This window comes from Kitasatospora sp. NPDC053057 (genome assembly GCF_044546945.1).
In the GTDB taxonomy this organism is placed as follows: domain Bacteria; phylum Actinomycetota; class Actinomycetes; order Streptomycetales; family Streptomycetaceae; genus Kitasatospora.
Genome location: NZ_JBITZP010000008.1, coordinates 1 through 227930 on the forward strand (window position 1 = coordinate 1; position 227930 = coordinate 227930).

Sequence of the window (227930 nt, forward strand, 5' to 3'; positions counted from 1 at the left end):
GGACGCTTCCTTCGGACCGCCTTCCAGCGGGCCCTCCGGGCGCTTCGTTCTTTCGTGTTTCCAGCTTATCAGATGTTTTCCGCTCCGTTTTCCGGGGCTTCGTCATCCAACTCGCTACTGTCTTCTGCGGCTTGACGCCCCGTCCGACGTTTCAAACTCTAGCCGATCCCCGCTCCGAAAAGCGAATCCAGCCGAATCCGACTGCAATCCGATAAAACGAGCACGCCGAATAAGCACCGAGCCGCGACGCGAAAAGCGAAACGACCGGCACGAACCGGAAGTGGTGTTTCAGAGGATTGGCCGCCCCGGGACCGTCCGCGCTGATGCGTGTCCGGTGCTCCCTGCCGAGCGACTAGGGAACACTACCCCTCTGCGGGGTCTGAGGCAAACCGGTTCCGGGGACGGTCCGGGTGCAGAGCGCACGGCCCTGCTTCACGTACTCGCCGTTGGGGTGGTCGTTGGCAGTGACCCAGTGCAGCGCGCTGGCTTCGTCGCGGCCGCCGTCGCGGTGACGGCGGAGCAGGCGTTCCTGGCGGACGGCGTCCTCGGTGTCGACGTACCAGAGTTCGCGCAGCAGTCTGCGGGCGTCCGGCCAGGGAGTCCCGGCGGAGGCGAGGTAGTTGCCCTCGGTGATGGCCAGCCGGGTGTGCGGGCGGACGACGTGGCGGGCGGCGACCGGTTCGTCCAGGGTGCGGTCGAAGTCCGGGACGTAGATGTCCTGGAAGCGGTCGGCGGCGACCCTACGCAGCAGGGCGACGTAGCCGTGGGCGTCGAAGGTGGCCGGGGCGCCCTTGCGGTGGGTCAGCCCGAGGCGGTCGAGCTGGGCGGCCGAGAGGTGGAAGCCGTCGAGCGGGAGGTAGGCGGCCGTGCCGGGGCCTTCGACGCGTTCGACCTCGGCGACGAGGTGGCGGGCCAGGGTGGACTTGCCGGCTCCAGGTGGGCCGGCAAGTCCGAGGATCGTACGGGCGTTGCTGCCCGGGCCGCGGAGCAGTCCGAGGGCAAGGGCGGTGAGGCGGTCCTCGTTCATGGCCGCACCCTACTCACTCGCCCCGGCCCGACGGCCGGCTCAGACGACCGCCGGCTCAGACGGCGGTAGGGGCAGAGGCAGAAGAAGGAGCAGGGGCGAGGCCGGGCAGGTCCAGGGTGAGGGTGCCGGCGTCCGCGTCGAGCAGTGCGGGGACGCCGAGCGGGACGGTGAGGGTGGACGGGCAGTGGCCGAAACCCAGCTCCCAGATCACGGGCACGCCGAGCCCGCCGAGCCGGTCGAGCATCACCTCCCGGACCCGTTCGGGCCGTCCGCAGCCCGCCCAGGAGCCGAGGGCTATGCCGGCCACGCCGTCGAGGGCACCGGAGCGCAGGAACTGGGTGAGCAGGCGGTCGAGCTGGTACGGGTGCTCGTTCACGTCTTCGAGGATCAGGATGCTGCCCGCGAAGGAGGGGCGGGCGGCGGGCGTGCCGCGCTCGGCGGCGAGGACGTGGACGCAGCCGCCGGCGGTGACACCGTGGGCGCGGCCGGGGACGAGCGCGGTGGCGGTGGGCGAGGTGAGGACGGTGGTGGCGGCGGGGTCGAAGAGGGTCCGGCGCAGGTGTTCGGCGGTGGGGCCGTCGTCCACGAAGGAGGAGCCGGAGGCCAGCGGCCCGTACAGGGTGGCGAGGCCGAGGCGCTGGGCGAAGGCCTCGTGCAGGGAGCTGACGTCGCTGAAGCCGATGAAGGGCTTGGGGCGGGCGGCGCGCATCGCGGTCCAGTCGAGCAGGTCGACGATGCGGTGGACGCCGTAGCCGCCGCGGGCGCAGATGACGGCGTCGACGGTGGGGTCGAGCCAGGCGCCCTGGAGGTCGGCGGCGCGGTCGGCGTCGGTGCCGGCCAGGTAGCCGAGGACGGGGTGGGTGTCGAGGACGTGCGGGGCGACGGTCACGCGCAGTCCCCAGGAGCGGAGGATCGCGCAGCCGGCGGTGAGTCGCTCGGGGTCGATCGGGCCGCTGGGGGCGACGACGGCGATGTGGTCGCCGGGGCGCAGGTGCGGCGGGCGGGTCAGTCCCTGGCCGGGCGTGGCGGGTTGCTGGTCCATGGACCGGGCCTTTCGGGGAAGGGGCGGGCAGCGGGCGGCCTCGGGGTGTGGTCGAGGCCGCCCGGTGACGATATGCCCGCGGGCCGACCGGCCGATGTCCCGGGGTGCGCGGCCCCCAGGAGGGCCGGGCGGGTTGATGGCTCTTCAGATCGCGCCCATCACCTCCCGCACCTCGGCGAGGGTGGCGTCGGCGATCGCGTTGGCCCGCTCCGCACCGGCGCGCAGCACCTGCCGCAGGTGGCCGCGGTCGGCGGCGAGTTCGGCGCGGCGGGTGCGCAGTGGGCGGAAGTACTCGTTGACGGACTCGATGACGGTGCGCTTGAGGGCGGCCGCACCGCCGTAGCCGATCTCCTCGGCGATCGCCTCCGGGGCGCGGTCCTGGCAGAGCGCGGCGAGCAGGACGAGGCCGGAGACCCCGGGGCGGCCGGTCGGGTCGTAGGTGATGCGGCGGTCGGCGTCGGTCTTGGCGCCGCGGATGATCCGGGCGGTCTCGTCCTCGTCGGCGCCGAGGGCGACGGCGTTGCCGCGGCTCTTGCTCATCTTGCCGCCGTCGGTGCCGAGCAGCATCGGGGCGTCGGAGAGCAGTGCCCGGGGGCGGGGGAAGACGGCGCTGCCGTCGGCGTGCGGGTAGCGCTCGTTGAAGCGGCGGGCGACGGTACGGGCGACCTCCAGGTGGGGCAGCTGGTCCTGGCCGACCGGGACGAGGTCGGCCTTGCAGAACAGGATGTCGGCGGCCTGGTGGACGGGGTAGGTGAACATCAGTCCGTTGACGGCGACCTGGCTGGAGTGGGCGATCTCGTCCTTGACGGTGGGGTTGCGGCTCAGTTCGGCGACGCTCACCAGGCTGAGGAAGGGCAGCAGCAGCTGGTTGAGCGCGGGGACGGCGCTGTGCGCGAAGATCGTGGCCCGCTCGGGGTCGAGGCCGGCCGCGAGGTAGTCGAGGACGAGGTTCTCGGTGTGCTCGGCGAGCCGGTCGGCGAGGTCGCGGTCGGTGATGACCTGGTAGTCGGCGACCAGGACGAACATCTCGACGCCCTGGTCCTGGAGCCGGACCCGGTTCTGCAGGGTGCCGAAGTAGTGGCCGAGGTGGAGCGGGCCGGTGGGGCGGTCCCCGGTGAGGACGCGGTGGGCGCCCGGGTCGTCGATCAGGTCGGCGGCCGTCAGGACGGGGGTGGCGGCCGGTCCGGCGGTGTCGTGCTCGGCGGCGGTGCGGGCGGTGGCGGTCATCGGGTTTCTCCCTCGGTACGGCGGTGGTGGCGGCCGTCCGGGGCGCAGGGCCCGTCCCGTGGGGAAACGCGACAGGGCCGTCCATCCCGGACGGCCCTGGTCAGGCAGGTGTGGTGGCCGTCCTAGGACGGCCACCAGCACAGGCCCACGAAGCGCTTCATGGCTCCAACGATAGCGTCAGTCCTCCGCGACCAGGGCGGGGGTGTCCCTGCGCAGCGTCTCGCCGCGGAAGAACTGCGGCCGGACCTGCCCGCCTACCTCAAGGACAAGGCAGGCAACCCGGCCGCCGTCGGCTCAAGGAGCTCGCAGTGGAGGTCAGCCCGGAGCAGATCGACAAGGCGGACGCCGACTGGATCTTCTACGGCGTGTACGGCAGTCCCGGTTCGACCAACCAGGACGCGGTGCTCGGCGGCGCGCTCTGGAAGACGCTCGGCGCGGTCAAGTCCGGTCAGGCCCGGCCGGTTTCGGACGAGACCTGGTTCCTGGGGCTCGGCGTCACGGCCGCCAACTCGGTGCTCGCCGACCTCAAGGGCTTCGTGACGCCCGGCAGTTGAGCCGACCCGCCTGGTACGGGTGCCGTCGATCTCCCGCCGCTCGCCCGGTGAACCCACCGTGCTCGCGGGCACACGCCCGGGAATGACGCTTGGAGCTGGTCGCGCGGTGCGGGAGGATCATCGGGACCGTCCCCCGAAGGGCCCGCCGATGACCTCGCTCCACCCCAACTCCACCGACCCCGCCCTGCCCGGCCCGCCCGCGGACGGCGCCGACTCCTCGCCCCCGGCCGGCCTGGCCGGCTCGGCTGGCCTGGCCGCCTCGGGGGCGCCGATCTGCTTGATCGCGACGGCGGCCGAAGGCTGCTCGACCGGCCCGGTCAGTGCCCCCGCCCGCCATGACACGGTGCCACAGCCGCGCACGCCGGAGGACGTCGAGGCGCAGCTACGCCGCGGTTCGGCGGACGGCGATGCCACCGCGGACCGGCTCCGGGCGGCGTTCGCCGACCGGCTGCGGGCCGCGCGCGCCGAAGGGCGCTCGCTCAACGAGCTGGCGGCGGCGTGCCGCCGGTCGGTGGAGGAGGTGCGGGCGCTGCTCGGCGAGGCCGAGGAGGAGGACGGGGACGACGCCGCCGGTGCCCCCTTCGGCGAGGCCGGACCGGTGTTCGTCCGGCCCCAGCAGACGGCGGCGCCGTCCGAGGGCAACCGGCCCGCGCCGGTGCCGCGTTCGGTGCGCGAGTCCTATCGCGACTCCTATCGCGAGCCGTCGCGCGAATCGACGCGTGAGCCGATGCGTGAATCGACGCGTGAGCCGATGCGTGAATCGACGCGTGAGGAGGTGCGGAACCTCGGCTGGCGGCGGCCGTCCCCCTCCCGCCGACTGCGCCGGATGCACCCCCAGGCCGACCGGACCGGGCAGGGGGCGACCGCACGGGAGACGGCCGCCGCCGACCCGACCTGGGCGGAGCCGCGCGGTGCGGGACGGCCGGGTGAACTGATCGGTGCAACGAGGGTGGTGGCCGACCAGGCGCCCCCGGCAGCCGGTGCGGACGCCTGGACCGTGGTGGGGGGCGGGGCCGAGGAGTCCCGGGCCGTCCCGCCGCTCGGCATCCTGATCGGCGGCAGCCCGGTCCAGCCGGAGGCCGTCGGCCGCCCGGAGGAACGGACGCCGGTCCGGGTGGCGGCGGAGCCGATCCGGGTCGGGCGCGGGACCAGCCTGGTGGTGCTGCCGTCCTGGCGTCCCGCCATCGCCGTCTCGGTGTCGACCGAGCAGCTGGTCGTCGAGACCGGTCTCACGGTCGAGCAACTGACCGGCGCCCGGCTGACGGTGCTGATGAACCCTTGGGCCCTGCACGACCGGGAGCTGGACCTGCACGGCTGGGAGCCCGGCCCACCCGGCCCGCACGGGCGGGCGCGGCGCGGCGGGCGCGGCTAGGGTCCGAGGACGGACCCGTCAGCGGGCGTTCGGGATGTAGCCGAGGTCGACGGGCACCGGAGGGCGCCCGTCGACCGCCCAGCCCGCGCGGACCGCTTCCAGCAACTCCGGGAGCCGGGGCGGCCAGAGCGCGTCGGCGTTCTCGTCGGCGAGGTCGGCCGGGGTCCACCAGCGCCAGTCGAGGATCCGGTCCTCGGCGTGCACCGCGCTGACGTCGCCGACCGGGCCGCGGTGCGGTCCGTTGGTCAGGTAGATGTGCTCGTGCTGGCGGACCGGGGTGCCGTGCCAGGTGAAGTCGTGCTCCCAGGTGCAGAGCAGCGGGCCGGGTTCGAGGTCGGTCCAGCCGGTCTCCTCCCACAGCTCGCGCCGGGCTCCGACCCGAGGCGTCTCGCCCGTTTCCAGCCCGCCACCGGGCATGGTCCAGTGGACGCCGACCTCGTCGTTGTCCGAACGGAGCAGGAACACCGAGCCGTTCCGGTCCAGGACCACCGTGCGGGCGGCCTGGCGGGGAACGCGTTTGCGCGGTCGCAGCAGTCTTCGCATCGGGACACTCTGACAGCGCCCGACCGGGGCGTCGACCGGATTCCCCGCCCCGGCCGCCGACTTGAGCTGCTTCCGGCCCCCCGGCCTGCGTCGATCCGGAGTCGCGGGCGCCCCGCCGGCCGTACCCTGACCGCCATGCCCGTACCCTCGATTCTCTTCCCCGCCGATCCGCTCAACCCACGCCGGCCCGATCCGCATTTCGCCTGGGAGGCCAGGCTGGTGCGGGAGTTGGGCGGCGAGCACCTCTTGGTCGACCACGACGCGCTGCTCGCCGGGCGCGCCGAGGAGGCGGTCCGGCGGGTGCCCCGGGGCAGCGGACCGCTCTGGTACCGGGGCTGGATGCTCCCCTCCGCCCGGTACGCCGAGTTCGCCGCCGCGCTCACCGCCCGCGACGGCAACCTGCTGACCAGCCCGCCCGGTTACGCGGCGGCGCACGAACTGCCCGGCTGGTACGGAGCGTTCGAGGGGGCGACCCCGCCCAGCGTCTGGATCCCGACATCCGGGGCCGTGCCGCCCACGCCGGAGGAACTGGCGGAGGCCGTGGCCCGGCTCGGCGGGAGCGGGGCGGCGATCGTCAAGGACTACGTGAAGTCGCGCAAGCACGAGTGGCACGAGGCCTGCTACGTACCGGAGTTGGCCGACCTGGCGGCCGTCGGCCGGGTGGTCGGGCGGTTCGTCGAGCTGCAGGGCGAGTTCCTGGCCGGCGGGGTGGTGCTTCGGCGGTACGAGGAGTTCGAGCGGGCAGATGGGCCGGACGGGCCGGACGAGGACGGCGGCGATGCTGCGGGTGCCGCGGGCGGCGAACGGCGGGCGGTGGAGGCCCGGGTGTGGTGGCTGGACGGCCGGCCGGTCCTGGTCGGGCCGCACCCGGACGCCCCGCACCTGCAGGTCGAGCCCGACCTCACCGAGGTCTCCGCGCTGGTGCGAAGACTCGGCTGCCGCTTCGTCACCACCGACCTCGCCAGCCGGGCCGACGGCTCCGGCTGGCGGGTGGTGGAGGTCGGGGACGGCCAGGTGAGCGACCTGCCGCGCGGCATCGATGCCTCGGGGCTGCTGGCTTCGCTGATCGCCGCCTGATTGACCGACCGGCGGGTCGGCGGGTGGTCCCACTTCCGATGGACCGTCCGCCGACCCCGCCGGGCAGCGGCCGAGCGGCTACCCGGCGGTGACCGTCTCGGCCGGTGCCGGGTGGCCGTCCGCGATGAACGCCTGCCAGAGCCGGGCGTACGTACCGCCCAGGGCGAGCAGTTCGGTGTGCGTGCCGTCCTCGACCACCCGGCCGTGGTCCAGCACGACCACCCGGTCGGCGCGTTCGGCGGTGGTCAGGCGGTGGGCGATGACCAGGGTGGTGCGGCCCCCGCTGAGCCGGTCCGCGGCCTGGTTGACCGCGGCCTCGGTGGCTAGGTCGAGCGCCGCGGTGGCCTCGTCCAGCAACAGGATGTCCGGGTCGACCAGTTCGGCCCGGGCCAGCGCGATCAACTGGCGCTGGCCCGCCGAAAGGTTCCGCCCACGGCCCGCGACCTCGTGGTCGTAGCCGCCCGACAGCCGGACGATCATGTCGTGGGCGCCGACCGCCCGGGCCGCCGCCTCCACCTCGGCCGCCGAGGCGCCCGGCCGGCCGTACGCGATCGCCTCGCGGACCGTGCCCGCGAACAGGTACGCCTCCTGGGGCACCACGCCCAGGCGGTGACGGTACTGGGCCAGGTCGTAGCGGGTGAGGTCCACGCCGTCCACCCGGACGGTGCCCTCGGTGGCGTCGTAGAACCGGGCGACCAGCTTGACCAGCGTCGACTTGCCCGCGCCGGTCTCGCCGACCAGCGCCACCGTCTGACCGGCGGGTATCTGCAGGTCGACGCCACTCAGCACCTCCGGGGCACCATCCGCGCCGCCGTTGTAGGCGAAGCCGACGCCCTCGAAGCTGATCTCGCCGCGCAGCGCCTTGGTCACCGGGACCGGGTCGGCCGCCTGCGCGGTGGTGGTCGGGGTGCGCAGCAGTTCGCGGATCCGGCCGAGGCCGACCGAGGCCTGCTGGTAGCCGTCGAACACCTGGGACAGCTGGTTGACCGGGGCGAAGAACAGGTCGATGTAGAGCAGGTACGCGACCAGCGCGCCGACCGTCAGCGTCCCCGCGTCCACCCGGGCGGCACCGACGATCAGCACCAGGGCGGCCGCCACGCTGGAGAGGAACTGGACGAACGGGAAGTACAGCGAGATGTAGAACTGGGCGCGGACCCGGGCCTCGCGGTAGGCGATCCCGCGTGCCACGAAGCGGTCGGTGTTGGTGTCCAGACGGCGGAAGGCCTGGACGATCCGCATGCCGGCCACGTTCTCCTGCAGGTCGGCGTTGACCGTGCTGATCAGGTCCCGGGAGCGCTCGTACTGGTCCTTGGACTTCTTCCGGAACACCAGGGTGGCGATCACCAGCAGCGGCAGCACGGCGAAGACCACCAGGGCCAGGCCGGCGTCGATGATCAGCAGGGCCACGAAGATCCCGGCGAAGGTCAGCAGGCTGACCACGGCGGTGACCATGCCGGTCTGGAGGAAGGAGGTCAGCGAGTCCAGGTCGGTGGTCATCCGGGTCATGATCCGGCCGGTCAGCTCGCGCTCGTAGTAGTCCAGGCCGAGCCGGTTGAGGTGGGCGAAGATCTTGAGCCGGAGGGTGTACAGCACCCGCTCACCGGTACGGCCGCTGACCCGGTTCTCCGCGCTCTGCACCAGCCAGTCCAGCAGGACGACGACCAGCGCGAGGGCCGAGGCCACCGCGACGCCGGACATCAGACCCTTGCGGACGCCCTCGTCGATGCCGTGCCGGATCAGCACCGGCAGCACCAGCCCGGCGGCCGCGTCGAGGGTGACCAGCAGGAGGGCGATGAGCAGCGGGGTGCGGAAGGGGCGCAGCAGGCGGCCGAGGCTGAAGTCGGGGTCACCGGCCTCGGCCTCGGCGCGGGGCACGGCGGGGACGTCGGAGGCCGGCGGGAGGTCGGCGACCTTGGCCAGCAGGTCGGGGTCGGCGGTGCGGGCCGCCTTGACGAGGGCGGGGGTGGGGAGCTCGGGGGTCTTCTGCGCGGGCTGTCCGTCCTGCGTGGGCTGTTCGCCTCTCGCGGGCCGTCCATCCTGCGCGGGCCGTTCGTCTTGCGCGGGCTGTTCCGCGGGCTGCGCGCTCTGCGGGCTCTGCGGCTCGGGGGACCGGCCGGCCTCGGGGTCGGTGATCAGGGCCCGGTACTGGGGACATCGGGCTTCGAGTTCCTCGTGCGTACCGAGGTCCAGCAGCCGGCCGCGGTCCAGGACGGCGATCCGGTCGGCGAGCTGGAGGGTCGAGCGGCGGTGGGCGATCAGCAGGGTGGTGCGGCCGGTCATCACGGAGCGCAGCGCGTCGTGGATCTCCGCTTCGACCTGCGGGTCGACGGCCGAGGTGGCGTCGTCCAGCAACAGGATCCGGGGGTCGGTGAGGATCGCCCGGGCCAGGGCGATGCGCTGGCGCTGGCCGCCGGAGAGGGTCAGGCCCTGCTCGCCGACCTTGGTCTCGTAACCGTCCGGAAGCGCGCGGACGAACTCGTCCGCCTGGGCGGCGCGCGCGGCGGCGACGATCTGCTCCTCGGTGGCGTCCGGGCGGCCGTAGGCGATGTTGGTGCGGACCGACTCGGAGAAGAGGAAGCTCTCCTCGGGGACGATGCCGACGGCCGCGCGGACCGAGTCCAGGGTGAGGTCGCGCAGGTCGTGGCCGTAGAGCCGGACGGTGCCGGCCGCCGGGTCGTAGAAGCGGGGCACCAGCTGGGCCACCGTCGACTTGCCGGAGCCGGACGCGCCGACCAGGGCGAGGGTCTCGCCAGGGGCCAGCTTCAGGCTGAGGCCGTGCAGGACCGGGGCGGGGTGCTCCGGGTCGTAGCGGAACTCGACCTGGTCGAACTCCAGGGCGATGTCGGAGGTGCGGGGACCGGCCGAGCCGCCGTTCGGGGCGTCGGCTGCGGCGCTGCCGTCCTGGGTGAGGTCCAGGCTGAGCGCGTCCGGACGCTCCTGGACCAGCGGACGCTCGTCGATCAGTTGCAGGACGCGCTCGACACCCGCCCGGGCCTGCTGGCCGACCGTGATCACCATGGTCAGCATCCGCACCGGGCCGGTCATCTGCGCGACGTAGGTGGAGAAGGCGACGAAGGTGCCGAGCGAGACCCTCCCGTCGACGGCCAGCCAACCGCCGAAGGCCAGCACCGCGACCTGGGCGAGGGCTGGGATCGCCTGCATCGCCGGGTTGTAGCGGGCGTTGAGGCGTATCGACCGGAGCCGGGCGGCGAACAGGTTGTGGGAGGCCTGCTCCAGCTTGTCCTGCTCCTGTGCCTCCTGGCCGAAGCCCTTGACCACCCGGACGCCGCCGATCGCACCGTCCACCACGCCCGCGACGGCGGCGGCCTCCTGCTGGGCGGCCCAGGTGGCCGGGAACAGGCGCTTGCGGCTGAGCACGCTGACCCACCACAGCGCGGGGGCCATGACCAGGGCGATCAGGGTCAGCGGCGCGGACAGCCAGACCATCACGCCGATCGACATCACGAACATCAGCAGGTAACCGGTCATCATCGGCAGCATCGAGAGCAGGCCGTTGATCAGCTGGAGGTCGGAGGTCGCGCGCCCCACCACCTGGCCGGTGTCCAGGCGGTCCTGGCGGTGACCGTCCAGTCGGCCGAGCGAGCGGAACAGGTCGCTACGCATGTCGTGCTGGACGTCGAGGGCAAGCCGGCCGCCGTAGTACCGACGGACCTGGGTGCAGCCGAAGACCACGACGGCGGCGAGCAGCAGCAGCACCGCCCACGGGGTCAGCGAGCGGGTGTGGGCGACGATGACGTCGTCGATGATCAGCTTGGTGACCAGCGGCACCAGCGCGGTGACGGCCATGCCGAGCAGCGAGGCACCGAAGGCGAGCAGCAGGCTGCGGCGGGACCGCCAGCTGTAGCCGATCAGGCGGCGCAGCCAGCCGTCGGCCTCGGCGGGCGTGGCCGCGCTCCGGCCGGCGTCCGCGGTCGGGCCAGCGTCCGCGGTCAGGCCAGCGTCCGCGGTCGGGCCGGCGTTCTCGCTCGGCTTCGCGTTCTCGCTCTGCATCGTGCTTTCGCTCGGCTCGGGGCGCGCATCAGCGGCCTGCGGGCTGTCGCCGGAGCCCTCCGGGTTGGGGCCGGGGGCCGGTGAGCCGCTCGGGGATTGCTCCACCATGGATCCGTGAGTCTCGGGCATATTTAGGGATGCTAACCATTTCGTCGGGTGGCCGCCATGGCTTTTCCGGCCGCACGAGGCGGTCGGGGCTGTTCCGGGGCGGCCCGGATCGTCCGGCCCGGCGGACTGGGCAACAGCCCGCCGTCTGCGGTGATTCCCAGTCGAACACAGCTGCGACTCGCCGGCCCGCCCTTGCCCCAAGGGTCGCCGACGGCCCGCCGTATGCCCAGCGGCCCGGGGGCGGGCGGGCGCCGTCCTTTGGACCTAGGGCCGACGGCGGGCCGGGCCGGTGTGCTCGGGGAGCTCGGGCAGCTCGCGGCGCTCGGGCAGCTCGCGGCGCTCGGGCAGCTCCCGGCGCCCGGGACTCCCGATGCCCGGCGCTTGGCCTCAGGCTGAATCGGAGACGGGATCGGCCGTCCCGGAACCGTCCACAGCGGCCGAGCCGGTGGCCGCGGAGTCGGCGGCGGCCGCGAAGGCGCCGTGGGCGAGGGTGTGCAGCAGCGCGGCCATGCCGTCGCGCTGCAGACCGGTGCGCTCGCCGTGGGCCGGGTTCGGGCCGAGGCTGTGCGGAGTCGAGTTGATCAGGCCGAAGACCGCGTGCACGGCGGCCCGCGCCGTCGGCTCGGCCTCGGGGGCGGCGAGCGACGGGTGGGCCTGCCGGACCACGTCCACCCACAGCTCGACGTAGCCGCGCTGGAGCCGGCGGACCGTGCGCCGGTCTTCCTCCTTGAGGTTCAGCAGCTCGCGGTCGTGCAGGGTGATCAGGTCGCGGTCGTTCAGGGCGAAGTCGACGTGGCCGCTGATCAGCGCGTCCAGCGCGGCAGCCGGGCCGTCGCCGCCGCCCGCCCGGCGGCGCCCCTCCTCCAGCAGGCGCTCGCTGATGCCGATCAGCAGGTCGGCCAGCATCGCGTCCTTGCCCGCGAAGTGGCGGTAGAGGCCGGGGCCACTGATGCCGACGGCCTTGCCGATCTCGTCCACGCCCACGCCGAGGAAGCCCCGGGCTGCGAACAGTCGCGCAGCCTCACGGCGGATCTGGTCGCGGCGTGGGAGCGCGGAGGCTGCGGGGACGTTCGGCATGCTGCCCATCGTAGACAGTCGGGTTATCGGCCGTTAACCTGGGCGCGTAAGTTAACGTTAATTAACGTGGGGATCACGGGCGAACCGCACTCGGCCCGCCCACCTGCTGCCGAGGGCAAGGGAGCTCTTGGGAATGGTCATCTCAACCACCGGCGCACCCTCCGGCGTCCGGCTCAGCGCAGTGACCGGCACGGCGACGGCACCGGGCGCCGTACCGCCGGGAGCCGCCGCTCCGGCGCCCCGACTCGGCACCTCCGCCGACCCGGGCTCCGCGGCCTACCGGGCCAACACCGAGGCGCACCAGGCGCTGGTCGCCGAACTGCGCGCCAAGCTCGACGCCGCCGCCCTCGGCGGGGGCGCCAAGGCCCGCGCCCGGCACACGTCGCGCGGCAAGCTCCTCCCCCGTGACCGGGTGGACACCCTGCTCGACCCGGCCTCGCCGTTCCTGGAGCTGGCCCCGCTGGCCGCCGACGGGATGTACGACGGGGCGGCGCCCGCGGCCGGGGTGATCGCCGGCATCGGCCGGGTCGCCGGACGCGAGGTGGTGGTGGTCGCCAACGACGCCACCGTCAAGGGCGGCACCTACTACCCGATGACGGTGAAGAAGCACCTGCGCGCCCAGGAGGTCGCGCTGGAGAACCGCCTCCCCTGCATCTACCTGGTGGACTCCGGCGGTGCCTTCCTCCCGATGCAGGACGAGGTCTTCCCGGACCGCGACCACTTCGGCCGGATCTTCTACAACCAGGCCCGGCTCTCGGCCGCGGGCATCCCGCAGATCGCCGCCGTGCTCGGCTCCTGCACGGCCGGCGGCGCGTACGTCCCGGCGATGAGCGACCAGGCCGTGATCGTCCGCAACCAGGGCACGATCTTCCTGGGGGGACCGCCGCTGGTGAAGGCCGCCACCGGCGAGGTGGTCACCGCCGAGGAGCTGGGCGGCGGCGAGTTGCACTCCCGCACCTCGGGCGTGACGGACCACCTGGCCGAGGACGACGCCCACGCCCTCTCCATCGTCCGCACCATCGTGTCCGGGCTCGGCCCGCGCGCGGCCAAGCCGTGGCCGCTCGCCCCGGTCGAGCCGCCGACCGTCGACCCGGCCGGCCTGTACGGCGCCGTCCCGGTCGACCCGCGCACGCCCTACGACGTGCGCGAGGTGATCGCCCGGCTGGTCGACGGCAGCCGCTTCGCCGAGTTCAAGGCCGAGTACGGCGCGACCCTGGTCACCGGCTTCGCCCGGATCCACGGCCACCCGGTCGGCATCGTCGCCAACAATGGCGTGCTGTTCTCCGAGTCGGCCGTCAAGGGCGCCCACTTCATCGAGTTGTGCGACCAGCGCGGCATCCCCCTCCTCTTCCTGCAGAACATCACCGGTTTCATGGTCGGCCGGCAGTACGAGGCGGGCGGCATCGCCAAGCACGGCGCCAAGATGGTCAACGCCGTCGCCTGCACCCGGGTCCCGAAGCTGACCGTGGTGATCGGCGGCTCGTACGGAGCCGGCAACTACTCGATGTGCGGCCGGGCCTACTCACCTCGCTTCCTGTGGATGTGGCCGGGCGCCAAGATCTCCGTGATGGGCGGCGAGCAGGCGGCCTCCGTGCTGGCCACCGTCCGCCGTGACCAGCTGGAGGCGCACGGCGAGGAGTGGCCGACCGAGGCGGAGGAGGAGTTCAAGCGCCCCGTCCGCGAGCAGTACGAGCGCCAGGGCAACGCCTACTACGCCACGGCCCGGCTCTGGGACGACGGTGTGATCGACCCGATGGACACCCGTACCGTCGTCGGCCTCGCCCTCACCGCCTGCGCCAACGCCCCGCTGGCACCGCCCGCTCCGTACGGCGTCTTCCGCATGTGACGCCGCACCCCGGTGACTTCGCCTGCCGGTGACGTCGCCCGTCAGTGACTTGGTCCGTCAGTGACGCCGCCTCGTGACCGCTTCGATGTGACCCCTCTCTTCCGGGTGTGACTCCCGGGGCGCCGGTCCGACGACCGGATCGGCGCCCCGACCGCCCACCGCCACCTCCTTCTTACGGCTCCCCTCGACCCGGAGGAACGCCTCCCATGTTCGACACAGTTCTGGTCGCCAACCGCGGCGAGATCGCGCTGCGGGTGATCCGCACCCTGCGGCGGCTCGGTGTCCGCTCGGTCGCCGTGTTCAGCGACGCGGACGCCGACGCACCGCACGTCCGCGAGGCCGACGTCGCGGTCCGCCTCGGCCCGGCCGACCGCAGCGACAGCTCGGCCGCCGAGACCTACCTGCGCACCGACCAGATCCTCGCGGCCGCCCGCCGCACCGGCGCCCAGGCCGTCCACCCCGGCTACGGCTTCCTCGCCGAGAACCCCGGCTTCGCCCGCGCCTGCGCCGACGCGGGCCTCGTCTTCATCGGACCACCTCCCGGTGCCGTCGAGCTGATGGGTGACAAGATCAACGCCAAGGAGGCCGTACGGGCAGCCGGCGTCCCGGTGGTCCCCGGCAGCCAGGCCACCGCGCCCACCGACGAGGAACTCGTCGCCGCCGCCGACGAGATCGGCTACCCCGTCCTGCTCAAGCCCTCCGCCGGTGGCGGCGGCAAGGGCATGCGCCTGGTGCGGGACCCCGCCGACCTGCCCACCGAGATCGGCGCCGCCCGCCGCGTCGCCCGGACCGCCTTCGGCGACGACACCCTGCTGCTGGAGCGCTGGGTCGACCGGCCGCGCCACATCGAGGTGCAGGTGCTCGCCGACGCCCACGGCACCACCGTCCACCTCGGTGAGCGCGAGTGCAGCCTCCAGCGCCGCCACCAGAAACTGATCGAAGAGGCTCCCTCCGTTCTCCTCAATGCCGAAACCCGCGCCGCGATGGGCGCCGCGGCCGTCCGCGCCGCGGAGTCCTGCGGCTACACCGGGGCCGGCACCGTGGAGTTCATCGTCCCCGGCATCGACCCGGACGCCCCCACCTCCGCCGCCGAGGGGGTCCGGGACTTCTTCTTCATGGAGATGAACACCCGCCTCCAGGTCGAACACCCCGTCACCGAACTCGCCGTCGCCGTCGGTCCGGACTCGGCCCGACTGGACCTGGTCGAGTGGCAGCTGCGCGTCGCCGCGGGCGAGCCGCTCTCCTTCACCCAGTCCGACATCTCCTTCCTGGGCCACGCCATCGAGGCCCGCATCTGTGCCGAGGACCCGGAACGGGACTTCCTGCCCACCGGCGGTCGAATCCTCACCCTGGACGAGCCCCGGGGCGAGGGCATCCGCGTCGACTCCGGGGTCGCCCCCGGAACCGTCGTCACCAGCGCCTACGACCCCATGCTCGCCAAGGTCATCGCGTACGGGCCCGACCGCCCGACCGCGCTGCGCCGGCTCCGCGCCGCGCTGGCCGACACCCGCATCCTGGGTGTCACCACCAACACCGGCTTCCTGCGCCGACTGCTCGCCCACCCCGACGTCGTCGCCGGCCGACTGGACACCGGCCTGGTGGAACAGACGGCCCAGCAGCAGCCGGCCCTGCTCGTCGCGCCCCACTCCCCGTCGAACGCGGCACCGTCGAACGCGGCACCGTCGACCGCGCCGGCGACGGCCGGTGCCACGGACTCCGCCGCACCCGCGGACCGGGCTGCGGACGGGAGCGACGCCCCGGCGACCGAATCCCCATCACCCGCCCACCTCCTCTACTACGCGGCCGCGCTGGCACGGCACCTGGAACTCACCCCGGCCGCCGACCCCGACGGCTGGACCGACCCGTTCTCCTTCCCCTCCGGCTGGCGCCTGGGCGGCACCCCCGCCTGGACCACCCACCGACTCCGTACCCCCGGCCAGGACCCGGTCTCGGTGCGCATCCGTTCGATCACTGCGGGCAACGTAACCGACCCCACTGACAATTCCCCCGGACCCACCCGCGAGGTGGAGCTCCGGCTCGACGCCGGACCCGTGCACCGGGCCCGCGCGACCCTGGCGGCGGACCGGCTGCACCTGACCGTCGACGGCCTGCAGACCGCCTTCGCGCTGGCCACCGACGCCACCCCCGGCCTCGCGGCCGGTCCGGTGACCTGGCTCGGCATCGAGGGCGACGCCTGGCCGATGCACGCCTACGACCCGGTGGTCGAGAGCGCCGCCGGCGCCGCGGCCCACCATGGCGCCCTGACCGCCCCGATGCCCGGCACCGTCACGGTCGTCAAGACCACGGCGGGCGAGACGGTCCGCAAGGGCCAGCCCCTGCTCGTGCTGGAGGCCATGAAGATGGAACACGTGATCGCCGCGCCGCACGACGGCGTGGTGGCCGAGTTGCGGGCCACCGCGGGCGCCACCGTCGCGATGGAGGACCTGCTGGTCGTGGTCAGCCCGGCCGAGGAGGCCGCGGAGCCCGCGGAGGTGCGGTCGTGACGTCCCAGGAGAGCAGCGCCCGGGCGACCACCGCCCAGGACGGCGCCACCCGCGAGCCCGACGCCCTCGACCTGGGGCTGCCCGACCCGGTCCGCGCCCCTGGCCTGCCCGAGGAGGTCCGGATCCACGAGGTCGGACCGCGCGACGGGCTGCAGAACGAGGGCTCCCTGGTGCCGGTCGAGGTCAAAGCCGAGTTCATCGGCCGACTCGCCGCCGTGGGCCTGCGAACCGTCGAGGCGACCAGCTTCGTTCACCCGAAATGGGTACCCCAGCTCGCCGACGCCGAGGAGCTGATGCCCCGGCTCGCCGACCTGCCGGAGCATCACCCCGGGCTGCGGCTGCCGGTGCTGGTGCCCAACGAGCGCGGCCTCGACCGCGCGCTCGCCCACCACGCCACCGACATCGCCGTGTTCGCCAGCGCCACCGAGACCTTCGCCCGGCGCAACCTCAACCGCTCGGCGGACGAGGCCATGGAGATGTTCCGCCCGGTCGTGACCCGGGCCGCCGAGGCCGGGGTCGCGGTCCGCGGCTACCTCTCGATGTGCTTCGGCGACCCCTGGGAGGGGCCCGTCCCGGTCGACCAGGTGGTCCGGTACGGCGTCCAGCTGCTGGAGATGGGCTGCGCCGAGCTGAGCCTCGGCGACACCATCGGCGTGGCCACCCCCGGCCAGGTCGGCGCCCTGCTGGCCGGCTTCGCCCGGGCCGGCGTGCCGGTCAGCAGGCTCGCCGTGCACTTCCACGACACCTACGGCCAGGCGCTCAGCAACACCCTGGCGGCGCTGCGCGAGGGCGTCACCACGGTGGACGCCTCGGCGGGCGGCCTGGGCGGCTGCCCGTACGCGAAGAGCGCCACCGGCAACCTGGCCACCGAGGACCTGGTGTGGATGCTGCACGGGCTCGGCATCCGGACCGGTGTCGACCTGCGCGCGCTGGTCGCGACCAGCGGCTGGATGGCCGAGCGCCTCGGCCGCCCGAGCCCCTCCCGCACCGTCCAGGCGCTGCTCGGCGTCACCCGGGGCTGATCCCGCTCCGCCCCGACCCACCGGCGCCGGCCGCCCGTTCGGTCCGGCCGGCGCCGCGCACCGCGTTCATCCGTCAACCACACCGTGCGACCGTCACTCCGTCAGACGGACGCCGGTCATCCCGTTCATGCCCGCGGCCACCCCGGCCGGGCACCAGGAGGATCAGATGCTCGACCACCGGCTCAGCAGCGAGTACGAGGAACTGCGGCGCACCGTCGCCGAGTTCGCCCAGGACGTGGTGGCGCCGAAGATCGGCGAGTTCTACGAGCGCGAGGAGTTCCCGTACGAGATCGTCCGCGAGATGGGGCGGATGGGCCTGTTCGGCCTGCCCTTCCCGGAGGAGTACGGCGGCATGGGCGGCGACTACTTCGCCCTTGGCCTCGCCCTGGAGGAACTCGCCCGCGTGGACTCCTCGGTGGCGATCACCCTGGAGGCCGCCGTCTCGCTCGGCGCGATGCCGATCTACCGGTTCGGCACGGAGGAGCAGAAGCGCGAGTGGCTGCCCCGGCTGACCTCCGGCGAACTCCTCGGCGCCTTCGGCCTCACCGAGCCGGAGGGTGGCTCCGACGCCGGCGCCACCCGCACCACCGCGCGCTACGACGAGACCACCGACGAGTGGGTGATCAACGGGACCAAGTGCTTCATCACCAACTCCGGTACCGACATCACCGGACTGGTCACCGTCACCGCGCTCACCGAACCGATCGCTCGTTCGAGTGAAGAGGGCGAATTCCGCTCGCCTGTGCGGGAGATCTCCTCCATCATCGTGCCCACCGGGACCCCGGGGTTCCAGGTCTCGAAGAAGTACTCGAAGGTCGGGTGGAACGCATCCGACACCCGCGAACTGTCCTTTACCGACTGCCGCGTTCCCGCGGCCAACCTGCTGGGCGAGCGTGGCCGAGGCTACGCCCAGTTCCTGCGGATCCTCGACGAGGGCCGCATCGCGATCGCGGCCCTGGCCACCGGCCTGGCCCAGGGCTGCGTCGACGAGTCCGTCAAGTACGCCGGCACCCGGCGGGCCTTCGGCCGCCCGATCGGTGCCAACCAGGCCATCCAGTTCAAGCTTGCCGACATGGAGCTGCGCGCCCACACCTCCCGCCTGGCCTGGCGGGACGCCGCCTCCCGGCTGCTGCACGGCGAACCGTTCAAGAAGGAGGCCGCGATCGCGAAGCTGTACTCGTCCGAGGCCGCCGTCGACAACGCCCGCGAGGCGACCCAGATCCACGGCGGGTACGGCTTCATGAACGAATTCCCGGTCGCCCGCTTCTGGCGCGACTGCAAGATTCTCGAGATCGGGGAGGGCACGTCTGAAGTCCAGCGCATGCTCATCGCCCGGGAGCTCGGCGTCACGTCGTGACGATCACTTCCTGATGGTCACCTCCTGAGCCGAGCCCGCCGGGCCAACTCACCACTCCGCAGCCGATGTTGCGGAGCGAAGACCCTCAGGGGATCACGATCACCGGGCGGTTGGCCCGCCGCGCCAGCCGCCCGGAGACCGAGCCGAAGATCTTGCCGAGCAGGCCGTGCGTCGTGCCGACGACGATCGCGTCGGCGGCGTACTCGCGGCCGACCTCCTCGATCTCGTGGCAGATGTCGCCGCCCCGCTCGATCAGGATCCACGGCACCCCCGCGAGGAAGTCCGCGCAGGCGAGTTCCAGTCCGAGGACCTCCGTGCGGTGGTCCGGGAGGTCGACGAAGACGGGAGGTTCACAGCCTGCCCAGACCGTGGCGGGCAGACGGTTGGCGACGTGCACGATCACCAGGCCGCACTGCGACCGGCGGGCCATGCCGACCGCGTAGGCGAGTGCGCGCTCGCTCGACAGCGAGCCGTCGAAGCCGACCACGACGCCGTGCTGGAACACCGGATCGAGGGAAGGCCCGGGCGCTTCGTCCGCCGACGACTCGGTGTACCCGCCGACCGGGCCGGACGTCGTGTCCGGACGCTCGGCACCGGGGCCGGGGCGGCCCGTCACCGGAGGCTCCGCGGGGCCTGCCTGGTGCCCGTCACGCCGCTGGCGGGGCCCTTGGCGACCGCGCCGGGAAAGGCTGCCGCGGCGGAGGCCCCGCAGAGCGCGCGCGAGGTCACCGGCTCTGGGGTTCGTGCGGGCGCCATCTCCCTGGGGCCCTGGGCCCGCGCTGCGGGGCGCATCCGGTTCGACCGGTCGGGAGGACTCAAAACCAGCCATGGCTCACGGCTCTTCGAGGGAGAGGGGCCGACAGGAGAGGACAACGCTGCCCGGGCAGCAGGCCCGCCCACGGGATGACGTCGGTCTGCGCCGCGCAGCACCGTATGTGACCTGTTCCTTTCAGAGTACGACGGGCGTGGGGCCCAGCCCAGCGGCGAAGCCCCGGAGCGACGTTGTTCCCGCGAACGAGGGATGCGCCCGCCGTGGCAGTGCGCCCTGTCCGCAGGCGATCGCGCCCCCTCCAGAACGGAGGTTCTAAGGAGCTTGACTGAGCGGGCCGGGCGGCGCAACAGGCCCGCGGGACACCGTGACCGGACTGTCATGGATTGGCGACGATCCGTTGCGGGACGTCGCGAACCGTCACGCCCCGCGAGCCCCGACCTGCCCTTCCGTCCCTCCCGCCCCACGCCGTCCATCGGACGTCCGGGCCCTTTCAGCCACTTCGCACGGCTTCGCGACGCGGTCTGGCATTTGCCAGGTGCATAGGCGCGGCCGCTGGCACCATGCTCGGCATGCCCCTGCTCCTGTTCGACCTCGACAACACGCTGCTCCCCCGGGACGCCGCCTTCCGGGCCTGGGCGCAGGACTTCCTGTCCGAACACCATCTACCGCCCGGCGACCTCGACTGGTTCGTCACCCTCGACGGTGGCGGCTACGTGCCGCGCAGCACCGTACTGTCCGCCGTCCGGCGCCGCTACGGTCTGGACGCCTCCGTCGACTTCCTGCTCGCGCACTTCCGACGCGGCATCAACTCGCACATCCACTGCCCGCCCCGCCACATCGAGGCGCTGCGGACGGCGCGGGCGGCCGGGTGGACCCTCGGGATCGTCTCCAACGGCGGCACCCGGCCCCAGTTGGAGAAGATCCGGCGGACCGGGCTGGGGCCACTGGTCGACGGCTGGGTGATCTCGGAGGAGGCCGACTGCGTCAAGCCGGATCCGCTGATCTTCGAGATCGCCGCCCGGCGGTGCGGCGTCCGACCGATCGGGGACTGGGCCGCGCACACCTGGATGGTCGGGGACCATGCGCCCGCCGACATCGCCGGTGCCGAACTGGCCGGGCTGCGCAGCATCTGGCTGCACCACGGCAGGCCGTGGGCGGAGAGCGGCTACCGGCCGACGCTGAAGGCGGCCGGTCTGCCGGAGGCGGTCGGCCTGGTGCTTGCCGCGCGCAACGCGCCCTCGGCCCGCCCCTCGGCCCGCCCCTCGGCCCGCCCCGACGCCCGGCCGGGGGTTCGCCCGGAAGCCCGCCTGGGGGTCCGGCCGGACGGGCCGGGTCGGCGGCAGGCGGACGGGGTGCCGGTGCGCGCGACGGCGCTGCTCGGCGCGCGGTCCGGCGTACGTCCGACGGCGGCCGCCCCGGAGGGCTCGAATGCGCCCGTTTCCGTGAACGCCGGGACGGCTGCCGCATCGGCGTCCGGAGCGGGGTTCGGTGTCCGAAACCGATCAGGCGAGTTTGCCGTGATCGTCGACGGCCTCCCGGACGCAGGAGCACCGAGGGAGCCGAGGACCGGGGCGGTCGCGCTGGTTCGGCCAACCGCCCTGCGGACGGCGGCCGGTGGGGCCGATGGCACGGGTGGTGCTGGTAGGGCCGACGGGGCCGGGCCTGCCAGGACCGCCTTCGCCGCGGCGCCGAGCGGCACGGCAAGCTCCGTGGCTGCTCCGACCGTTGCCGCGCCGGGTGCCGCAACACCGCTCGCCCCAACACCGCTCGCCCCAACACCGCTCGCCGCAGAGCCCGTGGCCGCAGCGGTCGCCCAGTAGCGCCGGGCCCGGGTCCAGTCGCAGCCCCGGGCACGACCCCGCTGGTCAGCCGCCCAGTGAGGTGCGGCTCCACCAGCAGGTGGGGGCCTGCCTGGTGAACCCGAGCTTGCGGTAGATCGGTTCGCCGGCGGAGGTGGCGACCAGGGTGGCCGGGCGGTCCGGGTGGGCGTGGGCCAGGGCGGTCCGCAGCACGGCGCGGGCCACCCCCCGGCCGCGCTGGTCGGGCAGGGTGGTGACCCAGTACACCCCGGTGGCGGCCCCGTCGTCGTAGGTGACGCAGGCACCCGCCGGTGCGCCGTCGACGCGGGCGGTCCAGGCCCGGCAGCCGGGTTGGCGCAGCAGCTCTTCGGGGAGCGCGCCGCCGCGGGTCCAGGGCTGTCGGGCGGGCAGCGGGAAACCGTCCACGATGGTCCGCTCGACCAGCGCGAAGGCGTCGCCGTCCAGCGCCTCATCGACCGTCAGGGTGCCGCCGCCGTGGGCCGGTGAGACGGCGGGCAGCCCGGCGGTCACGCCCTCGACCGGGCCGGGTTCCCGGGCCATCACCGGCATGATCGGCATCCGGACGGCGCCGAAGCGGGTCAGGTCGAGTCCGTCGTACGGGTCTTCGAGGGTGAAGCGGATGGTCTCCCACTCGCCCAGCAGGTCGGTCAACTGCTTTTCCACGTCGGCTGGTTCGGCGTAGGGGCGGGTGACCACGAAGCGCTGCGAATCGTCCGGGGTGCGGGCGCAGCGGACGGCGGTGAGGCCCGGCCGGACGTGGGACTGCCAGCCGTGCGCGCGGGCTTGGGCGAGCCAGAAGGCGGCGGCGTTGTCGTTGGCCTGTTCGAGCCGGCTGTTGGTGTTCACTGCAAGACCGTAGCCCGGCAGCGGGGATGCTGGTCCGGCCGCCCCGACACTGGCCGGATGAAGCCTGGGAGGCGCATGGTCGGCGCCCGTGCGCCCTCCTGTGCACCGCCGATTTTCGGTCAATTTCGTGCCACTCCCTCTCCCTTGGGCAAATCCGCAGCCCAGACCCGCCGGCCCGGCACCCGGAAGCCGGACGCCCCAGGAACCGTCCCGCGACAACCAGCCACCGTTGCACCGGCCCTCTTCCCAGAAGGGTCGACGGGTGCCACGCTTCGTGATCGAATGCATCACGCCAAATTGCCATGTCGACATAGCGTCGGATGGTGAACTTGTCACAACGGCAACGGTCCACCCGATAGATTTCGATCTTGGCCAGCAGTGCCGCACCACCCACACCACACCACCGAGGGGGCTTGAGCGCCTTGAGCAGGGTGAGCAGGAGCGACGCGGGTCCTGACAGCGGCCAGGCGCCGACCGGCACCGCGAGCCGGTCCGCGAGAAGCACCGGCACCTCCGCGATCGCCGCCACCACCCGCACCTCCGGCACCCCGAGCACCTCGGGCCCCGCCTCGCACACCCCCTATCCGGCCGTGCCGTCCGCCGCCACCGGCCACGCCCCTGGCGACCACGGCGGCCCGACCCACGGCGGCCCCACGCCGTACGGTGCGGTGCAGCCGGCCCAGGGCGGGCACCCGAACCACTCCGGACAGCCCGTCAGCCGAGGCCCAGTCAGCCCGGCCCAGGCCTATGGCGGCCCGGTCCAGCCCTACGGCGGCGACTACCCCGGACACGCGGGACACCCGGGCTACCCCGGCCACCCGGCCTACCCCGCCGGCGGCGCGGCCCCGGGGCTGAACGGCGCCGGCCCCGGCGCGCTCGGCGGCCTCGCCCTGGGCGCCGCCCCCGGCCACGGTCCGCTGGGCCACGGTGGCCCGGGCGGCAACGGCTCCCCGACCGCCCTGTCGGCGGCCGGTGCCCCGCGCAAGCTGTCCGGCCGGCGCCGCCGGGAGACGGTCGCGGTGCTGATCTTCGGCGGCGCGCCGATCTTCGAGAGCTCCATCCCGCTCTCCGTCTTCGGCGTGGACCGCCAGGACGCCGGGGTCCCCCGCTACCGGCTGCTGGTCTGCGCCGGCGAGGAGGGCCCGCTGGCCACCACCGGCGGTCTGACCCTCTCCGCGCCGTACGGCCTGGAGGCCCTCGCCCGGGCCGGCACGATCGTCGTACCGGCCTGGCGCTCGATCTCCCAGCCGCCGCCGGTCGAGGCGATCACCGCCCTGCGCAAGGCCCACCACGAGGGCGCGCGGATCATCGGACTGTGCACCGGCGCCTTCGTGCTCGCCGCGGCCGGTCTGCTGGACGGCCGTCCGGCGACCACCCACTGGATGTACGCGCCGACCCTGGCCAAGCGCTACCCGCGGGTGCACGTCGACCCGCGCGAACTCTTCGTGGACGACGGTGACGTGCTGACCTCGGCCGGTACCGCCGCCGGGATCGACCTGTGCCTGCACGTGGTGCGCAGCGACCACGGCGCCGAGGCCGCCAACGCGCTGGCCCGCCGCCTGGTGGTGCCCAGCCGCCGCAGCGGCGGCGGACAGGCCCAGTACATCGATCAGTCTTTACCGGAGGAGATTGGCAACGACCCGCTGGCCGAGGTGGTCACCTGGGCGCTGGAGAACCTCAACCAGCAGTTCGACGTCGAGGTGCTGGCGGCTCGTGCCTACATGAGCCGGCGCACCTTCGACCGCCGCTTCCGCACGCTCACCGGCAGTGCCCCGCTGCAGTGGCTGATCACCCAGCGGGTGCTCCAGGCGCAGCGGTTGCTGGAGACCTCGGAGCTGTCGGTGGACGACGTGGCGCGCCGGTGCGGGTTCCGTTCGCCGGTCGCGCTGCGCGGGCACTTCCGCCGCCAGCTCGGGGTCTCCCCGGCCGCGTACCGGACCAGCTACCGGGCACGCCGCCCGGGGCAGCAGTCGCCGACCCCGGCCGCAGCGCACGGCGGCGACTTCCGGCTGCCCGGCGCGCTGCCGCACGCGGCGGCCACCGCGGCCGCCTCGGCGGCGGGCGGCGGGCCGTTCGGCGGTGCGGGTCACGGCGGGCAGCAGGCACACCCGTTCCCGGCCGGTCCGGGGGCGCAGGTGCCGGTCGGCCAGCCGGGCCACGGGCAGCAGGTCGGGCACGGACAGGCCGGTCCGTACGGTCCGGGGCAGGCCGGGACGCCGGCCGCCCAGGGCTTCCACGCCCGCGCGGGTCAGCCGTACCCGCACCAGCAGGCCGCACAGCAGCCGCACCCCGGGCAGCAGGGTGCGGCGCGCGGTCCGGTGCGGTCGCCGCTGGTTCCGCCGCAGGCCGGTCCGGGTGCGGGGCGGCCGCCGCGCACCGCCGAGCACGCGGCGGCCGAGGACGGCCACTCCCAGCCGGGGGCGCGCGGTCAGGGCCAGGGGCACCGCAGCGCGGTCGAGCGCCCCGGCGACGAGCCGGGGGGCGCGGCCGGGCGTGGGCACGGTGCGCCGACCGGCCGGGTGCCGTCCGGCGCCGCCGGGCAGCCGGCGACCGGGGCGGGCGAGCTCCGGGGCCGGCAGGCGCGGGCGCCACAGGTCCGCGCCCCGGGCGCCCGGGCCACCGCGGCGGACGGCGGACGGACGGCGCGCGAGGCCCGTCCCGGGCGGGACGGCCACCCGGTCCGCACCGGCCGGGAGGGCGAGCACCCGGACGGCCACGGCACGCACGACGGGGCGGAGGAGCACCAGGCCGAGTCCTGCGCTCCGGCACCCCGCTCGGCTCCACCGGTCCCCGCGGCGCGTGATCGCGCCGTAGGGTGAGTTGCGTGAATGACCGTTTGGTATGGATCGACTGTGAAATGACCGGCCTCGACCTCGACCGGGACGCCCTGGTCGAGGTCGCGGTGCTGGTGACGGACTCCGAGCTGAACATCCTCGGCGAGGGCATGGACGTCATCATCCGCCCGCCCGCGGAGGCTCTGGCGAACATGCCGGAGGTGGTGCGCGCGATGCACACCTCCTCCGGCCTGCTGGAGGAGCTGGAGCAGGGCGTGACGCTGGCCGAGGCCGAGGAGCGGGTCCTCGCGTACGTGCGCGAGCACGTGCCGGAGGCCGGGAAGACGCCGCTGTGCGGCAACTCGGTGGCCACCGACCGCGGCTTCCTGGCCCGGGACATGCCGGCCCTGGAGAAGCACCTGCACTACCGGATCGTGGACGTCTCCTCGATCAAGGAGCTGGCCCGCCGCTGGTACCCGAAGGCGTACTACAACAGCCCGCCGAAGGGCGGGAACCACCGGGCGCTCGCGGACATCCGCGAGAGCATCGACGAACTGCGGTACTACCGCGAGGCGGTGTTCGTCCCGCAGCCCGGGCCGGACGCCGACACCGCGCGTGCCATCGCCGAGAAGTACCGGGCCGTGACCGACTGACCCGGGCGGTCGGGCCCTCGCGGGGTCGGAGGGGGTGCCTTCGTTCGCCGGAACGAAACCCTGGCGCGAGCACCCTCTCGGATCCTGTAGAGTTCTTCCTGTCGGAACGGGAACGCGAGAGCGGGAACGGACCGGACAGATGGTGGGTGTAGCTCAGTTGGTAGAGCACCTGGTTGTGGTCCAGGTGGCCGCGGGTTCGAGTCCCGTCACTCACCCCAGAGCCCGAGGGGCCGATCTCTTCAAGAGATCGGCCCCTCGGGCGTTTTCGCGTTGCCTCAGTTGTGCCCGGCGGCCCGGGTTTTCCGGCCGGCCCCTGCCGCGACAAGCTACCGGCTAGTAACATCGTCGCCATGACCACTCCTTCGATCGGCCAGATGCTCGACGCCACCGTGCCGATGGCGCACACCCTCAAGCTCGAGTACCTGGAGACCACCCCGGAGCGCGCCGTGCTCCGGCTGCCTGACCAGCCCGCGTACCACAACCACGTCGGCGGCCCGCACGCCGGCGCGATGTTCACCCTCGCCGAGTCCGCCAGCGGCTGCATCGTGCTCGCCGCCTTCGGGGACCAGCTGTCCCGGGCCGTGCCGCTCGCCGTGAACGCCGAGATCGCCTACAAGAAGCTGGCCATGGGCGAGGTCACCGCCACCGCCGTGCTCGGTCGCCCGGCCACCGAGGTCGTCGCCGAGCTGGACGCCGGCGGCCGCCCCGAGTTCCCGGTCACCGTCGAGATCACCCGCGCCGACGGCGCCGTCACCGGTGTGATGACGGTCACCTGGACCCTGCGTCCCAACTCCTGACCTCCGCGCGGTCGATGGCCCCGGGTGGCACCACCCCGGGGCCATCGGCGCGATGACTGTCCGTGACGGCGGGCGTGACCTCAACGCCCACCCGCTCGTTCTTGACTCACGTGCGAGCCAATCACGCGACCGAGCCCCAGGAACCCGCCCCCCGCGGCGTCGCCGGAGCGCGACGGGCGGTCGCCCGATGGCTGCCCCGCCCCCGCACCCTCGCCGCCGGCGGAGCCCTGCTCGCACAGCTCTGGGGCCTCGGCGCCCCCGGCGCGTACGCGGCCACCGCCGAACCGCCGTCCGGGCAGGCCGGACCCGCCGTCCGCCGGGCCCCGCACGGCGCACCCGCGCTCGACGGCCCGTCAGTGGCCCGCCCCGTCGGACCGTCGCGCCCGGGCGCGACGGGGACCGGTCGCCCCCCCGGACTCGCCGGGGAGCCGACCGGCGACGGACCGGCCGGCGGGGCCACCACCGCGGTCGGCGGCGTCCTCCAGGAGCGCATCCGGGCCGGCGGACTCCCCCTGCCCGGCCAGGGCGCGGCCGTCCCCGACGCCTTCGCGCTCGCCTCCGGCCTGCTCGGCGCCGTCCCCGCCCAGGGCCGCCCCACCGGGACCCGCACCTCCCGCGAGGGCGAACCCGCCACGCTGCCCGCCGTCCCCCGACCCCGCTCCGGCTCCACCGACCAGGCCCGACCGGCCCCGCCCGAGACGGCCGGGACTCCCCCGGTCCGGGAGGCCGCGGCCGACGAGGGGCCCGGCAGAGCGCAACCCGCCGGTACGGCCGGGGCCGCGGAGGGGGCCGCCGCCCCGGCCGTGCCGACGGGCGCGGGGACGCCCGAGGCGCTCGCCCTCGCCGACACCGCGACCGTGACGGCCGAGGAGGACAACGCGGCCACCGCGACCGCGGTGCTCGCTCCCATCGCCGCCGGGCTGCTGCTCACCGGCGCGGCGATGTGCAAGCACCGGGGGCTGCCGCGCGGGCACTGAGCGGCTCGGATGCGAGCGCGGGGGATCGTTGCCCCGCGGGCGGGAGTTCGAGGACGGGCCTCAGCCGCCGGGAACCAGTTCCAGTTCCAGCAGCGGGAGTTCACGCCCGGGTATGGAACCCGACGGGGTGCTGCCGATGCGGATGGCGCCCATCGCCAGGTAGAAGGGCTCGGCGTTCGGGTCGGAGTCGATGGTGAGGCGGCGCAGGCCGGCGGCCCGGGCCTGCTCCCGGACGTGCTCGAACAGCGCCCGGCCGATGCCGCGGCCGATCCGGTCGGGCTCGACGAAGAGCATGGCCAGTTCGCCGGACGGCGGGGCGCCGGTCAGCGCGGCGAAGCCCAGCACCCGGCCGCCGTCCTCGGCCACCACCGTCGACGCCCGTTCCACGGCGGCGGCGTCCAGGGTCAACTCCTCGCGGCAGGCCACTATGAAGACCTCGTCGTAGCCCCAGTACGCCTTGGCCCGCAGGGCGATGCCGGTGAGCAGTCCGGCCTCGTCCGGGTGGGCGGGTCGGATGTGCATGCGGTCCCCTCACGTCGACAGCCGGATGCCCGCGGCCATTGTGCGCCGCAACTCGGTCGTCTGCCAACGGTTTTACGGCGGGCGCGGGCGGGCTCCCCGTCGTCAGCGGAAGACGCCCGGCGGCGGCACCGGGGAGGGGGCCGCCGTGGCGTCGGTGGCCGGGGTGGCGCCGGCGGTGAAGTCGCCGAGGGCGCTGCCGTGTTCGACGCGGCCGTGGGAGGAGTCGGAGGCGACCCGGCGGGTGAGGTCGGCGATCGGGAGCGGGGTGTGGGCGGCGGCCAGGATGAGGTTGCCGAAGCGCTTGCCGCGCAGCACGGCGGGGTCGGCGGTCAGGCACAGTTCGGGGAAGACCGCGCCGAGGGTGGCGACCTGGGAGCGGGCGAAGGGCAGGGCGCCGCCGTCGGCGATGTTGGCCGTGTACCAGCCGCCGGGGGCGAGGGCGCGGGCCGCGAGGGTGGTGAACTCGACGGTGGTGCAGTGGGCCGGGGTGCGGGCGCCGGAGAAGACGTCGGTGATGACCAGGTCGACGCTGCCCTCGGGGGTGCGTTCCAGCACGCTGCGGGCGTCCGCGCCGCGCACCTTGATCTGCCAGCCGCGCTCCAACGGGAGTTCGGCGCGGACGAGTTCGGTGAGCGCGGTGTCGATCTCGGCGACCTGCTGGCGGGAGCGCGGCCGGGTGGCGGCCACGTAGCGGGCCAGGGTGAGGGCGCCGCCGCCCAGGTGCAGGACGGTCAGCGGGCGGCCGGGCGGGGCGGCCAGGTCGATCAGGTGGCCGAGCCGGCGCTGGTACTCGAAGCCCAGGTGGGTGGGGTCGGCGAGGTCGACCAGGGACTGCGGGGCGCCGTCGATCAGCAGCGTCCAGGCGTGCGGGCGGTCGCGGTCGGGGCGCAGTTCGGCCAGGCCGGAGCCGACCGGGCGGGTGAGCGGGCCCTGGGCGTGGCTGCGGCCGTCCGACCCGGTGGTGAGCGCCGGTTCAGGGCTGCGCGCGGCCCGGTTGCTTCGTCCCATGTCGGCCATTATCGCCGCCGTAGGGACGCACCCCCAGGTCAGGGGCGTGCTGCGGGGATCCGGCCGGAGGGCTGGGGCCCGGCCGGGTCCGCGCGGCACGCCCGCTAGAACGGGCCGAGGCCGCCCGCGGTGAGCGTGCAGGCGGCCTCGCAGAGAGCGGAGCGCAGCACCCAGGCGTCGGTGGGGCGGGCGGCGCGGCCGGCGCCGGACGGCGGGATCACCCAGCGCGGGTCGGTGGCGGCGGGCACCAGGGCGCCGGCCGTACAGGAGCTGCCGGGCAGGTGCCAGGTCTCCCAGGTGCCGGCCGGGACGAGGAACGCGACGGTGCTGCCGTTGCGGCTCTGCAGGACGGCCCCGCAGGCGCGGCGCAGCCGCAGGATGTCGACGGCCTCCAGGCCGTGCCGCAGGGCGACGGTCACGGTGTCGCGGTCGGTGACGAGGGCGTCCTCGGCCGGGACGGCGTACTCCCGGTGCAGACCGCCGCAGGAGCCGCGGCCGCCCTCGACCGGACCCCGGCCGGGGAACCGGTCGTCGGCCGGATCGGGCAGCAGGGCCGGGGAGGCGGCGGCGAGCACGCCCCCGGCGACGGGTCGGTGCGGCGGCAGTCCGGTGGCCATCATGGGCCCTCCTGTTACCTCGTCGGGTCGGAAGCACTGCCGCCGGGGGTGGGGGCCGCGGGGCGGGGGACGGGCCGGGGGACGGCCTGGGCTTCCACGTATCAGGACAACGCGGTGGGAACGCCGAAGGCCACGGGGCGCCTTACAGCAAGGCATGGCATTTCATGGCGGATATCCGGCAGCAACGCCCGTTTCGCCCAGGATTGCCGGGTAATGTCCCGCGAACCCAATGTGGCCGGTCGGTGACTCCGAGTACTCTCGGCGCCATGGCAGCCACCCCACCGGCCGAGCCGAACCGACCGTCCCCCAACACCGTGATGCGCACGCTGCGCGGCGACCGCTCACCCGGCGAGTTCGCCATGGCCGTCCGTCGGGCCGCCCGCGAGATCGGCGAGCACGTGTCCTGCGACGCCCGCTACGTCGGACGGGTCGAGTCCGGTGAGATCCGCTGCCCCAACTACGCCTACGAGCGGGTCTTCCGGCACATGTGGCCGGGCCGCACGCTCACCGACCTCGGCTTCGCCCCCCGCACCGCCGTCCGCCGCCGCTCGGCGGACGGCCCCGGGGCGGCCACCGCCGGGGTGGCCCCGCCCGCTCCCCCGTTCCACCCGCCGTTCCCGCCCCTGCCCGCCCCGCGCTCACCACTCTCCACCCAACTCCCGTACGCTGCCTCGCCGTACGCGGATCCAACCGCTCCGGATGGGCCCCCGTGGCCGATGGCCGGCGCGGTGCCCCGGGGGCCCGATGGATCGCCCTATCTCGACGAGGAGAACGACGACGTGCGTCGCCGTACGTTCCTGGCCAGCGGCTCGACCGCGCTGGCCACCGTGATCGGCATCGACCGGCCGGCCGCCGCCGGCCCGGTCGCCGGTGCCGGATTCGGACCGGCCGACGGCCGATCCGCCTTCCCCGGTGCGGAGTTCACCGCACCATCGCTGCTCGGCGCGGAGCCGGCGGTGCCCGGCCGGCCGGGGCCGGTGCCGCCGCCGCGCAAGGTCGGCGCCGCCGAGGTGCTAGGAGTCGAACAGGCCGTCCGGGACATCAGACTGGCCGACGACGCACACGGCGCGGACGCCCTGTACGAACTCGCCGGGCAGTCGCTGCGCACCGCCTACCTGCTGCTCAACGAGGGCGAGTACAGCGCCGAGACGGAGCGCCGGCTCCAGGCCGGGGCCGGTGAACTGGCCATCTCCGTAGGGTGGTTGGCACACGACTCGAACCGGCTCGGGGACGCCCGCTCGTTCTACGCGGAGGCGCTCGCCACCGCCCGGATGGCCGGGGACTCCGCGCTGGAGGCGCACGTCTTCTGCAACAGCGCCTTCCTGGCCCGGGACGCCGGGCGCCCGCGCGAGGCGCTGCGCGCCGCGCAGGCCGGGCAGTGCGCCGCCCGGGAGTTGGACTCCGCCCGGCTGCTCGCCCTGCTGGCCATGCGCGAGGCCGGAGCCTGGGCGGTGCTGCGGGACCGTTCCGCCTGCGAACGCGCGATCGGCCGGGCGTACTCGCTGTTCGACCGGGGGCCGTCCGAGACCGACCCGGAGTGGATGTCCTTCTTCGGCGAGGCGGAGATCGCCGGCCTGCAGTCGCAGTGCTGGTCCGCGCTGGAGGACTGGGACCGCGCCAGCGACCAGGCCGCGCTGGCCATAGCGCTGCAGGAGCCGCACTTCGTGCGCAACCGGGTGCTGTACACCGCCGAGCTGGCCCACGACCGGCTCGGCCGGGGGGACTTGGCGGGCGCGGCACACCACGCCTCGGCCGCCGTCGCGCTGTTCGACGAGGTCCGCTCGGCCCGGATCCGCAGCATGCTGGCGGACACCGCGGGGCGGTTGCGCCCGCACGCCGCGGTGCCCGAGGTCCGTCGGTTCCTGATCGGGTACGAGCGGGCCGCGGCCGCCTGAACGGCCGCCACGACCCCTGTCAGTGGCCGGACTTCAGCCCGTCCAGGTGGGACAGGTCGTTCCAGACCTCCACCGCCGGGGCGCCGTACTCCCAGGACAGCACGCACAGCGCCGCCGTACCGAGCTTGAACCGCTGGGCGAACTCGGGCGGCAGGCCCAGCCAGCGGGCGGCCAGGATGCGCAGCAGGTGGCCGTGCGCGAACAGGACGACGTCCCGGTCGGCGCAGTGCATGACGGTGGTGTCCGTCTGCGGGACACCGTGCTCCTCGTTGAGGTCGGCGAGGAGGCCGTCGACCCGGGCGGCCACGTCGGAGAGCTTCTCGCCGCCGGGCACACCGTCGCGCCAGATCAGCCAGCCGGGGTGGTCGGTGGCCCGGATGTCGGCGCCGGTACGGCCCTCGTACTGGCCGTAGTCCCACTCCATGAGCTCCGGGCGCTCGACGGCGCGGTCGCCGAAGCCGGCCAGTTCGCAGGTCTCCTTGGCGCGGCCGAGCGGGCTGGTGTAGACGAGCGCGTCCGGCAGTCCGTTCCACGGGGCCTCGGCGAGCCGGGCGCCGAGCGCCCGGGCCATCGCGCGGCCCTCCTCGGTCAGCGGGATGTCGGTGCGGCCGGTGTGTTGGCCGCTGGCGGACCACTCGGTCTCGCCGTGGCGGACCAGCACGATTCGGGCGGGCATGGAGAGCTCCTCGCAGCAGGGCGGTCAACGGTCGGTCTCACCCTTGAGCACCGGCCTTCCATGATCCCCCACCGGTGCGGTGGCCACGACGCGGGCCCGGGTACCGGACGGCACCGGGCGCCTCCGGCCGGTTTCGGCCGGTACCGCGGGCCGGTCCGCACCGCGTTGTCGGACCCGGATGCGACACTGGGCCGCACCATGAACGTCTCGACGAACGTCCCGCTCGGCGGGCCCGCTGAGCCGCTCGCCCAGCGGCTCGCCGAGCTGCGCGGACCGGCCCCGCAGCGCAGTCTGAACGCCCGCTCCCTCGCCGCGCTGGCCGCCAACCCGGGCTGCCACCGCCGCGCCGTGCTGGACGCGGCCGGGGTGGACAAGTCCGTGCTGGCCGCCCGGCTCGGCCGCCCCGCCCCCTTCGGGCAGTCCCCGTTCGCGATCGCCCGCGGCCTGGTCTTCGAGTCCCGGCTGAAGGCGGACGACCACGCCGCCCTGCTGGAGCCGCTCCGCGCCCACCTCGGCCTCCCCGCGGACGACCGCGCCCCGCTGCTGGTCCCCGACCTGCTGCACCGCTCCGGGCCGGCCGTCCGCGCCGACCGGACGGCCGAGGCGCTGGCCCGGGCCGCCGCCGACCCGGACGCCTGGACGCTGCTGGACCACCCGATGCTGCGGCTCGCCGTGGCCGGCAGCACCGCCTACCTGGAGCCGGACGCCCTGGTGGTGCACGGCGGGCGGTGCACGGTGGTCGAGATCAAGTCCTTCCCGGTGCTGGACGGCAGCGCGGACCCGGCCAAGGTCGGCGCCGCCGCCCGACAGGCCGCGGTGTACGTGCTGGCGCTCCAGCACGCCGCCGCGGCGGCTGCCGGACTGCCGCTCACCGACGACCCGTACACCGAGCAGCGACTGCCGGGCAGCCCCCGCACCAGCGTGCTGCTGGTCTGCCCGAAGGACTTCGGCAACCAGCCGACCGCCGTCACCGTGGACGTCCGCCGCGAGCTGGCCACCACCCGCCGCCAGCTGAGCCGGATGACCGGCATCGGCTGGCTGCTGGCGGCGCTGCCGCCCGGCACCGACTTCGACCTGGCCGCCGACGAGGACGGCGCCCCGGTCCGGAGCACCGAGCAGCTGACCGCCTCGGTCGAGGCGGTCCCCGCCGCCTACAGCCCGGACTGCCTATCCACCTGCGAACTCGGCTTCCACTGCCGTGCCCGGGCCCGCTGCGACGACCGGGTCGAGCAGCTCGGCCGGGGCGTGCGCGGCGAGCTGGGCAGCATCCGTACGGTCGCCGAGGCGCTGGCCGCCGCGTCCGGCGCGGGCTTCGAGGTCGCGGACGACGCCGACGGCGCCGACGGCGCACACGAGGCGGCCGAACGCCTGGCCTACGCGGCCGCCCTGCGAGCGGAAGCGCTGGGGACGGAAGCGCTGGGTCCGGAGCGGCTGGGTGTCAGCACATGAGTCTCCTCACCACCCTCGCCCGGCTGGAGGCCGTCCGCAGCGGGCGGGCCGAGCCGCTGGCCACCGTCCGGCACCGGCACCTCTCCGAGCGCCCGATGGTGCTCGTCCCGCTGACCGCCGCCGGTGAGTCCGGCGCGCCGCTGGCCGTCATGCTGGGCACCGACCGGGACGCGCCCCGGCTGCACCTCGTGCCGCAGCCGCTCAACCGCACCCTGCGGTTCGACTTCCTGGCCGCGCTGGCCGCCGACCTGCTGCCCTACCTGGAGTCCTTCGGCACGGACGTCGAGCAGCTCGAGGGCTCCGAGAAGGACCCGGAGACCGGCGAGAAGACCCAGGTGTTCCGCGAGCTGTGCGCCGACGCGCCGCAGCTGATCGTGCCCAACGGCGGGGGCGTGCACCACCTCGCCCTGATCGGCCGGTCGACCCGCTTCCGCCGCACCGCGGAGGACGCCGAGCCGGGCCCCTTTCCGGCGCCGCTGCGGGTGCCGCTGCTCGGCCGCTGGCTGACCCACCTCACCGACCGCGCCCAGGTGCCCGGCTCCAGCCTGCTGCTGCCGATGACCGGCCTGCTCGCCCGGCACTGGGCCACCGGCCAGAGCCACCTGGAGGACCAGCACCTGGCCGCCCGGCTGGCCTGGCACACCCCACCGCCGGGGCTGACCGGCGCGCAGGCCGCCGAGCTGGCCGAGACCGAGCGCGACGAGCACGGGCAGCTGGTGCACCCGCCGGCCGGTCCGGCCACCGACCCGGCCTTCGACGAGGCGGTGCTCGCCCCGGCGATCGCCCGCTACGACGCGGCCGTCAGCGCCCTGCGGCACAGCACCGAGCAGCGCGACGAGCCCGCCGCCGAGCGCGCCCGGGCCGCCGTCCACTCGGCCGTCGAACAGCTGGAGCGGGCGTTGTCCGCCGTCCTGCTGCCCACCTGGCGGGACGTCTGGCAGGGCCTGGACCTGCTGCGCACCCTGCCCCCGGCCGGGCACCTGGAGGAGCGCTGGACCGGCGACCGCTGGTCCTACACCGGCCACCGGGACCGCCTGGCGGCCGGCGAGCCGCCGCAGCCCCGGCAGGACGACGCCGTCACCGCGGCCCGCAAGCTCGCCCAGCGCGAACGCGAGCAGGCCCGGCTGGACGTCCAGGAGGCGCTGGACGACCCGCTGGCGATGGCCGAACACCGGCTGTCCGGCGAGGCGTTCAGCGGGGTGGTGACCGAGGTGGTGCTGGAGTACGACACCACCGGCCGCTCCCCCAAGCCCCGCCCGCTGGTCACCCTGCGCACCGCCGACCGCCCGCACGCCGACCTCGGCCGGGAGGCGCACCGGGTGCACGGCCCGTCCGCGCAGAAGGCGCGGATCGTGGCGGTCGAGCCGGCCGACGGCACCATCACGCTGCGAGTGCTGTCCGGCATGGGCCGAAAGAAGGAGCCCGAGCCGGGCAGTCTGCCCGAGCCCGGCGAGCCGGTCACCTTCACCCTGTTCGAGTTGACGGTCCGCCAGTCCGCCCCGCTGCCGGAGCCGGACGACACCCCGTGGACCCACGGCGGCCCGCCCGGCACCGGGCCCGTCGCCGGCCCGTCCGCCGTCGCCGCCGCCGCCGCCGAGGAGTGGGAGTGATGACCGGATCGATCAGCGAGCAGTCCCCGGGCGCGGCGGCCGACGCCGCGGTGGCCCGCATCCTGGCGGCCACCGTCCGCCCGTCGGCCGGTGCGCCGCGCGGCGTGGTGGTGGACTCCCCGCCCGGTGCCGGGAAGTCGACCCTGGTAGTACGGGCGGCCCGCGAGCTGGTGGCGGCCGGCGAGCGGCTGATGATCGTCGCCCAGACCAACGGCCAGGTGGACGACCTGGTCGGCCGGCTGGCCGAGAAGGCACCGGAGTTGACGATCGGCCGGCTGCACGCGGCGGACTCCCGGCCCGGGCCGGAGGTGCTCCGGCACGCAAACGTCACGCCCTCCGACAAGGTCGCCGACCTGGTCGAGCAGGACGTGGTGATCTCCACCTCCGCCAAGTGGCAGTGGGTGCGGACCGAGGCGCCGTGGCGGCACGCGATCGTCGACGAGGCGTACCAGATGCGCTCGGACGCCCTGCTCGCGGTGGCCCGGCTGTTCGAGCGGGCGCTGTTCGTCGGCGACCCGGGCCAGCTGGACCCGTTCACCGTGGTGGGCACCGAGCAGTGGGCGGGCCTGTCCTACGACCCGTCCAGCAGCGCCGTGGTCACCATGCTGGCGCACAACCCGCAGATCGAGCCGCACCGGCTGCCGGTCTCCTGGCGGCTGCCGGCCAGCGCGGCGCCGCTGATCTCGCGGGCGTTCTACCCGTACACCCCGTTCCGCTCCGGCACCGGCCCGGAGGACCGCCGGCTGACCGCGTCCGTCCGCCCGGACGGCTCGGCGCTGGACGCGGTGATCGACCGGGCGGCCGAGCACGGCTGGGCGCTGCTGGAGCTGCCCGCCCGGCACACCGTACGGACCGACCCGCAGGCGGTGGCGGCGGTCGCCGCCACCGTCCGGCGGCTGCTGGAGCGCGGGCTGACCGCCCGGTCCGAGCAGGGCGAGGCCCCGCTCACCGCGGACCGGATCGCCGTCGGCACGGCGCACCGGGACCAGGCGGCGGCCGTCCGGGCGGCCCTGCTCAAGGTGGGCGTTCCGGTGGACGGCACGGCCGGACCGGCCGTCACGGTGGACACCGCCAACCGGCTGCAGGGCCGGGAGTACGACGTCACCGTGGTGCTGCACCCGCTCTCCGGGCGCCCCGACGCGACCGCCTTCCACCTGGAAACCGGTCGGCTCTGCGTACTCGCCTCCCGGCACCGGCACGCCTGCATCGTGGTCGCCCGGGCCGGGATCGCCGAGCTGCTGGACGAACACCCCTCCACCGAGCCGGTGCAGTTGGGCGTCCCGGTGGCCTTCCCGGATGGCTGGGAGGCCAACCACCAGGTCCTCCAGTACCTGAGCGGCCACCGGGTCCGCCTGCGGTAGCGCCGGCCGGGTCCCGGGGCGGTCAGTCCTCGGTCTCGCACACCGCGAAGGCGACCACGGACCCGTGCTCGGCCTGGGCGCTCCAGCCGGTCGCGTCGGCGGTCGGCCCGGTGGCGCGCACCGGTCCGGCCGCGTCGGGCTGGAGCCGGTAGCCGCCACCGGTCAGGTGGGTGCCGGCCGGGCAGGTCGCGGTGGAGACGCCGCCCGGGCTGCTCGGCGGCCCGGTGACGACCTTGGCCGTCTCGGCGGCGAAGGCGGGTACGGCGGATGCGGCCGAGGTCAGGACGGCAACGGCCAGCAGGAGGCCGGTGGACAGTGCGCGCATGGGATGCTCCCGGTTGGGTGAGGGCTTTCGGTGGACGACTGCTGCACCGGGCACAACCGGTTCGCATGCGACCAGGTAGCGCGGCGCCCGGAGTACTCCCCGGGCGCACGCCGGGGAATAGCGCCCGCACGCGCACCGTTCCGCTACCGGCCGCCGCCGCGAGACAATGGACGACGGCCACAACCGGGCGGTGCGGCCCGGAGCAGCCCGCCCGCCTTCCCTCACCCGAGACCCCGGAGGTGTCCGTTCATGCCCGACTCCCCCGCCGAGACGCCCGAGCCCACCAGGCGCCAGCGCCCCGCGCAGCTCCTGTTCGAGCCGCAGGCCGCCGAACCGGAGCCGGAACGATTCTTCGACCTGGAGTCGATCGACGACCCCGCGGAGCTGCTGCGGCGCTCCACCGAACTGGCCCTGGCCTTCCGGGCCGCCGCCGAGCGGGCCACCGACTTCCAGGCCGTCGCCGCCGCCCAGCTCGCGGACCCGCGCCGGTTCGACGCGCTCTCGAACACCGAGATCGCCGAGCGGGCGGACTGGACCCCGGACTACGCCGCCAAGATGATCGAGTACGGCCGCGGTCTGCTCCAGCCGCGCCGACACGAGGACTGACCCCGCCGCGAAGACCGACCCCGCCGCGAGGACCGGTCCCAGCTCCCTGGCATATGCCAGGGGCGGAGGGTACGCGACCGCCCGCCGCCCTGTCCGGCGAACCGCGCTTTCCGCCCCGCCGAGCCCGCGCACGGCGCAGGCTGCTGGGCGTGGACATCTGGACGCACCAGTCGGTGGAATACGTCTCCGTGGCCGGGGAGGCCTGGCTCGCCTCCGCGAGCGAGTACCCACGCAGCATGCGCGCCCTCTGGGAGGCCCGCCCATGGGCGCCCTCGGTGCTGCCCTGCGGGCGGGCCTTCGACGTGATCAGCATGCCGTCGCTGTTCGGCCGCCGGGTGCTGGACGAACTGTGGGCCTCCGGCCCCGGCTGCGGCCCGGTCGCGGGCTACCGGGGACGCACCCTGCTGTTCGTCCGGCCCGGCGCGGCGCCCCGGCTGCGCCGGCTGCTGGCCTGGGAGGAGTGGGCCCGGGACGTGCCGCCGCTGCTGTGCCACGGCCGGGGCGACGCGGTGACGGTGCCGCCGGTGCAGCGGATGGTGCACGGCCCGGACTCCCCCGGCCGGGGCTCGGGCCGCTGGATCGTCGCCCCGGAGGACCGGGAGCCCTGGCTGCCCGGCGCCTCCGTGGTGCTCTGGGCCTGCGTCCGGGCGGCGCGCGAGCCCGGCGTGGGCGTCCCGGCCGAGCCGGTCGTCGTGACGGGAGGGTGAACGGGGGGCGACCGCTATTCGATTTTGGCTCGGACGCGGGCCGCTGCTAGAGTCTTCTCTGTCAGCAGGCGCCGCTAGCTCAGTTGGTTAGAGCAGCTGACTCTTAATCAGCGGGTCCGGGGTTCGAGTCCCTGGCGGCGCACAGACAGCCGGAAGGCCCTTCGCGAGAGCGAAGGGCCTTCCGGCGTTTTCCGCCCGTTCACGGAGCGGGCGAGCAACCGAGCGAACGGGCTAACGGGCAAGCCCGCGGATGGACGAGCCGGACCACCCGCCGGAGCGGACGGCCCGGCCGGGCCTCAGCGGCCGCGCAGCGAGCGGTAGCGGGCGACCAGCTCGGCGGTGGAGCTGTCCAGCTGCTCGCCGCCCTCGCCGGTGAGCAGCACCGGCTCGATCCGCTTGGCGAGCACCTTGCCCAGCTCGACGCCCCACTGGTCGAAGGAGTCGATGTTCCAGACCGCACCCTGGACGAACACCTTGTGCTCGTACAGCGCGACCAGCTGGCCCAGCACCGAGGGGGTCAGCTCGGCGGCCAGGATGGTGGTGGTCGGGTGGTTGCCCTTGAAGGTCTTGTGCGGGACGAGCTCGGCCGGCACGCCCTCGGCGGCGACCTCCTCCGGGGTCTTGCCGAAGGCCAGCGCCTGGGTCTGGGCGAAGAAGTTGGCCAGCAGCAGGTCGTGCTGGGCGACCAGCCCGGGGAGCAGGTCGGCGACCGGCTTGGCGAAGCCGATGAAGTCGGCCGGGATCACCTTGGTGCCCTGGTGCAGCAGCTGGTAGTAGGCGTGCTGGCCGTTGGTGCCGGGGGTGCCCCAGACCACCGGGCCGGTCTGCCAGCCGACCGGGGTGCCGTCGCGGGTCACCGACTTGCCGTTGGACTCCATGTCCAGCTGCTGCAGGTAGGCGGTGAACTTGGACAGGTAGTGCGAGTAGGGCAGCACCGCGTGCGCCTGGGCGTCGAAGAACGCGCCGTACCAGACGCCGAGCAGGCCGAGCAGCAGCGGGACGTTCCGCTCCGGCGGGGCGGTGCGGAAGTGCTCGTCGACCAGGTGGAAGCCGTCCAGCATCTCGCGGAAGGCGTCCGGGCCGATGGCGATCATCAGCGAGAGGCCGATCGCCGAGTCGTAGGAGTAGCGGCCGCCGACCCAGTCCCAGAACTCGAACATGTTGGCGGTGTCGATGCCGAAGTCCTGCACGCCCTGGGCGTTGGTGGACAGCGCGACGAAGTGCTTGGCCACCGCCTCGGTGCCGGCGCCCAGGCCGTCGAGCAGCCAGGACCGCGCGGAGATCGCGTTGGTGATGGTCTCGATGGTGGTGAAGGTCTTCGAGGCGACGATGAACAACGTCTCGGCCGGGTCGAGGTCGCGGACCGCCTCGTGCAGGTCGGCGCCGTCCACGTTGGACACGAAGCGGACGTCCAGGTCGCGCTTGCTGTACGGGCGGAGCACCTCGTAGGCCATCGCCGGGCCGAGGTCGGAGCCGCCGATGCCGATGTTGACCACGGTCCGGATCGGCTTGCCGGTGTGGCCCTTCCACTCGCCGCTGCGGACCCGGTCGGCGAAGGCGGCCATCTTGTCCAGGACGGCGTGCACGCCCGGGACGACGTTGACGCCGTCGACCTCGATCACGGCGTCGCGCGGGGCGCGCAGCGCGGTGTGCAGGACGGCACGCCGCTCGGTGATGTTGATCTTCTCGCCGCGGAACATGGCGTCCCGCAGCTCGGCGACGCCGGTGGCGGCGGCGAGCTCGCGCAGCAGCTCCAGCGTCTCGTCGGTGACCAGGTGCTTGGCGTAGTCCACGTGCAGGTCGCCGACCTGCAGGGTGTGGGTGCGGCCGCGCTCGGGGTCGGCGGCGAACAGCTCGCGCAGATGGGTCTCGCCCAGCTCGGACCGGTGCTTGGCCAGGGCGGCCCACTGCGGGGTGCGGTCGAGCGGGGTGCGGGCGTCGGCGCGGGTCTCCGACATCGGTGGGTCCTCGATTCATCTGGGTGCAGAAACCGGCAGGGCCAGGCGTGAGGGTGTGTTCGCGAGGTCGTGGCGGTACTGGTGGTGCGCCGACTCCGTTGACGGCCTGCCCGGGTTCAGCCTATGCAACCCCGGAGGGGGTCGCGCACATTCCGACCGGCGCGCGCGGACTGGCCGTCACTTCCGCCTGCCCGTCACTTCCGCTGCAGTCACTGCTTGCGCTCCGAGCGCAGGTCCAGCCCGCGCAGCACGTGGTCGACCAGTCCCGGGTCGGCGCCGAGCTCGCTGCGGGCGATGAGCATCTCGCGCCGGGAGGCGGCGATCATCTCCTGCTCGACCTCCGCGGCGGCCCGCCACTGGGAGAGGCGCAGCTTCGCCTCGGCGGCCTCCTCCTCGGCGTAGTTCTCGGGGCAGAGCCGGGCCAGCCGGTCGTGCTGACGGTCCCGCAGGCGGTCGGCGACCTCGGCGGGCAGCCGGTCCTGCTCCTCCAGTTCGCCGAGCCGCTTGAGCCCGGCCTTGGCGGCCCGCCACCAGAGTTCGCGCACGGCCTGCTCGTGCCGGTCATGGTCGATGTCCAGCTGGAGCCGCTTGGCCAGCCAGGGCAGGGTCAGGCCCTGGACCAGCAGGGTGAACAGCACCACGCTGAAGGCGATGAAGACCAGCCGGCCGCGCTCCGGGAAGTCCGCGCCCGAGTGCAGGGTGAGCGGGATGGCGAGGGCCAGGGCGACGGTGGCCACACCGCGCATGCCGGACCACCAGAGGACCATGCTCTCCTTCCAGCTGAACGGGGTGTCCTCCTCGTCGTCCTTGCGCAGCTTCTTCGACAGCCAGCCGGCCGGCAGCAGCCAGAGCAGCCGGACCAGCACCACGACCGCGATGACCACGGCGGCGTCGCCGAGGAAGCCGGTCCAGCCGCGGCCGGCCTCCTTGAGCACGGTGGCCAGCTCCAGGCCGATCAGGCCGAAGGCGACGCCGGTGATCAGGATCTCGACCACCTCCCAGAAGGCGTTGCCGACCAGCCGGTAGGAGACGGCGTCGGCGTCGGCGGCCCGCTCGGCGAGGTAGAGCGCGCAGATCACCACGGCGAGCACGCCGGAGCCGTGGATCTCCTCGGCGAGGGCGTAGGCGGCGAAGGGCACCAGCAGATTGAGCGCGACCTGCTGGGTCGGGTCGTCCAGGCGTTCGGCGAGCCTGGCGTTCGCCCAGCCGAGGGCGACGCCGACGACCACGGCGAGCACCGCGGACAGGATGAAGCGCAGCACCGCGTTGCCGACCGAGAAGTCGCCGCTGGCCATCGCCTCGATGGCCAGCGAGTAGATGACGATCGCGGTGACGTCGTTGAACAGGCCCTCGCTCTCCAGGATCGCCACCAGACGCCGGGGCAGCCCGATGCTGCCGGCCACCGCGACGGCGGCCACCGGGTCGGGCGGGGAGACCAGCGCGCCGACCGCGATCGCGGCGGCCAGCGGCAGCGCGGGCAGCAGCCAGTGCACGGTGCCGGCCACGGCGATCGTGGTGACCACCACCAGGGCGACGGCCAGCAGCAGGATCGAGCGGACGTTGGCCTTGAAGTAGCGGACCGAGGAGCGCCGGGCGACGGCGAAGATCAGCGGCGGCAGGACCAGCGGGAGGATCAGCTCCGGCTCGATCTTGACGTCCGGGATCTGCGGGACGAGCGCCATGACGATGCCGAGCAGGGTCATCAGGACCGGTTGCGGCACGCCCGTCTTGCGGGCGAGCGGCATGGTCACCACGGAGGCGAGCAGCACCAGGAAGAACAGGGGCAGCTGGCCCACGGGGAGGTTCCTCTCGACGGCGGATCGGCGGCGGACGGCTGAGCGCCGCCCAGGATAAATCTGACAATGCGCCCATCGGTGAAGACGCGCCGAACGGACGCTTGACCTCAAGCGCACTTCAGGTCCGAGGATCGGGAGCGTTCGAGCGTTCGAGCGTTCGGGCGTTCGAGCGGCGAAAACGGCGAACCGGCGAAGCGGCGAGAGGAGCACCCCATGAAGGCGGTCACCGTACCGAGGCCCGGCGGTCCGGAGGTCCTGCGGGTCACCGAGGTGCCCGACCCCGAGCCCGGCGCGGGCGAGGTCCGGGTGCGGGTGTACGCCGCCGGGGTGCAGCCGGTGGACCTCGCGATCCGGGAGGGCTTCCGCCCGCCGGGGATGGCGGCCGAGCCGCCGTTCGTCCTCGGCAACGAGTTCGCCGGGGTGGTGGACCGGCTCGGGCCGGGCGTCGACGACTGGCGGGTCGGCGACGAGGTGCTGGGCTTCCGGGTGCTGGGCTGCCAGGCCGAGCTGGTCACGGTGGACGCCGCCCAGCTGGTGGCCAAGCCCGCCGGGATGCCCTGGGAGCAGGCCGGCGCGCTCTCCGCCTCCGGCCAGACCGCCCACGTGGCGCTCACCCTGCTCGGGGTCGGCCCCGGCGACACCGTGCTGGTGCACGGCGCCGCCGGCGGGGTCGGCACCGTCGCCGTCCAGCTCGCCCGGGCCTGGGGCGCCACCGTGATCGGCACCGCGAGCGAGCGCAACCACGACTACCTGCGCGAGCTGGGCGCCGTCCCTGTCACGTACGGCGAGGGGCTGGTCGGGCGGGTCCGGGCGGTCGCGCCGCAGAGGGTGGACGCGGCCTTCGACGCGGCCGGGCGGGGCGCCCTGGCGGCCTCCGTCGAACTGGTCGCCGACCGGGACCGGATCGGCACCGTGGTCGACTACCCGGAGGCCGAGCGGCTGGGCGTCCGGGGGCTGCGGGCCCCGCGCACGGCCGAGCGGCTGGCCGAGCTGGTGCGGTTGTGGGAGGCGGGCGGGCTGCGGCTGGAGATCGCCGAGTCGCTGCCGCTGGAGAGGGCCGAGGAGGCGCACCGGCTGGTCGGGACCGGCCACGTCCGGGGCAAGGTGGTGCTCACCGTCTGAGCGGGCGGGCCGTCCGGGCCGATTGTGTGTTTCGGCCGCTGACCAGGTAATGTTCTCCACGTCAGCAGGCGCCGCTAGCTCAGTTGGTTAGAGCAGCTGACTCTTAATCAGCGGGTCCGGGGTTCGAGTCCCTGGCGGCGCACAGACAGCCGAGAGGCCCTTCGCGAGAGCGAAGGGCCTCTCGGCGTTTCGGCAGCTACTCGCCCGCCCGCCTCCGGGGCGCTCGGGCCCCGGCGCCGGTGGTGGCAGGAAAGGTGGGAAACAGGTCATTGCTGCCACTCCGGCCCGCTGACAGGCTGGCCGCATGAGAGCGCGCAGCGTGGTCGTCGTCCTCTACGACGGCGTGCAGAGCCTGGACGTCACCGGCCCGGTGGAGGTGTTCGCGGGGGCGGGCCCGGCCGCCCGGCAGCTGGGCGCCGCCGGGCTGCTCAAGGGCCGCCGGGCCACCAGCCACTGGGGCGTGCTGGACCAGCTGCCCCGGTTCGGTGCGGAGCCGACCGGCACCGAGCGGATCGTGGTCGACGGCAAGTACGCCACCGCGGCCGGGGTCTCGGCCGGGATCGACCTCGCGCTGACGCTGACCGGCCTGATCGCCGGCGACGAGACCGCCCAGGCGATCCAGCTGCTCATCGAGTACGACCCCCAGCCGCCGTACGCCGCCGGTTCGCTGGCGAAGGCGTCCCCCGAGGTGGTCGCGGGGGCGCACCGGCTGCTTCAGGGCTGACGCCGGCTCGCCGGGAAGCCGTGGCGGCGGGCGGCGAGGGCCAGCGCGAGGACGGGCAGCAGCAGGGCGAGCACCGTCCAGGGCAGGGCGCCGGTGCCGAGACGGCCGAGCACCAGGCCGCCGACCAGCCCGCCGCCCGCCATCGCGGCGTTCCACAGGGTGACCAGCATCGCCTGGGCGGCGTCCGCCCGCTCGCCGCCCGCGTCGCCGACGGCGGTCTGCAGCAGGGTCGGCGTGCCGCCCCAGCCCAGGCCCCAGAGCAGGGCGGCGAGGTACACCAGCGGCGTGCTGTGCGCCCCGAGGCCGAGCAAGGCGGCGGTCACCGCGACCAGCAGTGCGCCGCCGATCGTCAACTGCCGCAGCCGGCGGTGGATGTGGGAGCCGACGAACCAGATGCCCGCCAGCGAGGCCAGTCCGAAGACCAGCAGCACGGAGTCGGCGGAGCCGCCGAGGCCGGCCCGGTCGAGGAAGGGCGCGACGTAGGTGAACAGGATGGTGTGGGCGAGCACGAAGAGCACCGTCACGGCGAGCACCGGCACCACCCCGGGCGCGGTGAGCGCGCTGCGCACCGGGGCGCGCCCACCCTCCGGCCGGCCGGGCTGCTCGGGAAGCAGCGCCGCGATCCAGCCGACCACGCCGAGCGCCAGTGCCGTCATGGCCAGGAAGGGCACCCACCAGGCGAGCACCTGGCCGAGGAAGGTGCCGATCGGCACTCCCACGGACAGTGCCACCGGCACCCCCGCCATCGCCACCGCCATGGCCCGGCCCTGCTGGTCGACCGGCACCAGCCGCCGCGCGTACCCGGCCAGCAGTGCCCAGGCCAGGCCGGCCGCGACGCCCGCGAGGAAGCGGGCGGCCAGGGTGAGCGGGTAGCTGGTGGAGGCCGCGGTGACGGTGTTGGCCACCGCGAAGCCGGCCATCGCGGTGAGTAGCAACCGCTTGCGGCCCCAGCCGGCGGTGGCGGCGGTCAGCGGGATCGCGGTGGCGGCGGTGCCGATCGCGTAGACGGTGACGGTCTGCCCGGTGGCGGATTCGCCGACGCCGAGGGCGTCGCTCATCCAGGGCAGGACGCCGGCCGGCAGGGTCTCGGTCAGCGCCGTGACGAAGACGGCGGTGGCCAGGGCGAGCAGGGCCGGGAGCGGAAAGGGCTTGTGGGGTACCGGGGTCGTGAGCTGTGTGGTCGCCATGGGGAGCATGCTTGGGCCTCACACCGGTGTCAGGTTCAACCCAGACCCGTCGGGGCATCCCGGCGCCCGCCCCGGGTTGCCGGGGGTGACACCCCGTCGAAGGATGGAGGGGTGACCCCGCCCGGCTACCTCCGCCACCCCCACCTGCACGACGGCCTGCTCACCTTCACCGCCGAGGACGACGTCTGGCTCGCCCCGCTGGACCCCGACGGCACCGCCACCGGCCGGGCCTGGCGGGTCGGCTGCGACCGCACCCGGGTCAGCAACCCCCGGTTCTCCCCCGACGGCACCACCCTCGCCTGGACCAGCTGGCTCGGCCTGACCCCCGAGGTGTGGACCGCCCCGGTCGAGGGCGGCGAGGCCCGCCGGCTCAGCTACTGGGGCAGCCAGGACACCCGGGTGCGCGGCTGGCTGCCGGACGGCGAGGTGCTGGCCGTCACCTCCTTCCACGAGCCCTTCGGCCACTACACCTGGGCACACGCCCTGCCCCCGGACGGCTCCCCGGGCCGCCGGATGCCCTGGGGCCCGGTCGGCGACGCCCAGATGAGCCGGGAGCGGACCGTCCTGCTCACCGGCTCCGCCCCGCACGAGCCCGCCGCCTGGAAGCGCTACCGCGGCGGTGCGATCGGCCGGCTCTGGGTGGACGGCGAACTGATCCTGCCCGAGCACACCGGCCACCTCGCCTCCCCCATGCCGGTCGGCGACCGGGTCGCCTTCCTCTCGGACCACGAGGGCATCGGCAACCTCTACTCCTGCCGCCCCGACGGCACCGACCTGCGCCGGCACACCGACCACGCCTCCTACTACGCCCGCGAGGCCGCCACCGACGGCACCCGGATCGTCTACCAGCACGCCGGCGACCTCTGGCTGCTCGACGGCCTGGACGCCCCCGCCCCGCACCGGCTGCACGTCCCGCTCGGCGGCGCCCGGGCCGGCCGCCGCCCGTACCAGGTCGGCGCCGCCTCCCAGGTCAAGGACCTCGCCTGCGACCAGACCGGCCGGGCCGGGGTGATCACCGTGCGCGGCAGCCAGTACTGGCTCACCCACAAGGACGGCCCGGCCCGCGTGCTCGTCGACACCCCCGGGGTCCGGACCCGGCTGCCGGTGGTGCTCGGGCACACCGGCGAGGCGGCCTGGATCACCGACGCCCGGGGCGCCGACGCGATCGAGGTGATGCCGCTGCCGGGGCACGACGCCCCCTCCGAACTCGCCGGCCGGGCCCGGCACCACCACCGGGTGCTCGCCGCCGGGAAGATCGGCCGGGTCCTGGAGCTCACCGCCTCCCCCGACGGCGCCCGGCTCGCCGCCGCCACCTCGGACGGACGGCTGCTGCTGGTCTCCGCCGCCGACGGCGAGGTCCGCGAGCTCGCCGCCTCCGGCTACGGGCCCGTCGCCAGCGCCCGGTTCTCCCCCGACTCGCACTGGATCGCCTGGTCCCAGCCCGCCGCCGGGCGCTCGCTGCGCCGCATCCGGCTCACCCGCACCGACGCCTCCGCACCGATCACCGACGTCACCGACGGCCGCTTCGAGGACGAGCAGCCGGTGTTCACCCGGGACGGCCGCTACCTGGCCTTCCTGTCCTGGCGCGGCTTCGACCCCGTCCACGACGTGCACACCGGCGACCTCTCCTTCCCGCTCGGCTGCCGCCCCTACCTCGTCCCGCTCGCCGCCGACACGCCCTCCCCGTTCGCCGCTCCCGCCGAGGACGGCGCCCCGCGCGGGGACGGCGGCGGCGACGGCACCGTCCGGGTCGACCCCCAGGGGATCGGCGACCGGCTGCTGCAGTTCCCGGTGATCGCCTCCAAGTACTCGGCCACCGACGCGGTGCGCGGCGGCCTGGTCTGGCTGCGCTGGCCGATCTCCGGCACGCTCGGGCAGACCTTCGCCAGCCCCGACGACACCTCCGGCCGGCCCTCGCTGGAGCACTTCGACCTGGCCCGGGGCAGCCGCACCACGCTGGTGGACAAGCTGGACGGCTACGCGGTCTCCGGGGACGGCGGCTCGATCGCGGTCTACTCGGCCGGGACGCTGCGGGTGATCCCGGTCGGCATGCCCTCCGCCGGGACCAGCGTCGACCTGCGCCGGATCACCCACACCGTGCACCCGGCCGCCGAGTGGCGCCAGGCGTACCACGAGGCGGCCCGGATCGTCCGGGACCAGTTCTGGGACGAGCGGATGTCCGGCCTGGACTGGCCCGCGCTGGTCGCCCAGTACGAGCCGCTGCTGGAACGGGTCTGCTCACCCGACGACTTCGCCGACCTGCTGCGCGAACTCCTCGGCGAACTCGGCACCTCGCACGCCTACGTCACCCCCTCCCGGCGCGCCGAGGGCCCCAGCCTCGCCCAGCAGCCGCTCGGTCTGCTCGCCGCCAACGCCCACCGCGCCCCCGACGGCCGCTGGCTGGTCGACCGGATCCTGCCCGGCGAGTCCTCCGACCCGCGCGCCCGCGCCCCGCTCGCCGCCCAGGGCGTCCGGGACGGCGACGAACTGCTGGAGATCGGCGGCCGCCCGGTCGACCCGGTGCGCGGACCGCTGCCGCTGCTGGCCGGCACCGGCGGCACCACCGTCGAACTGGCCCTGCGCAGCGACCCGGACGGCCCGGTGCGGCGGATCACCGTCACCCCACTGACCGACGAACGGGCCGTCCGCTACCAGGACTGGGTCGCCAAACGCCGTTCCCTGGTACGGGAGTTTAGCGACGGCCGGTGCGGCTACCTGCACATCCCGGACCTCGGCGGCTCCGGCTGGGCGCAGTTCAACCGGGACCTGCGACGCGAACTGGACAAGCCCGCACTGGTACTGGACGTACGCGGCAACGCCGGCGGCAACGTCTCCGAACTGGTCCTGGAGAAGCTCACCCGGCACGTCCTCGCCTGGGACTTCAGCCGCGACCGCCAGCCCGTCCGCTGGCCCCGGCACGCGGTGCGCGGCCCGCTGGTGGCGCTCGCCGACGAGGCCACCAGCTCGGACGGGGACGTGATCATCGCGGCGATCAAACTGCTCGGCCTCGGCCCGGTGATCGGCAACCGCACCTGGGGCGGGGTGGTCGGGATGACCGGGCGGCACACCCTGGGCGACGGCACCCAGATCTCGGTGCCGAAGAACGCCTCCTGGTTCAGCGGCGGGCTCGGCTGGTCGGTGGAGAACCGGGGCGTCGAGCCGGACGTGCACGTGCTGCGCGCCCCGCAGGACTGGGCCCGGGGGCGCCACCCGGAGCTGGTCACCGCCGTCCAGCTGGCCCTCGAGCTGCTGGAGGACGCGCCCGCGGCGGCGCCCCCGCCGGAGTCCACGCCCCGGCCGGACCTGCGGCGCCCGCCGCTGCCGCCGCGGGCGGGGTGACGCACGGGGGAGGTCAGTCCCAGGGGTCGCCCTCGGCGGTCATGTTCTCGGCGGCGCGCCGGTCGGCCTCCTCCTGGGCGCGCTTCTCCTGCGTCTCCCGGGAGCGCTCGACGTCGTCACCGAACGCGTCGGCCGCCTCGTCGTGGGCGAGGGCGGCGCGCTGGGCGGCGTCCTCCCCCGTGCTCTCGTGCTGTGGCGGGCGGTGGAACAACCTGTCCAAGATGCCCATGACTCCTCCTCCTGCGAACGGAACGGTGCTGCGGACGGAACGACGGAATTCCGGGCTGCCCCCACTCTCACACCGGGCGCGCACGGATGCACCTTGAGCCTTTGGTCCCGGTGGAAGGCGTCGAAGGGCCGTAGTCGGGGGCGCGCGGCGGGCGGAAGGTGGCGGTTGTGAGGAACTCGACCGAGGAACTGCACGACGGGCCGCGCCGGCGGGTCGGCCCGCTGCGGCTGGTGCCGCGCGCCCCGCACCCGATCAGCCGGCGCGACGCGCTGCAGCTGCGGCGGGCGCTGAGCAAGCTGCCGGTGCCGGTGCGGGCCGAGCTGGAGACCCGCTACGGCGCGGTCCAGCTGGCCGAGTACGCGGCGGGCGTCCGCACCTTCACCCTGCTGACGCCGTACGGGCCCCGCGAGGTCCACGATCCGTGGTTCCCGCGGGGCCCGTACGGGTGAGCGCTGAGCGGGGTCAGCCGCTGATGCTGGGCGCGCCCGTCTCCAGGTGACCGGTGAAGCGCTGGGTCCAGCTGCTGTCGACGTCCACCGTGACGGTGAAGTCGTACCAGCCGTTGTTGTAGGCGACCGCGTTGAAGAAGTCGCTGGTGCTGCCGCCGGCCGGCACCTGGTAGGTCCAGGGGCCGTCCGTCCGGTAGTTGTTGGAGGTGATGGTGAAGGTGATCGGGGTGCTGCCGGAGTTGGCCATCTTGAAGTAGACCGCCGGCTTGCCGCTGCCCGGCTCGACCGCGTAGGAGGCGGTGACGGCGGCGTTCTTGCCCGGCTGGGTGAGGTCGCCGGTGAAGCGGCGCAGGAACCGGTTCGGGCCGACCACGGTCAGGTCGTACTTGCCGTTGCCGAAGCCGTTGGTGCCGCAGTTGAAGAAGTCGGTGGCCGGGCTGCCGGAGGCGACGGTGTACTGCCAGGGGCCGCCGCTGCGGTAGGCGTTGGCGTAGGCGGCGAAGTGCGCGGACCGGGCGGCGCCGTCGTTGGACATCTTCAGCCAGACGTGCATGACGCCGCCGGCGGCCGTGTCCCAGTGGTCCAGGTTGGCGTTGGGCTGGTACGGCAGGGCGCGGGCCGGCCGGGTGCCGGGCTCCTGCGCGGGCAGCGCGTTGTTGCTCGGCGAGGGGTTGGCCAGCGGGCCGCAGGTGGACAGGCCGATGGTCTGGGAGGTGTCGGGCAGCGCGGGCATGCCGTACACCGGGTTGGCGAAGTCGAACACCGAGGTGAGGTCGCCGCAGACCTGGCGGCGCCAGGCGCTGATGTTGGGGCTGGTGGCCGGCTTGCCGATGGCGGCGGTCCACACCTCCAGGAAGCGCAGCACCGAGGTGTGGTCGAAGGTCTCGGAGTTGACCCAGCCGCCGCGGCTCCACGGGGAGACGGCGATCAGCGGGACGCGGAAGCCGAGGCCGATGTTGGTGGAGTTGTAGAACTCGTCCGCGGTGCCGGAGGGCGCGGCCGGCGGCGGGACGTGGTCGAAGAAGCCGTCGTTCTCGTCGTAGTTGATCAGCAGGACGGTGGAGTTGAACACGTTGGGGTCCGCGTTCAGGGCGTCCATCACCAGGTGGACGAAGTGCGCGCCGTCCTCGGGGGTGGCGTAGGGGTGCTCGGAGGACTGCTGGTCCGCGACGATCCAGGAGACCTGCGGCAGGGTGCCGTTCAGCACATCGGCCCTGATCGCGGCGGCGATGTCGTCCGGGGTCCGGCCGGTGACGGCGGGGACGGAGCCCATGCCCTTGACCGCGAGCGGGCTGCCGGCCGCGGCGCCGGTGAACTGGCTGAAGTAGGCGAGGGCGTTGTCGCCGAAGTTGTCGTTGGCGTTCTGGTAGACCTTCCAGCTGACGCCGGCGTTCTCCAGCGCCTCGGCGTAGGTCTGCCAGCGCAGGTTGGACTCGGATCCGCCGTCGTAGGCGGGGCCGCCGGCGGTGCCGCTGGGGTCGATCCAACCCGACCAGTGGTAGGTGCGGTTGGGGCCGGTCGCGCTCAGCACCGAGCAGTGGTAGGCGTCGCAGATGGTCCAGTTGTCGGCCAGCGCGTAGTGGAACGGGATGTCGCCGCGCTGCAGGTAGCCGAGGGTGCGGACGGTGCCCTTGGCGGACACCCAGGAGTCCATCTTGCCGCCGTTCCAGGCCTTGTGCTGGTCGGACCACGCGTGCGAGAGGTCGCCGTTGCACTGCGCCTGGGTCTCCGGGGAGCCGCCGGCGCCCGTGGGGTTGAAGGCCCACGGGTACTGCCGGGCGAACAGGCCGTTCGGCTGGTTGAAGACGCTGTGGCCGCCGGAGATCTGGATGGTGGCCTTGTCCGCGAAGCCGCGCACGCCCTTGAGGGTGCCGAAGTAGTGGTCGAAGCTGCGGTTCTCCTGCATCAGGATCACCACGTGCTGCACGTCGGTGATGGTGCCGGTGGTGCTGAGCGCGGTGGTGGAGGCGGTCGCGGCGGCGGCCCCCGCGGCGCCGGTGCCGGCCACCGTGAGACCGGCCGCGGCGGCGCCGGACAGCGTGACGAACTTCCTACGACTCAACTCGGCCATCAGCCCGGTCCGTCCCTTCGCTGGCGATGTTGTGTACACAAGTCGGGGCTCATCGATCGCGGAGCAGTCTCCACCGCGGCCGGAGCGGGCCACCAGATGTGTGCAGCAGGGTTGTCGGACTGTTCGGCCGGGTGTCACCGGGCGACGCACGGCTGAACGCCCGACGGATCCGCCGGGGAGGGACGGTGCAGGCTCAGCGGTCCTTGACCTCGATACCCAGTGCATGGGCGAACTGCGGTGCCAGCTCCAGCAGTTGGGTCGAGCTGATGACGGCTCCGCGCAGGCCCTGGTGGCCGTCCGCGAGGCCGAGCCGGACGGCTCCGCGCAGGTCGGTCTTGCTCAGCACGGCCCCGCGCAGCCGGACCTCCTCCAGCGTCGAGCCGGGGAAGGACACCCCGGTCAGCTTCGCCTCGCCGAAGTCCACGTCGCGCAGCAGGCAGTCCTCGAACACGACGTCCCGCAGCACGGCCGCCCGCAGGTTGACGGCCTCCAGCTTGCAGCCGCGGAACACCACCCGGCGCAGCGCGGCGCCGTACCCGGCGACCCCGGCCAGCACGCCGCCGACGAAGGCGCTGTCCTGCCACTCGGTGTCGCTCAGGTCGCAGGCCACCCAGCGGCCGGCCCGCACCCAGACCTCGTTGAACCGGGCCTGGCGCAGCTTGACCCCGCTGAGCGCGACCCCGGTGAAGGCGCACTCCAGGAAGACGGCGCCGGCGCCCGACTCATCGGTGTGCCCGCCGCCGTCGAAGTGCGTGGTGTCGTACCGCGCGTCGCTGCGCAGCGGGCCGGTGTGGGGGCGCAGCAGTTCGGCGTACGGGAGGTCGGCGAGCTGCTCGGGGGCGGGACGGGGCATGGCGACGGCACCTCACGGGTCGGGGCGAACGGGTCGGGGGCGAACGGGTCTCGCCCGCATGCTCGCACGCGCCACCGACAGGGCCCCACCCGGCGATAGCCCGGTGCAATGCCCCGGGACCCTCCGGATTTGAGCCGTCTTTTACTCGTCTTGACTCAGCCATGCCCCTGGCATTCCGTTCCGGGGGCGACTAGGCTCCCGGTCGGGGAAGTACCCATGCGGCGACCCGCCCGTTTCCGGCCGGGCGGGTCGCCGCACCCGATTCGCCCTACGGGCAGGTCAGTTGGCCGCCGTCACGCCGTTCGCCCAGAGCGCGTCGACCTGTGCGCTCTCGTTGGCGTCGGGGTGCGCGTTGGTGCAGGACGGGCCGGGGCCGTGGCCCGACATCAGTTCGCTGCACGGGCCGGAGTAGTCGTCGGGCAGGCCGAGCACGTGCCCGGTCTCGTGGGCGACGATCCGGAGCGAGTAGTACTCCTGGGCCTGCTGGTGGTCGATGAAGATGTAGCCGTGTCCGTGCCCGTCGGTGCTGGCGTACGAACCGCTGCCGTCGCCCTCGGTGTACGAGAAGTCGCCGGTGCCGCTGGCCTCCTGGAGCTGGACGTTGTGCACCGAGCTGTTCCAGATCTGCGCGGCGTTGGCGATGTCGCCGGCGAAGGAGGGCGCGTTGGTGGTGTCGTAGGTGACGGTGACGGTCTGCAGCCACGGGTCGGCGGCCCGCCTGGCCTTGGCCGAGGCCATCACGGCCTGGAAGAAGGCCTGGTTGTTCGCGGCCTCCTCGGCCGAACCGGCGTACGCCGCGCCGGCGTTGGTCCGGACGGTGTGGGTCTGCGCCGCCGGGGCGGCGGGTGCGGCGACGGCGGTGGCGGGCAGGGTCACGAGGGTGGCGGCGAGGCCGAGGCCCAGGGTCGCGGACAGCACGGATCGCTTCATGTGGGGGCTCCGAAGTCGCGGTGCGCCGGCCGGCCGGGGCCGGTGGGGGCCGGACCCGGCGGCAGTGGCGCGCGGTGGGGGGCCGTCCCGGCTGGACCGGGGCGGTGTGGTGCCCCTGAGCTTCGACCCGCCCGGGCCCGTCGCGGATGATGTCAACCGGCGATAGCCCAGCCGCATATCGGCGGCGATCCGTCGGCCGCGGGTCCACCCGGACGCCCGCGCGGACGCCCGGGCCTCCGTCGGCGTGCCCGTGATCTCCTGTCATGTCCTTGGCGAGGTGGTGCGGTGACGACTATGATCCCGTCGTGGAGCTCGACGTGAGACACCTCCGGGTGCTGTGCGCGATCGCCGACACCGGCAGCCTCCGCAAGGCCGCGCTCCAACTCGGCATGACCCAGCCCTCCCTCACCACCCAGCTGCACCGCATCGAACGGACCATCGGCGGAACCCTGTTCACCCGCGAGCAGACCGGCAGCCGGCCCACCGCGCTCGGCCACTCCGTGCTGTCCCGGGCCCGGCCGGTGATCAGCGAGATGGCCGCCCTGGTCGCCGCCGCCCGCCAGGAGGCCCTCGACACCACCGGGCCCGGCCGCCAGCGGCGGCTGCGGATCGGCAGCGTCGGCAGCCGGGCGGTCGCCGCCTGGCTGCGCCGGGTGCACGAGCGGCTGCCGGACACCGACACCACCATCCACGTCGACATCTCCGCCAGCGCACTGCTGCGGATGATCGCCGCCGACCAGCTGGACGTGGCCTTCGTGTACGAGAGCGAGGGCTTCCCACTGCGGGTGCCGCCGGACGCCGAGCACCGGGTGCTGATGGCCCGCGAGCCGCAGTTCGTCGCGCTCGCCGCCGGGCACCCGGCCGCCGCCCGGCCGGTCGTCCACCTGGCCGACCTCGCCGAGGACACCTGGATGGTCGACCCGACCGCCGACCACGAGTACGCCGCAATGCGCCGGGTGTTCAGCGAGGCCGGGCTCAACCCCCGGGTGGTGCAGGTGCGGGACAACGCCACCGCCGCCGAGCTGGTCGCCTCCGGCGAGGCCGTCCGCCCCTGCCAGCCGACCTCGCTGCCCGGGCCCGGCACGGTGGTCCGCCCGGTGCACGGGGACCCGCTGGCCGTCCGGCTGCTGTTCACCTGGCGCCCCCGGGTGCTCAGCCAGCCCGCCCTGGACGCGCTGTACGGCGAACTGCGCGCCGCCTACCTGGATCTGGCCAAGGTCAACCCGGCCTACCTGGCCTGGTTGGCGCGGCACGAACCCGTGCTGCTGGAGCGGGTTCAGGCCTTCTGAGCCCCGCCGCCGCGGCTCTCCCGGTCCGCCCGGTCCGCCCGACCCTCCCGGCTCGCCCGGCTCGCCCGGCCGTGGATCAGCACCCCCACCGCGACCATCAGCGCGCAGACCAGGCCCGCCGCCAGCACCCCGGAGCCGCCCAGCGCGGTGCAGGCCAGCACCAGCACCGCCCCGGTCGGCGCCACGGACTGGGCGACCAGGCCGCGCTTGGTGTGCCGGGAGTGCAGGTACCAGACGGTGACCAGGTAGACCGCGGTCGGCACGGTGACCGTCGCGGTGGCGGCCGCCTCGGAGATCTCCGCCTTGTGCGCGGCCGACTCCACCGCCACCTCCAGCCCGGTGCCGATCGCCGCCGCCGAGCCGAACACCAGGTAGTGCCCGTAGCCCCAGGCGAAGGCCTGCCGGTTGGAGCGCAGGTGCTCATGGACGGGCCGGGCGAAGTAGATCCACCAGGCCGCGAAGCAGATCAGCAGCCCGCCGACCGCCACCGGCACCAGCCGGCCCAGCCCCTCGTGCTCGTCCACCGCCGACTGCACCGCCACCGTCGCGGCGGCCACCGTCTCGCCGAGCACGATCAGGGTGAACAGCCCGTACCGCTCGGCGATGTGGTGCGGGTGCCAGGCGGTCTGCATCCGCAGTTCGGCGACCACCGGTACGGCCAGCTCGCACAGCACGCCGATCGGGATGACCACCGGCCGGGCGGCGTCCGGCAGCAGCAGCACCACCGCCCAGCCGACCTGGCAGATCGTGATCCCCACCGCGTAGCGCAGCGCTACCCGGCGCGCCTGGCCCTGCTCGACGGCCGCCGCGCGCAGCCACTGGGTGACCATCGCCAGGCGCATCACCACGTACCCGGTGATCGCCAGCGCCAGGTCCTGGGTGGCGAACAGCCGCGGCACCCCGGCGGCGAGGATCAGCACGCCGGCGATCTGCACCAGCGTGGTGATCCGGTACGGCACGTCGTCGCAGTCGTACGCGGAGGCGAACCAGGTGAAGTTCATCCAGGCCCACCAGATGGCGAAGAAGGCGAGCGCGTAGCCGCGCAGGCCCTCGCCGTAGTGCCCGGCCGCGAGGGAGTGGGCGAGTTCGCGGCCGGCCTGGCCGACCGCGACCACGAAGCAGAGGTCGAAGAAGAGTTCCAGCGGGGTGGCGACCCGGTGCGGCTCGTCGCGGTCGCGGGGGACCATCCGGCGCACCGGGGGCGGGTCGACGTGCTGCGCTCGGGATGCCGCCGCGGCGGCGGGATCGCTGGTCATCGGTGCTGCTCCGGGGGGTCGGGGACGGCCGGCAGGAGAGGACTGGGCCGGTGAGGGGCTCGCCGTCCCGCATCCTGGCAGCGGTCCGGTCCCGGCGCACGCACCGGCGCGACGCGTACGCCGCTGCGCCCACCGGTGCGCGCACCAGTGCGACAACTCCGTTCGAACCCGGGCGCGATGCCCCCGTATACCCCTTTTCTCCTTACCGTCAGCGAGAGTTGACGCCCCGGTGCGCGAAGTGGGTGACAGCGCGGCGGGTTTCCGGGCGCGCCCCGCGCGCTGCACCGCGACCGGCCGCGACGCCCCGCTAGATTCTTCCCCGGTTGGAAGCGAGCGCGGGCCCCTGCGGGGCCCCACGACACGGGCGGCCTGCGGGCAACGCGGAAGGTCAAGGCCGGTGGCAGGACAGCGGGGGCGGCGTAGTCGGCCCACCCGTGTCCGCACCACCGGCCTCGTGATCACCGCGCTGCTCGCCAGCGCCTGCCGTGCGGTCGCCCTCGCCGCCTCGGCGGCCCGGGCTACTTCTCCCAGCCGATCTTGCTGTAGTCCTCGCTGCCCAGGCCGAAGGCTCCGTAGTTGGCGAGCCCCTTGCGGACCGCCGCCACGACCGGCCGCTGGTAGAGCTCGACGGTGTGGCCGAGCTCCCAGATCTTCGCGTCCGCCTGGTTGTAGAGCTTCGCGGCCTCCACCGGGTCGACCGTTCCGGCCGCCTTCTTCAGCAGGTCGTCGATCTCCTGGCTGCCCAGGCGGGACGGGTTCTGGAAGGAGTTGTCGCCCACCGGCAGGCGGAAGTTGGCGAGGCTCTTGGAACTCGGGAACGAGTCGGTGTTGCGCCAGCTCGCCAGGTCGAACTTGCCGGGGGTGACGTACTTGGCGAAGAAGTCGTTGGCGGCCACCTTGTCCAGGTCGACCTTGACCCCGACCGCCTGCCACATCGCCGCCGCGGCGGTGGCGAGGTCGAGCTGGGCCTGCGTGGTGCCGTCGTTGAGCACCCAGTGCAGCTCCAGCGACTGCCCGTCCCTGGTCCGCGGCTGACCGCTGCCGGACTCCTTCCAGCCGGCGTCGTCCAGCAGCTTCTTGGCGGCAGCGGGGTCGTACTTGGCCCAGTCACCGGAGTTGTCCTGGTAGCCGGCCTGGTTGGGCATGATGATGTGGTTGCCGAGCGGCTTGAACTCCACCGGCACCCCGTTGTTGGCGATCTTGATCAGCGCCGAGCGGTCGAGCGCCCTGCCGAGCGCCTGGCGGACCTTCTGGTCCGCCAGCGCGCCGTTCCCGCCGAACGAGATGTGCACCTCGTCCCACGGGCTGGCGGCCCGGATCACGGTGTCCTTGGCGTTCTTGAGCTGGCCGTACGCGGCGGCGGTGCCCGCCGAGGCGAGGTCGATCTCGTTGTTGAGGTACGCCTGGACACTCGCCGACTTGTCCATCACCCGGAAGGTGATCTTGTCCAGCTTGGCCCTGGTCCCCCACCAGGCCGGGTCCGGGACCAGGCTCAGGGTCTGCGCGGTCTTGTCCGCCGTCCCGATCCTGAACGGGCCCGCGGTGATCGGGATCTTCTCCACCCAGCCCTTGTTGAAGTCGTCCGGGGTGGCGATGCCCGCCGCCGGGATCAGCGGCCGGAACAGGTTCTGCCAGTCCGCGTACGGCTGGGCGAAGGTGACCTTCACCTCGCTCGGGTCGGCGCCCTGCTCGACCCCGGAGATCAGCTCGTAGCCGGACGGGTCGTTGATGTTGTACGCCGGGTCCTTGCCGTTGCTGGTCTGCCAGTCTGCCTTGAAGTCCAGGTAGCTGAGCGGCTTGCCGTCCGACCACTTGGCCTTGGGGTTCAGCTTGTACGTGACCACCTGCGGCGAGGTCGAGGTGACCTTGGCGTCCACCAGGTAGTCCGGGTTCGGCTGGAAGGTGCCGGAGGCGTCGGTGCCGAACAGCGTCGGCTCCAGGGCACGGATGATGTCCACCGTGTCGGTGTAGGTCCCGCCGTCCACCTGGAGCGGGTTCCACTGGGTGATCCACTGGTCCAGCTGGAAGCGCACCTCGCCGCCGTCCTTGATCTGGTCCAGCGGCTTGGCGTTGATGTCCTGGGAGTCCTGTCTCGGCGGCTCGCTCTTGGCCACGTCTCCGCCCGAGCCGCCCCCGCCGGAGGTGCACGCGGTGACCGCCAGCGCGACGGCGACGGCGAGCGCGGCCGCCCGGCCGAGGCGGCGGGCCGTGGTGGAAGCGTCCATGAAGGTCCCCCTGGTGAGGTCTGCGAAGCGGGAGTTGGGGCGCAGCAGGCATGACTTGGCTTGAGCGTGGGCACTCAATCCGGCACCGAGCCAGAGGAACGTAACAGCGGATCAGATCCGCCACCAGGGGGAGGAGCGCACACCTGATCCAAAAGTCACGCGCGGCAATCCCGCCGCAACACCACGGTGCTTCACTCTGACCTGCGCATTCCCAACCGCCCTGCGCTCCCTGCCACCTGATGCCCGGACCGGGCCCGACCGAAGGCCACCAGCCGATGCCCACCAGACGCGTCGACCCCGCCCCGAACCCGGGCGGACGCTGATGCTCCGCTATCTCGCGAAGCGCCTGAGCTACTACGCGGCACTGCTGATCGCCGCCGTGTTCCTGGCGTACGCGATCTCCGCGAGCGCGCTGCAGCCGCGCACCTACTTCGATGCCAAGGCCCCCCGACCGTCCGCCGAATCGGTCGAGCGCCAGCTCACCGCGCTCAACCTGAACGACCACACCCCGGTCGTCGAGCGCTTCGGCCACTGGGCCGGCGGACTGCTCCACGGCGACCTCGGCCGGACCATCCACGACACCCCGGTCAGCGACGACTTCGGCCGCCGGGTCTGGGTCTCGCTGCGGCTGCTGCTGATCGGCAGCCTGCTCGGCACGGTCCTCGGCGTCGCCGCCGGGGCGTGGAGCGCCGTGCGCCAGTACCGGATCTCCGACCGGGTGCTCACCGTGGTGTCCTTCGTGCTGCTCTCCACCCCGGTCTTCCTGGTCGCGCTGTTCCTCAAGAACGGTGCCATCGCCGCCAAGGACGCGGCCGGCCACGAGGTCGTCCCGTTCACCGGCTACGAGACCCCCGGGCTGACCGGCGGCCTCGGCACCCACCTCTCCGACTGGGCGCTGCACCTGCTGCTGCCCACCGTCTCGCTCGCCCTCGGCGGCCTCGCCACCTACAGCCGCTACCAGCGCGGCACCATGCTCGACGTGCTCGGCTCCGACTACCTGCGCACCGCCGAGGCCAAGGGCCTCACCCGCCGCCGGGCCCTGCTCAAGCACGGGCTGCGCACCGCCGTGATCCCGATGTCGACCATGTTCGCGTACAGCTTCCTGGCCATCTTCACCGGCGCGATCTTCACCGAGACGATCTTCGGCTGGCACGGCATGGGCGAGTGGCTGATCCAGTCGATCAACGAACAGGACGTCAACTCGGTGGTGGCGATCAACCTGTTCACCGCCGTCGTCGTGCTCGCCTCCGGCTTCCTGGCCGACACCCTGCACGCCGCCCTCGACCCGCGCGTGCGGTCCTGACCGGAGTGAGCTGAGATGACCACCGTCGCCGCCGAGCCCGGCTCCCCCGCCGGCTCCTCCCCCTCCGGCTCCGCCGGCGCCGCCGGACGGCCGCGGGCCACCGGGCGGGGCCGGCTCGTCCTGGCCCGGCTGCTCGCCGCCCGCGGCGCCGTCGCCGGAGCCGTCCTGATCCTGCTGCTGTTCGTGCTCGCCTTCGGCGGCCCGTACCTGACGCCCTGGGACTACGCCACCCCCGACTTCACCGCGCTGCACCAACCCCCCTCCGCCGAGCACTGGTTCGGCACCAACGGGGTCGGCCAGGACGTATTCGCCCAGACCGTCCGCGGGCTGCAGAAGTCGCTGATCATCGGCCTGCTGGTGGCCCTGTTCTCCACCGTGCTGGCCTCCCTAGTCGGCGCCTGCGCCGGCTACTTCGGGGGCTGGACCGACCGGGCGCTGATGTTCCTGGTCGACCTGATGCTGGTCTTCCCCAGCTTCCTGATCGTCACCGTGCTCTCGCCCCGGCTGCGCGGCAGCGGCTGGATCGCCTTCGTGCTGCTGCTCGCCCTGTTCAACTGGATGATCACCGCCCGGGTGGTCCGCTCGATGACCGTCTCCCTGCGCGAGCGCGAATTCGTCCGCGCCGCACGGTTCATGGGCGTCCGGCCGCTGCGGATCATCAGCCGGCACATCCTGCCGAACGTCGCCTCCTTCCTCATCGTCGACGCCACCATCGCGGTCGGCGGCGCGGTGATGAGCGAGACCGCGCTCTCCTACTTCGGCTTCGGCGTCCGGCCGCCGGACGTCTCGCTCGGCACCCTGCTCGCCGCCGGGACCACCGAAGCCCCGGTGTTCCCCTGGATGTTCTACTTCGCGGCCGGGCTGCTGGTGCTGTTCGTGCTCGCCGTCAACCTGGTCGGGGACGGGCTGCGCGACGCCCTCGACCCCACCGCCGGGGGCGCTTCCCGCCGTTCCCGCCGGTCCCCCCGTTCATGGAGGAAGCAGAAGTGACCACCGCCGTCGAGACCCCGCTGCTCTCCGTCCGGGACCTGCGGGTGGACTTCGCCGGCCCGCACGGCCCGGTGCCCGCCGTCCGCGGGGTGGACCTCACCCTGCGGCGTGGCGAGACCCTCGGCATCGTCGGCGAGTCCGGCTCCGGGAAGTCCGTCACCGCGCTGTCCGTGCTCGGGCTGCTGCCGGGCACCGCCCGGATCGGCGGCTCGGTGCGGCTCGACGGCCGGGAACTGGTCGGCCTGCCCGGAAAGGAGCTCGCCGCGATCCGCGGCCGCCGGGTCGCCATGGTCTTCCAGGACCCGCTGTCCGCCTTCACCCCGGTCTACCGGATCGGCGACCAGATCGCCGAGGCCGTCCGGGTCCACCAGCCGGTCGACAAGGCCACCGCCCGCCGACGGGCCGCCGAACTGCTCGACCTGGTCGGCATTCCGGCCCCCGACCGGGCCCTGGACAGCTTCCCGCACGAGTTCTCCGGCGGCATGCGCCAGCGCGCGATGATCGCCATGGCCATCGCCAACGAGCCCGACATCCTGCTCGCCGACGAGCCCACCACCGCCCTGGACGTCACCATCCAGGCCCAGGTGCTCGACGTGCTGCGCACCGCCCGGGAGGAGACCGGCGCGGCACTCGTCCTGGTCAGCCACGACCTCGGGGTGATCGCCGGGGCGGCCGACCGGGTCGCCGTGATGTACGCGGGCCGGGTGGTCGAGACCACCGGGGTGGACGAGCTGTTCGCGGCCCCGCGCCACCCGTACACGCTCGGCCTGATCGGCGCGCTGCCCCGGCTGGACGGGCGGGGCGGCCCGCTCGTACCGATCCCCGGCACCCCGGCGCCGATGGCCGAACTGCCGCCCGGCTGCCCGTTCGCCGCACGCTGCCCGCTGGCGGAGGAGCGCTGCTCGGCGGCGGAGCCCCCGTTGAGCGGGGAGGACGGGCATCAGGCCGCGTGCGTGCGGTCGGCGGAGCTGGCCGAACGGCGGCCCGCGCCGAGCGAGGTGTACCCCGTGCCGGAGCTGCCCGCCGGGCCCTCCGCCGGGGACCGCGCCGGGCGGGCGCCGGTGCTGTCGGTGAGCGGGCTCGGAAAAACGTTTCCGCTGCTCAAGGGCACGGTGTTCAAGCGCAAGGTCGGCGAGGTCTACGCGGTGGACGGCGTCGACCTGGACCTGCGGGAGGGCGAGACCCTCGGCCTGGTCGGGGAGTCCGGCTCGGGCAAGTCCACCACGCTGTTCGAACTGCTGAAGCTGGGCGCCCCCGAGACCGGCCGGATCGAACTGCTCGGCCACGACACCGCCAGGCTCACCCGGGCCGAGGCCCAGCGGCTCCGGGCCGAGCTGCAGATCGTGTTCCAGGACCCGATGGCCAGCCTCGACCCCCGGATGCCGGTCGGCGACATCGTCGCCGAGCCGCTCCGCGCCCAGCGCACCCCGCGCGAGGAGATCGCCCGCCGGGTGCCCGAACTGCTGCGCCAGGTCGGCCTCGACCCGGAGCACGCCGCCCGCTACCCCCACCAGTTCTCCGGCGGGCAGCGCCAGCGCGTCTCCATCGCCCGGGCGCTCGCCGTCCGGCCGAAACTGCTGGTCCTGGACGAGCCGGTCTCCGCCCTGGACGTCTCGATCCAGGCCGGCGTGCTCAACCTGCTGCAACAGCTCAAGGCCGAACTCGGGCTGTCCTACCTGTTCGTGTCCCACGACCTCTCGGTGATCCGGCACCTCGCCGACCGGGTCAGCGTGATGTACCTCGGACGGACGGTCGAGCAGGGCGAGGTCTCCGCCGTCTTCGACCGCCCCCGCCACCCCTACACCCGGGCCCTGCTGTCCGCCGTCCCGCTGCCCGACCCGGCCGCCGAGCGGGCCCGCGACCGCATCCTGCTGGCCGGGGACCCTCCCTCCCCCACCGAGCGCCGCACCGGCTGCCCCTTCCGCACCCGCTGCCCGCTCTACGCCGGGCTCCGGGACGCGACGGCCCGGGAGCGGTGCGAGCGGGAGCGGCCGACGCTCGACGGCGACCGCTCGGGGGTGTCCGCCGGGTCGGAGGCGGACCACGGGGCGGCCTGCCACCACCCGCAGTGACCACGGTGGGTGTTCGACCGAATACGATTCGGCGGATCGGGCCGGTGGCGTGTACTGTCTTCCACGTCAGCAAGCGCCGCTAGCTCAGTTGGTTAGAGCAGCTGACTCTTAATCAGCGGGTCCGGGGTTCGAGTCCCTGGCGGCGCACATGGCAAGGTCTCAGGCCGTCCACTCCGGTGGGCGGCCTGAGGCGTTTCCGGGGCGGGTACGTCTCAGGCCGCGACTCCGAACGAGAGCCCCTCGCGGTGCGACGACTCAGCCCGTGTCGAGGACGGCGGAGGCCACCGCGTCGGGGCGGTCGAACATCACCAGGTGCCCGGCCGGGGCCGTGGTCCGGTAGTCGGCCCCGAGCAGCATCGCGAGCTCCCGCTGCCGGGCCAGCCAGGACTCGGTGCGGCCGGTCCGGCAGCCGTCGTCGGCGGCCAGCACGGTGACCGGCAGGTCCTCGGGCAGCGGCCGGGTGCGCCGCAGGACCTCCAGCTCGGCGGCCATGTCCAGGTAGCGCCAGTTCTCCCGGAGCATCGCGCGCAGGGCCCGGCCGGTGCGGTAACAGTGCCGGACCAGCGGCGCCGGGGCGAGGTCCTCGCGGCGGACGGTGGACAGCCGGGCGGTCACCCGGCGGGCGGTCGGGCCGAGCAGGTACGGCACGGCGAGCGCGGTCGCGGCGCCCGCCAGGGCCCGGGCCGCCAGGTCCCGTGCGGCGGGTGCCGGGTACGGGCGGGGCTCCGGTTCGACGCTGCCGTCCACCAGGACCAGCCCGGCGGCCCGCTCGGGGTGCAGCCGGGCGAAGGCCTCCACGTGGAAGCCCGCGAGCGAGTGGCCGACCAGGGTGCAGGGCCCGCCCAGCCCCAGGCCGTCCAGCACCGCGCGGATCCGCTCGGCCTCCCCGGCCGCCGTCGGGGCGGGACGCCCGGTGGCGGGCTCGGCGGCGCTCAGCCCGTAACCGGGCCGGTCGAAGCGGACGACGGTGCGGAAGGGGGTGAGGAAGGGGACGACGAGGTCCCAGTCGAACCAGCTGCTGCCGAGACCGCCGGTGAGCAGGCAGACCGGGCCGCTGCCCTCGGTGCGGACGTGCAGCGGGACGCCGTCGATGCGCAGGAAGCACGCTCGGATTGCGGGGCCGGCGGGGCCGGTCGGTCCGGCCTGCCCGGCGGTGACTGCGGCAGCGAGCACGCAGAGCCCGGCGACCGTCGTCCGCGCGCGGTGGTGCCGGGGGTGGGGGCGTCGGGATCGAGGGTGTCCGGGCTGGGGACTGGGCACATTTCCAGCCTAACCGGCGGCCAAATCCCTCCCCAACCGGGAGGAAACGGGCGCCCGGAGCCCGGGTGGAGCGGGCGCGGTTCGAGGCACTCTCCCGAACCGTGTATTGTTTTCCAGGTCAGCAAGCGCCGCTAGCTCAGTTGGTTAGAGCAGCTGACTCTTAATCAGCGGGTCCGGGGTTCGAGTCCCTGGCGGCGCACAGACAGTTGGGGAGTCTCTCGCAGCAGCGAGGGGCTCCCCGATTTTTTGGCCCTCGATGTCCGTTTTATGTGTGATGTCGGTCTCGATTGCCGTTCCGGTGGAGCCATTGGGCCCGCCCGGCTCGTCCAGGGCAGTAAACCGGAATCGGGACAAAGATCCCTAACCGCCGTTGTCCCCGTCTGTGCAGGCTGGCCCGGTCCGCCCGCAGGAAAGGCCGCGCCTTGTTCCGAAACGCCCAGAGCGGCCGGCCGCCGATCGACCTCCGGCCGGTCAAGCGGCTCAAGCGCTCCACCACCACGGTGCCCGGTGGCAAGAAGCCGCGCCGCCCCAAGCGCACCGGCTGGCGCCGGCTGATACCCACCTGGCGGATGACCCTGCTGGGCTTCGCCGCGGCCCTGCTGCTCGGCGTCGGCCTGTTCGCGCTGGGGGTCGCGCTGGTGAAGGTCCCCGACGCGCACGCCGCCGCGACGGCCCAGAGCAACACCTGGCTCTACGCCGACAGCTCGGTGATCACCCGCACCGGCCAGACCAACCGGCAGAACGTCGGCCTGGACAAGGTCTCCCCCGCCGCCCAGCACGCCGCGCTGGCCGCCGAGGACCGCAACTTCTACAACGAGGGCGCCGTCAACGTGCAGGGCCTGGTCCGGGCCGCCCTCAACACCGCCAAGGGCGAGGGCACCCAGGGCGGCTCCACCATCACCCAGCAGTACGTGAAGAACACGTATCTGGACCAGAAGCAGTCGATCACCCGCAAGGTGAAGGAACTCTTCATCTCGATCAAGGTGGACGCCACCGAGAGCAAGGACGACGTCCTCTCCGGCTACCTCAACACCTCCTACTACGGTCGCGGCGCGTACGGCATCCAGGCCGCCGCCCAGGCGTACTTCGGCATCGACGCCTCCGCGCTCAGTCCGGCCCAGGGCGCCTACCTGGCCACCCTGCTGAACGCCCCGAGCGCCTACGACGTGGCCACCGCGACCCCGGCGGGCAAGCAGAACGCCGTCAACCGCTGGAACTACGTCATGGACGGCATGGTCAAGGAGGGCTGGCTCTCCGCCGACGAGCGGGCCAAGACCACCTTCCCGGACGTCAAGGACCCGCAGCCCAACCCGGGCCTGTCCGGCCAGTCCGGCTACCTGGTGGACGCGGCCACCCAGTACCTCACCTCGAACAACGTCATCAGCGAGACCGAGCTGGCCAAGGGCGGCTACACGATCAAGCTGAGCATCGACCCGAACCGCCAGCAGGCCCTGCAGGACTCCGTCCAGGCGCAGCTGCACGACACCCTGAACCCGGACAAGCGGAAGAAGGACGCGGCCGCCCAGGCCGGCGCCGTCTCGGTGGACCCGAAGACCGGCGCGGTCGTCGCCCTGTACGGCGGCGTCGACTACGTGAAGCACTACGTCGACAACGCCACCCGGCGCGACTACCAGGCCGGTTCGACCTTCAAGGCGATCGCGCTGGCCGCCGCCTTCGAGAACAACGCCAAGACCCAGGACGGCCGGACCGTCACCCCGCGCACGGTCTACGACGGCACCAGCGGCCGCAAGGTCCGCGGCGGCAAGGGCACCCCGTACGCGCCGCCGAACGAGGGCGACAAGAGCTACGGCCAGATCAGCCTCCAGCAGGCCACCGACTGGTCGGTCAACTCGGCCTTCGCCCAGCTCGCCCAGGACACCGGGCTGCAGAAGGTCAAGGACACCGGCATCGCGCTGGGCCTGCCCGGCAACACCCCGGGCCTGGACCCGGTGCCGTCCATTCCGCTGGGCGCGGCCACCCCGAGCGTGCTCGACATGGCCGGGGTGTACTCCACGCTGGACAACGGCGGCAAGCAGATCACCCCGTGGCTGGTGCAGTCGGTGGACCGCGGCGGCGAGTCCATGGCGCTGCCCGCGCACAAGACCACTCAGGCGATCAGCGCGGACACCGCCAACCAGGTCACCTCGATGCTCCAGGGCGTGGTGAGCGACCCGGGCGGCACCGGCTGGCGGGCGAAGGCGCTGGGCCGCCCGGTGGCGGGCAAGACCGGTACCACCGACGACCAGAAGTCCGTCTGGTTCGTCGGCTACACCCCCGAGCTGGTCACCTCGGTCGCGCTGTTCGGCCAGGACCCGGGCAGCGGCGCCCAGGTCAGTCTGAACGGCGTCGGCGGGATCGACGGCGCGGCGGGCGGCCAGTACCCGGCGCAGATCTGGACCGGCTACATGAAGGCCGCGCTCAAGGGCCAGCCGGTGAGCGACTTCCCGACCCCGGCGGGCGGCGACGACTCCTCGGGCGCCACCGACCTGCCGACCGTCCCGAGCACGCCGAGCAGCACCCCGTCGACCGGCAGCGCCACGCCGAGCACCGGCGCCGGCAACCAGCAGGGCGACAACTCCGGCGCGAACTCCTCGGGCGGCTCGGGCTCGGGCTCCGGTTCCGGCTCCGGTTCCGATTCCGGTTCCGGCGGGAACGGCACCGGGCCGACCACGGGCCCGACCGGTCAGCCGACCACCCAGCCCACCTCGCGGCCCACCGGCCGGCCGACCTCCCGGCCGACGCCGACCACCCAGCCGACCACCGGCCCGACCGGTCAGCCGACCACCCAGCCCACCGGCGGGACGGACGCGCTCACGGGGGCCGGGGCGGGGGCCGGGGGCTGATCGTCCCTCCGGACGAAGTCGCCGACGCGGGCCGGATCACCGACATGGGTCGGTGGTCCGGCCCGCGCGGGTTACCGCGCCATTGCGGACAGTTGAGACCAGGACCAAATGACGAAATGGCGCCTTACCGAAGCGTCGGTACGACTGTCACAATGCGCCAGTGCACAGATCAACGGCCTCGCCCACCCTCCCTTCGGGCAGAACCCTCGGCCTCGGCCTCGCGCTGGTCTCCGCCTTCGCGTTCGGCGGCTCCGGCACCGCGGCCAAGCCGCTGATCGAGGCCGGACTCTCCCCCCTGCACGTGGTCTGGCTCCGGGTCACCGGGGCGGCCGTGGCCCTGCTGCCGATCGCCTACCGGCACCGGGACGCCGTCCTGCGCCGCCCCGGCCTGCTGCTCGGCTTCGGCCTGCTCGCCGTGGCCGGCGTCCAGGCCTGCTACTTCGCCGCGATCTCCCGCATCCCGGTCGGCGTCGCCCTGCTCATCGAGTACCTCGGGCCGCCGCTGCTGATCGGCTACGTCAGGTTCGTGCAGCGCAAGCCGATCACCCGGGGCGCGGCCATCGGCGCCGGCGTCGCGGTGGCCGGACTGGCCAGCGTGGTGGAGGTCTGGAACGGCCTCGGCTTCGACGCGGTGGGCGTGCTGTTCGCCCTCGGCGCGGCCTGCTGCCAGGTCGGTTACTTCCTGCTCGCCGACGCCGGCCGCCGGGGTGACCGCCCGGTCGACCCGCTGGCCGTCAGCGCGTTCGGGCTGCTGATCGGCGCCGTCCTGCTCACCGTCCTCACCCGGCCCTGGCAGGCCGACTGGAGCCTGCTCGGCGGGTCGGTGGTGATGAACGGGCACAGCCTGCCCGCCCTGATCCCGGCCGCCTGGATGGTGCTGATCGCGACCGTGCTCGCCTACCTGACCGGCGTGGTCTCCGTCGGCTACCTCTCGCCGCCGGTCGCCGGGGTGGTCGCCAACCTGGAGGCCGTGGTCGCCACCGTGCTGGCCTGGGTCCTGCTCGGCGAGCACCTGGGGCTGCCGCAGGTCGCGGGCGGCCTGCTGGTGCTGGCGGGCGCGTTCGCGGCGCAGACGAGCAAGCCGTCGACGGTGGAGGCGGGGGCCGGGACGGCCGCGGGTGCCGCTGGTGGCTCCGCGTCCGCTCCTTCCGGGGCCACCGCTTCGAACGCCGTCGCCTCTGGTGCCGTCGCCTCGGGTGCCGCTGCTTCCGGTGCCACTGCTTCCGGTGCCACCGTGGCGGCCCGGGAGCGGGTCGCCGCCGTCGACCGCGGGGTCAGCGGCCGGTCCAGCCGAACCAGTCGAGGTGACTGACCGGCCACACCACGGCCGACACCGGGCCGACCACATTGCCCACCGGCACGGCGCCACCACCCGGGCCCTGCCGGTGCCAGCGGGAGTCCGCCGAGTCGCTGCGGTGGTCGCCCTCGACCCAGATGTAGCCCGAGGGCACGTTCACCGGGCCGAAGTCCATGCCCGCGCAGGAGTCGTCGCCGGGGTGCAGGTACGGCTCGTCGACCTTCCTGCCGTCGACGGTCAGCGTGGTGCCCGCGCACTGGACGGTCTGGCCGCCGGTCGCGATGACCCGCTTGACCAGGTAGTTGTCGTCCTTCGGCGGCACCAGCCCGACGAAGCTCAGCACCGAGCTCACGGCATTGGTGAGCGGGTTCGAGTCGACCGGCTGCGGCGGCAGCCAGTTCCCCGGGTCCTTGAACACCACCGGCTGCCCCTGCTCGGGCGTCCAGCCGGTCAGCGGCGCGAGCTTGTTCACGCCGACCCGGTCGCCGACCCGCAGGGTGTTCTCCATCGACCCGGACGGGATGGTGAAGACCTGGAACAGGCAGGTCTTGATCAGCAGCGCGACCACCAGCCCGACCGCCGCCATCGCCGGCAGTTCGATCCACCACGGCCGGGGACGGCGCCCCGCCCGGCGGGCCTTGCGGCCGCGCGATCCGCCGGCCCGACCGCGGGCCTCGGCCCGGCCCGCGGGTGCGTCCCCCTGGGCGTGCCGGTCGTACGGGCCCTGCGCGTCGTACGGGCCCTGCTGGTCGTACTGGCCGTACCGGGCGTCCCGGGCGGTCGGTACGCCGGGTTCGGCGGGTTCGCTGGGAGCTCCGCCGGGCGTTCCGGGCAGGTTCACCGCCATCGTCGCTGCTCCACCTCTCCGGCTGGGGAAAGTTGCACGCTACGCCAACCGGGGAGCCTCACGAAATCCGGCATTTAGCCGCGCCCGACATCGCCGCCTGCGGGTTCCGACGCCGGGCGCCGCGCTCACCGCCTTCAGGCGCGGGCGATGGCCTCGTGGTGGCGGATCACCTCGGCGATGATGAAGTTCAGGAACTTCTCCGCGAAGACCGGGTCGAGCTTGGCCCCGGCGGCCAGCTCCCGCAGCCGCTTGATCTGGTCCCGCTCCCGCGCCGGGTCCGCCGGCGGCAGCTTGTGCTCGGCCTTGAGCCGCCCGACCCGCTGGGTCGCCTTGAAGCGCTCGGCCAGCATGTGGACCACCGCGGCATCGATGTTGTCGATGCTCTCGCGCAGGCTGGTCAGCTCCGCCCGTACCGCGTCGTCGGTCCCCTCGGTCACGCCGGCGTCGGGGGTCGTGGGCTGGTCCGTCATCGGGTCGGCTCCCGGTGTCTGGGGTGGGCGCCCGGCCGTACGGCGGCCGGGCTCGGGCCCGGGCAAATCTAACAGGGCCCCCGGTCCGGACCGGCACCGTTTGGAGGAACCGTCCACCATCCGGACAGCCCACCAGACCGTCCGGCACCCGGCTCCGCGACAGGGCTGCCCGTAGGCTGGTGCGTGTATGACCGGAAGTGACGACTCAGCAGTCCCTCAGCACTGGAGGAACCGATCGTGGCAACCACCCGCACCGCCCGCACCGCCTGGGAGGGCGACCTCCTCCACGGCAAGGGGCAGGTGACCTTCGCCTCCTCCGGGATCGGCGAGTACCCCGTCTCCTGGGCGGCCCGCGCCGAGGAGCCCAACGGCAAGACCAGCCCCGAGGAACTCATCGCGGCCGCCCACTCGGCCTGTTTCTCGATGGCCCTCAGCAATGGCCTGACCAAGGCCGGCAACCCGCCCACCAAGCTGGACACCCGGGCCGACGTCACCTTCCAGCCCGGCACCGGCATCACCGGCATCCACCTGACCGTCACCGGTGAGGTCCCCGGGCTTGACGAGGCCGGCTTCGTGAAGGCCGCCGAGGACGCCAAGGCCAACTGCCCGGTCAGCCAGGCCCTGACCGGCACCACCATCACCCTCACGGCCGAACTCGCCTGACCGCCTCCCCCGGCCCGTCCGGGGCGCACCCGACCCCGCCCCCGGCGCACGACCAGCGCCCGGGGGCGCGGCTTCGGCGCACGCGCCCGTGGCGCACCTCATGTGATGTGCACCGAAGGCGTCTGAACGTTCCGCCATGCATGGTCCCAAACGGGGCGAATCACCCTGGCGGCGGTCACCGCGCGTTGTCGTCGCGGCCTATGATCGGCCGAAGCGCCCTGTCCTTCACCCGGGTCCCCGCGCGACAGCGCCCCACGGCGGACGCCCCGCAGCGGACCGACTCCGAGGACCCCGACAGAGTGCGGAGCCGGCCGCCGGAATCCCGACCGGCCAGGCAGACCATCGTCAAGCGTCAGCAGCGGACGGGAGCATGCCGTGCCGGGCCAGAACGAGGGGGCCGACGCACACCACCCGGGCGTGCGGCACAAGGAATCGTCACACCACCGCCACCTCGCCGCGCCGGTCTTCGATCCGGCGGGCCCGATCGCATCGGCTGCTCCTTCGGCCTCACCGTCGACCTCCCCGGCCGCGGCCTACTGCACCCTGGAGGACCCGGGGGTACTGCTCTGCCCCACCTGCTCGGCCCCGTTGACCAACGGCGCGCACCCGGGCGCCGGCGAGGCCCCCGGCCGGGACGGCAGCGGCAATGACCGACTGCTGGCGGCGCTCCGGGCCAGCGAGTCCCGGTTCCGGGCCGCCTTCTGCGACGCCGTCATCGGCATGGCCCTGATCGACCCCGAGGACCGGATCATCGAGGTCAACCCCGCCTTCGCCGCCCTGATCGGCCGCGGCGTCGGCGAACTGGTCCGCACCCACCTGCACGAGATCATCGACCCGGAGGGCATGCCGCCCCGGCTGTTCACCGAGCTCCTCCACGGCAAGCGGGAACGGTTCCGCGTGGAGAAACAGCTCAAGCACCGCGAGGGCCACACGGTCTGGAGCAAGGTGACCGTCTCGCTCATCCGGGACCCCGCCGGGCAGCCGCTCTACACCCTCGCACTGGTCGAGGACATCACCGAGCAGCGTCGACTCGGCGACCGCCTGGAGTACCAGGCCCTGCACGATCCACTGACCCGGCTGCCCAACCGGACCTTCTTCTTCGAACGGCTCGACGCCGCCTGCCTCCCGGGCATCGACGAGCGCGGGAACCGCGGGGGCGCCGGCCGGCCGGTGGCGGTCGCGGAGGGGCGGCGGGTGGGTGTCTGCTACCTCGACCTCGACGGCTTCGCGGCGATCAACGAGACCCTCGGCCACCACATCGGCGACCAGCTGCTGATCGCCGTCGCCGCCCGGCTGCAGCGCGGGCTCGCCGAACGGGACGCCCACCTGGTCGCCCGGATGGGCGGCGACGAGTTCGCCGTCCTGGTCACCGACAGCGTCGGCAGCGAGCAGCTGACCGCGCTGGCCGGGCGGATCCTGGAGGTGCTGGAGCATCCCTTCGACGTCGCCGGGCACCGGCTGGTGGTCACCGCCAGCGTCGGCGTCGTCGAGCGGTCGGTGCACGAGACCACCCCGACCGACCTGGTCAAGGACGCCGACGCGACGCTCTACTGGTCCAAGGCCGACGGCCGCGCCCGCTGGACTCTCTACGACCCGGACCGGGGTGCTCACCAGCTCACCCGTCAGCTGCTCGCCACCGCGCTGCGGCCGGCGCTGGAGCGCGGCGAGTTCACCATCGAGTACCAGCCGCTGGTCGGCCTGGCCGACGGCGCGGTGCACGGCGCCGAGGCCCTGGTCCGCTGGCGCCACCCCCGCTACGGGACGCTCTCCCCCGACCGCTTCATCCCGCTCGCCGAGGAGTCCGGCGCCATCGTTCCGCTCGGCAAGTGGGTGCTGGAGGAGTCCTGCCGCCAGGCCCGGCAGTGGCTCACCGAGTTCCCGGACACCGAGACCTTCGTGAGCGTCAACCTGGCGGCCCGCCAGATCTGGGACTCCGACGTGGTGGCCGACGTCGCCCGGGCCCTCGAACGCACCGGCCTGCCCGCCCGGCTGCTGCAGCTGGAGATCACCGAGAGCGCCCTGCTCGGCCCCGGCGGTCGCCCGCTGCAGGCCCTGCAGGCGCTCGCCGACATGGGCGTGCGGATCGCGATCGACGACTTCGGCACCGGCTATTCCAACCTGGCCTACCTCTCCCGGCTGCCGGTGCACGTGCTGAAGCTCGACGGGACGTTCATCGAGGGCTTCCGCGACCCGGCGCCGGCACCGGCACCGGCCGGGCACTCCGCCGCGGCTGCGGCTGCGTCTTCGGCACCGGCGGAGCGCCCGGCCCTGCCGGAGCTCTGCGCCCGCCGCCGCGACGCGGACGAGCAGATCGTCGGCGCGATGGTCCAGCTGGCCCACACCCTCGGCCTGACCGTCACCGCCGAGGGCATCGAGAGCGCCGCCCAGGCCGAGCGGCTCCGGCTGACCGGCTGCGACACCGCCCAGGGCTGGTACTTCGCCCGACCCGGCGAGGCCGAGCTGGTCGCGGCGATACTCCGGGAGGGCCGCCCCGCCCCGACCGGCCGCTAGGCCGACGGGGCGGGGCCCGTCACCGGAGTGACGCTCAGGCGGTCGCCGTCAGGCCGTACGCCTCGGCGATCATTCCGTAGGAGCGGAACCGGGCCTCGTGACCGTGGATGTGCGAGGTGACCATCAGCTCGTCCACGCCGGTCCGCTTGCGCAGGGCCTCCAGGCCGTCCGCGACCTGGCCCGGGGCGCCCAGCACCACGTTGTCGAGCCAGCTGTCGATGAAGTCCGCCTCGGCCGGGCTGTACGGGTACTCCTCGGCCTCCTCCGGGGTGGGGATCGGGCCGGGGCTGCCGCGCCGGAGCCGGAGCATGCCGAGGGCCGCGGAGCGGGCGAGGCGGCGGGCGGCGGTCTCGTCGTCGGCGGCGACGGCGCTCACGCCGATCAGCGAGTAGGGCTCGCTGAGCACGGCGGAGGGGCGGAACGACGTCCGGTACAGGTCCAGCGCCGGGAGGGTGTTGGCGCTGCTGAAGTGGTGGGCGAAGGCGAACGGGAGGCCGAGGCGGCCGGCCAGCTGGGCACTGAAGCCGGAGGACCCGAGCAGCCAGACCGGCGGACGGCCCTCGCCCTTGGGGACGGCGGTCAGCCGCTCGTACGGGTGCCCGGAGGGGAAGTCACCGTCCAGGAAGTGGGTCAGCTCGGAGAGCTGCAGCGGGAAGTCGTCCGCGCCCTCGGCGAGCCCGCGGCGCAGCGCGCGGGCGGTGGCCGGGTCGGTGCCGGGGGCGCGGCCGAGCCCGAGGTCGATCCGGCCGGGGTGCAGGGCCTCCAGCAGGCCGAACTGCTCGGCGATGGCCAGCGGGGCGTGGTTGGGGAGCATGACGCCGCCCGAGCCGAGCCGCAGCGTGGTGGTGTTGGCCCCGAGGTGGGCGAGCAGGACGGCCGGGGTCGAGCTGGCCACTCCGGGCATGCCGTGGTGCTCGGCCACCCAGAAGCGGTGGTAGCCCCACTGCTCGGCCTGGCGGGCCAGCTCGGTGGTGGCGGCCAGGGCCTGGCTGGGCGTGTAGCCGACGCCGACGGTGGCCAGGTCGAGGATCGAGAGCGGAGCAGGTGCGGTGCCGCGGGCAACGCCCCGGATCGCCTCACCGGTCCCCGGTCCGGTTCGGTGCTCCTGCTGGTCCTCGGTGGTCATGCCGTCCGCCCTCCTGGCTGTCCTTGGTCCGGCTCTCCTCCGAGCCAGCCGTCATGGGCGGCCGCGCGGGTCTCGGACGGCCCGGCGGTCGCTGCTGCCGACGGGGGTCAACCACGGTCGCGGGCTCGCTGTTCCCGGGTCGGCCGCTCGATCCAGGGGTGGCCGGGCGTGGCTGGGGGTGCCGCCGGGTGTGCCGCGCGGGGTGCGGCCGGGCGTGCGGCCCGCGGTGTGGCCCGCGGTGTGGCCCGAGCCGGTTCGTGCGAGCGGGCCGACCGGCCGTTCGGATGACGGAGAGCCAGCGAGCCGACACGGATGGCGACTTCATGCCAGGGTCGGGAAGTCGCCAGCCGGAGCGCTCGCGACCGGCGGCAGGCTTCGGGCAGGGTGGTGATCAGGAACGGGTCACCGAGCGGTCCGCGTTCCGTCGGCAAGATCGTCGGGGCTGGACCAGCCCCGAACGATCCCTACGAGCCCTCGGCGCGGCACCCCGCCCCGGGGGCTCGTTCCATTTCCGGCGGCCTTCGCCGCGCACTCCACAGGGACACCTCACCGGGGCACTCCACCGCGGCCGTGAGCTGCGGTCGGCTGCCGTGATCCCCGCCATACCGGGGTGCTTCATGGCATGAAAAGTCGGGGCGCTAGCGTTGACCCCAGCAGCCACCTGCTCCCCCAGGGCGGCGTGGAGGGAGTAAGGCCTTGAATTTCGTGGCGGCGATCGGATCCTCGTGGATCTGCGCCCTTGCGCTCTTCGCCGTACTCGGCGACGCCCTCCTCCCCTTCATCCCGAGCGGGACGCTGGTCATCCTGGCCGTACTCAAGACGGCGCAGATCAACGGCGCCCCGGTACTGCTCGGCCTGGGCGTAGCGGTGGCCTCCTTCTTGGGTGACCTCCTCCTGCTCCACCTCGCCCGGCGCGGTGCCCCGCTGCTGCAGCGCCGGCTCGCGCGGCGCCCGAAGCTGGCGGCCAGCGTGGCCCGGGTCCAGCAGTCGCTGGTCGAGCGCCCGCGCGGCGGGGCGGCCGCGATGGTGGTGGTCGCGCGGTTCGTACCGGCCGGGCGGACCGTCCTGGACCTGGCCATCGGCCACTCCCCCGCCCATCCGCACCGCTTCCTGCACTGGTCGGCGCTGGCGGCGCTGGTCTGGGCCGCCTACATCGTGACGCTGGGTTGGCTGAACAGCCACTGGTTCAACACCGCCTGGCTGAGTCTGGCGGTCTCCTGCGCGGCGGCCACCGCCGTCAGCACCGCGATCGCCCGAATAGTGCGCCGCAACCGGCGGCTGGCTGCGCTCTGACCTGCCCCGGACCGGCCGACGCCTTCCGGCCGCGGGACGCTGTCAGGAGCACAATTTTCCCTTACGGGCGACGACCCGTACCGAGCGCTGACGAACTCCGACCGGGCCGGACAGGGCGGCGGTACCGTACTCCCCTGACGTCGCGCAGTGCGAAGCGTCACAGGACCGCAACAGACGACGAATCCCTGCAGCCCGGCCGGGCGCCCCGGACGTGTTGACTGTCGTCGGAGCCCGGCGACCTTGGTAGCCGCCGCGGCAACATGACATGCTAACGGCGGATTATTCATCAATTGCCCGATTTGACCGGCGCGGCCCGGGGCCGCCCCCACCACCGGCGATCGGCACCCAGGGGAGACCATGACCAGCATCTCGCGCAGGACGGTGCTCAGTGCAACCGCCGCGACCGCCGCCCTCGGCGCGGTCGCTGCCTGTTCCAGCAGCGGATCCGGTTCGGGGCAGGACTCCACTTCACATTCCTCCGGCGGCAGTGCGAAGCCCGACCAGAGCGGCACCGCCGACCCGACCCAGGCCGTGGTGCCCAAGGGCACCCCGATCGGCGACGGATCCAACGCGGACACCGGTCCGCAGCCGAACCAGCCCAAGCCCGAGAAGCTCAAGCCGGGTGAGCGGCCGCCGCAGTTCGTGGTGTTCTCCTGGGACGGCGCGGGCGGCACCGACGACGGCCAGTTCCCCCGCTTCCTCAAGCTGGCGGAGCAGTACAAGGCCACGATGACCTTCTTCCTCTCCGGCATCTACGCCCTGCCCAAGGGCAAGTCCCAGATGTACCACCCGCCGAAGCACTCGGTCGGCGCCTCCGACATCCCGTACCTCTCTGACGGCGCGGTCAAGAGCACCCTCAAGCTCGTCAGCCAGGCCTGGCTCGCCGGGCACGAGATCGGCACCCACTTCAACGGGCACTTCTGCTCCAGCCGTCCGGACAAGAACGGGGTCAACATGTGGACCCCGGACGACTGGCAGAGCGAGATCGACCAGGCGATAGCCTTCGTCACCCAGTGGCGGACCAACACCGGGTTCACCGATGTCGACCCGCTCCCCTTCGACTACAAGAAGGAGCTCATCGGCGGCCGCACCCCGTGCCTGGAGGGCCAGAAGGCGCTGCTGCCGACGATCGCCAAGCTGGGCTGGAAGTACGACGCCAGCTCCGCGGGCGGCCTCCAGATATGGCCGCAGAAGGTGCAGGACGGCAAGATCTGGGACTTCCCGCTGCAGTCCATCCCGTTCCCCGGGCACACCTTCCAGGTCCTGTCGATGGATTACAACATCCTGGCCAACCAGTCCAACGGCAGCACCAAGGGCGACCCGTCCAAGTACAGCGACTGGCGCACCCAGGCCACCAACTCCTACCTGGCCGGCTTCGACCGCGCCTACAACAGCAACCGGGCGCCGTTCTTCATCGGCAACCACTTCGAGCAGTGGAACGGCGGCATCTACATGGACGCCGTCGAGGAGACCCTCAAGGCCATCGCGGGCAAGCCCGAGGTCCGGCTGGTCTCCTTCCGGCAGCTGGTCGAGTGGCTGGAGGTGCAGGACCAGTCGACCCTGCGCAAGCTGCGCACGCTCAACGTCGGCCAGGCGCCGGCCGGCGGCTGGGAGGGCTTCCTCGGCGCGGCGGGCTGACCCGACCAGTACGGCCGGCTGGGTGTTCGCATCCCGCCGGCCGTTGCCGTTCCACGGCTCCGGCGTCCCGTCGTGCCGTTGTCCCGCTGCTCCCGGCCGGGTCCGCCACCCACCCTGATCCCGTATTCGAATTTCCGCTGCATTAGCACCATCACGAGCCAGAGTGGCCAGGAACCGTGGCTTCTTCACGCTTGAGCGGTGATCGTTGCGCGGAGCGGTTGCCATCAGCGTTACGCTCCGGGAGAGTTGAGCAAGCCATGGATCCCACCGCACCCGGAGGGGAAGCTGGATAGTGCACCGGGATCCCGCATTCGATGCCGCCGCGCAGGTCCACAACTGAACCGGTCGCATACACTCCAGGTGCCGGGCTCCGCTCATCGGATTCCCGGCAGCGGAGCGCGTGTTGGACAGCCCGGAAACTGTGGGACGGACCGCAGTTCACCGGGCCGCGTTCTATCCGGGCGGCTCCGGGGCAAAGGGGGCAACGCCGAGCACAGCACGTCGCAACACTCCGGGGGGAGTACGCCATGACCACGCCGTCCTCGCGACGAAGGGGCGCCGGACCGGCCGGCCAGAGCCAGAGCCAGGGCCAGAACCACCACGACCGCCACCGCCGAGGCGCCGTTCAGCTCGACGCCGCCGGGCAGCGCGACGAGGCCGTGCTGCGCGAGGTGCCGGCCCCCGAAGCCCCGTACGACTACGGCCACTTCAGCCGCCTGGCCGGCCCGGCGGTCGATCCGGACGAGGACCGGGAGCTCGGCGGCGGTGTCTACCGGCCGGAGCCGGGCGCCGTCCGGGAGTCCACGGGTGCGGAGTCGGCCACGCCGTACCGCGTCCAGTACCGCGGCCTGCTACGCCACGAGCCGCACCGGATCCGGGCCGCCCTGCTGCTGCTGGCGGCCCCCTTGGTGGAGGCGATCCTGCTGGTCTGGCTGCTGTTGCCGGAGCACTGGCCGGAGCGTCCCGACGAGACCAACGTCCTGGTGCTGCTCGGCGACAAGGTGATGATCGGGATCATCGCGGTGGTCGAGGTGTTCCGGCTGGTCAACGTGGTCTCCAACACCCACGCCACCCTGGTGGCCCGCGATCCGATACCGGTGACGCCGGAGCCCGGCACCCGGGTCGCGTTCCTCACCACCTGTGTGCCGGGCAAGGAGCCGCCGGAGATGGTCCGGGCCACGCTGGTGGCGGCCCGCGCCGTCCGGCACGAAGGTCCGTACGACGTCTGGCTGTTGGATGAGGGAAACGATCCTGCAATGCAGGCCCTGTGCACCGAGCTGGGAGTCCGCCACTTCAGCCGGTCCGGCCGGCCGCACTGGAGCCAGCCGAAGGGGCGGTTTCGCGCCGGGACCAAGCACGGCAACTACAACGCCTGGCTCCAGGCCCACGGCGACGACTACGACTTCTGGGTGTCCGTCGACACCGACCACGCCCCGCTGCCCGACTTCTGCGAGCGCATGCTCGGCTACTTCCGCGATCCGGACGTGGCATTCGTGGTCGGCCCCCAGGTGTACGGGAACTACCGCAGCTCGGGCTCGGCCGTCACCAAATTCTCCGAGAGCCAGCAGTACCTCTTCCACGCCCTCATCCAACGCGCCGGAAACCGTTACGGCGCACCGATGTTCGTCGGGACCAACAACGCCGTCAGAATCCGCGCGCTCCAGTCGATCGGCGGGTTGTACGACTCCATCACCGAGGACATGGCGACCGGTCTGGAGTTCCACCGGAGCCGGAACCCGGAGACCGGCGAACGCTGGAAGTCCGTGTACACCCCGGACGTGCTCGCGGTGGGCGAAGGCCCGTCCTCCTGGACCGACTTCTTCTCCCAGCAACTGCGTTGGAGCCGCGGCACCTACGAGACCCTGCTCACCCAGTACTGGCGGGTGCTCTGGCAGCTGTCGCCCGGCCGGCTGCTCAACTACTCGCTGATGGTGGGCTTCTATCCGATGGCGGCGCTCACCTGGCTGCTCGGCGGCGTGTCCAGCGTGCTCTACCTGGGCTTCGGGGCCTCCGGCGTCCACGTCTCCTCGGAGATCTGGATGATGCTCTACAGCGACGCCGCCGCGCTCCAACTCCTGCTCTACACCTGGAACCGCAAGCACAACGTGAGCCCGCACGAGCCGGCCGGATCCTCCGGGGTCGCGGGCATGGTGATGTCGGCGGTCTGCGGCCCGGTCTACGCGGCCTCGCTGCTCCAGGCGCTGATCCGCCGCCGCAGCCGCTTCGTGGTGACGCCCAAGGGCCGTTCGGCCAGCGCCGACCGGCTCCACACCTTCCGCTACCACCTGTTCTGGACGCTGGTGTTCGGCGGCGCCGTCGCCGCTTCCTTCCACACCGGCTACGACCACGTCGCGATGCGCACCTGGGCCTGCATCGCCCTGGCCCTGACCGTGCTGCCGCTGCTGATCTCGGCCGGCGACGCCGTCCGCCGCCGTCGTACCCGGCCCACCGCCACCCTCACCGTGACCGGCGGCCCGTCGGCCACCCCGACGGTCGTCCTGGAGAAGCGCCGCCCACGCCACGCCCGCCCCGCGACCACCACGGACAGCGACACCCCCGCGCTCGAAACCTCCGCGCTCGACAGCCCCACGCTCCAGCTCCGCCTGACGGCCGCCCCGCCCGACCACGCCGGGAGCGGCACGCCCACCCACTGAGCCAGTCCCGCCCGCCTCCCGAGGGGAGCACCACCGTGAAGATCCACAAAGCCGGCCGCACCAAGCGCCTCGCCCTCGGCAGCACCGTCGCGCTGACCGTCGCCGGGATGAACGCCCCGGCCGTGCTCGGCTTCGCCGGCGCCCAGTACCACCACTACGTGATCAACCGCCCCGAGTACAAGGCGCGGTACGGCCACTGGCAGACCCTGACACTGCCCGCCGAGTTCCGGGTCAACGCCGTCCACGCCACCCTGCTGCGCACCGGCAAGGTGCTGATCGTGGCCGGTTCCGGCAACGACGAGAAGCAGTTCAACGCGGGCACCTTCAAGAGCCTGCTCTGGGACCCGGCGAAGAACACCTACAAGCTGATACCCACCCCCGCCGACATGTTCTGCGGCGGTCACACCTCCCTCCCGGACGGCCGGGTGCTGGTGGCCGGCGGCACCCAGCGGTACGAGAAGCTGGACGGCGCGGTGAAGAGGGCGGCCGGCGTGATGCGGGTGCGCAACGAGAGCCCGGAGCGCGACCGCACCTTCCCCAAGGGCACCGTCTTCGTCGCCCCCGACGGCCGCGAGTACGCCAGCACCGTCCAGGTGACCGTGCCCGCCGCGACCAAGACCGGGGCCGGGAAGCAGACCGTGGTCACCGCCGGCGAGCAGCACGTGTTCGTCGAGGCGGTCGGCGAGGGCCCGGACTACGTGACCGACTCCCCGACCCAGTACCGGATCAAGGGCCTGACCGGCGTCGACGCCCACAACCTGTACGGGCAGAGCGAGAAGCTGACCCTGGACAAGCAGGACTACCAGGGCATCCGCTCCGCCTACGAGTTCAACCCGGACACCGAGCTCTACGAGCAGGTCACCGACATGGCGCACGCCCGCTGGTACCCGACCCTGACCGGGCTGGGCGACGGCCGGGTGGTCACCGTCTCCGGGCTGGACGACACCGGGCAGATCCTCAACGGCAACGACAACGAGGTCTACGACCCGAAGTCCAAGACCTGGGCCAAGGCCCCCGACCGCTACTTCCCGACCTACCCGTCGATCTTCCTGACGGCCACCGGCAAACTCTTCTACTCCGGTTCCAACGCGGGCTACGGCCCCGCCGACAAGGGCCGCGAGCCCGGCGTCTGGGACCTGTCGAACAACGCCTTCCAGCCCGTCCCCGGCCTGCGCGACCCGGGCCTGACCGAGACCTCCTCCTCGGTGCTGCTGCCGCCCGCGCAGGCGCAGAAGGTCATGGTGCTCGGCGGCGGCGGGGTGGGCGAGTCCCCGCTGTCCACGGCCCGCACCGACATCGTCGACCTGTCCGCGCCCAAGCCCGCCTTCACCCCGGGGCCGGACCTGCCGGCCGGCGGCACCCGCTACCTCAACAGCGTGATCCTCCCGGACGACACCGTGTTCACCACCGGCGGCTCCAGCGGCTACCGCGGCCGGGGCGAGAGCGATCTGCTCAAGGCGCAGGTGTACCACCCGGATTCCAACACCTTCAGCACCGCCGCCGAGCCCACCGTCGGCCGTGACTACCACTCCGAGGCGCTGCTGCTGCCGGACGGCCGGGTCGCCGTGCTGGGCTCCAACCCGCTGTTCGCGGACAAGGCCGAGACCCAGCCGGGCGGCTTCGAGCAGCGCATCGAGATCTACACCCCGCCGTACCTGTACCACGGCGACCGCCCGGAGGTGACCGCCGCGCCGGAGTCGGCGAAGCTCGGCGGCACCCTGCGGGTCGGCACCGCCCGGCCGGACGCGGTGACCACCGCCAAGCTGATCCGGCCGAGTTCGGTGACCCACGTGACCGACGTCGAGCAGCGCTCGGTCGCCCTGGACATCACCGGGCGCACCGCCGACGGGGTCTCGCTCACTCTCCCGGGCAACCCGAACCTGCTGCCGCCCGGCTGGTACATGCTGTTCCTGACCGACGCCGCCGGCACCCCGTCGGTCGCCCGCTGGGTCCAGATCACCGGCTGAGCCCGCCGGCTCCCCGGGCCACCTGCTTCAGTGCGCCGCCTGCGCCAGTCCGAGCGCGTACGGCAGCCAGAACCGGCCCGCCGGGGGCTCGCCGCGGCCGCACTGGCCGTCCGACTCCCCCGGGTTCTTGATCCACAGGTAGGCGTCGACCCCGGGCCGCCCGGTCTCGGTGGTCGGCGCCTCGCCGAGCGCCCGGCCCGGCGGGTTGCACCAGGAGTCGGCGCCCGCCGAGCCGTTGCCGCTGCGGCTGGTGTCGATGACGAAGTGCTTCCCGTCCAGGGCGGCGGAGAGCCGGTTGCCGTACGCCACGTTGCGGTCGGTCGGGTAGAAGTTGGCGACGTTCACCGCGAAGCCGTCGGCCGCGGCGATGCCCGACTTGCGCAGCACGGTGGCCAGGTCGTCCGGGGCCTGGGCCCAGCCGGGGTTGCCCGCGTCCAGGTAGACCCGGACGTTCGGACGCTTCTTCAACTCCTGCACGGCGAAGGCCAGCAGGCCGTACCGCTCGGCGGCCAGGTCGCCCTTGACCCCGCAGTCGTCCAGGGTGTGGGCGACGGCGTCGGGCTCCAGCACCACCCAGGCCTTGCGGTCGCCGAGGGCCTGGGCGACGCCGGTGATCCAGGAGCGGTAGGAGGCGGCGTCGGGGGCGCCGCCGGCCGAGTACTGGCCGCAGTCCCGGTGCGGGATGTCGTACGCGACGAAGACGGCCGTCCGGCCCGCCTCGGTGGCCCGGCGGCTCACCTGGTCGGCGATGTCCCGGGCGCCCTGCTCGCCGAGCCACTGGGAGGACGGCTGGGCGGCGATCCGCAGCAGGGTGTCGGCCTCGGCCGACCGGCCCTGGCTGCGCAGGACGCCGACTTGCTGGGCGGCGCTGGTCTGGTCGGAGACGTAGAAGGCCTGCCCGGGAAGCTGGTTGAGGACCACCGGCCCGACCCCCGGGCTGCCCCCGGGGGTACCGGCGCTCATCCCGGTGCCGCTCGAACCGGTGCCGCTGGAACCGGTGCCACCCGCACCGTCCGAGCCACTGCAGCCGGACACCGCCAGCACCAGCCCCGCCCCGATCAGCGCGGCCCACCGGGAAGCCCTGGCGCTCCGAAGCGTTCCTGCCCGTCCCACCCCGCGCACGTACCGCCCCTCCGAAGTCCAAAGCCCGACCCCCGCCCCAGGACCGGTCCGGCGACCGGTCGGCACCAGCTAAGCACACCCGACCCCGGCCGACGGCAGCCATCGGTGAACGCCAAGTGGCCGTGGGCGAACGGAAATCCGACCCCGTCCACCCACGGCCACCCAAGGCCTCCCCGAACCGGCTCCCCCGCCGGACCGGCATCAGCTCGGCGTCAGTCCTGCTTCAGGTCCGGCACCCGCCAGTCGATCGGCTCGCCACCGAAGTCGTCCAGCGCCGTGTTGATCTGCGAGAACGGGCGGCTGCCGAAGAACAGCCTGGCGGACAGCGGCGACGGGTGCGCGCCCTGCACGACCACGTGCTTCTCGGTGTCGATCAGCGGCAGCTTCTTCTTGGCGTAGTTGCCCCACAGCACGAAGACCACCGGCTCCTCGCGCTCGCTCACCGCCTTGATCACCGCGTCGGTGAACTTCTCCCAGCCCTTCGCCTTGTGCGAGTTGGCCTCGTGCGCGCGGACCGTGAGCACCGCGTTGAGCAGCAGCACGCCCTGCTCGGCCCAGTGCATCAGGTAGCCGTTGTCAGGGGCGGGGACGCCCAGATCGGCGTCCAGCTCCTTGAAGATGTTGCGCAGCGAGGGCGGCGTCTTCGTCCCGGGCAGCACCGAGAAGCTCATGCCGTGGGCCTGGCCGTTGTCGTGGTACGGGTCCTGGCCGAGGACGAGCACCCGGACCTTCTCGTACGGGGTGGCCTCCAGCGCCGCGAACTCCTGGCCGCTCGGCGGGAACACCTCGTGCTCCGCGCGCTCAGCCGCCACGAAGGCCGCCAGCTCCGCGAAGTACGGCTTCTCCGTCTCGGCGCCCAGCACCTCGCGCCAGGACTCGGGCAGCTCCAGCCCGCCGCCCCCGCCGGCCTCGACCACGCCCGCCTCGACCGTGTCCGTCACGACATCTACCTCCCACACCGCGGCTGCTGCGCCGCCCGCCCTCTTACACCCCGAACGCTACACAGCCCCACCGACAACTCACTCCACAGGAGCCGACGCGGCGGCCTGCGCGGCAGGGGTGGAAGCACCCGCCGCCCGCACCACCCGCACGTACTCCACCCCGTTGAGCACCACCAGCAGCACGGCCAGCACCCCCAGCACCACCAGCGCCGGCAGCCGCACCATCGCGGGCAGCAACCCCAGTACCACCACCGCCGCGGCGATCCTGGTCGTCGACACCCGGCGGAACATCATCCAGCGGGTGTACCCGAAGGTCAGCAGGTACAGCCCGCACCCGCCGTACAGCAGCGCCACCGATCCGGCGCCGAGCGCCCGCCACGGGTCCGCGACCGTCTCCTCGAAGCCGACCGCCACCCCGATCACCCCGGCGGCCAGCGCCAGGTGCCCGTACTGGAAGATCCGCCGGACCACGTCCCGCCGAGAGTCGGCGACCTCCACGGCGTGCCGCATGGCGTCCGCGGCGAACACGAAGTACTGCCACCACAGCCCGGCCGAGATGGTGAACGCGGCCGCCACGGCGACCAGTTCGGGCACGTCCAGCCGGGCCGCGGCGGCCGAGCCGCCGATCCCGACGATCGACTCACCGATCGCCACCAGCAGGAACAGCGCGAACCGCTCGGGCATGTGCGACGGGTGGTAGGCCACGTTCGCGAGCCGCCGCCGGAACACCAGCGGCGCGGACAGGTCGCAGAGCGCGGCCGCCGCCCACAGCGCCAGCCGCGGCCCGTCCGGCAGCAGCCCGCCGACCAGCAGCAGCGGCCCGCTGACCAGCACGCCCGCCCCGTACGGGCCGCGCCAGACGCCCGGGACGCGCACCAGCAGGAGCAGCAGCACCACCCGGGCCAGCCAGTACGCGGCGCCGAGCAGCACGCCCCGGCGGCCGTACGCGCCGGGGATGGCGAGCGCCATGAACAGACCGGTCAGTCCGACCAGCAGGATGCCCAGGCGGTCGCGCAGATTGTCCACGTCCCGGATGTTGGCCTGCACGGTGGTGCCGACCCAGCACCAGTAGACCGGCACGAACACCACCAGTGCCCGGACCAGTCCGGTGAGGTCGTGCTGGTGGTGCAACAGCCCGGAGACCTGGGTGATCGCGAAGACGAAGACCAGGTCGAAGTAGAGCTCCGCCCAGGTGACCCGCTTCTCCCCGAGCCCCGACGCTTCCCCTTCCGCTTCCCCCGCCACGCTCATCCGCGCCCTGCCTCCCCGCCCTGCGGCACACCTGCGAAACGAGCCCCGCCCCGGCGCTCGGCCGGAACGGGGCTCGCGACTGCACCGCAGAGGCTAGACCAGCTCGACCAGGTCCGCGATCGACTTGACCACCCGGGTCGGCCGGTACGGGAAGCGCTCCACGTCGGAGGCGGAGGTCAGGCCGGTGAGCACCAGGATGGTCTCCATGCCGGCCTCCATGCCCGCGACGATGTCGGTGTCCATCCGGTCGCCGATCATCACGGCGGTCTCCGAGTGGGCGCCGGCGGTGTTCAGCGCCTCGCGCATCATCAGCGGGTTGGGCTTGCCGACGAAGTACGGCTCGACACCGGTGGCCTTGGTGATCAGGGCCGCGACCGAGCCGGTGGCCGGCAGCACGCCCTCGGGGGAGGGGCCGGTCTCGTCCGGGTTGGTGCAGATGAACCGGGCACCCTGGTTGATCAGGCGGATCGCCTTGGTGAGCGCCTCGAAGGAGTAGGTGCGGGTCTCGCCGAGGACGACGTAGTCGGGGTTGTTGTCGGTCAGGACGTACCCGGCCTGGTACAGCGCGGTGGTGAGGCCGGCCTCGCCGATCACGTACGCGGTGCCGTTCGGCCGCTGGCTCTTGAGGAACTTGGCGGTGGCCAGGGCGGAGGTCCAGATGCACTCCTCCGGCACCTCCAGGCCCATCCCGGCCAGTCGGGCGCTCAGGTCGCGCGGGGTGTAGATGGAGTTGTTGGTGAGGACCAGGAAGGGCTTGCCGGACTCCCGCAGCCTGCGCAGGAACTCCTCCGCGCCGGGGATCGGCGTGCCCTCGTGGATGAGGACACCGTCCATGTCGGTCAGCCAGGACTCGATGGGCTTGCGGTCTGCCACGTGCGTGTCTCCCGAAGTGTTGCGACGTCTTGCGTGGGGCCCTGACGCGGCACAGCCTAATCCGCGCAGGTGACCGGGGACAGGACGTCCCGTTGGGCGGGATGCGGCGGCCGTGCGGCACCCGCCCAACGCCCGTCCGACGCCCGTCCGGTGGAAATCGGGAGCAACCGGGCGCCTCGTGATTGAGTAGGCGGCATGAACCCGCAGACCCCCCGCGCCCCGCACGACCGCCCGCTGCGCGTCGGCCTGGTCGGCTACGGCCTGGCCGGCTCCGCCTTCCACGCCCCGCTCATCGCCACCACCCCCGGGCTGCGGCTGGACGCCGTCGTCACCGCCAACCCGGAGCGCCGCGAGCAGCTGCGGCAGGAACACCCCGACGCCCGCGCGGTCGACACCCCCGAGCAGTTGCTCGCCGACCCGGACGCGCTGGACCTGGTCGTCATCGCCTCGCCCAACCGCACCCACGCCCCGCTCGCCCGCGCCGCCCTGCAGGCGGGGCTGGCCACCGTGGTGGACAAGCCACTGGCCGGCACCGCCGCCGAGGCGCTGGAGCTGTGCCGGCTCGCCGAGGAGCGGGGCACCCTGCTCTCGGTGTTCCAGAACCGGCGCTGGGACGGCGACTTCCTGACCGCGAGCCGGCTGGTGCGCGGTGGGGCGCTCGGCCGGGTGCACCGCTTCGAGTCCCGCTTCGAGCGCTTCCGCCCCAAGCCCAAGCCGGGCTGGCGCGAGCTGGCCGACCCGGCCGAGGCCGGCGGCACCCTGTACGACCTGGGCAGCCACCTGGTCGACCAGGCACTCACCCTGTTCGGGCCGGTCGAGACGGTGTACGCGGAGATCGACGTGCGTCGCGACGGCGCGGTGGTGGACGACGACGCCTTCCTCGCACTGACTCACACGTCCGGCACCCGCTCACACCTGTGGACCAGCGCCATCACCCCGCTGATCGGCCCCCGGCTGCGGGTGCTCGGCGACACCGCCGGGTACGTCAAGCACGGCATGGACCCGCAGGAGGCGGAGCTGCGGTCGGGCCACCGCCCGGACGGCAGCCACCCGTGGGGCGCCGACCTGCCCGAGCACTACGGCACCCTGGGCACTGACGAGTCCGCGATCTCCCTGCCCACCGATCCGGGCGACTACCCTGCCTACTACGCCGGCATCGCCGCCGCCCTGGCCGCCCCCGGCACCCCGCCCCCGGTCGACCCGCGCGACGCGGTGGCCTCCCTCACCGTCCTGGAGGCGGCCCGCACCTCGGCGGCCACCGGGACGGCGGTCCGGCTGGGCTGACGGCCCGGCGGAGCCGCCCGCCGTCACAGCCCGATGATCTCCACCGCCGAGCCCAGGCCCCGGAAGTCCGCCACGTTGCGGGTGTACAGCGGCAGTCCGTGGGCGGAGGCGACGGCGGCGATCATCAGGTCGATCCGGCGGGGGCGCGGCTGGCGTCCGGCGGCGATCGTCAGGGTGACGAGGGTCCCGTAGCGGGCGGCGGCGGCCGCGTCGAAGGGCAGCGGGTCGAAGTCGGCCATCGCCGCGCCCAGCACCTCCAGCCGGGCCGCCCGGCTGATCGGGTCGCGGGCCATCGAGACGCCCTGCTGGAGTTCGGCGAAGGTGATCGCGGTCAGCTCCGGCACGGCCGGCAGGTCGGCGGGGTTCAGCAGTGCCAGGTCGATGTAGACGCAGGTGTCCAGCACCCCGGCGGGCCGCCGCCGGGGTGCTCTGCGGCGCTCAGCCACGCCGCCGCTCGAACGGGTCGTCGCCCTCGTCCCCCACCAGCTCCTCGGGGCCGAAGTACTCCTCGGCCTCCTTGCGCATCTCCTGGTAGTCCACCCGCGGCAGCTTCACGTGCCGCGCCACCAGTTCCTCCGCCGTGAGCCTCCGGCGCCCGGACACCGGCCGCAGCTCCGCGACCTCGACCCCGTTCCTGGTGATGTGGAAGGTCTCCCCGGCCTCCACCGCGTCCATCACCGCGGCGGAGTTGTTCCGGAACTCCCGCTGGGTAATCGTCTTCATGGATCCACGGTAGCCACGTGTAGCACCGGTGGCTACGCTTCGCGCGGCACCGCGGGAACTCGACGGGTCGTACGATCGTCCTGCTGAACGTCCGGAACCGGGAACACATCGAGAGGGGGGCACGCCGTGGGTGTCGTCGCGATGCTGCTGGGCCTGCTCCGGATGTTGACCGGACAGCTGGTGACCGACGGCGGCGCGCTCGCGTCCGTCGCCGCCGTGGCGGCCGTGGTCCTGGTGGCCGGTGCGGTCGCGGGGGCGTTGGCCGGGGCGCGGCCGTTGGGGGCACGAGCCCCGGCGGCGGTGCGCAGCGGGATGCTGCGGCGCCGGGCGTTCCGTACGGCGTTCCTTCCGCAGCGCGATCCGGACGCCCGGGGCAGGCGACGCCCCAGGGCGCCGGGAGCGGCCCCGGCGGCCGCGTAACCCCTCATCGCCTCATCGCCGTGGGTTCTTCGCGGCCGTCCTCCGCCGATCACTCATGTCCTGAGACCCCGGAGGGCTCGCTTCACCATGTCCGTTCTGTCAGTTCTCGACCCGGCCGTCACCGTCGCCCACGCCGTGGTCTCCACCATCGCCCACGTCCTGCCGACCGCGCTGGCGATCGTCCTGTTCGTCCTCGCCGTACGGCTCTGCCTGCACCCGCTGGCGCGGGCGGCGGCGCGCGGGGAGAAGGCCCGTTCGAAGCTCGCGCCGAAGGTCGCCGAGCTGAACAAGAAGCACAGGAACAACCCGGAGAAGGCGCGCGAGGCGCTCGCGGAGCTGTACCGGAAGGAGCAGGTCTCGCCGTTCGCGGGGTGTCTGCCGATGCTGATCCAGATCCCGTTCTTCTCGGTGATGTACCGGCTGTTCACCACCCCGAACGACCTGCTGGACCACACCCTGTTCGGAGTGCCGCTCGGCCTGCACGTCGGGAACGCGCACGGCGCCGGGCAGCTCGCGGTGTTCGGCCTGCTGTACGCCGGGCTGGCGGCGGTCGGGTACGTCAACTACCGCCGGGCTCGGCGTGCGGCGGCGGCGCAGACCACCCCGCAGCCGGGGGCGGCGCTGCTGCCGTACCTGTCCTTCGTCTCGGTGCTGTTCGCGATGCTGGTGCCGGTGGCCGCCGGGCTCTACCTGCTGACCACGAGCGTGTGGTCGGCCTCCGAGCGGGCCTGGCTGTACCGGGGTACGAACCAGGCCCCGGCGGCGGCGCTGGCGCTGTAGCTGTAGCTGTAGCAAGGCTGTGGCTGTAGCCGCGGACGGCCTCAGAAGTGGCGCAGCAGCTCCGGGAAGGCCGTGAGCTGCAGCGTCGCCTCGTCCGGGCCGAGGTCCGCGTGCTCCAGCACCCAGGTGTGCTGGTGCGGGATGAACACGGTGCGCAGGCCGGCCCGACGGGCGGGGGCGATGTCGGACTTGGGCGAGTTGCCGATCATCCAGGTCCGGTCCGGGTCGAGGCCGAGCTCGGCGGTGAGCTGCCGGTAGATGTCGACGGACTTCTCGGCCACGATGTGGATGCCGCGGAAGTGGTGGTCGATGGTGGAGGCCGTCACCTTGGCCTGCTGCTCCTCCTGGTCGCCCTTGGTGAGCAGCAGCAGGTGGTGGCGGCCGGCGAGGGCGGTGAGGGTGTCGGCGACGCCGGGGATCAGCTCGACCTCGCCGCGGCGGGTGAGCGGGGCGAGCAGTTCGTCGATCCGGGCCAGCTCGGCCGCGGTGGGGGTGCGGTCGTCGTTCAGCTGTCGCAGGCAGTCCGCGAGGCTCTGCCGGAAGACGGTGGCGCCGTAGCCGAGGCTGGCGGCGTTGGCGGCCTCGATCCGGTCGAGCAGGGTGCGGGTGGCGTCCCGCTCGACCGGGGAGGCGACCCAGTCCAGGAAGCCGTCGATGACCCGCTCGAAGAGGACGTTGTTCTCCCAGAGGGTGTCGTCGGCGTCGAAGATGAGGGTCTGGTCGGTGTGCATCGGGCTCCTTGGGTGGAGGGTGGTCAGCCGAGCAGGCGGGCGGCGCGGTCGAGGGTCTCGCGGAAGTTCTCCTCGGTGGTCCGCTGCCTGGCCTCCTCGACGGTTAGCCACTCCAGCGGGGAGGCGGGGTTCTCCGGCCGGGCGTCGTCCGGGGTGCCGGTGGCCAGCAGGAAGCGCAGGTCGGCGTGCTCGTGGGCGGGTTCGACGGGCGAGGCCGGAACGGGCACCACGGCGAGGTGGACGAGGGCGGCGTCGGGCCAGGGGGTGAGGTCGGTCAGGCCGGTCTCCTCCACGCCCTCGCGCAGGGCGATGTCCAGCGGCAGGGTCTCCCCCGGGTCGCCGTGGCCGCCGACCTGCAGCCAGGCCTGCTGGCGGACGTGCCAGCGCAGCAGCACCCGCCGGGTCGGCGGGTGGACGATCAGCGCGGAGGCGGTGAAGTGCAGCGGGGTGCCGCGGTCCCAGGCGTCGGGGGCGTCGACCAGGGCGCGGGCCCGGGCGTGGTCGGCGGTCTCGACCGGGCCCTGCGGCCGGTGGTCGGCCAGGAGCCGGGCCGGGTCGGGGCTCTGCGGTGCGGTGCCCGTGGTCGCCATGATGCTGTGCTCTCCTCGTTCCGCCCCGGGGCCGGGTCGCGCCGCCTCCGTCCGACCGCGTCACGTCGAAGAACGTCAACGGGCTTGCGGGAGCGGGCGATCGGGGCCGGGGGCTCCGGTTCCGGTGAACCCGGGAAGCCTAGCCCGGGGGCGGTCGGGCGGCCCACCGGTTTTCCCGGCCCCGGGGCCGTACCTGCCGGTCAGGGCCCCCGCCCGGAGGCCGTAGCCTGTGGTGATCGTTTCGGGACAGGTGGAGGGATGTCGTCATGGTGGCTGCTCCGGCGCTCGCCGAGCTGCGCGAGGTGTGCCAGCCGCAGGCCAAGCTGCAGAGCCGTAACGGTGAGCACTGGGCGGGTCGGATGTACATGCGGGCGATCTCGCTGCGCACCACCCGGCAGCTGGTGCGCACCTCGGTCTCGCCCAACACCCTGACCTGGGTGATGGTGGTGTGCGGGGTCGGCGGCGGCGCGGCCCTGCTGATCCCGGGCCTGACCGGCGCGGTGCTCGCGGCGGTGCTGTTCCAGCTGTTCCTGCTGTTCGACTGCGTGGACGGCGAAGTGGCGCGCTGGAAGCGCCAGTTCAGCATGGCCGGGGTGTACGTGGACCGGCTCGGCGCCTACCTTGCGGACGCCGCGCTGATGATCGGCGCGGGCGTACGGGCGGCGCGCGGCGGCTCGGAGCTGTGGGTGTCGGCGGGCCTGGCGGCGGCGCTGGGCGTGGTGCTGCTCAAGGCCTCGACGGACCTGGTGGACGTGGCCCGGGCGCGCAGCGGGCAGCCGCCGGCGAACGAGGAGTCGACCCAGCCGCGTTCCCAGGGCATCGCGACGGCCCGCCGCTTCGCCTCGATCTTCAAGATCCACCGGGTGACGAACGGCATCGAGGCCTCGCTGGTGCTGCTGGCGGCGGCCGCGGTGGACGCCGGGCTGCACAACCTGGACGCGACCCGGTGGACGCTCGCCGGGATCACGGTGATCACCTGGGGGATGGTGGTGGCGCACCTGGCGTCGATCCTGTCCTCCTCGCGGCTGCGGTGACGCCCGGCTGTCGCAAGCGGCCTGCGCGGGGCTGAGCCGCCCCTCCCCCGCCGGGGGGAGGGGTCCGGCACAAGCCCGTCGCCGGGTGGACGCCGCGGTGGTGGCCCGCACGGGAGGGTGAACGCATGACGACGCCCCAGCCCGCCACCGCCACCCGTACAGCACCGGCCGCACCCCCCGCCGTTCCCGCCCCGCCCCGCTGGGCGATCCGCGCCGCCCATGTCGCCGCGGTCACCGCGCTGCCGGCCGGACTGTGGCGGCTCGGGCTGGTCCTGGGCTGGCACGGCGGGTACACCGACGCGGGCTACCACGCGGTGGGCTTCACCGGCTGGGACGCCGTCTGGCCGCTCACCCTGAGCGTGCTCACCGAGGCGCTGGCCCTGCTCACCCTCGGCCTGGTCCGGCCGTGGGGCACGGTGCCGCCGCGCTGGATCCCGTTCCTCGGCGGGCGCCCGGGCAACCCGCGCCGCGTCGTCCTGGCGGCCTCGCTGGGCGCCGCCGGGCTGACGGTGCTCTGGACGCCGTTCCTCGCCTGGTGGGCGATGTCGCACCCGAACATGACCCCGGTCGGGCACCTGCTGGTCGGCTTCCTCTACCTGCCCGCGGTCGCCTGGGGCCCGCTGCTGGCGGCGGTCACCGTCTCGTACCACCGCCGGCACCGCGCGGTCGGCGCCTGACTCCGGCCGCTACCCGTGCCAGGCCACCTCGGCGTCGGGCTGGTCGTCGGGCTCGATGCCGGGCTCGATGCCGGGCTCGATGCGAGGCTCGATGCCGGGCTCGTTGCGGGCGAGCGCGGCGAGGACGGTGTCGAGCAGCCCGGGGAAGCGCTGTTCCAGGTCGGCCGTCCGCAGGGCGGAGAACCGCCGGTTGGCCTCCCCCCGCTGGCTGATCACGCCGGACTCGCGCAGCACCTTGAAGTGGTGGCTGAGGGTGGAGGGCGCGACGTCGACCGGGAACGTGCCGCAGGCCCGTTCGGACTCGGCGCGCAGAACGCGCACGATGGTCATCCGGGTGGGGTCGGAGAGCGCGTGCAGAACGTCGTACAGGTCGATCTCCTCGGTCGCCGGGTGGGCGGGCGCCGGTCGGCGGCGGGTGCTGCGGGGCACGCTCAGACCTCCTCTGATCTGCGATGTTCGACAAACGCCGAAACAAACTGGTACCACTGTGCCACGGCAATTTCGCCGTTCGTCGAACATCGTAGTCGAGGGGGCCCGACATGCGCGCACTGGTGATGACCGCACCCGGTGGAGCCGAGAACTCCGAGATCCGGGAGATCGGGGCGCCACACCCCGGCCCCGGCCAGGTGGCGATCGACGTCGCCTGGGCCGGACTGAACTTCGTGGACGTGATGGCCCGTCGGGGCGACGGCGGCTACACCTCCGAGTGGCCGTACCTGCCGGGCAAGGAGGTGGCCGGTACGGTCCGGGAGCTCGGCGAGGGCGTCACCGGGCTGGCCGTGGGCGACCGGGTGGTCGCCGCGCCGGTCGGCGGCGGACTGGCCGAGGTCGTGGTCGCCGAGGCCGTACTGACCCTCCCCGTCCCGGACGGGCTGGAGCTCAGCACGGCCGCGGCCGCACCGCTCGGCCTCGCCACCGCCGTCCTGCTGCTCACCGACGCGGGCCGGCTGACCGCCGGCGACAACGTCCTGGTCCACTCGGCCGGCGGCGGCATCGGCAGCTCGGTCGCCCAGCTCGTCCCGCTGCTCGGCGGCGGGGGCACGCTGATCGGCACGGTCGGCCGCCCGGAGAAGGCCGCGGCCGCCGTCGCCCTCGGCTACCACCACGCCTTCGCCCGCGACGAGAAGCTCGCCGACGCCGTCCGCACCGCCACCGACGGCCGGGGCGTCGACCTGGTGCTCGACCCGCTGGGCACCGCCGCGCTGGAGCTCGACCTGACGGTCGCCGCACCCGGCGCCCGGATCGTCCTGTTCGGCAACGCGGGCGGCGGCGAGGTCAACGACCTGCCCCCGCTCGCCCGCCTGATGGGCGGCAACCTCTCCGTCACCGGCTTCAGCCACCGCGCCTTCGCCGCCACCGCCCCCGAGCGCCTCGCCCGGGCCATCCGCACCACCCTCGACCTGCAGGCCAACAGCGGCCTCAGCATCCCGCTCACCGAACTGCCGGGCCTGGAGGCCGTACCGGCGGCGCACGACGCGATGCAGGATGGGCAGGCCACCGGCAAGTACGTGGTGCGCGTGGGCGGTTGAGCCGAAGGGGACGGGGCGGTCAGACCGTGAAGACCGCCCCGGGATCGGCGTGCTCGACCGGCCCGGCGAAGCGGGCATAGGCCGGGCCGGATCGGCGTTGGGCGCGGCATGACCAAGATTCTGGTGATCGGCGCAAACGGCAGTGTGGGCAGGCACGTTGTGGCCTCGCTGGTCGAAGGCGGGCACGAGGTGCGGGCGTTGGTGCGGGCCGCCGCCAAGGCCGCGCTGCCCGCGGGGGTGGAGGCCGTCCGGGGCGATCTGGCGGCGCCGGAGAGCCTGGCGGCCGCGCTGAGCGACGGGGTGGAGGCCGTCTACCTGATGTGGCCCGGGATCCCGGTGCAGCCGCGGGTGGTGGAGCTGATCGCCGAGCACGCCGAGCGGGTCGTCTACCTCTCGACGGACGTGCCGGACCTCGCCGACGGCGAGCCGCCCGTGATCTTCCACCAGGAGATCGAGCGGCTGATCCGCAAGTCCGGCCTGGGCTGGACGTTCGTCCGGGCGATCGACTTCGCGGGCAACATGCTCGGCTGGGCCGACCAGGTCCGCGCGGGCGTCGTCCGCTGGCCGTACGGGCAGGCCCGCCGCTCGCTGATCCACGAGCGGGACATCGCGGACGTCGCCGTGCGGGCGCTCACCGAGGACGGGCACGACGGCGCCAAGTACCTGGTCACCGGGCCCGAGTCGATCGCCCACGCCGACCTGGCGCGGATCATCGGCGAGGAGCTCGGCGCCGAGGTCCGCTGGGAGGAGCTGGCGCCGGAGAAGGCCCGCGAGCAACTGACGGCGGCCTGGGGCAACGCGGCGTTCGTGGATTCCCGGCTGCGCGCCTGGGAGTCGTTCAGCCGTGAGCCGGAGCGGGTGACGGACACCGTGGAGCAGGTGCTCGGCCGCCCGGCCCGCAGCTTCCGCTCGTGGGTGCGGGAGCACGCGGAGGACTTCCGGTAGTCCGCCACGCGGCTCGTCCGGTCGGGGCCCGTACGGCAGGACGGGCCCCGACCGGAGGCGGAGGTCGGGTCTCAGGCGCCGAAGGTCAGCACCGCCTTGCCATGGAGCCGCCCGGCGCGCAGGGCCTCGACGGCCTCCGCCGCGCCGTCCCAGCTGCCGCGCCAGGTGATGCCCGGGTCCAACTCCCCTGCGGCGACGCGGTGGGCGAGCCAGCCGAGGTCCCGGCCGAGGCCGGTGCAGCCGAGCAGGAAGAAGGTCACCAGGCTGCGGTCGTGCCGCTGCTGGTCACCGAACAGCGCGCCGAACGGGAAGTCCTCCCCCTTGCCCGCGATGTGTCCGGCGGCGACCAGGGTGCCGCCCTCGCCCAAGGTGCCGTAGGCCTCGACCAGTTGGGGCCCGCCGACCAGCTCGACCACGCCGTCGACCGGGCGCGAGGCCTGCCCCGGCGCGCCGACCACCTCGTGGGCGCCCAGCCGCTCCAGCAGGGCGCGGTTCTCCTCGGGTGCGCCGGTGGAGGCGATCACGTGCGCCCCTGCGGCGCGGGCGAGTTGGACGGCGTACCGGCCGACACCGCCGGTGGCCGCCGTCACCAGTACGGTGCGGCCGAGCAGCGGCCCGGTGCGGTGCAGGGCGCGCAGGGCGGTGGCACCGGCGACCGGGATGGTGGCCAGCGCGGCCGGGTCGGCCCCGGTGGGTGCGACGCCGATCGACTCGGTGTCGACGGCCCGCAGTTCGGCCCAGGCGCCGGCGGGCATCAGGGTGACCACCGGAGTCCCGACCGCCGGGCCGGAGCCGTCGGCGGCGGCCCGCTCCACGATGCCGGCGGCGTCCCAGCCGAGGACCGTTCCGTCCGGGGCCGAGTCGAGGCCGAAGGCGACCTCACCGTAGTTGAGCGAGGTCGCGGTGACCCGGACCAGCGCCTGGTGCGGCGCCGGTTCGGGGTCGGGAGCGGTGCCGAGGCGCAGACCGCCGGGGGCCGAGCGGTCGACCAGGAGTGCACGCATGGAGGATCCTCCCCAAGATTCTGCCACTGAGTGGCATAAGCCTACAGGTGGCAATTGCTGCCCGGATACACTGGCCCCGATGACTCCCGAGAACCCCGCACTCCCGCTGCGCGAGCGCAAGAAGCTGCGCACCCGCCAGGCGCTGATCGACACCGCGCTGGAGCTGTTCGGCGAGCGCGGCTTCGACCGGGTGACGCTGGACCAGCTGTGCGAGGCGGTCGAGGTCTCCAAGCGGACGTTCTTCCGCGCGTTCAGCAGCAAGGAGGACGTCGCGGCGGCGCCCACCCAGGACCTCTGGACGGCGTTCCTGGAGGTGCTGGAGAACCGCCCGCCGCAGGGCCGGCCGCTGGTCTCGCTGTACGAGGAGGTACTGGCCGAGGCGATCGACCGGATGCCGAGCGAGGGGTGGGCCGAACGCGCCCTGGCGAGCCGGAGGTTGGCCGCCCTGACGCCCTCGATGGACGCCCACGGGCTGGCCTTCTGCGAGCGCGTCAGCCGGGAGGCGGTGGCCGTCACGGAGCGGCGGTTCACCCTGGACGCCGCCGAGGAGGGCGTCGCCGCCCTGCGCGCCCGGCTCGCGCTGGACATGATGCTCTCCGCCTTCCACCAGGCCCTCGCCGCCTGGGTGGCCCAGCCCTCCGGGCACACCCGCGAGGACCTCACCCGACGCCTCCGAGCGGCCTGCGCCGAGCTGCCGGGCGCCCTCGCCGCGACGGCGGAACCGCGCGGCGAACAGGCCGCGGACTAGCAGGCCCGCATTGCGCACTCCACGGGCGTGCGGAGACGCTTCCTAGGCCAGGTGGCGGCGAAGAAGCGCCGAACGGTGTGGCGAACCGTGGGGACCGAGACGGCGGGCGGCGGTGTCGGCGCACACGGCGGCGCTGTGCGGCGCCGGGCTGATCGCCACATCCCGCGCCGGGAAGGCGGTGCTGCACCGGCGCACGGCGTTCGGCGGCCTGCTGCTGCGGAACACCTCATGACGCGGCAGCCGGCCGCCTCAGTCCCGCTCGACCGCGAGCTCGATCTCCCGGTGCGTCTCGTCGCCCGGCACCGGCACGGACACGCCGGAGTGCTTGAAGCCGGCCCGCAGGTACATCGCCTCGGCGCGGGCGTTGTTCTCGTGGACGTACAGCCGGACGCGCTGGAGCCGGGGTTCGGCGAGCGACCAGGCCCAGTCCTGGGCGGCCCGGATCAGCTCGTGCGCGAGGCCGGTGCCGCGTGCCTCGGGGCGGACGTAGACGCCGACCACATGGGCCTGCGGGACGGTGATGACGTCGCCGCCGAGGGCGCCGTTCCCGCCGGGCTGCTCGACCAGCACGGTCATGGTGCCGAGCCAGCGCCCGTCGGCGGCCTCGGCGACGGCCTGCCACACGGACTCGCCCTCGGCGGCGCCGGTGGTGCGGTCCTGCCAGAACTCGTCGGGCTTGGCGGAGGCGTTCTCGTACGTGTCCAGGAAGGCGAGGTTCGCGATCGGGTCCTGCAGCGCCGCGAGGCGGATCTCCTTGACCCGCTCCCATTCGTCGGTCCGTACCCGTCTGATGATGGTGCTCATCGCACGATCATCACGAGCGCCGGGCCACGCCGACAAGCCCCTTTTCCGGGCCGCTGAGCCGAGGTTCCCCGCAGGCCGCGCCCGCACCCCGGCCCGTCCACCCTTTCACCGACCTCAGGGGCGCTTGAAGGCATCCACCGCGTGCTCGGGGACCTCGATCACGATCGAGTGCATGCTGTCGATCCGGGAGACGATCGCCTCGCGCGGCCCCTGGCGCCAGATGTCGCTGCCGTAGAAGGCGTCCTCCTGCTCGCGGTGCTGCCCGACGGAGTCGAACGCGCGGATCAGGTAGGCCTCTTCGTGGCCGTCCTCGGCGACCAGGGAGGCACCGTGGTCGACGACGCGGATGCCGGCGGCTTCGAGGAGGGGCACGGACTCCTCGGCCATCACACGGACGAAGTCGGCGCCGGTGCCGGGCTTCAGGCGGTAGGTGCGGATCTCCAGAATCACGGTGGCTCCCCCGGGAGTTGGTGCGGCGCGGCCCGGGGGCGACTCCTCCGGACCAGGGGGTGAGCCTAGTGGTGGCGGCGCACGGGGAGTCGGCCAGGCCGACTTCCCGTGCACGGCCCCAGGTCAGGCGGTCTTGAGGGTGCCGCCGTCGATGACGTGGTCGGCGCCATGGATGTTGCCGGCACGGTCGGACAGCAGGAAGGCGACCAGGTCCGCCACCTCCGCGGGCTCGGTGAGGCGCCCCGAGGCGATGCCGAACTGGCCGGGCAGGCCCGCGAGCAGGTCGCCGTGGCCCACCCCGGACGCGGCGGCCACCTTGCCGCCGAAGCCGTCCGGGTCGGTCCACAGCGGACTGGCCACGACACCCGGGGAGACGGTGTTCACGCGGACGCCGTGGGGCGCCAGCTCCTCGCTGAGCCGCTTGCCGAACATGGTCAGCGCCGCCTTGGCCTCCCCGTAACCGACCGGCGAACCGGTGGGCATGTGGGCGTTGACCGAGGAGATGTTCACGATCGCGCCCCGGCGTTCCAGGATGCTCGGCAGCGCCGCCTTGGTGGTCCACACCGCGCTGAACAGGTTGAGGTCGAAGAGCCGCTGCCACTGCTCGTCGTCGGTGTCCAGGAACCCTCCGAGGGACAGGCCGTCCGGGTCGCCCGCGCCGACGTTGTTGACGAGGAAGTCGATCCCGCCGACCGCTGCCAGCGCCTGGTCGACGATCGACCGCGCCCCCTCGCGGGTGCTCAGGTCGACGGACACGGCCGCGGCCGCGACCTCCTTCAGCTCCGGCGTGACGGTCCGGGCCGCGCCCACCACCCGGACACCCTCGGCGGCCAGGGTCCTGGCGATGGCGAGGCCGATGCCGCGGCTCGCGCCGGTGACCAGCGCGGTCTTTCCGTTGATGCCGAGGTCCATGGGTTCCCCTAGGTCGAATTCTTGAACTACAGGTCTAAAACTGGGGCGCAAAGAGGCCACCGCGCGGGGCGGCGTGCTTCAGAGGCCCGCCAGGGCCGTGTCGATGATCCGGAGGAGGACCGGCCGCTCGTAGGTCTTGACCATGACCCGCAGGCCCGCGAGGACGGTCTGGAGGTACAGGGCCTGCTCCTTGGCGTCGACACTCCGGCCGACGTCGCCGTCCCTCCGGCCCTGCTCGATGCGCGCGGCGAACAACCCGACCATGCGCTCCTCCATGCGGTGCACCGCGCGGGTGGCCTCCTCGTCCCGCCCGCCGAGCTCGGTGACGGTGTTCTGCGCCAGGCACCCGCGCCGGACCGGTCCGTCCAGGTCCATGTCCACGAGCAGCACGAAGTACGCGCGGAGGCGGTCCTTGGCGGTGCCCGGCCGCGAGAGGAACTCCTCGGTGATCTCCGCACCCATGCGGCCGTAGAGGTCCAGCGCCCGGGCGAACAGCTGCCGTTTGGAACCGAAGGAGTGGTAGAGGCTGCCCTTGGCCACCCCGGTCGCCTCGGCGAGGTCGGCCGGGGAGGTGTCGGCGTAGCCCTTGGTCCAGAAGGTCTCCATCGCCTGTGCGACGACGACGTCCGGTTCGAAGCTCTTCGGTCTGCCCACATCGCCACCGTAGTGATTATTTGACTCCGAGGTCAACTACTCGGGGCGGATGACGCGGCGAGGCCCCGACCGGTTGCCGGTCGGGGCCTCGCCCAGCCAAGGAGCCTGGTGGCTCTAGAAGTTCGGCTTGAGGAAGCTGCCGTAGGTGTAGGAGCCCCCAGCAATCCAGCGCGATGCGTGCAGCGTCGCCGGAGCGGAGGAGCTGCCGTTGAGCTGGAGCGACGAGTCCAGGTAGTAGTAGTCCACGCTCTCCGTCAGGCAGTCGGTCCAGGTGTAGCTGCCCGCGGCGAGCTTGATCGTGCTGCTCACGTACGGGGTCGCGCTGTAGAAGCCCCAGCCGTAGGAACCGGCGGCCAGGTCGAGGGTGCGCGACGTGCACTTGTGCGACAGGCCGCCACCGACCATCGTCGCCGCCGTGTTGTAGAGGGTGGTGGCCGCGGACGCGGACGTGGCGGTGGCGAGCACGCCCGCGGCGGCCACGGCGACCGCTGCGGTGGCGATCTTCTTGGTGAGCACGAGAAACCTACCCCGTTTCGATGGAAATGCTTCGAACTCATGTGTGTAGAACTGGAGTTCGTGCAGTCCCCGACTCTTCCAAGCAAGGTGATCGAACGTCAAGTCCCTTGCGCTGCATGGGTTGCGTCGCGCCACTTTGGCCGCAGGAGCGTTTAGGGATCTTGTATTGGAGCGTGGTGGCGTACAGATGGGAATTGGGGGCGGCATCAGCGACGCGGGACGCGGATGTCCCTAGAGGGGGGGTCGAGGAGCATCTGGTTTCCGCCAAAGACGGGAGGACCGGATTTCGCAGAGCGCACCGAAGAGGGCGGCGAGGAGGTTGAGGGTCAGGAGTCCGAGCATCGGTGGCGACTGCCGTCGCGGTTGCGCTTGAACTCGCGGAGGAGTGCGAGGAGGTTGATCAGAGTGCTCGCCGGGATGTTGCCGAGGTTGACGAGCCGGCGGCCGTTGAGGCTGGTCTCGCCCGGGTGGGCGGAGGGCCAGAGGAGGCCGAACTCGCGGCCTTCGGTGCGGAGTTCGACGATCAGTTCGGTGAGCTGTGGGCCGGTGAGGTGGAGGAGGGCGGGGTCGGCGGGGTGGATGGGGTGGTGGGCGCTCACACGCCACCGTCCAGCTCGAACCAGACGATCTTGCCCAGCTTCTGCGGGCTGACGCCCCAGCGGTGGGTGAGGCCGGCGACGAGGTGGAGGCCCCGGCCGGACTCGGAGAGGGGGTCGAGCGAGCGGGGTTCGGGGAGGACGGAGGAGCGGTCGGAGACCCCGACACGGAGGGTGTTGTCGCGGAAGAGGATGACGACCCCCGGAGAGGGGGTGTCGCCGTGGCGCCAGGCGTTGACGATGAGCTCGACCAGGCAGAGCTGGGCGTCGGCGATGCGGGACGGGTGCCAGCTGACGAGGGTCAGGGCGTCGTGGAGGGTGTCCCGGGAGAGGGTGAGGGAGGGGGAGTTGAGGTTGCACACAGGGATCTCCCAGAGGGAAAAGGATGCTGACGATCCGTTCGGTGATCGGTGCATCACTGACTGTAGGGCATCGCTACTCACATGTGCCACCTGATTCGGAAACATGGTCCACCCGTAGTCGCTGGACTGTTGACGGATCGGCATAGATGCTTGGGCCATGCCACCACGGACCACCCCAACAGCCCGGCAGGAACGGTTGGGCATCGAGCTGCGGAAGATGCGAGACAGCGCCGGCCAGACGACCGCTCAAGCCGCCGCCCTCTTCGGCCTGGACCGCACGAAGATCACTCAGGTCGAGAAGGGGCACTACCCCATCACGGCCGAGCGAGTCCGGACGCTCGCTGAATCCTTCGGTGAGACCGATACCGCGTTCATCGAAGCCCTTGCAGCCATGGCCGAGGACCGACGCAAGGGCTGGTGGGACGAATACCGGGGCTTCGTACCGCAGGGCTTTCTCGACATCTGCGAGTTCGAGCACCATGCGAAGGGCATGTACTCCTACCAAATCTGCCATCCGCCCGGGCCGATGCAATCGGAGCGGTACAGCCGCGCGATCTTCCAGGACAATCAAGTCCAGCTGACTCCGCGCGTAGTGGAAACACGTGTCGAGCAACGAATGCGGCGCTCTGAGATGCTGATGGCGAAAGGCATCCATCCCTACACGGCGATCGTCCACGAGGCCGCTCTCCGCATGCAGTTCGGCGGCCGGGATGTGGCACGGGAACAGTTGGACTGGATGCTGGAGTTGTCTCAGCTGCCACACGTCACGCTTCGAGTGATCAGCTTTGCAGCGGGAGGATTCAAGGGTCCCGGCCAGGCCATCAACTACGCCCACGGGCCCGTACCACGACTCGACACCGTCAGTTACGACTCCATGGAGGGGCCGATCTTCCTCCACCTGGCTGAGCACCTGGAGGAGTACCGCTCGGTCATTGAACAGATGACTGAGCGGTCTCTCTCGGTCGAGGACTCCCGCGATCTGATCGCGAAGATCAAGAAGGAGATATAGCCGATGGAGAACCGCTCCTGGATTCGGCCCAGTGCATGCTCCAACGCAAGCAACTGCCCGGAGGTAGCCGTCACTTCCGATGCCGTCTATGTCCGCAGCAGCCTTCTGCCCGACGCCATCGCCCAACTCACCCCCACCGAATGGCGCGACCTCGTCTCCGCCATCCGCAACGGGGAGTTCGACGTCTAACCCCCGACCGCACCGGCCGGCTCCCCCGGCCGGTGCTTCAATACACCACCATGAGCACAGAGATCGCCGACTTCGCCACCAGGATCGGACGCGAGGTCCACTCCTACTCCCGCGCGGGCCTCATGACCGGCACCGAATGGACCGTCATCTCCCGCGCCTTCCTCGACCACCTCAACACACTCTCCACCTCCGCCCCGGGCCTCAACTCCCCCGAGGCCAAGGCCGTCCTCAAGGACGCCGCCGAATCCGCCATCGGTGCCGTCTCCTTCGCGGCCTACTACCCCCGCGAGCACTTCCAGGTCTTCCTCGACTACGTGGACTTCGGGATGGAGTACGACCCCGAGCCCGGAAGCAGCGCACCACCCATCAGGGCCTTCCGGTGGATCGACGCCTTCTGCCTCGCGATCCTCACCGACTCCGTTTCCCGGCACGGCGAGGCCTTCGTCTTCACCTGGCAGGCCCTGACCCCGCCCAACGACCTCGCCACCGGCCTGCTCTCCCACTTCGTCGACGCCGTCGACCTCCCCTCCGACGTGGACTCCCACCCCGGCCTCCAGGCCCTCCACGCCCTCGCCACCAACGACCGCCCCACCTTCGACACGGCCGTCGCCGCCCTCCTCCACGTCACCCAAAGCCCCCTCCCCCTTCTCCCCCTCGCGCTCTCCGCCCTCGCCTACCGCACCCACCGGTGGCTGCCCTCCCCCGACACCGACCGCCTCCCCCACGCCCTCGTCACCAACTTCGAGGCCCCCGCCCGCGGCCCCGTCACCTGGCCCGCCCGCCTCGACCGCCCGGCCCCGCCGCGCCCCCTCCCCCCGACCACCGAGGTCAGGTTCGAGCAGGCGATCCAGGACGCGCTCAGCCCCTCCATCGCCCCCTCCGACGCCGTCGCCCACCTCGACTACGCCTTCTCCAAGCAGACTGCCCTCATCCGGTCCCGTGCCTCGCTCTCCCCCGACGTCACCGACGTCCAACTCGCCGGCCTCCGCCGCGCCTCACAGATCGGCGCCGCCCTCTTCCGACTCGCGCTCGCCGAGCCGGGCACCAGCGTCGACGTGGTCATCGACGGCCGTACGCTCACCCTCCCCGCCACCCGGGACGACAGCACCCACCCCGGCCGCTGGCACCTCGCGCTCAACTACGCCCTGATCACCGGCGTCCGCGAGGACCTCGCCCCGCTCGTCCTCGCCGGCCCCGCCGTCTCCCAGGACGACCGCACCGCGTACGCCGCGTACCGCGTCGCCCTGCACGACCACCTCCGGGCCGTCGACCCCGCCCCCGCCATCGAGAAGGCCCTGCGCGAGGCCGCACTCGCCGAGCGGCAGGGCTTCCCCCCGATGCCCGTCGCCCTCCTCGCCCAGCTGGTCGACGGCGACGAGACCGGCTTCAACCTCGCCCTGCTCGACTTCCTCGAAGCCCACCGCGACCACTACTCCGTCGCCGACCGCCCCACCGACCCCGAAGCCGCGATCAGCCTCGACGCCCTCGCCCTCGCCTGTCACGCTCGCCGCCGCGGCCGGGCGATCCGCGTCGAGTCCCCGTACCTCCCGGTCCGGCTGCTCCTCGATTCGGATCACGGCCGCTGAGCTGCTAGTCTTCTTCTCGTCGCGAGGGAGATGATTCCTCGTCAGGCGTCAGCGGTGCTACCAGAGCACGTCCTACTTTCAGTAGGAAGAGTCCGTGCAACCCGGGCCTGGCGCTCCACAGTCGGACGGGCCCGGCACCTTCACAGGTGCCGGGCCCGTCCGCGTTGCCGCAGGATCGCGTTGCCGCAGGATCGCTCAGGGCCGCTTCATGGTCCACAGCTGACGCGGGCCGCCATCGCGGAACCACGTCACCACGGGGACGGCGTTCGCCTGGGCTTCGATGACACGGTTCCCGTCCACCAGCTCGGCGATGACGTACTTGTCGCCCACCGCACCGAACACCCACAGCTGGGTCGGGACGTTGGGGTTGCACGCCGGCATCGGGATCTGGTCCCCGCGGTTCGGCAGCGCCTGGAGGCAGCGGCCGGGCCTCGCCTTGCTCTCGATCAGGAACGCCCGGCCGACGGGGCGCAGGAACCAGTCCCGGGAGGCCGCGGTTTCGGACGCGTAGGTGATGGCGGTGTCGCCCCCGAGACCGTTGGTCTCCTCCTGTGCCGTTCCCTCGAACCCCCTGACCGCCTCCGCGATTCGGAGCACGGTCGCTGAGCTGCTAGTATTCATCTCGTCGCGAGGGAGATGATTCCTCGCCAGGCGTCAGCGGTGCTACCAGAGCACGTCCTACTTTCAGTAGGAAGAGTCCGTGCAACCCGGGCCTGGCGCTCCACAGTCGGACGGGCCCGGCACCTTCACAGGTGCCGGGCCCGTCCGCGTTGCTATCGGCGGCTCAGGACGGGTTGATGTCCCACAGCTGACGCGGGCTGCCGTCGAAGAGCGTCTCCAGCACGGGGTTGCCGGTCGGGGTCGCCTCGATGACCCTGTCCTGGTCGCGCTGCTGGGCGATGGTGAACTTGGGGACTAGGACCAGCGCCCGATGGCACCTGACCGCGTGATCCCTAGGCTCACTGCCACCGGTGTCCACGGCCACGGACCGCTCACCGACGCCCCCTCGCCTCGCGCACCTGGAGCCAGAACCATGCCGACCGACGCCACCGCGCACATCCGCATCGCCCGCCCCTCACGGGACTTGGAAGCAGCCGAGCGCTTCTGGGTCTCGGGGCTCGGCCTCGACGTCCTGTACCGGCACACCACGGACGGCACCCCCGGCGAGCACTCGCTCCTCATGGTCGGCTGGCCCACCGCCGCCTGGCACCTGGAACTCGTCCACGACCCGGCCGCGCCCGTCGAACCACAGCCGACCGCCGAGGACCTGCTGGTCGTCTACCTCGGCGAGCCCGTGAGCGACTCGCTGGTGGAGCGGCTGGAGCAGCACGGCGGCAAGCGGGTGCCCGCGCACAACCCGTACTGGGACACCTGGGGCGTCACCGTCCAGGACCCGGACGGCTACCTGCTGGTGCTGTCCACCCGCTCCTGGTCCAACGCGTAGGCCTGCGGCAGGCGTCCAACAACACGGCGGCGACATCGTGTTGTCGAGACAGTGGTGCCCGGCCGTCCGACTCCGTCGCCGGAGTGCTGTTCGCGCTGATCGCCGGCCCGCTCACTCGTCCTCGTCGCTGCGGATCAGGGTCCATCCTTCCAGCCTGACGATACGAATTCCCGCATCCAGAAAACGGCCAGATCCCATCGCTTCCGAACGAACCCGGCGGAAGCCGGTTTTCCGCTCTCGGAGGCCGGGGTAGTGCGGAGACGTTCGCACTCCGACGATTCCCATGCCCGATGCGGAGGCGAACCTTTGAGATGCCTACGGAAGGATTTCCCGTGAACAGGATCGTCCGCAACGCCCTCGCGACCGTCATCACCGCCGGCGCGCTCACCGCCGCCGTCGCCCCCGTCGCCATGGCCGCCGAGCAGACCCAGTCGGTGGCCGGGGTGCAGGCCCAGGTCAGCAACCCGAAGACGGTCAAGGCCGCCGCCTACAACCAGGCCCGCAGCATCCTCGCCCAGGCCGGCAGCCAGACGGCCGCCAAGTCCCACCCGGCCCATGGCACCAGCGACGTCCCCGTCTCCTACGGCACCAGCCTGCTCGCCGCCGCCCGCGACGAGTTCCGCAACGCCGACAAGAACCTCCCGGCCGGCCAGAAGAAGTCCGACATGTCGATCCCGCACTACAACGCCATCCACAGTGCCGCCAACACCATGGGCATCGACCGCTGGTGACCCATCCGGCCTGAGGTTCGCACACCCTCTGGACGGGGCCCGGCTCTCCTTCGCGAGACGGAGAGCCGGGCCCTTCGCCGACAGGAGGACCGACGCCGTATTCAAGCTCCCCGAGGGCCCGGGCGATCTCACCCGGCTCTACCGGGCCTTCGAGGAGAAGGCCCTCTGCGGCAACCCGGCCGCCTCGGGCTGGCCCTCGGCAGTCTCCGCGCGCCCCGCGCGCTCAGGCCTCCTGGGTGCGTGGCGCCCGGTCGGCGCTGAGGAACGACCGGCGGAGCGGGGCGGCGGTGGCGAAGACGAACAGTCCGAAGAGCGTCATCACCGGCAGCCCGACGAACCGGAGGTAGTCGAGCGGATGGTGCGTCAGGCCGTCCCAGTTGCCCCACCAGTTCGCGACCAGGTCGGCGACCATGATGCCCGCGCCGAGCGGCGGCCCCGCCGGGCGGGCCCGAATAACCAGCACGGCGGCGATCGGATCGAGCACGAGCAGGGTGTGGAAGAGCAGTTGACTCTCCAGCGGCCACGCCCGGTAGGCGTGCAGTCCACCGCTGAGCACGTCGAAGGCGTGCACCCCGGCCCCCTCGACGAACCCGATCACGTACACCGCCGCCACCCACCACACCCAGCGCGGCTGCGCTCCCCAGCGCCCACGGTTCCCCTGCTGCATCGGACCAGCCTAGAAGCGCGGCTCGGTGGTGGTGTTCAGCCCCTAGGGTCCGAAGACGGACGCTGGAAGTCCGCTCCGGGGCCGGGCTGCTTGGGCAGGACCCGGGGCTCGCTCAGGCTGCCGTCGGGGAGGACGTCGAAGACGGTGAGGTTGTTGCGGCCGGTCACGGTGATCTGGTCCGGGCCGGACCAGTCGATCCGGACGAAGTCGCCGCCTCTGGTGCTCCAGGTGCCCATGCTCCAGTGGCGGGCGGACCAACCGCTGCCGGCCTCCAGCTCCACCTGGTAGATCGGGTCGATCGAGAAGGCGACGTTGGTGACGGTGAGCACCCGGTCGGGGCGGTTCGGGCTGACGAAACGATCCTCCCGGCCCCCGTGACCGCTGAACACGAGGGACAGGCCCAGGACCGGTACCCCGGCGACGGCGAGGGGTACCAAGAGGACCGCGCAGCCGATCTGCGAGAACCGGGTGCGGAACTCGAGCTCGACCACCAGCGAGACCACGATCAGCACCACCGCCGCCCCGATCAGCAGCCTCGGACGGTTGAGCCAGTGCTCGACCACCACCAGGCCGCCCGAGCGGGAGGCGTGCCAGCCCGGCAGGTACGCCAGCAGCGCGACGAGCGCCACGCCTCTCAGCCCCCAGGCAATCTGTCTGCGACGCCTCGCCGTCATCCGTCCCCCGGGCGGTCTTTTGCCGATCTTTGCGCGGACTTTACTACAGGAGGCTTCCGCGCCCGGGGGTTGTTGACGGCCCCTCCGTTACGGGACCAGGGACTCACCGGCCCGGGAGGCAGGTCTCCCCGCCTCCCGGGCCGCACCGATGGCTGCCGGCCGTACCCCCGTCACCGCCGGTAGAAGACGCTCCGCGACCAGACGTAGCCGACCAGCGTGAGGCTGGTGCACCAGGCGAGGGCGATCCAGCCGCTGTTGCCGATCCCGGTGCCCATCAGCAGGCCGCGCAGGGTCTCGATCATCGGGGTGAAGGGCTGGTACTCGGCGAACCACCGGAGCCCGGTCGGCATCGAGTCGGCCGGGACGATGGCGCTGCCTATGAAGGGCAGGAACTGCAGCGGCATCGGCATGTTGCTGGCGCTCTCGACGGTCTTGGCCACCAGACCGATGCCGGCCGAGATCCAGGTCATGGCGAAGGTGAGGAAGAGCAGCAGGCCTCCCGCCGCCAGCCATTCGACCGGGCCGGCGGTGGGCCGGAAGCCCATCGCCAGGGCGACGCCGACCACCAGGACCAGTCCGATCATGGTCTGCACGACGCTGCCGACCACGTGCCCGGCCAGGAAGGCGGAGCGCGATATCGCCATCGTGCGGAAGCGGTTGACGATGCCTTCGGTCATGTCGGTGCAGATGCCGATCGCCGTGACCAGCGACCCCGAGGTGGCCGCCATCAGCACGATCCCGGGCGTCACGTAGTCGATGTAGCTGCCGCCGCCGATGCCGACACCGAGCGCGCTGCCGTAGGCGTAGTTGAAGAGCAGCAGCATCATCACGGGCATCACCACGACCGCGAAGGTCAGGGACGGGTACCGCAGTGCGTGCTTGAGGTTCCGGCGCAGCATGGTCAGCGAGTCGCTGACCGCATAGGTGGTCGCGCTCATCGCGCACCCTCCCCGGTGAGTTGCAGGAAGACGTCGTCCAGGTCGGCCGTCTCGACGACCAACGACTCGGCGCGCACGGAGGCGTTGTCGAGCGTGTCCAGCACGGCCTTCACGGTGACCACGGAGTTGTCCCCTGGGATGTCCAGTCGCAGCGCCTCCGCGTCGGCGGTGGCGTAGTCGAACAGCGTGGCGGCGGTGTCCAGTTCGCGGGCGTCCGCGAACTGGAGCCGGATCCGACCGCCGGGGACGAACCGCTTCAGCTCCTCGGCCGTGCCCTCGGCGACGATCCGGCCGCCGTCCAGGACGGCTATCCGGTCGGCGAGTTGGTCGGCCTCCTCCAGGTACTGGGTGGTGAGGAAGATCGTCACGCCGTGGTCGGCCACCAGCCCCCGGATGATCTCCCACATGGTGCGCCGGCTGCGCGGGTCCAGCCCGGTGGTCGGCTCGTCCAGGAAGATCACCTTCGGGTCGCCGACCAGGGTCATCGCCAGGTCGAGCTTGCGCCGCATGCCGCCTGAGAAGGTCACGACGGGCTTGCGCGCGGCCTCGGTGAGATCGAAGCGCCGCAGCAGTTCCTCGGCCCGCCTCCGCCCCTCCCGACGGCGGAGGTGGTTGAGGTCTGCCATCAGCATCAGGTTCTCCTCTGCGGTGAGGAGGTTGTCCACCGCCGAGAACTGGCCGGTCACCCCGATCGCCCTCCGCACGCCGTCGGCCTCGCGGACCACGTCGTGGCCGGCCACCTGGACCGAGCCGCCGTCGGCCGGGATCAGGGTGGAGAGGATCTCCACGGTGGTGGTCTTGCCCGCGCCGTTCGGCCCGAGCAGGGCGAACACCGTGCCCGCCGGGATGGACAGGTCGATGCCCCGCAGGACCGCCTTGTCCCCGTAGGACTTGGTCAGCCCGACCGCCGAGATCGCCGTCATCAGGCCCTCCGGACGGTGATGCTGCCGACCTGGGTGGTGGCACGGATCTCGACGGTCTCCTGGGCGTCGCCCGGGCCCTGCGCCGGGCCGAGGTCGTTGCGGACGGCGCCGAACTTGCTGTGCACGTCGAGCCAGGCCGCCGTGCCCTCCGCGATGCCGACCTCGATGTCCCCGACGCCGGCCTGCAGGTTGATCTTGCCCCGGACGACCTGGCCGAGCCGGATGTGCCCGTTCGCCGTCTTGGCCTCCACGCCCGCCCCGGCGGCGCCGACGTGGATCCGGCCGTTGGAGGAGTTGGCCGTCAGCTCGCCCCGCACCTCGTCGATCTCGCTGTCGCCGTTGCTGTTCTTGACCGTCAGCCGGCCGCCGACGGTGCCGACCTCGATCCGGCCGGAGCCGGTCACCTCGGCGTTCCCGGCGACGGTGCCGAGCCGGATGTCCCCCATGTCGGTCTTGATCCGCACGTGCTCGGCCCGGTCGAGCTGGATCCGGCCCATGGAGGTCTTGATCCGGCAGTCGCCGAGCCGGCCCTCGGTGACGAAGTCCGACATCGGGGACTCGGCGTGCACCTCGGAGCCGACGGGCAGCTCGACCGTGATCTCGATCGAGCCCTTCCGGCTGGAGAACACGGTGCGCTGCTTGGGGCCCTTGAGGGTGAGCCGACCGCCGGAGAAGTCGACCTGGGTCAGCTCGGCGGCCTTGATGTCGGCGTCCCTGGCCGCGCTCGTGGGCCGGACCTCGACCACCGCGTCGGTGCGCTTGCTCGCCCGGATCCACACCGAGCCGATTTCGAAGTCCAGGGCGACGGAGATCGGTCCGTCGGTCTCGTACGTAGGCATGGCTGTCCCGTCCTCTTGGCTCGTGTGGGTGTTCCCGCTGGTCGGAGCGGGGGTGACGTTGCAGGGGCAGATGTGCGGTGGTGCGGAAGTGTCAGTGGACCCAGCCGGTGAAACCCTGGCCGCCGACGCTGCGCGTGGTGCGGCTGCCGAGGTCGGCGGCCGAGCGGGCGACCGGCCGGCCGCCCTCCACCGCGCCGGCGACGGCCCGGACCAGCCAGGCGTTGAGGGAGAGGCCTTCCTGTCCGGCGGCCTCCTCCGCCCTGGCCTTGAGGTTGGCGGGCAGGCGCAGGTTGATCCGGGCGGTGCCCGCCTCGTCCGCCTCCGGCGCCACCGGCAGCACGGATGGCATCATCGGTGGCGCCATCGACGGCGCTATCGTCGCTGCCGGGGGCAACACGTCACCGTGGAAGGCGTCGGCGCCGGGCGGCGCCGTCACCACGAACTCGGGATCGAGGCCACGCAGCCGCACGTCCACCGAGCCCGGCGCGAGGTCACGGGTGACTTCGCCCATGGCGGCCGAGAGGGCGTTGAGCAGGGTGAGCCGCACGGCCGACTCCAGCGGGAGCGTCAGTCGCTCGGCCAGCGCGCGCGCTTCGTCCCCGCCGGTGGCGGCGGCCACCGCGAGCTCGTTCCGGAGGTTTTCGACGTACGGCGTGAGGTCCATGGCTAGAGCATCGCACAGCCGTGATGCCATGTCGAGCCATTTCTGGCGTCACTTTGATGCCATGAGGCGAGAGGTCTGGCACCACCGACGGAAACGGCCCCGCCGACCGAGGTCGACGGGGCCGTTCACCGGCGCGGACGCCAGCCGGACGCCGGCGGAATCGTCAGCGCTGCTGCCAGCCCGCCAGGTAGGAGTCGATCTCGCCGACCAGCCGCGCCTTGCCGGCCTGCTCCAGGAAGGAGGCCTCGACCGCGTTGCGGGCCAGCGCCGCCACCCCGGTCTCGTCCAGCCCCAGCAGCCGCGCCGCCACCGCGTACTCGGTGTTGAGGTCGGTGCCGAACATCGGCGGGTCGTCGCTGTTGACCGTCACCAGCAGCCCTGCGTCCACCATCCGCTTGATCGGGTGGTCCTCGATCCGCTCGACGGCCCGGGTGGCGATGTTGGAGGTCGGGCAGACCTCCAGCGGGATGCGGTGCTCGCCCAGGTGGTCGAGCAGCGCCGGGTCCTTCACCGCCTGGGTGCCGTGCCCGATGCGTTCGGCGCCGAGTTCGCGGATCGCGTCCCAGACCGTCTCCGGCCCGGTGGTCTCACCGGCGTGCGGGACGGAGCGCAGGCCGGTCGCGCGCGCCCGGTCGAAGTACGGCTTGAACTGCGGCCGCGGCACACCGATCTCCGGACCGCCCAGGCCGAAGCTGACCAGGCCCTCGGGGGCCAGCTCGGTGGCGAGGCGGGCGGTGATCTCGGCGGCCTCCAGCCCGGCCTCGCCGGGGATGTCGAAGCACCAGCGCAGCACCACGCCGAGGTCCTTCTCGGCGCGCAGCCGGGCGTCCTCGATCGCCTCCATGAAGGCCACGTCGGGGATGCCGCGCTTGACCGAGGAGTACGGGGTGAGGGTCAGCTCGGCGTACCGGATGTTCTGCCGGGCCATGTCCTCGGCCACGCCGTAGGTGAGCGCGCGGACGTCCTCGGCGTCGCGGACCAGGTCCACCACGCTCAGGTAGACGTCGATGAAGTGCGCGAAGTCGGTGAAGGTGAAGTACTCCGCGAGCGCCGCCGGGTCCGTCGGCACCTTGGAGTTCCCGGCGTGCCGGGCGGCCAGGTCGGCGACGATGCGCGGCGAGGCCGAGCCGACGTGGTGGACGTGCAGTTCCGCCTTGGGCATCCCGGCGATGAACGCCTCGATGCTCCGGTCCGCGGCGCTGCCGCCACCGGTGGGGTTTCCGATCCGACTTCCGTCCGGCTGGACCACGGTGGTTCCCTTCTCCTTCTGCTCCGCGCTTCTACGCGCGTATCGCGGATGTCGGCCCAGGATAGGCCCAAACCCGGTGCGCCGGGCGGGGGGTCACCCCCCGAGCGCGGACGCCACGGTGTGGATCAGCAGTCCGGCCAGCGCGCCGACCACGGTGCCGTTGATCCGGATGAACTGGAGGTCCCGCCCGACGTTGGCCTCGATCTTGCGGGAGGCCTCGTCGGCGTCCCAGCCCGCCACCGTCTCGGAGATCAGCGAGGTGATCTCGGCCCGGTAGGTGTCGACCAGGTACTGGGCGGCGTCCTGCAGCCAGCCGTCCACCTTGGCCTGCAGCTTGGCGTCGGTGGCCAGGCGCTCGCCGAAGCGGCTCACGCCGTCGCGGATGCGCCGGCGCAGTTCGCTGTCCTCGTCCTCGGCCGCACCCATCACCAGGGTGCGCACGGCCGCCCAGGTGGAGTTGATCAGATCCTGCACCTCGGGGCGGGCCAGCAGCTCGCCCTTGGCCCGCTCGACCCGGGCGATGGTCTCCGGGTCGGTCTGCAGCTCGGTGGCGAAGTCGGCGAGGAAGTTGTCGATCGCGCCGCGGGCCGGGTGGTCGGGGTCGTCCCGGATGTCGGTGACGAAGCGCAGCAGCTCCTTGTAGACCCGCTCGCCGACCTGGTGGTCGAGGAACTTGGGCGTCCAGCCCGGGGTCTTCTGGGTGACCTTCCGGACCACGTCCTCGTGGTTGGCGGTCAGCCAGCCGTGCGCCCGGACGGTGACCAGGTCCACCACCCCGCGGTGCCCGCCGTCCGCGACCACCTTGCCCAGCATCCGGCCCATCGGCTCGGCCACCGAGGTGGCGGCGGCCCGCCTGGTCACCGCCTCGGCGACCACCGCCCGCACGTCGTCGTCGCGCAGCACCGCGAGCAGGCCGCGCAGCGCCGCCGAGGCCTCCTTGGTGACCCGCTCGGCGCTGCCCGGCGCGGCCAGCCACTCCCCCAGGCGGCGGCCGACGCCGAGCGCGGCGAGCCGGCCGCGCACCACGTGGCCGGCCAGGAAGTTGTCGCCGACGAACTCGCCGAGCGAGCGCCCGAAAGCGTCCTTCTTGGTCGGGATGATCGCGGTGTGCGGGATCGGCAGGCCGAACGGACGCCGGAACAGGGCCGTCACCGCGAACCAGTCGGCCAGCGCGCCGACCATGCCCGCCTCGGCGGCGGCCGCCACGTACCCGGCCCAGGCGCCGGCGCCGGCCGCCTTCGCCCAGGTGGAGAGGGCGAAGACCAGGGTCGCGAAGGCCAGCAGGCCGGTCGCGATGGTCTTCATCCGGCGGACGCCGCGTCTCTTCTGCTCGTCGGCCGCGGTGAACCGGACCCCGGGGCCGGTCCCGCTGAAGGCTTCGTCACTCACCCCGCCAGTCTGCCCGGTGCCCGGCGCGGACGGGGGCGTGCCCCGCGATCACACGCTCCGACCCGCGATCACACGCTCCGGTCGGCTCGCCCCCCGTTCACCGAGTTGGCGAGCCGGCGCCACGCCGGGTGGCGCCGCAGCCCACGCCGCAGCTGTTCCGGGACGATGCCGCGCCACAGCTGCTGGGCGAGGTTGAGCGGCGGGGCGGCCTCGAACACCGGCTCCTCGCGCAGCAGGAACAGCTCGTCCGGCAGGCCGAGCCGGGCGTCCCGGAACGCCGGGTAGCCCGCGTAGTGCCGCCGCCCGTCGACCACCACCGGCGGTTCGCCGTGCGCGGCCTCGTAGCGGATCTGGTCGCGCAGCGCCTCCGGCCGTACGGCGGCGGCGAGTTCGAGCCGCAGCCGGGCGGCGACCGGCAGCCGGTGGTACACCGCGCGGGCGCCGAACCGCTCGACCATCCGGCCGACCTCGGCGCACACCCGTCGCTGCAGCCCGTCGTCCAGCAGCAGGAAGCCTTCCTGGAGCAGCCGGGGCACGTCCCAGGCGAAGCTGCGGGCCCGGATGGCGTCCAACTCCTCTCCGGGTTCGGCCAGTTCGTCGGCGACCTGCTGCAGCGCGGCGATCCCGCGCAGCCGGTCCGGCACCGAGGCCCGCTCGGTGACGTTGCCCCGGTCCTCGCGCAGCACCAGGAAGTAGCAGTCGTAGTCGGCGAGGACGGACACCCGGCCCGCCCGCAGGCAGGCCTCCAGGGTGAACGGCTGGTCCGAGAAGACCTTCAACCCCTCGTCGCGGCGCAGCCCGTGGCGCCGGATGAGGTCGAGCCGGAACAGCTTGGTGTCGGCCAGCGCCCAGGCCAGCGCCGAGTCGGTGAAGCCGATCGACTCGGCGTCGGCGTGGAAGATGCCCTGCGGCACCAGCCGCCCGTTCACCCCGACCTGCTTGGGCACCACCACGTCCGAGCCCCAGGCGTCCGCGGCCGCGACCAGCCGCTCCAGCGCCTCCGGGCCGAGCCAGTCGTCGGCACCGAGGAAGAGCACGAAGCGGCCGCGGGCCATCGCCAGGCCGCGGTTGGTGGGGCCGGCCGGACCGCCCGAGTTGGGCTGGTGGACCACCCGGAACAGCCCAGGGTGCCGGGCGGCGTACTCGTCCAGCAGCACCTCGCCGCCGTCTGTGGAGCCGTCGTCGACGACCACCACCTCCAGCCGCCCCGGCGCCAGGGACTGCCCGACCAGCGAGTCCAGGCACGCGGTGAGGTACGGCATGGTGTTGTAGACCGCGACCACCACGGTCACGTCGGGTACGGTCATCGGGCGGCGGGCCTCCGGGGTGCGGTCGAGCGGAACCTCGCACCGTCAACTCGGTCGCCCGCCGGGGAGTCACGTGCCCTCCCCGGACGGGTGACCGGATCCGAACGCGCGCCCGAACCATCAGCCGGTCGCGGCCCTCGCGCACATCCGCCCGAACCATCAGCCGGTCGCGGCCCTCGCGCACATCCGCCCGACCGGACTAGCCGATCGCGACCTTCGCGTACATCCGCGCGATCACGTCCTCGATGGCCGGCTCGCGCACCGAGAGGTCCACCAGCGGGTACCGCGCCGCGACCTCCGCCACGATCGGCGCCGCGCTCTCCCGCGCCGGGAAGGCCAGCCACTGGCGCGGCCCCTCGACCTTCACCACCCGCGCCCCGGCCACCTCGATCGGCGGCCGGGCCTCGGCCAGATCGACCACCAGCGTCCGCTCGCTGCGCCCGGCGGCGTGCAGCCCGTCCAGCCCGCCGTCGTGGACGACCCGGCCGTGGTCGATCACCATCACCCGGCCGCAGAGCTGCTCGATGTCGGTGAGGTCGTGGGTGGTGAGCAGCACCGTGGTGCCGCGGTCGCGGTTGACCTCGCGCAGGAACTCGCGCACCTTGCCCTTGCTGACCACGTCCAGGCCGATGGTCGGCTCGTCCAGGTAGAGCACCTGGGGGTCGTGCAGCAGGGCGGCCGCGAGGTCGCCGCGCATCCGCTGGCCGAGTGAGAGCTGCCGTACGGGCGTGTCCAACAAGCCTTCCAGGTCGAGCAGTTCGACGCAGCGGCCGAGGTTCTCGCGGTACCGCCGGTCGGGGATCCGATAGATCCGGCGGGCGAGTTCGAAGGAGTCGCGCAGCGGGAGGTCCCACCACAGGGTGGTGCGCTGGCCGAAGACGACGCCGATCCGGCGGGCCAGCGCGACGCGTTCGCGGGCCGGGTCGACCCCGGCGACGCGCAGCCGGCCGGAGCTGGGGACGAGGATCCCGGTGAGCATCTTGATGGTGGTCGACTTCCCGGCGCCGTTGGGGCCGATGTAGCCGACGCACTCGCCGGCCTCGACGGTGAAGCTGAGGCCGTCCACCGCGCGCACCTCGCGCTTGACCCGGCTGAACCGGCCGGTGCGGGCGCGCACGGTGAAGGTGCGGTGGACGTCCTGGAGTTCGATCGATGCCATGGGGGTTTCCTTACGAAGAACGGGAGTTCAGCTGCCGGTGCCGCGGTAGGCGCGCAGTCCGGCCCGCCAGGCGGCCCCGGCGGCGGCGACGCACAGCGCGGCGGCGACCGGGGAGGCGTACTGGAAGGCGGTGGGCAGTCCGAGCGGGTCGGGCCGGTCGAGGATGCGCAGGCTGGGCAACCAGTTGACGAAGGCCAACGGGACGCCGAAGACCACCCCGGCGACGAGTTCCTTGGCGAAGATGGTCGGCGGGTAGTGGAGCAGGGTCGCGCCGCCGTAGGTGAAGGAGTTCTGGATCTCCTTGGACTCGCCCCACCAGAACTGGACGGTGGCACCGCCGACGTAGATCGCGCCGAAGATGACGGTGCCGCACACCAGCAGGACGGGCACCAGCAGCACCCGGTCCCAGGTCCAGTGCACGTCGAGGGCGGCCAGCGACCAGGCGAGCACGATCACGGCCTGGAGCGGGCGGCCGAGCCGGCGCAGGCTGAAGCGTTCGGCGCACAGTTGGGAGAGCGCGGGGGCGGGGCGAATCAGCATGGTGTCCAGCGAGCCGTTCATGATCCGCACGCCGAGGCCGTCGGCCGAGCCGACCAGCAGGTTGGCCATGCCGAGGGAGAAGGTCGCGGTGGCGTAGAGGAAGGCGATCTCCGGCAGGTTCCAGCCGCCGAGCCGGTCGGTGTGCCGGAACATGATCACCAGGACGACGAAGTCGAGGGAGTGGGTGACCAGGCTGGCCAGCAGGTTCAGGAGGAAGGAGGCCCGGTAGGCCATCATCGAGCGCATCCACATCCGGGCGCACAGCCACCAGGAGCGGACCGCCCAGGACGTCCGGGCGAGGAACGGCTCGGCGGTGAAGGACTCAGCCACCCTGCACCACCACCTTCCGGGTCGCCAGCCACTGCGCACCCCGCCCGGCGGCCAGCAGCGCGGCCGCCCAGCCGAGCTGGAAGCCCAGCGCCGGGAGCAGCCCGGCGCCGTCCGCCCGCTCCAGGAAGACGTCGGTCGGCACCTTGACCAACGCCGCCCAGGGCAGCAGCGGGGCGACGGTGCCGAGCCAGCCGGGGAAGAGCGCGATCGGCAGCAGCATCCCGGAGAAGAACATCGAGACCACCAGCATCACCGCGCGCACCCCCTCCGAGTCGTGCAGCCAGAAGCCGGTGATCGAGACCAGGAACCGCAGCCCGAAGCTGACCAGCACCGCGAGCAGGACGGAGAGCAGGAAGAAGACCCAGGTCAGCGGGTGCTCGGGCATCCGGGTGCGGAACACCAGCGCCCCGACCAGCATCGGCACGGTGCCGCGGACCAGCGCCTGGAAGGCGGCCCGGCCGAGGTCGGTGGCCAGCCACCAGCCCTGGAAGTCGACCGGGCGGTAGAGGTCGACGGCGATGTCGCCGTTGCGGAAGCGGTCCTGGAGCTCGTCCTGGAAGCCCCCGCCCCAGACGGCGACGGTGACCAGCAGGCCCTGGCTGGCCCAGATGTAGGTGACGGCCTGGCTCTGGTCGTAACCGCCGAGGTTGGGGCGGGCCTGCCAGAGGGCGAGGAAGGAGGAGGCCAGGATGATGCCGAAGACGGTGTTGGTGAAGGTGCCGGCCAGGGTGGCGGCCCGGTAGGTGGAGTAGCGGCGGAAGGCGCCGCGGGCGACGGCGGCGTACAGCCCGGGAGCGGATCCACCGGAGGCGGACCCGGGGGCGGATCCACCGGAGGTATCAGGGGGCCTCGCCCCGACGAGCGCTGCGTTCTGCATATTGTCTCCTTGTCGACAAATACGGGCAGATGGCAACCCGTAGACGTCCGCGCACACCCCAGCGGCTCCGACCGGCCGTACCCGGGGGTACCGGGCGGGCGGGCGGAGCTGTCAGAAGTCAGCGCGCTATGCGATTTGCACCTTTCACCGTACCGCCGAGCCCCACCGCCCGCACCCGGATTTCCGACGCACCCCGGGGCGCACGACGCCGCCCGCGCAACCGCGCACCTCAGACCCCCGCGGCCGCTGAACCCACGTCAAATAGCAGATAATCCCGTCATGACGTTGAGCACCCGCCGCCAGGCCAAACGGGCCGCCCGCCGCGAAGCCCGCCGCGCCCTCCCCCTCTGGCGCCGGCTGCTGCCCACCTGGCGAATCACCCTCGGCACCCTCACCGCACTGCTGCTGCTCGCCGTCGGCGCCTTCGCCGTGCTCTACGTCATCGTCCCGGTGCCCGACCCCAACGCCCACGCCGTCGCCCAGAACAACATCTACCTCTACGCCGACGGCACCACCGAGATCGCCCGCACCGGCGCCGTCAACCGCACCGACGTCACCATCGACCAGATCCCGCTGCAGACCCAGCAGGCCGTCGTCTCCGCCGAGGACCGCACCTTCTACCAGAACCGCGGCATCGACCTGAAGGGCATGCTCCGGGCCGGCTGGAACACCCTGCTCGGCAAGGGCATGCAGGGCGGCTCCACCATCACCCAGCAGTACGTCAAGAACTACTACCTGACCCAGGACCAGACCTTCGAACGCAAGGGCCGCGAACTCTTCATCGCCCTCAAGGTCGACCAGCAGCGCGACAAGAAGGACATCCTCGCCGGATACCTCAACAGCAGCTACTTCGGCCGCGGCGCCTACGGCATCCAGAGCGCCGCCCACGCCTACTACGGCGTCGACGTCTCCCAACTCACCCTCGGCCAGGGCGCCTACCTCGCCTCCCTGCTCCAGGCCCCCAGCCTCTACGACGTCAAGACCGCCACCCCCGCCAACCGCGAGAAGGCCATCGCCCGCTGGAACTACGCCCTCGACGGCATGGTCCAACTCGGCTTCCTCACCACCGCCGACCGCACCGCCACCACCTTCCCCGACCCGATCGACCCCCAGCCCGCCACCGGCCTCGCCGGGCAGGCCGGCTACCTGGTCGGCGTCGCCGACGACTACCTCATCTCCTCCGGCACCATCGACGCCGCCACCCTCAAGGCCGGCGGCTGGCGGATCACCACCACCTTCGAGAAGCCCAAGCAGGACGCCTTCGTCAAGGCCGTCCAGGACGAACTCACCGGCGAACTCGACCCCAAGGCCCGCCCCACCACCGACACCGACGTCCGGGTCGCCGGCGCCTCCGTCGAACCCGCCACCGGCCGCGTCGTCGCCGTCTACGGCGGCCCCGACTACGCCAAGCAGCCCTTCAACGACGCCCTGCGCCAGGACAACCAGATCGGCTCCACCTTCAAGCCGATCGACCTCGCCGCCGGCCTGATCGCCCAGCACACCGTCGACGGCCACCCCATCACCACCGAGACCCGCTACGACGGCACCAGCGAACGCCCCGTCACCGGCGGCCCCACCCCGTACGCGCCCCCCAACGAGGACGACGTCGACTACGGCAACATCACCCTGCGCTACGCCATGGTCAAGTCCGTCAACTCCGTGTACGCCCAGGAGGGCGTGGACGCCGGACTCGCCCGCGTCCGGGACACCGCCGTCAAACTCGGCATCCCCGACAGCGTCCGCGGCATGGACCCGGCCAACACCTCGATGACCCTCGGCACCGCCACCCCCAGCGCCCTCGACCTGGCCGGCGCCTACGCCACCCTCGCCAACCACGGCCAGGCCCACACCCCCTGGTCCGTCCAGAAACTCGAACGGGTCAACCCCGGCGGCGCCGTCGACGTCCCCAAGATGCCCGACCACAAGGCCACCGACGCCGTCGGCCGCAACATCGCCGACTCCGTCACCGACGTCCTGCGCGACGTCGTCAGCCCGCGCGGCACCGGCGCCGCCGCCCTCGACCTCGGCCGCCCCGCCGCCGGCAAGACCGGCACCACCGACGCCAACCTCTCCGCCTGGTTCGCCGGTTACACCCCCGAACTCACCACCACCGTCGGCCTGTTCCGGGAGAACCCGAAGAGCCACGCCAAGGAACCGCTGGCCGGCACCGCCGGCCTCACCCGTGTCAACGGCGGCGCCTTCCCCACCAAGATCTGGACCGGCTACATGACCGCCGCCCTCGGCGGCACCCCCACCCAGCAGTTCGACCTGCAGACCGGTCACGGCGGCCCGGGCCCCGACAGCTGGCCCACCACCGGCGCCCCCACCAGCAGCGCCCCCAGCGCCACCCCCAGTACCGCCACCACCGGAGCCCCCGCCACCACCCCCAGCCACACCCCCAGCGCACCCCCCGCCACCGACCAGCCCGGCCCCGGCCCGGCCGCCCCCAGCCCGCAGAACCCCCAGCCCACCCCCAGCCAGGACCAGCCCACCCCCAGCAGCCGACCCACCCAGACCCGGCCCGCCCGACCCAGCGACCCGCCCACCGCCACCGCCGGACCCACCGGCACACCGGTCGCCCCGGCCCCGGCCCGCTGAGCCCGGCGGGCCCGGCGCAAGGCCCGGCGCACTACCCCTTCGCGACCAACTCCCGCTCCAGCGGCGTCCGGAAGCGCGGCGTCACCCGGACCTCCCCCAACCACCCGGCCAACCGCCCCGCCTCCGCCGCGACCGCCCGCTCCGCCTCCGCCCCGACGTCCCGGAACAGCCGCCACACCACCTCGCCGTCCGCCCGCTGCGCCCAGCCGCCGACCACCTCGCCGCACCACCACACCGTCGGCCCGGCATTGCCCGCCCGGTCGAACAGCGCCGGCACGTCCTCCGGCCGCAGGTACCAGTCCCGCCCACGCCAGCCCATCACCGCCGGATCCAGCGCCGGCAACAGCGCCGCCCACGGCTCCGGGGCCACCACCGGCCCCTCGTCCCCCGGCAGCACCAGGGCCGCCGCCGTCCGCCAGCGCCACGCCCCGCGCCCCCACGTCCGCCAGCGCCGTACGGACGTCCCCCAGCGTCCAGCCCGTCCACCACTTCACGTCCTCGACCGTGGCCGGACCGTACGCCGCCAGCCAGCGCCGCACCACCTCCGCCTTCGCCTCCCGCACCGGCACGTCCGGCCACTGCGGCACCAGCGCCCACGGATAGCTGCTGCTCAGCCAGGATCCGCGCGGACGGCACCGGCGCACGTGCCCGTCCGAGGCCAGCAGCCTCAGCAGCCGGCTGCCCACGCTCTGCCTGGCCTGGTACGCCTTGCCCGCCGACATCAGCATCGTCTCGCGCAACCGCGGTACGTCCTCGCCGAGTTCCTTGGTCGTCGCCTCCCCGCGCACGGCCAGCGCGGCCAGCACCTCGCGCTCCGTCTCCACCAGCCGGGCCGCGTCCCAGCCCTCGGCGTGGTCCCGCAGGTGCTTCAGCAGCGTCGCCCGCTCCTTCGCCGCGATCGCCCGCGCCGCCGCCGCACTCACGTACGGGGCCAGGCCCTCCGTCACCGCGAAGATCGTCTGCCGCATCGACAGCAGCTTCACCAGCGAGACGTCCTCGTACAGCGCCCGGTCCACCTCCGCCACCGCGGGCTCCGCCAGCCGCGCACAGGCCGACAGGTACACCGTCGCCGCGTCCGTCGCGTGCAGGCCGACCACCGCGTCGGCCACGTCCTCCACCCGTGCCGCCCGCACCGAGGGCGCCAACAGGTGCCGACGCCCCAACCGGGCCCGCCGCTCCCCATCACCGATCACCGGGACACTCATGCCCGGACCCTAGCGGCCCCCACCGACAAAACCGACCACGGCGACTACCGCCCGGCCCCGCCGTCCACCAGCTCCGCCGCCAACCCGGCGAACTCGCCCAGCAACGGAGCCGCCCGCCCGGCCGCCCAGACCAGCCCGACCCGGTTCGGCGCGATGTCCGAGACCGGCACGTGCACCACGTCCGCACGGGTGTAGAAGGCCGCCACCGACGACGGCAGCACCACCGTCCCCTCCCCCGCCGCCACGTACTCCAGCTTCTCCTCCACCGTCTCCGCCCGCGGCCCGGCCGACCCCGGCCCGCCCCGCCACTCCGGCACCACCACCGGATCCTGCAGCAGCCGCTCACCCGCCAACTCGGCCATCATGACGGACACCTCACCCGCCAGCCGGTGCCCGACCGGCAGCGCCGCCACCCGCGGCTCGGCGAACAACGGACGCACCACCAAGCCCCGCGGCTCCACCGGCAACCGCACGAAGGAGACGTCCACCCGCCCGTCCAGCACCACCCGCGCCTGCTCCGCCCACGAGGTCCGCACCACCTCCACCGCCAGCCCCGGATGCCGCCCGCGCAACGCCCGCACCGCCGCCGTCACCGCGATCCCCGGCATGAACCCCACCACGAACCGGCCCGGGCCACCCTCCACCCTGAGCACCCGGCGCCGCAACGCCTCCGCCGCCGCCAGCAACGGCGGCGCGTCCTCCAGCAACTGCCGTCCCGCATCGGTCAGTTCGGTGGAACGGCGGTCCCGCCGGAACAACTGCGCACCGAACTCCGCTTCCAACGCCCGGATCTGCCGCGACAGCACGGGCTGCGCGATGTGCAACTCCGCCGCCGCCCGCCCGAAGTGCAACTCCCGCGCCACCGCCACGAAGTAGCGCAGCTTCCGCAGATCGACGTCCACCGCCACCCCCGAGAACACCCTGATGCCCCGAGGGTATGACAGCCGACCGAACAGGTCTTGGACGCCACCGCGCGGCCCGGCGCAGGATCGGAACGACCCCCGCACCGCCCACGAAAGGCACCACGACCATGCCCATCGCGCCCCTCAAGGACCAGCGCGTCGTCATCCTCGGCGGCACCTCCGGCCTCGGCCTCGCCACCGCCGCCCTCGCCGCCGACCACGGCGCCCAGGTCACCGTCGCCTCCAGCCGCGCCGCCAGCACCGAACGCGCCCTCGCCACCCTGCCCGCCGGCACCACCGCCGAGATCGCCGACCTCACCGACAGCCGGCAGGTCAGCGCCCTCTTCGACCGCCTCGGCCCGATCGACCACCTCGTCTTCACGGCCGGCGAACCACTCTCCCTGACCACGCTCGACGCCCTCGAGCTCGACGCCGCCCGCGACTTCTTCACCCTGCGCTACTTCGGCGCCCTCGACGCCGTCCGCACCGCCGCCCCGCTCCTGCGCCCCGGCGGCTCCGTGACCCTCACCTCCGGCACCGCCGGACTGCGCCCCGGCCCCGGCTGGAGCATCGCGGCCAGCATCTGCGGCGCCATCGAGGGCCTGGTCCGGGCCCTCGCCGTGGAGCTGGCCCCGATCCGGGTCAACGCCGTCCGGGCCGGCATGGTCCGCACGCCGCTGTGGTCCAGCCTCCCGGAGGCCGACCGCGAGCAGCTGTTCGCCGGGATCGCCGGCACCCTCCCGCTCGGCCGGATCGCCGAACCCGAGGAGGTCGCCGAGTCGTACGTCCACCTGATGAACCAGCGCTTCGCCACCGGCACGGTGATCACCGTCGACGGCGGCACCCTGCTGGCCTGACCACGTCGAACGGGCCCGTCGGCCGCACCCCGGCCGGCGGACCCGCCTCGAAGAATCACCGCAGCCGCAGCCGCAGCACGGTCACGGTCACAGGTACAGGCCGGTCGACCCCTCGGTGTCCCCGAAACGGGTCGCCGCCACCGCGTGCAGGTCACGCTCACGCAGCAGCACGTAGGTGGCGCCCCGGACCTCGACCTCCAGCTTGTCCTCCGGGTCGTACAGCACCCGGTCACCCGGCTCCACCGAGCGCACGCTCTGGCCCACGGCCACAGCCTCCGCCCACGTGCACCTCTTACTCAGCTCCGCGGTCGCCGGGATCAGGATGCCGCCGGTCGAGCGGCGCTCGCCCTCACTGCCCTCGATGCGCACCAGCACGCGGTCGTGCAGCATCCGGATCGGCAGCTTCTCGCCCAGCCGGTCGTGCCGCATGGACTCGTGCCCGTGCTCGGAACGCGTCGGGTTGTCGTTCGTACTCACGATCCCGAAGGTACCGCCCCGGGGCGCGGAGCGTGACGCCGGCCCGACATGCGGAAGGACCGGCTCCGCCCCACGGCGGTCCGGTCCTCCGGGACCACGGCTCAGTCCTTGCGGCGCTTGCGGGACGAGGCGATCAGCAGCACCAGGCCGACGCCGACCAGCGCCACCGGGACGATCCGCTCCTTGCGCGGCTGGCCCGTCTCGTCCACGAACTGCGCCCTGACCTTCTCGACCACGCCGTTCGCGGCCACGTACGCCCGGGCCGTCTTCTCCTCGACGGTGGCCATCGCCTTGGCCTTGACCTGCGCGGAGATGGTGCTCGGGTGGACCCGCACGGCCAGCTCGTCAAGATTCGCCGCGAGCCGGTCGCGGGTGCGCTCGATGTCCGCCTCGATCTGCGCAGCCGTCCGCTCCGGCTTGTCCTGCGTGCTCGCCTCGCCCACTCGGGCCACCCCATTCACTTGCCGATGTCGTCCTGTCGTCCTCTGCGACCAACCCAGTCTGTCAGCTGCCGAGCACGGACGCGCGGCCCCACCCACCAACGGGGGTAAGTTTGCCGTGGTACGACCGCCCGTCCCAGCCTCCAGGAGAGTACGACCGTGACTGAGCGCCTCCAGCCCGGCGACACCGCACCCGCCTTCAGCCTGTCCGACGCCGACGGCAACCAGATCTCCCTCGCCGACCACCTGGGCCGCAAGGTCATCGTCTACTTCTACCCGGCCGCCCTCACCCCCGGCTGCACCAAGCAGGCCTGCGACTTCACCGACAACCTGGAGGTCTTCGCGGGCGCCGGCTACGACGTCATCGGCATCTCCCCCGACCAGCCGGAGAAGCTCGGCAAGTTCCGCGAGAAGGAGGACCTCAAGGTCACCCTGCTCTCCGACCCGGACCACAAGGTGCTGGAGGCGTACGCCGCCTACGGCGAGAAGCAGAACTACGGCCGCACCTACCAGGGCGTGATCCGCTCCACGATCATCGTCGACGAGCAGGGCAAGGTCGAGCGCGCGCTGTACAACGTCAAGGCCACCGGGCACGTCGCCAAGCTGCTGCGCGACCTCAAGGTCGAGGCCTGACCCCTTAGGCACCGAACGCAGCGGTGGCGGCCCACCCCCCGACCGGGTGTGCCGCCACCGCCGTTCCTCACCTCGGGTGACCGCCGTCAGGTTCAGCAGGCACCGAGGTCGCTCCAGACGCCCCAGGCGCCGCCGGCGGCCGGGTCGCCCGGCGCCAGCGACTGCCAGCCCGGCAGCTTGACCGACCGTCCGGATCGCGGTCGTCGAATAGAAGCCGCCAGAGTTGACCCGGGTGTCGGGGTCGTCGAAAGCGGCCTGACCCGTTGGGGCTTTCTCAGCCGTGCCCGCTGCCGAATCCCCGACAGGCCGTGACCAATCCGCTCGCCGATCGTTGCCACCCCACGGAAGGGGGCTCACGAGCCCACAGGGGGACCACCATGCCGGTCAAGTACACCCGCGAACTGCTCGCCGTCCTCGCGGCCGAGTCCACCAGCGTCAACGAGATGATGCGCAAACTCGGCGTGCCGATGACACGCGGCGCGCACAGCTATCTGAGCAGACGGCTCAGCCACTACGGACTCGACACCTCGCACTTCGACCAGGGCTGTCGCGCCGACAGGCAACGGCAGTACTCGAGGGAAGTGCTGGCTGAGGCCGCGGCCACCGCGACCACACTCGACGAGATGCTGATCGCGCTCGGCCGCCTGCCGAACCGCGACCGACGGAAGTATCTGCGTCGAAAGCTCACCGAGTACGGGATCGACACTTCGCACTTCCGCTCAGCCGGGACCGTCTACACCCGGGAGCTCCTTCAGGAGGCCGTCTCGGTGTCACACAGCGTGGCCGGTGTGGTGCGGCATCTCCACCAGCGTCAGGCCGGGGGCACCCAGGCTCACATCGGACGGCGAATCAAGGAGCTCGGAATCGACACCTCGCACTTCACCGGGCAGGCCCACGCCCGCGGCAAGCGACTCCCCACCAGAATTCCGGCCGAGCAGCTCCTGGTTCAGCGCCCCATGGAAGCCAAGCGAATCCCGGGTGCGCGGATCCGGAGCGCATTGGCCGAGCTCGGCCGACCCGAGCTGCGCGAGGACTGTGGCACCGGCCCTGAGTGGCGCGGACGGCCGATGACCCTGGAGGTCGACCACATCAACGGCGACTGGTCGGACAACCGGCCGGACAACCTCCGACTGCTCTGCCCGAACTGCCACTCTGTCACCGACACCTATTGCGGGCGAAACAAGAACAAGCACACGGCGCCGCGTGAAATCGCGGTGTTCCCGCCGGAAGCGAGGCCCTAGACTAGAGGCCACGCGGCCTTGGCGGAGCTTGGCAGACGCGCCGGACTTAGGATCCGGTGGGGGAAACCCCGTGAGGGTTCGAATCCCTCAGGCCGCACCAGCCTTCTACCTGAGAATCGAAGGGCCCGCCCCGGGCGATCCGGGGCGGGCCCTTCGTCGTTTCGGACTTCCCGTCAGCCGATGAGCTCCTTGACCACCCGCGCGAGCGCCCGGAAGGCCTGGCCGCGGTGGCTGATGGCGTTCTTCTCGTCCGCCGTCAGTTCGGCGCAGGTGCGCGTCTCGCCGAGGGGCTGGAGGATCGGGTCGTAGCCGAAGCCGTTGGTGCCGGCCGGGGCGGTGCGCAGGGTGCCGAGGAGGCGGCCCTCGACGACGCGTTCGGTGCCGTCCGGCAATGCCAGGGCGGCCGCACAGAAGAAGTGGGCGCCGCGATGAGCGGCATCGATGTCGGAGAGCTGGGCGAGCAGCAGGTTCAGGTTGGCGAGGTCGTCGCCGTGCTTGCCGGACCAGCGGGCGGAGAAGATGCCGGGGGCGCCGCCCAGGACGTCCACGCAGAGGCCGGAGTCGTCGGCGACCGCGGGCAGGCCGGTGGCGCGGGCGAGGGCGTGGGCCTTGAGCAGGGCGTTCTCGGCGAAGGTGACGCCGGTCTCGGGGACGTCCGGGATCTCGGGGTAGGCGTCGGCGCCGACGAGTTCGACGTCGAGGCCGGCGTCGGTGAGGATGGCGCGCAGCTCGGCGACCTTGTGCTGGTTGCGGGTGGCGAGGATCAGACGGGTGGACATATCGCCCACCCTATCCAGAGCGCGTGGGGGTTCAGCCGGTGCAGACCGAGGTGAGGTTGCCCGCCGCGTCGCCGAGCGGCTTGAGGTCGGGAGCCTGCTTCTTGTCGACGGCCTGCTGGACCTTGTCGGCCTGCTTCTGCAGGTCGGTCACGGCCTTGGCGACGTCGGTGTTCTTGGAGTTCTTGCCGATCTGGTCGAGGTCGCCCTTGAGCTTCTGCAACGCCTTCCCGGCGGCGGCCGAGTCGTTGCTGGAGTTGTCGTAGGCCTTGGTGAGGTCGGCGATGTCGCCGGTGACCTTGACGGCGGTGTTGCCGCAGTCGATGGCCTTCTGGGCGGCGGAGCAGCTGACCATGCTGAGCGGGAGGATCGCGATCAGTGCGGCCGCGGCGAGGACGGCGGGGCGGGCGATGCTCGACTGCATCCGGTCCTCCTGGTGGCGCGGGTTACGCGGGGAGGGACGCGCGCCGTCGGGGGCGCGGTTCCCGCAGCGGGACTGCTGCGGGAACCGTACGGTCTGCGGGCGGGGCCTGTACAGCAGGCCGTACGCGCGTCCGTGTACGAGGACGGGTGTGCGGCCGACGGGGATTCAGCCCTCCAGCGCCTTGCGCTGGATCTCGTCGAGTTCGGCGCAGCCGAGGGTGCCGAGGTCGAGCAGCCGGTTGAGCAGGTCGCGGTCGAAGGGGGCGCCTTCGGCGGTGCCCTGGACCTCGACGAAGCGGCCGTCGGCGGTGCAGACGATGTTCATGTCGGTCTCGGCGCGTACGTCCTCCTCGTACTGGAGGTCGAGCATCGGGACGCCGTCGATGATGCCGACGCTGACGGCGCTGACGCCGCCGGTGATCGGCTGGCCCTTGGCACGGAGCAGCTTGCGTTCGCGGGCCCAGGAGACGGCGTCGACGAGGGCGACGTAGGCGCCGGTGATGGCGGCGGTGCGGGTGCCGCCGTCGGCCTGGAGGACGTCGCAGTCGAGCACGATGGTGTTCTCGGCGAGGGCGCGGTGGTCGACGACGGCGCGCAGCGAGCGGCCGATGAGCCGGCTGATCTCGTGGGTGCGGCCGCCGATGCGGCCCTTGACGGCTTCGCGGTCGCCGCGGGTGTTGGTGGCGCGCGGGAGCATGGAGTACTCGGCGGTGACCCAACCTTCGCCGCTGCCCTTGCGCCAGCGCGGGACGCCTTCGGTGACGCTGGCGGTGCACAGCACCTTGGTGTCGCCGTAGGAGATGAGGACGGAGCCTTCGGCGTGCTTGCTCCAGCCCCGCTCGATGGTGATGGGGCGGAGCTGTTCGGGGGTGCGGCCGTCGATGCGTGACATAGCCACTGAGCGTAGCCGCTCGGATCTGCGTCCCCGGACATGCCTCGGCCCGCCGTCCCCCTGAGCGGGTCGGCGGGCCGTGGGCGGTCGAGCCTGGGTGGCTCAGCTCACATCATGTCCTCGATGTCGGCGGCGATCGGGTCGGCGTCGGTGCCGATGACGACCTGGATCGCGGTGCCCATCTTGACGACGCCGTGGGCGCCGGCGGCCTTGAGGGCGGCCTCGTCGACCAGGGAGGCGTCCTTGACCTCGGTGCGCAGGCGGGTGATGCAGCCCTCGACCTCTTCGATGTTGTCGATGCCGCCCAGACCGGCGACGATCTTCTCAGCCTTGCTGGCCATCTGGTTCTCTCCCTCTGTCTCGGCCCTTCGGCGGCTCTGCCGGGTGCCGTCCTGCGCTGTGCTGGGTCCTCGACCGTCGGGTGGTGAGGTCCGTGCCGGTGGCTGACGCGGGTTCAGCTGCGGCCGTGCTGCCGGGGGGCGCGCGACCAGCATGACCCGAGCCGGTCCGGTCTGCCACGTTAGTCCACTTTTGGCCCATTCCGGCGCGCAGGCTCCGGACCGCCGTCCGAGGATGACGATCAGCGGGGCTCGCGTCCCGGCGTCCGGCCTGCGTCCCAAAGTGGTCTACACCAATATATGTGTACTTCGGCGAACGCGGAAAGGACCCCGGGTGTTCCCGAGCCCCGCCCGAGGGTCCCGCACAGGGTCTCCCGACGGCAACTGCGCCCGGAGGGTGGATGATGAGTTCGGCAGGCGCCACGGCCCCGCAGACCACCTGGTGGCACACCTTCTACGGCGGGCTCCAGAAGATGGGCCGCTCGCTGCAGCTGCCGGTCGCGGTGCTCCCCGCGGCGGGCATCCTCAACCGGCTCGGCCAGCCGGACGTCTTCGGCAAGGACGGCCTGGGCTGGACGGACGTCGCCAAGGTGTTCGCGGCGGCCGGCGGCGCCCTGCTCGACTCCGCGCTCGGCCTGCCGATGCTGTTCTGCATCGGGGTCGCGATCGGCATGGCCAAGAAGGCGGACGGCTCGACGGCGCTCGCGGCCGTGGTCGGCTTCCTCGTCTACTACAAGGTCCTGCACGCCTTCCCGGAGAGCTGCAAGCCGCCGACCGTGCTGGTCAGCGACCAGTGCGTGGACTACTCCTCGGCGAAGTCCGCCAACGCGACGTACCAGAACCCGGGGGTGCTCGGCGGCATCCTGATCGGCCTGATGTCGGCCTGGCTGTGGGTGCGGTTCCACCGCACCAGACTGGTCGACTGGCTCGGCTTCTTCAACGGCCGCCGCCTGGTCCCGATGATCACCGCCCTGGTCGGCATGCTGACCGCCGTCGTCGCGCTGTGGGTGTGGCCGCCGATCGGCCGCGGCCTGAACGACTTCTCGCAGAACCTCGCCGATCTCGGCGCGGGCGGCGCGGGCATCTTCGGCGTCTTCAACCGCGCACTGCTGCTGATCGGTATGCACCAGCTGCTGAACACCTTCGTCTGGTTCCAGTTCGGCGAGTTCACGAAGGCCGACGGCACCATCGTGCACGGCGACATCCCGCGTTTCCTGGCGGGCGACCCGACGGCCGGCCAGTTCCAGTCCGGATTCTTCCCGATCATGATGTTCGCGCTGCCCGCCGCGGCACTCGCGATCGCCCACTCCGCCAAGCCGCACCGCCGCAAGGAGATCTACGGCCTGATGCTCTCGGTCGGCCTGACCTCCTTCGTCACCGGCGTCACCGAGCCGATCGAGTACTCCTTCGCCTACATCGCCCCGGCCCTGTACGGCGTGCACGCGCTGCTCACCGGCGCCTCGATGGCGGTCACCTGGGGGCTCGGGGTGCACGACGGCTTCAGCTTCTCGGCCGGCCTGATCGACTACGTCATCAACTGGGGGCTGGCCACCAAACCGTGGCTGATCATCGTCATCGGACTCTGCTTCGCCGTGGTGTACTACGCGCTCTTCCGCTTCATCATCGTCAAATTCGACCTGAAAACTCCGGGGCGCGAGGACGAGGCTGAGGTGGAGGACGTCACCAAGGCCTGAATACCGCTGCAGACGTCACCCGCAATGGCCCTCGGACCCGCCGGTCCGGGGGCCTTCGGCATTTCGGGAAAGGACCGAATTCCCTATCCGATGCCCGGCGAAAAGGTAATTCGGTTGCGATCCGCCTGGCCGGAGGCGGTCCGGACGGGTGCCGACCAGGGGTCGGGGGGCGCCCCACGGGCACGTCCGCGACCCTCCGGTCACTCTCAGCAGCCGTCGCACACGCCCGGGAGCGGCCGGATCGCCCGGGCCCGACCCCGGGACCCGCTCCGACCCGGGCGCCGCACGGGCTCCGCGCTTTTTGTTGCGCAAATAGCCAAAATCACAATCGCGACTGAAATCATGATCGTCGTTCCGCGACCAGGTTTCGATTTCATAGCGCTTCCCGGCGGCAGCGCTATCCGGGGTTCCCCGACTTCTCCACCCGTGCTACAAAACTGGTCTACACCACGTGTGGTGTAGACCAGTTCGCGGTTCGGCCCCGTGTGCCTTCCCCCGACCGACCGCCAAGCCGTTAGGAACCCACCCCCATGAGTCAGTCTGCGCAGGCACCGGCGCCCGCCAAGGCTCCGACGCCGATCAAGAAGTTCGGCAACAGCGTCCTTCCCGGCCTCCAGAAGGTCGGCCGCAGCCTCCAGCTGCCGATCGCCGTCCTCCCGGCCGCCGGTCTGCTGGCGCGCCTGGGCCAGCCCGACGTCCATGAGAAGTGGCACTTCCCCGCGAAGCTCGTCGAGGTCTTCGGCGCCGCGGGTACCGCCGTCACCGGCGCGCTGCCGCTGCTGTTCTGCATCGGCATCGCGATCGGCTACGCCAAGAAGGCGGACGGTTCCACGGCGCTGGCCGCCCTGGTCGGCTACCTGGTCTTCCAGAAGGTCCTGACCGCGTTCCCGGCGGACGGCACCGTCACCGACGCCCTCCCGGCGGGCAAGCCGCAGGACCCGGGCGTGCTCGGCGGCATCGTGGTCGGTCTGCTCGCGGCCATCCTGTGGCAGCGGTTCCACCGCACCAAGCTGGTCGACTGGCTCGGCTTCTTCAACGGCCGCCGCCTGGTCCCGATCATCATGGCCTTCGTCGGCACCGGCCTGGGCGTCCTGTTCGGCCTCGGCTGGCAGCCCATCGGCGACGCGATCTCGCACGTCAACAACAGCCTGGTGGGTGCGGGCGCGGTGGGCGCCGGTCTGTTCGGCCTGATCAACCGCGCGCTGATCCCGATCGGCATGCACCAGTTCGTCAACACCTACGCCTGGTTCCAGACCGGTGACTACACCGACGCCCACGGCACCGTCGTGCACGGCGACATCAACCGCTTCCTGGCGGGCGACCCGACCGCCGGCCAGTTCCAGGCCGGCTTCTACCCGATCATGATGTTCGCGCTGCCGGCCGCCGCCCTCGCGATCGCCCACTGCGCCCGCCCCGAGCGCCGCAAGGCCGTCACGGGCATGATGATCTCGATCGCGCTGACCAGCTTCGTCACCGGTGTCACCGAGCCGATCGAGTTCACCTTCCTGTTCATCGCCCCGGCCCTGTACGCCATCCACGCCGTACTGACCGCCGTCTCGATGGCCCTCACCTGGGCACTCGGCGTCCACCACGGCTTCAGCTTCTCGGCCGGCCTGATCGACTACACGATCAACTTCAGCCTGGCCAAGAACCCGCTGCTGATCATCCCGATCGGCCTGGTCTTCGCCGCGATCTACTACTTCGTGTTCCGCTTCGCGATCACCAAGTTCAACCTCAAGACCCCCGGTCGCGAGGACGACGCCGAGCTCGAGGACATCACCAAGGCCTGACGCCCGTCCCGCCCGTTCCGAAGGCCCCGCCCACCGCCGCTCCCCCCGGCGGCCGGGCGGGGCCTTCGGCATGTCCGGCAGCCGGCCACGGCGGTTGACGAACCGACGGACGCCCTGGTGCCCACCGTCACCACCACCCACACCGAGCCCTTCCACACCTCGATCTCGCTCAACACCCTGGACTGGGTCAGCGAGGGCCGGGCCGGCTGGCTGGTCGGCGTCTCCACCACCGAGGCCGAGGCACGGGCCTTCGGCCGCCGCCCGGTCGCCCCCGAGGACGAGCTGTGGGCCGAGGCGGCCGACGCCGCCCTGCCCGACCGGGCCGCCGAACAGCGGCTGCTCGCCGAACTCACCGCCACCGGCACCGGCGTTGACGGCTTCCACCTCGTGCCCGCCGAACCCGAACGCGACCTGGCCGCCATCGCCGGGCGGATCGCCCCCGCCCTGCGCGGCGCCGGGCTGCTGCGCACCGGGTACCCCGGCCGCACCCTGCGCGACCACCTCGGCCTGGCCCGTCCGGCCAGCCGCTACGCGGACGTTCCCGCCGCCACCACCGACTCCCCCGCCCTCGCCGAGGTGACCCGATGACGGACCGTCCGCTCAAGCAGATCCACCTCGCCGCGCACTTCCCCGGCGTCAACAACACCACGGTGTGGAGCGACCCGGCCTCCGGCAGCCACATCGAGTTCGACTCCTTCCGCCACCTCGCACAGACCGCCGAGCGCGGGAAGTTCGACTTCTTCTTCCTCGCCGAGGGCCTGCGGCTGCGCGAGACCAAGGGCCGCATCCACGACCTGGACGTGGTCGGCCGCCCCGAGTCGATCACCGTGCTGAACGCCCTGGCCGCCGTCACCGAACGGATCGGCCTGGCCGCCACGGTGAACGCCACCTTCAACGAACCCTACGAACTCGCCCGCCGCTTCGCCTCCCTGGACCACCTCTCCGGCGGCCGCGCGGCCTGGAACGTGGTCACCTCCTCCGACGCCTTCACCAGGGAGAACTTCCGCCGCGGCGGCTACCTGGACCGCGCCGACCGCTACACCCGGGCCGCCGAATCCGTCCAGCTGGCACGGGAGTTCTGGGACGCCGGGGAGGAGTCCGTGCGCCACCGGTCAGATCTCGTACACCGCGCCGGCCCGGGCCAGCTCGACCGGGCCCGCATAGGTGGCGGCCGCGTCACGGCGGTTGCGCTCGGCGTCGGTCCACGGCGGGATGTGGGTGAGGACGAGCCGGCGGGCCCCGGCGGCGGTGGCGTGCTCGCCGGCCTCCCGGCCGTTGAGGTGGACGGCCTGGTAGGTGTCGCGGCCGTCCAGGTACGCGGCCTCGCAGAGGAACAGGTCGGTGCCGCGGGCGAGTTCCACCAGGGCGGGGCTCTCACCGGTGTCGCCGGAGTAGACCAGCGAGCGGTCGCCGTGCTCCAGCCGGAAGGCGAAGGCGTCGACGGGGTGGTTGACCTGTGCGACGGAGACCCGGAACGGGCCGAGCTCGAAGCTGCCCGGGGTGAGCGTGCGGAACTCGAACACCTCCTTCATTCCGGGGTTCTCCGGCATGTCGTACGCGCGGGCGAGCCGCTCGGCGGTGCCGGCCGGGCCGTACACCGGCAGCAGGTCGGGGCAGCCCTCGGCGCGGTAGTTGCGGGCGACCCAGTAGGCGCACAGGTCGACGCAGTGGTCCGCGTGCAGGTGGCTGAGCAGGACGGCGTCGACCTCGTAGAGGCTGGTGTACTTCTGCAGCGCGCCGAGGGCGCCGTTGCCGAGGTCCAGCACCACCCGGTAGCCGTCGGCCTCGACCAGGTAGCTGGAGCACGGCGATTCGGCGGACGGGAAGCTCCCCGAGCACCCCACCACGGTCAGTTTCATCCGAGCCCCTCCGCCCTGACACGCCCCGGCTGCTGCTGGAAAACGGCATGGAAAACAGCATGGAAAACGGCAGGCCGGGCCGGTGGGCCGGCCGGTAGCACTGCGTTGGTGTGTCGAGGGTAAGGGCGGACCGGCACTTTGCCCCCGTCCCCGTGCCGGGCTGTGGCTGGAATCACCCAGACCGCCGGGGCGGGGGCGGCGCGGTGGAATCAGCGGTGCCGGGGGCGGTTGCGGGCCCAGGCGCAGATGGTGTCGGGGTACCAGCGGGGGTGTCCGTTGCCGTCGATCACGTCCGGGTCGGGCAGCAGCCCGTGCCGCCGGTAGTTGCGGACGGTCTCGGGCTGGACGTTGATGTGCCGGGCGATCTCGGCGTACGACCAGAGTTCACTGCTACTCACGAGGGCACCTCCGGGGGGACGGGGGCGGACGTTCGTGAAGCAGCCTGTCCGGGCGGCACCGGGGCGTAGCGGACAGAACGGGCGTCGTGGCGGTTCCGTGACGAACCGGGAGCAAGGCGCGGACAAATGCCGGACTGTCACGGCCGTCACGGTGGTGGCGTTCACCACCGGCCCGGTACGGTTCGCCGCATGACTGGTATCTGGGTGGTCCTGGCCGTGGCGGCCGTCGCCGTCGTCACCGCCGTCGCCGTGGTGCTGGCGGGGCGCACCCGCCCGGCGTCGCGCCCGACCGGTCCGACCGGCCCGCGGCCGCGTCCGGGCACCAAGGCCGGCCCGGAGCCGCAGGAGATCTGGTGGGCGGAGGTGCCGTTCGAGGACGGCCCTGGCTCCAAGGACCGCCCCTGCCTGGTGCTGCGGGTGCACGGCCGGGCCGCCACCGTCGCCAAGATCACCAGCAAGCACCACGCCGAGCGCCCGGGTGTACTGCCGCTGCCGCCCGGTTCGGTGGGCGACCGGCAGGGCCGGGCCAGCTGGCTGGAGACCGACGAGCTGCGCGAGGTGCCGCTGTCGGCCTTCCGCCGCCGGGCCGGCACGGTGGACCGGCAGGTCTGGGCCCGGGCCCAGCGGGCCCTGCAGCGGAGCTAGGCCCAGAGCTGGCCCTGCAGGGCCTCGACCGCCGCCTCGGTGGACTCCGCGGTGTAGATGCCGGTGGACAGGTACTTCCAGCCGCCGTCGGCGACCACGAAGACGATGTCCGCGCGCTCCCCGGCGGCCGCCGCCTTGCGGCCGACGCCGAGCGCGGCGTGCAGGATGGCGCCGGTCGAGACGCCCGCGAAGATGCCTTCCTGCTGGAGGAGTTCGCGGGTGCGGCGGACGGCGTCGGCGGAGCCGACCGAGAAGCGGGTGGTGAGCACCTCGGCGTCGTACAGCTCGGGCACGAAGCCCTCGTCGAGGTTGCGCAGCCCGTACACCACGTCGTCGTAGCGCGGTTCGGCGGCGACGATCTTCACGCCGGGGACCTTCTCGCGCAGGTAGCGGCCGACGCCCATGAGGGTGCCGGTGGTGCCGAGGCCGGCCACGAAGTGGGTGACGGTCGGCAGGTCGGCGAGGATCTCGGGGCCGGTGGTGGTGTAGTGGGCGCCCGCGTTGTCGGGGTTGCCGTACTGGTAGAGCATCACCCAGTCGGGGTGCTCGGCGGAGATCTCCTTGGCGATCCGGACGGCGGTGTTGGAGCCGCCGGCGGCCGGGGAGGAGATGATCTCGGCGCCCCACATCCGGAGCAGTTCGCGCCGTTCCTCGCTGGTGTTCTCGGGCATCACGCAGACCATCCGGTAGCCCTTGAGCTTGGCGGCCATGGCGAGCGAGATGCCGGTGTTGCCGCTGGTGGGCTCCAGGATGGTGCAGCCGGGGGTGAGCCGGCCGTCGGCCTCGGCGCGCTCGATCATGTGCAGCGCGGGGCGGTCCTTGATCGAGCCGGTGGGGTTGCGGTCCTCCAGCTTGGCCCAGAGGCTCACCAGGCCCTCGTCGTTGCCGGGGACGGCGGCGGACAGCCGCGGCAGGCGGACCAGCGGGGTGTTGCCGACGGCTTCGAGCGGACTGTCGTATCGCAAGGGAGGCCTCCGGCCACGGCGGTGAGGGTGAAGAGGGGCGGTGCCCCCGCCGCCGGGCGGGGGCACCGGGAGGTCAGCGGGCGCCGCCGGCCACGGCGGGCAGGATGGTGACGCTGTCGCCGTCGGCGAGGGCGGTGGAGATGCCCTTCAGGAACCGGACGTCCTCGTCGTTCAGGTAGACGTTGACGAAGCGGCGCAGCTCGCCGCCCTCGACCAGGCGGGCGGCGATGCCCGGGTGGCGGGCGTCGAGGTCGGTGAAGAGTTCCCCGAGGTTGCTGCCGTTGCCCTCAACAGCCTTGGCGCCGTCGGTGTAGGTGCGGAGGATGGTCGGGATGCGGACCTCGATGGCCATGGGTGCGCTCCTGTGCGAGTCGTGGAGGTGGGTGGGCCGCAGCGGGCGCGGCGGGGCGGAGGGTGCCCGGGGCTCGACGCCGCCGGGGAGGCGGCGGGGCCCGGGTGGGGCGGGGCGGCTCTCAGCGCGAGCGCGCGGGCGTGCCGGGACAGATCGCGCCGGCGTGCCGGCACAGGTCGATGTGCAGGCGCGCCACGAGGCGGGTGCCCGGGGCCTGGTTGCTCACATCGACGGAACGCATGGGCTCATCGTATAGATTCCCGGGCCCGCTCCGACATGCCCGTCTCGTGATCCGGATGTTGTCGTTTCCGATGCTGAGACGGCGCGGGCCCGCCGACCGCTCGCGGCGGGTCGGCGGGCCGGGTCCAGGTGGGTGCTGGTCAGGCCGGGTAGGCCTCGACGACCTGGACGTCTTCCTCTGTGATCTCGCCGTCCACGATGCGGAACGAGCGGAACTGGTAGGGGTCGTCCTCGCCGTTGCCGTCGGCGGTGGAGACCAGGACGTAGTGGGCGAACGGCTCGGAGGCGTAGCTCACGTCGGTGCGGGAGGGGTAGGCCTCGGTGGCGGTGTGCGAGTGGTAGACGATCACCGGCTCCTCGTCCAGGTCGTCCATCTCGCGGTAGAGCTTGAACAGGTCGCCCGAGTCGAACTCGTAGAAGGTGGGCGAGCGGGCCGCGTTGAGCATCGGGATGAACCGCTCGGGCCGGCCGCTGCCGGCCGGTCCGGCGACCACGCCACAGGCCTCGTCCGGGTGGTCGGCGCGGGCGTGGGCCACGATCCGGTCGCGGAGTTCTCGGGTGATGGTCAGCATGTGGTCAGGATAGACACGCCCCGGCAGGCCCCGTACAGATGTCCAGGCGCCGGGGCGTCCGAGGCTCGGTCAGCGGGCGTCCACGTTTTCGCCGCCGGCGTGCAGGTGGTCGTGCGCGGGGCCGTGGACGGCCCCCGGGTTGCGGCGCTTGAGCACCTGGTAGCCGATCACCAGCAGCAGGGCCCAGCCCGGGAAGACGTACAGCGAGATCCGGTTGTCCTTGTCCAGGGCGATCAGCACCACGACCATGGCCAGGAAGGCGAGGGCGGCCCAGCTGACCCAGGCGCCGCCGGGGGCCTTGAAGGTGGGCGGCGGCAGGTGGCCGGCCCTCCAGGCCTTGCGGTAGCGGATCTGGGAGATCAGGATCATCGCCCAGGTCCACAGCCCGCAGACCGTGGCGACCGAGGTGATGTACTCGAACGCCCGTGCCGGGACGAGGTAGTTGAGCACCACGCCGGCACCCATCAGCAGGCAGGAGAGGGTGATCGCGAAGGCCGGGGTGCGGCGGCTGTTGAGCTTGGTGAGCCGCCCGGGCGCCTGGCCGCGCAGGGCGAGGTCGCGCAGCATCCGACCGGTGGAGTACATCCCGGAGTTGCAGGAGGAGAGCGCGGCGGTGAGCACCACGAAGTTGATGATGCCGGCCGCGGCCGGGATGCCGATCTTGCCGAAGGCGGCGACGAACGGGCTGACGCCGGGCTGGAACTCGCGCCACGGCACGAGCGAGAGGATGACCACCAGGGCGCCGATGTAGAACAGCGCGATGCGCCAGGGCAGGGTGTTGATGGCGCGCGGCAGGGTCTTCTCGGGGTTCTCGCTCTCGCCCGCGGTGACGCCGACGAGTTCGACGCCCAGGTAGGCGAACATGACGATCTGCAGGGTCATCACGGTGGCGCCGATGCCCTTGGGGAAGAAGCCGCCGTCCTGCCACAGGTGGGTGATCGACGCGGTGTCACCGGCCTTGCTGAAGCCGAGGGTCAGCACGCCGATGCCGATCAGGATCATGCCGATGATGGCGGTGACCTTGACCATGGAGAACCAGAACTCGATCTCGCCGAACAGCTTCACCGAGATCAGGTTGGCCGCGTAGAGGATGACCAGGAAGGTCAGCGCGCTGGCCCACTGCGGGATGCCGGGCGCCCAGAACTTGACGTACACGGCGGCGGCGGTGGTCTCCGCCATGCCGGTGACGACCCAGAACAGCCAGTACGTCCAGCCGGTGACGTAGCCGGCGAAGGGGCCGAGGAACTCGCGGGCGTACTCGGCGAAGCTGCCGGAGACCGGGCGGTAGGTGAGCAGTTCGCCGAGGGCGCGCATGATCGCGAAGATCACCAGGCCGGCCACCGCGTAGGACAGGATCAGGCTCGGTCCGGACTTGGAGATGGCGGTGCCGGCGCCGAGGAAGAGGCCGGTGCCGATCGCGCCGCCGATGGCGATCATCTGGATCTGGCGGCTGCCCAGCCCTCGTTCGTACCCCTCCTCGTCCGGTTTCGCGTCGACCACCTGGTCGTATATCTGCTCGGCCATGGTCACCGTCCTGGTGGGTCTCGTTTGTGGGGAGAAGTCGTACCACGCACGATCCGGATAGCGGTGTTCATCTGAGCGATATTTGAGCATGACCTGCTATGTTTTGCCCGATTTGTGCGAAAATGCCCCGGCCGATCGTCCACATGCTGGACGCAACGGCCGGGGCTTGCCCGAAAGCGGGCAGGATCACCCGGGAGAGTGGGGGGAACCGCCCCGAGGTCAGTCGGTGATCGCCTCCAGCAGCGACTCCTGGAGCGCGCCCAGCCACAGGTAGGCCATCACCAGCGGCTTGCGCTCGTCACCGTCCGGCAGCTCGTAGAGGCCCTGCTCGTCCTCCTCGGAGACCTCCAGCCGCACCCCGAGGGTCAGCCGCAGGTCGTTCAGCGCGCCCAGCCAGTGCAGGCAGTCGGCGGCGGCCAGCTTGAGCACCCCGGCGCCGCCGAGGCCGTCCAGCGCCCGGACCACCTGCAGCGCGTCGTCCCGCTTGCGGGCCCGCAGGTCGAGCTCGGTGTAGCGGCGGAACTCACCGGAGGCGGCCCTGATCTCCTCGTCCGCCGGCGTGGACGGGTCGCCGTAGGCGTCCGGGAAGAGCCGGGCCAGCGCCGGGTCGGCGGGCGCCTCGCTCGGGCCCTCGGCGAACAGCGCCGCCAGCGGGTCGTCGCCGTCCCCGCCCGGGCCGGGGCCGATCAGCTCCAGCATCTGCACTTCCAGCGACCGCAGGATGGAGGCCTCCACCTCGTCCAGCGCGATCGCCGCGCCACCGCCGCCGGCACTCTCGAACAACCCAGCCATCTGTATCGGTCAGCCCGTCTTCGTCGTCTTCGGCCGCGCCGCCGGACCGGCGGGCGGTCAGTCACTGTGCGCCGGATGGGCGGTCAGTCGTGCTGCAGCGTCGCCCACAGGCCGTAGCCGTGCATCGCCTGGACGTCCCGCTCCATCTCCTCGCGGGAGCCGCTGGAGACCACCGCCCGGCCCTTGGTGTGCACGTCCATCATCAGCTTCCGCGCCTTGTCCTTCGGGTACCCGAAGTAGGCCTGGAAGACGTACTGGACGTAGCTCATGAGGTTGACCGGGTCGTTGTGCACGATGGTCACCCAGGGCGTGTCCGGCTCGGTCACCGGTTGTCCTTCGACCTCCGGGCGCTCGATCTCCACGGGCGCGACACTCACCGCCGGGCCTCCTCGTTGCACACTCGTCCGTGACTCCTCATGGCCCATGCTGCCATCCGGGGGACACCCGGGCGATTCCGGCCCTGCTCTCGTCACGAGAAATCGTCACTCTGACGCTAAGTGGTAGTAGCATCATCCGCATGGACGCCACTTCAGTGCGCGCGGCCGGGTCGACCGCGCTCCTCACCGACCGCTACGAGCTCACCATGCTGCAGGCCGCCCTGCGCAGCGGGGCCGCGCACCGCCGCTCCGCCTTCGAGGTGTTCACCCGACGCCTGCCCAGCGGCCGCCGCTACGGCGTGATGGCCGGCACCGGCCGGGTGCTGGACGCCGTCGAGAACTTCCGCTTCGACACCGCCCAGCTGGACTGGCTGTCCGACCAGGGCGTGGTCGAGGACGACACCCTGCGGTTCCTCGCCGACTACCGCTTCCGCGGCGACATCCACGGCTACCCCGAGGGCGAGGTCTACTTCCCCGGCTCGCCGGTGCTCACCGTCGAGGGCAGCTTCGCCGAGACGGTGATCCTGGAGACGGTGATCCTGTCCATCCTCAACTTCGACTCGGCGGTCGCGGCCGCCGCCTCCCGGATGACCGCCGCGGCCGGCGGCCGTCCGGTGATCGAACTGGGCGCCCGCCGGGCCCACGAGCAGGCCGCGGTCGCCGCCGCCCGGGCCTCCTACGTGGCCGGCTTCGCCGCCACCTCCGACCTGGAGGCCGGCTTCCTGCACGGCATCCCGACCACCGGCACCTCCGCGCACGCCTTCACCCTGGTGCACGACAGCGAGCGGGACGCCTTCCGGGCGCAGATCGACTCGATGGGCCGGGGCACCACCCTGCTGATCGACACCTTCGACCTGCGCGAGGCCGTCCGCACCGCCGTCGAGGTGGCCGGCCCCGAGCTGGGCGCGGTCCGGATCGACTCCGGCGACCTCATCCTGGCGGCCCACCGGGTCCGCCGTCAGCTGGACGAGCTTGGCGCCGAGAAGACCCGGATCATCGTCACCTCGGACCTGGACGAGTACGCGATCGCCGCCCTCGCCGCCGCCCCGGTGGACGGCTACGGCGTCGGCACCAGCCTGGTCACCGGCAGCGGCCACCCGACCTGCGCGATGGTCTACAAGCTCGTCGCCCGCGCCGAGACCCCGGACGGCCCGCTGGTGCCGGTCGCCAAGCGCGCGGCCGGCGGCAAGACCAGCATCGGCGGCCGCAAGTGGGCCGCCCGCCGGCCCGACGCCGAGGGCATCGCCGAGGCCGAGGTGATCGGCACCGGGCCGGTCCCGGACGAGCTGCGGCCGCACCTGATGCAGGTGCCGCTGGTGCTGGCCGGCGAGACCGTCGGCCGCGAGCCGCTGACCGCCGCCCGCGAACGGCACATCCGGGCCCGCGCGGCGCTGCCGCTGTCGGCCACCCAGCTCTCCAAGGGCGACCCGGTCATCCCCACCGAGCTGATCGACTGATCCGCCCCGAGGGCGTGCGCGCGGCCCGGCGGCGGGTCGCGGACCTTCCGCCGCCGCGCACCACTGCCTAGAGTCAGCCGTAGAGTTCCCCTGGAGTCCCTCCCGCGCCGTCCGGCGTTCGCGAGGACCCGCCACCGGGGCGCACCGCCCCCCACATCCGAGGATGCGAGCCATGCACCGGGCACTGATCGTCGTCGACGTGCAGAACGACTTCTGCGAGGGCGGCAGCCTGGCCGTCGCCGGCGGCGCCGAGGTGGCCGCCGCCATCACCGACCTGATCGCCGGGTCCTCCCCCGGCTACCAGCACATCCTCGCCACCCGCGACCACCACGTCGACCCGGGCGAGCACTTCTCCGCCGAGCCGGACTACGTCTCCAGCTGGCCGGTGCACTGCGTGGCCGGCACCGAGGGCGTGGGCTTCCACCCCAACTTCGCGCCCGCGGTGATCTCCGGGGCGGTCGAGGCGGTCTTCGACAAGGGCGCCTACTCGGCGGCCTACAGCGGCTTCGAGGGACTGGACGAGAACCGCCGCGGCCCGGTGGAGTGGCTGCGCGAGCGGCAGGTCGACGAGATCGACGTGGTCGGCATCGCCACCGACCACTGCGTCCGGGCCACCGCCCTGGACGCCGCGCGGGCCGGCTTCACCACCCGGGTGCTGCTCGACCTCACCGCCGGGGTGTCGCCGGAGACCACCGCCGCCGCGCTGGAGGAGCTGCGGGCGGCCGGGGTCGAGCTGGTCGGCGAACCGGTGGTCCGTCCGTCCTGAGCCGTCCACGGGGCACGGGCGGCGTCAGACCACCAGCAGCTCCACCACGTCCGTCCCGCCGGCCCGGTAGGCCTCGCGCAGCTCACCGCCGACCGCCTCCGGGTCGGCGGCCAGCCGGGCGCCGGAGACGTACACCACGCGGATGCCCAGGTACTCCATCCGGTGCTGTCCGCCGCGCACCCAGGCGGCCTCGCCCTCGCTGACGCAGCGCAGGTCCGAGTCCACCTCCACCGCGACCCCGCGCTCCGGCCAGTAGAGGTCCGGGATGCCGATGTAGGTGCCGCCGCGCATCCGCAGCTCCGGACCGGCCAGCGGGGCCGGCAGCAGCCACTCGTCCACCAGCCGGTCCACCTGTTCCAGGACGAAGTCCCGCTCGGCGGCGAGGAGTTCATCCAGCGCGGCGCGCACCCGGGGCTCCCCGGTCAGGCCCGACTCGATCAGCTCGGCGGCCAACTCCCGTACCGTGCACCGGATCTCCGGGCGGGCGACGGCCTCGCGCAGCACCTCGCGCACCGGCACCGCCGCGTCCCCGTCCGCCGTCCACTCGCACAGCGCGTCCGCGACCGCCCGGGCGACCGGCGCACAGGCCAAGCCGTGCACCGAGCGGGCCACCAACTCCCGTTCGGTGCGCAGGATCCGCACGTCGCCCGCGTCCTTGAGCCGGCGCTGGCGGGGCACCAGGACGTCCACCCCGGTCACCGCGGGCAGCCGGGGCACGGTGGCGAAGCCGTACAGCGCCAGCGCGGCCGCGCCGGTGATCACCGCGCCCTCGCGGCGGCCCTCCTCCCGGCCGTTCTGCGCCGCGTACAGCAGCGCGGCCCACATCCGCTGCTCCGGGGTGGGCTCGCCGGACTGCAGCAGGTAGACCCGCGGCAGCAGTCGCTGCCAGGGGCCGCCCCGGCGGCAGTGCTCGGTGATGACCCGGGCCGGCACGCCCCGGGCGCGCAGCTGGCTCGCGGTGACGACGTTCTGCTGACGCTTCGCCAGCTCCTCCAGGGAAGGCGGCGGCGTGGGGATCCGGTAGCTCATGCGCCCGCCTCGCTACGCTCGACAGGGGCATTCGCCCATGCGTGCATCTCGATGATTCGCTCACTGCGTTCGCTCATGCGGACACCATCCCCAACCCCCGCGGCCCGCGTGACACGGCCTGACGCACTGTTACCCAACCGTCGTGAAACCGGGATCAGCCTGCACTAAAGTCCCCATACCCTCACCCATTTGGAGTAAATGACGTTCATATGGCTATCGGATCTGATCGAAAACGTCCGCCAACCTGGCCGCCTGACCCACAGTGATCAAGGGCATACGGCGAGGGACCCTCCGGGCGTCAATCGCACCTCCGGGATTGCCTAGGCTTACGTCATGTCACGTGACGAGACCGCCGGCCTCCGCGCGGCCCAGCTCCGCCTCGGCCGTCTGCCCGGATACGTCCGCCGCCCGGACCCGGCCCGCCGCAGCGGTGAGAAGGGCCATACGTACAAGAAGGGCTGGGAGGTCCGCTTCACCGCCCGGAGCGAGGCCGAGATAGCAGAGATCCGCGACCTGGTGGTCGCCGCCGGATTCGCCCCGGCCAGACCCTTCTTCAAGGGGCACCAGCTCATCCAGCCGGTCTACGGCATGGCCGCCGTGCAGGCCTACCTGGCCGCTAGACAGGCGGCCGAGGAACACGCCGAGCGGATCGCGCTCGGGCGCCGACGGCGCACGACGGGGGCGCACCCGGGCGCGACGCACACCGGAGGGGCGCACCCGGGCGGCGGGCACGCCCCCGGGGCCCATGCGGCAGGTGCGCACACCGCCGGTGCCCATGCGGCAGGTGCGCACACCGTCGGGGCTCCCGGCACCCACCGGTGCGAGCGCGAGGAGGCCGCGACGGGAGCCGCTGCCGCGGCGGGCGCAGCCGCCCAGTTGGCCCGCCGCCGGGCCGTCGAGTCCTTCCCCGCCCAGGTCGAACGCGGCCGCGCCGCCCACGACCTGATCTCCCCCACGGAGGCCCTCCCGAACTCCTGACCGGGCGGCACCGCGCCGCCCCGACCCGCGCCCCGGTCGCCACGAGCCGCCGGGGCGCACTCGACGCACCCACCCCCACCCGCCCCGGCGCAACCCCCGCCGTGAGTGCGCCGCCGTGAGTGCGGTTGCGCAGGCGGTTGCGCGGGCGCGACTTCGCGCCCTGGGCGTGGACGCCGACCCCGTCAGGCCCTACGGTGGCACCTCAACTGCCGTGCGACCACTGCCGTCCTACACCCTCTGACCAGCCGCGACACGCTCGCACCTACGCCCCCCGCACCACTGCGCAGCACTCCCCCGACCGGCCCCCGACCGGCAGTACCGCCGCCGCGCCGCACCGATCGCCAACGGAACCGGCCGAGCGTCGACGGATTCCGGGCATCCCATCAGATTGGTCACCCAGCGCACCGAGGGCCTACCGTAGAGTGAGCACAGATGATCGACCCTCAGAAGTCCATCTCCCTTGCCGAGAAGACGAGATGACCAAACGTCACACGAGCGCCGCCGAGCCTCCCCCGGGGCCCGGCGAACCGGAGGACGTACCGCTGGAGTTCGCGGCCTTCTGCGAACTCCACCGCCCCCGGTACCTCAGCTACGCCCGGGTGTGGCTGAAAGAGCACGCCGACGCGGCCATCGCCGTCCAACAGGCGTTCGCCGAAATCGCCGTCCAGTGGCGCGAGTTGCTCACCAGCCCGAACCCGACCGCGCTCGCCTGGCAGATCCTGCGCGGCACCGTCGTCGAACACACCCGACAGGAGACCCCCGTCCCGGACCGCCACCCCGCCGACGACGACCTGGCGATCCTGCACTACGTCGTCGGCCTCGCCGCCCCCGAGATCGCCGACGTCATCGGCACCGACACCGCCAGCGTCGCCGGACGGCTCCGGCGCACCATGCTGCACGAGGCCTCCGGCTGGTGACCCGCCCCGGCCGCCTGAGCCGCCTCAGACACCTCAGACACCTCAGACGCGCGCGCCCGTCACGTCGAACAGGTGGTGCACCGGGTCGTGGATCAGGTAGCGGGCGAAGGACTCGACCGTGAACCGTGCCCCGTCACTACGGTCCCCGGTCCGCCGCCACTGCTCGTCCGACACCGCCTCGAACGCCGCCGCCAGCGCCTCCCCGGCCTCCGCCAGCTCCCCAGCCACCACCTGCGGCCGCTGCTCCCAGTAGCGCTCGGCGGCCGCCGTCTCGTCCTGGTCCCAGTTCGGGAACAGCGGCCCGTCCTGATCGAGCATCAGGTTCAGCCGGACCAGGAACAGCCGGAAGACGTCCCGGACGTGGCAGGCGTACTCCAGGTCCGACCAGACCTCCGGGCTCGGCCGCCGGCGCAGCCCGTCCTCGTCGCCCGCCAGCACCGCCAGCCAGCTCCGCGCGTTGTCCCGGACCATCCCGGCGACGTCCGTGGCGGCCACCGCCGGAGTGTCCAACCCGCAGTCGGGGCAGGAACGTTCCAGCACCCAGGTCCAGTCCTTGGTGTCGGGGACGATCGCGTCGGCGGGGCTCACGTCGGCGGGGCTCACGGGGTTCTCAGGAGTGCTCATGGGCCCAGCATCGCCGCCCCGCACCCCGGCCGACCAGCGGCAGAGGCGCCAGCGACCACCGAAATGCTGCCAGCGGCCTTCCCGGCCGACCGGCTGCTCGGCTGCCTGGCCGGCTGACCGGCTGACCGCTGCCGGATCCGCTCAGTGCTCCGCGCGCTCGTACTCCAGCCGGGCCGCCAGCAGGCTCCCCAGGTTCTCGCGACTCCAGTCGCACATCGCGTCCATCGGCCCGAGCAGCGTCCGGCCCAGCGGCGTCAACGCGTACTCCACCCGCGGCGGGTTCTCGGCGTACTCCGTGCGCACCACCGCACCGTCCTGCTCCATCGAACGCAGCGACTCCGCCAACACCTTCGCGGTGATGCCCGCCAACGGCACCCGCAACTCGGAGAACCGGCGCGGGCCGCCCTCCAGACAGCGGATGATCCGCCAGGCCCACTTCCGGCTGCCCAGCACCGGCACGGACTGCACCGGACAGCCGGCCGGGAAGAAATCCGCCGGCAGCGGCGCCGGCACGGTCTGCGTCATCCCCCGACCGTACCCGGGCGGCCGGGTCCGATGAAGCCGGTTCCGCTCGATCCGGTTCCGTTGAAGTAACCGGCACCCCCCGGTCTACCGTCACGGCAACGGCGGGCGAGAGGCCCGCCACCGACACACCGGAGACCCCCCATGACCAGCACCACACCCCGGCCACAGCACCGCGCGGACGTCATCGTCTACGGCGCGGGCGGACAGGTCGGCCGCGCCGTCGTCACCGAAGCCCGCCGACGCGGCCTCACCGTCACCGCCGCCGTCCGCGACCCCGAGCGCCACGCCGACCTCGCCGCCGACGGCGTCACCCTGGTGCGCTGCGACATCACCGACCCGGCCGCCATCGCTGCCACCGCCCCCGGGCACCCCGCCGCCGTCGCCTCCGTCTACACCCCCGACACCCCCTCCGGCGAGTTCTACCGCGCCGCCACCACGGCACTCGTCAGCGGCCTCGGCCAGGCCGGCGTCCTCCGCCTGCTCAGCGTCGGCGTCGCCACCACCCTGCAGACCGCCCCCGGTGTCGCCGTCCACGACCATCCCGAATTCCCGGAGGCCTACCGCACCTTCTCGCTCGGCCACTCCGCCGCCCTCGACCTGCTCCACGACTCCCCCGCCACCCTCGACTGGGTCGTCGTCACCCCGCCGATGGACCTCGACCGCACCGCCCCCGGCACCGGCCGCTACCGGGTCGGCGGCCCCCACGTCCTCGGCCCCCGGATCGCCCAGGCCGACCTCGCCGTCGCCCTCGTCGACGAACTCACCACCCCCACCCACCACCGGGAGCAGATCGCCGTCGCCGAATAAGTCCCTGCCCGAACCGGACCCCGGCAGACATCCTGGGCACCATGGTCCGCCTCGTCCCCCTGGACACCCACAACAACTCCGCCGCCTACCGGATCGCCCTCACCCCAGACAGCACCGGCCGCGGCATCGGCACCGAACCCACCCTGCTCGTCCTGCGCCACGCCTTCGCCACCGTCGCCTCCACCGCGTCCACCTCGAAGTCTTCGAGTACGACGAACGCGCCGCCCGCGCCTACACCAAGGCAGGGTTCACCCTCGAAGGCCGCGCCCGCCAAGCCCACCACTGGGACGACCGCTACTGGGACGCCCTCCACATGGCCGCCCTACGCGACGACTGGCTCAGCACTCACCGACCGGGCCCGCCGTAGGGCGGCTGCGGCGGGTACGGCGGCACGGCGGCACGCTTGCGCCTCCGCGCCATCACCACCGCGGCTGCGGATGCGCCGATCACCACGGCACCGGCGGCTGCGGCGGCGATCACCAAACCGGTGTTGTCGCTGCCCCCGCCGCCGGAGCCGGCTTCGGGGACCACGGAGGGCTGGTCCGTCGCGTCGCTGTCCTCGTCGATCTGCGGCGTGCCCTTCGACTCCGGCCGCTTCGCCAGGGGGTTGTCCTTCGGCCCGTTGTCCACGGCGGGGTTCGGGTCCAGCGCCTTCGCGGGCGAGACGGTCCCATAGCCGTAGTGATTGTTCGGCACCACTGTCCCGTTGGCAGGAGGGGTGGCCGACTTGATCATCCGGTTGATGACCTGACCTGCGGTCAGGTTCGGGTACTTGGACCGAATCAGTGCGGCAGTGGCCGAGACGTAGGCGGTGGCATCAGAGGTACCGTCTCCGGCTCCGTAACTTGTCGAAGACTTGGCAGTGGCACGGTAGATATCCGCACCAGGCGCGACGAGCGTGGTCTCAGGGCCTGGTGTGGAACGGCCCCACACGCTCCCCTTGGAGTCCACTGCTCCGACTGCCACCACGCCGGGGAAGGCTGCGGGGTACCGAACACCCTCCGGATCCTCACCGAAGTTACCGACGCCTGCGACCAACACGACGTCCTTCGAGACCGCGTAGTTGACGGCTTCCCGTAGATCCGAATCGAGGCGAAAACTCCCTCCCAGGGACACGTTGACTACCCGCGCACCGTGGTCCACCGCGAAGCGGATCGCGTCCGCGAACCCGGTCTGCTGAGGAGCGGAACCATCACCTTCCGTCCCCACCTTTACCGGCAGGATCTTCGCCTTCGGGGCCAGGCCCATCACCCCTGCTTGTGCGCCGTGCCCGTGCCCCGCGATGAGGCTCGCCATCCCGGTACCGTGGCCATCCGTGTCCACACGACCGTCCGTCTTGCCGCTGGAGAAGTCAGCCCCAGGTAGCACCTGCCCGGTCAGGTCCTGGTGATCTTGGTTCACCCCTGTGTCGATCACGCCAACGACCACCCCGTCGCCTTGGCTGACCGGCCAGACCTTGGCCTCGGCCTCGAAGGTCTTCAGAGCCCATTGATGGTCCCTGATCTGGTCAGCCGATGCCGACGGCGCGGCGACACTCCAGACCAGCGCCCCGACGGCAAAGACCGCCGTACCACGCGCCATCAGGCGGCTCGTCAAACCCGGTCACCCCACTCAACGAGGCGTCCCGCAGATCACCGATCTGCGGGACGCGATCAGATCACCCGTCCGCTTACGGACCCGCCTCATTCCACCACGTTCGGATTCGCCGGCTTGTCCGACGCCCAGGTCTCCTCGTCCTCGACGAGGTAGTCCGGTCGTTTGCCGTCCTTTCCCTGGTCCTTCTTGCGACGCTGGGCTTCACTCATCGGCATACCGGGCGCCATGACGCCCGTGCTACGGGCTCCAGATTCGGCACTGAGCCGGTTACGAGCTCCCAGTCCGGATCCGCCTTCTGTGAAGGCCTGTTTGCCGCGCGCTCCGGCCTCCGGAGGCGGCGTCTCGCGGACTGCGCCACCGGGCCGGGCTCCAGAACCGCCCGCCTGTTTGGCGCCGACGCCCGGATAGACCGTGCCGCCACCACCGACGGTTCGGCCCGCCCCGGGACCCGTTCCCTCCAGTGGTGTCGCACCGCCGGGGAACTCCTTGCCACCAAATCCCGACTTGCCCTGCCCGAAGCCAGTCCCGACCGGCCCACCCAGTACCGCAGGCCCCCCAGGACTGGCGATCGTCTGCCCACCGCCACCGGCGATCGGTCCGCTCGTGGAGCTCACGGGCGACGTGGTGCTCAGGCCAGATGTCTGGGTCCCGGACGTAATTGGGCTCGGAACACTTCCACTCGGACGCGACACTGGGGTGCCCGAGATGTCCGCACCGGGGCCACGAGTCGCTGTGGTCGACGACTTCGGCGATGTCTGCGCTGTACCCCCCTTGATCCCCGAATCGGTCAGGGCAGGCGTAGTTCTCGACGCGGAACGAGCCTCCGCCGGAGGTGCGGAGACCGTCGATCGCCTCGACAAGGGTCCGCTCGTCGCTCGCCCCGATGTCCCCGTAGCTCCGAACGAGGTACCCGAGATCATCGCGGCCGCCGCCGCTGCCGCATTGCTCTGGTCCTGTGATCCAACGTCGCGGACGTCATCGAACGTCCCCGGATTGCGCGGCTTGGAGTCCGGCAGCGGCGGAGCCTTCAAGGCCGGCGTCGCGATGCGGTAGTGCATCGCGAGGGTCTGCATGACGGCGGCTGCTTCGGCCTTCTTCCGGTCGGTGATCTGGATGTGGTCGTCCTCGGTGCTGACGAGGTCGCCGACGGTGTCCTTGAACTTGTCCCAGTTGCCGGGTTCCTCGGGCATGTCGCGCTTGGCCTTGGCCATCGCCTCCGACATGTTGTGGAGGGTGTTGGCCGCGTCGTTGGCGTAGGCGGCGGCCTCGTTGATGTTGGCGGCGAGGGTGAGCATGGAGGTGTGGAAGGAGTCGCTCGTCGTTCCTTCCCAGGTGGTGGCCGCCTCGGTGCTGACCGTGGTCAGGGTCTTGCGGATCTCCTTGAGGGTGGTCGCCGCCTTGCGCCAGGGGTCGCCGGCGGCCATCACCGCGCCGGGGTCGAGGGCCTGTGCCATCTTGCGGAGATCGGCATGGCTGTACTTGGTGAAGTCGGTGTAGACCACGGGTGGTTCACCTCCGGTCGGATGGTGGGTCAGATGGTGGCGTTGCCGCGCTGGGACGGGACCTGGTTCGCCTGGTAGGCGGCCTCGCTGGCGGCCGAGGGCTGGGCCACGGACCAGCCGTCGTCGGCGAGCTTGAGCTTCGTGGCCACGTGCTGGTCGTGTTCCTCGTAGTTGGTCGCGGTCAGCTCGGCGTTGCGCTGGGCGTCGTTGATGGCGCCCTGGAGCTGGTTGAGCACGTCGCGCAGCGCGTCCCGCATGGTGCTGTAGCGGCCGTGGATCTCGGTGGCCTCGGCGAAGGTTCCGAAGGCGTTCTTGCCGATGCCGCTGCGCCCGTGGGTGGCGTTGCCGTTGGCGTCCTTCTCGAATTCCTTGAGCAGCAGCCGCACTTGGCCGGCGAAGGTGCGCAGTTGCTCGATCTCGACCCGGTAGCCCTGGTTGGCTCCGCCGGTCGATCCGGTCCCTGATCCCATTGCGGCGCCCCCCGTGCGTCCGTTCCTGGCGTTCGGGGCCCCGGCCCCGGTGTCTCATGTCTAACACACCGGGCCCGAATCCCGCCCGGTGCACGGTCAGTTCGCGGGCGTCCGGGTGCGCTGGGCTTCGGTGAGGGCGCGGCGGCAGAGGGAGTCGGCGTGCCGGGTGGTCTCCGGCAGCCGGTAGCGGCGGGCGAGGTCGAGGGTGGTGTGGACGGCGGTGTCGAGGCCGATGCGGTGGCCCACGGAGACGTAGACGGGCTTGACCCCGGGCCGGGTGCGGACGGCGCGGCCGACCTCCTCGCCGGTGGCGGGGTCGGTGAGCGGGGTCCAGGAGCCGCGGTCCGGGTCGGGGTCGTGGTGGTCGAAGGTGAAGGGGGTCTTGGCGACGCCGAGGGTGCGCAGTCCGGTGAGGACGCCGAGGTGGCTGGCGAGGCCGAGGCGGCGCGGATGGGCGAGGCCGTAGCCGTCGCAGACGACGGTGTCGGGGGTGCGGGTGAGGGCGGCCAGCGCGTCGAGGACGGCGGGGAGTTCGCGGAAGGCGAGCAGTCCGGGGATGTACGGGAAGGCGATCCGGCCGACGGCGGTGGTCTCCTCGACGACGTCCAGGGTGTCCCGGTCGAGCAGTACGGCCGCGGCGGCGACGAGGTCGCGGTCGTCGTCGTAGGCGACGTCGACTCCGGCGATCAGCCGACAGGGGGCGTCGTCGTCGACGGCCCGGACGAGCGGCCGCAGCCGTTCCTGTTCGGCGAGCGCCTGGGCCTCGGTGGTGGGCCAGTCGGCGGGGATGGGCACGGTCGGTTCCCCCGGTCTGCGTGGTGTCGGTCGGGCTCCACCGTACCGAGAGGTGCGGACGACCCCGGGGTGAGCCCGTGCGCCCCCTGTGCCCCTGACCCCGCAGGCTAGCCTGGTCGTACCGAACTCCCTTACCGGGTACGGCTCCTGGAGTCGGCACCATTCCCGCCCGTTCCCCCCGACGTGCGAAGGACCTCTCGCCATGCCGCGTCCGTCCGCTGCCCAGTTCTGCCTCGGCTCGTTCACCGTCGTCGCCACCGCGGTGGCACTGCTGGCCGTGTCCGGCGCCTCGGGCATCCTGGAGGTGGCGGTGCTGGTGGCCTTCGCGCTGGCGCTCGGCACGGTGGTGACGGTGCTCTCGGTGTCCGTCTCGGCCCGCTCGGCCGCGGTCGCCGACGGCTCCGGCGCCTCCCCGGCCGCGGCCGGGCACGAGTACGCCCGGCAGCGCTGATCCGCCGCCGGGCGTCGTCGTCCCGCTGCCGCGCTCAGATCTCGGTGGTGACCACCACGGTCTTCGCGGCCTTGTCGTGGACGCACTGCCGGTAGGGCTTGTCGAAGACGCCGAACAGGCCGTCGATGATCCACCACAGGCCGGCGCAGCAGATCACGGCCGGGAGGATGTAGACGGCGGCCCGGGTCCAGGCGGCGGCCTGGGTGGGCGGGTTCCCGTCGACCAGCATGGCGACGCGGATCTTCATCGCCTTCTTGCCGAGGGTCTGGCCGTCCCGGCCGAGCATCAGGGCCTCGTAGACGAGGTAGATGGCGCAGCCGAGCCAGAAGGCCTCGGTGGTGCCCTGGCGCGTGCCGAGGTCGACGAAGGGTCCCACGATGATGACGCCGACGGCCTGCATGAGGACGTAGTCGATGAGGCGGGCGAGGATCCGCTTGGGCCAGGTGCCGATGGGGGGCATGCCGGGGACGGGGCCGCCGCCGGGGGTGCCGTACATGCTGGGGCCGGTGCCGTAGCCGGGCGGGGGCTGGTCGTTCGGCTGTCCGCCGTAGGGCGGTCGGCCGTACTGGTTCTGACCGTAGGTCGGTCCGCCGTAGCTGCCCTGGTAGGCGCCGGGGCCCTCGGGCGGGGTGCCGGACGGGCCCTCGGACGGGCCTTCGGACGGGGTGCCGGACGGGCCGTCGAAGGGCTCGTCGGACGGGGTGGGGCGCGGCGGTTCGCCTTCCGGCGTGCCGCCGCCCGGGGTGGGGGGCCGCTTGTCGGAGGAGGGCTGACCGCCCCCCTCCGGCTGGGGGCCTGAGGGGTCGTGGGTGCTCATCCCCCGAGTAGAACATCACACATTCTCAAGACTTGGGACATTTTGTCCGTTTTGCCGTCCGCCGACCCGCCCGGGCACCGGGCGCACCCGGGTGCGGCGCCCTCAGCCGCGGACCACCCGGGTCCGGGCCGCCCGGTCCTGCCAGCCGCGCCGCGCCGGACGGTCGAACAGCGGCCAGACCAGGCCGAGCAGCAGCGCCACGCCGAGCTGCCGGACGAGCCACCGCAGCAGCGAGCGGCCGAGGCTCAACCGGGTCCGGCCGCCGGGGGCGGTGGCGTCCACCACCCGGATCCGGGCCAGTCGCTTGCCGAAGGTCTGGCCGGTCCGGGCGATCGGCAGCACCTCGTAGACCAGGCTGACGAACAGCAGGATGCCGAGCAGGGCGGCGAGCTTGCCCAGCACCACGTCGTCCACCAGCCAGACCTGGACCTGACGGCGGGTGAGGGAGCTGGCCATCTTGGCCTGGTCGACCTTCTGCTGGAGGTGGTCGGAGACCGAGCTGCCGAGCGGGATCCCGGCCGCGACGGCGACCACCAGCAGCACCGCGGTGTCCACCGCCCGGGCCGCCAGCCGCCGCCCCAGTCCGGCGGGCACCGGAGCCGCCGACCGGCGGCGGACGGCGGCCTCCCGGGCCGGCCGCACCACGGGCAGCGCGGCGGCCGGAGGCGCAGCCGACCCGGACGCCGGGGCGGGCACCTCGGCCGGGGTGACCGCCGCGCGGGCCGGGGCAGGCGGCTCCTCGGGCTCGACCGCCACCTCGATCACCGGCAGCGCCATGGCGACCTCGACCGGCGCCGGCGCCTCGCGAACCGCCACCGCCATGGCCGGCGCGACGGCCGCGGCGACCTCAACGGCAACAGGTGCGCGCTCCGCCTCTGCGCGCCCCTCCTCTTCCTCGGGCGCCCCCGGAAGCACCCCCCAGGAGACCCAGCGCGGAGCCCCGCCCGTCTCCATCAGACCCCGCTGCTCCTGGGGATCCGCCTGCCATCCGGAGGCCCCGAAGCCCCCGGCAGCCTCCTCCGCCGTGGGCTCGACGGCGCGGAACACCGGCCCGCCGATCGCCTCCGCGACCCGTGGCCCGACCACGAAGGACGCCCCGCCCGTGGTCTGGTCGAGGTACACCGGCCCGGTGTCGCCGGGGCCCGGAACATCCCGGGACAGCGACGGCGCAAGCGAAGGCGCGGACACCACCATGGGCAGGTCCGAACGCTCGGGCGGCACCGGCACGGGCATCACCGGCGGCGGCACCGCCCGCGTCGCCGCCATGTCGGGGGTGGGCCGCCGGGTGGCGAACCGGGGCGGCTGCAACAGCTCGCCCTCGGCGGGCGCGGGCCGGGTGGTGCCCGGCACCCAGGCCGAGCCGCCCCAGTACCGGACGAAGCCCGGGATGGAGGGGTCGGGGTAGTAGCCGGGCTCGGGCGCGACGGCCGGGTCGCCGTCGGCGGCGAAGGGGCGGTCCGTCATGGGGGTCTTCTCTCCTGTCAGGTCCTGACGAGGGGCGGTTGGGGGCCGCCTGGCCATCAGCAGGCCGGAACGGGTCGAAACAGGTTGAACCGAATCGAACGGCGGCACGCCCGCGCACACCCCGGGGCGCCCGGCGCGCATGGCGGCGCTATCGAGGGCGGACAGTCGCCGGACAGTCACAAAGGGTAGTACCTCGCCGGGGTGCCGACGGGAAGTTGGGGATTCCCCGGACAGCGGACGGCCGCCCGGGGTAAAGAACCGGGCGCGCGGGGGGCGCCCGCGCGCCGCACCCCCGCCGTTCACCACCCCTCCCGGAACTTCCCGGAGAAATCCCGGAAACGCGTGTAAGAGCCGGGGCGGACCGCCCTCTCAAAGGTCACAGGGCCCGGAACCGGGCACGAACCGAAGGCAGAGAGGAAGACGATCATGGACCGCCCCGTCAGCGTCGTGGAGCACGAACTGGAGTTGAACCTGGTGCTCTCCCCGGAGCACAGCGTCCCCGTCCCGGCCCGGCTGACCTACGGCAGCCACGACCCGTACGCGGTGTACATCACCTTCCACCTGGACACCGGTTCCCCGGTGACCTGGGTGTTCGCCCGCGAGCTGCTGGTCGAGGGCACCTTCCGCCCGTGCGGCCAGGGCGACGTACGGATCTGGCCGACCCGCTCGGGCCGGCGCAGCGTGCTGTGCCTGGCGCTGAGCTCGCCCGCCGGGGACGCCTTGCTGGAGGCGCCGCTGCCGGCCGTCGCGGCCTGGCTGGAGCGGGCGCACCGGCTGGTCCCGCCGGGCAGCGAGCTGGCCGCCGTCGACATGGACGGCTCGCTCGCCGAGCTGCTCGCGTAGGCGTGCCGGTCGTGCGCCGCAGCGTCCACTGGTACGTCCAGGAACTCCGCGACGCCCGGGAACTCCGGTCCGCGCAGGAGCACCGGCGCACCCGTGACCGGGGGGCCGACACGAGCGTGGAGGGCAGGAGCGACGGCGCCCCCGCCGGCTCAGCGGGCCGCGGGGGCCTGCTGACGACCGCGGGCGGCGTCCGGGCCGCCGCCGTCGCGCTGTCCGGGCAGCCAGACGAGCGGGGCACCGGCGGAGCGCCGCCGTGCCCTTATCCGGATGGCGGCGGCGAGCAGGAAGCAGAGTCCGACCCACGGATAGATCGAGGTGGGCAGCTGGCGCAGCGGTGACATGTGGAGGACGGCCGCGCCGAGCGGCTTCGCCGCCCACATCGCGAAGGACAGGAAGGCGAGCAGGGTGGCCCAGAAGGCGGCCCGCCAGCGCAGTCGGCGGACCGCGGCGGGGCGGGCGTGCTCGACGGAGGCCTCCGCGGCGAGCAGGACGAGCATCGGGACGCACCAGACCCAGTGGTGGGTCCAGCTGATCGGCGAGATCAGCACGGCCGTGACGGCCGCGACGCAGACTCCCCAGGCCTCGGACCGGGGCAGCCAGCGGCCGCTGCGGGCGGCCCAGGCGGCGATGGCGAGGCCCGCGATGGCGACCAGGGCGACCCCGAGGGTGGCGAGGATGCCGGGGTTCGCGGTGTGCAGCAGCCGGGCGAAGGCGCCGCGCAGCGACTGGTTGTCGACGATCTCGGTCTTGCCGACCCGGGAGGAGTCGTAGAGGTACTTGGTCCAGAAGCCCCAGGTGGCGTCGGGCAGGAAGAGTGTGCCGATCAGGAAGGTGCCGAGGAAGGTGAGGCCGGCCGTGAAGGCGGCCCGGACCCGGCCGGTGATCAGCAGGTAGACGGCGAACAGGCCGGGGGTGAGCTTGATGCCCGCGGCGATGCCGATCGCCAGGCCCTTGCCGCGGTGCCCGTCCGAGCGGGTGAGGTCCCAGAGGATCAGGCAGCCGAGGGCGAGGTTGATCTGGCCGTACCGGAGCGTGGTGAAGACGGGTTCGAGCCAGACGCCGAGGCCGGTGATCAGGACCACGCCGATCGGCCGCAGCTCACGCCGCGGCCAGCCGACCAGCTTGAAGGACAGGTGGGCCATCAGGGCGAGCAGCCCGAGGTTGCCGAGAGTGATCGCCACCCGGAGGAAGGCGATCGGGAACCAGGTGGTCGGGACGAACAGCATCGCCGCGAACGGGGGGTAGGTCGCGGGCAGGTTCCACTCGGTGACGCGCAGCGCGTAGAGGTCGTTGCCGTTGGCGACGGCGGCACCCTCGGCCCGGTAGACGATCATGTCGACCATCGAGGTGTGGACGAAGTGGCGGACCACTGCGTATGCGACCAGCGAGAGCAACGCCAAGGACGAGGCCACCAGCATCGGGCGGCGGGGGGCCTCGCGCAGCGCCCGCACGGGGGCACCGAGCGCGATCCGCAGCCGGTCGGACAGGCGGGCGGGCGAAGGGGCGGGTACGGCCCGCACCGGGCTGCGCTCGTCTTGCACCGCTGTCACTGTCCACTCCGTCCACCGCTCGGCCAACCAGCGACGATACCGGATGCGACCGGTCCCGTCCTGGGCGCGATCGACTACGCAAAGTGACGAAAGCGCCCCGACCGGCCTCGCTCGACTGCGGAGGAGCACGGACGGCGTTGACGCCGATCACCGGTGGCCTCGGTCACCTCGGGAACAGCGCGCCCCGGCTCCGCCGCCGCCCGGCCCGGGCGGGCGAGGCCTCCTCCGGGCGGGTGCGCAGCCGTAGCTGGGTCTCCGCGCCGCCGAGCACGGCGGAGCGGCCGAGCGCGAGGTCCCCGCCGGTGGACTCGGCGAGCTTGCGGACGATGTCCAGCCCGAGGCCGGTGGAGCCCTCGCCGCCGTGGCCCTCGCCGCGCTTGAGGGCGGCGGCCGGGTCACGGTAGCCGGGGCCGGCGTCGCCGACCAGCACGATCACCGAGCGGTCGGTGGCCAGGACGTCCACCGAGAAGGCGGTGCCGACGGCGGTGTGCCGGAAGACGTTGCCGAGCAGCGCGTCGACGGCGGCGGCCAGGTCGCCGCGCTGGACGGGCACCGGCGCGGGGCGCTCGGCGCCGGCCAGCTGCCAGCGGCGGCCCTCGTCCTCGGCGAGCGCGGACCAGAAGCCGACCCGTTCGCGGATCACCTCGGCGGCGTCGCAGCCGACCGCGACGGCAGGCGAGTCCTCGGGGGCGCGACGGGCGGAGCGGATGATCTGGTCGACCTCGCGCTCGAGTTGGGCCACCGCGTGCCGGGTGGCGTCGGCCGCGTCGCCGTCGCCGAGCGAGGCGGCGTTGAGGCGCAGCACGGTCAGCGGGGTGCGCAGCCGGTGTGACAGGTCAGCGGCCAACTCACGTTCGGCGGCGAGGAGTTGGACCACCCGGTCGGCCATGGTGTTGAACGCGTGGGCGGCTTCGCGCAGTTCCTCGGGGCTGCCGTCGATCTGCTTGCCCTCCACCGGGACGCGCACCGCGAGGTTCCCGGCGCCGAGCGAGCGGGCGGCGGCGGCGAGCCGGCGGGCGGAGGCGACGATCCGGCCGCCCATCCGGTCGGCGACCAGCACCGAGATGGCGACCAGGCCGAGCGCGACCGCGGAGAGCACCAGCCAGGCGGTGGAGACGCCCCGGGTGAGGTCGCTCTCGGCGACGAACACCTCGACCACGGCGGTCCGGCCGGTGTCCACCGCGACCGGCTGGAGCAGCGCGTAGCCGCCGGGCACGGCGACGGTGAAGGCCCGGCCCTGGCCGCCGGCCGTGGCCACGTCCGCCGCGGCGGCCCGCCCCTCCCCGATGGTCGGCCCGCCCGGGCCCTCGACACCCGCTTCCCCGGTGTCCACCGCCCCGGCCGGCACCGGCAGGTGCACCGCCATCCGCCCCTGCGCCCCCGCGTCGGTGCTGGCCAGCGCCCGGTCGATGGCGTCCTGGTCGGTGGTGATCGCCAGCGCCGGCCCGAGCGCCGCGGCCTGCCGTTCGGCGGCGGTGAACGCCCGGTCCCGGGCGGTCTGTTGGACCATCAGGCCGAGCGGGATCAGGAAGGCCAGCGCGACCATGGTGGTTCCGGCCACCGCGGCCTTGATCAGGGCCCAGCGCAGCGAGTGCGCGAACCGCTTCACGTCCGGTGCTCCGCGGGGCCGGCGGGGGCCTCCAGTCGGACCCCGACGCCCCGGACGGTGTGCAGGTAGCGGGGGTCGGAGGCGGTCTCGCCGAGTTTGCGGCGCAGCCAGGAGAGGTGGACGTCGATGGTCTGGTCGCCGCCGTAGGTCTGCCGCCAGACCTCGGCGAGGATCTCCTTGCGCGGCACCACGACGCCGGGCCGGGCCGCCAGGAAGGCCAGCAGGTCGAACTCACGCCGGGTCAGGTCGAGCGCCCGCCCGTCCAGGACGGCCTCGCGCCGCTGGAGGTCGATGGCGAGTCCGCCGACCCGCAGCACCTGGGCGACGGGTGCTGCGCCGCCGCCGAGCCGGCGCAGCACGGCGGCCATCCGGGCGCTCAGGTGCTCCCCGGAGAAAGGTTTCACCAGGTAGTCGTCGGCGCCGTCGTTGAGCAGCCGGACGATCTCCGCCTCGTCGTCCCGCGCGGTGGAGATGATCACCGGGACGTTGGTCAGGCCCCGGATCATCTTGAGCGCCTCGCTGCCGTCCAGATCGGGCAGGCCCAGGTCCAGGATCACCAGGTCGCAGCCGACCTGGGCGACCTCCCGCAGCGCCTCCAAGGCCGTGCCCACACTGCGGACCGCGTGACCGCTGTCGGTCAGGTGGCGGATGAGCGCGGACCGTACGAAGGGGTCGTCCTCGACCACGAGCACTGTTGCCATGGACCTGCACGGTACGCCATCGGCGGGCAGTGGTCTGTACCTCAGGGGTGGGTCCGGTGCGGGTCCGGACATGGTGCAACTGCCTTGCCGAACACCGGGGGTGCCGGTCTCCGCCGACCGGGAAATACGGCAGGATGTGCGGACGATGCGGAACGGACTAGTACAGCTCTGCGCCTGGGCGGCGGCCACCGGGGCGGCGGTGGCGCTGTCCTGGCTCGGCGTGCACGCGGTGCTGACCGGGGCCGCGTTCGAGCAGCCCACCGCACTGCCGCTGCCCTCCCCGAAGGCCGGCGGCACGCCGCACAGCGCGACCGCCGCCCCCGGCCCGGCGCCGACGGCGGACACCCCGACCCAGTCCGCCTCCCCGACCGCGACCACCACCGCCGCGCACTCCCCGGCCAACGCCGCGGCCACCACCGCGGCCGCCCCGCCCACCAGGCGGCCGGTGCCCACCACCACGTCCACGGTGCGCAGCTACCCGATCCCCGGCGGCCGGGTCGCCCTGGACATCCGCGCCGACCAGGCCTCGCTGGTCTCCGCCACCCCGGACCCGGGCTGGCAGATGCAGGTGTGGAACGGCGACCAGTGGATGCGGGTGGACTTCACCAAGGACAACCAGGCCAACTCGGTCTTCGTCTACTGGAACGGCCACCCGCCGGTCGTGGAGACGGCGGTCCGCTGATCCGGCGCCGGGCGGACCGGCGCGCAACTGTTCCGTTTCATCCTGGTCAAGCTGCGCCCCGGGGCGGGAGAATCGGCGGCGCCGCTGTACAGAACGCCCACCGGAGGACGGAGCCGCGATGCCCCCCGCCCAGTCCCCGAGCTCCCCCGGCTCACCCGACTCCCCCGCCCCCCAGGGCGCTTCCACGACCCCGGCGGGCGGCGGGAACGACTCCATCGACGCCCTGGACGGCCGGCTGATCCGGCTGCTGGCGGAGGAGCCCCGGATCGGCGTGCTGGAGTGCTCGCGCCGGCTGCAGGTCGCCCGCGGCACGGTGCAGGCCCGGCTGGACCGGCTGCAGGCCAAGGGGGTGATCAGCGGGTTCGGTCCGGAGGTGGACCCGGCGGCGATCGGCTACCCGGTGACGGCCTTCGCCACCCTGGAGATCTCCCAGGGCCAGGGCGCGGACGTGCGGGCGCACCTGGCGCGGGTGCCGGAGGTGCTGGAGCTGCACACCATCACCGGGATCGGGGACATGCTGGTGCGGATCGTGGCCCGCTCAAACGCGGACCTCCAGCGGGTGATCGACCGGGTGGTGGGCTTCGACGGGATCGTCCGCTCCTCCACCGCGATCGTGCTGGAGAACCCGGTGCCCTACCGGATCCTGCCGCTGGTGGACCAGGCCGCCGCCGAGTAGGACGGTCCGTCGGGGTCGATGCGCCGACTCGGCATAGGCATGAGGCCCTGGAGCGGCACTCCGGGCACTATCTGGCCGGTCCCGCTGTGGCCGGCCTGGTCCGGGCCCAGTTGCAGGAGTACGCGGCCGGGTCAGCAGCTGGGGACGCTGCCGCCGCTCTTCAGCGCGTCCAGCGCCGCGACCGACTCGGCGAGCGTGCCCACCGGCACCAGCCGCAGCGTCCTGGGGGTGTTCACCTTGGCGTCCGTGCACTCGTCCTTGGGGACCAGGAAGACCGTCGCGCCGTCCCGGGCCGCCGCCTGGGTCTTCAGCGGGACGCCGCCGACCGGGCCGACGGTGCCGTCCTTGTCGATGGTGCCGGTGCCCGCGATCTTGAGCCCGCCGGTGAGGTCGCCGCCCTTGCCGTCGCCGGCCAGCTTGTCGACGATGCCCAGCGCCAGCATCTGCCCGGCGCTGGGGCCGCCCACGTCACCGAGGTCGACCTTGACCTTCACCTGGTCCGGCGAGAGGTGGAGGTAGCCGAGCGCGGCCGCGGTGGCGCTGTCCTGCGACTCCGCCATCTGCTGGGCCGTCTCCGCGTTGGCCTTGGCCGGGTTGCTCTGCGGGTACACCACCTCGGTCGGCTGCACGGCCTCCTTCGGGTCGAACCAGGCCTGCAGCGAGCGCCACAGGGTGGTCCGCTGCTCCGGGTTGGTGGCCGTGATGGTGACCATCCGCAGCTCGCCCGTGGTGCCGCGCAGCGGCGCCCCGCTGATGGTGAGCACCGGCCTGTCCTGGTACGCGCCCAGGGTGTCCGCGGTCAGGCCCGGCCAGGTGATGGTGTACGGCAGCGGGACGAAGGCCGCCACGCCGAACAGCGCGGCGACCAGCACCCCGCAGAGCGCGAGCGCGCGGGTCCGCGGGGACGAGAGGGCCTTGGGCAGCTTGGTGTCGGACACAAGGGGAATCCAAACACACCCGGCACCGCCGCGTGATCCGCCGGCCCGCTCGCTCCGCTCAGGCGCGGAGGCTACCTCAGGGCGTCGGCGACCTCGGTGGCCGCCTCCACCACCCGCGGGCCGACCCGCTCGGGCACCAGCCCGTTGAGCATCACGACGCCGACGCTGCCCTCGATGCCGCTCAGCCCGAGCAGCGCGGCGGCGGCCCCGCTGGCCCCGGACTGCTCCTCCGCACGGGTGATGACGAAGCCCTGCTCGGGCCGGCGCTGGCTGGGGAAGGTGCGGGCCTCCAGGATCGCCCGGCCGGCCGCGCTCTCGCCGAGCGGGTGGCGCAGTCCGGTGCGGTAGGCGACGTGGAAGTCGGTCCAGCTGGGCTCGACCACGGCGACGGCCAGCGCCTCGTTGCCGTCCACCAGGGTCAGGTGGGCGGTGGCGCCGAGGTCCTCGGCCAGGCTGCGCAGGGCGGGCAGCGCGGCCTCGCGCAGCAGCGGGTGCACCCGGTGGGCCAGCCGCAGCACACCCAGTCCGACCCGGGCCCGGCCGCCGATGTCGCGGCGGACCAGGCCGTGCTGTTCCAGGGTGGCGAGCAGCCGGTAGACCACGGTGCGGTTGACGGCCAGCCGGGCGGCCAGCTCGGTGACGGTGAGCCCGCGCTCGGAGTCGGCGAGGAGTTTGAGGACGCGGACGCCGCGGTCCAGCGTCTGGGAGGTCTCGGCAGTCACGACGGGCGGTCCTTTCCGCGGCGCTCGCGGGGCGTACGGCGCCGGGCCCGGGGGGGCGGTGTCGCGCGCAGGTGGGGGTGGCCGCGCTCGGGCCGTACGGTGTCGTCCTTGACGGCCGCACGGTCCTGCGGAGCCCGTCCCGCGGGGGTTGCCCGGTGGAAGAGCGTGGGGGAAAGGTAGTGAAGGAAATGTCGCGGCGGAAGTGGTTGTCCAAAATTCGGGCGTGATCGTCATCGACGCCGCCGGGAATTCCGGACAAACCCTGCCATTCCCCCAGCCCTGCCGGGGCGTCGGTTCGACGCCGGTCCGATGTCCGGACACGCCGGAACGGACGGGTCCGGACCGGTCCGGCCCGGACCCGCCTGCCGGACCGTTACTTCGCCCACTCCCGGATCTTGGCGATCCGCGCCTTCAGCTGGTTGGCGGTGGCCTGCGCGGTCAGCGGCCCGCCGCACTGGCGGCGCAGCTCGTTGTGGATGGTGCCGTGCGGCTGGCTGGTGCGGTGGTGCCAGGCGGCCACCAGCGCGTTCAGCTCCTTGCGCAGCTCGCGCAGCTCCTGGTGGGTGACCACCGGCCGCTGCTCGGCCGGCAGCTCCAGCAGGTCGGCCTCCTCGGCGGGCTTGGCCTTGCTGCGCTGGATCTGCCGGTGCTGGCGCTTCTGCAGCAGCATCTGCACCTGGTCCGGTTCCAGCAGGCCGGGGATGCCGAGGTAGTCCTCCTCCTCCTCGCTCCCGGGGTGGGCCTGCATGCCGAACTCCATGGCGTTGTACAGCACCCGGTCGAAGACCGCCTCGGAGCCCAGCGCCTCGTAGGAGAACTCCTCGCCGCCCGCGCCGTCCGGCCCGTCGTTGGCCCGCTCGGCCTCGGCGAGCAGCCGGTCCTCCTCGTCGAAGAGGCCGTCGCCCTCCTTCTTCGGCCGGTCCAGCACGTGGTCGCGCTGGAGCTCCATCTCGTTGGCGAAGCCCAGCAGCATCGGGATGGTCGGCAGGAACACCGAGGCCGTCTCGCCGCGCTTGCGGGCGCGCACGAAGCGGCCGACGGCCTGGGCGAAGAACAGCGGGGTGGAGATCGAGGTGGCGTACACGCCGACGCACAGCCGGGGCACGTCGACGCCCTCGGACACCATGCGGACGGCGACCATCCAGCGCGAGGTCCCCTCCGCGTAGTCGGAGATCCGCTTCGAGGCCTCGGCCTCGTCGGAGAGCACCAGGGTGACCTTCTCGCCGCTGATCTCGCGCAGCATCTTGGCGTAGGCGCGGGCCACGTTCTGGTCGGTGGCGATCACCAGTCCGCCGGCGTCCGGGATGGCCTTGCGGACCTCGGTCAGCCGCCGGTCGGCGGCCTGGAGGACGGAGGGGATCCACTCGCCCTGCGGGGACAGCGCGGTGCGCCAGGCCTGGGCGATCAGGTCCTTGGTCATCGGCTCGCCGAGCCGGGCCTCCAGCTCGTCGCCGGACTTGGTGCGCCAGCGCATGTTGCCGCTGTAGCTGAGGAAGATCACCGGGCGGACAACGTGGTCGGCGAGCGCGTGCCCGTAGCCGTAGGTGTAGTCGGCGATGGACTTGCGGATGCCGTCGCTGCCCGCGTCGTACGCGACGAACGGGATCGGGTTGGTGTCCGAGCGGAACGGCGTCCCGGTCAGCGCGAGCCGGCGGGTGGCCGGCTCGAAGGCCTCGAAGCAGGCCTCGCCCCAGGACTTGGAGTCACCGGCGTGGTGGATCTCGTCCATGATCACGAGGGTCTTGCGGGCCTCGGTGCGGTTGCGGTGCAGCATCGGGTTGACCCCGACGCCCGCGTAGGTGACCACGATGCCGTGGTAGTCCCGGGAGAGCGGCCCGGAGGAGTACGCCGGGTCCAGCCGGATGCCTATCCGCGCGGCGGCCTCGGCCCACTGCTTCTTCAGGTGCTCGGTCGGCGCGACGACCGTCACCTGCTGCACCAGGTGGTTGTGCAGCAGGTACGAGGCCAGGGTGAGCGCGAAGGTGGTCTTGCCTGCGCCCGGGGTGGCGACCGCGAGGAAGTCGCGCGGCTGGGTCTCGATGTACTTGTCCAGCGCACCCTGCTGCCAGGCCCGCAGCTTGCCCGCGGTGCCCCAGGGGGCGCGGCCGGGGAAGGCCGGGGAGAGGTGGTGCGAGGCGGCGGGTGCGGCATGGCCGACGGCCCGGGCGGGCTCCTGCGGCTCCGGTACGTCGGAGAACAGCGGCATCGAGGAGGCGGCGGCAGTACTCACGGTCTCCGAGGGGGATCATCGCAGGTCAGAGGCGGTTTTGCGGCCTCGCCCCGCGGTCGGGCGGCGATCGGACAACCCGCCCAGCGTACCGGTCCGGGGCTGTTCGGGCCTCCAGGCCGGGCTCCGCGCCGGGCCCGGACGGCCGGAAATCGACGTGACGCAGGTCACAGGCGATCGCCCTCAAAACCTCGTAATCCCCGGCGCCCCCGGGACTCTCACCAGGGTGAGGCCGCACCAACCCCACCTGCCGTCGCGCGGCCCGCACCGAACGAAGGGACCCACCCTTGCACTCCGCCGTCGAAGAGACCGTCCAGGCCCGGCTGATCCTCTCCCCGCACCGCTCCGCCCGGCTGCGCGTCGTCCTGTCCTACCTGCCGGAGGACCCGTTCGCGGTCCGGATGGCCTTCCCCGCCGAGTTCTCGCTGGACGAGGTCGCGGACGGCCGGAGCGCCGAGGACATCGTCTGGGTGTTCGCCCGCCGGCTGCTCTCCTCCGGCCGGGAGGAGCCGGCCGGCGTCGGCGACGTCCACGTCCGGCCCTCGGTCGGCCGGCGCACCATGGTCGAGCTGCGGGCCCCCGAGGGCACCGCGCTGCTCCGGTTCGACACCACCGACCTGCGGCGCTTCCTGTGGCGCAGCCGGCTGCTCGTCCCCGAGGGCGAGGAGCACCTGCACCTGGACGCCGACCGCGCGCTCGCCCAGCTGCTCGGCTGACGAGGCGCCCGGCGTCCGGGAGCGCCCCGCGCTTCCGGGCGTCAGAGCCCGTCAGCGCCGGTCGTGAGTGGGACGGCCGCCCGGCTCCGGGGCCGGAAAGGGCTAGCCCGACAGCTTGCGCATCAGCCGGACGCCCTGCGCCGCCGTGAGGTGCGGCAGGTAGGCCTTGCCGATCGCCCTGGTGATGCCGGGCAGCGCGGCCGGGTCGGGGTAGGCCATGTACATCGGCCGGTACTCCGGCTGGAACTTCGCCTTGAACGCCAGCAGCGAGCGGAAGCCGTACACGGGCTCCAGCACCCTGCCCATCCAGTCCAGCATCCGCTGCAGCCCGGTGGGCTCCTCGTCCTGCCCGGCGCGGGCCAGCGGCGCGCCCGACAGCGACAGGAAGCGCGCGCCCTCGGCCTTGAAGCCGAGCGCGGCCGAGGCGATCAGGAACTCGTTCACGCCCCGGAAGCCGTCCGAGCGCCGCCGCATGAAGTCCAGCGTCCAGCCGACCGCCACGCCGTCCTCGTACACCGGCATCCAGCTGGTCAGCCCGTGCACCACCCGCTCCCCGTCCACCGCGACCAGCACCCGCACGTCCGGGTCGTCCAGCTCCTCCAGCCCGCCGAGCGTGAAGCCCATCTCGGGCAGGCCCTTCTCGGAGACCCACTCCTCGGAGATCGCCCGGATCTGCTCCCGCAGCGCGAGCGGCGCCTCGTGGTACGTCCACCACTCCGCGGTGATGCCCTGCTTGCCGGCCTTGTTCAGGGCGGTGCGGATGTCCTGCCACTTGCGGCCGGTGAAGGCCAGCTCGGGTAGCGGCACCACGGTGTCCTCTGCGACCTGCACCGAGCGCCAGCCCAGTTGGGCGGTCGCCGCCCTGGTCTCGGCGCTGACGCTGTAGAAGCACGGCGTCCAGCCCCGTGCGTCGCAGTACCGGGCGAAGCCCGCCACCGCCCCGGCCCGGTCCTCCGGGGCGCCGAACGGATCGCCGGTGGTCAGCGCCACGGTGCCGACCACCCGGTAGGCGACGGCCGCGCGGCCCTGCTCGTCGAACCAGTAGTGGTTGCCGTCCCAGGTGGTGATGAAGGACAGCGTCCCGCCGCCGTGCGCGGTGAGCAGCGCCCGGGCGCGGGCGGCCGCCGCCGCGTCGGCGTGCAGCATCGGACGGCGGAACGCCGACAGCAGCGCGCCCAGCGCGACCACCCAGAACGCCAGCCCGCAGTACGTCTCCAGGAACAGCGCCACCGGGCCGACCGCGATCGGGTAGTCCGGCAGCAGGTCGTTGTAGGCGGGCGGCAGGAACTGCGCGGGCAGCCCGTTCACCAGCCCGCGCAGGCCCGCGCCGGGTTCGAACTGCCCGGCCACCAGCCGCCCGAGGCCCACGTACGCCGCCGCGGCGACCAGCGCGGCCCCGCCGACGACGGCGGCCAGCCGGCCCACCGCCCGGCCGGTCAGCCGCAGCCGGAACCGCTGCCGGGTGGCCAGCAGCAGGACGGTGGTCAGCAGCGGCAGCAGCATCGCCTCGACGAAGTACTGCACCACGTCCCCGCTGACCGGCCCGGCCTCGAAGTACAGCCAGGCCAGCAGCGCCGTCCAGAGCAGCTCGGTGGCGACGCTGATCCGCCAGGCGAACCGCAGGCCCCGGCGCAACCCCTCGGCGAGCACCAGCAGCAGCCCCGGGAACAGCGCGGCCATCAGCCGGCCGGGGGTGTCGAATATCCGCTCGACGGCGTGTGCCCGGGCGCAGTCGTGCGCCGAGACCGCGCAGAAGTCGGCCACCTCCTCCGGACTGAGCCGGTGGGAGAAGTACAGCTCGGAGAAGGTGTTGAAGGGCCCGCTGGCGTCGTCGTACAGCGAGGCGATCAGCGGTCCGCAGGCGGCGGCGACCAGGCAGAGCGCGACCAGCACCCGGGTCTCGGAGTGCGAGGAGCGGTGGCTGCGCAGGTACGGCCGGCCGCGGCTGAGCAGCGCGCCCACGCCGAGGCCGAGCAGTGCGGCGGCGCAGCGCTGGACGCTCTGCAGATGGCCGACGTACAGCGTCATGACCAGCGGGACGAGCAGCACCAGCAGGTGCAGCCGGCGGCGCCAGAGCACGGTGAGCCGGTAGCCCAGCACCCCGGCCAGGGCGAACAGGCCGACGCCGGGCCCGACCGAGGTCTGGTCGGCCACCGAGACGGTCCACTGCTCGCCGGCCAGCGAGCCGACTTCGACCAGCCCGGTGCCCAGCAGGGTGCCCGCGACCTGCCCGCCGACCAGCACCGCGAGGGTGCGCAGCCGTCCGAGCCGGCGCTCCGCGGCCGGGCCGACCAGGAGTAGCAGCAGGCTGGTGAAGACGTACGCGCCGATGCCCGAGCACCACAGCAGCGAGCTGACCGGCGTCCACCAGCGGCCCTCGCCGAGCGTGGGCGGGCCGACGCCGGTACGGGCGAGCAGCCGCGCGGACGGCCCGCCGGACAGGCTCCCGGCGGCCGCGCCGAGCGCCCAGAGCCCGGCCAGCAGCGAGAGGGTCAGCGGCGCCGAGCGCAGCCGGCCGCCGAGCACCCGGGCCGCCCGGCGGATCCGCTGGGGGCCCGCCTCCGGCGTGCGGGTGACCGGGGCGAGGTCGGCGCCCTGCTCCTGCTCGGCGGCCCGCGGCGGTGCGGCGAGTAGTCGGGTCACCGGATCAGCCCCGTCTGCCGGGCGAGCCAGGGCAGGTTCTGCTCGAAGGCCTGCCGGAACACCGTCCAGCTGTGCCCGCCGGGGATGGTCTGGTAGCCGACCTTCATGCCCGCCGCCTGCGCCGCCGCATGGATCTTCTCCTGCCCTGGCCGGAACCACGGGTCGTTGGCGCCGACCACGATCATGCCGGCGGTGTCGGGGTACTTCCTGGCGGCCATCAGGTGCACCGGGTCGACGGCGTCGAACGCCGTCTCGTCGCCCCCGAAGGCCTGGTCCACGGTTTCCTGGTGGGTGCCCAGGGTCGGCTCCTCCTGCCCGGAGATGTCCAGGAAGGTCCCGTACACGTCGGGCGCGTTGACGGCCAGCTGCAGGGCGCAGGTCCCGCCGAGCGAGAGCCCGCCGATGGCGAGGGCGCCGCGGCCGGTGGCGGTCTGCAGGTTGCGGTGGATCCAGTCCGGGATGTCGACGCCCAGGTAGGTCTGCGACTTGGCGATCCGGGAGTCCATGCAGAGCGGGTTGGCGAAGTTGCCGCCGGTCTCATCGGCGACCAGCACGATCGGCGCGAGGCCGTGGTGCCGGGCGGCGAAGGCGTCCAGGCTCTCCCGGAGGGCCCCGGAGTTGACCCAGTCCTCCGGCGCGCCGGGCTGGCCGGGCATCAGCACCACGACGGGCAGCAGCGGCCGGGGGTTGGCCCGGTAGGCGGGCGGCAGGTAGACGTAGCCGGGGCGGGGGCTGAAGCCGGACTTGGTGCCGGGGACGGTCACGGTGGAGAGGGTGCCCTTGTCCGGCAGGCCGGCCGGCGCGTGCCAGAGTTCGGCGAGCGGGCGGCCGGGTGAGCCCTGCACGGTGGCGGCGGTCCGTCCCATCGTCAGTTCGTCGGTGTGCGGCGCCAGCATGGCCCGGGCGGTCGGGTACTGGTCGAAGCCCCGGTTGACCTGCGAGGCGGCCATCAGCACCACCAGGACCACGCCGCCGACCGCCAGGAACCTGCGGCGGGTGGGCAGCAGCGACGCCCGGAAGCAGAGCAGGGCCAGGGCGAACAGTGCGACGGCCGTCCAGTGCAGGACGAAGTCCGGGGTGCCCTCCGGGAACGGGTGCCACCAGTCGTCGACGACGATCTTCACCAGGAGGGTCAGCACGGCGCCGAGCAGCAGGGCGCCGAGCATGCGCGGGGCGCGCCAGCGCTCGTGCCGGGATATCGCCAGCAGGGCGAGCGCGACCCAGCCCGCGGCGAGCACGGCGTACGGGACGGGGCCGTGGGTGAGCGGCCAGTCGATCGGGTTCCAGCGGGTGGCGAGGGTGAGCGTGGTCATGCGGCTTTGCCCGGCGGTGTGGTGTCGGCCAGGAATCCGTAGGCGACGACGTTGCTCTCGTAGCCGTGTCCCTCGCTGTACGCGCCGCCGCAGGTGATCACCCGCAGCTGTGCGTCGGCGGCCTGGCGGTAGACCCGGTCGTCCGGGAAGTCCTTTCGGTCGTGCACTTCGATGGCGTACAGCTGGTAGACGGCGGTGGCGCCGTCGGCGCGGGCGATCTCGATCCGGTCGCCCTGGCGGAGCGCTCCCAGGTGGTAGAAGACGGCCGGCCCGGCCTTGTTGTCGACGTGCCCCGCCAGGATGGCGGTGCCGCGCTGGCCGGGGCTGGCGCCGCCGCGGTACCAGCCCGCGAGGTTGCGGTCGGCCGCGGGCGGGGCCTGCAGGTGGCCGTCCGGGTCCAGGCCCAGCTCGGTGACCGGGGCGTCCAGCCGGACGGCCGGGATGCGGATCCTGGTCGGGGTGGACGGGCCGAGCGGCGGGACGATCGAGACCGGGGCGAAGCCGGACAGCGCCTGCCCGGTGCCCGGCGCGGGCGGCAGGACGGCCGAGCCGCCGTCGTGCAGCAGCCAGGCGCCGAGCACCAGCGCGGCACCGGCCGCCAGGGTGCCCGGCCAGGGGCTCCTGCTCTGCTGGACGCCCACGGGTGCTCCCCTCTGCCGGCCGGATCCCATTCCTGGGAGTTTCCTGGGAACTCATTCAATCGGATCGGACCCTAAGGCACGTCCCCACCACGGTCGTATCCGCACCCGCCGATCGGCAGGGTCGACGGCCCCGATCCTGCGCCCAGTGGACATTCGGCGACATAGCGTGACAGCGCCGTCGCGCGCACGGGCGCGGCGCTACCACCCGTCGAACAGCATCGACGCTCCGGCCCGCCGGTCCGGTTGCGTCAATCGGGCGATCGATCACGACCGTTCGCTGCGCCTCTCGGACCGTTCCGGCCCGCGTGGCATGCTGACCCGGTCATGGGCTCCATCGCCCTCCGGTCCGAACGGACTTCCGCACGCCGCACGCCTGCCGCGGGCACGACGCCCGCCCGCCCGCACGCCGCACGCACCCCCGCCGCCGGCCCGCCGCCTGCCTGCCTGCCTGCCTGCCGAACGCCTCATGAACGGAGTGACCATGGACGCGCTCTCCCGCCGAACCCTGCTGGCCGCCGGAGCGGCCACCGCCGCCACCCTGACGGCGGGCTGCGGCAGCGACCGGGCCGGCGGGGGCGGGGAGCACACGGCCGGCAACGCCGTCCCGCTGGCCCCGACGCCCGGTGACCACAGTGCCACCCCGGCCCCGGTCCCGCAGAAGCCGCAGGCCGTGCTGATCGGCGACGGCTCCACCTCGGACACCGGCCCCCAGCCCCACCAGCCCGTCATCGAGCGGCTCCAGCCCGGCCAGCGGCCCCCGCAGTTCGTGGTGTTCTCCTGGGACGGCGCCGGCGAGCTCGACAACGGCCTGTTCAGCCGCTTCCGCCGGCTGGCCCAGGAGCACAACGCCTCGATGACCTTCTTCCTCAGCGGCCTCTACCTGCTGCCCGAGTCCAAGAAGGACCTGTACCGCCCGCCGCAGCACAAGGTCGGCGCCTCCGAGATCGGCTACCTGAGCGACCAGCACATCCACGACACCCTGGAGAACGTGCACGCCGCCTGGCTGGAGGGCCACGAGATCGGCACCCACTTCAACGGCCACTTCTGCGGCTCCACCGGCGTCGGCCAGTGGTCCCCGGAGGAGTGGGACAGCGAGATCCAGCAGGCGATGGACTTCGTGACGAACTGGCGCACCAACACCGGCTTCACCGACCTGCCGGCGCTGCCCTTCGACTACCGCAAGGAGCTGATCGGCAGCCGCACCCCCTGCCTGGAGGGCCAGCGCAACCTGCTGCCCACCGCGGTCAAGCGCGGCTGGCGCTACGACAGCAGCGGCAACGGCACCCAGGTGTGGCCGCAGAAGATCCAGGGCGGGGCGCTGTGGGACCTCCCGCTGCAGGCCATCCCCTTCCCCGGGCACACCTTCCAGGTGCTGTCGATGGACTACAACATCATGTACAACCAGTGCGGCCCCAACACCAAGGCGGACCCGGCGCTCTACCCGGGCTTCCAGACCCAGGCCCGGGACTCCTACCTGATGGGCTTCGACCGCACCTACAACAGCAACCGGGCGCCGTACATCATCGGCAACCACTTCGAGGAGTGGAACGGCGGCATCTACATGAACGCCGTCGAGGAAGCGCTCAAGTCGATCGCGAGCAAGCCGGAGGTCCGGCTGGTCTCCTTCCGCCAGCTGGTGGACTGGCTGGACGCCCAGGACCCGGCGGTGCTGCGCAAGCTGCGGAGCCTCGGCCCGGGCCAGTCCCCGGCCGGCGGCTGGGAGAACTTCCTCGGCACCCCGGCGGCGCCGCCGGTTCCCTCCCCCGCCGCCGGCTGACCGGGGGCCGTCAGGATCGGGCGCGGACCCGGCCGGAGAGCAGCGCCCCCAGCACCGCCACCGCGGACATCACCAGCAGGATCGCGGCGAAGGCGCCGGGCGAGCCCCCGGCCCCGGCGCCCTCGTGGGCGGCGGCCAGTGAGCCGCCGCCCAGCGCCGCGAACAGCACGCCCGCCAGGCCGGTCAGCAGCACGTTGCCCAGCGCGTCGCTCATCTGCAGCGCGGCCGAGTTCGCCCCCGCGTCCTCGGGCGCCGAGAGCCGCATCATCAGCACGCTGACGCTGGCGACCGTCAGCCCCATCCCGACGCCACCGACGCCCCAGGCCACCGACGCCGTCCAGGAGGGCACCGCCGGGATCAGCACCAGCGCGGCGCCCGCGATCGCCACCGCGGTCAGCACGAAGCCGCCCCGGATCATCGCCTCGCGGTAGCGCTCGGCCCCCGACCGCCCCTGCAGCCAGGAGCCCAGCGCCCAGGAGAGCCCGCCGCTGGTCAGGGTGAGCCCGGCCAGCGTCGGCGAGAAGCCGCGCTGGGTGGTCATCATCAGCGGGATGAAGGCCTCGGCGGCGAAGAACGCCCCCGCCGCCACCCCGCGCAGCAGGATCACGGTCGGCAGCCCGCGCCCGGCACGCAGGGTCCGCTCCGGCAGCAGCCCCAGGACGGCCGGCACCAGCAGCGCCGCCCCGGCGATCCCGGGGAGCAGCCCGACCAGGTCTCGCCGCTGGCCCGCGTACTGCAGCAGCCCGGCGCCGACTGCGGCCATCGCGGCCAGCAGGGTGCGGCGGCGGTCGAAGTCCGCACCGCGGAGCACCGGGTGCTCCCGCTCGGAGCGGGCCAGTGCCGGGCCCATCACCGCCAGTGGCAGCAGGATCAGCACCGGCACGGCCAGGAAGACCCAGCGCCAGCCGAGGTGCTGGGTGACGGCCCCGGAGACCAGCGGTCCGACGATCGAGGGCAGCACCCAGGCCGAGGAGAAGGCGGCGAACACCGACGGCCGCAGCCGCTCCGGGTAGGCCCGGCCGACCACCACGTACAGCGCGACGATCACCAGCCCGCCGCCCAGGCCCTGGATCGCCCGCCCGGCCACGAACACCCACATGCCGGGTGCCGTCCCGGCCACCACCAGGCCCGCGCTGAACACCGCGATGCCGGTGAACAGCGGCCGCAGCGGGCCGCGCCGGTCGCACCACTGGCCGGAGACGACCAGGGCGAACAGCGTGGTGGTGAAGTAGCCGGAGAAGGCGAAGGCGTACAGCCCGAGGCCGTTCAGCTGGCGGGCCGCGGTCGGCATCGCGGTGTTGACGGCGGTCGCCTCGAAGGCGATCACCAGGACCACCGACACGATCCCCAGCGTCAGCGCGCGGTAGCGGCCGCTGAGGACCCCGCCGCCGGGGTCGGTTCCGGTGGGTATCGGGGTCGAGTCGACCGAGGTGGGGGAGGCAGTGGTCATACGTAACATCGTAAGGGCCGTCTGCTTCGATGGCCCCTGACTCGGGTCGGTGACCGGATCGGTCCGCAGGCCTAGGACCGGTGGCCCCGATGGGTCAGTGCAGCACCTTGAGCCCGAGCCAAGCCATGGCGTCCGGGGTGGCGGGAAAACAGCCACCGCCTCCGACGGCAGCGCGCATTGCCATACAGAATTTACAGGAGTTCATTGACCCCATTCGGGCGATCGGCCATCCTGAATTCACTGGCCGTGTGCCCGAGTGGCTCAGGGAACCGTCTGCAAAGCGGTGTACGCGGGTTCAATTCCCGCCACGGCCTCGAAAAAGGAATTGCCGGTCGACTCAGACGTCGACCGGCAATTCCGCATTCGCTGTTCCCGATCCGAATACGCGGATCCGGATTCTCCGCTCAGGCCGTGACGGCGTCCTCCGGGCGGATCGGCAGCCGGCCGACCGGCAGGCCGGTGGCGGCCCGGACGGCGGCGGCGACGGCCGAGGGGGCGACCACCGCAGGCACCGCGCTGACCGCCTTGGCACCGAAGGTGGCGACCACGTCCCGCTCCTCCAGCAGCGCGGCGATCCGCACCTCCGGGGTGTCCAGCGAGGTGGGCAGCCGGTAGCCGGTGAGCGAGGGGTTGCCCAGCAGCCCACCGGTGGTCTGCAGGTCCTCCATCAGCGCCAGGCCCACGCCCTGGGCCACGCCCGCCTCGATCCGGTCCTCGATCTGGCGCGGGTTCAGCGCCCGCCCGACGTCCTGGGCGACGGTCATCTCGACCACCCGGACGGCCCCCAGCTCGATGTCCACGTCCACCACCGCGCGCATCGCGCAGAAGGAGATGGAGACGAAGGCGTCGCCGTGCCCGGACTCGTCCAGCGGCTCGGTCGGGTGCGGGCGGCACTGGGCGGTGGCCCAGAGCTCCTTGCCCTCCAGTGCCTCGGCGACCGGCATGCCGAGCACCCCGTCGTAGGAGGTGATCTTGCCGTCGGCGATCTGCAGCAGCTCCACCGACATCCCGAAGTTGGCCGCGATCGGCTGCAGCAGCTGGTGGCGGACCATCAACGCGGCCCGCTCGACCGCCCCGCCGGAGACCCAGGTGTGCCGGCCCCGCGCGGAGGGCCCGGCGATCGACTGGTCGCTGTCGGCCGGCGCGATGTAGACCTCGCTGACGCCCAGCACGGTCTGCACGATCTGCCGGGCCAGCGTGGCGAAGCCCTGTCCGGCGTCGACGGCCGCGCAGATCACCGTGGCGTGGTCGCCGCTGACCCGCACGGTGGCGGTGGAGACCTCGTCCTCGCCCTCGGCGCCCAGCATGTGCACCATGCCGACGGCGTAGCCGATCCCGCGCCGCACCGCCGCCGGGTCCCCGGCGCCGCCGGGCCCGCCGGGCAGCAGCCACTCGGCGTCCGGGTCGTCCACCGGCAGGGCCGGCAGCGGCTCGGCGGCCACCGCGTCCAGCAGCGCCTTCACCGGCGCCGGGCAGGTGACGGCCTGTCCGGTGGGCAGCGGGTCACCGGTGGCCATCGCGTTGCGGCGGCGGATCTCCACCGGGTCGATGCCGACCCGGGCGGCCAGCTGGTCCAGCTGCGACTCGTACGCGAAGCAGGCCTGCAGCGCGCCCTCGCCGCGCATCCGCCCGGCCGGCGGGTTGTTGGTGCGCACCGCCCAGGCGTCCACGAACACGTTCGGGCAGACGTACGGGCCGACCGAGAAGGCCGTCGCGGCGGCCAGCGCCTCGGCCGAGACGTCCGCGTAGGCGCCGCCGTCCAGCAGGATCTGCGCCTCCACCTTCACCAGGTTGCCCTCGGCGTCGGCGTGGTGGCGGTAGCGCAGGAGCGCGGGGTGGCGCGAGGCGTGGGTGTGGAAGGACTCCTCGCGGGTGAGGGTCATCTTCACCGGGCGGCCGGTGCGCAGCGCCAGCAGCGCCAGGGTGACCTGGAAGGAGAGGTCCTCGCGGTCGGTGGTGGCGCCGGGCACGCCGGTGGCCACCAGTCGGACCCGGTCCGGCTCCAGGCCGAGGCAGGCGGCGGTGCGGTCGCGGTCGCCGTGCGGGTCGGTGGAGGACAGGTGCAGCTCCACCCCGCCGTCCGGGCGCGGCACGGCCAGCCCGGCCTCGGCGCCGAGCGGGGCCGGGTCCTGCCGGCCGACCTGGTAGAGGCCCTCGACGACGATCTCGCCGACCGCGTCCGGGTCGCCGGTGCGCAGCGGCAGGTGGCGGAACAGGTTGCCGTCCGGGTGCAGCGCCGGGGCGGTGAAGGACTGCTCGGGGTCGGTGACCGCCTCCAACGGCTCGTAGTCGACCGCGATCAGGCCGACCGCCAGCCGGGCGGTGTCCGGGTGGTCGGCGGCGACCGCGGCGACCGGCTCGCCGTGGTGGCGCACCACGCCGGCGGCCAGCACCGGCCGGTCGGCGACGATCGGGCCGGCCGGGGCGCCGTCCGGCAGGCCGTCCGGGCCGGGCGGCAGGTCGGCGGCGGTGACCACGGCGTGCACCCCGGGCAGGGCGAGCGCGGCCGAGGTGTCGATGCCGCGGATCCGGGCGTGCGGGTGCGGCGAGCGCAGCACCGCGCCCCACAGCAGCCCCTCGGCCCACAGGTCGGCGGCGTACGGGTAGATGCCGAGTGCCTTGGGCAGCGCGTCGCTGCGCAGCGGGGAGCTGCCCAGGCCGAAGGGCTCCGGTGCGGCGCCGCCCTCGCCGCCGTCCTGCTGGAGTGCTGCGCCGATGTCGGTAGGCGACGTCATGATGCGTGGTCGTCCTCGGGGAGCCGGATGCCGTGGGCGGGGGTGGCGCCATAGGGGACGCCGGTGGTCGGGACGCCGGCCGGAGCACCGCCCTCGGCCGGGGCACCGTGCGGGTCCGCGTACGGGGTGCCGTGCGGGGGCGTGCCGTCGTGGACGGCGCCGGGCAGCGGGGTGCCGTGCGCGGGGGTGGGCTCGTAGACCGGGGCGTCGTAGCCGGTGTCGTAGCCGTTCTGCTGCTGGTGGCCGTCCGGGTAGCCGGCCGGCACGTAGGTGCCGTGCGCGGGGGTGGCCTGGTACGGCTGCTCGGGGTAGCCCTGCGGCGGGTAGTACACCTGGTCGTCGGCGGCCTGGGCGGGGATGCCGGGCTGCATCGCCGTCAGGGCGGAGGTGTCGTACACGCCGGTGTCGTAGCCGCCGTCGCCGTACGGCTGTTCGGCCTGCGCCTGCACCTGGCTCTGGGCCTGGGCCTGGGTCTGGGCCTGCTCGGGTACGGCGGCGGGTTCGGCGGGCGGCTGCGGGACGTGCTCGATCCAGGCCTCGGCGTCGGCGTAGACCGGCGGCTCGACGGCCGGCTCCGGCTCGACGGCGGCGGGCTGCTCGGCGGGCGAGGCCGGAGCGCCCGGCGTCCCGGCCTCGGCTGCCGGTTCGGCGGCGGCCTCCTCGGCCTCCAGCGCGCGGGCGTCCGCGACGGTCTGGACGGCGGCCAGCACGCCGCGGTAGCCGGTGCAGCGGCAGAGGTTGCCGCACAGCGCCTGCCGGGCCTCGACCTCGGTGGGCCGGTGGTTGCGCTGGAGCAGGTCGTGCAGGGCCATCGCCATGCCGGGGGTGCAGTAGCCGCACTGCACGGCGCCGGAGGCGGCCAGCGCCTGCTGGACGTCGCTCGCGCCGCCGCCGGCCGACAGGCCCTCGACGGTGTTGATCTCACTGTCGGCGGCCAGTGCGGCGGGCACCAGGCAGCCGGCCACCAGCTGGCCGTCCACCTGCACCGAGCAGGCCCCGCACTCGCCCTGCTCGCAGCCGTCCTTGGCGCCGGCCAGGCCGAGCCGCTCGCGCAGCACGTAGAGCAGGCTCTCGCCGATCCAGGCGTCGGTGACGGGCCGTTCGAAACCGTTGACCCGCAGCGTGTAGGAGGCGCACGGGCGCAGCTCCCGGCTGACCTGCGGGGTGAGGCCGAGCGGATCGGCGTCGAGGGTCTCGATGGGGTCTGTGGTCACTTCAGCGCCCTTCCCAGTGCCCGTCGGGCCAGCACCGATACGGTACGCCGCAGCCGAACGGCGGCCGCGGTCGGCCCCTCGGTCACGGCCTCCCAGGCGCCCTCGGCGCCGTAGTTGTCGGGGACGCAGGCGGCGGCCACGTACTCGCCGAAGGCGGCGCCCGCGGCCGGGTCGATCTCCCGGCTGCCGTCCCAGTCGATGCAGCCGGCCACCCAGGCCTCGGCCTCCAGCGGGCGCAGCGGCACGGGGGCGACGGCGCCGACGGCGCAGCGCACGGCGCGCCGGGCCGGGTCGAGGACGAGTGCGACGGAGGCGGTGGCGCGGGCCGGGCCGCTGCGGCCGGTGGCCTTGAGGAAGACCTGCGGCGCGTGCAGCAGCGGGACCCGCACCCAGGTGAGCAGTTCGCCGGGGCGCACCGGGTCGAGGCCGGTGAGCAGGTGGCTGACCGGCACCTCGCGGCTGGCGCCGGCCCGGGCGAGGGTGACGGTGGCCTCCAGGGCGGCGAGCACCGGGAGGGTGTCGCCGGCCGGGGCGGCGGTGACGATGTTGCCGCCGAGGGTGCCGACGTTGCGGACCTGCGGCGGGCCGGCGGTGCGGGCGGCGTCGGCGAGGGCCGGGATGAGCGCGGCGAAGTCGGGGCGGTCCATCCGGGCGTGGGTGAGTCCGGCGCCGAGCACGGCGGTGCCGCCGTCCTCATAGCGCCAGCCGCGCAGTTCGGTGATCCGGCCGAGGCCGACCAGGGCGGCGGGGCGCAGCCGTCCGGCGTTGACGGCCTCCATGAGGTCGGTGGCTCCGGCCACCGGTACCGCGGCCGGGGCGGCGGCCAGCGCGTCCACGGCCTCGTCGAGCGAGGCCGGCAGCATGATCGTCCGGTTCACCTGGGTCCCACCGTGCTCCACTTGCTCATCGATCGCCTGCCGCCCGCGGCCGCGGCCGCACCGTCCGCGTCAGCTGCCCGGCCTGGCCGTAGGGTACGGGCGATCGGGCCGGGTTGGGCAACTCTGGCACACAATGCTCGATGATCATTTCGGGACCGGTGAACGGGACTGCCCGATTGGGACGGATACCGGGCGGTATCTACCCCGACCCTGACCGGGCCGGGGCAGATGTTCATCTCTTCTTGACGTCAGATGACCGTCCACAAGTTCCCGATGGACACATCAGCGCACCGGAGCACCGGCTCAGCGCACCGGCGGCGGACCCTCGATCGGCCGCCCCGCCACCCCGGGCCGGCGCTGCCACGGATGCGGGCCGTCCACCGGGCGGTACTCGACGCCCAGCGCGTCCAGCACCTCCAGATGGGCGCGCAGCCGCCGCTCGAAGCCCGGGTAGTCGCGCTCGGCCGGCTCGGCGGGCAGCTCGGACCAGGCGACCTCGGCGAAGGCGACCAGCCGGGGGAAGGCCCGGTAGTCGACGTCCCGGGCGCTGTCCGCGAACTCGCTCCACAGGTTGGCCTGGGTGCCGATGACGTGCCGGGCGGCGGCCTCGTCCAGCTGCGCCGGGACCGGTTCGAAGCGGTAGACGTCCTCCAGCGTGCGCACGAAACCGATCGGGATCGGCTCGTCCGGCCCGTCCGCCTGCCGGTGGTCGAAGTAGACGTGCTGCTCGGGGCACATCACCACGTCGTGCCCGGCCCGTGCGGCCGCGATCCCCCCGCCGAAGCCGCGCCAGGAGGAGACCGCCGCACGTGACCGCCCCCACGCCTCCGGGCGCTCGATACCCGACGCCGACACTCCTCCCTCCGGCGCTCCCTCCTCCGTCGGTCGCTCGTCGCTCGTCGCTTTCGGCGTCGGCGCGCCCTTTGGCGTGGTGGCAATGGCGAGGCCCCCCTCCAGGATCTCGTCCCAGCCGATCAGCCGGCGGCCGCGCCCGGCCAGCCAGCGGTCGAAGTGCCGGATGAGGTGGCTCTGCAGTTCGTCCTCGTTGGCCAGGCCCAGCTCACGGATCCTGGCCTGGGCGGCGGCGCTGTCCTTCCACTGCTCCTTGGGGCACTCGTCGCCGCCGAGGTGGATGAACTCGGACGGGAACAGCTCCAGGACCTCCTCCAGCACCCCCTCGAAGAAGCGCAGGGTCTCCTCGGAGGCGTTGAGCACGTGGTGGCTCACCCCCCAGTCCGTCCAGACGCCGAGCGCGGCGGTGTCCACCACGTCGGTGTTGCCCAGCTCGGGGTAGGCGGCGACGGCGGCCTGGGTGTGGCCGGGCAGGTCGATCTCCGGGACGACGGTGATCCCGCGCGCGGCGGCGTAGGCGACGATCTCGCGCAGGTCGTCCTGGGTGTAGTAGCCGCCGTGCGGGCGGTCGTCCCGACGCTGCCCGGACCGGTAGCCGACCATCGAGCGCTCCCGCCAGGCGCCGCGCCCGGTCAGCCTCGGGTAGCGCTTGATCTCCACCCGCCAGCCCTGGTCGTCGGTCAGGTGCAGGTGCAGCACGTTGAGCTTGTGCGCGGCCAGCAGGTCGACGAAGCGCAGCACGTCGGACTTGGGCAGGAAGTGCCGGGCGACGTCCAGCAGCGCGCCGCGCCAGCCGAACCGGGGCGCGTCCGCGATGTCCGCGCCGGGCAGCACCCAGCCCTCCCGGCGCAGCGGGGAGCGGCGGTACGCGTCCGGCCCCAGCAGCTGCCGCAGGGTCTGCGCGGCCCACAGCGCACCGGCCGGGCCGCCCGCGGCGAGCAGGGCATGGCCGGGGCGCACCGTGATCCGGTACGCCTCGGCGGCCAGGGTGTCGTCCAGGACCAGTTCGATGCCCGTGCCCGGTCGGCCCGGACCGAACGGGAGCCCGGTGGCCGCGGACAGCGTGCCGCGCAGCCACCGCTCGGCGTCGGCCAGGCCGGGCGGCGCGGTCAGCGTGGTGGCGGCGTCGAGCGGGAAGTCCTCGTCCGGGCGCCGGACGGCACTCGAAGGTGCGGGAATGAGGTCCATTCCGACATCCTGCCCAGGCCCGCCACGATTGGCATAGACCACTTCGGAATCGCGGTGCTATGCAAAACGGCGTCCCGCGGACGGCTACTGCTTGTCGCCGTCGCCGCCCTGCGGCTTGCCGATGCCGTCGTAGATCTCCTTGCACATCGGGCAGACCGGGTACTTCTTCGGGTCGCGCCCGGGCACCCACACCTTGCCGCACAGCGCCACGACCGGGGACCCGGAGAGCGCGCTCTCCATGATCTTGTCCTTCTGGACGTAGTGCGCGAAGCGCTCGTGGTCGCCGTCCCCGTGGGACACCTGCGGGACGGGCTCGACCAGGGTGCCGGTGCCGAGGCCGCGCTCGGGCTCAAGAGTGCTCATAGGTGCCAAGTCTATGGGCGCCCCCGGAAACCGGGCCAGTGTCACGCCGCGCCCGGGCCCGTGGGGCGGCCGCTCAGTTCATCGTCGGGTCGTCCGGGTAGGTCGCCAGCAGGGCCAGCGGGCCGCGCTGGCGGCGCAGCACCGAGCGCCACAGCCGCTCCGGCTCGGGGCTGGAGACGTCCCCGGGCTCGCAGTCCACCAGGTACCAGGCGCCGCTCTCCAGCTCCGCCTCCAGCTGGCCCGGCGACCAGCCGGCGTACCCGGCGAAGATCCGCAGGCTCCCCAGCTCCCCGGCCAGCACCTCGGGCGGCGCCTCCAGGTCCACCAGGCCGATCGCGCCGTGCACCCGCCGCCAGCCGAGCGGCTCGCCGCTGCCCGGCTCCCCCGGGGCGACCGCCAGGCCGAGCGCCGAGTCCAGCGCCACCGGCCCGCCCTGGAAGACCACCGCGGGCTGCCCGACGAGTCTGCCCCAGCCGTCCAGCACACTGGCCACCTCGATCGGCGTCGGCCGGTTGAGCACGACGCCGAGCGCCCCCTCGGCGTCGTGGTCGAGGAGCAGTACCACCGCCCGGGCGAAGTTCGGGTCGGTGAGCACGGGCGTCGCGACGAGCAGACGGCCGGTGTGGGACCGGCCTCCGTGCGAATGGGCCGCCGTCATGCCACACATGATCCCGCAGAACGGCACCGGTCGGACACCGCAACACTCGAAACCCCGCCACGCCGGACGAACACCCGTACGGCCGAACCGGCGGGCCGGAGCGGGGCCGGAGAGAGCACCATCACGGGAGAGGCTCACGGGAACCATCGGGACGCCCACTACCATCTACGGATGGTGGACGCCCCTCTACGGTGCCGACTCGGATTCTCCGGGGGCCCGAACGCGCCCGTACGCCCGTACCACCGGTCCACCAGCGGCTCCGCACCGGAGCCGTTCCCATTCCTCTGGCACCCCGGATTGCGAGAACGATGACCGACGACGTCCTGCTGGTCCACGGCGGAAACCCGCTCGAAGGCGAGATCCGCGTCCGCGGAGCGAAGAACCTGGTCCCCAAGGCCATGGTCGCCGCCCTCCTCGGCCAGGGCCCCAGCAGACTGCGCAACGTCCCGGACATCCGCGACGTCAAGGTGGTCCGCGGCCTGCTGCAGCTGCACGGCGTGACCGTGCGCACCGGTGACGAGGACGGCGAGCTGATCCTCGACCCCTCGCACGTCGAGAGCGCCAATGTCGCCGACATCGACGCCCACGCCGGCTCCTCGCGGATCCCGATCCTGTTCTGCGGCCCGCTGCTGCACCGCCTCGGCCACGCCTTCATCCCGGGCCTGGGCGGCTGCGACATCGGCGGCCGGCCCGTCGACTTCCACTTCGAGGTGCTGCGCCAGTTCGGCGCCACCATCGAGAAGCACCCGCAGGGCACCTACCTGGTCGCCCCGCAGCGGCTGCGCGGCACCAAGATCGAGCTGCCCTACCCCTCGGTCGGCGCGACCGAGCAGGTGCTGCTGACCGCCGTCCTCGCCGAGGGCGTCACCGAGCTGCGCAACGCGGCCATCGAGCCGGAGATCGTCGACCTGATCTGCGTGCTGCAGAAGATGGGCGCGATCATCACCCTGGGCACCGACCGCACCATCCTGATCACCGGTGTGGACGAGCTGGGCGGCTACACCCACCGCGCCCTGCCGGACCGCCTGGAGGCCGCCTCCTGGGCCTGCGCGGCGCTCGCCACCAAGGGCGACATCTACGTCCGCGGCGCCCGCCAGCTGGAGATGATGACCTTCCTCAACACCTTCCGGAAGGTCGGCGGCGCCTTCGAGGTGGACGACGAGGGCATCCGCTTCTGGCACCCGGGCGGCGAGCTCAAGGCGATCGCCCTGGAGACCGACGTGCACCCGGGCTTCCAGACCGACTGGCAGCAGCCGCTGGTGGTCGCGCTGACCCAGGCCACCGGGCTGTCCATCGTGCACGAGACGGTGTACGAGTCCCGCCTGGGCTTCACCGGCGCGCTGAACCAGATGGGCGCGCACATCCAGCTCTACCGCGAGTGCCTGGGCGGCACCCCGTGCCGCTTCGGCGCGCGCAACTTCCTGCACTCCGCGGTCGTCTCCGGCCCGTCCAAGCTGATCGGCGCCGAGCTGGTCATCCCGGACCTGCGCGGCGGCTTCTCGTACCTGATCGCGGCGCTGGCGGCCGAGGGCACCTCGACCGTGCACGGCATCGACCTGATCAACCGCGGCTACGAGAACTTCATGGAGAAGCTGCGGGACCTCGGCGCCCACGTCGAGCTGCCGAGCGAGCAGCTGGTCGACGCGTAACGGCCGGCGAACGCCCGAGAGGCCGGGCTCCCCGCGGGGAGCCCGGCCTCTCGGGCGTTCAAGGGGTGCTTCAGGCGGAGGCGCCCTTGGCGGCTTCCTTCAGCTTGGAGCCGGCGCTCACCTTGGCGCTGTAGCCGGCCGCGATCTGGATCGGCTCACCGGTCTGCGGGTTGCGGGCGGTGCGGGCAGCGCGGTGGGTGCGCTCGAAGGTCAGGAAACCGGGGATGGTGACCTTCTCGTCGCCCTTGGCGACGACCTCGCCGACGACCTCGGCGAAGGCAGCCAGAACGGCGTCGGCGTCCTTGCGGGTCACCTCGGCGCGCTCGGACAGCTCGGCCACCAGCTCACTGCGGTTCATGTGTACTCCTGTGGTCTGTTCGCTTGCGGTGTACGGGGGCCCATCGGTGCTCCCACCGGGGGGCACCCGGATGGGCCGCAGGTCCGCACACTGTGCTCATGCAGGCAATGCGTGGTCGCAGGCCGGGTCCGTACCCGATGCCGCGCGCCGGAGCCGTCGAAAGGCCCGCCCGCCTGCCTGGGAACGAATCCTGCCCCGACCGGCCCCGAGAAAGCCAATCGGGCCCCGGCCGAGCCACCCGAACATCGCCCGCCCGTCGGAGGTGTGACGCTCCGTCGGCTCCGGCGGACCGGGCGCGAGCGGCGGTCGGGACGACACGCCGGAAGACCAGGGGGACGTTCCGTACTTGTCGGACACGCCTGCCCCGTGCAGGGCTACCGTACGCCCTAGGCACGACAAGCCCAAACACGCCCCTCGCCCTTGTGTCGCAAGGGTTCGGGGCGGGCTTGGGCGAGCATGGCCGCCAATCGGACATTTGACCGATCGACGACACGTCGTCAGGCCGTGCCCTCAGAGCTTGACGACGGGGAACGCGGACGTGTCGAGGGTGCCGACGATGCCGGGGGTCGGACGGGCCGGGGCGGGCTCCTGGGCGTCGGCCAGGGCGGCCTCGCGCACCGCGGCGGCGACGGTCTTGGCGACGTCCTTGTTGAAGACGCTCGGGATGATGTAGTTGGCGTTCAGCTCGTCGTCGCCGACGGTGGTGGCCAGCGCCCGGGCGGCGGCGATCATCATCTCGGTGTTGACCGTGCGGCTCTGGGCGTCCAGCAGGCCGCGGAAGACGCCCGGGAAGACCAGCACGTTGTTGATCTGGTTCGGGAAGTCGCTGCGGCCGGTGGCGACCACGGCGGCGGTGTGCCGGGCGACGGCCGGGTCGACCTCCGGGTCCGGGTTGGCCAGCGCGAAGACGATGGCCTCCTCGGCCATGGTGGCCAGGTCGTCGCCGTCCAGGACGTTCGGGGCCGACACGCCGATGAAGACGTCCGCGCCCGCCACGGCCTCCTTGAGGCTGCCGGTGCGGCCCGAGCGGTTGGTGTGCTCGGCGATCCAGCGCAGGCTGTCGTTGAGGTCCTCACGGCCCGAGTGGACCACGCCGTGGACGTCGGCGACGGTGGCGTGCTCGACACCGGCGGCCAGCAGCAGCTTGAGGATCGCGGTGCCGGCGGCGCCAGCGCCCGACATCACCACGCGGATGTCGCCGATCTCCTTGCCGACCACCTTCAGCGCGTTGGTGAGGGCGGCCAGCACCACGATCGCGGTGCCGTGCTGGTCGTCGTGGAAGACCGGGATGTCCAGGGCCTCGCGCAGCCGGGCCTCGATCTCGAAGCAGCGCGGCGCGGAGATGTCCTCCAGGTTGATGCCGGCGAAGCCGGGGGCGATCGCCTTGACGATGGCGACGATCTCGTCGGTGTCCTGGGTGTCCAGGCAGATCGGCCAGGCGTCGATCCCGGCGAAGCGCTTGAACAGGGCCGCCTTGCCCTCCATGACGGGCAGCGCGGCCGCCGGGCCGATGTTGCCCAGGCCCAGCACCGCCGAGCCGTCGGTGACCACCGCGACGCTGTTGCGCTTGATGGTCAGGCGGCGGGCGTCCTCGGGGTTCTCGGCGATCGCCATGCAGACCCGGGCGACACCCGGGGTGTAGATCATGCTGAGGTCGTCACGGTTGCGGATCGGCAGCTTCGAGGACATCTCGATCTTGCCGCCGAGGTGCATCAGGAAGGTGCGGTCCGAGACCTTGCCGATCGACACGCCGTCGATCGCCCGCAGCTTCTCGACGATCTCCTCGCCGTGCGCCACGGAGGAGGCCGCCACGGTCACGTCGATCCGCAGCGCCTCCAGGCCGGAGGCGGTGACGTCGAGACCGGTCACCGATCCGCCGGAGGACTCCACGGCCGTGGTGATCGCACTGACCGCGTTGCCGCGGGCCGGGACCTCCAGTCGCACCGTGATCGAGTTGGAGACACTGGGCACCGTCGCCATCGACGCTTCCTTCTTCCGTCTGTCCCGCAGGCTCAACATTTTGTTGAAGGCATCGCCTGCGCATGCTAGACCTCGATCGTCGCACCTTCCAAGGCATTGCCAGAAATAACGTTCATTGAGTGTGCGGATCCGACAACCGGGCCCGGCCGCCCGCAGTCTTCCGCCGTCCACTCCTTGCCTCTCCGGGCCGATGCGTTACATTGGACAGGCACCGGCTCGATCCAAGCCCCCGGGCCCAACCTTCGTCCCTTAGAGGGACCACTTGCCGCGAGGCGAGCATGGCGGGTCGGTGTTCTAAACGTCTGAAGGCCCCTCACCACCGGTGAGGGGCCTTCGTCATGGGCGGGTCAGCCGTGCAGCAGCGCGGGCACACCGGCCGCGTCCGGCAGGTCGTCCGGGCCGGACAGCACGGTCAGCCGCTGGGTCGCCCGGGTCAGCGCCACGTACAGCACCCGCAGGCCGGCCTCCGACTCGCCGGCGATGCCGGTCGGGTCGGCGACCACCGTCGCGTCGTACTCCAGGCCCTTGGCCTCCAGGCTGCCCAGCGCCACCACGCGCTCGCCCAGGCCCTCGGCCCAGCCGGCCGCCTCGGCCCGGCGGTCCATCGGCACCACGATCGCGACCGTGCCGTCCACCTCGCCCAGCAGGTGCTCCAGCTCGGCCCGGGCGGCCTTGCCGAAGGCCTCCGGCGCGGGGTCGGTGACGGCCGCGAAGCGCGGCTCCACACCGACGTGGCGCACCGCGCTCGGCGAGGGCGTGCCCGGCGCGGCCAGCGCCAGCACCTTGGCCGCGACCTCGGCGATCTCGGCCGGGTTGCGGTAGTTGACGGTCAGCGTGAAGCGGCGGCGCGGCTTGCCGGCCAGCACCTCGTCCAACGCGGCCTGGGCCTCCTGCGGGAACGGCCAGGAGGACTGCGCCGGGTCGCCGACGATGGTCCAGGTGGCCATCCGGGACCGGCGGCCGATCAGGCGCCACTGCATCGGGGTGAGGTCCTGGGCCTCGTCCACGATGACGTGGGCGTACTCCTTGCGCTCCACCGGCCGGCGGTCGCGCTGGCGGGAGCTGCGGTCGGCGAAGGTGGTGACCTCCTCCAGGCCGCTCAGCAGGTCCACCGCGTCCACCTCGCGGATCTTCGGACGGGCCGGCTCGCCGAGCAGCACCTGCAGCTCGTCCACCAGGGCCACGTCGTGCGCCGACAGCGCGCCCTCGCCCTCCGGGGACAGGTGGCGCCAGGAGGCGGCCAGCAGCCTCGCCTCGTCCGGGGTGACGGCGCGGCGGGCGATCCGGTTGGTGTGCCGGGTCTGCTTGAGCGTGCCGAGCACCCGGCGCGGGGTCAGGGCCGGCCACCAGGCGTCCAGGAAGTCCAGGAACGACGCCTCGTCCGAGACGTAGTCGTCGAAGGACTCCTTCTCCTCCTGGCGCTGCTCCCGGGCATAGTGGTCGGTGGGCTTGGGCAGGTGCCGGGTGGCCTCCTGCCACAGGGCGTCCAGCAGCAGCCGGCGGGCACGCGGGCGCAGCAGGTTCAGCGGGGTGCCGCCGGAGCCCAACACGTTGCCGCGGACGGCCCGCAGCCGGCCCGCGTCCAGCTTCAGCACCTCGCCGCGGGCGACCACCTTGAGCTCCTGCGGGGCGCCCAGCTCCAGCGCCGCCCGGGCGGCCCGGCGCAGCAGCTGCACCATCCGGGCCGAGCCCTTGACCCGGGCCGCCTCCGGGGAGTCGTAGGTGCCCGCCTCGATGCCGTCCACCAGCGAGCCGACGGCGCGGATGGCGACCTGGCCCTCCTCGCCGAGCGAGGGCAGCACGCCCTCGGTGTAGGAGACCAGCAGCGGGGTGGGCGAGACCACCAGGATGCCCCCGGCGTAGCGGCGGCGGTCCTGGTAGAGCAGGTACGCGGCGCGGTGCAGGGCCACGGCGGTCTTGCCGGTGCCGGGGCCGCCGGTGACGAGCGTGGCGCCGGCCGCGGCGGCGCGGATCACCTCGTCCTGCTCCTTCTGGATCGAGGAGACGATGTCGCGCATCGAGTGGCTGCGGGCGCGGCCGAGCGAGGCCATCAGCGCGCCGTCGCCGACCACGGCCAGCTCCTCGCCGTCCAGGGTCGGGGTGAGGTCGGGGCGCAGCAGGTCGTCCTCGACGCCGATCACCTTTCGGCCCTTGGAGCGGATCACCCGGCGGCGGATCACCCGGCCCGGCTCCACGGGGGTGGCGCGGTAGAACGGCGCGGCGGCGGGCGCCCGCCAGTCGATCACCAGCGGGCCGTACTCGGCGTCCAGCACGCCCAGGCGGCCGATGTGGAGGGTCTCGGCGACGGCCGGGTCGGCCGGGTCGAGCGGGGTGTCGGACGGGATGCCGTGCTCCTCCGGGGCGTCCGCCTGCTGGAGGTCGATCCGGCCGAAGAGGAAGTCCTCGAACTCGTTGTTGAGGCGCTGGAGGTGCGCGCCGGCCCGGTAGACCTGGGCGTCGCGCTCGGCGAGGGCGCCGGGGGTGCCGACGTGGACCCGCTTGGCGGCGTCCTCGAGGATGTACTCGGCCTCGGCGAGCTTCTCCTCCAGCCGGTGGTAGACGGTGTCGAGGTGCTGCTGCTCACCGGCGATCTCGCGCTCGCGGACGGTCTCGTGATCGGCGGTGGGGGTGGTGTCCGTGTTGCTCTGCATGGCCTCGGGGGTTGCGGCGGGGGGTTGCGGCGGAATCCGGCTCCGGAAAACGAGCGGACGGATGATCCTACGCCCGGGCGGGCGGACGCGCCGCACCGGGACGGTAAAAAATTCGAAGGCCGCCCTCCGCGTGAGCGGTGGACGGCCTTCGGTGTGAACATGGGGTGGTGGAGATGCCGGGAATCGAACCCGGGTCCAGTGGAGTTAATTCAGGGCTTCTCCGAGCGCAGTCCGCTGTGCTTTTCTCGGCCCTGGCGGTCACACGGACAAGCCGCCAACAGGCCCAGCTGCTGTTTGATTTCCCATCCACCCCCGCAGCCCGGGCGGACGGTTGAGTTCCCTAGATTATGCCAGGGTCCGGGTCGGGAACTCCCCGGGCTGACACCCAAGCGCTATCGGTGCTTATTAGGCAGCGAGAGCGAACTGCTGGGAATCGCGCTTAGAGTTGGCGATTATTTTTTTGCGACACGTGGTTAACGAGATCATTGCCGCGTTCCTCGGCTCGCTTCCCCTGTTTCAACATCCCCTGTCGAAACCGATCATCCCCATGTTTTTTTGAGAAACAGCTCGGACGTTGACCGTCCGTGTTGCTTGCGCCATAGTACGCGAGGCGACGGGCGAGGGTCCAGCGGATTAACGCTGGCGCCGCCGGGCCGCCGCCACCGCGCGGGCCGTCTCGCGGGTGTCCTGCTTCTCGCGGAGCGTCTGGCGCTTGTCGTACAGCTTCTTGCCGACCGCGAGCGCGAGCTCCAGCTTGACCCGGCCGTCCTTGAAGTACAGCGACAGCGGGACCAGCGTGTGGCCCGCGTCGCGGACCTTGGTCTCGATCTTGCGGATCTCCAGCTTGTGCAGCAGCAGCTTGCGCTTGCGCCGGGCCGCGTGGTTGGTCCACGTCCCCTGGGTGTACTCGGGGATGAAGACGTTGTCGATCCACGCCTCGTGGTTCTGGATGTAGGCGTAGCCGTCGACGAGGTTGGCCCGCCCCTCCCGCAGCGACTTGACCTCGGTGCCGGTGAGGACGAGGCCGCACTCGTAGGTGTCGAGGATCGTGTACTCGTGTCGCGCCTTCTTGTTCTGCGCGATCAGCTTCTGTCCGGTTTCCTTTGCCATAGCGCGGTCATTCTCGCACTTCGGCGCCGGATCGGGCAGCTGCTTTAGGCCGCACCGGGTCAGGACCGGGTCCCGAGTCCGGCGAGGACGCGCAGGGCCAGCGCGTCGGCGTCCTCGCCCGCGGCGGCCGGGACGTCCGGGGTCAGGCCGGTGCCGTCCAGGGAGCGCCCGGCCGGGGTGTGGTAGCGGCCGACGGTCATCTCCAGCACGGCGCCGTCGGCGAGTCTGCTGGGCTGCTGGACGGTGCCCTTGCCGAAGGTCCGCGAGCCCACCACCACGGCACGGCTGCGGTCCTGCAGGGCGCCGGCGAGCAGTTCGGCGGCGCTCATCGTGCCGCCGTCCACCAGCACCACCAGCGGGGTGCGGCCGTCGCCGCCGGGCGGGGCGGTCAACTCCCGCTTCTCGCCGCGCTCCTGGTACGAGCCGACCGGTCCGCCGTCCAGGAAGCTCCCGGCGGTGCCGACCGCCTCGTCCACCAACCCGCCGGAGTTGCCGCGCAGATCGAGCACCACGCCGGTGTGCGGGGCGCGCAGCGCGGCGCGCACCTGGTCGGCCACGCCGCTGGTGAAGGCCCGGACGGTGATCCGCAGCACGCCCCGGTCCAGGTGCTCCGCGGTGACCTGCCGGCTGTCCAGCAGCACCCGCTTCAGCCGCAGTTCGCGCACCTCCCCGTCGCCGCGCCGCACGGCGAGGGTGACCTCGGAGCCGGCCCGGCGCTCGTCGCCCTGCCCGCGCAGCCGGGCGACCACCTCGGTGACCGGCAGCCGGTCGGCCTGGTCCTGGCCGATCCGCAGCAGCCGGTCGCCGGGGGCGATCCCGGCCTGGGCGGCCGGTCCGGCCGGGGTGACCTGGGAGACCTCGGTGACGCCGTCCTGGCCGCGGCCGACCGACAGGCCCACGCCGGGGTAGCGGCCGTCCAGGCCCTGGCTGAACTCGGCGTACTCCTGGGCGCTGTAGTACGCGCCCCAGCGGTCGCCGCCGGCCGCGAGCAGGTGCTCGGCCTGCTGCTCGGACAGCGCCTTGCCGGACGGGTCCGCCGGGTTCCCGGCGGCGGCCGGGGCGAGGTCGGCGGAGGCGCGGGGCGGCGGGCCGCTCGGGTCGCCCCAGGCACCGGTGGCGGCGCCGGCCAGCAGCACGGCGCCGAACACCAGGCTGAGGGCGGTCACCTGACGCGCCCTGCGCGGAGTTTGCAGCATGCCACCGGAGTGTAGACACCGCACCGCGCGCGGCGGGCCGGAACGGCGGAGCGCGGAACGGCGACGGCCCCGTACGGCGCAGTGCCGTACGGGGCCGAAGGAACCGGTGGGGATCAGACCTTGAGGTACTTGCGCAGCGTGAAGAACGCCGCGATGCCGGCCATGCCCATACCGACCACGACCAGCAGCGGTATCACCGCCAGCACCGAGCTGAGGCCGATGAAGTGGATGAACTGCACCCGGTCGGCCAGCCAGTTCTGGACGAAGAAGTGCCCGCCGATCAGCAGACCGGACGCCAGCGCCGCACCGAGCAGCGCGGAGAACGCGGCCTCGGCGATGAACGGCATCTGGACGTAGAAGTTCGAGGCCCCGACCAGGCGCATGATGCCGGTCTCGCGCCGCCTGCTGTACGCCGACACCCGGACGGTGTTGACGATCAGCAGCAACGCCACGAAGAGCATCAGCACCATGATCACGAAAGCCGCCGTCTGCAGGCCGTTGAGCAGGCCGAACAGGTTCTCCAGGATCTTCCGCTGGTCCTCGACCGACTTGACGCCGGGCTTGCCCGCGAAGGCGCTCTGGATCACGTCGTACTTGGTCGGGTCGTTGAGCTTCACCCGCCAGGACTGCGGCATGGCGTCCGGGCCCAGGACGGAGATGAGCGGGTTGTCCGGGTTCATCTCCTTCCAGTGCTTGTACGCCTCGGCGGAGCTCTCGTAGGTGGACGACTGGACCACCGAACTCATCTTGTCCAGCTGGTCCTTGATGTCCTTGACCTGCTGGTCGGTGGCCGCGCCCTTGTCGCACTGCGGCGAGTTGCGGGCATCCGCCTTGGTGCAGAAGTAGATGCTCACCTCGACCTTGTCGTACCAGTACCCCTTCATGGAGTTCACCTGGTCGCGGACCAGGAGCGAGGAACCGGCGAGGGCGAGGGAGAGCGCGACGCTGACCACGACCGCGATGGTCATGGTCAGGTTGCGTCGGAGACCCACACCGATCTCCGACAGGACGAACTGGGCACGCATGCGGGAAACAACTCCAGGGTCGGTACTGCGCGGTCTGGCGGTCGGGCCGGCGGCCCCACGGGGTCAGCGCTGGTGGGTCAGTGCTGGTACCCGTAGACGCCGCGGGCCTGGTCGCGGACGAGCAGCCCCTTGTCGAGTTCGATGACTCGCTTGCGCATCTGGTCGACGATGGCCTGGTCGTGGGTGGCCATCAGCACCGTGGTGCCGGTGCGGTTGATCCGGTCGAGCAGCTTCATGATGCCGACCGAGTTCTGCGGGTCGAGGTTGCCGGTGGGCTCGTCCGCGATGAGCAGCATCGGACGGTTCACGAACGCCCGGGCGATCGCCACGCGCTGCTGCTCACCACCGGACAGCTCGCCCGGCATGCGGTCCTCCTTGCCGCCGAGGCCGACCAGCTCCAGCACCTCGGGCACCACCTTGTTGATGGCGCTCTTGGGCTTGCCGATCACCTCCAGCGCGAAGGCGACGTTCTGCGCGACCGTCTTGTTCGGCAGCAGGCGGAAGTCCTGGAAGACGGTGCCCAGCTGGCGGCGCATGTGCGGCACCTTCCAGTTGGACAGCTTGCCCAGGTCCTTGCCCAGCACGTGCACGGCGCCCGTGGAGGGGCGCTCCTCGCGCAGGCACAGGCGCAGGAAGGTGGACTTGCCCGAGCCGGACGAGCCGACCAGGAAGACGAACTCACCCTTCTCGATCTCCAGCGAGACGTTGTCCAGGGCGGGACGGTTCTGCTTGGGATAGGTCTTGGAGACGTTGTCGAATCTGATCACGGCTGCATCACGGAGGCCATCCTAGGCGGCGCCAGTCCTCGGTCGGTCCGCCCCGGAGGCCCGGTCCGGCGGCGGGCGATGGGAGCGCGGAGGGCCGCTCCCGGTCTGGGACCATACGCGAACCGGCGACCGGCCCGCAGGGACCGCCGGCGACGAACCTCGGAATCTGGGGGAGAATGTCCGGCTGTGCCCCGATAATTGCGAGCCATCTCACAGCCCGGGAGCCGGAAGCGCCAGAACCTGGCAAAGTGGAGGTGGCGTCCGTGTCCGGCCGCTCCCCCGTACAGGGCAGACTCCCCCGTACAGGTAAGAAGAGGGAACCAAAGCCCCGTCCGGTGCGTTGGCTGTAGCAGCGAGGAGGAGATCGCATGACGTGCGACCATCTGGTGTGCGCCAACTGCAACGGCCGCGTCAGCGACGGGCGTTGCTCGGTGTGCCGCGCCAACCGGGCCCGGCTGCAGGAGCAGCAGGGGCCGTTCGCCACGCTCTCCCCCGTGATGCTGCTGGCCCTGCTGGCCGGACTGCTCGCGGTGGCGCTGATCGCGCGGCAGGCGCTGGCCTGAGCCTCCTGACCACGGAGAAGGCCCCCGACCGCTGCGGTCGGGGGCCTTCTGCGTGTTCGGCTACCTACTCGGCGCTGGTCTCGCGCTGCTTGCGCCAGCGGATTCCGGCCTCGATGCTGTGCTTGATTTTCATCGAGGCCGGAATCCTCACGCCTCGTTCGAGCTCTCCCGCTGCTTCCTCCAGCGGATTCCGGCCTCGATGAACCCGTCGATGTCGCCGTCCAGGACGGCCTGCGGGTTGCCCGCCTCGTACGCGGTGCGGACGTCCTTGACCATCTGGTACGGGTGCAGCACGTAGGAGCGCATCTGGTTGCCCCAGGAGCTGCCGCTGTCCTTCAGCGCGTCCATCGCGGCCTTCTCCTCCTGGCGGCGCCGCTCGAGCAGCTTGGCCTGGAGGACGTTCATCGCGGACGCCTTGTTCTGGATCTGCGAGCGCTCGTTCTGGCAGGACACCACGATGCCGGTCGGGAGGTGGGTGATGCGCACCGCCGAGTCGGTGGTGTTGACGCCCTGGCCGCCGGGGCCGGAGGCGCGGTAGACGTCCACTCGCAGGTCGCCCTCGTCGATGTCGACGTGGTCGGACTGCTCGACGACCGGGAGCACCTCGACACCGGCGAAGGAGGTCTGCCGGCGGCCCTGGTTGTCGAACGGCGAGATGCGCACCAGGCGGTGGGTGCCCTGCTCGACCGAGAGGGTGCCGTAGGCGTAGGGGGCCTTCACGGTGAAGGTCGCGGACTTGATGCCGGCCTCTTCGGCGTACGAGGTGTCGTACACCTCGGTGGGGTACCCGTGCCGCTCGGCCCAGCGCAGGTACATGCGCATCAGCTGCTCGGCGAAGTCGGCGGCGTCCACGCCACCGGCCTCGGCACGGATGTTGATCAGCGCCTCGCGGGCGTCGTACTCGCCGGAGAGGAGGGTGCGGACCTCCAGCTCCTCGACGGCCTTCTGGAGCGAGACCAGCTCGGTCTCGGCCTCGGCGCGGGTGTCCGCGTCGTCCTCGGCCTCGGCGAGCTCGAACAGCACGCCCAGGTCGTCGATGCGGTTGCGCAGGCCCTCGACCCGGCGCAGTTCGCCCTGGAGGAAGGAGAGCCGGCTGGTCACCTTCTGCGCGTTCGCGACGTCGTCCCACAGGGTGGGGGCGGCTGCCTCCTCCTCCAGGACCGCGATGTCGGCCCGGATCTTGTCCAGGTCGAGGACGGCCTCGATCGACCCCATGGTCGTATCGAGGTTCTTGAGCTCTTCGGAAGGATCGACGGCTGCCACGCCCCCCAGCGTAATGGTTCCGGGGGTGGTCATGACGACACCCCCGTTTCCGGAGGGGACTACGGGGCCCGCGGGGCGGTGCCGTGCACGGCCGGGCGGGCCGGGTGGCCGGTGCCCGGCTCGGTGGCCGCGAAGGCCATCCAGGCCGCGGCGGCGCCCGCCAGCAGCAGCACGGTGGCCAGCAGCACGGCCAGCAGCCGGCGGCGGCGCAGCAGGGCCGCGCGGTCCCGGCGGTGGCCCGGGGCGGTGCGCTGGGCGCGGGACTCGGCGGCGTACGCGGCCAGCTCCTCGGCCGAGGGGCGGCGCAGGCTGGTGTGGGTGTCCCGGGTGGAGTCCGGGACGGCACCGGGCACCAGCGGGACGGCCGGGCCGCGGCGGCGCTTGTGGATGCCCGGACCGGCGTCGATCTCGGCGTACACGGCCTCGCCGGGGGTCAGCTGCTCCTCGGCCGGGGCGCGGCCCTGGGCGGGCACGGCCAGCACCGGCAGTCCGGCCAGCGAGGGCAGCTGCTCGCGCAGCCGGGCGGCCAGCTCGGCGGCGCGCAGCCGGGAGGCGGGGGCCTTGGCCAGGCACTCGGAGATGATCCGCCACAGCCCGTCCGGCAGGCCGGGGATCGGCGGCACCTGCTCGGTGACGTGCCGGCGCAGCACCGCGCCGGTGTGGCCGCCGCCGAACGGGGTGGAGCCGGCCAGCAGCTCGTACAGCACGGTGGCGAGGGCGTAGATGTCGACGGCGGCGCGCGGCTCCAGGCCCTCGATGATCTCGGGGGCGAGGTAGTCGGGGGTGCCGATGATCCGGGTGGCCCGGGTGCGGCGCGGGGCGTCGACCAGGCGGGCCACGCCGAAGTCGGTGAGCTTGGCACGCGGGGCGCCGCCGGGGCCGGGGGCGGCGGCGAGGTCGAGCAGGACGTTCTCCGGCTTGACGTCGCGGTGGACGATCCCGGCCGCGTGCGCGGCCGCGAGGCCGTCGGCGACGTCGGCGATGACCGAGGCGGCGACCTGCGGCGGGAGGGCGCCGTCCCGCTCCAGCCGTGAGCGCAGGTCGGTGCCCTGGACCAGCTCCATCACCAGGGCGAGGTCGCTGCCGTCCACGACCATGTCGCGCACGCCGACCACCCGGGGGTGATCGAGGCTGGTCAGCGCGGTGCGTTCCTGGACGAAGCGGCCGACCAGCACCTGGTCGGCGGCGAGGTCCTCGCGCAGCAGCTTGACCGCCACCGGGCCGTCGGGCCCCTCACCGAGCCAGACCGTCCCGGCCGAGCCCCGGCCGATCACCTGGTGGACGGTGTACCGGCTGCCGATCTTGCGTGCCAATGCTGCTCCGTGGGCGGCGCGGGAGCGCTCCGGGGGTCCGGGCGCGCTCGGTGGGGCGGGACAACAGCGACCAACCTACGCGCCCGGACCCCCTGCGCGGGGCGCCTGGGGGCCGTGGAGCGGGACTCGGGGCCGAGAAATCTCGTGAATTGTCGACAAAGCGTCAATCCTGGCTTCCGGAACGGGCCCGGACCCCCGGTCAGCTCCCCGCGAGCCGCCGGAGCGGCCCGTGGCGCCGCCTCGCCGCCCCTTCCCGCGCTACTTGCCGGAGCTGCCGAACACGCTGGTCACCCAGTCCCGCGCGGTGTCGAACCAGCTCACGACGTTGTCCCAGTAGTGCGGCAGCGGCGTGAAGTTCCACAGCGCGATCGCGGCGACGGCCAGCACCAGCAGCACCATCAGGCAGCCCTTGAGGCAGCCCAGCCCGGGGATGTACATCCGGTTGCGGCTGCGCGGGCGCCGCTCGCGCGGCGGGGCGCTCTCCCGGCGGGACGGCTCGCGCGGCTCCTCGCGGGGCGGCCGGGGCTCCCGGTACTGCGGCGCGGGCGGCTCGGCCCGGCGCGCCGCCGGGGCGGGCGGGGGCGGGGGGTAGCCGCCCTGCGGCTGCCCGTACCCGGCCGGGGCCTGCCGGTAGCCGCCCTGGGGCTGCGGACGGCCGCCCTGGTTGCCCTGGTTGCCCTGGGGTCCGCGACCGCCCTGGCCGCCCTGGTTGACCTGGTAGGGCGGCGGGGCGACCGGCGGGCGCTGGGAGTAGCCGGGCGGCGGGCCCTGGCGGCGCTGGTCCGGGCGGTAGCCGGCCGGCGGCTGCTGGCCCGGCGCGCCCTGACCCGCCTGGTAGGGCTGCGGGGCGACCTGCGGGTCCTCGAAGTCCTCCGGGCCGAAGTAGCCGACCTGGGTCTGCTGGTTGCGGTCGCGCGCCGCCCGCAGCTGGGTCTGCCACGGGTGCGGCGCCTCCTCCTGCGGCGCGGGCGGCCCCGCGGGCGGGGGCGGCGGCACGGCGGTGGGCGGCATCACCTGGGTGCGGTCCTGGGTGCCGTACGGCGGCGCGGGCGGCGGCTGGGTGCCCATCACCCGGGTCGCCGCGGCCGGGTCGTACTGCGGGCCGCCCGGGGCCGGGGGCAGCACCTGGGTGCGGTCCTCCGTCCCGGCCGGTCCGCCGGGTACGACCGGCACGGTGCCGGGCACGGCGGTCGGCTGCGGGTCCGGCAGCAGCAGGGCCCCGACCGCCAACGCCTCGTCCACCGCCGCCGGGGAGGCGTGCACCCCGACTCCGGCCGCGACCACCCGCAGCGCGCGGGCCAGCGCGGTGGCGCTCGGCCGCTGCGCCGGGTCCTTGCGCAGACAGCGCTCGATCACCGTCCAGAGCGGCTCGGGCATGGTGCTGGGCCGCTGGGGCTCCTGCGCCAGGTGGGCCTGGAGCACGGCCAGGGCGCTGTCGCCCTGGAACGGCTGGCGGCCGGTGACCAGCTCGTACAGCATGATCCCGGCGCCGTAGACGTCCACCGCGGAGGTCTGCGGGCGGCCCTCGGCGGACTCCGGGGCGACGTACGCGGGGGTGCCGACGAACTCGTGAGTACGGGTGACGCCCGGGGAGTCGGCCAGCCGGGCGATGCCGAAGTCGGTCAGCATCGGGTGCATCTGCTCGGTGCCCTGCACCAGGGTGGAGGCGAGCAGCACGTTGGCCGGCTTGAGGTCGCGGTGGACGATCCCGTCCGCGTGGCTGGCCGCCAGCGCGTCCGCGACCTGGGCCATCAGCAGGGAGCCCGCGATCGGGCTGAACGGGCCGTTGGCGCGCAGGTAGCGGGCCAGGTCGGGGCCCTCCACCAGGTCCATCACCAGGGCCAGCAGCTCGCCCTCGACGACCAGGTCGCGGACCCGGACGATGTTCGGGTGGCTCAGCCGCAGCAGCAGCGAGCGCTCGCGCAGGAAGCGCATCACGACGTCCGGGTCGGCCGCCAGCTCTTCGCGCAGCACCTTGATCGCCACCTGCTGCCCGGGCTCGCTGCCCGGCACCTGGACGTCCTGGCGCACCAGACCGCGCCAGACGGTCCCGGTGGCACCCCGCCCCAGGGTCTCCTCAAGCAGATACTTGCTGCCGACTGGCCGCACCTGTCGCACTCCTCGCCGTGCCGCCCGCGCGGGGCGCTCTCCCGCTGGGGTGCGGTGAGCCTGCCGGGCCCGTGTTTGCGGCCACTCTAACGGTGTCCGTACGGGTTTTTGGGGTGACCGGTGGGCCATCCGAGCAGGGTTGGGGGACATCCCCTAGGGGACTGCCCGGACGCGCCGCGGGTGACTGGCCGGAGGCGGTCGCCGGGGCCCGGGGCGGGGCCGCCGGGGCGGCGGTTGACCTGACCCTCCGTCGCCTCCACCATGGCGATGATCGCAAGATCGTCAAATCCGGTACGGTGCGCGGACTGTCCACACCGGATGGCAGGATGGACACTCGCCACTCGTGTGGCCCAAAGGGTCGCCGCGGCCGCCCGGCGCGTCCGCGACGACACCGGGCAGCGGTACCAGGCATCACACCAGCAGAAGGGACCCGCGGGCGAGATGCAGATCCGGCTGACCGTCCTCCGACCGCGCAGCGGCCCGACCGCCGCCGGCTCCGCCATCCCCTACGTGGACGTGCTGGTCACCGCACCCGTCGGCACCGCGCTCGGCGCCATAGCAGGCGCGCTCGCCGGCGCCGTCGGCGTGCGCGGACCGCGGGCCGCCACCCATGTGCACCTGTACGCCGGGGCGCACCGGGTGGATGAGCACACCCTGCTCGGCCACCCCCCGCTGCTCGACGGCGCCGTCCTCAGCCTCAACGAGCCCGACCCGACCGCCGACGACCCCGACGACACCCCCGCCGCCGCCGAGCTGCGGGTGGTCGGCGGCCCCGACGCCGGCGGCGTCCACCGGCTGCACGGCCGGGAGATCCGGATCGGCCGCTCCGGCGAGGCCGACGTCCCGCTCGACGACCCGGACGTCTCCCGGCTGCACCTCGCCCTCCACCTCGGCGAGGACGGCCGGGTCGCCGTCCGCGACCTCGGCTCCACCAACGGCACCACCCTCGACGGCCGGATCGTCCCGCCCCTGCCGGCCGAGGCCGCCGTCCCGCTGGACAACGGCGCCCTGCTGCGGATCGGCGAGTCCACCCTGCAGGTCCTCGAACCGGCCGACCCCGCTTCCGTCCGGGCCGCGCTGCCCGACGGCAACGGCCACCTCCAGCTCGCCGCACCCGGTCCGGTCCGCACCGCGGCCCCGGTGTTCGAGCCGCCCGCCGCCCCCGAGCCCGCCCCGGGCCGCGGCCGTGGCCTGTTCTCCCTGCTGCCCGGCCGCGCCGCCGAACCGACCGGCCAGGAGAGCGCCGAACGCCACCACACCGCCGTCCGGCTGCGCCAGGCCACCGCCCAGCGCGAGCGCTGGCCCGACCTCGCCACCGTGCTGCTCAACGCCGTCGGCCCCGGCCCCCGGTTGTGGGAGCGCGGCCCCGGCCACCCCGACGCGCTCACCCTGCGGCTGGGCACCGCCGACCGCCCCGGCGGCGCCGGCACCACGCCCGGCACCATGCTGCCCGCCGTCCCGGTCACCCTCGACCTGCAGACCGCCGGCAGCCTCGGCCTCAGCGGCCCGCGCGAACGCCTCGACGCCCTCACCCGCGCCGTCGTCGCCCAGCTCGCCGCGCTCCACCCGCCCACCGGGCTGAGCCTGGTCGTGGTCGACGCCGACCCGGCCCGCACCCCCGAGGACCGCGTCGACACCTGGGCCTGGGCACTGTGGCTGCCCCACCTGCGCCCCGCTGAGGGCCAGGACTGCCGGCTGCTGGTCGGCCTCGACGACGAACAGGCCACCGCCCGGCTGACCGAGCTCACCGCCCGGCTCAGCGGCCCGACCGGCCTCGGCGGCCACCCCGCCACCGTGGTCGTGGTCGACGGCCGCCCGACCAGCGAGGCCGCCCGGCAGGCGCTCGACCTGCTGCTGCGCCAGGGCCCGGCCGTCGGCATCTTCCCGATCTGCCTCGCCGAACAGCCCGAGCTGCTGCCCCGGGGCCTCGGCGCCACCGCCCTGATCACCGGCGAGGTCGGCACCCAGCTCTCGCTGGACCGCCCGGTCGCCCGCGGCCGGGAGACCCTGCACGAGATCTCGCTGGACGCCGTCTCCGACGCCTGGGCCGAACGGCTGGCCCGCGTCCTCGCCCCGCTGCGCGAGGCCGCCCCGGCCTCCCGCGGCCCGCTGCCGGACGCGCTGCGGCTGCTCGACCTGCTCCAGCTCGACACCGTCACCCCGGCCAAGCTGTCCGCCCGCTGGGCCGCCCACGCCGGCGGCATCGGCGCCGCCACCGCGCTGCTCGGCACCACCCGGGACGAGCTGTGCACCCTCGACCTGGCCGACCCCGAGCTCACCCTGCCCTCCCCCGACCCGGGCGGCCCGCACCTGCTCATCGGCGGCGCCCGCGGCTCCGGCAAGACCGAACTGCTGCGCACCCTGGTCGCCTCGCTCGCCGTCTCCGAGCGGCCCGAGCGCCTCGCCGTCACCCTCATCGAGGGCCGGGCCACCGAGGACGGGCTCTCCGGCTGCTCCGAGCTGCCGCACGTCACCGGCCGGGTCAACGCGGCCGCCGACCCGCGCGCCGCACTCCTCGCGGCCGAGGCGCTGGAGGACGAACTCGCCCTGCGGGAGCGGCTGTTCGACGGGCTGGACTTCGCCTCCTGGCACGCCACCCGGATCTTGGACGGGCACAGCCTGGACGAGCACAGCGTGGACGCGCGCCGCCTGGACGGGCGCCGCCTGGACGGGCAGGGCCTCAGCTCCGCACCGGTACCCGCCACCGTCGGCGCCGCCTCCACCGCGGCGCCCCGCATCATCCCGCCGCGCAGCGCCGACGGCCCCCGGCCGGCAACCACCCCCTCCGGCCCCGTTCCGGCCCGGCTGGTGGTCGTCGTCGACGACTACGACGCCCTGCTCTCCCCCACCTCCCCGGTCGGCCGCCCGCTGGCCCGCGCGCTCGCCTCCGTCGCCCGCCGCGGCGGCCCGCTCGGCGTCCACCTCGCGGTCGCCACCGGCCGCCCGGAGGAGAGCGCCGGAACCGAGGTGGACGAGGCCGCCCTGCTGCGGATCGCGCTGCGCACCGAGGACCCGGCCGACTCCGACCTGCTGATCCACCTCGGCGACGCGGCCGCCCTCCCCGAGGACACCCCCGGCCGCGGCTACCTGCGCCGCCCGGACGGCGGTGTCACCGCCTTCCAGACCGCCCGGATCAGCGGCCGCATCCCCCGCACCGCCACCCTGCGCCCCACCGTGGTCGCGATAGACCCGCTCCAGCTCGGCGCCCCACCCGCCCGCCGCCCGGTCCGCGAACTCGGCAACGGCCCCACCGACCTCGCCCTCCTCGCCAGCGCCCTCCAGCGCGCCGCCTCCCGCTGAGCCACTATGAGATGGATTTCATAGGACCGCGCAAAGCGAATATCAGAAACAGACAGCCGCTCCGCCCCGCCGTGATTCACGGCTGGGCGGAGTGCACTCAAGGACTGCTCGAACCGAACGAGAACCGGCGGGCCCACGTGCAAGCACACGGGCCGCACCCAAACGCTGGATTACCCCACCCACCCACCCTTTTCACGAAGCACGAAGCTGCGGCGGCCCCGGCCGAGAACGGCCGGGGCCGCCGCCAGAACTGCTCAGCGGTCGCCGCTTCGGCTGTTCCGGAGCGGCGACGGGGTTGTCCGACCCCTTTTGCACAGGAAGTCGACTCGGCCGACTTCCTGCGTAAAATTCTGGAGGGCTGAGGTCATTGCATTTCCTTGCGTAGCCTCGCCGCGATCGTGATCGCGGCGAGGCTGGTCGGAACGCACGATAGGGACGACTTAGAAGGGATGGGCAGGTGGGCTCGCGCCCACCTCAACCATCGGGTGCCCACCCACCCGCCCTTCCCAGAAACCGCGAAAGCAACGATGGCCCCGGCCAAGGCTGGCCGGGGCCACCGAACACAGACCTAAGCATCACCTCTTGCCCCTGCCCGCCTGACCAGCCTGGCACTCTCATCCTGCGCAGGAAGTGACGTTCCATCGTTGCCTCGTCGGACGCATCCGGCGAAGCAACGATGCAAAGGTCGACTCAAGGAAAGAAACATTGGAACAGAATGCCCCAGGCTTTCGACAGATCTCGAAGATCAGCATTCGACATAACATGAGATTTAGCCAGCGCGGAACGAAAACCGTCGACTTAGATGTCAAGAATAGCAAATCAGAATACCGCCAAGGTATGTGATCTTGAATGACCCATCGGTCTCGATCACAGCGGAGACGATCTCCGCCACCCGGCCAACGGTCTCGTGGAACGGGACGCCAGATTGGTCGGCCCAAGCCTCGTAGGAGGCCAGATGAGCAACAATTGGCGCGCGGTCGACTATCTCGATGGTGCCGGGCAGTTCCCGAACCCGAATGTCCTGGAACGCCACCCCGAGGTAGCCGGAAGCCTTCTCGAGAGAGAAGCGGGAGCTGAGGGAGACCCTTGCCGGTCCCTCGGAAATCCCGAGGACGTCCCCTGCGGCCTTGGCCCAGAGCCGGTCCAGCTCCTGTTTGTCGGTGTCGCTGTTGGTCGAGGCAATGAGGACACCGTCAGGCTGGAGAACGCGAGCCAACTCCTCGATCGTGGCCTCGATGTCACCGACGTGGTAGAGCATGTGCAAGGCCAGCACGGCATCGGCGCTGTCGTCGGCGAAGGGCAGGGCCTGGGCATCGGCCACCAGAACCGGCTTCTCGACGTCGGCCAGGATGCCCGCCGAGATGTCCATCCCGACGACCTGAAGGTCCGGACGATCCTTGTGCAGGCGACTGACGAACTTGCCGTTGCCGCAGCCGAGGTCGAGGACGATCCCGCTTGTGCCGGCCAGCTCTTCGACGACGATCCCGGGCAGGTCGTACTGCGGCCGCTGCCACCGGTAGATCGACTGTCGGGCGGCCAAGTGGCGTCCGTCGGCGTAGGCGCTGTTCGCGAGGATCGCTTTGTCGGCGACTGCAGCGTTCTGCTGTGCGGTGTTGCTCGTCACTGGGGCAGCTCCGGAGCGATTGAAGTCTTAGTCCTTCTGCCCAGCCCGGACATGTCCGGGCTGGGCAGAAAAAAGAGACGAGGATCCCTGTGCTGACCATGTGCGGCCGACCCGAGAGTTTCTCAGGCCGACCGCTCTTCGGCTGTCACGCGTCCCAGGCGCTCACGATCGGCTCCGGCCACCCCCCAGCCATCGAGGCAAGGTCCGCCGGCAGTACGGCGATCAGCGAGGCCCGACCATCCGCAACGGCCTTCAACGCGGCATTCTGAGCCTCGTCCTTGGTGTCGAACATGCCGTCACCCACGGTCTCATTGTGGGGCGGCTCGCCAACCTCGCCGACCCACTGTGATGCACCTGGCCACACCCGGACGTGGGTGAGCTTGGAGGGCTCCGGGAGTCCCGTAACACCCCGAGCTGCGGCTTCCTTGATCACATCTTCGATGGTCATGCCTGGGCTCTCCTCATTTCGGCCAGTGCGGCGTCCAGTCGTGCGGAGCGAACCACGGTGGAAAGATCAGCGGCGGTGCGGGCATAGTGCTCGGCTTCTTCCCGAGCACCTTGGCGGTAGAGCACCGTGGCCAGTTGGGCGGTGTCAATCGCTTTCGCGCGGGCCCGGTTGGAGGTCTGGGAGTCGACGGCGCGGCGGAGTCGGGACACCAGGTCGGAGACGGATCTCCCCTTGACCGTCGCGAGCAGGTAGAGGGCGTGACCTGTCTCGCCGTGCAACTTGTGTTCGGTGAAGTACCACATCCAGCGTGGTTCGCTGCGGAGGTCGGTGACGCGGCTGTAGATCGACTCCGCAAGGGCGATCTGCCGCATCACCTCGGGTTCGTCTCCCTGGAGGGCGTACGCCTGCGCCTTCACGGCGGCGATCATCGCGAGGGCCGACAGGGGCACATTTCCCATCGACATGTCGGCCAGGGCGACGGCATCCTTCGATTTGCGCTCGGCGATCTCCTGACGAGCAAGGCCAGTGGCGACGTGGCACAGGAGTCCGTCATCGCAGGCCTCCTGCGCCGCCTTGATCCCGAGCCCGAATGTGCTGCGTGCCGGTGCGCTCTGGCCCGCGTCGAATGCCGACCACGCTGCAAGGTCGGCGAGATTGGCGATCTGGCCGCACAGCCGGTCGCGGACACGCGGTCCCATCGACGACTTGGTGAGGTCGACGGCACTTCGCAGCTCACCGAAGGCAAGGTGACGTGTGGCAAGTCCTCCGCTTCGCCGGTCCCACTCCTCCAGAGCGAAGGTTCGTTCTGCGATGTCGTCAACGTCCTTCATACCCAGGGAAGATGGGGACGGCATGACGTCGGGCAGGATCGAGGCCAGGGAGACGGCCAAGAAGTCGCGGCGCTTCGACTCACTCACCTCCTCACGGTCCCGCCGGGTCCGTTTCGGGAACAGTCCCAGCTCTGCGTTCGTGGCCACGCCGAAGACGCCACGCAAGGCGTCGCGCACCTCCGCGTCGGGCCAGCTGATTACGCCACGTTCTAATCGGCTGATCACATTGGCGTCAATCGCCGACTCGCGGCCTGTCCCGGCCTTGATCCGGGCGTTCGCCCGACTTGCGACCTCGCCTTGGGTCCACTCTCGCCCGAGACGAAGCCTTCGTAGCTCGTCGTTGGTCATCCGAGGCCCGTCTCTGCGGCGCCGCTGGTGGAGGCCAGACAGCCTAGTGAACTGCCTAGCGTCTGCCTACAGGATCGCCCTGTCTCTACCCGAACCGCAGGCGTTTGATGGTTCTCAGTCGCCCGGGGTGATGGGCCGGTTACGCCGGTGCTGTCGGGAAGGCCCCCGGGCGACGTCAGTGCAGCGTCGATCCCACGCCTCGGTCAGGTCGGTCCTGCCCTCACAACTCCCAACGGCTGGAGGCCGCATGTCCATCAACGACCACCCGGCCACGTTGATGAGCCCGACCAATACCGCCTCGTTCCCGGTGCCACAGGAATGGGACGTCGAACCGGAGGCGGCGGCCGTGCCGCCCGCCCGCCGTCTGATCCGGAAGATCGCCGAAGCGTGGCGGGTGCCCATGTCGGACGCCGCTCTGCGGGACGTGGAGCTCTGCGCTGGCGAGTTGTTGGCCAACGCCATCGAGCACACCCACGCACGGTGCCGGGTCACGGTGCGATGGACCGGCGAACGGCTCCGAGTAGAGGTCGCTGATTCGAGCCTGGACCTTCCGGACCGGGACGCGGCGGAGGACACCATCACGGGTGGCCGGGGGCTGCTCCTGGTCGGAGGACTCGCCCACTCGTGGGGCTGGCACCCGACCGGGCCTGGCAAGACCGTGTGGTTCGAGTGCGCGGCTGACCAGTTGATCACGGGTGGCCGGCGTCTGGCCGTCCTCGTCCACGCTGCCAACGACCAGGCCGCAGGTCGTCTGACGCGTTCGGCGTGACCCCGAGACGCCCGCCCGGCCACCCCCCGGTGGCCGGGCGGGTGCCGCAACACGCACACCCCGGAAGTCGACCGAGGAATGGAGTTCGTATGGATATGCCCCGAGGGTCCTTCGTCACCCTCGACGGTCTCAGTGCGAGCGGGAAGACCACCGTCGCCCCGCTGGTCGCCGCCTTCGTCAACGGCGTCCACCTCACGCACGACGCCTTGCCGACGTTCCCCCGCATGCGCGCAGAGGTGGACACCACCGGCATCCTGCCGGCACGGCTCCACTGGTGGCTGATGGCGAACCACATCACCTCGGAAACGGCCCGGGCGCTCACGGAGAGCGGCCGAACCGTGGTGGTCGAGTCCTACTTCCCGCGCACTATCGCCACGCACAGGGCCATGGGACATGACTGCCCCCCGGAGTACCCGAAGGAGGCCCTCATCCCGAATGTACCGATCATGCTGGAGGTGGACGAGCACGTTCGCCAAGAGCGACTCCGTCGGCGGGCCGAGCGCGGGACGCTGAGCTACTGGCACCAGCGGGAGGAGCCCAATGTGGCCGAAAGCACCCGCGTGTACAGGGCTTTCGGCCTGCTCCGCGTGGACGGCACTGACCGCACGCCGGAGCAGGTGGCCCGCGCGATCGCCGATATCGTTCGCTCGCGTGTCCCGTACGGCATCGAGGAAGGCAACGGCCAATGACAGCAACTGAGTTCGAAGCGAAGATCCTCAACGTCGAGCCGGAGAAGACCCGCGTGCTACTGGTCGAGGCCGGGGCCGAGCACGTGGCCGACCGCGTCCAGCGCCGCTACGTCTACGACATCCCGGGCCGGCCCGGTGCGTGGGTCCGGCTGCGCGACACCGGCAGCGACGTCACACTGTGCGTCAAGGAGATCCACTCCGACGCGATCGACGGCGTGACCGAGACCGAGACGACGGTCGGCGACTTCGACGCCACGAACACGCTCCTCGGCAAGCTCGGATACCAGCCGAAGGCGTATCAGGAGAACCGCCGGTCCTCCTGGACGCTGGGCGGTGCGGCCATCGAGATCGACGAGTGGCCGCTGATCCCCCCGTACCTGGAGATCGAGGGGGTCAGCGCCGATCACGTCCACGCGACGGCGCTCGCGCTCGGCCTTCCCCTGGCCGAGCTGACGAGCGAGAACACGACCAAGGTCTACCGCCGGTACGGGATCGACATCGAGGCGATTCGCCGGCTCACCTTCGAGTAACAGGAGACATGCCTTGCCAGTGACCCAGCACCCGGCGATCCGGGTCGTCCGGGACAGGACCATCCGCATCAAGGTGATTGACGACTGCGGGTTGGCCTGCACGTTCTGCCACAACGAGGGAACCCCGGTCACCGCCGACAACCGCGGCCGTACACTGCTGCCCTTCGTCGCGGCGCCCGGCAGGACCGGGCGCGTGTCGATCTACAGCGAGACGAACGGCGTCAACTTCCTCGCCTCGAAGATGGCCCCGGACATGCACTTCCGACGTGCGGTGCGGACCGTGACGAAGGCGTTCGCCGCCAACGAGGTTCACCTCACCGGAGGGGAGCCCACCCTCCACACGGAGGTCTCCGCACTGGTATCGGCGCTCACTGGCATGGGCCTGAGCGTCGGAATGACCAGCAACGGGGAGCGCGGCCGGCAGGTGATGCCGGATTGCTCGGCCTCCGGACTCAACCGGGTCAACGTCTCCGTCTTCGGCACAACCGCCGAAGAACTCCAGGCCGTTCAGTCCGAGCGCTTCAAGTCGGCGGGTCTGGCTGAGACGAAGATCCGTGCGGCGGAGCAGACCATCCGGGCCGCCGTCTCCAACGGGGTAAAGGCCTCCGTGAACATCGTCGTTCCCGGCATGGCCCATGTGGACCGGGTCGTCAACCTGGTCGAGTCGTACGGCCAGTTCGCGGACGTGCGGATGCTCACCAGCATCCAGGACGGAGCGGAATCGATCGCGGCGATCTCCGAAGTGCTCGACCGAGTCGGCGCGGAACCGGTGCTTCGGACGTTCACCGCCGGCACCTCCGACGAACGCACCCTCTACCGGGCACTCGGCAGCCGGGCCGTCTACGTCAAGCGGCTGCTGCCGGTGCGGCTCCCGGACACCTGCGCGTCGTGCCGGTTCAACAACGAGACGGACTGCCAGGAGGGCTACTACGGCATCCGGCTGTACCTCACCGACCAGGGCGAGTACATGGTCGGTGTCTGCATCCAGCGCATGGACCTCTGCCTCCCTGTGGCCGAGCTGTCGAACAGCGGGATCGTGGAAGAGGTGCAGGCGTTCAAGGATGCCGAAGTCCAGCGGCTGACCAGCCAGTACGGCGCCGCCGCCTGATCTGCGGTGCGTCTGTCGGAACGCGGCAATAGTAGATGAGCCCCTCCAACGCTTGGCACTCAGCGTAGCCAGTGTGCTACGTTCCGCGTTGTCAACAGAACACAGTTGACCCCGGCGGTGGTGGAACACCCCGGGGTCCGGCACAGGAGCTACCACTCCCAATGCAGATTCATCGTAGCGCCCACGCGCGCTCTTTCACCGTTCTTCCTAACGGCCTTCTTCAGGACCGTCGGCTCAGCTACACCGCCCGAGGCCTCCTCGCCGATCTGCTCTCCCGCCCGAACGGGTGGCGCGAGGACGGGCGGCACATGGCGGACAGCAGTCCACAGGGACGCGGCGCCGTCCGGCGGGCGCTCAAGGAGCTGAAGGACGCCGGGTATTACCGCGTCGACACGATCCGGATGCCCGACGGCACCGTCCGTTCCGAGGCCCATGTCTTCGACGTCCCGCAACTGGCACCGGTTGTCCCCCGTCCGGCCGCCGGTGAGCGGGGCACCGGCGGCACTGTCACCCCTCCCGTAAAGGACCCGGGAGAAGAACCCACCCTCCCGGATGAACAGATCCGCACAGCCGTGGCCACGCTGTTCCGGGTCGTCCGGTCCGAACCGCGCCTGCGCCTCGGCGAGGCCGAGGCGCGGACGCTGGCCCCGCTCGTCGCACGGTGGCTGGAACAGGGCAGCGGCGAAGCCGAGTTGGCCCACGCACTGCTTCCCGGCTTGCCGCAACGGATGCACTCCCCGGTGGCGATCCTCCGCGATCGCTTGCGACGCAAGCTGCCGCCCGTCCGCCCGGCGGCCCCACCAGCCTCCTACGCCGAGTGCGGGCGCTGCCATGATCCGGTGCCCCGTCCCGGGATCTGCCGCGCCTGCGCGGGAATCGGTACGAGGACCATCGCCGTCGGCATCGGGGCCGACGCCACTCCCAGCGGTGTCGCCCGTGCCCGCGCGGCCCTGCGCGGGCACGGGCGACTCGTCACGGCATAGCGCCGGGTCGTAGTACCGGAAGACAGCGGGCCGTCAGGTGGTCAGACGCACTTGATGTCGCGGTTCACCACGGCCATCCCCGCGACCTTCGCGCCGTCCACGGTGAACTCGTAGTCCCACCCCTGCTGGCCCTCGACCGGCAGCAGGTACTTGCCGTTCTTGGCCTCCAGCAGGCCCTTGCCGCCGTACACCCGCTGCAGGTCGTCCACGGTGGAGCCGGCGCCGATGCCCTCGGCGGTCTTCGCCTCGGCCGGGGCGACCAGTTCGCGCAGGCCGGAGGCGGCGAAGGAGACCCGGCCGGTGGACAGGAAGGCCTTGTCCTTGGCCTCACGGGCCACCCACATGTCCGCGATGGACTGGGTGGCGTCGGCCATCAGCTTGGCGGTGGCGGCCGAGTCCTTGGCCGCGGCGGCCGAGCCGGCGGCAGCCGCGGCGACGTCCTTGGCGGAGGCGCCGGGCGGCAGCGTCCCGGCCGGGGCTGGGGCCTTGCCCTGGGCCGCGTCCGCCTTGGCGTTGAGGTCCTTGTAGCGGGCCTCGGTGGCCGCCTCGGCGTCCATCCGGGTCTTGTCGGGCGCCGGGCCGCCCTTGTAGACGAAGTCGGTGCAGCCGTCGAGCAGCGAGACCGGCGCCGCCTCCAGCGCACCGGTGGCCAGCCCGGCGTCCTTCGCCATCCCCGGCTTCAGACCGCGGTAGCCGGCCGCCGAGAAGGCTTCCGGCCCCTTGGACGTCGGCGCCGCCGAGGGCGTGCCCGCCGCAGCCGCCGTGGTGCCCGCCTTCGCGTCCTTCTTGTCGTCGCCGCAGGCCGCCGCTCCGGCCACCAGCAGCACCACCGAGATGCCCACGCCCACCGCGCGGACCGATCCCCGGCTCTTCCCCATATCGTGATCCCCCTGAGTCGTTCGGGGATCACCGTACCGAAGGTGCGCCCACGACCCACAACCGGTTTCCCGGGGGGCGGGAAACGCGGAAGGGACCCGCGTCCGGGATGGACGCGGGCCCCTTCCGTTCAGCCGTCCGTCAGCGCATCGAACCGGTGCGCAGCAGGGTGCGGATGACGCGCATCGCGACCGAGAGGCTGGACAGCTCGTAGTTGTCCGAACCCCTTATGTCGTCGAGGGTGGCCTTGGCGCGGTTCAGCAGGGTGGAGTTGAGGTCCGCCCAGGCGTTGTAGCGCTCCTCGGGGGTGGCGCCCTCGGGGCCGCAGGCCAGGATGTCAGCGGTCAGCGCCGCGTGCGCCGCGAAGAGGTCCTCGCGGATCGCGGCCCGGGCCATCGACGACCAGCGGTCGGTGCGGGGCAGGTCGATGATGCGGTCGAGCAGGTGCGAGATCTGCAGGCGGTCGCCGAGGTCGTAGTACAGCTCGGCGACGTCGGCGACGTCCTTGCCGGAGCGGTCCGCGACCTCGGTGATGTCCAGGGTCGGGAAGACCGAGGACAGGCCGGCGATCCGGGTGGCCAGCTCGTCCGGCACGCCGGCCGCGGCGAGTTCGCCCTGGATCGACTCGAACCAGGTCAGGTCCTCGCCGCGCAGCGGCTTGGGCAGCGAGCCCCAGACCTGGTTGACCCGGTCGCGGAAGAACTCGATGGTGCCGGCGATGTCGAGCGGCTGGCGGCGGTTGTTGAGCATCCACCGGGTGGCGCGCTCGACCAGGCGCCGCGAGTGCAGCCGCATCTTGGTCTGGATCCGGGCGGGGACCTGGTTGTCCAGGCCCTCGATCCGGGCCCAGATCTCCTCCAGGCCGAAGACGGCCCGCGCGGCGGTGTGGGTCCGGGCGATCTCCTCGTAGGTCGCGCCGGTCTCCTCCTTCAGGCGGAAGGCGAAGGTGCAGCCACCGCGGTTGATCGTGTCGTTGACGATCAGCGTGGTGATGATCTCGCGGCGCAGCGCGTGGTTGTCGATCGCGTCGGCGAACCTGGCCCGCAGCGCGCTCGGGAAGTACTCGTGCAGCAGGGTGCGGAAGAAGGGGTCGTCCGGCAGGTCGGTGGCCAGCAGCTCCTCGGCCAGGATGATCTTGGTGTAGGCGAGCAGGACGGACATCTCGGGCTGGGAGAGCCCGCGGCCGCTCTGCTGGCGCTCACGGATCTGGCGCTCGGCGGGCAGGAACTCCAGGCCCCGGTCGAGCTGGCCGGCCGCCTCGAAGCGGTTGATCATCCGGGCGTGGACGTTGACCATGCTGTGCGCCTGGGCGACGGCGTTGGCCAGCACCACGTTCTGCGCGTAGTTGTTGCGCAGCACCAGGTGGCCGACCTCGTCGGTCATCTCGGCAAGCAGGACGTTGCGCTGCTTGACCGTCATGTCGCCCTCGGCGACGATCTGGTTGAGCAGGATCTTGATGTTGACCTCGTGGTCCGAGGTGTCCACACCGGCCGAGTTGTCGATGGCGTCGGTGTTGATCCAGCCGCCGACGCCCTCGGGGCCGCCGGTGGCGGCGTACTCGATGCGGCCGAGCTGGGTGCAGCCGAGGTTGCCGCCCTCGCCGATGACCCGGGCCCGGACCTGCTCGCCGTTGACCCGGATGGCGTCGTTGGCCTTGTCGCCGACCTCGGCGTTGGTCTCGCCGGAGGCCTTGACGTAGGTGCCGATGCCGCCGTTCCAGAACAGGTCGACCGGCGCCTGGAGGATCGCCTTCATCAGCTCGGCCGGGGTCAGGCGGGACTCCTGGATCCCCAGGGCGGCCCGGACGTGTGCGCTGACCTGGATCGACTTGGCGCTGCGCGGGAAGACCCCGCCGCCGGCCGAGATCAGCGACTTGTCGTAGTCGTCCCAGGAGCTGCGCGGCAGCTCGAACAGGCGGCGGCGCTCGGCGTACGAGACGGCCGCGTCCGGGTTCGGGTCGAGGAAGATGTGGCGGTGGTCGAAGGCGGCGACCAGCCGGATGTGCTCGCTGAGCAGCATGCCGTTGCCGAAGACGTCGCCGGACATGTCGCCGATGCCGACGACGGTGAAGTCCTCGGACTGGGTGTCGACGCCGAGCTCGCGGAAGTTGCGCTTGACCGACTCCCAGGCGCCGCGGGCGGTGATGCCCATGCCCTTGTGGTCGTAGCCGGCCGAGCCGCCGGAGGCGAAGGCGTCGCCGAGCCAGAAGCCGTACGACTCCGCGACGCCGTTGGCGATGTCGGAGAAGGTCGCGGTGCCCTTGTCGGCGGCGACGACCAGGTAGGTGTCGTCCTCGTCGTGGCGGACCACGTCGGCCGGGTGGACGACCTCGCCGGCCACCAGGTTGTCGGTGATGTCGAGCAGCGCCGAGATGAAGGTCTTGTACGAGGAGATGCCCTCGGCCAGCCAGGCGTCGCGGTCCACCGACGGGTCCGGCAGCTGCTTGGCGACGAAGCCGCCCTTGGCGCCGACCGGGACGATGACGGTGTTCTTCACCATCTGGGCCTTGACCAGGCCGAGGATCTCGGTGCGGAAGTCCTCGCGCCGGTCGGACCAGCGCAGACCGCCGCGGGCGACCTTGCCGAAGCGCAGGTGCACGCCCTCGACCTGCGGCGAGTAGACCCAGATCTCGAACGCCGGGCGCGGGGCCGGCAGGTCCGGGATGGCCTTCGGGTCGAACTTCATCGACACGTAGGAGTGCCACTCGCCGGAGCCGTCGTGCTGGAAGAAGTTGGTCCGCAGGGTGGCCTTGATGAGGTTCAGGAAGGAGCGCAGGATGCGGTCCTCGTCCAGCGAGACGACCTCGTCGAGCGCGCCGGCCAGCTCCTCCAGGATGCCCTCGGTCAGCTCCAGGGCGCCGGAACGGTGACTGGGGCTCAGCCGGGCCTCGAACAGGTTGACCAGCAGGCGGGTGGTGTGGGTGTTGTTGCGGAGCGCGTCCTCCATGTAGTCCTGGGAGAACGTGGAGCCCGCCTGGCGCAGGTACTTGGCGTACGCGCGCAGCACCATCGCCTGGCGCCAGTTCAGCCCGGCGGTGAGGACCAGCTCGTTGAAGCCGTCGTTCTCGGCCTTGCCGGTCCAGGTCGCGGCGAAGGTGTCCTGGAAGCGCTCGCGGGCCTCGTCGGTGAGCCCGGTGGCCTCGCGCAGCTTCAGGCCGAAGTCGTACACCCACGCGGTGGTGCCGTCGGAGCGGCGCAGCGCGTACGGGTGCTCGTCCAGCACCTCGACGCCCAGGCGCTGCAGCACCGGCAGGACCTCGGTGAGCGAGATCGGGCCGCCGACCCGGTAGATCTTGAAGCGGCGCTCGTCGTCGCCCGCGCCGACCGGCTGGTACAGGTTCAGGCGGAAGTCGCCCTCGCCGTGCAGCGACTCGATCTGCTTGATGTCGGCGACGGCGGTGCGCGGCGGGAAATCGGCGCGGTAGCCGTCGGGGAAGGCGTTGGCGTACTTGTGGCCCAGCTCGGCGGCCTTCTCCTCGCCCAGCTCGATGTGCAGCTGGTCGTGGAAGCCGTCCATCCAGAACCGGGCGGCCTCGGCCAGGCGGTTCTCGATCCGCTCGATGTCGGAGTCGGTGAGCCGGGGCAGCGCGGTGCCCGGGGCGACCCGGACCACGAAGTGCAGGCGGGTCAGCACCGACTCGGTGGCGTACACCGTGTAGTCGATGGTGGCGCCGTTCAGCTCTTCCTTGAGGATGTCGGTGAGCAGCAGCCGGATGCGCGTGGTGTAGCGGTCGCGCGGCAGGTAGATGAAGGCGGAGAAGTAGCGCCCGTACTCGTCCTGGCGCAGGAAGAGGCGCAGCTTACGGCGCTCCTGCAGGTAGAGCACGCTGGTGGCGATGGAGAGCAGCTCGGAGGCCGGGGTCTGGAAGATCTCGTCCCGCGGGAAGGTCTCCATGATCTGCAGCAGGTCGCGGCCGTCGTGGCTCTCGCTGGAGAAGCCGGACTCCGCCAGCACCGCCTGGACCTTGCGGCGCACGACCGGGATGCGGGTGACCGACTCGGTGTAGGCGGCCGAGGAGAACAGGCCGAGGAAGCGGCGCTCGCCGATCGGCTCGCCGGCGGCGTTGAACTTCTTGACGCCGACGTAGTCCAGGTAGGCCGGGCGGTGCACGGTGGCGCGGCTGTTGGCCTTGGTCAGGACGAGCAGCTTCTTCTCGTGGGCCTTGGCGCGGACCGGGGCGGAGAGGCGGCCGAAGGCCTCGGAGACCGAGTGGTGGCGGTCGTCGTGGCTGTGCGGGTCGGAGCGCAGGATGCCGAGGCCGGTCCCGGCGACGGCCTTGAGGACCTCCTCGCCCTCGTGCTCGACCAGGTCGTACTCGCGGTAGCCGAGGAAGGTGAAGTGGTCGTCGGCGAGCCAGCGCATCAGCTCCCAGGCCTCGCCGACCTCCTGCTCGGGCAGGCCGGCCGGGGGCTCCTCGGCCAGTTCGTCGGCCAGGCGCAGCGCGCTGTCGCGCATCTTGGCCCAGTCCTCGACGACCTCGCGGACGTCGCCGAGCACGCGGCGCAGGTTGGTCTCGATGGTGCGCAGGTCGTCGCGGTCGGTCTCGCGGTCGATCTCGATGTGCATCCACGACTCGACGGTCGCGTCGGCGGGCCACTCGGCGCCAGCGGCCTGGCTGCGGGAGCAGGCGTCGACGTCCAGGATCTCCAGCAGCTTGCCGGTGATGTCACGGCGGACGACCAGCTGGGGGTGGACGACGAGGTGGATCGCGCGGTCCTGGCGGGACAGCTCGTTGGTGACGGAGTCGACCAGGAAGGGCATGTCGTCGGTGACGACCTCGACCACGGTGTGGCCGCAGGACCAGCCGTTCTCCTCGACCGAGGGGGTGTGGACCCGCACCTCGGCGGTGCCCTGGGGGCGCTTGAGGCCCAGGCGGTAGTGGGAGGCGGCCGCGCCGTACACGTCGACCGGGTCGAGGTCGACCAGGTCCTCGGGCGCGGTGTGGAGGTAGTAGTGGTGCAGGTACGCGGTCAGAGCGCCGTTGCTCAGACCCTCCCCCGGCGCCGCTCCCCCCACCTGGCTGTTCTCAGCGGCTGTGGCTGCCTTCTTGAGCAGTTCGGCCTTGGCTGCGCCCAGCTTGGTCTGCATGACTTCTTGGCTCCTGTCGCGCGCCGTTGCGTGACTCGGTGGTGTGTGGGTGTACACCGACGGGTCGCTCGCAATCCTGCCGCACCGTCCGACTGAAAGGGGCTCATGGCACGCATGAAACGCCCTCCCAGCGGGTAGGACGACTCGTTCGTCCTGCAAGCCACCCGACGACGCCAGCCAGCCTAACCGGATCAATCGAAGGTTCACAGGGACAGGGAGGCGCAAACCCGCAGGATGTCGGGTCCGTCCTGGACAGCATGTCCAAACCGGAGCGTCATGTTCGCTTTCAGCCCATATGCGGGTACCTGTGATGGGTGGGCGGCACGAAGGTTTCCTTGATCGCCCGGGCCGAGGTCCAGCGCAGCAGGTTCTGGGCGGCGCCCGCCTTGTCGTTGGTCCCGGAGGCCCGGGAGCCGCCGAAGGGCTGCTGTCCGACGACGGCGCCGGTGGGTTTGTCGTTGATGTAGAAGTTCCCGGCGGTGAAGCGCAGTTCCTCCACGGCCTGGGAGATGGCGTAACGGTCCTGTGCGATCACCGCGCCGGTCAGGCCGTACGGGGCGCCCGAGTCGACCCGGCGGAGCACGTCGTCCCAGCGGGAGTCCTCGTAGACGTGGATCGCGAGGATCGGGCCGAAGTACTCGGTGTGGAAGATCTCGCCCCGGTGGTCGGAGGAGACCAGCACCGTCGGCCGGACGAACCAGCCGATCGCGTCGTCGTACTGGCCGCCGGCCACCAGCTCGACGGTCGGGTCGGCCTTCGCCCGCTCGATGGCGCCCCGGTTCTTCTCGAAGGCGCGCTTGTCGATCAGGGCGCCCATGAAGTTGGACAGGTCGGTGACGTCGCCCACCGTGAGGGCGTCCACCTCGGCCAGGAAGTCGTCCTTGATCTTCAGCCAGAGGCTGCGCGGCAGGTAGGCGCGGGAGAGCGCCGAGCACTTCTGGCCCTGGTACTCGAAGGCGCCGCGGATCATCGCGGTCTTCAGGATCTCCGGATCGGCCGAGCGGTGGGCGAGCAGGAAGTCCTTGCCGCCGGTCTCGCCGACGATCCTCGGGTAGGTGCGGTAGCCGCCGATGTTGGCGCCGATCGTCTGCCAGAGCGACTGGAAGGTGGCGGTGGAGCCGGTGAAGTGCAGCCCGGCGAGCGCCGGGTCGGCGAGCGCCACCGGGGAGACCTGCAGGCCGTCGCCGGTGACCAGGTTGATCACCCCGGGCGGCAGGCCGGCCGCCTCCAGCAGCCGCATCAGGTGGTACGCGGCCAGGGTCTGGGTCGGCGCGGGCTTCCAGACCACGGTGTTGCCCATCAGCGCGGGGGCGGTCGGCAGGTTCCCGGCGATCGCGGTGAAGTTGAACGGGGTGATCGCGTAGACGAAACCTTCCAGCGGGCGGTGGTCGACCCGGTTCCACACCCCCGGGGAGGAGACCGGCTGGTCCGCCAGCACCTGCCGGGCGAAGTGGACGTTGAACCGCCAGAAGTCGATCAGCTCGCAGGCGGAGTCGATCTCGGCCTGCTGCGCGGTCTTGGACTGGCCGAGCATCGTCGCCGCGTTGAGCGTCTCCCGCCAGGGCCCGGCCAGCAGTTCGGCGGCGCGCAGGAAGACCGCCGCCCGGTCGTCGAAGGAGAGCGAGCGCCACTGCCGCCCGGCCGCCAGCGCCGCGTCCACCGCCGCCCGGGCGTCCTCCCGGGTGGCGTTGCCGAGCACGCCCAGCTTGGCGGCGTGGTGGTGCGGCTGGACGACGTCGATCCGCTCACTGCTGCCGAAGCGCTGCTCGCCGCCGATGGTCATCGGCAGCGGGATCTGCTCGGCCGCCAGCTCGTCCAGCCGCCGGACCAGCCGGTCCCGCTCCGGGCTGCCGGGCGCGTACGCCTGCACCGGCTCGTTGACCGGGGTGGGCACCTCGGTGACTGCGTCGATGGGCATGGCGGCTCCGTCCTGGCTCTACCGGTGTCAGTCCAGCCTGACCAGGACCGGGCGGATCCGCCCGTCCAGACACGCCAACGGCGGACGTGGCGCGCGCCACCTCCGCCGTCCACGTCCGCCGTCGCGAACACTCAGCCCGTCAGGGCGCCGGCCAGCTCGACCGCCTCGGCCAGGCTGTCCACCACCGGGACGCCGACCGGCTCCAGCTTCTCCCGGGTGTGCGAGCCGCCGGTGTACAGCACCGCGTGGGCGCCCGCGTGCAGCGCCGCCAGGGCGTCGTCCGCGGCGTCGCCGATCAGCACCGTACGGGCCGGGTCGACCTGCTCGCCGAGCGCGGCCAGGTGCTTGGTCAGCTGCTCCGCCTTCTGGCCGCCGGAGGGGCCGCTGCGGCCGTCCACCCGCAGGAAGCTGCCGGTCAGGCCGAAGGAGTCGACCAGCGGCACCAGCTTGTCGTGCAGGTACATCGACAGCAGGGACTGGCTGTGCCCGGCCGCCTGCCAGCCCGCCAGCAGCTCGGGCACGCCCTCGGTCAGGCCGCAGGCCGGGCGGAGCTCGCGGTAGCGGTCCTGGAAGGCGTCGTCCAGCCGCAGCCATTCCTCCCGGGAGGGCATCCGGCCGAGCAGTCGCTCGTAGAAGCGGGGGATCGGGACCTCGTACTGCTCGCGGTACTGCTGCATGGTCATCGGCCCGACGCCGATGGTCGCGAACGCGGCGTTGCTCGCGCCGAGGACCGCGTCCATGTCGTGGAAGAGGGTGCCGTTCCAGTCCCAAACGATGTGAGTGCGCACGGGGTCAAACGGTAACCCGAACGGCCGACACGCCGGTAGGACGGGGCTCACTCAGCCCAGCAGGGACGGGATCTCCTGGGTCGCGTACCAGAGCAGGTCGTGGTCCTCCGCGCCGTCCACGGTGAACTGGGCGTCCTGGTCGCCCGAGTCGGCCGCGGCCACCGCCGCCACCGCCGCCGTGACGTCCTCGACCACCTCGGCGTCGGCCACGTCCGCGTGCACCGAGGCGGCCTTCGCCAGCTTGACCGGGCCGGCCAGCACCACCCGGCCGAGCGAGGCCTGGTCCTGGTACTCGTCGCCGGGGAAGGGCCGCACGGCCGAGTCGGCCACGTCCAGCGCCACCACGACGCGCCGGCGCGGGGCGCCCGGGTCGGCCGCCAGCAGCCGCAGAGAGGACTGGGCGGCCCGGTTCAGCGCCGCGTACTCCAGCTCCTCCAGGTCGTCGCTGACGTACCACTCGCGCAGCGCGGGCGTCACGGCGTAGGCCGCGGACGGCTCCAGGGCGCCGCCCTCGTGCGCCGCCGCCAGGCCGGTCAGGGTGGTGGGCACGTACACGCGCATCGGTGGCACTCTCCGGTTCGTCCAGCGGGGGTTCGTCCAGCGGGGGGTTCGTCCAGCGGCACAGCATCCAGCGCCCCAAGAATAAGCGCCGCCGGGCCGCCCGTGATCACCTCGGGCCGGGTCCGCGCTCGGCGGCCAGCGCCTCCCGGCTGGTCCGCAGCGCGCTCTCCAGCACCTCGCCGCGGCGGGCCGGGTCCATCAGGTTGGGGCCCATCACCGCCAGGTCGGCCAGGGTCGGCGCGAGCAGCCGCACCCGGACGCCCTCGGCCCGCAGCAGCGCGGCCTCGCGCAGCAGCTGCCGGGTCACCGCACGGCGATAGCGGCTGACCAGCTGGGCCAGCACTCCGCGCGGGCGGTCCCGGGCCCGCCACTCGCGCAGCGCGGCCAGGGTGCCGCGGCCGGAGCGCTCGGGCCGCGGGCCCAGCCGCAGGGCCATCGGGGCCAGCACGTACACCTCGTCCAGGCCGCGGCCGAGCAGCAGGTCCGCGTTGGTGGCCGACCAGCAGCCGCCGTCCACGTACGCCGAACCGTCCAGGCGCACCGGCGCGAACCAGCCGGGGATGGCGCAGGAGGCCATCACGGCGTCGGCAACCGCGACGGCCGGGGCTTCCGGGTCGCCGAAGACCACCCGGTGGCCGCTGCGGTAGTCCACCGCCGCCACCCGCAGCGGCGCGGCGGCCGTGCACGGCGCCGCCCCCGCGGTCGCGGCCGGGCTTCCCTGGACCGGCCAGCCGCCGGGGCCGAACAGCCCGCGCACCAGCTCGCCGACCGGCGCCAGCGAGCCTCGGCCGTGCGGCGCCATCGCCGAGACCATGGTCAGCAGCGGGTACTCGCGCGGGTGCCGGACGGCGTCCCGCAGCAGGTCGGGCGAGCCGATCCCGGCCCGCGGGCGGGGCGGCAGGGCGCCGCCCGCCGCCGTCTCGTAGTCGAAGGCGACCCCGGCCAGCGGGCCCTCGGTGATCGGCAGGCCGCGTTGGTGGTCGCGCAGCTGCTCGGGGGGCACGCCCCCAGCCAGCATCGCGGCCAGGATCGCGCCCGCCGAGGTGCCGAGCAGGACGTCCGCCTCGCCCGGCCGGCGCCCGGTGGCCTCCTCGACGGCGCACAGCGCGCCGACCGTCCAGGCCGCGCCGAGCATCCCGCCGCCGCCCAGCACCAAACCGCGCCGGGGCGCGCCGCCGGAGGTCGTGCCCGCCGCCGCCCGTGTGGTCATCCCGGCTGTCGTCATCCCGGCCGCCCGTCGTCGTTGGGAGCGGGTCAGGCTACCGATGGTGCGCGCGGGCGGACGTGCGGCGCAACGGGAACCGGGCCCGGCATCACCCGGTCCGCCGTACCTGGGCGTCCCCTTTCGGGCCGTACGGCCCGTCCCCGCACGTCAACCCGTCGCCCACGGAACGCCCGCCGGGCCCGGCGCCACATTGGGCGCCTCACCCGGATAGGTGAACTTCGAGCCGGTCTCCCGGCCGCTCGAAAACGCGTTGCCGCCCCGCCCGGGCCTTGGCCAGCCTGGACCCGTCCGTACCCGCACCACCCTTGTCGGGGGCCACCGTGACCGCGCAGCTCAGCACCCACCTCACCGCCCACCTCACCGCCCGCCCGCACCGCCGCGTCCGCGCCTCCGGCGGCTGCGACCCGGCCGGGCGCCGGCCGCGCCAGCCGCGCGCCGCCTGCACCGGCGCCCCCGGGTCAGCCGGGGTCCCCGGGTCAGCCCGCCATGACGCCGGGGCGCTCGCCGCCCGCTTCGCCCACCAGCTGGTCGAGGTGCTCACCGGCGCCCGGCCCTCCGGCCAGCTGATGCGGCACACCAGCCTGGACGGCTACGGGCAGCTCGCCTCGCTGGTCCGGGCCGGTGCGCTGCGCCGCGGCGGCCCCGCCGACCGGCCCCGGCTCGGCCCGGTGCACGACCGATCACCCTCACCCGACGCCGTCGAGGCCTGCGTCCGGGTCGACCTCGGCCGGCGGCACCACATGGTGGCCTTCCGGCTGGAGCAGCGCGGCCCGGCCGGCCAGTGGCAGTGCACCGCCGTGGAGGCACGATGACGGCCACGGCGTACGGGACGGCGCAGGGCGCCGCCCCGGTACCGGAGCGGCGCCCTGCGCGGCGTGCTGTGCCTGGCTCAGGCCTTTCGGCGGCGACCCTTGGCGGACTTGGCGGCCTTGCGGCGCTCGGCGCGGGTCATCCCGTCGCCGTCCTCCTCGGGCGCGCCGTCCTCGAAGTCGCCCTCGACCACACCGCCGCCGACCTCCTCCGAGGGGGCCGTGTAGTGCAGCCGCTGCGGCTTCGGGGCCTCCAGGCCCTTGGCCTTGATCTCCGGGCGGGCGGCGTCCTTCTCCAGCTTGTCGAGCAGCACCTCGGCGTCCTCCACCGGCACCTCCTCGACCTGCTGCTCGACCTGGACCTCCAGGTTGAACAGGTAGGCGACGGACTCCTCCTTGATGCCCTCCATCATCGCGGTGAACATGTCGAAGCCCTCGCGCTGGTACTCGACCAGCGGGTCGCGCTGGGCCATGGCCCGCAGGCCGATGCCCTCCTGGAGGTAGTCCATCTCGTAGAGGTGCTCGCGCCAGCGGCGGTCCAGCACCGACAGCACCACGCGGCGCTCCAGCTCGCGCAGGATCTCCTCGCCGAGCTGGTCCTCGCGGGCGCCGTACTGCGCCTGGATGTCCTCCTGGACGACCTTGATCAGGAAGTCGGGGGTCAGGCCGGACGGTCCGCCGACCTCCTCCTCCAGCTCCGCCAGGTCCAGGGTGATCGGGTAGAGCTGCTTGAACGCGGTCCAGAGCTTGTCGAGGTCCCAGTCGTCCTCGAAGCCCTCGCCGGTGGCCGCCTTGACGTAGGCCTCGACGGTGTCGTCCATGAAGTGGCCGACCTGCTCCTGCAGGTCCTCGCCCTCCAGCACCCGGCGGCGCTCGCCGTAGATGACCTCGCGCTGGCGGTTGAGCACCTCGTCGTACTTCAGGACGTTCTTGCGGATCTCGAAGTTCTGCTGCTCGACCTGGGTCTGCGCGGAGGCGATCGCGCGGGTGACCATCTTGGACTCGATCGGCACGTCCTCGGGCACGTTGGCCATCGAGAGCACGCGCTCGACCATGCCGGCCTTGAACAGGCGCATCAGGTCGTCGCCCAGCGACAGGTAGAAGCGGGACTCGCCCGGGTCGCCCTGACGGCCGGAGCGGCCGCGCAGCTGGTTGTCGATCCGGCGGGACTCGTGCCGCTCGGTGCCGAGGACGTAGAGGCCGCCGGCCTCCTTGACCTCGTCCTGCTCGGCCTTGACCGAGGCCTTGGCCTTCTCCAGCGCGGCCGGGAACTCCGCCTCGTACTCCTCCGGGTTGTCGCTCGCGGAGAGCCCGCGCTGGGCCAGTTCGGCCGCCGCGAGGTGGTCCGGGTTGCCGCCGAGCATGATGTCGGTGCCGCGGCCAGCCATGTTGGTGGCGACGGTGACGGCGCCCTTGCGGCCGGCCTGCGCGACGATCTGGGCCTCGCGCTCGTGGTGCTTGGCGTTCAGCACCTCGTGCGGGATGCCGCGCTTGCGCAGCTCCTGCGACAGGTACTCGGACTTCTCGACCGACACGGTGCCGACCAGCACCGGCTGGCCCTTCTCGTGCTTCTCGGCGATGTCCTCGACCACGGCGGCGAACTTGGCCGGCTCCGACTTGTAGATCAGGTCGGGCTGGTCGATGCGCAGCGGCGTCTTGTTGGTCGGGATCGGCACCACGCCGAGCTTGTAGATCTGGTGGAACTCGGCGGCCTCGGTGGTGCCGGTACCGGTCATGCCGGAGAGCTTGTCGTACAGACGGAAGAAGTTCTGCAGGGTGATGGTGGCCAGGGTCTGGTTCTCGTTCTGGACCTCCACCCCCTCCTTGGCCTCGATCGCCTGGTGCATGCCCTCGTTGTAGCGGCGGCCGGCCAGGATGCGGCCGGTGTGCTCGTCGACGATCATGACTTCGCCGTTCATGACGACGTAGTCCTTGTCCTTCTTGTACAGCTCCTTGGCCTTGATGGCGTTGTTCAGGAAGCCGACGAGCGGGGTGTTCACCGACTCGTAGAGGTTGTCGATGCCGAGGTAGTCCTCGACCCGGGTGACACCCTCCTCCAGGACGCCGACGGTGCGCTTCTTCTCGTCGACCTCGTAGTCGCGGTCGATCTTCAGGCGCAGCACCAGCTTGGCGAAGTCGGCGTACCACTTGGTCGCCTGGTCCGCCGGGCCGGAGATGATCAGCGGGGTGCGGGCCTCGTCGATGAGGATCGAGTCGACCTCGTCGACGACCGCGAAGTTGTGGCCGCGCTGGACGAGTTCGTCCTTCGACCAGGCCATGTTGTCGCGCAGGTAGTCGAAGCCGAACTCGTTGTTCGTGCCGTACGTGATGTCCATCGCGTACTGGCGCTTGCGCTCGGCGGGCGTCATGTTGGCCAGGATCACGCCGACTTCGAGGCCGAGGAAGCGGTGCACCCGGCCCATCCACTCCGAGTCGCGCTCGGCGAGGTAGTCGTTGACGGTGATCAGGTGGACGCCCTTGCCGGTCAGCGCGTTCAGGTACGCGGGCAGGGTGCCGACGAGGGTCTTGCCCTCACCGGTGCGCATCTCGGCGACGTAGCCGAGGTGCAGGGCGGCGCCGCCCATCAGCTGGACGTCGTAGTGCCGCTGGCCGAGCACGCGCTTGGCGGCCTCGCGGACGGTGGCGAACGCCTCGGGGAGGATGTCGTCCAGCGTCTCGCCGTCCGCGAGCCGCTGCTTGTACTCGTCGGTCAGCGCGCGCAGCTCGGCGTCGGTGAGGTTGACGAAGTCCTCTTCGATGGAGTTGACCTGGGCAGCAATCCGCTGCAGCTTGCGAAGGATCTTGCCTTCGCCGGCGCGCAGGATCTTGTCGAAGACGGACACTTGAGCGGGCTCCTTGCCTGTATTGGCACTGGACGACTGCACGGCGGGTCCACCCCACCGCACGGGCCATCGTATGCGAGGAGTCCAATGCGCCGGGAGGTGCGTCAGCACGGTATTCCCGTGTCACCCGCGCGTGCACATGGAGCGATAGCACCGTCCAATGGGACAAATCGGTCGACGGGCCGGGGAGTTGGCCGACTATTCGGATGCCCGCATTCCCCCCGCGGGGAAATAATCCGCCCATGCAAGAGCCGCGGAGCGAACTCGTCACCCTCACCACCGACCGCCTGGTCCTGCGGGCCCCGCGGGAATCGGACATCGACGCGATCTTCGCGGCCTGCCAGGATGCGGAGATCCAGCGCTGGACGGTCGTGCCCGTCCCCTACCGCCGCGAGGACGCCGAGTTCTTCGTCCGCACCCTGGCCCCCGAGGGGCTGGCCACGGGCGCCGAGTACATCTGGTGCGTGGTCGAGCGCGGGACCGACCGACTGGTCGGCACCCAGGCGGTCGTGCGCAAGGCCGGCGACCCGAGCGCCGCCTCGGTCGGCTGGTGGACGGCGAAGGAGCAGCGCGGCCGGGGCTACACCGTCGAGGCGGCCCGCGCGGTCGCCCGCTGGGCGCTCACCGACCTCGGGCTGCGCCGCCTCCAGTGGCTCGCCTACGTCGGCAACGAGGGCTCGCGCGCGGTCGCCGAGCGGGTCGGCTACCGCTCCGAGGGCACCCTGCGGTCGTACGCCGACCAGCGCGGCATCTTCCACGACGCCTGGATCGCCTCGCTGCTCCCGTCCGATCTGGACTGAGCACCTGGCCCGTAGCCGAGGGCGCCAAGGGCCCGGGCCCGCTGTCGGTGCCCCCGGATACGCTCGCCGGCATGACCGCTGCCGACCACGCCCCCGTCGCCGTCCTGGGCGCCGACGACGCCCGCCGGATCGCCCTGCGCGCCCAGGGCCTGCTGGGCGCGCCCGACCGCCGGGGCGGGGTGCGCGGGGTGCTGCGACACCTGGGCGCCGTCCAGTTGGACACCATCTCGGTGCTGGCCCGCTCGCACGAGCTGGTGCCCTACGCCCGGCTCGGCGCGGTCGGCCGCCCGGCGGTCGAGGCGGCGTACTGGGGCGCGGGCACCAGCTTCGAGTACTGGTCGCACGCGGCCTGCGTCCTGCCGGTCGAGGAGTGGCCGCTGTTCGCCTTCCGGCGCCGCCGCTACCGCGACCGCGGCCACCTCTGGGGCCACCAGGTCGCACCCGAGACGTACCGGGCGGTGCTCGACAAGCTGCGCGCCGAGGGGCCGTTGACCTCCACCGAGCTGGGCGGGGCCAAGCGGACCGCCGAGTGGTGGGACTGGTCCGACACCAAGATCGCGGTCGAACGGGCGCTGGCCTTCGGCGACGTGGTCTGCACCGAGCGCCGGAGCTGGAAGCGGGTCTACGCCCTGGCCGAACAGGCGATCCCCGACGCCCTGTTCGGCCAGGACCGGTCCGACGAGGAGTGCGTGCGCACCCTGGTGGCCCAGGCCGGCGCCGCGCTCGGCGTGGCCACCCGGGCCGACCTGCTGGACTACCACCGGCTGCGCGCCGAGCAGTTGGACCCGGTGCTCGCGGACAGCGGCCTGGTCCCGGTCCAGGTGGCAGGCTGGGGCCCGGGCGGCACCGCGGCCGCGGCCTGGGCCGACCCGGCCGCACTCGCCACCGCCCCGCGCGGGCGCCACCGCACCACGCTGCTCTCGCCGTTCGACTCGCTGATCTGGGACCGCGCCCGCACCGAACGGATCTTCGGCATGACCCACCGGCTGGAGGCCTACACGCCCAGGCACAAGCGGGTGCACGGCTACTTCGCGATGCCGCTGCTGGCCGGCGGCCGGCTGGTCGGCCGGGTCGACCCAGCCCGGGAGGGGCGCACCCTGGTCGCCCGGCAGGTCTCGCTGGCCGACGGCCCGGGAAGCGGCGCCCGGCACCTCGATGCGCTGGCCGCCGCACTGCGCGAGGCGGCCGCCTGGGTCGGCTGCGACGAGGTGCGGGTCGAGGCGCTGCACGACGAACGGCTGCGCCCGGCCCTGGAGAAGCTGCTTTCGGAATAGGAACGGCGGCGGGCGCCGCTCACCCTATTTCGAGGATCTTCTCCCGCATCGCGTACACCACCGCCTCCATCCTGGAATGCAGTTGGAGCTTCTCCAGGATGTTGCGGACGTGGTTCTTCACGGTGTTCTCGCTGATGAACAACTCCTTGGCGATCTCCCGATTGTTCATCCCCGTCGCCACCAGCTTCAGCACCTCCAGCTCCCGGTCGGTGAGCCGGGGCGCGGGCACCAGGTCCCGGTCGTCGGAGCGCCGCTGGATCATCGACTTGAACTCGGTGAGCAGCTTGGAGGCCATCGACGGGCTGATCTGCGACTGCCCGTCGGCGACCGCGCGGATCGCGGTGGCAACCTCGTCGGTGGAGATCTCCTTGAGCAGGTAGCCGGTGGCCCCCGCCTTGATCGCCTCGTAGAGGTCGGCCTCCTCGTCGCTTATCGTCAGCATGATGATCTTGGTGCTGGGCGCCACGTCCTTGATCGCCGTGCAGGCCTCGATCCCGCTGCGGCGCGGCATCCGGACGTCCATCAGGATGATGTCGGGCAGCAGGTCGGCGGCCTTCAGCACCGCCTCGGCGCCGTCCCCGGCCTCGCCGACGACCTTGATGTCCGGCTCCTCCGCGAGCACGATCTCCAGCCCCCGGCGGAACAGGGCGTGGTCGTCCACCACCAGGACGCGGATCGGCTCACCCCGGTGCGGCGCGTACGCGGGTTCCTCCGGCCCCGGTGGCAGTCCGGCGCCTGGTCCCGCTGCGGGCCCCAGCCCGAAGTGATCCCCCATCCGCTCCTCCCCCTTCGCGGGTCGACGTGCGCCCAATCATTCCACGCCCCGCCGTCGCCGCAGTCACCCTCCGATGCCGATTCCCCCGCATCGGGTGACCCCGGGACGCAATGGTTCCGAGCACCGTTCGAACCCGTCCCACCGGGCGCGCCCGAAACAGGCGGAACGCCCCGAAACGCCGGTGACCCCGGCGGCAGCCGCCGCCGGGGTCACCCCTCCGTCATTGCCGTCGGGACGGTCAGTCCTCGTCGTCGGACCGACCGATCGCACCGCCCGCGCCGCTGGCCACGCCGGCCGCCATGTCCGGCTGCACGTGGATGACACCGTAGTGGTAGCCGTGCCGGCGGTAGACGACGCTGGGCAGGCCGCTGTCCTTCTCCACGAAGAGGTAGAAGTCGTGGCCGACCAGCTCCATCTCGTAGAGCGCCTGGTCCAGCGCCATGGGGGCGGCCGAGTGCGTCTTCTCCCGGACCACCAGCGGGCCTTCGCCCTCCACTTCCAGGGATCCCATCATGGTCTTGCGGACGGCCCCGTTGGTCTCGCCCTCGTGCGCCGTCGTGTCCGGCAGCGCGGCCAGGGCCGCGGTCGCCTCGGCGACGCTGATCGGGGTGCGGCCGTTGGCGCCGCCCTTGTGCACCCGACGCCGGTCGGCCGACTTGCGCAGCTGCGCGTCGAGCTTCGCCGATGCCAGGTCGAGCGCCGCGTACGCGTCGGCGGCGGCGGCTTCGGCCCGGATCACCGGGCCCCGGGTACGAAGAGTGATCTCCACACGGTCCGACCTGTCGGCCTGCCGCGGGTTGTGCTCCTTGGACACCTCGACGTCGAGGCTGATCACCTTGCCGTCGAACTTCTGGACCTTCTCCAGCTTCTCGGCCACGTGCTCGCGGAACCTCTTGGGCACCTCGGTCTTGCGGCCCTTGACGACGATGTCCACGCAGAACTCCGATCCCTCGTGCTGACGCCGATCCGGGTGCTACCGGACCGGACTGAGCTCCAGCTGGACCAGCCCATCCACTGCCGGCCCCCGCCCCCGCCAGCGGCGGGAACGACTGGCCCTCATCTCACTTCCTCCCCATCAGGGACGGTTGAAACCCCCTGGAGCCTTATCGAACACCTCACAGGGAGTTTTCGCCTCCCCAGGCGAGATGGGGGGTATGACCGGATACTGCGGGCTGGCGGTCAAACTGTTGCACCCTGTCTACCCTCCTGTGGGTGAAGCAACGGTAAATACCTGGACAACGCCCCCCATACGGCGCATCCTTTGCTGACTCTCCGTGCCTGCCGCCGCCAGGAGCAGCCGTGCCACCGACCCCCTCCCCCGCCCCTCCGCCGTCCGCGAAGACACCGTTCGGCCACGCACTGGCCGGGCTGCTGGACGTCCTGCTCCCCGCGAACTGCGCGGGCTGCGGCGCCGAACGCACCCAGCTCTGCCCGGCCTGCCTGCACGCCCTGGCCACCGCCCGCCCCGGCCCCACCCTGCTGCCCTGGGCACACGCCGCCGCGCCGTACGCCGACCCGGTGCGGCAGCTGCTGCTCGCGCACAAGGAGCGCGGCGCGCTGCGGCTGGCCGGGCCGCTCGGCGAGGCGCTCGGACGGGCGGTGCGCTCCGCCCTCGGGGCCCGGGCCGGGGCCGCGCCGCTGCTGCTGGTCCCGATGCCCTCGGCCCGCGCGGCCGTGCGCGCCCGCGGCCACGACCCGACGCTGCGACTGGCCGGGGCCGCCGCCCGGTCGCTGCGCCGGGCCGGGCTGGACGCCCGGGCCGCGCCGCTGCTGCGGCACGCCCGCCCGGTCGCCGACCAGACCGGGCTGAACGCCGCCGAGCGGCGGCGCAACCTGCACGGCGCGCTCACCGTCCTGCCGCGCGCCCGCCGCGGCCTGGCCGGCCGTCAGCCGGTGCTGGTGGACGATCTGGTGACCACCGGGGCGAGCCTGGCCGAGGCCGCCCGGGCGCTGGCCGACGCCGGACTGCCGGCCCGGGCCGCCGCCACGGTCGCGGCCACCGCGGTGCAGCCGGCGGGCTGAGGCCCGGCCGGCGGCCCGTCAGCCCGCCCGTCAGCCCGTCAGCCCGTCAGCCCGCCCGGCGATCAGCCCACGTAGAAGTACGAGCGGGCCTTGTCCACCAACTGGGCTTCCCGCCACTGGTTGTTGACCAGCCGGTAGACCGTCCCGCCCGCCACCGCGAGCACCGGCCACGGCTGGGCCAGGAGGTACCCGCGGGACTCCGCGGCCGAGATGGACTGCGGGGAGGACGGCAGGCCGTTGCCGGTCTGCAGCTGACTGTCCGTGCTCTGCGAGCCGTCGGTGCTGATGTAGTACAGCTGCTGGGGGCGGTCGGCCTCCTTGCCGAGCACCAGCAGCTGGTCGGCCTCCGTCCAGGACACCGAGGTGACGTCGGTGAGCGAGAGGGCCCCCGGGCGCGCATTGGTGATCCGCACGGTCGGCGCCCCCGGTGTGCCGTCGTGCTCCACCAGTCCGAACATCAGCGAACTGCCAGTCACACCGGGCGACTTGACCACCAGCGCGATCCGGGCGCCGTCCGAGGAGACCTTCACCGCCTGCACCCCCTGCACCGGTTGCCCGCGCAGATCGCTGACCGGCACGGTGTACGTCCTGCCGCCGCGCACCATGACCACCCGCGGGGCCTGCGGATCGCGGTCCACCACCCAGAGGTCGCCGCGGCCGTCCCAGGTGGGCGAGGCCAGGCCGTCGTCCTTGGCGCCCTTCACCGGCGAGCTGAGCACCGGCTCGGGCATCGCCACCGTGCCGGCGGCCAGCGGCACCGAGTAGAGCTGGTGGCCGTCGTCCGAGAGCGCGGCGGCCTGGGAGCCGTCCCGGCTGACCGCGACCGTACCCAGCTGGGGCACGCCGTTCGCGTGCGGTTTGCCCAGCACCCCGGGCACCGGGTCGCCGCTGCGCCCCTCCTCGGCCACCATCAGCGCGCCGTTGTCCGCGCGCTGGTAGTACTGCTGCGGGGGCACCCGGCCGGCCAGCGCGCCGGGGCCGACGGCCTGGTCGTCACTGCGGCTGGCCGTGCAGGAGCCGCCCTGCCCCTTCAGTTCCAGCCGGTCGACCTGTCCCTTCCCCTGGTCGGCGAAGGTGTAGTAGAGCTGGGTCGCCATCCGGCGGCAGGCCGCCGCATCGCCCAGGTCCGTCCCGCCGAGCTGCACGTGGGCGATCCGGCTGTCGTCGATGGCCACCTTGTCGACCGTGGTGCCGCTCGGGAAGGCGGTCCGGACCACCGGCGCGAGCCAGTGGGAGGGCCCCGCGACCAGCGCGTTGGCGGCCGCGGTCAGCGGGTCGGTTCGGCGCCGCAAGTAGATCGGGTCGGCGACCAGCACGTCCTGGCCGCCGGAACCGGAGCCGGGGACGGACGGGTCGGGGGCGGTGTAGAAGAAGCGCTCGACCTGCCGGAAGCTGTTCCGGAAGTTGGTCTCGTTCATGATCACGCCGGCCGGCAGCTTGGCGATCCGCCACTCACCGTCCTCCCGCGTGAAGGTGAAGTCGAGGACCTTGTTGTTCTGCCCCGACACCAGCAGGTACGAGCGCTTCTCGTCGACCGTGGCCACCAGCTGCCCGGACACCGTCTCGGAGTACTCGGTGTCCTTGTCGGTGACGACCTGGTCGGGCGCGATCTGCGTGGCGGAGAGCACGAGGATGCCCGCGTCCGGGTTCCAGGTCGCGGCGGCGTGCTCGGTGAGGTACTTGCGCGCGGTCTCGTACCCCTCGTCCGCGGTCACCGCGTCCAGGAAGCCGGTCAGCAGCTCACGCGGTTTGGCGCCCTTGGCGGGCGCCACCGGGAACACCCTGGCCTGCAGGTTCTTGTCGGCCGAGCCCTGCGACAGCTCCACCTTGGTGATGCCGCCGGAGTCCGGCATGGCCGCGCAGCCGCTCGCCACCAGGGCGCCGAGCACCACGCCGGCCACTGCCAAGAGCCGCGGCGCAGGGCCGGTCCTAGTCCTGTTGCTCGTCCTTCGCACGCTGCGACCCCTCCAGGTCCGTCCCACCCGTCGCGTCCGGTTCCGCCGTCCGCTGTGCCACCGACGGCCGTCCCGGCGTCGGGTCCACCATGACCTGGGCGCCGGTGGCGCCGTAACCGGCCCCCGCCGTGCGCACGTCCGAGGGGTCCGAGCGCGGCCCCTCCGGCAGCCGGTTCCGGCCCAGCCCGGGGCCGATGTTCAACACTCCGCCGAGGCCGCTGCCCAGCCCGTTGCCGGCCCCTTCCGGCGCCTCGCCCGGCTCCTCGACGGCGGCCATGGCCGTCGAACCGGTCGGGGCGATCGCCCGGCGGTACGGCGTGCCGTACGCGCCCAGGCCCCGGTTGTTGCGGGAGTCCTCCGGCTCCAGCCGGAACGGCGCCCGGTTGATCTCGCCGCCGCGGGTGCGCGGCAGGGTGAGCCGGAAGTGCGAGCCGCCGCCGGGCTCGCCCCAGGCCTGGAGCCAGCCGCCGTGCAGGTGGGCGTCCTCGACCGCGATGGACAGGCCCAGGCCGGTGCCGCCGGTGGTGCGCACCCGGGACGGGTCCGCCCGCCAGAAGCGGTGGAACACCCGGGACGCCTCGCCCGGCTTGAGGCCGATGCCGTAGTCGCGCACGCCGACCGCGACCGCGCCGTCCGCCGAGCCCAGCCGGACCACCACGTCGCGGCCCTCGCCGTGCTCCAGCGCGTTGACCACCAGGTTGCGCAGGATGCGCTCGATCCGGCGGGAGTCCACCTCGGCCAGCACCGGCTCGCCGTCGCCGCGGATCACCACGGTGCTGCCCTTGGCCTGGGCCAGCGGGTCGGCGGCCTCCACCACCCGGCCGACGATCTCGCGCAGGTCGACCGGCTCGGCGTCCAGGATCGCGGCGCCGGCGTCGAAGCGGCTGATCTCCAGCAGGTCGGCGAGCAGCGACTCGAAGCGGTCCAGCTGGCCCTGCAGCAGTTCCGCCGAGCGGGCCGCCATCGGGTCCAGGTCCTCGCGGCTGTCGTAGATCAGGTCGGCGGCCATCCGGACCGTGGTCAGCGGGGTGCGCAGCTCGTGCGAGACGTCCGAGACGAAGCGCCGCTGGACCCGGGACAGCTCCTCCAGCTGGCGGATCTGCGCCTGCAGGGCGTTGGCCATCCGGTTGAACGACTCCCCGAGGCGGGCGATGTCGTCCGTCCCGGTCACCTTCATCCGCTCTTCCAGGTGCCCGTCGGCGAGCCGCTCGGAGATGCCGGCGGCCATCCGCACCGGGGTGACGACCTGGCGCACCACGACCCAGGCGATGCCGCCCATCAGGATCACCACGAACACGCCGGCGGTCGCCAGGGTGCCGGTGATCAGGTTGAGGGTGTCGGTCTCCTGGCCGAAGGAGAACACGTAGAACAGCTGGTAGCTGGTGTTGGCCGGGCCGACGAACTGCATGCCGAGGGCCAGTCCGGGCTCGCTCTTGCCGCCGGCCTCGGGCGAGCGGTGGATCCGGGTCGGCTGGTCGAACATCTGGCCGGGCTCTTCGATGAGCTTGGCGCGCAGGGTGTCCGGGACGCTGCTGGGCTGGATGTCGCCCGAGTAGCGCGGCGCGAAGCCGGCGCTGTCGGGGACGACCGTCCCGGTGCCGGGGGCCATCGCGATCACCGAGTAGACCGTCTGCCCGCTCGCGGCCAGGTCGTTGACCTGGCGCAGCAGCCAGGTGCCGGTCTCGGCGGTGGTCGGGTCGACGGCGCCCCGCAGGTTCTGGTCCCGGGCCTCGTCGATCTTCTTCTGCTCGACCTGGAAGCCGATCCGGGCCTGCGCCCGGGCGGCGTCGATCTTGGTGTCGAGCAGGCCGTTG

The 227930-nt window shown here is 72.8% G+C and carries 196 protein-coding genes, 7 tRNA genes, 1 other RNA gene and 6 pseudogenes (1 of these 210 running past the window's edge); 86 read left to right on the forward strand and 124 right to left on the reverse strand.

What is annotated here, in order from left to right; translation table 11 throughout:
* Positions 1 to 352 precede the first annotated feature (352 nt).
* From ACIG5E_RS11180 to trpS, 3 genes are all read right to left on the reverse strand, one after another.
* On the reverse strand, positions 353 to 1027 hold the full coding sequence (locus ACIG5E_RS11180; protein ID WP_396533056.1) for a nucleoside/nucleotide kinase family protein: 675 nt from the start codon (positions 1025 to 1027) through the stop codon (positions 353 to 355).
* A gap of 55 nt (positions 1028 to 1082) precedes the next feature.
* A complete protein-coding gene (locus ACIG5E_RS11185) occupies positions 1083 to 2069 on the reverse strand; it encodes an LD-carboxypeptidase (RefSeq protein ID WP_396533057.1) in 987 nt (328 codons plus the stop codon).
* 144 nt (positions 2070 to 2213) lie between these two features.
* The gene (gene trpS / locus ACIG5E_RS11190; protein ID WP_396533058.1) at positions 2214 to 3296 is read right to left on the reverse strand and encodes a tryptophan--tRNA ligase; all 1083 of its coding nucleotides are present in this window, start codon (positions 3294 to 3296) and stop codon (positions 2214 to 2216) included.
* Between the two features lie 308 nt (positions 3297 to 3604).
* Between trpS and ACIG5E_RS11195 the strand changes: the two genes are divergently transcribed.
* On the forward strand, positions 3605 to 3850 hold the full coding sequence (locus ACIG5E_RS11195) for a hypothetical protein (RefSeq protein ID WP_396533059.1): 246 nt from the start codon (positions 3605 to 3607) through the stop codon (positions 3848 to 3850).
* A gap of 148 nt (positions 3851 to 3998) precedes the next feature.
* Positions 3999 to 5222 (forward strand): hypothetical protein, encoded by a 1224-nt coding sequence (locus tag ACIG5E_RS11200; protein WP_396533060.1) that lies wholly within the window; start codon positions 3999 to 4001, stop codon positions 5220 to 5222.
* Positions 5223 to 5240: 18 nt separating this feature from the next.
* On the opposite strand, the gene ACIG5E_RS11205 is transcribed toward ACIG5E_RS11200, so the two are convergent.
* A complete protein-coding gene (locus tag ACIG5E_RS11205) occupies positions 5241 to 5765 on the reverse strand; it encodes an NUDIX hydrolase (protein ID WP_396533061.1) in 525 nt (174 codons plus the stop codon).
* 135 nt (positions 5766 to 5900) lie between these two features.
* Here ACIG5E_RS11205 and ACIG5E_RS11210 point away from each other — a divergent pair, with 135 nt between their 5' ends.
* On the forward strand, positions 5901 to 6842 hold the full coding sequence (locus tag ACIG5E_RS11210) for an ATP-grasp domain-containing protein (protein WP_396533062.1): 942 nt from the start codon (positions 5901 to 5903) through the stop codon (positions 6840 to 6842).
* 78 nt (positions 6843 to 6920) lie between these two features.
* On the opposite strand, the gene ACIG5E_RS11215 is transcribed toward ACIG5E_RS11210, so the two are convergent.
* Positions 6921 to 10982 carry an ABC transporter transmembrane domain-containing protein gene (locus ACIG5E_RS11215; protein WP_396533063.1) on the reverse strand — a complete coding sequence of 1354 codons (4062 nt, stop codon included), beginning with the start codon at positions 10980 to 10982 and terminating at the stop codon, positions 6921 to 6923.
* Between the two features lie 366 nt (positions 10983 to 11348).
* Complete coding sequence (locus tag ACIG5E_RS11220; protein WP_396533064.1) at positions 11349 to 12038, reverse strand: TetR/AcrR family transcriptional regulator; 690 nt, start codon at positions 12036 to 12038, stop codon at positions 11349 to 11351.
* A 133-nt stretch (positions 12039 to 12171) separates the two neighbouring features.
* On the opposite strand from ACIG5E_RS11220, the gene ACIG5E_RS11225 reads away from it, so the two are divergent.
* From ACIG5E_RS11225 to ACIG5E_RS11240, 4 genes are all read left to right on the forward strand, one after another.
* A complete protein-coding gene (locus ACIG5E_RS11225; RefSeq protein ID WP_396533065.1) occupies positions 12172 to 13884 on the forward strand; it encodes a carboxyl transferase domain-containing protein in 1713 nt (570 codons plus the stop codon).
* Positions 13885 to 14090: 206 nt separating this feature from the next.
* The gene (locus ACIG5E_RS11230; protein ID WP_396533066.1) at positions 14091 to 16388 is read left to right on the forward strand and encodes a biotin carboxylase N-terminal domain-containing protein; all 2298 of its coding nucleotides are present in this window, start codon (positions 14091 to 14093) and stop codon (positions 16386 to 16388) included.
* 71 nt (positions 16389 to 16459) lie between these two features.
* Entirely contained in the window at positions 16460 to 17410 is a 951-nt protein-coding gene (locus ACIG5E_RS11235; RefSeq protein WP_396533260.1) for a hydroxymethylglutaryl-CoA lyase, read from the forward strand.
* Positions 17411 to 17576: 166 nt separating this feature from the next.
* Complete coding sequence (locus tag ACIG5E_RS11240; protein ID WP_207813717.1) at positions 17577 to 18767, forward strand: acyl-CoA dehydrogenase family protein; 1191 nt, start codon at positions 17577 to 17579, stop codon at positions 18765 to 18767.
* Positions 18768 to 18852: 85 nt separating this feature from the next.
* On the opposite strand, the pseudogene ACIG5E_RS11245 reads toward ACIG5E_RS11240, so the two are convergent.
* A pseudogene (locus ACIG5E_RS11245) lies at positions 18853 to 19284 on the reverse strand (universal stress protein); the annotation flags it as partial.
* Between the two features lie 824 nt (positions 19285 to 20108).
* Between ACIG5E_RS11245 and ACIG5E_RS11250 the strand changes: the two are divergent.
* Complete coding sequence (locus tag ACIG5E_RS11250) at positions 20109 to 21359, forward strand: HAD family hydrolase (protein WP_396533067.1); 1251 nt, start codon at positions 20109 to 20111, stop codon at positions 21357 to 21359.
* A 45-nt stretch (positions 21360 to 21404) separates the two neighbouring features.
* Here ACIG5E_RS11250 and ACIG5E_RS11255 read toward each other — a convergent pair whose 3' ends face one another.
* Positions 21405 to 22205, reverse strand: a complete 801-nt coding sequence (locus ACIG5E_RS11255; protein ID WP_396533068.1) for a GNAT family N-acetyltransferase — start codon at positions 22203 to 22205, stop codon at positions 21405 to 21407.
* A 959-nt stretch (positions 22206 to 23164) separates the two neighbouring features.
* Here ACIG5E_RS11255 and ACIG5E_RS11260 point away from each other — a divergent pair.
* The 5 genes and pseudogenes from ACIG5E_RS11260 to ACIG5E_RS11280 all read left to right on the forward strand — a co-directional run.
* Positions 23165 to 24424: pseudogene (locus tag ACIG5E_RS11260) on the forward strand (helix-turn-helix domain-containing protein); the annotation flags it as partial.
* 605 nt (positions 24425 to 25029) lie between these two features.
* On the forward strand, positions 25030 to 25632 hold the full coding sequence (orn, locus tag ACIG5E_RS11265) for an oligoribonuclease (RefSeq protein WP_396533069.1): 603 nt from the start codon (positions 25030 to 25032) through the stop codon (positions 25630 to 25632).
* A gap of 142 nt (positions 25633 to 25774) precedes the next feature.
* A tRNA-His gene (locus ACIG5E_RS11270) sits at positions 25775 to 25850 on the forward strand.
* A 132-nt stretch (positions 25851 to 25982) separates the two neighbouring features.
* Positions 25983 to 26429: a DUF4442 domain-containing protein gene (locus tag ACIG5E_RS11275; protein WP_033353998.1), complete on the forward strand. Its 447-nt coding sequence runs from the start codon at positions 25983 to 25985 to the stop codon at positions 26427 to 26429.
* A 110-nt stretch (positions 26430 to 26539) separates the two neighbouring features.
* The gene (locus ACIG5E_RS11280; protein ID WP_396533070.1) at positions 26540 to 27406 is read left to right on the forward strand and encodes a hypothetical protein; all 867 of its coding nucleotides are present in this window, start codon (positions 26540 to 26542) and stop codon (positions 27404 to 27406) included.
* Between the two features lie 60 nt (positions 27407 to 27466).
* Here the strand turns inward: ACIG5E_RS11280 and ACIG5E_RS11285 are convergent, their stop codons facing one another.
* From ACIG5E_RS11285 to ACIG5E_RS11295, 3 genes are all read right to left on the reverse strand, one after another.
* Positions 27467 to 27928 (reverse strand): GNAT family N-acetyltransferase, encoded by a 462-nt coding sequence (locus ACIG5E_RS11285; RefSeq protein ID WP_396533071.1) that lies wholly within the window; start codon positions 27926 to 27928, stop codon positions 27467 to 27469.
* A gap of 102 nt (positions 27929 to 28030) precedes the next feature.
* Entirely contained in the window at positions 28031 to 28936 is a 906-nt protein-coding gene (locus tag ACIG5E_RS11290) for a spermidine synthase (protein ID WP_396533073.1), read from the reverse strand.
* A 104-nt stretch (positions 28937 to 29040) separates the two neighbouring features.
* Positions 29041 to 29556, reverse strand: coding sequence for a hypothetical protein (locus tag ACIG5E_RS11295; RefSeq protein WP_396533074.1), 516 nt, complete (start codon positions 29554 to 29556; stop codon positions 29041 to 29043).
* A gap of 263 nt (positions 29557 to 29819) precedes the next feature.
* Here ACIG5E_RS11295 and ACIG5E_RS11300 point away from each other — a divergent pair, with 263 nt between their 5' ends.
* The gene (locus tag ACIG5E_RS11300; RefSeq protein ID WP_396533075.1) at positions 29820 to 31448 is read left to right on the forward strand and encodes a tetratricopeptide repeat protein; all 1629 of its coding nucleotides are present in this window, start codon (positions 29820 to 29822) and stop codon (positions 31446 to 31448) included.
* 19 nt (positions 31449 to 31467) lie between these two features.
* On the opposite strand, the gene ACIG5E_RS11305 is transcribed toward ACIG5E_RS11300, so the two are convergent.
* A complete protein-coding gene (locus ACIG5E_RS11305) occupies positions 31468 to 32124 on the reverse strand; it encodes a histidine phosphatase family protein (RefSeq protein ID WP_396533076.1) in 657 nt (218 codons plus the stop codon).
* Between the two features lie 198 nt (positions 32125 to 32322).
* On the opposite strand from ACIG5E_RS11305, the gene ACIG5E_RS11310 reads away from it, so the two are divergent.
* From ACIG5E_RS11310 to ACIG5E_RS11320, 3 genes are read left to right on the forward strand one after another with little or no spacing between them, the layout of a single operon-like run.
* Positions 32323 to 33573 (forward strand): hypothetical protein, encoded by a 1251-nt coding sequence (locus tag ACIG5E_RS11310; RefSeq protein ID WP_396533077.1) that lies wholly within the window; start codon positions 32323 to 32325, stop codon positions 33571 to 33573.
* On the forward strand, positions 33570 to 35183 hold the full coding sequence (locus ACIG5E_RS11315) for a hypothetical protein (RefSeq protein ID WP_396533078.1): 1614 nt from the start codon (positions 33570 to 33572) through the stop codon (positions 35181 to 35183). Before ACIG5E_RS11310 ends, ACIG5E_RS11315 begins: the two co-directional genes overlap by 4 nt.
* A complete protein-coding gene (locus ACIG5E_RS11320) occupies positions 35183 to 36544 on the forward strand; it encodes an AAA family ATPase (protein WP_396533079.1) in 1362 nt (453 codons plus the stop codon). Before ACIG5E_RS11315 ends, ACIG5E_RS11320 begins: the two co-directional genes overlap by 1 nt.
* Positions 36545 to 36566: 22 nt before the next feature.
* On the opposite strand, the gene ACIG5E_RS11325 is transcribed toward ACIG5E_RS11320, so the two are convergent.
* A complete protein-coding gene (locus tag ACIG5E_RS11325; RefSeq protein WP_396533080.1) occupies positions 36567 to 36869 on the reverse strand; it encodes a hypothetical protein in 303 nt (100 codons plus the stop codon).
* A 249-nt stretch (positions 36870 to 37118) separates the two neighbouring features.
* Between ACIG5E_RS11325 and ACIG5E_RS11330 the strand changes: the two genes are divergently transcribed.
* The 3 genes from ACIG5E_RS11330 to ACIG5E_RS11340 all read left to right on the forward strand — a co-directional run bounded on the left by ACIG5E_RS11330 (position 37119) and on the right by ACIG5E_RS11340 (position 38324).
* On the forward strand, positions 37119 to 37475 hold the full coding sequence (locus ACIG5E_RS11330; RefSeq protein WP_396533081.1) for a hypothetical protein: 357 nt from the start codon (positions 37119 to 37121) through the stop codon (positions 37473 to 37475).
* Between the two features lie 149 nt (positions 37476 to 37624).
* Positions 37625 to 38182, forward strand: a complete 558-nt coding sequence (locus tag ACIG5E_RS11335) for a bifunctional DNA primase/polymerase (protein ID WP_396533082.1) — start codon at positions 37625 to 37627, stop codon at positions 38180 to 38182.
* 68 nt (positions 38183 to 38250) lie between these two features.
* Positions 38251 to 38324, forward strand: a tRNA-Lys gene (locus tag ACIG5E_RS11340).
* Between the two features lie 154 nt (positions 38325 to 38478).
* On the opposite strand, the gene pgi is transcribed toward ACIG5E_RS11340, so the two are convergent.
* Positions 38479 to 40140, reverse strand: a complete 1662-nt coding sequence (gene pgi / locus ACIG5E_RS11345; RefSeq protein WP_396533083.1) for a glucose-6-phosphate isomerase — start codon at positions 40138 to 40140, stop codon at positions 38479 to 38481.
* Between the two features lie 209 nt (positions 40141 to 40349).
* Positions 40350 to 41936: a Na+/H+ antiporter gene (locus tag ACIG5E_RS11350; protein WP_396533085.1), complete on the reverse strand. Its 1587-nt coding sequence runs from the start codon at positions 41934 to 41936 to the stop codon at positions 40350 to 40352.
* 213 nt (positions 41937 to 42149) lie between these two features.
* Here ACIG5E_RS11350 and ACIG5E_RS11355 point away from each other — a divergent pair, with 213 nt between their 5' ends.
* The 3 genes and pseudogenes from ACIG5E_RS11355 to ACIG5E_RS11365 all read left to right on the forward strand — a co-directional run.
* On the forward strand, positions 42150 to 43058 hold the full coding sequence (locus ACIG5E_RS11355) for an NADP-dependent oxidoreductase (protein WP_396533086.1): 909 nt from the start codon (positions 42150 to 42152) through the stop codon (positions 43056 to 43058).
* 68 nt (positions 43059 to 43126) lie between these two features.
* Positions 43127 to 43200: transfer RNA gene (locus ACIG5E_RS11360), tRNA-Lys, on the forward strand.
* A 267-nt stretch (positions 43201 to 43467) separates the two neighbouring features.
* Positions 43468 to 43782 (forward strand): annotated as a pseudogene (locus ACIG5E_RS11365) (DJ-1/PfpI family protein); the annotation flags it as partial.
* Here ACIG5E_RS11365 and ACIG5E_RS11370 read toward each other — a convergent pair.
* Positions 43773 to 44969, reverse strand: coding sequence for an MFS transporter (locus tag ACIG5E_RS11370; RefSeq protein ID WP_396533088.1), 1197 nt, complete (start codon positions 44967 to 44969; stop codon positions 43773 to 43775). The pseudogene ACIG5E_RS11365 and the gene ACIG5E_RS11370 sit on opposite strands and share 10 nt — an antisense overlap.
* 111 nt (positions 44970 to 45080) lie before the next feature.
* Between ACIG5E_RS11370 and ACIG5E_RS11375 the strand changes: the two genes are divergently transcribed.
* Positions 45081 to 48308, forward strand: a complete 3228-nt coding sequence (locus tag ACIG5E_RS11375) for a S41 family peptidase (RefSeq protein ID WP_396533090.1) — start codon at positions 45081 to 45083, stop codon at positions 48306 to 48308.
* 13 nt (positions 48309 to 48321) lie between these two features.
* Here ACIG5E_RS11375 and ACIG5E_RS11380 read toward each other — a convergent pair whose 3' ends face one another.
* The gene (locus ACIG5E_RS11380) at positions 48322 to 48537 is read right to left on the reverse strand and encodes a hypothetical protein (protein ID WP_396533092.1); all 216 of its coding nucleotides are present in this window, start codon (positions 48535 to 48537) and stop codon (positions 48322 to 48324) included.
* Positions 48538 to 48704: 167 nt separating this feature from the next.
* Between ACIG5E_RS11380 and ACIG5E_RS11385 the strand changes: the two genes are divergently transcribed.
* The gene (locus tag ACIG5E_RS11385; protein ID WP_396533094.1) at positions 48705 to 48986 is read left to right on the forward strand and encodes a hypothetical protein; all 282 of its coding nucleotides are present in this window, start codon (positions 48705 to 48707) and stop codon (positions 48984 to 48986) included.
* Between the two features lie 13 nt (positions 48987 to 48999).
* Here the strand turns inward: ACIG5E_RS11385 and ACIG5E_RS11390 are convergent, their stop codons facing one another.
* From ACIG5E_RS11390 to snpA, 3 genes are all read right to left on the reverse strand, one after another.
* Positions 49000 to 51057: a phosphocholine-specific phospholipase C gene (locus ACIG5E_RS11390; RefSeq protein WP_396533096.1), complete on the reverse strand. Its 2058-nt coding sequence runs from the start codon at positions 51055 to 51057 to the stop codon at positions 49000 to 49002.
* 193 nt (positions 51058 to 51250) lie between these two features.
* Positions 51251 to 51910, reverse strand: coding sequence for a pentapeptide repeat-containing protein (locus tag ACIG5E_RS11395; protein ID WP_396533098.1), 660 nt, complete (start codon positions 51908 to 51910; stop codon positions 51251 to 51253).
* Between the two features lie 279 nt (positions 51911 to 52189).
* Entirely contained in the window at positions 52190 to 52840 is a 651-nt protein-coding gene (gene snpA / locus ACIG5E_RS11400; protein WP_396533100.1) for a snapalysin, read from the reverse strand.
* 263 nt (positions 52841 to 53103) lie between these two features.
* On the opposite strand from snpA, the gene ACIG5E_RS11405 reads away from it, so the two are divergent.
* A complete protein-coding gene (locus ACIG5E_RS11405) occupies positions 53104 to 54129 on the forward strand; it encodes a LysR family transcriptional regulator (RefSeq protein WP_396533102.1) in 1026 nt (341 codons plus the stop codon).
* Here the strand turns inward: ACIG5E_RS11405 and ACIG5E_RS11410 are convergent.
* Positions 54117 to 55385: a low temperature requirement protein A gene (locus ACIG5E_RS11410; RefSeq protein WP_396533103.1), complete on the reverse strand. Its 1269-nt coding sequence runs from the start codon at positions 55383 to 55385 to the stop codon at positions 54117 to 54119. The genes ACIG5E_RS11405 and ACIG5E_RS11410 overlap by 13 nt on opposite strands.
* A gap of 518 nt (positions 55386 to 55903) precedes the next feature.
* Positions 55904 to 57610, reverse strand: coding sequence for an ABC transporter family substrate-binding protein (locus ACIG5E_RS11415; RefSeq protein WP_396533104.1), 1707 nt, complete (start codon positions 57608 to 57610; stop codon positions 55904 to 55906).
* Positions 57611 to 57932: 322 nt separating this feature from the next.
* Here ACIG5E_RS11415 and ACIG5E_RS11420 point away from each other — a divergent pair, with 322 nt between their 5' ends.
* The 4 genes from ACIG5E_RS11420 (at position 57933) to ACIG5E_RS11435 (ending at position 62122) form a co-directional block, all read left to right on the forward strand.
* Entirely contained in the window at positions 57933 to 58913 is a 981-nt protein-coding gene (locus ACIG5E_RS11420) for an ABC transporter permease (RefSeq protein WP_396533105.1), read from the forward strand.
* A gap of 15 nt (positions 58914 to 58928) precedes the next feature.
* The gene (locus ACIG5E_RS11425; protein WP_396533106.1) at positions 58929 to 59903 is read left to right on the forward strand and encodes an ABC transporter permease; all 975 of its coding nucleotides are present in this window, start codon (positions 58929 to 58931) and stop codon (positions 59901 to 59903) included.
* The gene (locus ACIG5E_RS11430; RefSeq protein WP_396533107.1) at positions 59885 to 61975 is read left to right on the forward strand and encodes a dipeptide ABC transporter ATP-binding protein; all 2091 of its coding nucleotides are present in this window, start codon (positions 59885 to 59887) and stop codon (positions 61973 to 61975) included. Before ACIG5E_RS11425 ends, ACIG5E_RS11430 begins: the two co-directional genes overlap by 19 nt.
* Positions 61976 to 62048: 73 nt before the next feature.
* Positions 62049 to 62122 (forward strand) — tRNA-Lys (locus tag ACIG5E_RS11435).
* Positions 62123 to 62230: 108 nt separating this feature from the next.
* Here ACIG5E_RS11435 and ACIG5E_RS11440 read toward each other — a convergent pair.
* Positions 62231 to 63088: an alpha/beta fold hydrolase gene (locus ACIG5E_RS11440; RefSeq protein WP_396533262.1), complete on the reverse strand. Its 858-nt coding sequence runs from the start codon at positions 63086 to 63088 to the stop codon at positions 62231 to 62233.
* 272 nt (positions 63089 to 63360) lie between these two features.
* Here ACIG5E_RS11440 and ACIG5E_RS11445 point away from each other — a divergent pair.
* The 3 genes from ACIG5E_RS11445 to ACIG5E_RS11455 all read left to right on the forward strand — a co-directional run bounded on the left by ACIG5E_RS11445 (position 63361) and on the right by ACIG5E_RS11455 (position 67390).
* Positions 63361 to 63434 (forward strand) — tRNA-Lys (locus ACIG5E_RS11445).
* 223 nt (positions 63435 to 63657) lie between these two features.
* Complete coding sequence (locus ACIG5E_RS11450; protein ID WP_396533108.1) at positions 63658 to 66078, forward strand: transglycosylase domain-containing protein; 2421 nt, start codon at positions 63658 to 63660, stop codon at positions 66076 to 66078.
* Positions 66079 to 66238: 160 nt separating this feature from the next.
* Positions 66239 to 67390, forward strand: a complete 1152-nt coding sequence (locus ACIG5E_RS11455; RefSeq protein ID WP_396533109.1) for an EamA family transporter — start codon at positions 66239 to 66241, stop codon at positions 67388 to 67390.
* On the opposite strand, the gene lepB is transcribed toward ACIG5E_RS11455, so the two are convergent.
* Together lepB and ACIG5E_RS11465 are read right to left on the reverse strand one after the other, a co-directional pair.
* Positions 67353 to 68222, reverse strand: coding sequence for a signal peptidase I (lepB, locus tag ACIG5E_RS11460; RefSeq protein ID WP_396533111.1), 870 nt, complete (start codon positions 68220 to 68222; stop codon positions 67353 to 67355). The two genes, ACIG5E_RS11455 and lepB, sit on opposite strands and share 38 nt — an antisense overlap.
* Positions 68223 to 68356: 134 nt before the next feature.
* Complete coding sequence (locus ACIG5E_RS11465) at positions 68357 to 68692, reverse strand: chorismate mutase (RefSeq protein ID WP_396533112.1); 336 nt, start codon at positions 68690 to 68692, stop codon at positions 68357 to 68359.
* A 237-nt stretch (positions 68693 to 68929) separates the two neighbouring features.
* Between ACIG5E_RS11465 and ACIG5E_RS11470 the strand changes: the two genes are divergently transcribed.
* A complete protein-coding gene (locus tag ACIG5E_RS11470; protein WP_396533113.1) occupies positions 68930 to 69355 on the forward strand; it encodes an OsmC family protein in 426 nt (141 codons plus the stop codon).
* A gap of 375 nt (positions 69356 to 69730) precedes the next feature.
* The gene (locus ACIG5E_RS11475; RefSeq protein WP_396533114.1) at positions 69731 to 71866 is read left to right on the forward strand and encodes a putative bifunctional diguanylate cyclase/phosphodiesterase; all 2136 of its coding nucleotides are present in this window, start codon (positions 69731 to 69733) and stop codon (positions 71864 to 71866) included.
* Between the two features lie 34 nt (positions 71867 to 71900).
* Here ACIG5E_RS11475 and ACIG5E_RS11480 read toward each other — a convergent pair whose 3' ends face one another.
* Complete coding sequence (locus ACIG5E_RS11480) at positions 71901 to 72992, reverse strand: LLM class flavin-dependent oxidoreductase (RefSeq protein ID WP_396533116.1); 1092 nt, start codon at positions 72990 to 72992, stop codon at positions 71901 to 71903.
* Positions 72993 to 73697: 705 nt separating this feature from the next.
* On the opposite strand from ACIG5E_RS11480, the gene ACIG5E_RS11485 reads away from it, so the two are divergent.
* From ACIG5E_RS11485 to ACIG5E_RS11500, 4 genes are all read left to right on the forward strand, one after another.
* Positions 73698 to 74285: a DedA family protein gene (locus ACIG5E_RS11485; RefSeq protein WP_396533263.1), complete on the forward strand. Its 588-nt coding sequence runs from the start codon at positions 73698 to 73700 to the stop codon at positions 74283 to 74285.
* Positions 74286 to 74642: 357 nt separating this feature from the next.
* Positions 74643 to 75923 (forward strand): hypothetical protein, encoded by a 1281-nt coding sequence (locus ACIG5E_RS11490; RefSeq protein WP_396533117.1) that lies wholly within the window; start codon positions 74643 to 74645, stop codon positions 75921 to 75923.
* A gap of 527 nt (positions 75924 to 76450) precedes the next feature.
* Positions 76451 to 78577 (forward strand): glycosyltransferase family 2 protein, encoded by a 2127-nt coding sequence (locus ACIG5E_RS11495; protein ID WP_396533118.1) that lies wholly within the window; start codon positions 76451 to 76453, stop codon positions 78575 to 78577.
* A 35-nt stretch (positions 78578 to 78612) separates the two neighbouring features.
* Positions 78613 to 80544, forward strand: a complete 1932-nt coding sequence (locus ACIG5E_RS11500) for a galactose oxidase-like domain-containing protein (protein WP_396533119.1) — start codon at positions 78613 to 78615, stop codon at positions 80542 to 80544.
* Between the two features lie 27 nt (positions 80545 to 80571).
* Here ACIG5E_RS11500 and ACIG5E_RS11505 read toward each other — a convergent pair whose 3' ends face one another.
* The 4 genes from ACIG5E_RS11505 to ACIG5E_RS11520 form a co-directional block, all read right to left on the reverse strand.
* Positions 80572 to 81579, reverse strand: a complete 1008-nt coding sequence (locus ACIG5E_RS11505; protein WP_396533120.1) for a glycoside hydrolase family 6 protein — start codon at positions 81577 to 81579, stop codon at positions 80572 to 80574.
* 299 nt (positions 81580 to 81878) lie between these two features.
* Complete coding sequence (locus ACIG5E_RS11510) at positions 81879 to 82607, reverse strand: uracil-DNA glycosylase (protein WP_396533121.1); 729 nt, start codon at positions 82605 to 82607, stop codon at positions 81879 to 81881.
* A 78-nt stretch (positions 82608 to 82685) separates the two neighbouring features.
* Positions 82686 to 83858, reverse strand: coding sequence for a low temperature requirement protein A (locus ACIG5E_RS11515; RefSeq protein WP_396533122.1), 1173 nt, complete (start codon positions 83856 to 83858; stop codon positions 82686 to 82688).
* 93 nt (positions 83859 to 83951) lie between these two features.
* A complete protein-coding gene (locus tag ACIG5E_RS11520; RefSeq protein WP_396533123.1) occupies positions 83952 to 84731 on the reverse strand; it encodes an HAD-IIA family hydrolase in 780 nt (259 codons plus the stop codon).
* Between the two features lie 195 nt (positions 84732 to 84926).
* Between ACIG5E_RS11520 and ACIG5E_RS11525 the strand changes: the two genes are divergently transcribed.
* On the forward strand, positions 84927 to 86015 hold the full coding sequence (locus tag ACIG5E_RS11525) for a Gfo/Idh/MocA family oxidoreductase (protein WP_396533124.1): 1089 nt from the start codon (positions 84927 to 84929) through the stop codon (positions 86013 to 86015).
* A 23-nt stretch (positions 86016 to 86038) separates the two neighbouring features.
* Here the strand turns inward: ACIG5E_RS11525 and ACIG5E_RS11530 are convergent, their stop codons facing one another.
* Both ACIG5E_RS11530 and ACIG5E_RS11535 read right to left on the reverse strand, forming a co-directional pair.
* Entirely contained in the window at positions 86039 to 86461 is a 423-nt protein-coding gene (locus ACIG5E_RS11530; protein WP_396533125.1) for a type II toxin-antitoxin system VapC family toxin, read from the reverse strand.
* Entirely contained in the window at positions 86454 to 86738 is a 285-nt protein-coding gene (locus ACIG5E_RS11535; protein ID WP_030290733.1) for a type II toxin-antitoxin system Phd/YefM family antitoxin, read from the reverse strand. Before ACIG5E_RS11535 ends, ACIG5E_RS11530 begins: the two co-directional genes overlap by 8 nt.
* Before the next feature lie 126 nt (positions 86739 to 86864).
* Here ACIG5E_RS11535 and ACIG5E_RS11540 point away from each other — a divergent pair, with 126 nt between their 5' ends.
* A complete protein-coding gene (locus ACIG5E_RS11540; RefSeq protein WP_396533127.1) occupies positions 86865 to 87158 on the forward strand; it encodes a DUF6412 domain-containing protein in 294 nt (97 codons plus the stop codon).
* Positions 87159 to 87245: 87 nt separating this feature from the next.
* The gene (locus ACIG5E_RS11545; protein ID WP_396533128.1) at positions 87246 to 87938 is read left to right on the forward strand and encodes a YidC/Oxa1 family membrane protein insertase; all 693 of its coding nucleotides are present in this window, start codon (positions 87246 to 87248) and stop codon (positions 87936 to 87938) included.
* Positions 87939 to 87979: 41 nt separating this feature from the next.
* Here the strand turns inward: ACIG5E_RS11545 and ACIG5E_RS11550 are convergent, their stop codons facing one another.
* Together ACIG5E_RS11550 and ACIG5E_RS11555 are read right to left on the reverse strand one after the other, a co-directional pair.
* Positions 87980 to 88669, reverse strand: coding sequence for an HAD family hydrolase (locus tag ACIG5E_RS11550; RefSeq protein ID WP_396533129.1), 690 nt, complete (start codon positions 88667 to 88669; stop codon positions 87980 to 87982).
* A gap of 23 nt (positions 88670 to 88692) precedes the next feature.
* Entirely contained in the window at positions 88693 to 89259 is a 567-nt protein-coding gene (locus tag ACIG5E_RS11555; RefSeq protein WP_396533130.1) for an NUDIX hydrolase, read from the reverse strand.
* Positions 89260 to 89525: 266 nt separating this feature from the next.
* Between ACIG5E_RS11555 and ACIG5E_RS11560 the strand changes: the two genes are divergently transcribed.
* Positions 89526 to 90293, forward strand: coding sequence for a CDP-alcohol phosphatidyltransferase family protein (locus tag ACIG5E_RS11560; protein WP_396533132.1), 768 nt, complete (start codon positions 89526 to 89528; stop codon positions 90291 to 90293).
* A gap of 125 nt (positions 90294 to 90418) precedes the next feature.
* On the forward strand, positions 90419 to 90970 hold the full coding sequence (locus tag ACIG5E_RS11565) for a hypothetical protein (RefSeq protein WP_396533133.1): 552 nt from the start codon (positions 90419 to 90421) through the stop codon (positions 90968 to 90970).
* 9 nt (positions 90971 to 90979) lie between these two features.
* Here ACIG5E_RS11565 and ACIG5E_RS11570 read toward each other — a convergent pair whose 3' ends face one another.
* Complete coding sequence (locus ACIG5E_RS11570) at positions 90980 to 91399, reverse strand: ArsR/SmtB family transcription factor (RefSeq protein WP_396533134.1); 420 nt, start codon at positions 91397 to 91399, stop codon at positions 90980 to 90982.
* 110 nt (positions 91400 to 91509) lie between these two features.
* Between ACIG5E_RS11570 and ACIG5E_RS11575 the strand changes: the two genes are divergently transcribed.
* On the forward strand, positions 91510 to 92499 hold the full coding sequence (locus ACIG5E_RS11575; RefSeq protein WP_396533135.1) for a zinc-binding alcohol dehydrogenase family protein: 990 nt from the start codon (positions 91510 to 91512) through the stop codon (positions 92497 to 92499).
* Between the two features lie 108 nt (positions 92500 to 92607).
* Complete coding sequence (locus tag ACIG5E_RS11580) at positions 92608 to 93444, forward strand: NAD(P)H-binding protein (RefSeq protein WP_396533136.1); 837 nt, start codon at positions 92608 to 92610, stop codon at positions 93442 to 93444.
* Positions 93445 to 93515: 71 nt separating this feature from the next.
* Here ACIG5E_RS11580 and ACIG5E_RS11585 read toward each other — a convergent pair whose 3' ends face one another.
* Positions 93516 to 94448 carry a zinc-binding dehydrogenase gene (locus tag ACIG5E_RS11585; protein WP_396533138.1) on the reverse strand — a complete coding sequence of 311 codons (933 nt, stop codon included), beginning with the start codon at positions 94446 to 94448 and terminating at the stop codon, positions 93516 to 93518.
* A gap of 79 nt (positions 94449 to 94527) precedes the next feature.
* Between ACIG5E_RS11585 and ACIG5E_RS11590 the strand changes: the two genes are divergently transcribed.
* Positions 94528 to 95196, forward strand: a complete 669-nt coding sequence (locus tag ACIG5E_RS11590; protein WP_396533139.1) for a TetR/AcrR family transcriptional regulator — start codon at positions 94528 to 94530, stop codon at positions 95194 to 95196.
* Between the two features lie 249 nt (positions 95197 to 95445).
* On the opposite strand, the gene ACIG5E_RS11595 is transcribed toward ACIG5E_RS11590, so the two are convergent.
* The 7 genes from ACIG5E_RS11595 to ACIG5E_RS11625 all read right to left on the reverse strand — a co-directional run bounded on the left by ACIG5E_RS11595 (position 95446) and on the right by ACIG5E_RS11625 (position 99490).
* Positions 95446 to 96000 carry a GNAT family N-acetyltransferase gene (locus ACIG5E_RS11595; RefSeq protein ID WP_396533140.1) on the reverse strand — a complete coding sequence of 185 codons (555 nt, stop codon included), beginning with the start codon at positions 95998 to 96000 and terminating at the stop codon, positions 95446 to 95448.
* A 114-nt stretch (positions 96001 to 96114) separates the two neighbouring features.
* Positions 96115 to 96450, reverse strand: a complete 336-nt coding sequence (locus tag ACIG5E_RS11600) for an NIPSNAP family protein (protein ID WP_396533141.1) — start codon at positions 96448 to 96450, stop codon at positions 96115 to 96117.
* Positions 96451 to 96573: 123 nt separating this feature from the next.
* The gene (locus tag ACIG5E_RS11605) at positions 96574 to 97362 is read right to left on the reverse strand and encodes an SDR family oxidoreductase (protein WP_396533142.1); all 789 of its coding nucleotides are present in this window, start codon (positions 97360 to 97362) and stop codon (positions 96574 to 96576) included.
* A 78-nt stretch (positions 97363 to 97440) separates the two neighbouring features.
* Entirely contained in the window at positions 97441 to 98016 is a 576-nt protein-coding gene (locus tag ACIG5E_RS11610; RefSeq protein WP_396533143.1) for a TetR/AcrR family transcriptional regulator, read from the reverse strand.
* Positions 98017 to 98130: 114 nt separating this feature from the next.
* Complete coding sequence (locus ACIG5E_RS11615; protein ID WP_396533144.1) at positions 98131 to 98532, reverse strand: hypothetical protein; 402 nt, start codon at positions 98530 to 98532, stop codon at positions 98131 to 98133.
* Between the two features lie 326 nt (positions 98533 to 98858).
* Positions 98859 to 99131, reverse strand: a complete 273-nt coding sequence (locus ACIG5E_RS11620; protein ID WP_396533145.1) for a hypothetical protein — start codon at positions 99129 to 99131, stop codon at positions 98859 to 98861.
* Positions 99128 to 99490: an ATP-binding protein gene (locus ACIG5E_RS11625; protein WP_396533146.1), complete on the reverse strand. Its 363-nt coding sequence runs from the start codon at positions 99488 to 99490 to the stop codon at positions 99128 to 99130. Before ACIG5E_RS11625 ends, ACIG5E_RS11620 begins: the two co-directional genes overlap by 4 nt.
* A gap of 196 nt (positions 99491 to 99686) precedes the next feature.
* Here ACIG5E_RS11625 and ACIG5E_RS11630 point away from each other — a divergent pair, with 196 nt between their 5' ends.
* The 3 genes from ACIG5E_RS11630 to ACIG5E_RS11640 are packed head-to-tail and all read left to right on the forward strand — an operon-like array spanning position 99687 to position 102274.
* Positions 99687 to 100499: a DUF5753 domain-containing protein gene (locus ACIG5E_RS11630; protein ID WP_396533147.1), complete on the forward strand. Its 813-nt coding sequence runs from the start codon at positions 99687 to 99689 to the stop codon at positions 100497 to 100499.
* 3 nt (positions 100500 to 100502) lie between these two features.
* Positions 100503 to 100688: a DUF397 domain-containing protein gene (locus tag ACIG5E_RS11635; protein WP_396533148.1), complete on the forward strand. Its 186-nt coding sequence runs from the start codon at positions 100503 to 100505 to the stop codon at positions 100686 to 100688.
* A gap of 50 nt (positions 100689 to 100738) precedes the next feature.
* On the forward strand, positions 100739 to 102274 hold the full coding sequence (locus ACIG5E_RS11640; RefSeq protein WP_396533149.1) for an immunity 49 family protein: 1536 nt from the start codon (positions 100739 to 100741) through the stop codon (positions 102272 to 102274).
* Positions 102275 to 102469: 195 nt separating this feature from the next.
* Here ACIG5E_RS11640 and ACIG5E_RS11645 read toward each other — a convergent pair whose 3' ends face one another.
* Positions 102470 to 102871, reverse strand: coding sequence for a hypothetical protein (locus tag ACIG5E_RS11645; protein ID WP_396533150.1), 402 nt, complete (start codon positions 102869 to 102871; stop codon positions 102470 to 102472).
* A gap of 187 nt (positions 102872 to 103058) precedes the next feature.
* Positions 103059 to 103259: a hypothetical protein gene (locus ACIG5E_RS11650; protein ID WP_396533151.1), complete on the reverse strand. Its 201-nt coding sequence runs from the start codon at positions 103257 to 103259 to the stop codon at positions 103059 to 103061.
* A gap of 48 nt (positions 103260 to 103307) precedes the next feature.
* Between ACIG5E_RS11650 and ACIG5E_RS11655 the strand changes: the two genes are divergently transcribed.
* Together ACIG5E_RS11655 and ACIG5E_RS11660 are read left to right on the forward strand one after the other, a co-directional pair.
* Positions 103308 to 103718 (forward strand): VOC family protein, encoded by a 411-nt coding sequence (locus tag ACIG5E_RS11655; protein ID WP_396533152.1) that lies wholly within the window; start codon positions 103308 to 103310, stop codon positions 103716 to 103718.
* Positions 103719 to 104050: 332 nt separating this feature from the next.
* Positions 104051 to 104449 (forward strand): hypothetical protein, encoded by a 399-nt coding sequence (locus ACIG5E_RS11660; protein ID WP_396533153.1) that lies wholly within the window; start codon positions 104051 to 104053, stop codon positions 104447 to 104449.
* Between the two features lie 223 nt (positions 104450 to 104672).
* On the opposite strand, the gene ACIG5E_RS11665 is transcribed toward ACIG5E_RS11660, so the two are convergent.
* The 12 genes from ACIG5E_RS11665 to ACIG5E_RS11720 all read right to left on the reverse strand — a co-directional run bounded on the left by ACIG5E_RS11665 (position 104673) and on the right by ACIG5E_RS11720 (position 116005).
* Positions 104673 to 105116, reverse strand: a complete 444-nt coding sequence (locus tag ACIG5E_RS11665) for a hypothetical protein (RefSeq protein ID WP_396533154.1) — start codon at positions 105114 to 105116, stop codon at positions 104673 to 104675.
* A gap of 35 nt (positions 105117 to 105151) precedes the next feature.
* Positions 105152 to 105745, reverse strand: a complete 594-nt coding sequence (locus tag ACIG5E_RS11670) for a hypothetical protein (protein ID WP_396533155.1) — start codon at positions 105743 to 105745, stop codon at positions 105152 to 105154.
* A 215-nt stretch (positions 105746 to 105960) separates the two neighbouring features.
* Complete coding sequence (locus ACIG5E_RS11675) at positions 105961 to 106728, reverse strand: ABC transporter permease (protein ID WP_396533156.1); 768 nt, start codon at positions 106726 to 106728, stop codon at positions 105961 to 105963.
* On the reverse strand, positions 106725 to 107651 hold the full coding sequence (locus tag ACIG5E_RS11680; RefSeq protein WP_396533158.1) for an ATP-binding cassette domain-containing protein: 927 nt from the start codon (positions 107649 to 107651) through the stop codon (positions 106725 to 106727). Before ACIG5E_RS11680 ends, ACIG5E_RS11675 begins: the two co-directional genes overlap by 4 nt.
* Entirely contained in the window at positions 107651 to 108490 is an 840-nt protein-coding gene (locus ACIG5E_RS11685) for a DUF4097 family beta strand repeat-containing protein (protein ID WP_396533160.1), read from the reverse strand. The genes ACIG5E_RS11680 and ACIG5E_RS11685 overlap by 1 nt, the downstream gene beginning before the upstream one ends.
* Positions 108491 to 108581: 91 nt before the next feature.
* On the reverse strand, positions 108582 to 109154 hold the full coding sequence (locus tag ACIG5E_RS11690) for a toxin-antitoxin system HicB family antitoxin (RefSeq protein WP_396533161.1): 573 nt from the start codon (positions 109152 to 109154) through the stop codon (positions 108582 to 108584).
* A 163-nt stretch (positions 109155 to 109317) separates the two neighbouring features.
* Entirely contained in the window at positions 109318 to 110337 is a 1020-nt protein-coding gene (locus ACIG5E_RS11695; RefSeq protein ID WP_396533264.1) for an adenosine deaminase, read from the reverse strand.
* Between the two features lie 159 nt (positions 110338 to 110496).
* Positions 110497 to 111792 (reverse strand): DUF445 domain-containing protein, encoded by a 1296-nt coding sequence (locus ACIG5E_RS11700; RefSeq protein WP_396533162.1) that lies wholly within the window; start codon positions 111790 to 111792, stop codon positions 110497 to 110499.
* Positions 111793 to 111860: 68 nt separating this feature from the next.
* Positions 111861 to 113099 carry a glycosyltransferase family 2 protein gene (locus tag ACIG5E_RS11705; RefSeq protein WP_396533163.1) on the reverse strand — a complete coding sequence of 413 codons (1239 nt, stop codon included), beginning with the start codon at positions 113097 to 113099 and terminating at the stop codon, positions 111861 to 111863.
* 199 nt (positions 113100 to 113298) lie between these two features.
* Positions 113299 to 114258: an ATP-binding cassette domain-containing protein gene (locus ACIG5E_RS11710; RefSeq protein ID WP_396533164.1), complete on the reverse strand. Its 960-nt coding sequence runs from the start codon at positions 114256 to 114258 to the stop codon at positions 113299 to 113301.
* A gap of 27 nt (positions 114259 to 114285) precedes the next feature.
* Positions 114286 to 115128 carry an ABC transporter permease gene (locus ACIG5E_RS11715; RefSeq protein WP_396533165.1) on the reverse strand — a complete coding sequence of 281 codons (843 nt, stop codon included), beginning with the start codon at positions 115126 to 115128 and terminating at the stop codon, positions 114286 to 114288.
* Positions 115121 to 116005: an ABC transporter permease gene (locus ACIG5E_RS11720; RefSeq protein ID WP_396533166.1), complete on the reverse strand. Its 885-nt coding sequence runs from the start codon at positions 116003 to 116005 to the stop codon at positions 115121 to 115123. Before ACIG5E_RS11720 ends, ACIG5E_RS11715 begins: the two co-directional genes overlap by 8 nt.
* 279 nt (positions 116006 to 116284) lie before the next feature.
* Here ACIG5E_RS11720 and ACIG5E_RS11725 point away from each other — a divergent pair, with 279 nt between their 5' ends.
* Positions 116285 to 118603 (forward strand): transglycosylase domain-containing protein, encoded by a 2319-nt coding sequence (locus ACIG5E_RS11725; RefSeq protein ID WP_396533167.1) that lies wholly within the window; start codon positions 116285 to 116287, stop codon positions 118601 to 118603.
* 31 nt (positions 118604 to 118634) lie between these two features.
* On the opposite strand, the pseudogene ACIG5E_RS11730 reads toward ACIG5E_RS11725, so the two are convergent.
* Positions 118635 to 119808 (reverse strand): annotated as a pseudogene (locus ACIG5E_RS11730) (winged helix DNA-binding domain-containing protein).
* A gap of 44 nt (positions 119809 to 119852) precedes the next feature.
* Positions 119853 to 120716, reverse strand: coding sequence for a LysR family transcriptional regulator (locus tag ACIG5E_RS11735; protein WP_396533168.1), 864 nt, complete (start codon positions 120714 to 120716; stop codon positions 119853 to 119855).
* A 122-nt stretch (positions 120717 to 120838) separates the two neighbouring features.
* On the opposite strand from ACIG5E_RS11735, the gene ACIG5E_RS11740 reads away from it, so the two are divergent.
* On the forward strand, positions 120839 to 121567 hold the full coding sequence (locus tag ACIG5E_RS11740; RefSeq protein ID WP_396533170.1) for an SDR family oxidoreductase: 729 nt from the start codon (positions 120839 to 120841) through the stop codon (positions 121565 to 121567).
* 87 nt (positions 121568 to 121654) lie between these two features.
* Here the strand turns inward: ACIG5E_RS11740 and ACIG5E_RS11745 are convergent, their stop codons facing one another.
* Together ACIG5E_RS11745 and ACIG5E_RS11750 are read right to left on the reverse strand one after the other, a co-directional pair.
* Positions 121655 to 121996, reverse strand: a complete 342-nt coding sequence (locus tag ACIG5E_RS11745) for a GroES family chaperonin (protein WP_396533265.1) — start codon at positions 121994 to 121996, stop codon at positions 121655 to 121657.
* A gap of 149 nt (positions 121997 to 122145) precedes the next feature.
* A complete protein-coding gene (locus ACIG5E_RS11750; protein WP_396533171.1) occupies positions 122146 to 122487 on the reverse strand; it encodes a DUF3618 domain-containing protein in 342 nt (113 codons plus the stop codon).
* Between the two features lie 156 nt (positions 122488 to 122643).
* On the opposite strand from ACIG5E_RS11750, the gene bcp reads away from it, so the two are divergent.
* The 3 genes from bcp to ACIG5E_RS11765 all read left to right on the forward strand — a co-directional run bounded on the left by bcp (position 122644) and on the right by ACIG5E_RS11765 (position 124458).
* Positions 122644 to 123117, forward strand: a complete 474-nt coding sequence (gene bcp, locus ACIG5E_RS11755; RefSeq protein WP_396533172.1) for a thioredoxin-dependent thiol peroxidase — start codon at positions 122644 to 122646, stop codon at positions 123115 to 123117.
* Positions 123118 to 123494: 377 nt separating this feature from the next.
* On the forward strand, positions 123495 to 124358 hold the full coding sequence (locus ACIG5E_RS11760; RefSeq protein ID WP_396533173.1) for an HNH endonuclease: 864 nt from the start codon (positions 123495 to 123497) through the stop codon (positions 124356 to 124358).
* 12 nt (positions 124359 to 124370) lie between these two features.
* Positions 124371 to 124458, forward strand: a tRNA-Leu gene (locus tag ACIG5E_RS11765).
* A gap of 73 nt (positions 124459 to 124531) precedes the next feature.
* Here the strand turns inward: ACIG5E_RS11765 and rdgB are convergent.
* From rdgB to ACIG5E_RS11785, 4 genes are all read right to left on the reverse strand, one after another.
* Entirely contained in the window at positions 124532 to 125137 is a 606-nt protein-coding gene (gene rdgB, locus ACIG5E_RS11770) for an RdgB/HAM1 family non-canonical purine NTP pyrophosphatase (protein WP_396533174.1), read from the reverse strand.
* A gap of 31 nt (positions 125138 to 125168) precedes the next feature.
* A complete protein-coding gene (locus tag ACIG5E_RS11775; RefSeq protein ID WP_396533175.1) occupies positions 125169 to 125558 on the reverse strand; it encodes a hypothetical protein in 390 nt (129 codons plus the stop codon).
* A gap of 165 nt (positions 125559 to 125723) precedes the next feature.
* A complete protein-coding gene (gene rph, locus ACIG5E_RS11780; RefSeq protein WP_396533177.1) occupies positions 125724 to 126449 on the reverse strand; it encodes a ribonuclease PH in 726 nt (241 codons plus the stop codon).
* 107 nt (positions 126450 to 126556) lie between these two features.
* Entirely contained in the window at positions 126557 to 126943 is a 387-nt protein-coding gene (locus ACIG5E_RS11785) for a glucose PTS transporter subunit EIIB (protein ID WP_396533178.1), read from the reverse strand.
* A 248-nt stretch (positions 126944 to 127191) separates the two neighbouring features.
* Between ACIG5E_RS11785 and ACIG5E_RS11790 the strand changes: the two genes are divergently transcribed.
* The 4 genes and pseudogenes from ACIG5E_RS11790 to ACIG5E_RS11805 all read left to right on the forward strand — a co-directional run.
* A complete protein-coding gene (locus ACIG5E_RS11790) occupies positions 127192 to 128481 on the forward strand; it encodes a PTS transporter subunit EIIC (protein ID WP_396533180.1) in 1290 nt (429 codons plus the stop codon).
* A gap of 530 nt (positions 128482 to 129011) precedes the next feature.
* A complete protein-coding gene (locus ACIG5E_RS11795) occupies positions 129012 to 130271 on the forward strand; it encodes a PTS transporter subunit EIIC (protein WP_396533181.1) in 1260 nt (419 codons plus the stop codon).
* A 114-nt stretch (positions 130272 to 130385) separates the two neighbouring features.
* A pseudogene (locus tag ACIG5E_RS11800) lies at positions 130386 to 130859 on the forward strand (FMNH2-dependent monooxygenase); the annotation flags it as partial.
* A pseudogene (locus ACIG5E_RS11805) lies at positions 130856 to 131359 on the forward strand (LLM class flavin-dependent oxidoreductase); the annotation flags it as partial. The pseudogenes ACIG5E_RS11800 and ACIG5E_RS11805, both read left to right, overlap by 4 nt.
* A gap of 24 nt (positions 131360 to 131383) precedes the next feature.
* Here the strand turns inward: ACIG5E_RS11805 and ACIG5E_RS11810 are convergent.
* Both ACIG5E_RS11810 and ACIG5E_RS11815 read right to left on the reverse strand, forming a co-directional pair.
* Positions 131384 to 132130: an MBL fold metallo-hydrolase gene (locus tag ACIG5E_RS11810; RefSeq protein WP_396533182.1), complete on the reverse strand. Its 747-nt coding sequence runs from the start codon at positions 132128 to 132130 to the stop codon at positions 131384 to 131386.
* A 209-nt stretch (positions 132131 to 132339) separates the two neighbouring features.
* Positions 132340 to 132528, reverse strand: a complete 189-nt coding sequence (locus tag ACIG5E_RS11815; RefSeq protein ID WP_396533183.1) for a MerR family transcriptional regulator — start codon at positions 132526 to 132528, stop codon at positions 132340 to 132342.
* Between the two features lie 189 nt (positions 132529 to 132717).
* Between ACIG5E_RS11815 and ACIG5E_RS11820 the strand changes: the two genes are divergently transcribed.
* On the forward strand, positions 132718 to 133173 hold the full coding sequence (locus ACIG5E_RS11820; RefSeq protein ID WP_396533184.1) for a type II toxin-antitoxin system PemK/MazF family toxin: 456 nt from the start codon (positions 132718 to 132720) through the stop codon (positions 133171 to 133173).
* Here the strand turns inward: ACIG5E_RS11820 and ACIG5E_RS11825 are convergent.
* From ACIG5E_RS11825 to clpS, 7 genes are all read right to left on the reverse strand, one after another.
* On the reverse strand, positions 133170 to 134138 hold the full coding sequence (locus tag ACIG5E_RS11825) for a PLP-dependent cysteine synthase family protein (RefSeq protein ID WP_396533185.1): 969 nt from the start codon (positions 134136 to 134138) through the stop codon (positions 133170 to 133172). The two genes, ACIG5E_RS11820 and ACIG5E_RS11825, sit on opposite strands and share 4 nt — an antisense overlap.
* A gap of 73 nt (positions 134139 to 134211) precedes the next feature.
* Entirely contained in the window at positions 134212 to 134490 is a 279-nt protein-coding gene (locus ACIG5E_RS11830) for a MoaD/ThiS family protein (protein WP_396533186.1), read from the reverse strand.
* Between the two features lie 121 nt (positions 134491 to 134611).
* On the reverse strand, positions 134612 to 134731 hold the full coding sequence (locus tag ACIG5E_RS11835; RefSeq protein ID WP_317621128.1) for a putative leader peptide: 120 nt from the start codon (positions 134729 to 134731) through the stop codon (positions 134612 to 134614).
* Between the two features lie 139 nt (positions 134732 to 134870).
* A complete protein-coding gene (locus ACIG5E_RS11840) occupies positions 134871 to 135302 on the reverse strand; it encodes a Mov34/MPN/PAD-1 family protein (protein WP_396533187.1) in 432 nt (143 codons plus the stop codon).
* A gap of 69 nt (positions 135303 to 135371) precedes the next feature.
* Positions 135372 to 136826: an amino acid permease gene (locus tag ACIG5E_RS11845; RefSeq protein ID WP_396533188.1), complete on the reverse strand. Its 1455-nt coding sequence runs from the start codon at positions 136824 to 136826 to the stop codon at positions 135372 to 135374.
* 219 nt (positions 136827 to 137045) lie between these two features.
* On the reverse strand, positions 137046 to 137618 hold the full coding sequence (locus tag ACIG5E_RS11850) for a DUF2017 domain-containing protein (RefSeq protein WP_396533190.1): 573 nt from the start codon (positions 137616 to 137618) through the stop codon (positions 137046 to 137048).
* 83 nt (positions 137619 to 137701) lie between these two features.
* Positions 137702 to 137995, reverse strand: a complete 294-nt coding sequence (clpS, locus tag ACIG5E_RS11855) for an ATP-dependent Clp protease adapter ClpS (protein WP_030284071.1) — start codon at positions 137993 to 137995, stop codon at positions 137702 to 137704.
* Positions 137996 to 138135: 140 nt separating this feature from the next.
* On the opposite strand from clpS, the gene ACIG5E_RS11860 reads away from it, so the two are divergent.
* Both ACIG5E_RS11860 and ACIG5E_RS11865 read left to right on the forward strand, forming a co-directional pair.
* Positions 138136 to 139452 (forward strand): nicotinate phosphoribosyltransferase, encoded by a 1317-nt coding sequence (locus ACIG5E_RS11860; RefSeq protein WP_396533191.1) that lies wholly within the window; start codon positions 138136 to 138138, stop codon positions 139450 to 139452.
* Positions 139453 to 139624: 172 nt separating this feature from the next.
* On the forward strand, positions 139625 to 140218 hold the full coding sequence (locus ACIG5E_RS11865; protein ID WP_396533192.1) for an isochorismatase family protein: 594 nt from the start codon (positions 139625 to 139627) through the stop codon (positions 140216 to 140218).
* Between the two features lie 24 nt (positions 140219 to 140242).
* On the opposite strand, the gene ACIG5E_RS11870 is transcribed toward ACIG5E_RS11865, so the two are convergent.
* Positions 140243 to 141247: a hypothetical protein gene (locus ACIG5E_RS11870; protein ID WP_396533193.1), complete on the reverse strand. Its 1005-nt coding sequence runs from the start codon at positions 141245 to 141247 to the stop codon at positions 140243 to 140245.
* A 333-nt stretch (positions 141248 to 141580) separates the two neighbouring features.
* Between ACIG5E_RS11870 and ACIG5E_RS11875 the strand changes: the two genes are divergently transcribed.
* Together ACIG5E_RS11875 and ACIG5E_RS11880 are read left to right on the forward strand one after the other, a co-directional pair.
* Complete coding sequence (locus ACIG5E_RS11875) at positions 141581 to 142225, forward strand: hypothetical protein (RefSeq protein ID WP_396533194.1); 645 nt, start codon at positions 141581 to 141583, stop codon at positions 142223 to 142225.
* A gap of 476 nt (positions 142226 to 142701) precedes the next feature.
* A complete protein-coding gene (locus tag ACIG5E_RS11880) occupies positions 142702 to 143142 on the forward strand; it encodes an RNA polymerase sigma factor (RefSeq protein WP_396533195.1) in 441 nt (146 codons plus the stop codon).
* A 42-nt stretch (positions 143143 to 143184) separates the two neighbouring features.
* Here ACIG5E_RS11880 and ACIG5E_RS11885 read toward each other — a convergent pair whose 3' ends face one another.
* Together ACIG5E_RS11885 and ACIG5E_RS11890 are read right to left on the reverse strand one after the other, a co-directional pair.
* Positions 143185 to 143766, reverse strand: a complete 582-nt coding sequence (locus tag ACIG5E_RS11885; protein WP_396533196.1) for a DinB family protein — start codon at positions 143764 to 143766, stop codon at positions 143185 to 143187.
* Between the two features lie 141 nt (positions 143767 to 143907).
* On the reverse strand, positions 143908 to 144291 hold the full coding sequence (locus ACIG5E_RS11890) for a winged helix-turn-helix transcriptional regulator (RefSeq protein ID WP_396533197.1): 384 nt from the start codon (positions 144289 to 144291) through the stop codon (positions 143908 to 143910).
* Positions 144292 to 144432: 141 nt separating this feature from the next.
* Between ACIG5E_RS11890 and ACIG5E_RS11895 the strand changes: the two genes are divergently transcribed.
* On the forward strand, positions 144433 to 145098 hold the full coding sequence (locus ACIG5E_RS11895) for an NAD(P)-dependent oxidoreductase (RefSeq protein ID WP_396533198.1): 666 nt from the start codon (positions 144433 to 144435) through the stop codon (positions 145096 to 145098).
* A 345-nt stretch (positions 145099 to 145443) separates the two neighbouring features.
* On the opposite strand, the gene mycP is transcribed toward ACIG5E_RS11895, so the two are convergent.
* The 4 genes from mycP to ACIG5E_RS11915 form a co-directional block, all read right to left on the reverse strand.
* Positions 145444 to 146694 (reverse strand): type VII secretion-associated serine protease mycosin, encoded by a 1251-nt coding sequence (mycP, locus tag ACIG5E_RS11900; protein WP_396533199.1) that lies wholly within the window; start codon positions 146692 to 146694, stop codon positions 145444 to 145446.
* An 86-nt stretch (positions 146695 to 146780) separates the two neighbouring features.
* Positions 146781 to 148196, reverse strand: a complete 1416-nt coding sequence (locus ACIG5E_RS11905; protein WP_396533200.1) for a hypothetical protein — start codon at positions 148194 to 148196, stop codon at positions 146781 to 146783.
* A gap of 29 nt (positions 148197 to 148225) precedes the next feature.
* Positions 148226 to 148666 carry a hypothetical protein gene (locus ACIG5E_RS11910; protein ID WP_396533201.1) on the reverse strand — a complete coding sequence of 147 codons (441 nt, stop codon included), beginning with the start codon at positions 148664 to 148666 and terminating at the stop codon, positions 148226 to 148228.
* Between the two features lie 96 nt (positions 148667 to 148762).
* The gene (locus ACIG5E_RS11915; protein WP_396533202.1) at positions 148763 to 149461 is read right to left on the reverse strand and encodes an endonuclease V; all 699 of its coding nucleotides are present in this window, start codon (positions 149459 to 149461) and stop codon (positions 148763 to 148765) included.
* 202 nt (positions 149462 to 149663) lie between these two features.
* Between ACIG5E_RS11915 and ACIG5E_RS11920 the strand changes: the two genes are divergently transcribed.
* Entirely contained in the window at positions 149664 to 149912 is a 249-nt protein-coding gene (locus ACIG5E_RS11920; RefSeq protein WP_396533203.1) for a hypothetical protein, read from the forward strand.
* A 34-nt stretch (positions 149913 to 149946) separates the two neighbouring features.
* Here the strand turns inward: ACIG5E_RS11920 and ACIG5E_RS11925 are convergent, their stop codons facing one another.
* Both ACIG5E_RS11925 and ACIG5E_RS11930 read right to left on the reverse strand, forming a co-directional pair.
* Positions 149947 to 150729, reverse strand: coding sequence for an RDD family protein (locus ACIG5E_RS11925; RefSeq protein WP_396533204.1), 783 nt, complete (start codon positions 150727 to 150729; stop codon positions 149947 to 149949).
* 102 nt (positions 150730 to 150831) lie between these two features.
* Positions 150832 to 152193 carry an RDD family protein gene (locus tag ACIG5E_RS11930; protein ID WP_396533205.1) on the reverse strand — a complete coding sequence of 454 codons (1362 nt, stop codon included), beginning with the start codon at positions 152191 to 152193 and terminating at the stop codon, positions 150832 to 150834.
* 426 nt (positions 152194 to 152619) lie between these two features.
* On the opposite strand from ACIG5E_RS11930, the gene ACIG5E_RS11935 reads away from it, so the two are divergent.
* Positions 152620 to 153036 carry an SsgA family sporulation/cell division regulator gene (locus ACIG5E_RS11935; RefSeq protein WP_270146690.1) on the forward strand — a complete coding sequence of 139 codons (417 nt, stop codon included), beginning with the start codon at positions 152620 to 152622 and terminating at the stop codon, positions 153034 to 153036.
* A 149-nt stretch (positions 153037 to 153185) separates the two neighbouring features.
* Here ACIG5E_RS11935 and ACIG5E_RS11940 read toward each other — a convergent pair whose 3' ends face one another.
* From ACIG5E_RS11940 to ACIG5E_RS11950, 3 genes are all read right to left on the reverse strand, one after another.
* The gene (locus ACIG5E_RS11940; RefSeq protein WP_396533207.1) at positions 153186 to 154586 is read right to left on the reverse strand and encodes a glycosyltransferase 87 family protein; all 1401 of its coding nucleotides are present in this window, start codon (positions 154584 to 154586) and stop codon (positions 153186 to 153188) included.
* Positions 154587 to 154749: 163 nt separating this feature from the next.
* Positions 154750 to 156174 (reverse strand): sensor histidine kinase, encoded by a 1425-nt coding sequence (locus tag ACIG5E_RS11945; protein ID WP_396533266.1) that lies wholly within the window; start codon positions 156172 to 156174, stop codon positions 154750 to 154752.
* A gap of 17 nt (positions 156175 to 156191) precedes the next feature.
* The gene (locus tag ACIG5E_RS11950; protein ID WP_396533208.1) at positions 156192 to 156896 is read right to left on the reverse strand and encodes a response regulator transcription factor; all 705 of its coding nucleotides are present in this window, start codon (positions 156894 to 156896) and stop codon (positions 156192 to 156194) included.
* 145 nt (positions 156897 to 157041) lie between these two features.
* Here ACIG5E_RS11950 and ACIG5E_RS11955 point away from each other — a divergent pair, with 145 nt between their 5' ends.
* Both ACIG5E_RS11955 and ACIG5E_RS11960 read left to right on the forward strand, forming a co-directional pair.
* Complete coding sequence (locus ACIG5E_RS11955) at positions 157042 to 157578, forward strand: hypothetical protein (protein ID WP_396533209.1); 537 nt, start codon at positions 157042 to 157044, stop codon at positions 157576 to 157578.
* Between the two features lie 118 nt (positions 157579 to 157696).
* On the forward strand, positions 157697 to 158254 hold the full coding sequence (locus ACIG5E_RS11960) for an Lrp/AsnC family transcriptional regulator (RefSeq protein WP_396533211.1): 558 nt from the start codon (positions 157697 to 157699) through the stop codon (positions 158252 to 158254).
* 131 nt (positions 158255 to 158385) lie between these two features.
* Here ACIG5E_RS11960 and ACIG5E_RS11965 read toward each other — a convergent pair whose 3' ends face one another.
* The 3 genes from ACIG5E_RS11965 to ACIG5E_RS11975 all read right to left on the reverse strand — a co-directional run bounded on the left by ACIG5E_RS11965 (position 158386) and on the right by ACIG5E_RS11975 (position 162120).
* Complete coding sequence (locus tag ACIG5E_RS11965; protein WP_396533212.1) at positions 158386 to 159192, reverse strand: S16 family serine protease; 807 nt, start codon at positions 159190 to 159192, stop codon at positions 158386 to 158388.
* Positions 159193 to 159263: 71 nt separating this feature from the next.
* Positions 159264 to 159914 carry an IclR family transcriptional regulator gene (locus tag ACIG5E_RS11970; protein ID WP_030308168.1) on the reverse strand — a complete coding sequence of 217 codons (651 nt, stop codon included), beginning with the start codon at positions 159912 to 159914 and terminating at the stop codon, positions 159264 to 159266.
* 373 nt (positions 159915 to 160287) lie between these two features.
* Positions 160288 to 162120 carry a DEAD/DEAH box helicase gene (locus ACIG5E_RS11975; RefSeq protein ID WP_396533268.1) on the reverse strand — a complete coding sequence of 611 codons (1833 nt, stop codon included), beginning with the start codon at positions 162118 to 162120 and terminating at the stop codon, positions 160288 to 160290.
* A gap of 308 nt (positions 162121 to 162428) precedes the next feature.
* Here ACIG5E_RS11975 and ACIG5E_RS11980 point away from each other — a divergent pair, with 308 nt between their 5' ends.
* Positions 162429 to 162857, forward strand: coding sequence for an SsgA family sporulation/cell division regulator (locus ACIG5E_RS11980; RefSeq protein WP_396533213.1), 429 nt, complete (start codon positions 162429 to 162431; stop codon positions 162855 to 162857).
* A gap of 102 nt (positions 162858 to 162959) precedes the next feature.
* On the opposite strand, the gene ACIG5E_RS11985 is transcribed toward ACIG5E_RS11980, so the two are convergent.
* The 3 genes from ACIG5E_RS11985 to ACIG5E_RS11995 are packed head-to-tail and all read right to left on the reverse strand — an operon-like array spanning position 162960 to position 167454.
* On the reverse strand, positions 162960 to 165500 hold the full coding sequence (locus tag ACIG5E_RS11985) for a rhomboid family intramembrane serine protease (protein ID WP_396533214.1): 2541 nt from the start codon (positions 165498 to 165500) through the stop codon (positions 162960 to 162962).
* Positions 165497 to 166813, reverse strand: a complete 1317-nt coding sequence (locus tag ACIG5E_RS11990; protein WP_396533215.1) for an alpha/beta hydrolase — start codon at positions 166811 to 166813, stop codon at positions 165497 to 165499. The genes ACIG5E_RS11985 and ACIG5E_RS11990 overlap by 4 nt, the downstream gene beginning before the upstream one ends.
* On the reverse strand, positions 166810 to 167454 hold the full coding sequence (locus ACIG5E_RS11995; RefSeq protein ID WP_396533216.1) for a class F sortase: 645 nt from the start codon (positions 167452 to 167454) through the stop codon (positions 166810 to 166812). The genes ACIG5E_RS11990 and ACIG5E_RS11995 overlap by 4 nt, the downstream gene beginning before the upstream one ends.
* Before the next feature lie 481 nt (positions 167455 to 167935).
* Here ACIG5E_RS11995 and ACIG5E_RS12000 point away from each other — a divergent pair, with 481 nt between their 5' ends.
* Entirely contained in the window at positions 167936 to 169231 is a 1296-nt protein-coding gene (locus ACIG5E_RS12000) for a hypothetical protein (RefSeq protein WP_396533218.1), read from the forward strand.
* Positions 169232 to 169241: 10 nt separating this feature from the next.
* Here ACIG5E_RS12000 and ACIG5E_RS12005 read toward each other — a convergent pair whose 3' ends face one another.
* Positions 169242 to 170681, reverse strand: a complete 1440-nt coding sequence (locus ACIG5E_RS12005; RefSeq protein ID WP_396533219.1) for an MFS transporter — start codon at positions 170679 to 170681, stop codon at positions 169242 to 169244.
* A 242-nt stretch (positions 170682 to 170923) separates the two neighbouring features.
* Here ACIG5E_RS12005 and ACIG5E_RS12010 point away from each other — a divergent pair.
* Positions 170924 to 170995, forward strand: a tRNA-Cys gene (locus ACIG5E_RS12010).
* Between the two features lie 90 nt (positions 170996 to 171085).
* Here the strand turns inward: ACIG5E_RS12010 and ACIG5E_RS12015 are convergent.
* The 6 genes from ACIG5E_RS12015 to ACIG5E_RS12040 all read right to left on the reverse strand — a co-directional run bounded on the left by ACIG5E_RS12015 (position 171086) and on the right by ACIG5E_RS12040 (position 178578).
* Positions 171086 to 173416, reverse strand: a complete 2331-nt coding sequence (locus ACIG5E_RS12015; protein WP_396533220.1) for a xanthine dehydrogenase family protein molybdopterin-binding subunit — start codon at positions 173414 to 173416, stop codon at positions 171086 to 171088.
* The gene (locus ACIG5E_RS12020; RefSeq protein WP_396533221.1) at positions 173413 to 174630 is read right to left on the reverse strand and encodes a 2Fe-2S iron-sulfur cluster-binding protein; all 1218 of its coding nucleotides are present in this window, start codon (positions 174628 to 174630) and stop codon (positions 173413 to 173415) included. The genes ACIG5E_RS12015 and ACIG5E_RS12020 overlap by 4 nt, the downstream gene beginning before the upstream one ends.
* Positions 174627 to 175493 (reverse strand): xanthine dehydrogenase family protein subunit M, encoded by an 867-nt coding sequence (locus ACIG5E_RS12025; protein WP_046385723.1) that lies wholly within the window; start codon positions 175491 to 175493, stop codon positions 174627 to 174629. Before ACIG5E_RS12025 ends, ACIG5E_RS12020 begins: the two co-directional genes overlap by 4 nt.
* A 318-nt stretch (positions 175494 to 175811) precedes the next feature.
* Positions 175812 to 177548 carry a beta-N-acetylhexosaminidase gene (locus ACIG5E_RS12030; RefSeq protein WP_396533222.1) on the reverse strand — a complete coding sequence of 579 codons (1737 nt, stop codon included), beginning with the start codon at positions 177546 to 177548 and terminating at the stop codon, positions 175812 to 175814.
* Between the two features lie 84 nt (positions 177549 to 177632).
* Complete coding sequence (locus tag ACIG5E_RS12035; protein WP_030283993.1) at positions 177633 to 177911, reverse strand: DUF3039 domain-containing protein; 279 nt, start codon at positions 177909 to 177911, stop codon at positions 177633 to 177635.
* 73 nt (positions 177912 to 177984) lie between these two features.
* A complete protein-coding gene (locus tag ACIG5E_RS12040) occupies positions 177985 to 178578 on the reverse strand; it encodes a YqgE/AlgH family protein (protein WP_396533223.1) in 594 nt (197 codons plus the stop codon).
* Between the two features lie 299 nt (positions 178579 to 178877).
* On the opposite strand from ACIG5E_RS12040, the gene murA reads away from it, so the two are divergent.
* Complete coding sequence (gene murA / locus ACIG5E_RS12045; RefSeq protein ID WP_030283988.1) at positions 178878 to 180218, forward strand: UDP-N-acetylglucosamine 1-carboxyvinyltransferase; 1341 nt, start codon at positions 178878 to 178880, stop codon at positions 180216 to 180218.
* Positions 180219 to 180288: 70 nt separating this feature from the next.
* Here the strand turns inward: murA and ACIG5E_RS12050 are convergent, their stop codons facing one another.
* The 8 genes from ACIG5E_RS12050 to ftsE all read right to left on the reverse strand — a co-directional run bounded on the left by ACIG5E_RS12050 (position 180289) and on the right by ftsE (position 189305).
* Positions 180289 to 180576 (reverse strand): HU family DNA-binding protein, encoded by a 288-nt coding sequence (locus ACIG5E_RS12050; protein ID WP_396533224.1) that lies wholly within the window; start codon positions 180574 to 180576, stop codon positions 180289 to 180291.
* 510 nt (positions 180577 to 181086) lie between these two features.
* Positions 181087 to 182556 (reverse strand): NAD-dependent malic enzyme, encoded by a 1470-nt coding sequence (locus ACIG5E_RS12055; RefSeq protein WP_396533225.1) that lies wholly within the window; start codon positions 182554 to 182556, stop codon positions 181087 to 181089.
* 347 nt (positions 182557 to 182903) lie between these two features.
* Positions 182904 to 185207, reverse strand: coding sequence for a HelD family protein (locus ACIG5E_RS12060; RefSeq protein WP_396533226.1), 2304 nt, complete (start codon positions 185205 to 185207; stop codon positions 182904 to 182906).
* Between the two features lie 165 nt (positions 185208 to 185372).
* Positions 185373 to 185754, reverse strand: a transfer-messenger RNA (tmRNA) gene (gene ssrA, locus ACIG5E_RS12065).
* An 86-nt stretch (positions 185755 to 185840) separates the two neighbouring features.
* A complete protein-coding gene (gene smpB / locus ACIG5E_RS12070; protein WP_224282587.1) occupies positions 185841 to 186317 on the reverse strand; it encodes an SsrA-binding protein SmpB in 477 nt (158 codons plus the stop codon).
* Positions 186318 to 186376: 59 nt separating this feature from the next.
* A complete protein-coding gene (locus ACIG5E_RS12075; protein WP_396533227.1) occupies positions 186377 to 187513 on the reverse strand; it encodes a S41 family peptidase in 1137 nt (378 codons plus the stop codon).
* 113 nt (positions 187514 to 187626) lie between these two features.
* The gene (ftsX, locus tag ACIG5E_RS12080; RefSeq protein ID WP_396533228.1) at positions 187627 to 188538 is read right to left on the reverse strand and encodes a permease-like cell division protein FtsX; all 912 of its coding nucleotides are present in this window, start codon (positions 188536 to 188538) and stop codon (positions 187627 to 187629) included.
* A 77-nt stretch (positions 188539 to 188615) separates the two neighbouring features.
* A complete protein-coding gene (ftsE, locus tag ACIG5E_RS12085) occupies positions 188616 to 189305 on the reverse strand; it encodes a cell division ATP-binding protein FtsE (RefSeq protein ID WP_030059730.1) in 690 nt (229 codons plus the stop codon).
* Between the two features lie 368 nt (positions 189306 to 189673).
* On the opposite strand from ftsE, the gene ACIG5E_RS12090 reads away from it, so the two are divergent.
* On the forward strand, positions 189674 to 189868 hold the full coding sequence (locus ACIG5E_RS12090; RefSeq protein ID WP_396533229.1) for a hypothetical protein: 195 nt from the start codon (positions 189674 to 189676) through the stop codon (positions 189866 to 189868).
* 147 nt (positions 189869 to 190015) lie between these two features.
* Here ACIG5E_RS12090 and prfB read toward each other — a convergent pair whose 3' ends face one another.
* The 3 genes from prfB to ACIG5E_RS12105 all read right to left on the reverse strand — a co-directional run bounded on the left by prfB (position 190016) and on the right by ACIG5E_RS12105 (position 194553).
* Positions 190016 to 191131: a peptide chain release factor 2 gene (gene prfB / locus ACIG5E_RS12095; protein ID WP_396533230.1), complete on the reverse strand. Its 1116-nt coding sequence runs from the start codon at positions 191129 to 191131 to the stop codon at positions 190016 to 190018.
* A gap of 59 nt (positions 191132 to 191190) precedes the next feature.
* Positions 191191 to 192444 (reverse strand): serine/threonine-protein kinase, encoded by a 1254-nt coding sequence (locus tag ACIG5E_RS12100; protein ID WP_396533231.1) that lies wholly within the window; start codon positions 192442 to 192444, stop codon positions 191191 to 191193.
* 258 nt (positions 192445 to 192702) lie between these two features.
* Complete coding sequence (locus ACIG5E_RS12105) at positions 192703 to 194553, reverse strand: protein kinase (RefSeq protein ID WP_396533232.1); 1851 nt, start codon at positions 194551 to 194553, stop codon at positions 192703 to 192705.
* A gap of 345 nt (positions 194554 to 194898) precedes the next feature.
* Here ACIG5E_RS12105 and ACIG5E_RS12110 point away from each other — a divergent pair, with 345 nt between their 5' ends.
* On the forward strand, positions 194899 to 197853 hold the full coding sequence (locus ACIG5E_RS12110) for an FtsK/SpoIIIE domain-containing protein (RefSeq protein ID WP_396533233.1): 2955 nt from the start codon (positions 194899 to 194901) through the stop codon (positions 197851 to 197853).
* An 805-nt stretch (positions 197854 to 198658) separates the two neighbouring features.
* On the opposite strand, the gene ACIG5E_RS12115 is transcribed toward ACIG5E_RS12110, so the two are convergent.
* The 3 genes from ACIG5E_RS12115 to ACIG5E_RS12125 all read right to left on the reverse strand — a co-directional run bounded on the left by ACIG5E_RS12115 (position 198659) and on the right by ACIG5E_RS12125 (position 201103).
* Complete coding sequence (locus ACIG5E_RS12115; RefSeq protein ID WP_396533234.1) at positions 198659 to 199477, reverse strand: class I SAM-dependent methyltransferase; 819 nt, start codon at positions 199475 to 199477, stop codon at positions 198659 to 198661.
* Positions 199478 to 199622: 145 nt separating this feature from the next.
* Positions 199623 to 199925, reverse strand: a complete 303-nt coding sequence (locus tag ACIG5E_RS12120) for a hypothetical protein (RefSeq protein ID WP_396533235.1) — start codon at positions 199923 to 199925, stop codon at positions 199623 to 199625.
* A complete protein-coding gene (locus ACIG5E_RS12125; protein WP_396533236.1) occupies positions 199922 to 201103 on the reverse strand; it encodes a hypothetical protein in 1182 nt (393 codons plus the stop codon). The genes ACIG5E_RS12120 and ACIG5E_RS12125 overlap by 4 nt, the downstream gene beginning before the upstream one ends.
* Positions 201104 to 201350: 247 nt before the next feature.
* On the opposite strand from ACIG5E_RS12125, the gene ACIG5E_RS12130 reads away from it, so the two are divergent.
* The 5 genes from ACIG5E_RS12130 to ACIG5E_RS12150 all read left to right on the forward strand — a co-directional run bounded on the left by ACIG5E_RS12130 (position 201351) and on the right by ACIG5E_RS12150 (position 205182).
* On the forward strand, positions 201351 to 201872 hold the full coding sequence (locus tag ACIG5E_RS12130; RefSeq protein WP_396533237.1) for an ATP-binding protein: 522 nt from the start codon (positions 201351 to 201353) through the stop codon (positions 201870 to 201872).
* 89 nt (positions 201873 to 201961) lie between these two features.
* Positions 201962 to 202561: a hypothetical protein gene (locus ACIG5E_RS12135; RefSeq protein ID WP_396533238.1), complete on the forward strand. Its 600-nt coding sequence runs from the start codon at positions 201962 to 201964 to the stop codon at positions 202559 to 202561.
* Positions 202558 to 203091 carry a class IV adenylate cyclase gene (locus tag ACIG5E_RS12140; RefSeq protein ID WP_396533239.1) on the forward strand — a complete coding sequence of 178 codons (534 nt, stop codon included), beginning with the start codon at positions 202558 to 202560 and terminating at the stop codon, positions 203089 to 203091. The genes ACIG5E_RS12135 and ACIG5E_RS12140 overlap by 4 nt, the downstream gene beginning before the upstream one ends.
* Positions 203092 to 203110: 19 nt before the next feature.
* Positions 203111 to 204199, forward strand: coding sequence for a radical SAM protein (locus ACIG5E_RS12145; protein ID WP_396533269.1), 1089 nt, complete (start codon positions 203111 to 203113; stop codon positions 204197 to 204199).
* A gap of 308 nt (positions 204200 to 204507) precedes the next feature.
* A complete protein-coding gene (locus ACIG5E_RS12150; protein ID WP_396533240.1) occupies positions 204508 to 205182 on the forward strand; it encodes a hypothetical protein in 675 nt (224 codons plus the stop codon).
* Positions 205183 to 205223: 41 nt separating this feature from the next.
* Here the strand turns inward: ACIG5E_RS12150 and ACIG5E_RS12155 are convergent, their stop codons facing one another.
* From ACIG5E_RS12155 to ACIG5E_RS12180, 6 genes are all read right to left on the reverse strand, one after another.
* Positions 205224 to 206060, reverse strand: coding sequence for a hypothetical protein (locus tag ACIG5E_RS12155; protein ID WP_396533241.1), 837 nt, complete (start codon positions 206058 to 206060; stop codon positions 205224 to 205226).
* Positions 206061 to 206199: 139 nt separating this feature from the next.
* Positions 206200 to 211146 carry an NAD-glutamate dehydrogenase gene (locus ACIG5E_RS12160; protein WP_396533242.1) on the reverse strand — a complete coding sequence of 1649 codons (4947 nt, stop codon included), beginning with the start codon at positions 211144 to 211146 and terminating at the stop codon, positions 206200 to 206202.
* Positions 211147 to 211432: 286 nt separating this feature from the next.
* Positions 211433 to 213058: an L-glutamate gamma-semialdehyde dehydrogenase gene (gene pruA / locus ACIG5E_RS12165; protein WP_396533270.1), complete on the reverse strand. Its 1626-nt coding sequence runs from the start codon at positions 213056 to 213058 to the stop codon at positions 211433 to 211435.
* Between the two features lie 137 nt (positions 213059 to 213195).
* Positions 213196 to 213852 (reverse strand): HAD family hydrolase, encoded by a 657-nt coding sequence (locus tag ACIG5E_RS12170; RefSeq protein ID WP_396533243.1) that lies wholly within the window; start codon positions 213850 to 213852, stop codon positions 213196 to 213198.
* 51 nt (positions 213853 to 213903) lie between these two features.
* On the reverse strand, positions 213904 to 214413 hold the full coding sequence (locus ACIG5E_RS12175; protein WP_396533244.1) for a DUF6912 family protein: 510 nt from the start codon (positions 214411 to 214413) through the stop codon (positions 213904 to 213906).
* A gap of 106 nt (positions 214414 to 214519) precedes the next feature.
* Positions 214520 to 215623: a patatin-like phospholipase family protein gene (locus ACIG5E_RS12180; RefSeq protein ID WP_396533245.1), complete on the reverse strand. Its 1104-nt coding sequence runs from the start codon at positions 215621 to 215623 to the stop codon at positions 214520 to 214522.
* A gap of 335 nt (positions 215624 to 215958) precedes the next feature.
* Here ACIG5E_RS12180 and ACIG5E_RS12185 point away from each other — a divergent pair, with 335 nt between their 5' ends.
* On the forward strand, positions 215959 to 216450 hold the full coding sequence (locus tag ACIG5E_RS12185; protein WP_396533246.1) for an Rv3235 family protein: 492 nt from the start codon (positions 215959 to 215961) through the stop codon (positions 216448 to 216450).
* A gap of 77 nt (positions 216451 to 216527) precedes the next feature.
* On the opposite strand, the gene secA is transcribed toward ACIG5E_RS12185, so the two are convergent.
* A complete protein-coding gene (gene secA / locus ACIG5E_RS12190; protein WP_396533247.1) occupies positions 216528 to 219290 on the reverse strand; it encodes a preprotein translocase subunit SecA in 2763 nt (920 codons plus the stop codon).
* A 242-nt stretch (positions 219291 to 219532) separates the two neighbouring features.
* Here secA and ACIG5E_RS12195 point away from each other — a divergent pair, with 242 nt between their 5' ends.
* Positions 219533 to 220090 (forward strand): GNAT family N-acetyltransferase, encoded by a 558-nt coding sequence (locus ACIG5E_RS12195; protein WP_396533248.1) that lies wholly within the window; start codon positions 219533 to 219535, stop codon positions 220088 to 220090.
* A 71-nt stretch (positions 220091 to 220161) separates the two neighbouring features.
* Positions 220162 to 221364: a winged helix-turn-helix domain-containing protein gene (locus ACIG5E_RS12200; RefSeq protein ID WP_396533249.1), complete on the forward strand. Its 1203-nt coding sequence runs from the start codon at positions 220162 to 220164 to the stop codon at positions 221362 to 221364.
* 19 nt (positions 221365 to 221383) lie between these two features.
* On the opposite strand, the gene ACIG5E_RS12205 is transcribed toward ACIG5E_RS12200, so the two are convergent.
* Together ACIG5E_RS12205 and hpf are read right to left on the reverse strand one after the other, a co-directional pair.
* Positions 221384 to 222139, reverse strand: coding sequence for a response regulator (locus tag ACIG5E_RS12205; RefSeq protein WP_396533250.1), 756 nt, complete (start codon positions 222137 to 222139; stop codon positions 221384 to 221386).
* Positions 222140 to 222377: 238 nt separating this feature from the next.
* Positions 222378 to 223073 carry a ribosome hibernation-promoting factor, HPF/YfiA family gene (gene hpf / locus ACIG5E_RS12210; protein ID WP_396242045.1) on the reverse strand — a complete coding sequence of 232 codons (696 nt, stop codon included), beginning with the start codon at positions 223071 to 223073 and terminating at the stop codon, positions 222378 to 222380.
* Between the two features lie 365 nt (positions 223074 to 223438).
* On the opposite strand from hpf, the gene ACIG5E_RS12215 reads away from it, so the two are divergent.
* Positions 223439 to 224161 carry a ComF family protein gene (locus tag ACIG5E_RS12215; protein ID WP_396533251.1) on the forward strand — a complete coding sequence of 241 codons (723 nt, stop codon included), beginning with the start codon at positions 223439 to 223441 and terminating at the stop codon, positions 224159 to 224161.
* Positions 224162 to 224223: 62 nt separating this feature from the next.
* Here ACIG5E_RS12215 and ACIG5E_RS12220 read toward each other — a convergent pair whose 3' ends face one another.
* Together ACIG5E_RS12220 and mtrB are read right to left on the reverse strand one after the other, a co-directional pair.
* Positions 224224 to 226062, reverse strand: coding sequence for an LpqB family beta-propeller domain-containing protein (locus ACIG5E_RS12220; RefSeq protein WP_396533271.1), 1839 nt, complete (start codon positions 226060 to 226062; stop codon positions 224224 to 224226).
* Between the two features lie 28 nt (positions 226063 to 226090).
* Positions 226091 to 227930: the 3' portion of an MtrAB system histidine kinase MtrB gene (gene mtrB, locus ACIG5E_RS12225; protein ID WP_396533252.1), read on the reverse strand. 143 nt of this gene lie beyond the right edge of the window; the window shows 1840 of its 1983 coding nt (coding positions 144-1983); its start codon lies off the right edge, out of view — the gene reads right to left on this strand; its stop codon occupies positions 226091 to 226093.

Coding starts and splice junctions, on each gene's coding strand:
- ACIG5E_RS11410 (WP_396533103.1), bottom strand. CDS start 55,385: ATGACCAGCGATCCCGCCGCCGCGGCGGCATCCCGAGCGCAGCACGTC.
- ACIG5E_RS11685 (WP_396533160.1), bottom strand. CDS start 108,490: ATGCCTACGTACGAGACCGACGGACCGATCTCCGTCGCCCTGGACTTC.
- ACIG5E_RS11975 (WP_396533268.1), bottom strand. CDS start 162,120: ATGCCGCTGTTCTCCGACGTACCGGAGCCGCAGGAGCCCGCCCGGGCC.
- lepB (WP_396533111.1), bottom strand. CDS start 68,222: ATGGCGGTGAACCTGCCCGGAACGCCCGGCGGAGCTCCCAGCGAACCC.
- ACIG5E_RS11930 (WP_396533205.1), bottom strand. CDS start 152,193: ATGACGGACCGCCCCTTCGCCGCCGACGGCGACCCGGCCGTCGCGCCC.
- ACIG5E_RS11675 (WP_396533156.1), bottom strand. CDS start 106,728: ATGAGCGCGACCACCTATGCGGTCAGCGACTCGCTGACCATGCTGCGC.
- ACIG5E_RS11490 (WP_396533117.1), top strand. CDS start 74,643: ATGACCAGCATCTCGCGCAGGACGGTGCTCAGTGCAACCGCCGCGACC.
- ACIG5E_RS11210 (WP_396533062.1), top strand. CDS start 5,901: ATGCCCGTACCCTCGATTCTCTTCCCCGCCGATCCGCTCAACCCACGC.
- ACIG5E_RS11390 (WP_396533096.1), bottom strand. CDS start 51,057: ATGGCCGAGTTGAGTCGTAGGAAGTTCGTCACGCTGTCCGGCGCCGCC.
- ACIG5E_RS11775 (WP_396533175.1), bottom strand. CDS start 125,558: ATGCAGTCGAGCATCGCCCGCCCCGCCGTCCTCGCCGCGGCCGCACTG.
- rph (WP_396533177.1), bottom strand. CDS start 126,449: ATGTCACGCATCGACGGCCGCACCCCCGAACAGCTCCGCCCCATCACC.
- ACIG5E_RS11325 (WP_396533080.1), bottom strand. CDS start 36,869: ATGCGCGCACTGTCCACCGGCCTCCTGCTGGCCGTTGCCGTCCTGACC.
- smpB (WP_224282587.1), bottom strand. CDS start 186,317: ATGGCAAAGGAAACCGGACAGAAGCTGATCGCGCAGAACAAGAAGGCG.
- ACIG5E_RS11835 (WP_317621128.1), bottom strand. CDS start 134,731: ATGCGTTCCGTCGATGTGAGCAACCAGGCCCCGGGCACCCGCCTCGTG.
- ACIG5E_RS11545 (WP_396533128.1), top strand. CDS start 87,246: ATGTCCGTTCTGTCAGTTCTCGACCCGGCCGTCACCGTCGCCCACGCC.
- ACIG5E_RS11395 (WP_396533098.1), bottom strand. CDS start 51,910: ATGCCCCGTCCCGCCCCCGAGCAGCTCGCCGACCTCCCGTACGCCGAA.
- ACIG5E_RS11895 (WP_396533198.1), top strand. CDS start 144,433: ATGACCAGCACCACACCCCGGCCACAGCACCGCGCGGACGTCATCGTC.
- ACIG5E_RS11200 (WP_396533060.1), top strand. CDS start 3,999: ATGACCTCGCTCCACCCCAACTCCACCGACCCCGCCCTGCCCGGCCCG.
- ACIG5E_RS11725 (WP_396533167.1), top strand. CDS start 116,285: ATGACGTTGAGCACCCGCCGCCAGGCCAAACGGGCCGCCCGCCGCGAA.
- ACIG5E_RS11555 (WP_396533130.1), bottom strand. CDS start 89,259: ATGGCGACCACGGGCACCGCACCGCAGAGCCCCGACCCGGCCCGGCTC.
- pgi (WP_396533083.1), bottom strand. CDS start 40,140: ATGTCGGAGACCCGCGCCGACGCCCGCACCCCGCTCGACCGCACCCCG.
- ACIG5E_RS11960 (WP_396533211.1), top strand. CDS start 157,697: ATGCCCCCCGCCCAGTCCCCGAGCTCCCCCGGCTCACCCGACTCCCCC.
- ACIG5E_RS12180 (WP_396533245.1), bottom strand. CDS start 215,623: ATGACCACACGGGCGGCGGCGGGCACGACCTCCGGCGGCGCGCCCCGG.
- ACIG5E_RS11990 (WP_396533215.1), bottom strand. CDS start 166,813: ATGACCACGCTCACCCTCGCCACCCGCTGGAACCCGATCGACTGGCCG.
- ACIG5E_RS11880 (WP_396533195.1), top strand. CDS start 142,702: ATGACCAAACGTCACACGAGCGCCGCCGAGCCTCCCCCGGGGCCCGGC.
- ACIG5E_RS11845 (WP_396533188.1), bottom strand. CDS start 136,826: ATGGCCGAGCAGATATACGACCAGGTGGTCGACGCGAAACCGGACGAG.
- ACIG5E_RS11240 (WP_207813717.1), top strand. CDS start 17,577: ATGCTCGACCACCGGCTCAGCAGCGAGTACGAGGAACTGCGGCGCACC.
- ACIG5E_RS11405 (WP_396533102.1), top strand. CDS start 53,104: ATGTCCTTGGCGAGGTGGTGCGGTGACGACTATGATCCCGTCGTGGAG.
- ACIG5E_RS11935 (WP_270146690.1), top strand. CDS start 152,620: ATGGACCGCCCCGTCAGCGTCGTGGAGCACGAACTGGAGTTGAACCTG.
- ACIG5E_RS11290 (WP_396533073.1), bottom strand. CDS start 28,936: ATGGGACGAAGCAACCGGGCCGCGCGCAGCCCTGAACCGGCGCTCACC.
- ACIG5E_RS12005 (WP_396533219.1), bottom strand. CDS start 170,681: ATGACCACTGCCTCCCCCACCTCGGTCGACTCGACCCCGATACCCACC.
- ACIG5E_RS11550 (WP_396533129.1), bottom strand. CDS start 88,669: ATGCACACCGACCAGACCCTCATCTTCGACGCCGACGACACCCTCTGG.
- ACIG5E_RS11820 (WP_396533184.1), top strand. CDS start 132,718: ATGACTGGTATCTGGGTGGTCCTGGCCGTGGCGGCCGTCGCCGTCGTC.
- ACIG5E_RS12015 (WP_396533220.1), bottom strand. CDS start 173,416: ATGACGTCGCCTACCGACATCGGCGCAGCACTCCAGCAGGACGGCGGC.
- ACIG5E_RS11885 (WP_396533196.1), bottom strand. CDS start 143,766: ATGAGCACTCCTGAGAACCCCGTGAGCCCCGCCGACGTGAGCCCCGCC.
- ACIG5E_RS11745 (WP_396533265.1), bottom strand. CDS start 121,996: ATGCGGCACGACCGGCTGGGCGAGAAGCTGCCGATCCGGATGCTGCAC.
- ACIG5E_RS12140 (WP_396533239.1), top strand. CDS start 202,558: ATGACAGCAACTGAGTTCGAAGCGAAGATCCTCAACGTCGAGCCGGAG.
- ACIG5E_RS11220 (WP_396533064.1), bottom strand. CDS start 12,038: ATGCCGAACGTCCCCGCAGCCTCCGCGCTCCCACGCCGCGACCAGATC.
- ACIG5E_RS11875 (WP_396533194.1), top strand. CDS start 141,581: ATGTCACGTGACGAGACCGCCGGCCTCCGCGCGGCCCAGCTCCGCCTC.
- ACIG5E_RS11920 (WP_396533203.1), top strand. CDS start 149,664: ATGCCGCGTCCGTCCGCTGCCCAGTTCTGCCTCGGCTCGTTCACCGTC.
- ACIG5E_RS11230 (WP_396533066.1), top strand. CDS start 14,091: ATGTTCGACACAGTTCTGGTCGCCAACCGCGGCGAGATCGCGCTGCGG.
- ACIG5E_RS12175 (WP_396533244.1), bottom strand. CDS start 214,413: ATGCGCGTGTACGTGCCCACCACCCTGACCGGCCTGGCGGCGGCGCAC.
- ACIG5E_RS11590 (WP_396533139.1), top strand. CDS start 94,528: ATGACTCCCGAGAACCCCGCACTCCCGCTGCGCGAGCGCAAGAAGCTG.
- ACIG5E_RS12135 (WP_396533238.1), top strand. CDS start 201,962: ATGGATATGCCCCGAGGGTCCTTCGTCACCCTCGACGGTCTCAGTGCG.
- ACIG5E_RS11330 (WP_396533081.1), top strand. CDS start 37,119: ATGCCCGACTCCCCCGCCGAGACGCCCGAGCCCACCAGGCGCCAGCGC.
- ACIG5E_RS11185 (WP_396533057.1), bottom strand. CDS start 2,069: ATGGACCAGCAACCCGCCACGCCCGGCCAGGGACTGACCCGCCCGCCG.
- ACIG5E_RS11640 (WP_396533149.1), top strand. CDS start 100,739: ATGAGCACAGAGATCGCCGACTTCGCCACCAGGATCGGACGCGAGGTC.
- ACIG5E_RS11225 (WP_396533065.1), top strand. CDS start 12,172: ATGGTCATCTCAACCACCGGCGCACCCTCCGGCGTCCGGCTCAGCGCA.
- ACIG5E_RS12125 (WP_396533236.1), bottom strand. CDS start 201,103: ATGACCAACGACGAGCTACGAAGGCTTCGTCTCGGGCGAGAGTGGACC.
- ACIG5E_RS11305 (WP_396533076.1), bottom strand. CDS start 32,124: ATGCCCGCCCGAATCGTGCTGGTCCGCCACGGCGAGACCGAGTGGTCC.
- ACIG5E_RS12055 (WP_396533225.1), bottom strand. CDS start 182,556: ATGGCGACGGTGCCCAGTGTCTCCAACTCGATCACGGTGCGACTGGAG.
- ACIG5E_RS11710 (WP_396533164.1), bottom strand. CDS start 114,258: ATGGCATCGATCGAACTCCAGGACGTCCACCGCACCTTCACCGTGCGC.
- ACIG5E_RS11585 (WP_396533138.1), bottom strand. CDS start 94,448: ATGCGTGCACTCCTGGTCGACCGCTCGGCCCCCGGCGGTCTGCGCCTC.
- ACIG5E_RS11860 (WP_396533191.1), top strand. CDS start 138,136: ATGGACGCCACTTCAGTGCGCGCGGCCGGGTCGACCGCGCTCCTCACC.
- snpA (WP_396533100.1), bottom strand. CDS start 52,840: ATGAAGCGATCCGTGCTGTCCGCGACCCTGGGCCTCGGCCTCGCCGCC.
- ACIG5E_RS11910 (WP_396533201.1), bottom strand. CDS start 148,666: ATGGGATCAGGGACCGGATCGACCGGCGGAGCCAACCAGGGCTACCGG.
- ACIG5E_RS11790 (WP_396533180.1), top strand. CDS start 127,192: ATGAGTTCGGCAGGCGCCACGGCCCCGCAGACCACCTGGTGGCACACC.
- ACIG5E_RS11795 (WP_396533181.1), top strand. CDS start 129,012: ATGAGTCAGTCTGCGCAGGCACCGGCGCCCGCCAAGGCTCCGACGCCG.
- ACIG5E_RS11850 (WP_396533190.1), bottom strand. CDS start 137,618: ATGGCTGGGTTGTTCGAGAGTGCCGGCGGCGGTGGCGCGGCGATCGCG.
- ACIG5E_RS11285 (WP_396533071.1), bottom strand. CDS start 27,928: ATGCACATCCGACCCGCCCACCCGGACGAGGCCGGACTGCTCACCGGC.
- ACIG5E_RS11315 (WP_396533078.1), top strand. CDS start 33,570: ATGAGTCTCCTCACCACCCTCGCCCGGCTGGAGGCCGTCCGCAGCGGG.
- ACIG5E_RS11415 (WP_396533104.1), bottom strand. CDS start 57,610: ATGGACGCTTCCACCACGGCCCGCCGCCTCGGCCGGGCGGCCGCGCTC.
- ACIG5E_RS12030 (WP_396533222.1), bottom strand. CDS start 177,548: ATGGACCTCATTCCCGCACCTTCGAGTGCCGTCCGGCGCCCGGACGAG.
- ACIG5E_RS11955 (WP_396533209.1), top strand. CDS start 157,042: ATGCGGAACGGACTAGTACAGCTCTGCGCCTGGGCGGCGGCCACCGGG.
- ACIG5E_RS11595 (WP_396533140.1), bottom strand. CDS start 96,000: ATGAGCACCATCATCAGACGGGTACGGACCGACGAATGGGAGCGGGTC.
- ACIG5E_RS12050 (WP_396533224.1), bottom strand. CDS start 180,576: ATGAACCGCAGTGAGCTGGTGGCCGAGCTGTCCGAGCGCGCCGAGGTG.
- ACIG5E_RS11320 (WP_396533079.1), top strand. CDS start 35,183: ATGACCGGATCGATCAGCGAGCAGTCCCCGGGCGCGGCGGCCGACGCC.
- ACIG5E_RS11295 (WP_396533074.1), bottom strand. CDS start 29,556: ATGATGGCCACCGGACTGCCGCCGCACCGACCCGTCGCCGGGGGCGTG.
- ACIG5E_RS12150 (WP_396533240.1), top strand. CDS start 204,508: ATGGCGGACAGCAGTCCACAGGGACGCGGCGCCGTCCGGCGGGCGCTC.
- ACIG5E_RS12075 (WP_396533227.1), bottom strand. CDS start 187,513: ATGCTGCAAACTCCGCGCAGGGCGCGTCAGGTGACCGCCCTCAGCCTG.
- ACIG5E_RS11680 (WP_396533158.1), bottom strand. CDS start 107,651: ATGACGGCGATCTCGGCGGTCGGGCTGACCAAGTCCTACGGGGACAAG.
- ACIG5E_RS11420 (WP_396533105.1), top strand. CDS start 57,933: ATGCTCCGCTATCTCGCGAAGCGCCTGAGCTACTACGCGGCACTGCTG.
- ACIG5E_RS11275 (WP_033353998.1), top strand. CDS start 25,983: ATGACCACTCCTTCGATCGGCCAGATGCTCGACGCCACCGTGCCGATG.
- murA (WP_030283988.1), top strand. CDS start 178,878: ATGACCGACGACGTCCTGCTGGTCCACGGCGGAAACCCGCTCGAAGGC.
- ACIG5E_RS11535 (WP_030290733.1), bottom strand. CDS start 86,738: ATGAAGACGATTACCCAGCGGGAGTTCCGGAACAACTCCGCCGCGGTG.
- ACIG5E_RS11810 (WP_396533182.1), bottom strand. CDS start 132,130: ATGAAACTGACCGTGGTGGGGTGCTCGGGGAGCTTCCCGTCCGCCGAA.
- ACIG5E_RS11215 (WP_396533063.1), bottom strand. CDS start 10,982: ATGCCCGAGACTCACGGATCCATGGTGGAGCAATCCCCGAGCGGCTCA.
- ACIG5E_RS11465 (WP_396533112.1), bottom strand. CDS start 68,692: ATGACGGACCAGCCCACGACCCCCGACGCCGGCGTGACCGAGGGGACC.
- trpS (WP_396533058.1), bottom strand. CDS start 3,296: ATGACCGCCACCGCCCGCACCGCCGCCGAGCACGACACCGCCGGACCG.
- ACIG5E_RS11565 (WP_396533133.1), top strand. CDS start 90,419: ATGACGACGCCCCAGCCCGCCACCGCCACCCGTACAGCACCGGCCGCA.
- ACIG5E_RS11300 (WP_396533075.1), top strand. CDS start 29,820: ATGGCAGCCACCCCACCGGCCGAGCCGAACCGACCGTCCCCCAACACC.
- ACIG5E_RS11425 (WP_396533106.1), top strand. CDS start 58,929: ATGACCACCGTCGCCGCCGAGCCCGGCTCCCCCGCCGGCTCCTCCCCC.
- ACIG5E_RS11205 (WP_396533061.1), bottom strand. CDS start 5,765: ATGCGAAGACTGCTGCGACCGCGCAAACGCGTTCCCCGCCAGGCCGCC.
- ACIG5E_RS11495 (WP_396533118.1), top strand. CDS start 76,451: ATGACCACGCCGTCCTCGCGACGAAGGGGCGCCGGACCGGCCGGCCAG.
- ACIG5E_RS11760 (WP_396533173.1), top strand. CDS start 123,495: ATGCCGGTCAAGTACACCCGCGAACTGCTCGCCGTCCTCGCGGCCGAG.
- ACIG5E_RS12000 (WP_396533218.1), top strand. CDS start 167,936: ATGGACGCGCTCTCCCGCCGAACCCTGCTGGCCGCCGGAGCGGCCACC.
- ACIG5E_RS11840 (WP_396533187.1), bottom strand. CDS start 135,302: ATGCTGACCATCACCCGAGAACTCCGCGACCGGATCGTGGCCCACGCC.
- ACIG5E_RS11370 (WP_396533088.1), bottom strand. CDS start 44,969: ATGGCGACCACACAGCTCACGACCCCGGTACCCCACAAGCCCTTTCCG.
- ACIG5E_RS11705 (WP_396533163.1), bottom strand. CDS start 113,099: ATGACCGTACCCGACGTGACCGTGGTGGTCGCGGTCTACAACACCATG.
- ACIG5E_RS11180 (WP_396533056.1), bottom strand. CDS start 1,027: ATGAACGAGGACCGCCTCACCGCCCTTGCCCTCGGACTGCTCCGCGGC.
- ACIG5E_RS11310 (WP_396533077.1), top strand. CDS start 32,323: ATGAACGTCTCGACGAACGTCCCGCTCGGCGGGCCCGCTGAGCCGCTC.
- ACIG5E_RS11665 (WP_396533154.1), bottom strand. CDS start 105,116: ATGCAGCAGGGGAACCGTGGGCGCTGGGGAGCGCAGCCGCGCTGGGTG.
- ACIG5E_RS12060 (WP_396533226.1), bottom strand. CDS start 185,207: ATGCAGAGCAACACGGACACCACCCCCACCGCCGATCACGAGACCGTC.
- ACIG5E_RS12130 (WP_396533237.1), top strand. CDS start 201,351: ATGTCCATCAACGACCACCCGGCCACGTTGATGAGCCCGACCAATACC.
- ACIG5E_RS11575 (WP_396533135.1), top strand. CDS start 91,510: ATGCGCGCACTGGTGATGACCGCACCCGGTGGAGCCGAGAACTCCGAG.
- ACIG5E_RS11355 (WP_396533086.1), top strand. CDS start 42,150: ATGAAGGCGGTCACCGTACCGAGGCCCGGCGGTCCGGAGGTCCTGCGG.
- ACIG5E_RS11380 (WP_396533092.1), bottom strand. CDS start 48,537: ATGGGCATCTTGGACAGGTTGTTCCACCGCCCGCCACAGCACGAGAGC.
- ACIG5E_RS11560 (WP_396533132.1), top strand. CDS start 89,526: ATGGTGGCTGCTCCGGCGCTCGCCGAGCTGCGCGAGGTGTGCCAGCCG.
- ACIG5E_RS11250 (WP_396533067.1), top strand. CDS start 20,109: ATGCCCCTGCTCCTGTTCGACCTCGACAACACGCTGCTCCCCCGGGAC.
- ACIG5E_RS12200 (WP_396533249.1), top strand. CDS start 220,162: ATGACCGCTGCCGACCACGCCCCCGTCGCCGTCCTGGGCGCCGACGAC.
- ACIG5E_RS11525 (WP_396533124.1), top strand. CDS start 84,927: ATGAACCCGCAGACCCCCCGCGCCCCGCACGACCGCCCGCTGCGCGTC.
- ACIG5E_RS11865 (WP_396533192.1), top strand. CDS start 139,625: ATGCACCGGGCACTGATCGTCGTCGACGTGCAGAACGACTTCTGCGAG.
- ACIG5E_RS11515 (WP_396533122.1), bottom strand. CDS start 83,858: ATGAGCGTGGCGGGGGAAGCGGAAGGGGAAGCGTCGGGGCTCGGGGAG.
- ACIG5E_RS11430 (WP_396533107.1), top strand. CDS start 59,885: ATGGAGGAAGCAGAAGTGACCACCGCCGTCGAGACCCCGCTGCTCTCC.
- ACIG5E_RS12155 (WP_396533241.1), bottom strand. CDS start 206,060: ATGGGGAAGAGCCGGGGATCGGTCCGCGCGGTGGGCGTGGGCATCTCG.
- ACIG5E_RS12025 (WP_046385723.1), bottom strand. CDS start 175,493: ATGCTGCCGGCCTCGCTCGACGAGGCCGTGGACGCGCTGGCCGCCGCC.
- ACIG5E_RS12160 (WP_396533242.1), bottom strand. CDS start 211,146: ATGCAGACCAAGCTGGGCGCAGCCAAGGCCGAACTGCTCAAGAAGGCA.
- ACIG5E_RS11690 (WP_396533161.1), bottom strand. CDS start 109,154: ATGGACCTCACGCCGTACGTCGAAAACCTCCGGAACGAGCTCGCGGTG.
- ACIG5E_RS11720 (WP_396533166.1), bottom strand. CDS start 116,005: ATGCAGAACGCAGCGCTCGTCGGGGCGAGGCCCCCTGATACCTCCGGT.
- ACIG5E_RS12035 (WP_030283993.1), bottom strand. CDS start 177,911: ATGAGCACTCTTGAGCCCGAGCGCGGCCTCGGCACCGGCACCCTGGTC.
- ACIG5E_RS12195 (WP_396533248.1), top strand. CDS start 219,533: ATGCAAGAGCCGCGGAGCGAACTCGTCACCCTCACCACCGACCGCCTG.
- ACIG5E_RS11580 (WP_396533136.1), top strand. CDS start 92,608: ATGACCAAGATTCTGGTGATCGGCGCAAACGGCAGTGTGGGCAGGCAC.
- ACIG5E_RS11890 (WP_396533197.1), bottom strand. CDS start 144,291: ATGACGCAGACCGTGCCGGCGCCGCTGCCGGCGGATTTCTTCCCGGCC.
- ACIG5E_RS11740 (WP_396533170.1), top strand. CDS start 120,839: ATGCCCATCGCGCCCCTCAAGGACCAGCGCGTCGTCATCCTCGGCGGC.
- ACIG5E_RS11950 (WP_396533208.1), bottom strand. CDS start 156,896: ATGGCAACAGTGCTCGTGGTCGAGGACGACCCCTTCGTACGGTCCGCG.
- ACIG5E_RS12040 (WP_396533223.1), bottom strand. CDS start 178,578: ATGTGTGGCATGACGGCGGCCCATTCGCACGGAGGCCGGTCCCACACC.
- ftsX (WP_396533228.1), bottom strand. CDS start 188,538: ATGCGTGCCCAGTTCGTCCTGTCGGAGATCGGTGTGGGTCTCCGACGC.
- ACIG5E_RS11785 (WP_396533178.1), bottom strand. CDS start 126,943: ATGCTGGTCGCGCGCCCCCCGGCAGCACGGCCGCAGCTGAACCCGCGT.
- ACIG5E_RS11635 (WP_396533148.1), top strand. CDS start 100,503: ATGGAGAACCGCTCCTGGATTCGGCCCAGTGCATGCTCCAACGCAAGC.
- ACIG5E_RS11870 (WP_396533193.1), bottom strand. CDS start 141,247: ATGAGCTACCGGATCCCCACGCCGCCGCCTTCCCTGGAGGAGCTGGCG.
- ACIG5E_RS12205 (WP_396533250.1), bottom strand. CDS start 222,139: ATGGGGGATCACTTCGGGCTGGGGCCCGCAGCGGGACCAGGCGCCGGA.
- ACIG5E_RS11655 (WP_396533152.1), top strand. CDS start 103,308: ATGCCGACCGACGCCACCGCGCACATCCGCATCGCCCGCCCCTCACGG.
- ACIG5E_RS11925 (WP_396533204.1), bottom strand. CDS start 150,729: ATGAGCACCCACGACCCCTCAGGCCCCCAGCCGGAGGGGGGCGGTCAG.
- rdgB (WP_396533174.1), bottom strand. CDS start 125,137: ATGTCCACCCGTCTGATCCTCGCCACCCGCAACCAGCACAAGGTCGCC.
- ACIG5E_RS12120 (WP_396533235.1), bottom strand. CDS start 199,925: ATGACCATCGAAGATGTGATCAAGGAAGCCGCAGCTCGGGGTGTTACG.
- ACIG5E_RS12090 (WP_396533229.1), top strand. CDS start 189,674: ATGACGTGCGACCATCTGGTGTGCGCCAACTGCAACGGCCGCGTCAGC.
- ACIG5E_RS11480 (WP_396533116.1), bottom strand. CDS start 72,992: ATGACCACCGAGGACCAGCAGGAGCACCGAACCGGACCGGGGACCGGT.
- ACIG5E_RS11605 (WP_396533142.1), bottom strand. CDS start 97,362: ATGGACCTCGGCATCAACGGAAAGACCGCGCTGGTCACCGGCGCGAGC.
- ACIG5E_RS11830 (WP_396533186.1), bottom strand. CDS start 134,490: ATGGCCATCGAGGTCCGCATCCCGACCATCCTCCGCACCTACACCGAC.